Source organism: Mesobacterium pallidum, from assembly GCF_019966535.1.
Lineage (GTDB): Bacteria > Pseudomonadota > Alphaproteobacteria > Rhodobacterales > Rhodobacteraceae > Mesobacterium > Mesobacterium pallidum.
This window is the reverse complement of record NZ_JAIMID010000001.1, coordinates 1-226,781: the sequence shown is the minus strand read 5'-3', so window position 1 is coordinate 226,781 and position 226,781 is coordinate 1. Positions and strand designations below refer to the sequence as shown.

The window sequence follows — 226,781 nt, the reverse complement described above, 5'->3', positions numbered from 1 at the left end:
TGTAGGGCCGCAGCCCGACCGAGGGCAGCCCGTGGTCGGCGCAATAGGCCCGCGCCGCCCCTTCGACCGCCAGTTTCTGCGCGCCGTAATGGGTCATGGGACGCGGATGGGTGCCATCCTCCGGGCCGAACACCCCGGCGGTCGAGACATAGGCCAGCCGCCGCAGCCCCAGCGCCTGGGCGGCGCCAAAGACGTGAAGCGACCCGATCAGGTTGATCTGCGCCGCGCGCACCGGGTCGGCGGCGGCGTCCACGGTCATGACGCCGGCCAGGTGGACGATGCCGTCGCAGCCTTCGGCCGCTTGCCGGACCGAGCCGTCAGCGATATCGCCGGTGACGCACTCGGGCAGCGCGCCCAGCCCCGGTGCCACGTCGTCCAGCATCGCGGGCCGCGGGCTGGCGTCGAAGATGCGCACCTCGTGCCCCGCGACCAGCAACTGCGCGGTGACCCAACGGCCGATGAAGCCGGTGCCGCCGGTGACCAGATACCGGCTCATGCCGCCGCCCTCGCCCGGGACCGCGCCACCGCGTCGCGCGCGGCGATGTAGCCGAAGGTGATGGCCGGGCCGATGGTGATGCCGGGGCCGGGATAGACCCCGCCCATGATCGACTGCATGTCGTTACCGCAGGCGTAAAGGCCGGGAATCGGCTGGTTGTCCTTGTCGATCAGCCGGGCGTGTTCGTCCGTTGCCAGCCCCGTGGCGGCACCGATGTCGCCCGGCATCAGCCTGACCGCGTAGAAGGGCGCGGTGCCGATCCGGCCCAGCGTCGGGTTCGGCCCGTCGTGATCGGCATCGCCATTGGCGCGCTCGTAGACGGTCTCTCCGCGGTGGAAATCGGGATCAATGCCGGTCTCGGCAAAGGTGTTGAACCGTGCGATGGTCGCGGCAAGCCCGGCGGCATCGATGCCCAGCTGCGCGGCGAGGGCCGCGAGCGTTGGGGCCTCGGCCAGGTAGCCGTCCGCGATCAGCGCCTTGGCGCCGCGTGCGCCGGGACGGACCAGGCCCAGACCGTATTTGCGCAGCCCCTCAGCGTCGGTGACAAGGTAGGCCGGCAGGGTGCCCGTCGCGTATTGCGCAAGCGCGAACTCGTGATACGACCGCGCCTCGTTGGTGAAACGTTCGCCCTTGGCATTGACCGCGACCGTGCCCGGCTTGGACCGGTCAAAGACGAAATGCGGAAAGACCGCCCAGCTGCCGTCGCTGCGCTGCCGGGTCGAGACCGGCGCCCAGTAGACGTTCGACGCAGCGCCGGTCCCGTAGCGCGCGCCCAGCGCCAGCGCGAGGTCATGCATCGCGCCCGTGTGCCCCGGCGCGCCGGGCGAATGCTGCGCCAATGGCGTGGGCAGCATCTCGGCCCGCCGCGCGGGGTGGCGCGAAAAGCCCCCGGTGGCAAGGATCACGCCGCCGGTCGCGCCGATCTCGTCGCCGGCGTCGGTGGTCAGCAGGTGGCCTGTCCCCTGCGGCATCAACCCGGTGACGCGGGTGTTTATGCGGACCTCCACGCCTGCCTGTTTCGCGGCCAGCAACAGGCGCCCGACCAGCGCATTGCCCATGACCAGCCGGGCCGAACGGCCGTAGCGCAGCCGATCCAGCCCGTAGGTGCCGATCAGCCGGACCGCATAGGCCAGAGATTTCAGCGACTTGCCCATCGACAGCAGGTGATTGATGTCGTCACGGTCGACCTGCAGCGCGCCAAGAATGGTGAATTCCGGAATCGCCGGGCGGATGAGCTTCAGGTCGCGGCCCAGCGCATCGGCACGGAACGGCTCGGGCTCGAGCGCGCGGCCCTTCGCGGTCGAGCCCTCGAGCTCGGAGAGGTAATCGGGGTGGTGTGGCCGGGCGCGGAACCTGGCGACCGTGCGCGTATGCAGCATCTCGATCGCCCGCGGCGCGGCCTCGACAAAGGCTTCGCGCAGCGCGCGGGGGCTGCGGTTGCCGACGGCCCGGTCGAGGTAGGTCAGCACGGTCTCGCGGCTGTCCTCGGCCCCGACCGACGCGGCCAGCATGGTGTTCGGGGCCCAGGTGGTGCCAGCGGAATAAGCCGTGGTCCCGCCCACGTATTCGGTGCTTTCGATCAGCAGAACGCGTGCGCCCTCGAGCGCGGCAAAGACCGCCGCCGCCAGCCCTCCGGCCCCGGCCCCGACGACCACCACGTCGTAGCTTTCGCGCATTGCCATGTCCGGCCCCTCCCCTCGCATCCAGCGCCCGAATCCTCCCGATCCGGGCAAGTTCACGCAGCGTCGCAAAGTTTGGAAAGTGTTTCAAGTTTTAAAATATCTTTCATTTTTTGCCGCTCCCGCTTAACCTGCCACCTGAGCAAGGAGGAGCGGACATGGCAGACTTGACGATCGCGGTGGTCGGTGCGGGCATCATCGGGCGGACCCATATCGAGACGCTGGCGCGGACCGAGGGGATGACGCTGGGCGCCGTCGTCGACCCCGGGCTGCCGGGCGACGCGGCATTCGGCGTGCCGATTCGCGCCGCGCTGTCGGATCTCCGGGGCATCGACGCGGTGGTCATTGCCGCCCCGAACGACCTGCACCGCCCGCTGCTCGAAGAGGCCATGTCGCTTGGCCTGCCTGTCCTGCTGGAAAAACCGGTGGCCAATGACCTGGGCGACGGGCGGGCGATGATCGCGGCCGCGCAGGCGGCGGGCGTGCCGGTGCTGGTCGGCCATCACCGGCGCCACAACGCCATCATTGCGCGGGCCCGGCAGGCCATCGCGGGGGGCGAACTGGGCGAACTGGTCACCGCGACCGTGATCTCGACCCTCACCAAGCCCGATGCCTATTTCGACGTGGCCTGGCGGCGCGACCCGCGCTCGGGCGGGCCGCTGTCGATCAACCTGATCCACGAAGTCGACCTGCTGCGCCATTTCTGGGGCGAGGTCGCCGAGGTGCGGGCGCTGGTCAGCAACGCGGGGCGCGGCGCGCCGGTCGAGGATGCGGCGGGCGCGATCCTGTCCTTTGCGGGCGGCGGACTGGCGACGCTGACCCTGACCGACCGGGGCGCCGGCCCCTGGGCCTGGGACGTGACCGCGGGCGAAAACCTCGCCCGCTTTCCCGCCCACCCGGCCGAGGCGCATTTCTACAGCGGCACCAAGGCCGCCCTGTCGCTGCCCGGCCTCGCACTCTGGCGGCACCCCGGCACGCCGGACTGGACCCAGCCGATGACCGCGCAGACGCTTGCCTATACGCCCAACGACCCCTACGTGGCCCAGCTGGCCCATTTCGGCGCGGTCGTGCGCGGCGAGGCAGACCCCGCCATCACCCTGGCCGACGGGGTTGCCAACATGGCCGTGATCGACGCAATCAAGCGCTCGGGCGCGAGCGGTGCGCCGGTCCAGCCAGAAAGGGTCACCTGATGTCCAGCGTTCTCGAAAAATCCCTCGCCGTGCTCGAGCTTCTGGTCGAGCATCCGGCCGGCCTGCAGGTCTCGGCCATTGCCAAGCGGCTCGACATGCCGGTGTCGGGCGCGCATCGGACGCTTCGGGAACTGGCCCGGCTGGGCTACGTGCGGCAGGAACGCGACCAGGGCGATTACGCGCTGACCATCCGGCTGGCGGCGCTGGGGCTCAGTTTTCTCGGGCGTTCGGGCGTGACGGACATCGCGCAGCCGATTCTCGACCGGCTGGCGCAGATCTCGGGCGAGCTGATCCGCCTGTCGGTGCTGGACGGCAAGGGGCTGACCTGGGTCGCCGTGGCGCAGGGCGCGACCTCGGGGCTGCGCTACGATCCGGGCCGCGAACAGGGCGTGCGGGTGCATCCCGCCTCGACCGCCGGGGGGCAGGCGCTGCTGGCCACGATGCGCGACGACGAGATCCTCGCGCTGGTGGGCGAGACCGGGCTTGCGCCCAGCGGCAACGGGCCGACCCCGGATGCCCCCGCCTCGATCGCCGCGTTGATGGAGGTCATCGCCGAGACCCGCACGCGCGGCTATTCCATCGCCGTCAATTCCTACATCGAGGGCATGGGCGCCATGGCCGTCACCGTGCGCGCGGGCGGCGTGGCCAACGGGCAGGTGCTGGGCTGCCTGTCGATCGCCGGCCCCGCCGTGCGCCTGACGCCCGCGCGGATGGCGGCGCTGGCCCCCGCCCTCATCGAGGCCGCGCAGGACATCGGCAGCGCCGCGCCCGCGTCGCAGTACTTTGCCCAGCTGATCGACGACCCCGAGGACGCATGAGCCGGACTTGCGACGTTCTGGTGATCGGATCCGGTGCGGGGGGCCTCTCGGCCGCCATCACCGCTGCCCACGCCGGGCTGGACGTGATCGTCGCCGAAAAGACGCCGCTGATCGGCGGGACGACCGCCTGGTCGGGCGGCTGGCTCTGGATCCCGCGCAACCCGCTGGCGGTGGCGGCTGGGATCGTCGAAGGGATCGAGGGCCCGCTGGAGTATCTGCGCCACGAGATCGGCAACCGCGTGGAAGACCCCCGCATCCGCGCCTTTCTCGAGACCGGGCCCGAGATGGTGACGTTCTTCCGCGATCATTCGCAGGTGGACTGGATCGACGGCAACCGCATGCCCGATTTCCACGACCTGCCCGGCAGCCTGCAGGGCGGGCGGTCGGTGTCGGTCGCGCCCTATGACGCGCGGGCCCTCGGCCCCTGGGCCGCGCGGCTGCGCCCGCCGCTGGCACCGACGACCATCGCGGGGATGGCCCTGGCCAGCGGGGCGGACATGGGTGCCTTCTTCAACTGGTTCCGCAGCCCGTGCAACGCGGCCCACGTGGCGCTGCGGCTGGCGCGGCATGCGGTCGACCTGGCGGTCGCCGGCCGGTCGCGCTACCTCGTGAATGGCAATGCGCTGGCGGCGCGGCTGCTGCGCAGCGCGCTTGACCTTGGCGTCGATGTGCGGACCGGGGCGCCGGCCACCGAGCTGATGCGCGACGGCGCGCGGATCACCGGCGCGGTAGTGGGCGGCGCGCCCATAACCGCGCGGCGCGGCGTCGTGCTGGCCACCGGCGGCTTTCCCCATGACCGCGCCCGCATCGCCGAGATGTTCGACCATGCCCCCACCGGGGCCGGGCACCACTCGGCCGCGCCCGAGACCAACAGCGGCGACGGGCTGCGCCTTGGCGAGGCGGCTGGCGCCGGGATCACCCGCGACACCGTCAACGCGGGCGCCTGGGCGCCGGTGTCGTTGGTGCCGGGCAAGGACGGTCCGGCCCGCTTTCCGCACCTGGTCGAACGCGCCAAGCCGGGGATCATCGCGGTCGGCCCGGACGGGCAGCGCTTTGTCAACGAGGCGGACAGCTACCACGATTTCATGACCGCGCTCTTTCGCACCGGGGCCGATCACGCCTGGATCATCGCCGATGCGCAGGCCCGTCGCCGCTACGGGATCGGTGCGGTCAAGCCCTGGCCCTTCCCCGACCGGCCGCACCTTGCCTCCGGCTACCTGGCCCGCGCCCGGACGCTGGAGGCGCTGGCCGCGCGACTGGGCCTTCCGGGGCTGGTCGGCACCGTGGCCCGCTTCAACGCAGGCGCCGAGACGGGCAGCGACCCGGACTTCCGGCGCGGCGCCTCACCCTACAACCGCGTGCAGGGGGATGCGTTCAACGCGCCGAACCCGTCGCTGCGCCCGCTGACGCGCGGGCCGTTCTACGCGGTCAGGGTCGTGCCCGGCAGCCTTGGCACCTTTGCCGGGCTCAGAACCGACACGCGCGCCCGTGTGCTGGACGAGGACGGCCGCGTGATCGACGGGCTCTACGCCACCGGCAACGACGCCGCCTCGATCTTCGGCGGGCACTACCCCTCGGGCGGGATCACGCTCGGGCCGGCCATGACCTTCGGCTACATCGCCGGCCGCGACCTGGCGCGCGGCGCGGACTGACACACAAGGGAGACGACACATGTTCTACGAGATCGCGACATTACGGACCGAGATCTTCGGCGCCGGCAAGGCAGCCGCGGGTATCGAGGCCTGGCTGGACAAGGGCGCCGGCACCCTGCTGGGCGCCTGGTTCTCGGACATCGGCGCGCTGAACGAGGTCTATCTGCTGCGCGCCTTCGACGATGCCGAGGCGCTGCTGGCCGAGCGCGAGCGGCTGGCGCGGGCCGAAAACCCCTTTGGCTGCCTTGAGTGGCTTTCCGGCTACGAGGTGGAAAGCTTCCGTCCGCTCGACTTCATGGGGCCGGTCGAGACCGGCGCGCTGGGTCCGGTCTACGAGCTGCGCACCTACCGCATGCGGCTGAACGGGCTGATGCCCACGATGGAGAAATGGCAGGCCGCCCTGCCCGAACGCGACGCCTATTCGCGCTGCGCCATCGCCATGTACGGCATCGACGGCGCGCCGCGCCTGACGCAGGTCTGGCCCTATGCCTCGCTCGAGGCGCGCAGCGCAGCGCGCGCGCAATCGGTGGCCGACGGCAAGTGGCCGCCCAAGGGCGGGCCGGACTGGCTGACCCCCGAGATGACGTCGACCATCGCGCTGCCGATGGCCTTCTCGCCGCTGAGGTGACGCCGATGACCCGTTCCTATTCCATGGCCTACCTGACGGCCAACGGGCTGGACCCGGTCGCCGCGACCGAGCTGGCCGCCAGACTGGGCTTTGACAAGATGAGCTTTCGCTTGCTGCCCGCCGGGCCAGGCGATGCGCCTCCGCCGATCCTGACGGACGATGGGCTGTTTGCGCGCGTCAAGGCCGCGCTGGCCGATACCGGCCTGCAGATGTCGGATGCCGAGATGATCCGGTTGGGCCCGGACACGGAGCTCGAGAGCTTCCGGCCCTTCCTTGACCGGATCGCCACGCTGGGTGCGGCGCATATCCTCGTCGCCGGCGACGACACCGACCGCGCGCGGATCACCGACAGCTACGGCCGGCTGTGCGAGCTGACCTGGGACTACGGGCTGACCGCCGATCTCGAATTCATGCCCTGGACGGGGATCAGGACCATCGCCGATGCGCGCGAACTGGTCGAGGCGGCGGCCCATCCGGCGGCGGCCATCCTGTTCGACTGCCTGCATTTCGACCGCTGCGGCAGCAGGCTGGACGAGGTCTCGGCCCTGCCGCGCGGGATGATGAACTACGTGCAGATCTGCGACGGGCCGGTGCCCTACGACCCGGACGGCGTGGCGATGATGACGCTGGGCCGTACGGCGCGGCTGATCCCCGGAACGGGCGGCATCGACCTGGCCGCCATCGTGGCGCGGCTTCCGGCGGATATCCCGGTCTCGGTCGAGGTGCCGAACGTCGCGCTGGCCGCCGAGATCGGCGTCGAGGCGCTGGTGGCGCAGGCCCTCGCCCGCACCCGGCAGCTTGTCGACGGCGCAGGCTGACACGGCCCCGGCCCCGAAGGCCGGATGGGCGGCGCTCGGGCCTTTTCACCTTTGCTGGACCATTCCCGTCCCGGGACAGGAGTCCCTGGCGACGAACCGGGCGCCAGATCCGCAGCCGCGCCGCAGTTCGCCCTGCCATGGCGCAAGCAGCGCGGATGGTGCATCCTGAGCCTGGCCGCCCGGGACCCAGGACCCCACCATGCTGAAATCGAAGCTCATGACCTATATCGACGCCGTGTCGCGCCACGGGTCGATCCGCAAGGCGTCCGAGGCGCTGAACATCGCGCCCTCGGCCGTGAACCGCCAGATCCTCGAATGCGAACGCACGCTGGGCATGCCGCTGTTCGACCGCCTGCCGCGGGGCATGAAGCTGACCAGCGCGGGCGAGGTCGTGGTCAGCCACATCCGCCGCATGGACGGAGAGCTGGCGCTGATGGACGCCCGGCTGCGCGACCTGCGCGGCCTGCAAGCGGGCACGGTGCGGCTGGTCGCCGCCTCGGGGCTGATGTCGTCCTTCGTCGCGCGGATCGTGTCGCAGTTCTGCGATGCCCACCCGCTGCTGGACCTCAAGATCGACACCCAGCCGTCGGAAGAGATCGTGCGCATGGTCGGCCAGGGCGACGCCGACCTCGGCCTCAGCTTCGACCTGCCGCGCGATCCGGACCTCATCACGCTGGCCAGCATGCACCAGCCGCTGGGCGTCGTCGTCGCGCCGGGCCACCCCATGGCCACCCGCCCCGCCCTGCGGCTGAGCGATTGCGTGGGCGAACGGATGGTCCTGCCGCCGCGCGGCAGCGGCATCCGCGTGTTGCTGGACGTGGCCTTTGCCGAAACGCGGATCGATCCGCAGATCGTGGTCGAATCGAACTCGGTCGAGTTGCGCAAGGCGCTGGTGCGCGCAGGCGCCGGGATCACGATCCTTGCCGCCGTCGACCTGATCGGCGACGTGGCCGACGGCACGCTGGCCCATGTCCCCTTGGCCGATCCGCATGTGCCGGGCCAGACGCTCAAGCTGGTCAGCCGCGCCAAGGGCACATTGGAACCCCTTCAGGCCAAGCTGGCCGAGGCCTTCCGCCGCGCCTTTGCCGAGCTGGGCGCGGAAGTGTAGCCTTTTTTCGAACACTACTGTCGAATCTTTGCGCTTTTAACGTTTCCTCTTCGTGGCATGCTTGGTGCATCCCGTCCGCCCCAACCGGCGGCCACCACCCAGGAGAGACCCCATGCGCAGCAGCCTCATCGCCCTCGTCGCCGCCCTCGCGGCCACCCCCGCCCTTGCCGAAGACTGGCCCAGCGAGACCATCCGCATCGTCGTCGGCTTCACCCCCGGCGGGTCGAGCGACCTGGTCGCCCGCCTGCTGGCGCCGCTGGTGAGCGAAGACCTCGGCACCGAGGTCATCGTGGAGAACATGCCCGGCGCCGCCTCGACCATCGCGGCGGCCAAGGTGGCCGAGGCGGATGCGGACGGCTACACCTTCTTCCTGTCGAACGTCTCGGCCAACGGCATCGCGCCCTTCACCTACCCGGACCTCGGCTACGACCCGGTCGCCGATTTCGACGACGTGACCATCCTTGGCTACATCCCTGCCGTGCTGCTGGCGTCGAAGGACGCGCCGGTCGACTCGCTCGAGGCCTTCCTGACCCAGGCCAAGAACGAGCCCGTCCTTTTCGGCTCGGGCGGCCATGGCACGATGAACCACGTCAGCGGCGAGCTGCTGAACATGTCGGCCGGGCTGCAGATGGAGCACGTGGCCTACAAGGGCTCGGCCGAGGCGATGAACGACCTGCTGGCGGGCGTGATCGACTACCAGTTCGACGCGCTGACCCAGAACGTCGGCCAGATCAACGCGGGCGCGATCAAGGCGCTGGCGATCACCACGCCCGAACGTTCCCCCGCCGCGCCCGACATCCCGACCTTTGCCGAGTTGGGCCTGCCGGACGTGGTCGCCTTCAACTGGGTCGGTCTGTCGGCCCCCGCCGGCACCCCGGACGAGATCATCGAACGCTTCTACGAGGCGACGCACAAGGCGATGCAGGACGCCGAGATCAAGGCCCAGTTCACCAAGTGGGGCATGTTCCACATCGACAGCGCCCCGGCCGAAGCGGAAAGCTTTGTCGCGGACGAGGTCGCCAAGTGGGGCAAGGTCGTCTCCGGCGCGCCGGTGTTCAACTGATGGCCCGCATCGCCTTTGTCATGAACGGTCGGCACAACGACCGCGGCTTTGTCCAGGAAGGATACGAGGGCATCCTGGCCGCGCGGGATGCGCGCGGCTTCGATCTCGACATCGTCGAGTTCACCAAGGGCAGCCCCGAGGCGCTGGCGGCCGAGGTCGAGGCCGCCGTGCAGCGCGGCGCGACAGGCGTCATCGTGCATGGCAGCCGGGCTGACGGGGCGCTGGACGCGGTGGCGTCGCGCCACCCGGACTGCGCCTTCCTGTCGCCCGGCGGCCGGGCCGAGGGGCCGAACGTCTGGAACTATGCGATCCGGCATTACGAGGCCGCCTACCTCGCCGGCATCCTTGCCGGGGCGATGACGCAGACCGGCGTCGTGGGGCACCTGTCGGGCGTCTTCATCTCGCCCGGCAAGAAGGGCCGCGCGGCCTATGTCGACGGGGTGCGCACGGCGAACCCCGAGGCGCAGGTTGTCACCGGCTTCTGCGGCAACCAGGACGACCCGGAGCTGGCCGCGCGCTGGATCGCGGCCGAGGCCAAGGCCGGGGCCGACATCGTCTTTACCATGCTGAACTACGGCCGGTCCGGCGCGGTCGAGGCCTGCCGCGCCGCCGGGATCAAGCAGATCGGCAATATCCGCGACTGGTGTGCCGAAGAACCGGACGTTTTCCTGGGATCCGCCCTGTCGCGCCACGGCTGGTCGATCCGGGCATGGACCGACGACCTGCTGGCTGGCACGCTGGCACCGGGGCGCAACCTGCACCCGGGGCTCGAGGATCCCTCGGCCGTCGGGCTCAGCCTGTGCCCCGCGGTGCCGGGCGCCGTCCGCGACCTGGTCGAGGCCGCCCGCGAAGAGATCGTGGCCGGGCGCCGCAGCATCAAGATCACCTATGACGGGCCGGAATTCACCCCGGACGCTATATTGGACGACGCCTGAAAGGGGGCTGACATGACAGGGCGCAGGGACAAGATCGACCTGATCTGCGGCGCGGCCGTGGGGGCGCTGGGGCTTTTCGCGCTGGTCACCTCGCTGGGCTGGGACTTCGGGTCGATGCGGCGGATCGGGCCGGGGGTCTTCCCGGCCCTCACCGGGCTCGTGCTGATCGGCCTCGGCCTCGCCATCGCCGTTTTCGAACGCAGCGCGCCGGACGACGATGCCCCCGCCCCGGTCAACCTGCGCGGTTTCGCGCTGGTGGTGGCGGGGCTCGTTGCCTTTACCGTGCTGATCAAGCCCGCGGGCATGGTCCCGGCGGTCTGGGCGGCGGTCTTCCTGTCGGCCCGGGCCGACCCCTCGGCCCGGCTGCGCGACACGGTGATCGTCGCCGTGGTGATGACCGCGATCGCGCTTGGCCTCTTCATCCACCTGCTGGGCTTCCAGGCCCGCGCCTTCGGAGCCTACTGATGCTCGAGAACCTCGCCCTTGGCTTTTCGGTCGCGCTGTCGCCCTGGGGCCTGATCTATTGCCTGCTGGGCGTCTTCCTGGGCACCGTGGTGGGCGTGCTGCCCGGGCTCGGGGTCATGGCGACGCTGGCGATCCTGATGCCGATCACCTTTCACCTCGACACGGTGCATGCGCTGATCATGCTGTCGGGGATCTACTATGGCGCGGCCTATGGCGGCTCTACCGCGTCGATCCTGCTGAACCTGCCGGGCACGGCGAACACGGCGATCACCTGCCTGGACGGCTACCCGATGGCGCAGCAGGGCCGCGCGGGTGTCGCGCTGATGATGACCGCCGTCGCGTCCTTCGTGGGCAGCATCATCGGCCTCTTGATCCTCGCCTTCTGCGCGCCGTTGCTGGCCAAGGTGGCGCTGAACTTCGGCTCGCCCGAGTATTTCACGCTGATGCTTCTGGGGCTGCTCGCGGCGGGCATGTTGTCGCGCGGCTCGCACCTGCGCTCGACCGCGTCGATCTTCATCGGGCTGTTCCTGGGGATCGTGGGGACCGACATCAGCACCGGCGTGCAGCGCTTCACCTTCGGCCAGCCCGAGCTTTACGCCGGCCTGCCGCTGGTCGCGATCTCGCTGGGCCTTTTCGGCCTGCCCGAGGTCATCGCCAACGCGGGCCGCAAGGACAACACCGCCGTGACGCCCGGCAATATCACCATGCGCGCCATGCTGCCCACGCGCGAGGACCTGCGCCGCTCGACCCTGCCGATGCTGCGTGGCAGCGGCATCGGCGCCTTCTTCGGCGCCCTGCCCGGCACGGGCAGCCTGATCGCCGCCTTCGCCAGCTACGTGGTCGAGAAGAAGTCGCACCGCGACCCGTCGATCTTTGGCCGTGGCGCGATCGAAGGGATCACCGGGCCGGAATCGGCCAACAACGCGGCCACCCAGACCGCCTTCATCCCCACGCTGACGCTGGGCGTGCCCGGCGACGCGATCATGGCGATGATGCTGGGCGTCATGCTGATCCACGGCGTCGCGCCAGGGCCGCGCCTGATCTCGGAACAACCCGACCTCTTCTGGGGCCTCGTCGCCAGCTTCCTGATCGGCAACGTGCTGCTGGTGATCCTCAACATCCCGCTGATCGGGCTGTGGGTGCGCCTCCTGCGCATCCCCTACCACATGCTCTTCCCCGCGATCCTCGTCTTCATCTGCCTTGGCGTCTACAGCGTGAACTACGCGGTGGTGGACCTGGTGCTGGTGCTGGCCTTCGGCATCATCGGCTACGGCATGTCGTTCTTGCGGCTCGAACCTGCGCCGCTGATCCTTGGCCTCGTGCTGGGCCCGATGATGGAGGACAACCTGCGCCGCACCCTGATGATCTTCCGCGGCGACATCTGGGCGATCTGGGACAGGCCGCTGTCGGTCGCCTTCATCGGGTGCAGCCTTGCGCTGGTGGGGTGGAGCCTGGTCGGCAAGACGCGGGCAAGACGCAAGCTGGCGGCCAAGGCCCTGTGAGCGCCGGCGTCAGGCCGGGATCACCGTCAGCGTCACCGGCATCCCCGCCAGCGCGTCGCGCAGCCGCTGGGCATCGGCGCCAGGCACCTTCACGGAGGTCTCGAGCGTCTCACCGACCGAGACCTCGACCGCGACGCCCAGCGCGTCGGCCACGGCGTGGATGGCCCAGTGGGTCGCCTCGGCCCGCAGCGCGGGCTTGAAGATCTTGCCGATCGGCGTCAGCGGCATCTTGTCCAGCACGCCGATGCGCTTGGGCAGGGCCACCGGGTCCTCGATCCGGCTGCGCAGCCAATCCTCCAGCTCGCCCGGCGCGGGCGCCCAGCCGTCCCTCGTGGTGACGAAGGCGACCGGCAACTCGCCGGCATAGGCGTCGGGCATCCCGACCGCCGCCGCGTCGACGATCCGGGGATGGGCCAGCAGGGCGTCCTCGATCATCTGCGGGTCGATGTTGTGGGCGCCGCGGATGATCACGTCCTTCTTGCGCCCGGTGATGAAGAGCGTGCCCTCGGCGTCCAGCATCCCGAGGTCGCCCGAGACCAGCCAACCGCCCGGCAGGAAGGTGCCCGCATTGCGCGCCGGGTCGGAATAGCCATCGGCCACGTTGGGCCCGCGCTGCGCGATGATTCCGGTCTCTCCGGCCGGGAGGGGTTTGGAGGGGTCCGCCTCGCCATCGGTTTCGCCAAGGATCGCGAGTTCGGTAAAGGGCAGCCGCAGCCCGCAGGAGTTGGGCTTGCGCGGGCCATGGACCGGCTCGACCGCCATGGTGCCGGCGCTTTCGGTCATGCCGAGGATGTTGCGCACGGGGCGGCCGACATGGGCCTCGACCGCCTCGGCCAGTTCCGTGGGCAGGGGTGAGCCGCCCGAGAGCAGCCAGCACAGCGACGAGATGTCGGCATCGACCGGAAGGCCCTTGAGGCCCGCCAGCACCGTGGGCACGGCACCGATATGGGTGACGCCCAGCCGCTCGACCTGCCGCCAGATCCCCTTGACGAAGGCCCCGTTGCGCATCCCCAGCCGACCGGGGACGACGAGCGTGCCACCGGCCGAGAGCACCGAAAGCCCGTAGACGAAGGCGCCCGCGACGTGGAACAGCGGGAATCCGTTGACCATCACGGTATCGGGGCCGAGGCCATGCATCAGCGCGCAGGACCGGGCGACATGCGCCTCGTTTCCCCGCAGGTGGCGGACGAGCTTGGGCGCGCCGGTGGTGCCGCCGGTGTGGTAGAAGGCCGCGAGGGTCGACGCGTCGCCCTCGGGCGCGATGTCGGCGCCGGGGGCTTCGATGAGGGCTTCGAAAATGCCGGTGGCGCCGGGGCTGTCCCCGTCGCCGTCGCAGGCAAAGATCGGCAGGTCGATGCCTTCGGCGCGCAGGGCGGGCACGAGCGAAGACCAGATGTCGATCTCAGGGTTCACGCCGGTCACCACCACGGCGGCGGCGTCCGAGGCGCGGATCAACGCGGCGACGTGATCGGGCTTGAGCATCGGGTTGATCGGACAGGCCGCCCCGGCCACCTGCGCGCCCCACAGGGCCACCTGCCCCGAGACCGAATGCGGGGTCAGCAGTGCGACGGACCGGCCGGGCACAATGCCATGGGCGCGGAAGAGCCGGGCGGCGCCCATGACGCGGGCGGTGAGGTCGGCATAGGTGACGCGCTGGTCCCGCCCGGGGTCGGCGGCGTCATGGATGAAATGGATGGCCACAGCGTCCGGGCGCTCGGCGGCCTGGCGGCGCAGCATGTCCCAGGGACTGCGATCGGGGTAGACGGCGTCGTAGCCGCGCGCTTCCAGCGCCTCGATATCGGCAAGACTTCGGATCATCGTGTCATCCCATGAGCGGCCCGTAGGTTGCCATCGACCCGCGCCAGCAGGGCCAGCAATTGCGCCTTTTCCTCGGCCGACAGCCCGGCCGTCACCATCGCCTCATGCGCGTTGACCTCCGTCTCCAACCCGGCCAGTTGCAAGGCCCCGTGGGCGGTCAGAAAGACCCGACGGACGCGCTTGTCCTTCGGCGTGCTGCGCCGCTCGACCCAGCCCTCGCGGGTCAGCGCGTCGAGGATCGGCACCAGGCTGGAACGGTCGAGAAAGATCGCCTCGGCCAGCCGGGTCTGGGGAATGCCCGGGTTCGCCTCGATCAGCTTGAGCATGCCGAAATAGCGCGGCGCGGTGCCGAAGCCCTTCACCTGCTGCTCGAAGGCCTTGTAGGACGCGATCTGGAGCAGCCGGATGCGGTAGGAGACCGAGGCGCTCAGCACCTCCGGCTCGACCGCGTCGGCGACGTCGCGCATGATCCCGCCGGGCCCGGTCATTCCATGCTACCCGGCAGAAAGAGCACCAGCGCCGGGAAGACGATCAGCAGGAACAGCCGCAGGATGTCGATGGTGACAAAGGGCAGCACGCCGCGGAAGATCGTGACAAGGCTGACCCGGTGCGCGATCGAGTTGATCACGTAGACGTTCATGCCCACCGGTGGGGTGATGAGGCCCAGTTCCACCGTCATGACGATGATGATGCCGAACCATACGGGGTCGAAGCCCAGCTCGACGATCACCGGGAAGACGATGGGCACCATCAGGATGATCATCGCCATCGCGTCAAGGAAACAGCCCATGACGAAGAACAGCAGCAGGATCAGCGCCAGCGTGCCGTACTTGCCCGCGCCGAGCTCGGTCAGGAAGGTGGTGATGTCCTGCGGCACCTGCGTTACGGCCAGGAAATAGCCGAAGAGCGTGGCGCCGATCAGCACGACGTAGATCGCGACCGATGTGCGCAGCGCCTCGACGAGGCTGTCGAGCAGCCCGCCCCAGGTCAGCTGGCGCCGCACGAGGCCGATGATCGCGGTCAGCAGCGCGCCGACGGCGGCGGCCTCGGTCGCGGTGACGATGCCGAAGTAGATCGACAGGATCACGCAGACGAACAGCAGCCCCACCGCCCAGATGCCGCGCAGGGCGGCCAGCGCCTCGCGCAGCTGAAAGGGCTCGGCGGCCGGCAGGTGGCGGCCGTACCAGACGCGGACGGTCAGCATGTACATCAGCAGGGCCAGGATGCCCGGCACCACGCCCGCGATGAACAGCGTGCCGATGTCGGTTTCGGTGATGAAGCCGTAGATGGCCAGCACGACCGAGGGCGGGATCAGGATGCCCAGCGTGCCGCCGGCGGCGATGATGCCGGTGGCGGCGGAATCCGGGTAACCGGCGTCCTTCATCTCGGGGTAGGCGATCTTGGTCATGGTCGCGGCGGTGGCGACCGAACTGCCGCAGATCGCGGCAAAGCCGCCGCAGGCCCCGACCGAGGCAAGGCCAAGCCCGCCCTTGAACCCGCCCAGCCAGGCGCGGCCGGCGCGGAACAGCTCGGCCGACATGCCCGAATTGGTCGCCAGCACGCCCATCAGGATGAAGAACGGGATGAGCGTCAGGTTGAAATCGGTGATCGAGGCGATGGGCGAGGTCGACAGCAGGTTCATCGCCGGGACCGGGTGGACCACGGCGGCGAACCCGCCCACGCCGACGATCCCCATGGCGATGCCGATGGGCACGCGGATGGCCATGAGCGCAAAGAGGACGACGAAGCCGCCCACCGCGATGAGTTCGTTGCTCATGGCTTGTGATCCTCGAGAAGGTCTTCGTCGATGCCGTCGAATTCGCCCAGGTCTTCGCCGTGACGGGCGATGTTCCACAGTCGCAGCGCGGTGGCAAAAAGCGCCGCCAGCAGCCCCAGCCAGATCGCGCCGAAGAAGGGCCAGTGCGGCAGGCGCAGGTCCATCGTGGCATCGCCGCCGCCCATCGCCGCCTCGACCCGCTGGCCGATCTTCCAGGTCAGCGCGAGGGTGAAGGCCAGCAGGATCGCCCAGGCCAGCGTGTTGATGATGCGGCGCGGCACCGGGCCCACCATCTGCGCCAGCAGGTCGACCTTGATATGCGTCCCATGCCAGGCGACCGAGGCCATGCCCCAGGCAATTGCCACGCCCAGCACCAGGCGCGACAGGTCGAAGGCATCGGGCAGCGGCCGGGCAAAGCCGTAGCGCCCGATGGCCGAGGCCACGATCAGAAGCGTGACGAGCCCCAGGGTGATCCCGGCGACCCGTTCGATCAGCCAGACGGCCCGGCGCACCGGCCCCTTCGGCGAACGGTTGATGGACATGGAACTCTCCGGGAAACGCCGCGCGGACCCTGCGGCCCGCGCGGGATCACGCTGCTCAGTAGGCGGCGTCGTACTTCTCGAGCGCGGCCATGTAGGCCGCGAGGATCGCGTCGGCATCCCCGCCCTTATCGGCGACGGCCTTCTTCCATTCGTCGATCAGCGGCGTGGCGGCCTCGCGCCAGGCGGCGACCTCTTCCTCGGTCGGCGTGTTGAAGGTCTGGCTGGGGTCGGCCATCAGCTGCTCGCGCGCGGCCATGTCATCCTCGGCCCAGCCGGCGGCGACCTTGCCCGACCATTCCGGCGTGCAATGCGAATCGATCACGGCCTTGTTCTCGTCCGACAGGCCGTCATAGCTCGCCTGGTTCATCAGCAGGACCTGGGTCGACAGGTAGAACGGCATGTCGAGGTGCTGCTGCACTTCGTCGGTCAGCTTGAAGTCGTACATAGCGCCCCAGGGGAAGGTCACCGCCTCGGCCGTGCCCTTGGACAGGGCCTCGCGCACCTCGGGGGCCGGCACCTGGACGGGGCCGCCGCCCAGCAACGACACGAAGCGCGCCATGGTGGCATGGGCCGGGCGGATGTTCTTGCCCTTCACGTCGGCGGGCGAGGTGATCTTTTCCTGGCTGTGCATGGCGCCGGGCGCATGCGGATGGACAAAGCAGAACTTGACGTCGCCCATTTCCTGCTGCGCGCCGTATTCGGTGTACCATTCGTGGATCGCCTGAGCGGCGGCCACGCTGTCATCGGCCATGAAGGGCACTTCGGTCAGGGCCCAGATCGGGAAGCGGCCGGCGGTGTAGCCGGGGTTCACGTAGGTCAGGTCGACGATGCCCTGCGCGCCCATGTCGTAATGGTCCGGCGCCTTGCCCATTTGCTGCGCCGGGAAGATCTGGATCTTGATCCGGCCGTCCGACGCCGCCATGACCGATTCGGCCCAGGGGTTGATGCCCTTGGAGGCCGGCGAGATCGTCGGCGGGACCCAGTGCGACAGCCGCAGGGTGACCTCCTGTGCCTGCACGGCAAGCGGCACCACAACGGCAAGAAGCGCGCCAAGCGCGATGGATGTTTTTTTCATGTTTTCCTCCCAGATAGCCGGTTTTCCTCCGCCGGCTTCAATTTTGATGGGTATCAAACAAAGGCACATCAGATCAACGGAAAAATGCCAGCGCCACGTCCGGCGCTCAGGCGCCGTGGCCCGCAATCTGGCGTCGAATCCCTTGACGGAACGTTTGATCTCCAACAATGTGGTGCCTGCGTCGTACTGGCGCAGTTTGGGCCGCGAAGAGGAGCGGGGCCCGAAACCGGGCCATGGCCCGAAGGGAGGACACCATGATCAAGCATACCGGGCCCCTGGCCCTGCTGGCGAGCGTTGCCGCCGGCCCGATGATGGCCGCCGGGGCCGAAACCTGCCAGGCCGCGATGGCGCTGGACGTGGCCGGCGTCACGTTGACCGAGGCGGTCCATGCGCCACAGGGCGACGCGTCGCCCGTCGACCATTGCATCCTGCGCGGGATGATGGACGAGCGCACGGGGATGGACGGCCACCCCTACGCGATCCGGTTCGAGCTGCGCCTGCCCGACGCTTGGTCGGGGCAGTTCATGCACCAGTTCAACGGCGGCGCCGATGGCGAGGTGCGTCCGGCACTTGGTGCAGGCACCGGCACGGGCACCGTCCCGGCGCTGGCCCGCGGCTTTGCCGTCGTCAGCTCGGACGCCGGTCACCAGGGCGATGCCCGACCCGACATGGGGCTGGCCAGCGGCACCGCCTTCGGCTTCGATTTCGAGGCCCGGCGCGATTACGGCTACGACGCCGTCGCCACGCTGCACCCGGCCGCGCTGGCCCTGACGGAAAGCTACTACGGCGCCGCGCCGGATTACGTCTACGGCTACGGCAATTCCAACGGCGGGCGGCACGGCATGGTCGCGCTGTCGCGCATGCCGGACGCCTTCGACGGCATCCTGTCGGGCTATCCCGGGTTCGACCTGCCGCGCACGGGGCTGCAAAGCGCGCTCGACATCCAGACCTTCCGCTCGGTCGGCGAGACGCTCAAGGACGCTTTCAGCCGGGAGGAGCTGAATATCGTCTCCAATGCCGTGGTCGCCGCCTGCGATGCGCTCGACGGGCTCGAGGATGGCGTCGTGGCCGACACCCATGCCTGCGCGACCACCTTCGATCCGGCCGCGATGATCTGCGCCGAGGGCCAGAACAGCGCCTGCCTGCCCGAGGCCAAGGTGCAGGCGCTCATCACCATCCACAACGGACCCGTCACCGAGGATGGCCGGCAGCTTTACAGCACCTGGTACTGGGACCCGGGCATCAACTCGGGCAGCTGGCGGTTCTGGAAGCTGGAAAGCCCCGTGCCGCCGTGGGAGTTCAAGCCGCTGATCGCCACGCTCGCCGCCGGGGCCGTGATGAACATCTTCTCGACCCCGCCCTTCGAGGTCGAGACCGGATCGCCTGCCGAGCTGGAAGAGTTCATGAACAGCTTTGACTGGCGCAACGGCGACACGCTGATCAATGCCACGACCGAGGATTTCCCCGAAAGCGCGATGCAGATGATCGCCGCGCCGCACTGGAACGACCCGGTTCTGACCGAGTTCCAGGAGGCCGGCGGCAAGCTGATCGTCTTCCATGGCTCGGCGGACCCGATCTTCTCGCTCGCCAATATCGAAGCCTGGCACGAAAAGCTGATGGCGAACAACCCGGACGCGGCCACGTTCGAGCGGTTCTATTCCGTGCCCGGCATGCCGCACGGACAGGGCGGCAATTCGGCCGACAATTTCGACATGCTGGGCGCACTTGTCGCCTGGGTCGAGGATGGCACCGCGCCGGACCGGGTGACAGCCGAGTTCCGGTCCGACAACGTCGAGGCCGCCGCGAACGCGGGCGCCACCCGGCCGCTTTGCCCCTGGCCCGGCGTCGCGCGCTACACCGGCAGCGATCCGATGACCGCCGACAGCTTCACCTGCGAGTGACAGACCCCGGGGCCGGCGTGACGCGCGCCGGCCCCTTTCCGAACACGAGGACCAGAATGCCTGCCTACATCCCCTACCGCGCCTATTGGTCGACCCCCTTTGCCCGCTGGCAGGGCAGCTTTGCCCATCTGCACGCGATCGAATTCGCCGCCCACGTGGCGAAAGGCGCGCTGGCCGAGCGTAACCTGCCGGTCGAGGCCTTCGACTTTGCCGCCTACGGAATGACGGTGCCGCAATACCGCAGCTTTTACGGCACGCCCTGGTTCACCGGGCTGCTGGGCGCGACGCACCTGGCCGGGCCGACCGTGAACCAGGCCTGCGCCACCGGCGCGCGGCTGGTCGCCACCGCGATGGGCGAATTCGCCACGGGCGGCGCCGAGGTGGCGCTTCTGGCCTCGGGCGACCGGACATCCAACGGCCCCCACGCCTATTACCCCGCGCCCGACAACCCGGGCGGCACCGGGGTCGGCGAGAACATCGTGATGGAGAGCTTCAACCGCGACCCCTTCGGCAAATGCGCCATGGTCGACACGGCCGACAACGTGGCCCGCAAGGTCGGCATCACGACCGAGGAACAGCACGAGCTTGCGGCCTTCCGGTCCGAGCAGTATGGCGCCGCGCTGAAGAACGATCGCGCTTTCCAGAAACGCTACATGGCCGCCCGCTTCGAGGTGCCGGATGCGCGGTTCCGCAAGACCGTCAAGGTGCTGGAAGGGGATGAGGGCATCTACCCGTCGTCGCCCGAGAAGATGGCCGCGCTGAAGCCGGTCATGCGGGACGGCAGCGTGACCTTCGCCGGCCAGACCCACCCGGCCGATGGCAGCGCCGGCATCGTGATGACCGCGAGCGCCGAACGTGCGGCCGAGCTGGCGCCGGTGAAAGGCCCGGTGATCGAGGTGCTGGCCGCAACGCAGGCGCGGGACGAGATCGCGCATATGCCCGCTGCCCCGATCCGCGCCGCCCGCCGCGCGCTGGAGCTGACGGGGATGGAGATCGGGCAGATCGACGTGCTGAAATCGCACAATCCCTTCGCGGTCAACGACATCGCCTTTGCCCGGGCCTTCGATCTCGACTGGCGCCGGATGAACAACTTCGGCTCGTCGCTGGTCTGGGGGCATCCGCAGGGGCCCACCGGCCTGCGCGGGATCATCGAGATGATCGAAGAGCTGGAAATGCGCGGCGGCGGATACGGCCTGTTCCAGGGCTGCGCGGCCGGGGATTCCGCGATGGCGGTGCTGCTGCGCGTGCACTGACACCCACGAAAATTACATGGAAGAGGAGGAGCTTACCATGACCCTGAAGACCCTGATGGCCGGCACTGCGCTGGCCGCACTGGCGCCGCTTGCGGCGCTGGCAGAGGCGGGCGATTGCGCCGCGCTGGCCGGCGTCGCCGCCCATGACACAATCGTTTCCGAGGCGGTGCCCATGCCTGCCGACGGCGCCCTGCCCGCCCATTGCCTTGTCCGCGGCGTGATCGAGCCGCGCGTCGGCACCGGCGGCAAGCAATACGGCACTGGCTTCGAGCTGCGCCTGCCCGAGGACTGGGCCGGCCGTTTCATGATGCAGGGCGGTGGCGGCTGGGACGGCACCGTGAACCCCGCGCTTGGCGTGATCGACCGCACCAAGCCCGAGGATACGGCACTTGGGCGCGGCATCGCCGTCGCCTCGACCGACGCGGGCCATTACGGCGACAGCGCGGTGGACCCCTGGTGGGCCGCCGACATCAAGGCGCGGCATGACAACGGCTACAACTCGGCCAAGCTGGTGACCGAGCGCAGCCGCGACCTGATCCGCCGGTTCTACGGCGAGCTGCCGCATCATTCCTACTTCATGGGCTGCTCGAACGGCGGGCGGCAGGGCATGGTCGCGGCCGTGCGTTATCCGGAGTATTTCGACGGCGTGCTGGCCGCCGCCCCGGCCTTCGACCTGACCCCGTCTGTCGTGGCCTGGAACTGGAACACCCGCGCGCTCAAGGAGCTGGCCGATGCCGAGACCGGCGGTGATATCGCAGCCACGTTCAGCGACGAGGATCTGGCGCTGATCTCGACCGCCGCCGTCGACGCCTGCGACATGGAAGACGGCAGCGATGACAACCTCGTCATGGCGCCGTTCCAGTGCCGCCTCGACGTCAGCACCCTGCAATGCCCGGCCGAGGGGGGCGATCAGTGCCTGAGCGCAGGCCAGGTCACCGCGCTCAGCAAGATCCAGGACGGCCCGTCCGACAGCGCCGGCACCAAGATCTACGAGGGCTGGAGCCTTGCGGGGATCGAGGGACCAAGCGGCTTCCGCCTCTGGACCATCGGCGGACGGCCGGGGCCGAACCCCACGAGCCTGGGCGGCATGTTCCAGGAGGGCTGGCTGCGCAACATCGCCGTCACGCCGCCGGACCAATCGCGCGACGCCTGGGCCTTCCGCCCCGATGACATGGCGGCGATGGACTCGGCCGACATCTTCTCGGCCGCCTCGACGGATTACGCGGCCTTCGCCGACAAGGGCGGCAAGCTGCTGATCTGGCACGGCACGGCGGACGGGGCATTCTCGCTCCACCACCTCGCGGCCTGGTTCGACAAGCTCAAGGCCGACAACGACGGGGCCGAGTTCGCGCGGCTCTATTTCACCCCCTCGGTGCACCATTGCGCGGGCGGGCCGGGGCTGACGTCGTTCGACAGCCTGTCGCCGCTGATCGACTGGGTGGAAAACGGCACCGTTCCGGGGCCGATCCCGGCGACCGGCACGCCTCCGGGCGCGGATGGCCCGGTGACCCGGCCGCTCTGCGCCTACCCGGCCCATGCGACGCCGGACGGCAACGGCGGGTTCACCTGCTCGGCCGGCTGAAACGCACATGAGACGACGGCGGATGGCGGGGCCCCGGCCCCGCCATTTCGCGTTCCGCCCGTCACCCCGCCTGATGGCGTGCCTGCGGGCGGGGCACTGCCTGCCTCACGCCCTTTCGCCGCAGGGCAGCATGAGGGGCTGACAAGGCCCCTGAGGCCCGCTAAAAGGCGCGCGAAATGCCCAATTCACCCACGAAGGACAGCTTCCCATGACCATCCAGGTTTTCGGCCACAAATCCCCCGACACCGATTCCACCGGCTCTCCGATCATCTGGGCCTGGTACCTGTCCGAGGTGAAGGGCACCCCCGCCGCCCCGAAGCTCTTGGGCGAGCCCAACACCGAAGCCGCCTTCGTCCTTGAGAAATGGAACCTCGACAAGCCCGAGATCATCTCGGGCGTCGAAGCCGGCGCGCCGGTCGTCATCGTCGACACCAACAACCCCGCCGAGCTGCCCGCCGCGATCAACGACGCCGACATCCAGGCCATCATCGACCACCACAAGCTGGTCGGCGGCCTCGAGACCAAGGGCCCGATCGACATCACCGTGCGCCCGCTGGCCTGCACCGCGACCATCATGTACGACCTGATGGGCGATGCCGCAGCCCAGATGCCCGAGGCGATCAAGGGCGCGGCCCTGTCGTGCATCCTGTCCGACACGCTGGAATTCCGCAGCCCGACCACGACCGAGCATGACCGCAACGTCGCCGAGAAGCTGGCGACGGACCTCGGCATCGACATGGCCGCCTATGCCGCCGAGATGTTCAAGGCCAAGTCGGACGTGTCGGCCTTCTCGGATGCCGAGCTGATCCGCATGGACAGCAAGGAATACGAGGTCGACGGCACCAAGTTCCGCGTGTCCGTGCTGGAAACCACCGCGCCCGAGATCCCGCTGAACCGCAAGGACAGCCTGATGGAGAGCTTCAAGACCGTCGCCGCCGAGGATGGGGTGGACGAGGTGCTGCTGTTCGTCGTCGACATCATCCGCGAAGAGGCCACGCTGCTGGTGCCCAACGACCTGGTCAAGGGCGTCGCGGAAAAGAGCTTTGGCGCGACCGTGTCGGGTGACACCGTCGTCCTGCCGGGCATCATGAGCCGGAAAAAGCAGATCATCCCCAGCCTGAAGGTCTGAGGTTTGCGCATCGCGTGATCGGGCCGCCGGGGGGATCCCTCGGCGGCCTTTTTAGTTCGCGGGTGCGCAGGGACGCCTGCGCGCTGGGGCCGGGACATCTCCGCCCTGCCCTGCTAGGGTGCCGCGCAATCACCAAGAGGTGCACATGACCATCACGCAGGAAGACGAGCTGGACGGGCTCAAGGCCATCGGCCGGATCGTCGCCAACACGATGCAGGCCATGGGCCGCGCGCTCGAGCCCGGCATGACCACGCGCGAGCTTGACGACATCGGCCGGGCGCTGCTTGACCGCGACGGCGCGGTGCCGGCGCCCGAGGCGACCTATGACTTCCCCGGCGCCACCTGTGTCAGCGTGAACGAAGAGATCGCCCATGGCATTCCCGGCCCCCGCGTGATCGCGGCCGGGGACCTCGTGAACATCGACGTCTCGGCCTCGAAGGACGGGTTCTTTGCCGATACCGGCGCCAGTTTCCGCGTGCCGCCCGTGGCGGCCTCGACCGACCGGCTGTGCCGTGACGGGCGCCGCGCCATGCAGGTCGGCATCGCGCAGGTCGGTGCCGGCAAGCCGCTGGCCGGGATCGGCCGGGCCATCGGCCGCTTTGCCTCGGATCGCGGCTACACGCTGATCCGCAACCTGGCCAGCCACGGCGTCGGCCGGTCCCTGCACGAATACCCCGAGGAAATCGCCACCTGGCCCACCACCGGCGACCGGCGGCGCATCGACAAGGGGCTGGTGCTGACGGTCGAGCCCTTCCTGTCGCACGGCGGTCTCTGGGCGCGGGACGGACACGACGGCTGGACGCTCTATGCCGAGCCCGCGGCCCCGGTCGTGCAATACGAACACACCGTGGTCGCGACCGCGCGCGGCGCGGTGGTGGTGACGCTGCCGGGCTGAGATCGGGCTTGCGGGCGCGGGGTTCGCGGGCGTAGCACTTGGGGCATCATGACCCCCAAGCTGCTGACCACGCTGCGCGATTACTCTCTTGCCACTTTCCGCGCCGACCTCTGGGCCGGCGTCACGGTGGCCATGGTCGCCCTGCCGCTGAGCCTGGCCATCGCCATCGCCTCCGGCGCGGGGCCCGAGGCGGGGCTGGTCACGGCCATCGTCGCGGGCTTCCTGATCTCGGCGCTGGGGGGCAGCCGGGTGCAGATCGGCGGCCCCACGGGGGCCTTCATCGTCGTGGTCGCCGGGGTGATCCACGCTCATGGGTTCGACGGGCTGCTGACGGCCAGCTTCATGGCCGGGGTGATCCTTGTCGTGGCGGGCCTCCTGCGCGCGGGCAAGCTGATACGTTTTGTCCCCGAGCCGGTCATCAACGGCTTTACCATCGGCATCGCGGCGATCATCGCGCTGAGCCAACTGCGCGACCTCATGGGGATCACCGCGCCGATGCCCGCCGAAGCGCTGGAAAAGCTCGCCGCCCTGTGGGAGGCGCGTGGTGAGATCGCCCCCTGGCCGCTGGTGATCGGCCTCGCGACGATGGTGCTGATCACGCTCTTCCGCCGCCTCGCCCCGGCCTTTCCCGGGCTGATCGTCGCCGTGGCGTTGACTTCGGGCGCCGTCGCGCTGCTGGGCCTGCCGGTCGAGACGCTGGGCGACCGGTTCGGCACGCTCTCGGCCTCGCTGCCCATGCCGCGCCTGCCCGACCTCTCGCCCGACCGGCTCCGCGAGCTGCTGCCCTCGGCCCTGATCATCGCCTTCCTCGCGGGGATCGAATCGCTGCTCTCGGCCATGGTGGCCGACCGGATGACCGGCTATCGCCACCGATCGGGGGCCGAGCTGCTGGCGCAGGGGGCGGCGAACCTTGCCTCGCCGCTCTTCGGCGGGCTGCCCGCGACCGGGGCCATTGCCCGCACCGCGACCAACATCCGCGCCGGGGGCAAGACGCCGGTGGCCGGGATCGTGCATGCGCTGACCATCCTCGCGGTGATGGCGCTGGCCGCGCCGCTCGCTTCATTGCTGGCGATGCCGGCGCTAGCGGGGCTCTTGCTACTCACCGCCTGGAACATGTCCGAGCCGCAGCATTGGCGAAGCAATTTCATGTCGGGGCCACGGGCCGACCGGGCGCTGTTGGTGCTGACGCTGCTGCTGACCGTGCTGGCCGACCTGACGGTGGCCATAGGCACGGGCGTGGCGCTTGGTCTTGCCCTGCGCCTGCGGGCCACGGGGGCCCCGACGGACTGGACCCCGCCCGACCGCTGAGCCCCGCGCATCGCGGCGACCGCCAGGGCCGCCGCGATGTGACTTGCAAGACGCGAGATGGCGTCAGGTCTAGCCGCCCTTGCCCGCGCTGCCCTTGCCGCCCTGGTTCATCGCGAAACCCTTCGACAGCCCCATGCCTCCGTTCGACTGGCCCTGTCCGGCCTTGTCGCTGACGGTCTGCACCTGGCGGCCTCTCATCTCGTCCTCGCCGGGACGGTCGGCGCTGAAGGCCTGGTTCGCCTCGTGGTACTGCGCGTTGACATCGTCGTCCTCGCCCGCCCAGGGGTTGGCATGATCGGCGTAAGCCATGGCCGAGGCACCGAGAACCAGGGCCGCAGCCAGTGTGAGTGCTTTCATCCGTCTTCTCCTTGATGCGGATATCCGCGCGCTTCCCTGCCTATATACATTCTCAAGATGGAATGTTTAGAGAGTGGTTCGAATGCTTTCCTTTCCCGCGGGGCAGCCCCGCCCTGGGGATGGCGAAACCTCGCCACCCAGCGCGGCCAACAGACGAGGCGCTTCTCGGCTTTTTCCTGCATTTTCAGGATCTTGCATCGCCTCATGCGCGCCAGGCCGCGCGATGCCTCCGGCCGCGCCAAGGCAGGCCACAGGCGCGTGAACAAATCCTGCCCGCCGCGCGTTTGACCGATGTCTGCCCGTCCCGCGTTTCCCGGTGGCCAAGCCGCACGCGCTGCGGCATACCGGACCCGCGCAACCAGAAAGGCCCGCCATGACCCGCATCGTCTCCTCCCTCGCCGAGATCGCCGCCCCCTACGACGCGCTGCTCGTCGACCTCTGGGGCTGCGTGCACAACGGCGTCACGGCTTTCCCCGAGGCAGTCGAGGCGCTGCGGGCCTACAAGGCATCAGGCGGCACGGTCTGCCTGCTGACCAACGCCCCCCGGTCGCGCCACGAGACGGCCAAGCAGCTGGTGACCTTCGGCGTGCCCGAGGATTGCTACGACACGATCACCACCTCGGGCGATGCCGCCCGCGCGGCGATGTTCACCGGGGCCGTGGGCGACAAGGTCTGGTTCATGGGCGCGCCGCAGGACCTGACCTTCTTCGACCCGCTGCATGTCATCGAGGACCCGGTTCAGATCGAACGGGTGGAGCTCGAAGACGCCACCGGCATCGTCTGCACCGGGCCGTTCGATCCGCATGCCGACCCCGAGGCGGTCAAGCCGCAGCTGATGCTGGCCAAGCAGAACGGGCTCAAGCTGATCTGCGCCAACCCCGATATCGTGGTGGACCGCGGCGACAGCCGCGAATGGTGCGCCGGCGCGGTGGCGAAGCTCTATACCGAGATGGGCGGCGAGAGCCTTTACTTCGGCAAGCCGCATCCGCCGATCTACGACCTCGCCCGCCGGCGCCTGTCCGAGATCGGCAAGCTGGCCTCGGACGACCGCATCCTCGCCATCGGCGACGGCATCCTGACCGATATCGCGGGGGCACAGGGCGAGGGCATCGATTCGCTTTTCATCACCGGCGGGCTGGCGCGCGAAGAGACGAAGACCGACACCGACCCGGACGAGGCGGCCCTGCGCGACTGGCTGGCAACCCAGGATTACAGCCCCACCTACAGCATCGGTGCCCTGCGCTGACATCACGCAAGCACGACGAAAGGATATTGCGCAAGGTAATATTCTTTCGTTGACTTTGACCCAAGAGGTCCATTATTTCTTTCGCACCCGCAGCATTCGGAGGGTGAAATGTTGGACAACCTGCCCCGTGGCACGATCTGCATCGAAGATATCGAGATGGGCATGACGCGCCACCTGCGCAAAGTCGTGACCGACGAGGATATCGAGATGTTCGCCCAGGTCTCGACCGATCGGAACCCCGTGCACCTTGACGATGCCTATGCGCAGGACACGATCTTTGAAGGGCGCATCGCCCATGGGATGTTGACCGCGGGCCTCATCTCGGCCGTTATCGGCGAACAGCTGCCCGGCCACGGAACCGTCTACATGGGCCAGACGCTGAAATTCCTCGGCCCGGTGCGCCCCGGCGACATGGTGCTGGCCGAAGTCGAAGTCATCGGAATCGACCACGCAAAGCGCCGCGTGACCCTCGACTGCCGCTGCAAGGTCGACGGCAAGAAGGTCCTGATCGGCGAGGCGGTCGTCCTCGCCCCGTCGCGCAAGTTCGACTGACGGAATGGGGGGCGTTGCCCCCCGCGCGCAGGCGCGCTCCCCCCAAGGTATTTTCGAAACAATGAAGACAGGGGCGCCGATCCGCCCTTCATTGTGCCCGTAAACTCCGGGGGTGAGGCGCGGCACGCGCCGAGGGGGCTGGCCCCCTTCCCTGCCCGTCGGAACCGCTTGCGCCCGGCCACGGGGGGCGGTACCTCAGGCCCATGCGTATCGTCCGTGACTACCAGTTCGTCGAGCCCGAAGACCGGGGCGCCAGCGTCGCCATCGGCAATTTCGATGGCGTGCATCTTGGCCACCAATCGGTGATCGACCTGGCCCGCGCGGCCGGGGAAAAGATCGGCGCGCCGCTGGGGGTGATGACCTTCGAGCCGCATCCGCGCCAGTATTTCGCACCAAAGGCCCCGCCGTTCCGGCTGATGGGCCGGGCGGCGCGGGCCTCGCGGCTGCAGAAGCTGGGGGTGGACCGGCTGTACGAGCTGAATTTCAACGCCGCCCTTGCCGCGCTGACGCCCGAGGAGTTCGCGCGTCGCGTGATCCGCGACGGGCTGGGGCTGCGCCATGTCGTGGTCGGAGCCGATTTCTGTTTCGGCAAGGGGCGGACAGGCACGGCCGCGGACCTCGTGCGGTTCGGCGCCGAGATGGGGTTCGGCGTCACGATCGCGGGGCTCAAGGACATCGGCGGGCTCGAGATCTCCTCGACCGCGATCCGCGAGGCGCTGAGCGACGGCCGCCCGCGCGATGCCGCAGCCCAGCTGGGTCATTGGCACCGGATCGAAGGCATCGTGATCGGCGGAGAGCAGCGCGGCCGCGAGTTGGGCTATCCCACCGCGAACATGGCGCTGGACGGGCTGCACCTGCCCAAGCTCGGCGTCTACGCCGTGCTGGTCGAGGTGCGGGACGGTCCCCACAAGGGCCAGTACCACGGCGCCGCGAGTCTCGGCGTGCGGCCGATGTTCGGCGGCGAGGTTCCGAACCTCGAGACGTTCCTGTTCGATTTCACCGGCGATCTCTACGGTGCCTTGCTGTCGATCGCGCTGGTCGAGTACCTGCGGCCCGAGCTGACATTCGACGGCCTTGACGCGCTGATCGCCCAGATGGATGCCGATTGCGCCGAGGCACGCAGGATCCTGGCCGACACATGAGCGACGATCCCATCGACCGCGCCGGCCTCGCGCCGCGTTTCTGGGAACGCAAGCGGCTGACCCAGATGTCCAAGCCCGAGTGGGAGGCGCTGTGTGACGGCTGCGGCAAGTGCTGTATGAACAAGCTCGAGGACGAGGACACCGGCGAGGTCGCCCTGACCTGTGTCGCCTGCCGGCTGTTCGACGACGAGACCTGCCGCTGCTCGCAATACCCGATCCGCCACCAGTTCGTGCCCGATTGCATCGTCCTCAGCCCGTCCAACATGGCGGAGAACCTGTACTGGATGCCCGAGACCTGCGCCTACAAGCTGCTGTGGCAGGGCAGGCCCCTGCCCGACTGGCACCCGCTGCTGACCGGCACGGCCGAGAGCGTGCACAAGGCCGGCGTGTCGATGTGGCACCGGACCGTGTCGGAATACGAGGTCGCCGACGAGGATTGGGAAGACCACATCATCGACGAGCCGGTCTGAGCCCCCCTTGCAATCCCGCGCGCCGGGGTTCACCAATGACCCGCGACAGGAAGGTTTCCCTGATGTTCTTTGCATCCGACAATTCCGGCCCGGTGCCCAGCCAGATCATGGAGGCCCTGGCCGAGGCCAACACCGGCCACGCCATGGCCTATGGCAACGACGGCTGGATGTCGGACCTGCGCACGCGCCTGCGCGAGGTCTTCGAGGCGCCCGAGGCCGACGTGCAGCTGGTCGCCACCGGTACAGCCGCCAATTCCCTGGCCCTCGCCACCCTGTCCGAGCCCTGGCAGGGCATCTATTGCAGCCCCGTCGCCCATATCTTCGAGGACGAATGCAACGCGCCCGAGTTCTTCACCGCCGGCGCGCGGCTGGTGCCCGTGGGCACGACGGACCGCATCCCAGCCGAGGCGCTGCGCCGCGTCATGGCCGAGACGCAGGAGGGCTTTGTCCACATGCACCAGCGCGGGCCGGTCTCGATCACCCAGGTGACCGAGCAGGGCACCGTCTACACGCTCGAGGAAATCCGCGCGATCTGCGGCGTGGCCAAGTCCTTTGAGCAGCCGGTGCACATGGACGGCGCCCGCTTTGCCAATGCGCTGGTGGCTCTCGATTGCACCCCGGCCGAGATGACCTGGCGCGCGGGCGTGGATGCGCTGTCCTTCGGCGGCACCAAGAACGGCTGCCTCGGGGTCGAGGCGGTGCTTTTCTTCGACCCGAAACACGCTTGGGAATTCGAGCTGCGGCGCAAGCGGTCGGGGCACCTGCTGTCCAAGCACCGCTACCTCTCGGCGCAGCTGCTGGGCTATCTCAAGAACGATCTCTGGCTTGATACGGCGCGGGCGGCCAATGCCGCGGCGGCGCGGCTGGCCGAGGGGCTGCGAAAGCACAACGAGATCGAGATCCTCTATGATGTCGATGCCAACATGATCTTCTTCACCGCGCCGCGCCGGCTGCATGCGCGGCTCAAGCGCGCGGGCGCGGTCTACGGCATCACCGATGGCAGCCCCGTGGACAGTGGCGATCCCGACGCGCGGTTGCGGGCGCGGCTGGTCTGCGACTGGTCGATCGGGTCCGAAGGCGTCGATGCCTTCCTTTCCCTGCTCTGAACCGCGCCACCTGCGAGCGAAACGCCACAAACTTGCACCGCTTCTGCCCTAAGCAGGCCATCCGCCTCTGTGACCTTTCAGGTGACCAAGGGGACTATGGCCGCGTATCGGCCAAGAAGCACGGAGCAGGGATATGGGTCCGATCAAGGCCGTAGAATCAGTCATTTTCAAGAGCTTTCGGTTCAGCGGGCGCGCCTCGCGCTCGGAGTTCTGGTGGTGGTCGCTGGTGCAGGGCCTCGTCTATTGCGCCGCCGTCGCCGCCGACATCTCGACCATGATGCAGTTCGGCTACGCCGAAGGCTACATCGCGCCGGACAGCGTGGGCTTCTGGTCCTTCTGGACACCGATCCTGTCGCTGCTGACCTTCTTTCCGACCCTCGCGGTGACCATCCGCCGGCTGCACGACAGCAACAAATCGGGCTTCTTCTACTTCTTCCTGTTCATCCCGATGATCGGCTGGATCCTTTATCTCGTGTTCATGTGCCTGCCCTCGACGCCGGACGAAAACAACTACGGCCCCTCGCCGCATGGCGGCATGGGCGGCGGTCATGGCGGTGGCCTGGCCGAGAGCGGGCTGCCCAAGGTCGGCGGCGGCGCACGCAAGGCCAAGCACAACCCCTATGCCGGCTATGCCCTGCTCGAGCGCAAGGACGAGACCCTCAGCACCGAGGACCAGGAGCAGCGCAAGGCGGCCGTGCAGGAATACTACCGTTCGCGCGTGCTGGGGCAGCCACAGACCAGCTGACATGCAGGACATGGAGGCGAAAATGCAAAGGGCGCCGCGTGGCGCCCTTTCTCGTTGCCATGTTTCCGCAAAGATCGCGGATCAGAGCGCCTTGGCCAGCGCCTCGGCCAGGTCGACCTTTTCCCAGCTGAAGCCGCCATCCGCATCGGGCTCGCGCCCGAAATGGCCATAGGCCGCGGTGCGCTGGTAGACCGGCTTGTTGAGCGCGAGGTGCGTGCGGATCCCGCGCGGGGTGAGGTCCATGACCTTGGAGATGGCGGCCTCGATCTCGGCCTCGTCCACCTTGCCGGTGTCATGGGTGTTCACGTAGATCGACAGCGGGCGCGCGACGCCGATGGCATAGCTCAGCTGCAACGTGCACTTGTCGGCAAGGCCCGCGGCCACGACGTTCTTGGCGAGGTACCGCGCCGCATAGGCGGCCGAGCGGTCCACCTTGGTCGGATCCTTGCCCGAAAACGCGCCGCCGCCATGCGGGGCCGCGCCGCCGTAGGTGTCGACGATGATCTTGCGCCCGGTGAGGCCGGCATCGCCATCGGGACCGCCGATGACGAACTTGCCCGTCGGGTTCACGTGCCAGACCGTGTTCGGCGTGACCCAGCCCTCGGGCAGCGTCTCGCGGATATAGGGCTCGACCACGGCGCGCACGTCGTCGCTGGTCATGCTTTCATCCAGGTGCTGGGTCGAGAGCACGATCGAGCTGACCTCGACCGGCTGGCCATCGACGTAGCGCACCGACAGCTGCGACTTGGCATCGGGGCCCAGCGTCGGCTCCTGCCCCGATTTGCGCACCTCGGCGAGGCGGCGCAGGATCGCATGGGCGAACTGGATCGGCGCCGGCATCAGCGCGTCGGTCTCGTTGGTGGCATAGCCGAACATGATGCCCTGGTCGCCTGCGCCCTCGTCCTTGTTCTCGGCCGCGTTGACGCCCTGCGCGATATGGGCGGATTGTTCGTGCAGCAGGTTGGTGACCTCGACGGTCTGCCAGTGGAACTTGTCCTGCTCGTAGCCGATGTCGCGGATGCAGTCGCGGGCGATCTGGTCCATGCCTTCCATGTACTCGGCCAGCTTGGCCTGGTCGGAAAGGCCGATTTCGCCGCCGATCACCACGCGGTTGGTGGTCGCGAAGGTTTCACATGCCACGCGCGCCTCCGGCTCTTCGGCCAGCAGGGCATCGAGGACCGCGTCGGAAATCCGGTCGCAGACCTTGTCCGGGTGCCCCTCGGAGACGGATTCCGAGGTGAAAGTGTAATTTTGTCGTGACATGGGGGTGCTCCATTGGGGGTTCGCCCGTCGCGCCAGGAAGCCGTTGCGGCGGGGCTCACCCTGCCTAGACCGCTGGGAATCCGGGGTCAATGGCGCAGACGCGGACAAGTTTCAGGGACGTGCGCGCCTGTGGCCTGTCGCCAACGCCAGCAGGACCAGTGCCGCGAGTAGCGGCAGCGACGCCAGGTCGCCCCAGCGGGCATAGGGCGTCGGCGGGCGGGCGGTGGGCAGCGCCACGTCGAGATGGCCGTCGGTGTTGAGGGCAAGGCTGGCAATGACCTGCCCCCGCGCGTCGATGGCGGCGGAGACGCCCGTGTTTGCGGCACGCAGCAACGGCAGCCCCTGCTCGATCGCGCGCATCCGGGACTGGGCGAGGTGCTGGTAGGGCCCCGAGAAGTTGCCGAACCAGGCATCGTTGGTGAGATGCAGCAGCACCCGGGGGCGGGCCGGCGCGCGCGAGACATCCCGGGGAAAGACCGCCTCGTAGCAGATCAACGGCAGCACGTCCGCGACCGGGCCGGCGTCGATCAGCCGCGGGCCGGGGCCGGCGGTGAAGCCGCCGCCATAAAGATCCGCCATGGCCGACAGGCCGAAGCGGCGCAGGAGGTCCCCGAGGGGCAGGTATTCGCCGAAGGGCACCAGGTGGTGCTTGTCATAGGTGGTGACGGGCGCACCGCCCGCGTCCAGCACCACGACCGAGTTGAGGTAATTGCCGGCCGCGTCCACCCGCGGGGCGCCGGTGACGATGGGCACGCCGCCGGCCATGTCCGCCGCATAGGCCAGCGCCTCTTGGGTCGTGTTCAGAAGGCCCGGGGCGGCGGTTTCGGGCCAGACGATGAGATCGGGGCGCGGGCTTGCGGCCGAGGCCTCGACCAGCCGGTTGAAGAAGACCGGCATGAAGGCCGGGTCCCATTTCTGGTGCTGCGGCGCGTTGGGCTGCACGAGGCGGACGCGCGGGGCATCCGGTGCCGTGGCGGGGGCCGGCGGGACCGGGGTCAGCGTCGCCGCAGCCAGCGCCACGAAACCCGTCGCGGCGGCCATGCGGGCGTGACCCGAGAGCGCAAGGCCCAGCGGGAGCAGGACCAGCGCGAAGGTCAGCGTCGTCAGGCCATAGGCGCCGAAGGTGCTGGCCAGCTGCGCGGCGGGCAGGTCCAGCCAGATCTGGCTGGGCAGATTCCAGGGAAACCCGGTGAAGATATGGCCACGCACCCATTCGGCGCCGCCAAGGCAGAGCGTCAGCGTTGCAAGCGCCGAGAGCGGGGCAAAGGGGGCGCTGCCCCCGTCGCCATGGGCGACTCCCCTGGAGTATTTTTGGAATAATGAAAGGGTGAGGCGGTGCGCCAAGCCAAAGGCCGCGCCCCAGAAGAGCGCGAGGCCAGCGGCGAGGAAGATCAGCGCGAAGGGGGCCATCCAGCCGTGGCGGGCGATGTCGACGAGGAAGGGCTCGACGATCCAGTGCATCGACACGAGGTAGCTCGCGGAGGCGACAGCCCAGCCGTCACGGGCCGCCACGCGCCAGGTCGGGGCCGATGCGAAGAGGAGGCCGGCAATGCCGATCCCGACCAGCGTGAGTGGCCAGAGGCCGAAGGGCGCCATGCCAAGCCCCAGCCCTGCCCCGGCCAGCCCGGCAAGGCCGATCCGCGCGCGGCGGCGTTCCGGCAGGCGCAGGGGCATTGTCTCAGGCGGCTTCGGCCGGCGGGTCCAGCCGCACGCGCAGGCGCTTGATGCGGCGCGGATCGGCATCGACCACCTCGAACTCGGGCCCGTCGGGGTGGGTCACGACCTCTCCGCGCGCCGGGATGCGGCCGGCGAGCATGAAGACGAGGCCGCCGAGAGTATCGATTTCCTCGTCGTCGATGTCGGGGTTGCCGGTCAGGTCCATGCCGATGGCTTTCTCGAAGTCCTCGAGCGGGGTCTTGGCAAGCGCCAGGTATTGCCCCGGTTTCTCGGTCACGAAGAACTTGTCCTCGTCGATGTCGTGTTCGTCCTCGATGTCGCCGATCACCTGTTCGATCAGGTCCTCGATCGTCACCAGCCCGTCCACGCCGCCGTATTCATCGATCACAAGCGCCATGTGCCGGCGTTCGGTCTGCATCTTGGTCAGCAGCACACCGATGGGCATGGAGGGTGGCACGTAGAGCAGCGGCCGCAGCCCGCCGCGCAGGTCGAAGCTGTCGTCATTGCCGTTGAAGCCGTGTTTCAGCGCGAAATCCTTGAGGTGGACCATGCCGACGGGCGTGTCGAGCGTACCGGTATAGGCCGGCAGGCGCGTCAGGCCCGATTCGCGGAACACCTCGACCAGCTCGGCCTTGGTGATCGTGTCGGGCACCGCGATGATGTCCACCTTTGGCACCATCACGTCCTCGACCCGCTTGGTGCGCAGGTTGATCATGCCGTGCGGGCCATTGGCCCGTGCCGGGGCCGTGTCGTCGCGCATGTCCGCGTCGTCCGCGTCACCGTTGCGCTTGGCCTTGAACCAGCGGCCGAGGAAGCCCCCCGCCTGGTCGTCGATCTCGTCAGTGAGCGCGCCCTGCGCTGCACTAGAGGACCCGTCTGTCCCGTCCATCTCTCTCGCTCTGTTCGCCAGATCCGCGGAAATCGCGGACCCTTCGTCTTGTCGGCCGCCGTGATCGCGGCCCATCCGTCAAGTATATGGGTCAGCCAGACCCATTTTGCCAAGTATTTCCACCTCGAGCCGTTCCATCAATGTGGCATCGGCGTCGCGGACGTGATCGTAGCCCAAAAGATGGAGGATTCCGTGAACCACCAGGTGCGTCACGTGGTCCGCCATGGGCTTGCCGGCCTCGGCCGCCTCGCGCGTGCAGGTGTCGAAGCTGATGGCGATGTCACCCAGTTCGAGCGGATCTTCGCCGAAGGGGCCGGGATCGGGCAGGTCAGGCTGGCCGCCGGGGGTCTCGGAGGCAAGCTCTTCGGCCGGCCAGGAGAGCACGTTGGTCGGCGCGGGCTTGCCCCGGAACTCGGCGTTCAGCACCGCGATGCGGGCGTCGTCGCAGGCCAGGATCGCGATCTCATGCGCCTCGGGGTCAAGGGACAGGTGCGCGAGCGTTTCGCGCGCCGCGCGTTCGGCCAGGGCCGGGAGGTCCGCCGTGTCCCAGCGGGGGTCTTCGATCAGAGTGTCGGTCAGCATCGGGCCGTTGCACAAGTGGGGGCCAGCCCCCACACCCCCGGAGTTTAGGGGCAAGATGAAGGGGGATCGGCGCGTCTGGCCGGGGCTGTGCCCTGCCCCGGGCCGGCGCGCAAGGGGAAAGGGCGCGGCGGCGTCCCTTCGCTCAGCTGTCCTTGTCGTAGGCTTCGATGATCTTGGCCACCAGCGGGTGACGCACCACATCCTTCGCGGTGAAATAGTTGAAGCTGATGCCCTTGATGTCGCCCAGCAGCCGCTCGGCGTCATGCAGGCCCGAGGTCACGCCGCGCGGCAGGTCGACCTGGGAGCGGTCGCCGGTGATGACCATGCGCGAGCCCTCGCCGAGGCGGGTCAGGAACATCTTCATCTGCATGGAGGTGGCGTTCTGCGCCTCGTCCAGCACCACGTAGGCGTTCGACAGGGTCCGGCCGCGCATGAAGGCGAGCGGGGCGATCTCGATCCGCTTCTCCTCGATCAGCTTGGCGACCTGCTTGCCGGGCAGGAAATCGTTCAGCGCGTCGTAGAGCGGCTGCATGTAGGGATCGACCTTGTCCTTCATGTCGCCGGGCAGGTAGCCGAGCTTTTCGCCCGCCTCGACTGCGGGGCGGCTGAGCACGATGCGGTCCACGTGGCCCTCGATGAACATCGACACGCCCACGGCCACGGCGAGGTAGGTCTTGCCGGTGCCGGCCGGGCCGATGCCGAAGCCGAGCTCGTTGTTGAAGAGGTTGCGGACATAGGCTTTCTGCGCCTCGGTCCGCGGCTCGACCATCTTCTTGCGGGTCTTGATCTCGACCTGGCCGCCGGGGAACATGTCAAGCTGGTCACCGGCCAGCGCCGGGCCGCTGTCCTCGCCGCCCATGCGCAGCTCGCGGTCGATGTCGGCCAGTTCGACCGTCTTGCCGGCCTCGAGGCGGGAATAGAGGGCACGCAGGATGCCGGCCGCTTCGGTCCGGGCCTCGGGCGTGCCCATCACGTCGATCTGGTTGCCGCGCCGCACGAGCTGAACATCGGTCTTGCGCTCGATCTCGGCCAGGTTGCGGTCGTATTCGCCGCAAAGTTCGACAAGCAATCGGTTGTCGGGAAACTCGAGCCAGGTGTCCTTGGTCTCGGCTGTGGCGGGCGGTGGCGTCAACGTGTCGATGGACACTCAGGTCCTCCTGCTAGGTGTTGTGTCTCGATGGTGCCAAGCCGGGGGCCGTCGCGCAAGTTCCGCGGGGCCCGGTTCACGAAAATGAAACGAAAAAGGCCGCGCCCGGCGGGATGCGGCCCGGAATTGAAGCAGCCCGTTCGTCACCGCCGGGGACCGGCGGATGACCGGCCGGGCGCGGCCGGCGCGGCCCGATCGCCCTGCCCCTGGTGCCGCCCGGCAACGCAAAGGGCCGCCCCGGAATCCGGAACGGCCCTGCGAAGTGCTCATCGGGGCCGCGGCCCCGGCACGCCGGATCAGTTGCTTTTCAGCCGGCGGTTCGAGCTGCGGATCTCGGGCGATTCGTTGTAGATGCGGATCATCTCGGCCTTCATCGCTTCCTTGTCGTGGACGAGGAGGTCGTCGCGGCACACCCGCTCGGCAATCGCATGGGCGTTCGGGTAATCATAGCCGAAATCGATCAGGCTATCGATGAAGTTGGAGTTCGGACGGTCCCAGATCACGTCGTTCCACGGGCCGCGGAAGCAGCTGACGATCATGGTGTTCCCGTCGGCGCGCAGCGTGTATTTCTCTGCGGCGACTTGAGTGGCCAGGCCGCTTGCGAGCAGCGCGGAGGCGATAAGGAGTGCTTTCATTTCAATACCCTTTCAACGGCAGACATATCCCGAAGGGGCAGTGACGTCGGCAGATCTGCCATCCGCACCCTCGACCCGGGTTCCCAAGAGACAAATTACCCTTATGCCGTCCTTGGGTAAAGAAATGCGAATAATTGACCAACATCCCGAAACAATATCCGTCGAACGCGATGCTTTTCGCCGAAGACCGGACAAATCGGGCCCTTGCAGGTTGTGAACCGTTCCCCTTCGGCGCGCGAATCGTTTCCGGATCAGACGAGAACACCCCTGAGCGAGTTCGGCCCGCTCTCGACGATCTTCACGCGGGCGATCTCTCCGATCCGCGCGCCGGCATCGGCGACGTGGACCGCGTGCAGGTAGTCGGACTTGCCGACCAGCTGGCCCGGCATGCGGCCCGCCTTCTCGAAAAGAACCCCGACCTCGCGGCCGACCATGGCATCCTGCAGCGCGCGTTGCTGGCGCGTCAGCAGCGCTTGCAGCCGTTGCAGCCGTTCGTCCGCCTCGGCCTGGTCCACCAGTGGCCGTTCGGCAGCGGGCGTACCGGGACGGGCGGAGTACTTGAACGAGAAGGCCGAGCCGTATTGCACCGCCTCGACCAGGTCGAGCGTCACCTGGAAGTCTTCTTCGGTCTCTTCGGGGAAGCCGACGATGAAATCGCCCGACATGTGCAGGTCGGGTCGGACGGAGCGCAGGCGCTCGATCAGCTTGAGGTACTGGTCGGCCGTATGCTGGCGGTTCATCCGCTTGAGGATGCGGTCGCTGCCCGATTGCACGGGCAGGTGCAGGTAGGGCATGAGCTTGTCGACCTCGCCATGGGCCGCGATCAGCGCGTCGTCCATGTCGTTGGGGTGGCTGGTGGTGAAGCGGATGCGCTCCAGCCCGTCGATCGCCGCCAGCTCGCGGATAAGGCCCGCGAGCCCGCCGTCATGGCCGTGGTAGGCGTTGACGTTCTGTCCCAGCAGCGTGATCTCGCGCACCCCGCGCTCGACCAGGTCGCGCGCCTCGGTCAGCACGCGGGGGGCGGGCCGGCTGACCTCGGCCCCGCGGGTGTAGGGCACGACGCAGAAGGCGCAGAACTTGTCGCAGCCTTCCTGCACCGTCAGGAAAGCGGTCGGGCCACGCCTGGCCTTGGGGCGCGCTTTCAGGTGTTCGAACTTGTCCTCGACCGGGAAATCGGTGTCGAGCGCCTTGGCCCCGCTCCGCGCCTTCGCCTCCAGCTCGGGCAGGCGGTGGTAGCTTTGCGGGCCGACCACCAGGTCGACCAGCGGCTGGCGGCGCATGATCTCTTCGCCCTCGGCCTGGGCGACGCAACCGGCGACACCGATCTTGAGATCGGGCTTTTCCGCCTTCAGCGCCTTATAACGGCCGAGCTCGGAGTAGACCTTTTCCGCCGCCTTTTCCCGGATGTGGCAGGTGTTCAGCAGGATCATGTCCGCCTCGGCCGGGTCCTGCGTCTCGACATAGCCCTGCCCGCCCATGGCCTCGGCCATGCGCTCGCTGTCGTAGACGTTCATCTGGCAGCCGTAGGTCTTGATGAAAAGCTTGCGCGGTTCGGTCATGATCTGGCCCTCTGCCCGGGTGCAGTTCCTGTTCAGGACGCCGGTCTACCCCATCGGGGGGGCCGCTTGCAATGCACCGATTTTTCACCGAATCTGGCCAAGGTCCCGATCAGGAGGCGGTATGCACTACGAAGGGTTGTCGGATTTCCTGTCCAAGGGCAGCGCGGCATTGGCCAAGGGGCCGGTGGCGATGGTCTTTTGCGAGGACGAGGCAGAGATCGACACCACCCTGCGCCACCACCGGCAATCGGGCTTCCGCACGCTGCTGAGCTTCATGCCCGACGACTTCCCGCTGGCGCCGGACCTCAAGGGGGCGGTGCACCGCATCCGCTACGACATGACCCGCGAGGCGGCGCTCGAGACGGCGGTCAACGCGGTGATGGCCGCGGCGCCGGGGGTCTGGATGTATTACTGCTACAACGCGGAGTATCTCTTCTACCCCTTCTGCGAGACCCGCTCGATCGGCGAGATGCTGGCTTTTCACACGGAAGAGCGGCGCGATGCGATGCTGGCCTATGTGGTCGACCTCTACGCCGACGACCTGAACCGATACCCCAACGCGGTGTCGCTGGACGCGGCCTACCTCGACAAGTCGGGCTATTACGCGCTGGCCCGGCCGGACCCGGCGAACCACAACCACCCCAAGGAACGGCAGCTCGATTTCTTCGGCGGGCTGCGCTGGCGGTTCGAGGAACATGTCCCAGCCGAGCGGCGCAAGATCGACCGCATCGCGCTGTTCAAGGCGCGGGCGGGGCTGAAACTGCGGCCCGATCACACCTTCTCGGACGAGGAATACAACACCTATGCCTGCCCCTGGCACAACAACCTGACGGCCGCCATCGCCAGCTTTCGCACCGCCAAGGCGCTCAAGCGCAACCCGGGGTCGACCTTCGACATCCGGTCCTTCCGCTGGCACAATTCGACGCCCTTCGAATGGCATTCGCGGCAGCTGCTGGATCTCGGGCTGATGGAACCGGGCCAGTGGTTCTGACCCCGGTCAGCGGCACTTGACAGAAAATCCGCCGGGGCCGACCTGAAGGCCGCCCCCGACAGATGCCTCCGGCAGAGGTATTTGGAAAACAATGAAGCTGGCGTGACGCGCCCTTGGCTTCATTGTTTCAAAAATACCTCGGGGGTGCGGGGGCAGCGCCCCCGCGCGGGTCGGATCGCCTTGGCGATCCGAAACCGCTCAGAACACGGGGCGGGTCAGCATGAGCCAGAGGATGGCCATGACCGAAAAGAAGGCCGGGACCCCGAAGGCGAACCACAGGCGATAGAGCCGGTGATAGGCGGCGGGCAGCGGCTGGCCGGTGTCGCGGGCTGCGCGCGCGAGGTCTCGCATGCGCAGCTGCATCCAGACCACCGGCAGCCAGAAGGCGCCGACCACCACATAAAGCGCAAGCGACAGCAGCAGCCAGGGCTCGGACAGGGGCCAGCCCAGCGCGCAGGCCAGCAGGATGCCGGTGACCGGCTGCGCCAGGGCCGCCGTTGCGGTGAAGACCGTGTCGGCCTGCACGACGATCCCCGCCACGTGGGCGATAAGCGCCGGGTCGCGGCTACGGTGGGACATGACCATGAAGAAGGCGATCCCCGCCCCCGTGCCGAAGAGCACCGTCGCGCCGATCACGTGGAGGTAGCGCAGGAGCTCGATCATCGGTCCTCCGCCAGCGCGGCGACCCAGAGCGCGAGGACCACCCCCGGCAGCACCTTGAGGAAGGGGCCGAGCGGGTCGGCCCAGATATCGGGTGTCACCATCGTTCCAGCCCCGAGGTAGCCGAGCGACAGCGCCACCATGCCCAGCGCCGCCGGGCGCAGCCAGGACCGCCAGAGGATCGCGAGACCGAGGGCGATGTCGGCCAGGGCGCCGCCGATCACCGGGACCGGCGCGAGCGCCGGAGAGACGCCGCGCGTGGCCAGCACCTCGGTTGCCGCGCGCCAGTGCCACAGGCCGACGAGGCCAGAGACGAGCCAGAATAGCGACAGGACCGCGATGGCGAGGGGAAACAGGACGTAGCTGCGGGCGAACCAGCGCTCCTGCACGTTGGACGGCAGGGCGGCGAGCGTGTCGTCCAGGCTGCGGCAGGGCGGGCCTCCGGCCGCCGCCCAAGGGCCCGGATCGCCGGTGATGCCGGCGCGCATCGCCGCGACGGCATTGCTGCGCAGGGGGGACCGCCAGCCAAGTCGGCCCAGCGCATCCGCGCAGACCCCAACACATGTCAGCATCCAACCAGGAACGGGCAGCGCCAGCCGCGCGGGCGGCAGGCCAAGCCAGGCGCGGAAGCGCGCGACCACGGCGGGCATGTCCTGCGATCCGGGTTCGGTCAGGTCCGCGAGGGTGCCGCCGGGCACCCTGCCCCGCGCTGCCAGAACTACCGCCTGCGCCACGTCTTCGAGCGCGACGCATTGCACCGGCACGCCGGGCAGGAACCGCAGTGCGACCGGCAGCGCCGCCGCCGCGCGGACCAGCGCCGTGCCGCCATAGGCCGCGCGGCCGATCACCAGGGTCGGGCGCAGGATCACCCAGTCGAGCGCGCTGTCCATAATCGCCGCGTCGCCCCGGGCCTTGGTGCGGAAAAAGGCCGTGGGGGCGTCCTCCGTCACCCCGGCCGCCGAGATCTGCACGAGCCGGGTGCGCGAGCCGTCCAGCGCCGCCACCAGTCGTTGCACGGCGCTATCATGGATCGCCGACAGGTCGTCGCGTCCGGCGTCCTGCAAGGCGCCCGAGGCGTTCACCACCACGTCCGCCCCCGCCACCAGTGCCGACCAGCCCGCAGCCTCCAGCGAGGCCAGGTCATGGATACGCCAGTCTGCGTCGGGCATCACCCGCCGGGCTGCCGCCGCGTCACGGCCCACGGCCACCACGTCGAACCCGTCGGCCTCCAGCTCCCGCAGGCAGGCCGCGCCGATCAGCCCGTATGCGCCGAGTACAACCGCCTTCATCCGCGCCTCCTTTCCCGGCACCGTGACACAAAAAGGGCCGGAGGCAATCGCCCCCGGCCCGTTTGCGTCCTTGTGGCGCGCGGCTCAGTCGAAATCTTCGGTGACGATCCGCTTCTCGTCGACGCCCAGTTCCTTCAGCGCGTCCGAAATCGCCTCGATCATCTTGTCCGGTCCGCAAATGTAGTAGTGGCCGTGCTCCGGCTCGATCACGCGGGACAGGAAGTCCTTGTCGATCATCCGGTGCAGCACGCCATTGGCCTTGTCGTCATCGGTCACGGTGAACAGCGTCCTGAGGCCCGGCATCTGCTCGAACTCCTGCCGCAGGATGATGTCCTCCTCGGTCTCGTTCGAGAAGATCAGCGTGCAGCCCTCGAGCGTGCCCTTGTCCGTCAGTCGCTTGCGCAGGATGGCGATGAAGGGCGTGACACCCGCGCCGCCGGCGATGAAATAGCCCGGCCCTTCGTCGCTGATGGCGCCCCAGGGGGCGTCGATCAGCACCTTGTCGCCCGGCTTCATCTGGCCGATCTGCTCGGTCACGCCGTCATGCTCGGGGTAGGACTTGATGGTGAATTCCAGCTCGGTGTCGACCGGCAGGCTGGTGAAGGTAAAAGGACGCTTCTCATCGCGCCAGCCGTCCTTGTCGAGCGCCAGGTCGACGGCCTGGCCGGGCTCGAAATCGAAGCCCTCGGGCTTGTCGAACACCAGTCGGTGCACATCTGGCGTTACGGCTTCGATCTGTCGCAGGGTAAGCGCGTATGTCATCGTCGTCTCCTTCCAATCTGTTCAGAAAGATAACGATTTGGGCCGGCGCGAAGTTCCCCGCGCCGGTTTCCGACATGGTCGTGCACGCTGAAACCGCGGCGTGGGTCCTAGAGGTTCTCGGCCTGCGGCATGCCGAGGACGTGGAAGCCGCCGTCGACGTGGATGATCTCTCCGGTCGTGCAGGCGCCCGCGTCCGAGGCCAAGTAGACCGCCGTGCCGCCCACCGCCTCGAGCGTCGCGTTGGCGCGCAGCGGGGCGTTCATGTCGGTGTGCTTGTAGGTCTTGCGCGCGCCGCCGATGGCTGCGCCCGCCAGCGTCTTCATCGGGCCGGGGCTGATCGCGTTGACGCGGATGCCGTCGGGACCGAGGTCATTGGCGAGGTAGCGCGTGCAGCTTTCCAGCGCCGCCTTGGCCACGCCCATCACGTTGTAATTCGGCACGACCTTGTTGGACCCCTGGTAGGTCAGGGTCAGCAGCGTGCCGCCGCCTTCCTTCATCAGCGGATAGGCGCGGCGCGCCACCTCGATGAAGGAATAGGCCGAGATGTCCATGGAATGCTTGAAGTTGGCACGGCTGGTGTTGATGAACCGGCCGGTCAGCTCGGACTTGTCCGAGAAGGCGATGGCATGGACGAGGAAGTCGATGGTCGGCCAGCGGTCGGCCAGCGCGGCAAAGCCTGCGTCCAGCGCCGCGTCGTCGGTCACGTCCATGTCGACCATGAAATCCGAGCCGACGCTTTGCGCCAGCGGCTCCAGCCGCTTGCCGAAGGCCTCGCCCTGGTAGCTGAACGCCAGCTCGGCGCCCGCCGCGGCCATGGCCTTGGCAATCCCCCACGCGATGGAGCGGTCGTTCGCCACCCCCATGATCAGGCCGCGCTTGCCCGCCAGCTGTCCCGTCATTTTCGTATTATCCGTTGTATTTTGAAAGAAGCATGGACCCGTTGGTCCCGCCGAAGCCGAATGAATTGGTCATGACCGTGTCGAGGCCCGCGTTCTCGACGAGGCTCAGGGCGATCTCGCCCTCGTTGATCGCCGGGTCGAGCGTCTCGACGTTGATCGACGGCGCGATGAAATCCTGGTCGAGCATCAGCAGGCAGAAAATCGCCTCAAGCGCGCCGGCCGCGCCCTGCGCGTGGCCGGTCATCGACTTGGTCGAGCTGATCGGCGGCGTGCTGCCAGTGCCGAAGACGCGGCGCACCGCCTCGACCTCGCCCACGTCGCCGACCGGGGTCGAGGTGCCGTGCGCGTTGATGTAACCGACGGTGCGGCCTTCGGGCAGCGTGTCCAGCGCCAGTCGCATGGCCCGCTCGCCGCCCTCGCCCGACGGGGCCACCATGTCGTGCCCGTCCGAGGTCGCGGCATAGCCCGTCACCTCGGCGTAGATCTTGGCGCCCCGCGCCAGCGCATGGTCTAGGTCTTCCAGCACCACGATGCCGCCGCCGCCCGAGATCACGAACCCGTCCCGACCCGCGTCGAAGGCGCGGCTCGCCGTTTCCGGCGTGTCGTTGTACTTGGAGCTCATCGCGCCCATGGCGTCGAAGAGGCACGACAGCGTCCAGTCCAGTTCCTCGCCACCGCCGGCGAACATGACGTCCTGCTTGCCCAGCATGATCTGTTCGGCCGCGTTGCCGATGCAATGCAAGCTTGTCGAGCAGGCCGAGGTGATCGAGTAGTTGATCCCCTTGATCTTGTAGGCGGTCGCGAGGTTGGCGCTGATCGTCGAGGACATGCATTTCGGCACGGCAAAGGGCCCGATCCGCTTGGTCGCGCCGCTGCTCAGCACGGTCTGGTGCGCGGTGAACATGGCGCTGGTCGAGGGCCCTCCGGACCCCGCCACCAGCCCGGTGCGCGGGTTGACGATGTCATCCTCGGTCAGCCCGGCATCGGCGATAGCCTGGCCCATGGCGATATGCGCATAGGCCGCCCCCGGCCCCATGAAGCGCAGCGTGCGCTTGTCTACATGTTCGGAGACGTCGATCTTGAGATCCCCGGCGATCCGGCTGCGAAAGCCGTGCTCGGCCATGGATTCGCTTGCGCGGATGCCCGACCGGCCGGCCTTGAGGGAGGCCGTGACCTCTTCGGCATTGTTCCCGATGGACGAGACGATCCCCAGCCCTGTGACGACGACGCGGCGCATGAAGCCTCCCTTGGTTTGGCTGGGCTCTATCTAGGGCATTGGCGGGGGGAGGTGCAAGGATGGTGGCAGAGCGATCGATCGTTGACACCACACTGATGTCCTGCCTGAAGTCGAACGCAAAGCTCTTGGCGTCACTCAAATACACTTAGGATTTTTTATGCTGAACTCCAACCTACGAAGCACATTGCTATCAGCAAGGTCCGATTCCGAAGTGAGTGGCATTCTCGCAAACAGAGAAGCTGTTCTCACCAGATTCACCCCAATTTTTCAGTCTGGCAACGTTCACCGAATGACGCGCGGTGATTTTGAGGACTTTCTTTCATTTCGACACAACAAGCATTGGACCGGCCTTGACCGGCACAAGACCGCGCTGCTGTCGGACATGCCAAAGTTGCTGGATACGATCAGCAAACTAGTCGACCACTCGCAACCAATCGCCCAACGCGTCGACGATGCGCTGACTTTTGAGCATCTCGGGATCGCGACCATTTCTCCTATCCTACTCTTGTCCAAACCCAATGCATTTGGGGTTTGGAATGGAGTTTCCCAGAAAGTTATGCAGGCTTCCGGCTTGTGGCCAGTCTTCCCAAGAGCAAGCTCGAAGGGCGAGCAGTATCACATCCTGAATAAAACGTTGTTGGCTTTGGCCAAAGAGCTTTCGGTCGACCTTTGGACTCTCGATGCTCTTTGGTGGGGTATGGCAAAGGAAGAAGCAGCGCTTTCAAAGGGCCAAAGCACCACTCCTGTCCCGCAACATATTGCGGACCACTATGAGTCTGATTGGGACAAGGCCCTAAAGACCAACAAGGCCGAAATTCTTTCCGCAGACGCGCAGAGGCGGGCAGCTCTATCGAAAGCCCGCCCGGGCCAGCAGAAGTTTCGCGAAGCTGCAATGGCTAGGCATCAAGGTCGCTGCGTCGTAACCGGATGCCGTGTATCCGAAGCATTGGAAGCCGCTCACGTGATACCGCACACCGGTGAAGCGATGTTCGAAAGACCGGACAACAGCCTTATCCTGCGGCGGGATCTGCATGCTCTCTTTGACGCTTCGCTCATCGCAATCACCGAAAGAAACGGAATGTTAAAAGTGCATCCGATGTTGCAGAAGTCAGCCTACGGTCAATTGGTAGGTCGAGCCGTCAATTACAAACTTGCGGACGGCCCGCTGAGATACCAAGAAGCCCGATTCAACAAACGCTTAAGCGAGGATTGACACCTCAACTCTCGCTCAACGCCACCTTCATGTCCTTGACCTCGTAGATCACCTCGCCATCCGCCTCGACGATGCCGTCGGCGACGCCCATGGTCAGGCGGCGGGTCTGGATGGCCTTGGTGAAATCCACCTTGTAGCTCAGCATCTTGCGGTCGGGACGCACCATGCCCTTCAGCTTCACTTCGCCCACGCCCAGCGCATAGCCGCGCCCCTGCCAGCCGCGCCAGCCGAGGTTGAAGCCGGTGAGCTGCCACAGACCGTCGAGCCCAAGGCAGCCGGGCATGATCGGGTTGCCGGGAAAGTGGCACTCGAAGAACCACAGGTCGGGCGTTATGTCGAACTCGGCCAGGATATGCCCCTTGCCATGCGCCCCGCCGTCGGCAGAGACCTCGGTGATACGGTCCATCATCAGCATCGGCGGCGCGGGCAGCTGGGCGTTGCCGGGGCCGAAGAGCTCTCCGCGTGCGCAGGCCAGAAGGCCGTCCTTGTCGAAACTGCTCGGGTACTGGGACATCGCGTCGGCTCCCTTATCCTTGATCCGGAGACCCCTTAGCACCCCGCGGGCGCGCGCATCAAGGGCGCTGGCAGGCCCCGCGAGACGCAATGCCGCGATTCCGTTTGAAAATCGGGTGCGCGGGACATACAATCGCGGAACACTTCCAGGAAGACGGCAGGCAAGACGTGACCCAGACGGTCCACAGACCCACCCCACGCGACATGGCAACGGAACGCGGCACGGCTTGGCTGCGCCATTCCGACCTGCGCCCGACCCGGCAGCGCGTCGCGCTGGCGTCGCTTCTGGTGGGCGATGGCCAGGACCGGCACGTCACCGCCGAAAGCCTGTTCGCCGCCGCCCAGGCGGGCGGAGAGGCGGTGTCGCTGGCCACGGTCTACAACACCCTGCGCGCCTTCTGCGATGCCGGGCTGATCCAGGAGATCATCGTCGACGGGTCGAAAAGCTATTTCGACACCAACACCACGGACCATCCCCATTTCTTCTGGGAGGACGAAGGGCGGCTGACCGATGCCCCCTCGGACCAGATCGAGCTGGTGAACCTGCCCGAGGCGCCCGAGGGGATGGAGATTTCCAAGGTCGACGTGGTGATCCGCCTGCGCCGCAGCCGCGCGCGCTGAGCGGTCAGGCGGCCGGGCCGCCCTGCCCCGTCACGCCCGGACCGGGGACGCCCTGACCCGTTACACGACGGCGTGAGACCTCGAGCCCCTCGGCATAGCCTTCGCCATCGCCGTATTCGGTGAAATGCACGTAGTCGTCATGCGGGCCCGCGACGCGGGCCGCGTGCTTGATCGGGCACCAGAACGCCTCGGTCCGGCCGGCGACGACGCGGACCCAGGCGATGACCCCGTTGCAATAGCCGCAATAGACGCAGTTCAGTTTCTGAAGCCCGTTGAGATAGGCCAGGTGGTGCCGGTCGATGCGGATGTAATCGCCGCGCGGGACGCGGGCGATGCCGTAGACCGGGAAACAGATCGCCTGGTAGAGCCAGACCATCAGGTCGAGCAGCACGAAGGGCACGATCAGGGAATAGATCACCGGCGCGGTGATCACGGTCATCGGGCGGGTGCGTTTCAGGAAGGTGCCCAGCCGCACGCGCAGGTCGCGGTGGCGGCGGCGCGCCTCGGCCTCGAACACCACGCGGCCGTTCTCGAGCCGGTAGCGGAAGGCGCGTCGGCGCGCCTCCCACTCGGTTTCCAGGCTCTCCTGCAGCTCTCGGATGGAGCCGAGCAGCGCTGTGATCCGTTGGTTCATCTGGGCCCCTACGAGAAAGGTTACCGACGCAGGATGCCCCGCCCCAAGGCCCGGATCAATCGCCGAGACTCAGCCGATGGCGACCAGCTCGATGGCAAAGGTCAGGTCCTTGCCGGCCAGCGGGTGATTGGCGTCAAGCGTGACATGCGCGTCCGTCACCTCGGTCACGGTCACCGGGATCGGCTGGCCCTGCGGCCCCTGCAGCTGCAACCGCGTGCCAAGGTCCAGCGGGATGTCGTCCGGCACCTGGTCGCGCGGGATCTGCTGCATCGCCTCGGGGTTGGCCTGGCCATAGGCTTCGTCTGCGGGCACCTCGACGGTCTTGCTGTCGCCGACGGTCATGCCGGGCAGCGCCTTGTCGAGCCCGGGAATGATCTGTCCCGATCCGACCTGGAATTGCAGCGGGTCGCGGCCGGCACTGGAATCGAAGGTGGAGCCGTCAGCGAGCGTACCGGTGTAGTGAATCTGGACAGTGTCGCCCTGTTTGACTTCGGTCATGAAATCTCCCGTGGGGGTTTGCCGCGGGGCTGGCGCATGCTGGCCGCCCTCACGTGTGGCTTTGCGAGGCCGCGCGGCGCGCGGGTTCTCGAATGAACGGCCATTTTGCCATGACTGGGCCCAAGGCGCAAACGGATCGCCTGCATTTGGCCTTTTCGCCCCCGGCGCCCCGTGGCAGGGTCCGGGCAAAAGGGGGGAGCCATGACCATCACCACCTGTGTCTTCGACGCCTACGGCACCTTGTTCGACGTCGCCGCCGCCGCGCGGCAGGCCGCCGAGGAGCCGGGCCGCGACAAGCTGGCGGCCTGCTGGCAAAAGCTGGCCGAGGACTGGCGGCGCAAGCAGCTGGAATATTCCTGGCTGCGGGCCGTGACCGGTGCCCATACCCCCTTTTGGGAGGTCACGAAGGACGGCCTTGACTGGGCGATGGAGGCGGCGGGGCTGGCGGGCGACCTCGAGCTGCGCGAGCGGCTGCTGGCGCTGTACTGGGAGCTTTCGGCCTATCGCGAGGTGCCGAAGATGCTGACCACACTCAAGGCGATGGGCAAGCAGACGGCGATCCTGTCGAACGGATCGCCCGACATGCTGGACGGCGCGGTGGACAGCGCGGGCCTGGCCATGGTGCTGGACGCGGTGCTCTCGGTCGAAAGCGTGGGCGTCTTCAAGCCCGCCTCGGCCGTCTACCAGCTGGTCGAAGACCGGTTCGGCTGCGCCCGTGACGAGGTGCTGTTCGTCTCGTCCAACGGCTGGGACGCGGCCTGCGCCGTGGGCTTCGGGTTCCAGACCGCCTGGGTCAACCGCGCTGGGCTGCCGATGGACCGCCTGCCCTGGCAGCCGCATCACGTGCTGTCCGACCTCACCGACATTCCGCAGATCGCAGGAGCCTGACATGCCGCATTTCACCACCTCGGACGGGCTGTCGCTGTATTACGAGGACGAAGGGGACGGCCTGCCGCTGCTTTGCCTGACGGGCCTCACGCGCAACACCGGAGATTTCCAGTTCGTCGCGCCGCATCTCTACGGTGTGCGGCAGATCCGGATGGATTACCGCGGGCGCGGCCGGTCGGACTGGGCGGAGCCGTCGACCTACACGCCGATACACGAGGGGCGCGATGCGCTGGAACTGCTGGACCATCTCGGCATCGACAAGGCGGCCATTCTGGGGTCGTCCCGCGGCGGGTTGATCGCCATGGTGCTGGGCCGGACGGCGCGGGACAGGTTGCTGGGCGCGGCGCTGAACGACGTCGGCCCGGTGCTGGAAACCGGCGGGCTGGGGCATATCCTGACCTATCTCGGCAAGCGCCCGCCCTTCCGCTCCCTGGCCGAGGCCGCCGCCGCCCGCCCCGCCGCCATGGCCGGGTTCGACAACGTGCCCGAGGCGCGCTGGCTGGCCGAGGTGACGGCGAGCTACGACGAGACGCCGCAGGGCCTCGACATCCGCTACGACCCGCGGCTGCGGGACTCGGTCGAGGCGGTGATGCAGGCCGACCCGGTGGACATGTGGCCCTTCTTCGACGCGTTGTGTGGCCTGCCGCTGGCACTGATCCACGGCGCCAATTCCAACCTGCTGAGCGATGCGGGCGCGCAGGCGATGCGCGACCGCTGCCCGTCGATGCATTATGCGAAAGTGCCCGATCGCGGGCATATCCCTTTCCTTGACGAGCCTGCCGCGCTGGCGGTGCTGAACGACTGGCTGGAGTCCATGCGATGAACATCGCTCAGATCGAGGCCGCCGCCGCGCGGCTGGACGGCCATGTGCGGCGCACGCCGCTGCTGAGCTCGCCCTTCCTCGACGAGATCGCGGGGCGCCGAGTTCTGGTCAAGCCCGAGTGCCTGCAGCACACCGGGTCGTTCAAGTTCCGCGGCGGCTGGTCGGCCCTGTCCGCACTGGAACCCGAGGTGCGGGCGCGCGGCGTGCTGGCCTATTCCTCGGGCAACCATGCGCAGGGCGTGGCGCTGGCCGCGGCCCGTCACGGGGCCCCGGCGGTGATCGTCATGCCCTCGGACGCGCCGACGCTCAAGATCGACAACACCCGCGCGCTGGGGGCCGAGGTGGTGCTCTACGATCGCAGCACCGAGGACCGCGAAGAGATCGGCGCGCGGCTGGCGGCCGAGCGGGGGCTGACGCTGATCAAGCCCTATGACGAGCCCCTTGTGATCGCGGGCCAGGGCACGGTGGGCCTCGAGATCGCCGCGCAGGCGGCGGCCGAGGGCGTGACCGAGGCCGACGTGCTGGTCTGCTGCGGCGGCGGCGGGCTGACCTCGGGCATCGCGCTGGCCTGCGAGGCCCGTGCGCCCGGCCTGCGCGTACGGCCGGTGGAGCCCGAGGGGTTCGACGACGTCGCCCGCTCGCTCGTCTCGGGCAGGATCGAACGGAACGACCGCACCGCGGGCGGCTTTTGCGACGCGATCATCACGCCGGCACCGGGCGAGCTGACCTTTCCGATCATGCACCGGCTCTGCGGGCCGGGGCTGGTGGTCAGCGATGACGAGGTGCGGCGGGCGATGGCGTTCGCCTTCCTGCGGCTCAAACTCGTGGCCGAGCCGGGTGGCGCCGTGGCGCTGGCGGCGGCGTTGTTCCACGCCGATGAGATCGCCGGCGACGCGGTGGTCGTGGTGATCTCGGGCGGGAACGCGGACCCGGGCGTGTTTGCGGCGGCGCTGGGGACGTTGGAGTGAGGCCCGTCCAGGCGGCCGGTTCGGAGGAGGCGCGTGTCTCCCGTTTCCAGTCTGAACTTGGCGTCAGAGCACGATCACACTCGAACCGTTCGCGATACGGCTGACCCTGGCGCGCAGCCGCACATCGTTGGGCCGCGGCGCGGCGATCAGACTGTTGTGGGGGGCACTTTATCCCTGCCACGTCCGTAAGACCTACGAAGGGCGCACCCAGCCCAGCCAAATCGCCGTGCCGGGGGGCGGCCCGGCGATGTGCGGCGGCCTTCGGCCTTGGATCCGCACGGGGTGCAGGAAGGAGCGGAGTCGCCCCCTACCCCTCGTCGCTGAACTGCATCTGGTAAAGGTCAGCGTAAAGCCCGCCCCGCGCCAGCAGCTCATCGTGCGTGCCCTCGTCCACCACGCGGCCCTGGTCCATCACCACGATCTTGTCGGCATTCCGCACGGTCGACAGCCGATGCGCGATGACCAGCGTCGTGCGGCCATGGCTCAGACGGTCCAGCGCCTGCTGCACCACGGCCTCGGACTTGGTGTCCAGCGCGCTTGTCGCCTCGTCCAGCAGCAGCACCGGCGTGTCGCGCAGAAGGGCGCGGGCGATGGCGACCCGCTGGCGCTGCCCGCCCGACAGGTTCGAGCCGCGCGTGCCGACCTGGGTGTCGAGCCCCGCGGGCAGCCGGTCCAGGAAATCGGCGACATGGGCATCGGCCAGCACGGGCGCCAGCGCCGCATCGTCCATGTCGTTCCGCCCCAGCAGGATGTTCTCGCGCAGCGTGTCGTCGAACAGCAGCGCGTCCTGGCTGACCACGGAAAAGAGCCCCCGCAGATCCTCGAGCCGCAGCATCGACACCGGGATACCCGACAGGCTCACCGCGCCCGATTGCGGATCGTACAGCCGCGTCAGCAGGTTGAAGACGGTTGTCTTGCCTGCCCCCGAGGGCCCCACCAGCGCCGTGGTCTTGCCGGCCTCGGCGGTGAAACTCAGCCCGCGCAGCACATGCGTGTCGCCCAGCGTCAGCTGGACCGCGTCCAGACGAACCTCGGGCACCACGCCCGGCGGCGGCAGGGGATGCTCGGGCGACACCAGCGCCGGCCGCAGCGACAGCAGTTCGCGGATCCGTTCGATCCGGGCGGCGGCCGACTGCCAGACGCCGCTGACCGCGCCCAGCCGGCGCAGCGGCTCGAACGCGAGGCCGATGGCGGTGAAGAAGGCCATGAAATCGCCGACGGTCTTTTCGCCCGAGATGATCTCTCCGCCGCCGTAGAGCAGCACCATCAGGAAGCCGACGCCCGACATCGCGTCGATCATGCCGGGAATGCCGGCCTGGCCCAGCGTCGCCCGCATCTCGGTCTCGATCCGCGCCCGGGTCAGTTCGTTGTAACGGTCGGCCTGGTAGGACTCGAGCCCGTTCAGCTTGACCGGGACGATGCCGTGGAACATCTCGTTCAGGCGCACCGACAGGTTGGCGCCAAGATCGCGGCCCAGGCGCGATTGCGACCGCACCAACCGCTGCAACAGCATCGACGGCAGCACCAGCAGCGGCACGCCGATCAGCGCCACCAGCGTCCAGGCCCAGTCGACCGACAGAGCCACGCCGAAGAGCGAGATCACCGCGATCACGTCGCGCCCCGCCCCGCTGATGATCGCGCCCCAGACCGTGCTGATCGCGCCCACGTCGCCTTCGACCCGCTGCATCAGGTGGCCCGGCGGGTGATCCTGGTGGAACGACAGGTCGAGCCGCATAAGGTGCCGCACGAGGTCCAGCCGGATCTCGGCGATGGTGTAGCGGTTCAGCAGTGCCAGAAAGTACTTCTGCGCGACCGAGGCCGCCCCCCGCAGCACGAAGATGCCGAGAAAGGCGAAGCCGACCCATTTCAGCGCCGAGGTCGAGCCCTCGACAAAGACCTGGTCGAACATCGGCTTCATCATGTAACTGAGCAGGCCCAGCATGGACCCTTCGACCGACATGAACAGCAGCGCGGCGATCAGCAGCAGCCAGTGCTTGCGCAGGTAGGTCCGCCAGAGCCACAGCAGCAAGCCGCGGGCATGGACCCGGCCGGTGTCGATCTCGCCCTCGTCGCTCATGCCATGTCCCTTGCAGGGATCCGCGCGTCAAAGGCCGCCTGCAGCGCCTTGTGGTCGTATTCGGTGCGCAGCCAGTCCTCGAACCCGATGGGATCGCGGGCGGTGCGGTGGCCGTAGACCTCGAGCATGTAATCCTGCACCCCGGTCTTGGTGAACTTGAGGTGGATGTATCGCAGGCCCAGCTGCTTCTTGGCGACCTCGACCGGCGCGTTCTCGAACACCAGCAGGTAGATGGCGGCGACGATCCCGGCCCGGTCGGCGCCGGACTTGCAATGGAACAGCAGCGGCTTGTCGGCCGTGCGCAGGGCGTCGATCACGTCGAGGAAGTTCTCGGCCTTCATCAGCGTCCGCGCCCGCAGCTTGCGGTTCACCAGCGTGATCCCCAGCGCCTCGGCGCTCTCACGCTCGAAGTAGAAATGGGGGTAATCCTCTTCGCCGCGCAGGTTGACGATGGTCGCGATCCCCATCCGCTTGAGGCGTTTCATCCGCATCGGCCCGGGCTGGTTCGACCGCCAGACGCCCGGCGCGATCTGGAACATGTTGGTCCAGGGCACGCGCAGGATGTGGTGGTCCATCAGGTGGAAATGCAGCGTGGCCACGGCGCGACCCGCGCGCGTTTCCATGTCCCGGCCAAAGGACTTGCGAATGCGCCGCTCGAGCCGGTCGAGCGTATCCATCAGTGTCGCAAGCATCTCGGGCCCTGCCTTCGGTTCCGCCGCGATGTAGTCAATTGCCCCGCGCGGCGCAAGGCTGGCGGCCCCCATGCGCCCCGATGTGGCGTGGCGTCGCCGCCCGCCGGCGATTGACGCCGCCGCCCCTGCGGATAAACGTGGCCGCGAAAAATTTCCCGGAGTCTCCCATGACATTCGCCAAAGGTCGCGGCTACCTTGCCATCCCCGGTCCCTCGGTCATGCCCGAGGAGGTGCTGCGCGCCATGCACCGCACCGCGCCGAACATCTACGAGGGCGACCTGGTGGAGATGGTGGCGGGCATGATCCCCGACCTGCGCCGCGTCGCCCGGACCGAGGGGCATGTCGCGATCTACATCTCCAACGGCCATGGCGCCTGGGAGGCGGCCCTTTCGAACGTCCTCGCCCCCGGCGAGACCATGCTGGTGCTGGCCACGGGCCGCTTTGGCCATGGCTGGGCCGACATGGCGCGGGGGCTGGGGATCGAGTTGCAGGTGCTCGATTTCGGGCTGCGCGATCCGATCGACCTCGACCAGCTGGAGACCACGCTGCGCGCCGATACCGCGCACAAGATCCGCGCCATCACCGTGACCCATGTCGACACCGCCACCTCGCGCCGGAACGACGTGGCGGCGGTCAGCGCGCTGCGCGACGCGGTGGGCCACCCGGCGCTGGTGATGGCCGATTGCATCGCCTCGCTGGCCTGCGACCGGTTCGAGATGGACGACTGGGGCGCCGATGTCATGGTCGGGGCCAGCCAGAAGGGGCTGATGGTGCCGCCGGGTCTGGGCTTTGTCTTCTTCAACGACCGCGCGGCGCTGCAGCGCGCGGGGATGGAGCGGGTGTCGCGCTACTGGGACTGGGTGCCGCGCTCGCAGCCGCAGTTCTTCTACAACTACTTCGGCGGCACGGCCCCGACGCATCACCTTTTCGGCCTGCGCGCCGCGCTCGACATGCTGATGGCCGAAGGGATGGAGGCCGTCTGGGCCCGCCATGCCGGACTGGCCCGGGCGATCTGGGCGGCCTGCGACGCCTGGGGCCGCGAGGGCGCGCTGAAGCTCAACATCAACGACCCCGGGGCGCGCAGCCATGCGGTCACGGCCGCCGGCCTGCCGACGCCGATGGGCACGCGGCTGCGCGACTGGGTCGAGGCCCATGCGGGCCTGACCCTCGGCATCGGGCTGGGGATGGCCGAGCCGGGCAGCCCCGAATACCACGGCTATTTCCGCATGGGCCACATGGGGCACATCGACGCCACCATGGTGCTGGGGATGCTGGGCGCGGTGGATGCGGGCCTCAAGGCGCTGGACATCCCGCATGGGCAAGACGCGCTGGGCGCGGCGACGAAAGTGATCGCCGCCTCGGTTTGAGCACCAGGCGCATTGCGCCGCGATCGTGAGTCTGGCGCATTGCGCGCCGGGCCCGTTTGGTCCATGTAATCGCCCCATGGCCATTCAGACACGCGCGCTATTCGTCCACCTCTTCACCGCCACCGGGGCCGTCTTTGCCATGCTGGCGATGCTGGCCGCGGCCGAGGCCAAGTGGGGCCTGATGTTCGTCTGGCTGGTCGTCGCCTTCGTGGTCGACGGGATCGACGGGCCGCTGGCACGCAAGTACGACGTCAAGACCAACGCGCCCCGGTTCGACGGGGTGCTGCTGGACCTGATCATCGACTACCTGACCTACGTGTTCATCCCGGCCTTCGCGCTGTTCTCGTCGGGTCTGCTGCCGGGCTGGACCGGCTGGATGGCGATCATCGTCATCACCTTTGCCAGTGCCATGTATTTCGCCGACAGCCGGATGAAGACCTCGGACAACTCGTTCCACGGCTTTCCCGGCTGCTGGAACATGCTGATCATCGTGCTCTTTGCCATCCGGCCGGATTTCTGGATCACCCTCACCATCGTGGCCCTGCTGGCCGTGGCGATGTTCCTGCCGCTCAAGTTCATCCACCCGGTGCGCACGAAACGCTGGCGCAGCGTGTCGCTGCCGGTGGCGCTGGCCTGGACCTTCTTTGCCGGCTGGGCCGCCTGGGTCGATTTCCACCCCGAAAGCTGGGCCCACTGGGGCCTCGTGCTGACCTCGGTCTACCTGATCGGCGCCGGCATCGCGCAGCAGCTGATCCCCGAACGGCGCTGATACCCCGCTTGCGAATCCCTCCGCCCCGGCGCATGGGGCGGGCATGTTCACACCCCGCGCCCAGAACCCGGCCCTTGCGGCCCTGCTAACCCTCTGCGCCTCGGCCTTTGCCGCCGGGACGACGCTGCTGGCCAAGGCCATCGGCTCGGGCGCGCTGGGGCCGGCGCTGCATCCGTTGCAGGTCAGCCAGGGGCGGTTTCTGTTCGCCTTCCTGCTGATCGGCAGCTTCACGCTGGCCAGCCGCACGCGCATCTCGCGCCCGGCCTGGGGCACGCACCTGCTGCGCTCCTCCTTCGGCTGGGGCGGGGTCACGCTGATGTTCGCCGCCGCCGCGCTGATTCCGCTGTCGGACGCGACCGCGATCTCTTTCCTCAACCCGGTCTTCGGCATGATGCTGGCGATTCCGCTGCTGGGCGAAAAGGTCGGGCCGGTCCGCTGGTCCGCCGCCGCCGTGGCGCTGATCGGCGCCGCCGTGCTGCTGCGCCCCGCCCCCGGCAGTTTCCAGCCGGCCGCGCTGCTGGCGCTTGGCGCGGCCGTGTCGCTGGGGATCGAGCTGATCTTCATCAAGCGGCTGTCGGGCCGCGAGGGGCCAGTGCAGATCCTGCTGGTCAACAACGGCATCGGCCTGACCATCGCCACGCTGGCCATGCTGGCCGTCTGGCAACCGCCCACGATGGCGCAATGGGCCGCGCTGGCCGGGATCGGCGCGCTGATGGCCAGCGCGCAGGTCTGTTTCGTCAATGCCATGGCGCGGGCCGACGCCAGCTTCGTGTCGCCCTTCTTCTATGCCACGCTGGTCTTCGCCACGCTCTACGACTTCGCGATCTTCGGCGTGGCGCCGGACCTTGTCTCGACCCTCGGGATGGCGCTGATCCTGGGTGGCGCGGGGCTGCTGGCGTGGCGCGAAGGGCGCATCCGCGAGGCCCGCGGCACTGCCTGACCTTGTATCTGCCGCACGGGTGGTTAGTATAGCATCCGACCAAGAGAGATGATGACGGGCGGCCCAACCCATTGCGGCCGCTCTTTCGCATGAAGGAACACCCATGTCCTGGACCGATGAACGCGTCGAGCTTCTCAAGAAGATGTGGAGCGAAGGCCAGTCGGCGAGCCAGATCGCCAAGGAACTGGGCGGCGTGACCCGCAATGCCGTGATCGGCAAGGTGCACCGGCTGGGCCTGTCGAATCGCGCCGGTGGCGCCGCGCCCGCCGCGCAGCCCGCCGCTGCCGCCAAGCCCGAGGCCAAGGCCAAGCCCGCGCCCGTGAAGGCCGAGGCCAAGCCCAAGCCCGCCGCCGCGCCCAAGGTCGACCCGGCCCCCGCCGCCGAGATCGAAGAGGACGACAACGAGCCGCGCACCATGTCGGCCGCACCCAGCGCGCCGACCTTGCGCAACAAGATCGTGCCCGCCGGCCAGCCGTTGCCGCCGCAGCCCTCGGCCAACGAGATCAGCGCCGAGGCGCTGGCCAAGGTCAACGCGGTCGAGAAGAAGGCCAAGAAGCTCACCCTGATGGAGCTGACCGAGCGGACCTGCAAATGGCCCGTGGGCGACCCCGCGACCGAACATTTCTGGTTCTGCGGCCTGCCCGTGCAGCAGGGCAAACCCTATTGCGAGGCCCATGTCGGCGTGGCCTTCCAGCCGATGAGCGCCCGCCGCGACCGCCGCCGCTGAGGGGCGCGCCGCCGTGGCCGAGAGGTTCCTGATCATCGGGCAACCGCGCAGCGGCACGACGCTTCTGCAGACGCTGATGAACTCGCACCCGGCGATCCATTGCCGGGGCGAGCTGTTCGATCCCTGGCAGATCGACGACGACGGTCAGAAAACCACGGCGATCGAGGCGATCCGCGACCGCGACGCGCGGCCCCGGGTGTTCCTAGAGGACATGCTGTCGGACGAGGCGGCCGCCGCACGCGGCGTGGACTGGATCGGCGCCAAGCTGCTGTTCCAGCACAACCCGAGGCTTTTTTCCCGCATCATCCCGGCGCAGCCGCGCTGGCGGCTGATCCTGGTGACGCGGCCGAACAAGCTGGCGCAGTTCTCATCGGGTGTGCAGGTGGCGCGGACCAACCGCTGGGTCGATCTCGACGGCACGGCCCGGCCGCCCCGGATCAAGCCCGACCCGCGCCATGCCTCGGGCGAATGCAACCGGCTCGAGAACGAGGATTACTTCCTGCGGACCTGGTCCGACGCCCTGCCGAATCCGCGGCTGGTGGTGACCTACCCCATGCTCGCGCGCGGCGAGGCGGCGGGCCAGGTGCTGTCCTTCCTCGGCCTCGACCCGGCCGCGCCGCTCACGACCCCGCTGCACCGGCAGGGCCAGCCGCGCGTGATCGACCGGTTCGAGAATGCCGAAGAGATCGCCGCCCATTTCACCGCCACGAATCGGGCGGCCTGGCTGGAGAGCGAGACGGGCTGAGCCTTACCACCCGCCGGTGATGATGATCGGCAGGTTGTCGGCCGGGCGATTGCCCGTGCGGTCGAGCGCATCGAGCCCCATGTCGCGCAGCCGCTCTTTCGGCATCCGCTCAAGCTTGCGCGCCTCGCGGTAAGCGGCGTCGCGCGACACGATCCAGCCCAGCAGGCGGCCAAGCAGCCGGCGCGGGGCCGGGCGGGACAGCGACGGGGCGAAGGCGGTCTGGGTTTTGCTGGACATGGGATGTCTCCTTGGTGTGCGGGTTTCGATGACCTCACCATGACACCCCGGCGCAAAAGCCTCGTGATATCAGGCGTCAAACCGCGGCGGGCCTCCGCAAAAACTCCGCAAGAAAAGCGTCAGGGCGGGACATGGGCCTGACGGTTGTGCTTCAAAACACCGGCGGGATTACCTAGGCTGGTCGTCGAGATGCGCTACGGATCCCCGCCTTGCTGACCATTCCGCTGTCCGGCCCCCTGTTGATTGCCTGCGACGGTGCGCACCTGTCGGGGGTGTCGCGCCGCGCGCAGGCGATGCTGGCCTTTCTCGCCGCGCAGCCGGCGATGCGGGCCGATCGCGCGCGGCTGGCCGACCTGCTGTGGTCGGACCGGGGCCCCGAACAGGCCCGCGCCTCGTTGCGGCAGGAATTGTCGGTGATGCGCAAGTGCCTGCCCGAGGGCACGCTGGAGGCGGACCGGCAATGGGTCTGGCTCGACGGCGCCCAGGTCGAGGTAACGCGCGGCGCCGGGGTTCCCCTGGACGGGTTCGACCTGGCCTCCGAAGGGTTCGAGGACTGGCTGCGCGACCTGCGCAGCGCCGCCAGCGACGTGGTCGCGGCTGTCGCCCTCGCGCCGGCCGCGACCGGCCCCCGCACGGGCCGGCCCGCGCTTGCCGTCATGCCCTTCGACAACCTCAACGCCGAGCCTGATGACATGTTCGCCGATGGTGTGGTCGAGGAGATCACCAGCGCCCTGTCGCACGTGCAGGACTTCGACGTGATCGCCCGGCAATCGGCCTTTGCGCTGCGGGGCCAGGCGCTGGACGTGCCCTCCGTGGCCAAGCGCCTGGGCGCAGATTACGTGGTCGAGGGCACGGTCCGGCGCGCCGGCGACCGCGTTCGGATCACGGTGCAGCTGGTCCGCGGCAAAGACGGCCACGCGGTCTGGAGCGAACGGTTCGACGACCGGCTTGATGACCTGTTCGACCTGCAGGACCGGATCGCCGCGCGGGTCGCCGGCCAGATGTCGCCCGGCCTGCGCCAGGTCGAGATCCTGCGCGCCCGCACCGCGCCGCCCGCCGACCGGTCGGCCTATGACCTCGTGCTGACCGCCCTGCCGCATTTCTGGGCCCACCGGAAGAAAGAGAACGCCCGCGCGATCGAGCTTCTGGATGCCGCCCTCGCGCGCGACCCCGACTACGGCCCGGCGCTGGCCTACAAGGCCTGGGCGCTGGCGCAGCAGCCCAGCTACATCTGGTCGACCGACCCCGCCGCTGACCGGGCGCAGGCGCTGGACCTGGCCGACATGGCCGAGCGCCGCACGACCGATCACGCCCCGTCGCTGGTGGCGATCAGCGCGGCGGTGTCGCTTGTCAGCGACCAGACCGACCGGGCGCGCAACGCCGTCGACCGCGCGCTGGCGCTGGACCCGAACAACGCCTGGGGCTGGATGCGGCTGGGCTGGGTCAGCATCTACCAGCGCCAGCCGGAAGAAGCGCTCGACCACCTGGCCCGCGCCGGGGAGTTGAGCCCGCTGGACCCGTTCCGCTTCAACATGACCATCGGCCGGGCCGTGGCCCTGGCGCAGACCTCGGACCTGACGGATGCCATCGACCTGATCCGCAAGGGCATCCTGCAGGCGCCGGGGATCAAGTGGGCCAACCGACTGCTGGCGTCTTGGCTGATCCAGGTCGGGCGCGAGACCGAAGCCCGCGCCGCCATGCAGGAGCTGATGACCGCCTATCCCGGGCTGACGCTGGATTTCCTGATCGCCAGCGTGCCGCCCACGCTGGTCGAACAGAACCGCCGGCACTACGCGGCGCTGCTGTCGATGGGCCTGCCCGAAAGTTGACCCGCGCGGGGGCTTCCCGAGGCCCCGACGCAGGAGTATACGCCGCCCATGAGCCAGAACCCGCCCGATCTTCGCCCCGACCTTGCCCGCGCCCGCGTCTCGGAAACCCGCCGCGACGGCCAGCCGACCATCGGCATGGTCTCGCTTGGCTGCCCCAAGGCGCTGGTCGACAGCGAACGCATCCTCACGCGCCTCCGGGCCGAGGGCTACGGGATCAGCGCCGATTATGCCGGCGCCGACGCGGTGATCGTGAACACCTGCGGGTTTCTCGACAGCGCCAAGGCCGAGAGCCTCGAGGCGATCGGCGAGGCGCTGGCCGAGAACGGCAAGGTGATCGTGACCGGCTGCCTCGGCGCCGAGCCCGAGTATATCACCGGCGCGCACCCCAAGGTGCTGGCCGTGACCGGCCCGCATCAATACGAACAGGTGCTGGATGCCGTGCACGGCGCGGTGCCACCCAGCCCCGACCCCTTCGTGGACCTGCTGCCGGCGGCGGGCGTCAAGCTGACCCCGCGCCATTACAGCTATCTCAAGATCTCCGAGGGCTGCAATCACGCCTGCAAGTTCTGCATCATCCCCGACATGCGCGGGCGTCTGGCCTCGCGCCCGCACAAGGCGGTGATGCGCGAGGCGGAAAAGCTGGTCGAGGCCGGGGTGAAGGAGCTGCTGGTGATCTCCCAGGACACCTCGGCCTATGGCACCGACTGGGACCGCGAGCTCCGGCGGGGCCTCACCGAGCAGCCGATCACCACGCTGGCGCGCGATCTTGGCAGCCTGGGCGCCTGGGTCCGGATGCACTACGTCTACCCCTACCCCCACGTGGCCGAGATGATCCCGCTGATGGCCGATGGCCTGGTGCTGCCCTATCTCGATGTGCCCTTCCAGCACGCCCATCCCGACACGCTCCGCCGCATGGCCCGTCCGGCGGCCGCCGAGCGCACGCTGGACCGGATCGCCGACTGGCGCGCGATCTGCCCCGAGATCGTGATCCGCTCGACCTTCATCGTCGGTTACCCGGGCGAGACGGAGGCCGAGTTCCAGACCCTGCTGGACTGGATGGACGAGGCGCGGCTCGACCGCGTCGGCTGCTTCCAGTACGAGAACGTCGCCGGCGCCCGGTCGAACGCCCTGCCGGACCACGTGCCCGAAGTGCTGAAGCAGGAGCGCTGGGAGCGTTTCATGAAGAAGGCGCAGGCCATCTCCGAGGCGAAACTCGCCGCCAAGCTCGGCACCCGGCAGGAGGTCATCGTGGACGACATCGACGCGGACGGTGTCGCCACCTGTCGGACGAAAGCCGATGCGCCCGAGATCGACGGGAACCTGTTCATCGACGAAGGCACGGATGGGCTGTCGGTCGGTGATATCGTCACGGTCGAGGTGGACGAGACGGGGGATTATGATCTGTGGGGGCGGTTGGACTGAACGCCCCTCATGAAGATGGCGAACCCTCATGGAGACGGTCGATGAGGCAAAAATACCTATACTTCCTGCTCCAGAACACTTCGTTTGGTGCGTTTGTCGGGATGTTGCTAGGGATAGGCTTCATGGTATTTATGGATCGGCGCCTCGAAGAAGAGCACATTCGCTACGGTACATACCTTTTGACTGCGCTAACGACGATGGGAGCGTCCGCACTTGCGCTGGCAGGAACGTTGGTTGCAGTCGACATCAATCGCCAAAATGAAGAAGAAAGACGTCGAGCAAAGCTTGCCGCGGCGCGCGCAGTACTGCCTCTGGCGCTATCCGAGTTATCAGCAATTTGTCTGACGGCCGTCGAGAGTATCTACGACGGGACTGAAGCGCGACGCCAATCAATACAGCGTCTAACGGAAACCTCCGCGCTTCTGGAAACACTCAAAGAGAACGTCGAGTACGGGGGCCCCGAGATCAGGGAGGCGTTGTCGGACATCGTGCGGGTTTTTCAGATCCTGACGTCTAGGTTTAGAAAGGACATTTTCTTCGACACAACCGGGAACACAGCGGAAAGTGTTGTTTCTTGGGCCGAACTATATTCGATGGTTGCAGCCTGCTTCGAATATTCCCGACGTTGGTCAAATGATGTTGATCGGGATTTGGCAAGCGGCATCGACTCATTTTTTGACAGCCATGAGTTCGTCGAGAGCCTCACCCTCGAACAAAAGAGTGCGCTCTTGGACGCCCGAAAAGCGCAACGGGATGCGCTTCCGCTCGGCCATCGATTTCCGCCCCTTGGCTCTTAACGCCATTGTGCCCCATTCTTAATCATCCACAAGATATCGACGTTATCCCCAAGAAATAGCTTTACAGCCTCTCCCCCAAACGCCACGCTACAGGTAGTAGAGAAGGGTATATCTGCCCCTCTACATAGAGCAGGCACCTAGCGCTGGGGGCGCTACCCGGGCCCCTACGCTACAACGAAAGAGGTGGCGACCATGGCCCTGTCCGAGCATTACCTGGAAGACGACATCCACCCCATCGACATCGTGGAGCACATCGCCTCGCACCACGATTGGGAATTCGACCGCCTGGCCGATGACCAGATCGCCATGGCCGTCGAGGGGCAATGGCGCACCTATTCGCTGACCCTCGCCTGGTCCGCCTATGACGAGACCCTGCGCCTGGTCTGCACCTTCGAGATGGAGCCGCCCGAAGACCGGATGCCGGCGGTCTACGAGTGCCTCAACGCGATCAACGACCAGTGCTGGGCCGGCGCCTACACCTGGTGGGCCGAGCAGAAGCTGATGGTCTACCGCTATGGTCTGGTGCTGAGCGGCGGGCAGATCGCCTCGGCCGAGCAGATCGACACCATGATCCACACCGCCGTGACCTCGGCCGAACGCTACTACCCGGCGTTCCAGCTGGTCGTCTGGGCAAACCGCTCACCGAAAGAGGCGCTGCAGGTCGCCATCGCGGAGGCCTACGGCCGCGCCTGACTGCCAGCGCGGCACGTCCGCGAGGGCGTGACGAGCGCACACCCCGTTTCCCTTGCCGCGCGGCCCCGTTACAACGGGGCAAAACGGCAAGGGGGACCCCTCTCATGAACATGGATCACGTGGCCGCGAATGGCCTGGTGCTGCTGGGCTGCGGCAAGATGGGCTCGGCCATGCTGGAAGGCTGGCTGAAATCGGGCCTGCCCGCCACATCGGTCTGGGTGCAGGACCCGCACCCCTCGGACTGGTTGCAGGCCCAGGGCGTTCACCTGAATGCAGACCTGCCGCCCGCGCCCGCCATCGTGCTGATCGCGGTCAAGCCGCAGATGATGGCCGAGGCGCTGCCGGTCCTCACCCCGATGGGCAATGGCGGCACGCTCTTCGTTTCGGTCGCTGCCGGCACCACCATCGCCACCTATGAAAAGACGCTGGGCGACAAGACCCCCATCGTCCGCGCCATGCCCAACACCCCCGCTGCCGTGGGCCGCGGCATCACGGCGATCTGCGGCAACGCTCATGCCACCGCCGCGCATCTCGACCTGTCCGAGACGCTGCTGAAAGCCGTCGGCCAGGTCGTCCGGCTGGAGGGCGAGCACCAGATGGATGCGGTGACCGGCGTCTCGGGCTCGGGCCCGGCCTATGTCTTTCACATGATCGAATGCCTCGCTGCGGCAGGCGAGGCGCAGGGCCTTGCGCCCGAGTTGGCGATGCAACTGGCACAGGCGACCGTTGCCGGGGCCGGCGCGCTGGCCGAAGCCTCGGGCGAAAGCCCCGCGCAACTGCGCAAGAACGTCACCTCGCCCAACGGCACCACGCAGGCGGGGCTCGAGGTACTTATGGACGAGACCACCGGCCTGCCGCCCCTGATGGCGAAAACCGTCGCCGCGGCCACCAACCGCAGCAAGGAGCTGGCCAATGGCTGATGACGCGCCGCAGATCACCATGGACGATTTCCTCAAGGTCGATATCCGCGTCGGCCGCGTGGTGCGGGCCGAACCCTACCCCGAGGCGCGCCGCCCGGCGATGAAGCTCTGGATCGATTTCGGCCCCGAGATCGGGGAAAAGAAGACTTCGGCCCAGGTGACCGTGCATTACACGCCCGAGAGCATCGTCGGGCAGCAGGTCATGGCGGTGGTCAATTTCCCCCCGCGCCAGATCGGCAAGTTCATGTCCGAAGTGCTGACGCTGGGCTTTGCGGACGAAAACGGCGCCATCGTGCTGGCCGAACCGAAGTCCGACGTGCCCCTCGGCGGCCGCCTGCATTGACAAGGCCATCACGTCCGATCGCGCAACCGTGACTTGAAACCGGCGCGGCCCGCAGCTTAGCGCGGGCCCCCTCGCCGTCAACGCCCGCCGCTGCGAAAATCGCGATGATCTGCCCCGCCTGTTGCGCCGTAGCTCTTGCATCTACACCGCAAGAGGAGGACATACCATGTTCCGCAAGACGATGATTGCCCTGACGACCGCAACCGCCATGACCACCGCGGCCTTTGCCGGCGGCCACTCCATGGACATCGTGGACACCGCGATGGGCAACGAGGACTTCGAGACGCTCGTCGCCGCGGTCAGCGCCGCCGAGCTCGTGGACGCGCTGAAGGGCGAAGGCCCGTTCACCGTGTTCGCCCCGACCGACGCAGCCTTTGACGCGCTGCCCGAGGGCACGCTGGAAGAGCTGCTGAAGCCGGAAAACAAGGCCCAGCTGATCGAGATCCTGACCTACCACGTGGTGCCGGGCAAGATCATGTCCTCGGACATCATGATGCAGCCGACCGAAGTCGAGACGCTGCAGGGCACGACCGTGACCGTGACCGGGCTCGACTCGGGCGTGACCGTCGACGGCGGCACGGTCGAGATGGCCGATATCGAGACCTCGAATGGCGTGATCCACGTCATCAACAAGGTCCTGATGCCGTAATTGCCGACGGTTGACGTTTGCAAAGACGACGGCGGCGCCCTTCAGGGCGCCGTTTGTCGTTTCAGGCGGCGGGGCCGTCGCCCATCGCCTCGCGCCAGTGACGCCGGCACAGCGAGACGTAGCTTTCATTGCCGCCGATCTGCACCTGCGCGCCTTCCTTCAGCACCCGTCCTGCCGCGTCCTGTCGCACGACCATCGTGGCCTTCTTGCCGCAATGGCAGATGGTGCGCACCTCGCGCATCTCGTCGGCCAGCGCCAACAGCGCGGCCGAGCCGGGAAACAGCGCGCCGCGGAAATCCACCCGCAGCCCGTAGCACATCACCGGCAGGCCAAGGTCATCCACGACCCGCGCCAATTGCCAGACCTGGTCCGGCGTCAGGAACTGCGCCTCGTCGAGAAAGGCGCATTGGCAGGGCCCTTCCGCAAGACGGGCCTTCAGCACCGCGAACAGGTCCGTCTCGGGCGTGAAGGTCGCCGCGTCGCGGCCGATACCGATGCGCGAGCCGATCCGCCCCGCGCCGGCCCGGTCGTCCAGCTGCGCCGTCAGAAGAAAGGTCGACATGCCCCGCTCTTCATAATTGTGCGCTGCCTGCAGCAGCAGCGTCGACTTGCCCGCATTCATGGTCGAGTAGTGAAAGTACAGTTTGGCCATGGATGCTCTATGCATCGACACCGATGGCCTTTCAAGCCATGGGAAAGCCACGTAACCCTTGCGCAAACGTCACTGTTGCCGGTAATTTACGGCATCACGTCGCAACATACTCGACAAGGCCACGCGGCGTCGTCCATGGGGAGAGGACGGGCGAAAAAGGGGACGGCACGTATGGGCAGCCTGGGCAGCTATCTCAAGAAACACACCGAGGCGCTGATCAAGGACGTGGGCATCGAGCCCGCCTGTCAATTGACCGGAAAGTCCAAGGCCACGCTTGGCCGCTATTACTCGGAACATGCAGAACATTCCGACCGGTTCATCCCGGTCGACGCGGTCGCGCAGCTGGAAGAGGCGGCGGGCTATCCGCATGTCACCGCCGCGCTGGCCGAGCTGAAGGGCATCACCTTCAGCTACGACGAGCGGCGCCGCAATTCGCGCCCTGGCGGCGTGAACCAGGACGTGGTCGCGCTGAGCCAGCGGTTCGCCATGCTGATGGCCGAATACAACACCGCGATCGAGGACGGCATCATCACGGTGACCGAGGCCAAGCGGCTGCTCAAGGAAACCCTGGCGCTGCAACAGGTCCTGGTCGACATGAAGCTGCACCTGGAAGAGGGCCACCGCTAGCCCATGGGCCGGGGGGAGGAGCAGCGCCGGCCCGTCGTGGATGCCGAGTGCTACACGCCCCCCCTGCTGCGCGACTTCCTGCTCGACCTCGAGCGCACACGACGTTCTGTCGAGGTCTGGCGGCTGATTGTCCAGCTCGGCCGCGAGCTGAACCTGCCCTTCATCGACTTCATTTCGACCAACTCGCTGTCGCAATGGCGGCGGACACAGTTCATCCGCACCTCGTATGACTCCAGCTGGCTGACCGAGGTGAACAAGGACCCCGAGCTTTACAAGTGGTCCTACTTTCGCAGCCATGCGCTGCACTACCTGACCCCGGTGATGATCGGGCTCGAGTTCGTGGATGAATACCGCCACATCCCGGCCAAACGGGTCGAGGTGCTGCGCGAGGCGGCCGAGCGCGGCATCCGGGCCGGCTTTTCGGTGCCGCTGCGCTACAACACGCCGCCGCAGGCCGCGCTCATCACCTTTTCGGGCGATCATTCCAAGCGCGAGATGACGGCGATCGTCAAGGCCCATGGCTGGACGCTGCACACCGCCGCGGTCATGGGCCACCAGCGCTACATGTATCATTTCGCGCAGGAATTTTCCGAACGGAACCACATCAGCGACAAGCAGAAGGAACTGCTGGGCCTGCTGGGCCACGGGCTGCAGGACAAGGTCATCGCGGAAAGGCTGGGCATCTCGATCTCGGCCGTGCGGCAGCGGATGAACCTGCTCATGCAAAAGACCAACCTGAGCAACCGGGCCGAGTTGGCCGCGCTGGCGATGTCGATCGGGCTGGTGCCCGACCCGGTGCACCGCCCCTCCGAGGTCGTGGGTGAGACGCTGATCGAGATGGACGACCTCGGGAGCAAGCGGCGCTGAGGCCCCGCGCCTCGGTCACCTCGGTCCCCGCGCGCCCATACCGCGCCATGAACATGCACCCGCAATGAAATTGGGCGCCCCGAGGGGCGCCCTTCTTAAAGAAAATGTCTTGATCTGCGGCCCGTAAGCCATGGCCGTCATGGTGCGTGCGACATGACAACCCGAGGGAGACCGGAATACCAACGGCGGAGACCTGTTTTGGGGACCAGTTCCCGTCGCTTCCCCCTCAACCCACAGCTTAGCACATGACTTGGGCCTGGCACCTTACGTAGCGTTAATAATTGTGTTCAGACCCGGTCAATTCAGACAGGTTCGTGGCAATTTCCTGTCATTTCTGTCAGTGGACCTTGGTCGTACACTCAGCGGTTCGGGCTTGTGCCGCGACTCGGGTCAGGCCCGGCCCGCGCTGGCCGAAAGCGTCAGCGCCTCGACCCCCAGCACGCGCAGCGCAGCCTGCCACTTTCCGGCATCCACCGGGTCGAACACCAGCTCGGGCGAGGCCTCGGCGGTGAGCCAGCCGTTGTCGGCGATCTCGCTTTCCAGCTGACCCGGACCCCAGCCGGCGTAGCCCAGCGCCATGATCGCGCGCGACGGCCCCTCGCCGCGCGACAGCGCCTCGAGGATGTCGAGCGTCGCGGTCATGGCGAACTGCTCGTCCACCTGCAGCGTGGCAAAGGCGGATTCGAAATCGGGGCTGTGCAGCACGAAGCCGCGGCCATGTTCCACCGGCCCGCCGACATGCACCGTCAGGTCGCGGGTGAACGGGCCCGGCGACAGCTTGAGCTGTTCGAGCAGCCCGGCAAAGGTCACGTCGGTTGTCGGCTTGTTGACGATCAGTCCCATGGCGCCGTCATCCGAATGGGCGCAGAGGTAGACCACGCTCCGGTCGAAGCGCGGATCGCCCATGCCCGGCATCGCAATCAGCAGCTTGCCGGTCAGGTCGATCTCGGAGTCGGGGGGCGTGGGATGATCCATGGGGTCCTTCGCTTGGCTTGTCTTAAAGATGGAGCGCCCCCGCCTCGCGATCAAGGGAAGAGCGCGGATCGGGCGGCGATGACGGTCACTTCGCCGAGATGTGACTTTTCATTTCAACGTCTTTGCCCCATCTCGAAGCCATGCGTAAGAAATTGCTCTCCCTTGCCGCGCTTTGTCTCGGCCTTGCCGCCCCCCTCGCCGCCGAGCCGGCCGAGGATGCGCTGGCGGTCGAGGTCCTGCCCGGCTGGCGCCTGGCCGATGGCACCCACGTGGCCGGCATCCGGCTGCGGCTTGCGCCCGGCTGGAAGACCTACTGGCGCGCCCCCGGGGATGCGGGCATCCCGCCCAGCTTTGACTGGCAGGGCTCGCGCAATGTCGGCTCGGTCCAGCTGGGCTGGCCCACGCCGCATGTGTTCGAGCAGAACGGCATGCGCTCGGTCGGCTATTCCGGCGACGTGGTCTGGCCGGTCATCATCCAGCCCGCGCGACCCGGCCAGCCGGTGGCGCTGTCGGCCGAGATCGACCTGGGCGTCTGCAAGGATGTCTGCGTGCCGCGCATGGTACAGTTTCGCGCCGAGCTGCCGGCAGGCGGCACGCGCCCCGACCCGCGCATCGCGGCCGCGCTGGCCGAACAGCCCTATTCCCGCGCCGAGGCCGGGGTGAAAAGCGCGACCTGCGCGCTGGCGCCCGACGCCGAGGGCGTGAAGATCACCGCGACGATCCGCATGCCCAGCACCGGCGCCGGCGAAGCCGCGGTGATCGAGGCCGGCAATCCCAACATCTGGGTGAGCGAGCCCGAGATCCGCCGCAGCGGCGACACGCTGGTGGCCACCGCGCGGATGGAACATGTCGCCGGCGGGCCGCTGGCCATCGACCGCGAGGCGCTGCGCATCACCGTGATCGGCGGCTCCTACGCGGTCGACATCCCGGGCTGCCCGGCGGGCTGATCTGCCCGCCCCGGCCCCCCCGTCAGGCCCGGCGCATCCGGGCGGCGAGGGTCCAGAGCCCGGCCACGACATACAGCGCCAGCGCCAGCAGGGCCGAACCGGCCAGGAACACCCCCAGCGCGGACAGCAGCGGATCGGCGCCCAGCGCCGGCATCCAGGCCGGGGTCGCGCCGGTGGCCAACACCTGGCCCATGGTCAGTCCCAGCCATCCCAGCACCACCGCCAGAGACAGCACGGCCGCCAGGCGCGGGCCCCGCGCGCGGAAGCGCAGCGCCCGGCGCAGCGACTGGAATTGCCGGCCGATGTCGGTCTGGATCGCCATCAGCGCCGGCACCACCAGCAGCACCAGCACCATGCCGAAGCCCAGCCCATAGACCAGCGTCACCACGGTCGGGCGCAGGAACTGCGCGTCCTGGCTGCGTTCGTAGAGCAGCGGCGCAAGGCCCAGGACCGTCGTCGCCGTGGTCAGGAAGACCGGGCGCAGGCGCATCGCCGTCCCTTCGATGATCGAGGGCACGAGGCCCCGGTCCTTGGCCAGTTCGTCGATCGTGGTCACCAGCACGATGGAATCGTTGATGATGATCCCTGTCATCCCCAGGAGGCCCACGACCGAGAACATGGTCAGCGGCAGCTCCCAGTACCAATGCCCCCAGATCGCGCCGACCAGGCCGAAGGGGATCACCGACATCACCACCAGCGGACGCGTCCAGCTGGCAAAGACCCAGGCCAGGACAAGGTAGATGCCCATCAGCACCAGCGTCAGGCCGGTGCGGGCATCGCTGAGGAAACTGTCCTCCTGCTCGCTCAGCCCCGAGATGCGGTAATCGACCTGCCGGTCCGAGGCGATCTGCGGCAGGATCTCTTCCTCGAGCGCGCGGGAAATCTCGGCCGCGCGGGCGGCGTCGTCGTCGGATATGTCGCCGGTGACCGAGATCACCCGCAGCCCGTTCTCGCGCCGGACTGTCGAGAACCCCGTGCGCTGCTCGACGCTGACGATGTCGGCCAGCGGCACGTAGGCGCCCTCGGGCGTGCGCATCTGGGTCCGTTCGAGGAAATCGGCCGTCAGCTCGCCCGCCGGCAGCTCGACCCGGATCGCGGCACTGCGCGGCCCGTCGGGATAGGTCGCCGCTTCGATCCCGTTCAGCCGGTTGCGCAGCACCCGGCCCAGCGTGTCGATGGTGAACCCCAGCGCCTGCCCCTGCGGCGTCAGCTCGAGGATCATCTCTTCCTTGTCATAGGCCAGGTTGTCCTCGACTGCCGAGACCTCGGGGAATTGCGCGACCGCGGTCTTGAGATCCTCGGAGGCGGCCTTGAGCGTCGCGGCATCGGCGCCGTAGAACTGTACGTCCAGCGCATCGCCCCCGGGGCCCGAGCGCCAGCCGCGGAAGCTGATCGTCTCGGCCAGCGGATGCTGGCGCACGCTGTCCTGCAGCTCGGCGACGAAGGCGAAACTGGAGTATGGGCGCAGGTCGGCGTCGATCAGCTCGATCGAGATGCCGCCCAGCTGGTCGGCATCCTTGGTGTCCGACCCCGGCAGGGCGCGCCCGGCGTTGCCGCCGATCTCGGCGATGACGTAGTCGATGGGGTTGCGGCCGTATTCCTCTTCGTACTTGGCGCCCAGTGCATCGGTCGCGCGCTGCATCTCGCGCATCATCTCGAGCGTGTCGGCCCGGGTCGCTCCCGGCGCCATGGCAAAGTTGCCGGTGACCGAGGCCTGCTCGGGCGAGTTCCAGAAGCGCCAGACCACGTCGCCCTTGATGAACAAGGCCGCCTGGCTGGCCAGCACCACCACGGCCCCCGCCAGCACCGCGTAGCGCGCGGTCAGCAGAAGGCCCATGAGCGGCCGGAACAGCCGGTCGCGCACCCAGTTGAAGCCGCGGTTCACCAGCCGCGACGGCAGGTCGTACCAATGCCTCGCGCCGACATGGCGCAGTGCGTGGCTCATGTGGTTGGGCAGGATCAGGAAGCATTCCACCAGCGAGGCCAGCAGCACCACGATCACGGTGAAGGGAATGTCCGAGATCATGTCGCCGAACCGCCCCGAGATCGCGGTCAGCCCGAAAAAGGCGATCACGGTGGTCAGGGTCGAGGAAAAGACCGGCAGCGCCATGCGGGTGGCGGCGTTTTCCGCGGCAATCACGGCGGTCTCGCCATGCCGGGCGCGCCAGTCGGCATGCTCGCCCACCACGATGGCGTCGTCCACGACGATGCCCAGCGTGATGATCAGCGCGAAAAGCGAGATCATGTTCAGCGTCAGCCCCGCCGCGTACATGGTCGCGATGGCGGCCAGCATGGCCACGGGGATGCCAGCCGCGACCCAGAAGGCGATGCGCGCATTGAGGAACAGGAACAGCAGCAGCACGACCAGCGCGAGGCCGGTAAGCCCGTTGTCGATCAGGATGTTGAGCCGGCCGGTGATCGCCTCGGCCCGGGTGCGGATCAGGTCGATCTGCGTGCCCTCGGGCAGGGTCGCCTGCAGCTCGGCCGCGACCCGTTCGACGGTTTCCTGGATGCCGATGGCATCGCCGCGGTCCGACCGGTCGACGCGGATCGAGATCGCCGGGTGTTCGCCCACGAAATAGCTGCGATCGCGGTCGACGCCGCTGGTGGTGACGGTGGCCACGTCGCCCACGGTCAGGTTGGTCCCGTCGGTGTTCGACCGCAGCACGATGTCGCGGATCTGGTCGGCGTCGCGCTTTTCCACGCCGGTGCGGACACGGGTATTGGCGCCGGTCACGTCGCCGGCGGGGTCGGCGTTCACCTCGGCCGCGATGGCGCTGGCGATGTCCGACATGGCGATGTCATAGGCGATGAGGTTGGCCGAGGGCACCTCGACCACCGTTTCGGGCGCGGCGAGGCCGCGGATCGTGGTCCGCGTGACCCCTTCGGCGAAAAGGCGCAGCACGAATTCGTCGGCGAAGCGGCCCAGCTGGTCCACGGCCACCGGGCCGGTGATGACCACGTCGGTCACCCGGTCGCGCCAGCCGCCGCGGTTGACGCTCGGGTCGTCCGCTTCCTCGGGCAGGTTGGTGACCGCATCGACCGCCTGCTGCACGTCATCGGCGGCGCGGGACATGTCCCAGCCCGGCTCGAATTCCAGCGTGATGGTGGCCCGCCCCTCGCGCGAGACGGATTCGGCGCTTTCGACCCCCTCGACCGTCAGCAGCGCAGGCTCCAGCACCTGCACGATGGCGCTGTCGACGTCTTCGGCCCCGGCGCCGTCCCAGCGGACCGAGATGTCGATGTCGTCCACCACCACGTCCGGCAGGAACTGCGCCCGCATGCGCGGAAAGGCCATGAGGCCGGCGACGATCAGGATCACGAACAGCAAGTTCGCCAGCGTTGCGTGGCGGGTGAAGTAGCTGAGGATGCCGCCGGCACTGGCGGGAAGACCGCGGACCATGGATCAGCCCCCCATCCGGCTTTCCAGCCGGTCGATCATCTGCGCGGGCACGCGGGCCTGCGCCAGCTGCGCCAGGATACGCTGCTTGGCCTCGTCGGGGATGAAGCCGTTGGCCTCCACAAAGGCGACGAGCGCGGCGCGGCGCTCGTCCGTCAGCTCGACCATGTCGGGCTCGGGCGGGGCCTGCGCGGTCTCTTCGCCCGTGGCGGGGCGCAGGGGCTGCACCCGGATGCCGGCACCCAGGAGCGGCGTGCGCTCGGCCACCACGTCGCGGCCCGCGACGACTCCGGCGGCAACGATCACCTCGTCGCCCTGGCGGCGCAAGAGCTCGACCGCGACCTCCTCGAGCCGGTTCTCTTCGCCCACCACCAGCACGGTGCCCCCGGCGCTGAGCGCTTGGCTGGGCAGCCGCACAACGTTGTCCAGCGGCAGCTCGGTCACCTCGACCCGAACGAAATCGCCCGGCTTCAGCCCGCGCGCGGCGTCGAGCCGGGCAAAGAGCAGCCGGCCGGTCTGGCCCTCGCCCACCGCCGCGCTGTCGCGCGACAGCTGGCCCGATGCCGACAGCGCCGTGCCGTAGACATCCATCGTCGCGACCACGTCCGCATCGCGCAGCCGGCCCGCATCGTCCAGCAGGCGCGCGTATTGCGCGGTCGAGACGCGGAAGGCGACCTCGAGCGCATCGGCATCCACCAGCTGCGCGAGTTGTTCGTTGACGCTGACCAGCCCGCCCTCGACCACGGTCACGTTGGACAGCGTGCCGGCAAAGCCCGCACGGATTTCCGTGTCGTCAAGGTCGCGTTGCGCCTCGGCCATGGTCAGGGCGATGCGGGCCAGTGCGGTTTCGGCCTGGTCGATGCGCGCTTCGGCCTGGGCCACGGCCTGACGCCGCGAGACGACGGCCTGACGCGCGGAGGAGGCCGCGAGTTCGGCCGTTTCCACGTTGGCGGCGGTGCCGACGCCCCGCTCGAGCAGGTCCTGCTGGCGCTGGAAGGCGCGCGTGCGCAACTCGGCCTGTTCCTGAGCCGCGGCCTGGTCGTCGCGCGCCAGCTCGAGCGCGCGCAGCGCCTCGCGGCGCTCGGCCTCGGCGTCCAGCCTTTCGGATTGCACCCGTTCCAACGCCCGCTCGGCATCCGAGGGGTCGATCCGGGCGAGGAATTGCCCGGCCGTGACCGCGCCACCCTCGACGAAATCCTCGGACAGCGCGACGATCGGCCCTGCCACGGCCGCGCGGATGTCGAGTGTGCGGCGGCTTTGCACCTCGCCAAAGGCGGACATGACCGGGCGCAGCGTCTCGGGCGCGGCGGGCACGACGTTCACCGTGAACACCCGCTCGCGCACCGGCGGCACGCGGGGCTCCTGGTTCAGCCGGTCGTCCACGGCCACGTAGACCATGCGCCCGGCATAGACCAGCAGCCCCAGGGTGAGGGCCAGAAGGAAAAGGCCGGTCAGGCTTTGGCGGAGAAATCGCATCGTTGTCTGTCGTCCCGGAACGGCCCTTGCGGGCCCACAAAGTCACGCCGCTCCGATCTGCCGCGTGCCTGCATGATCGGAGCATATATTGAAGATACGGTCCACGGCGGAAAATCCGTCACTAATAGCGACGGTTGAAGCAATCTTCACATCCACGCGAGATGGCCGTGCGCCGCCCGGCATTCGGGCAGCGGTCACTTGCGGCGCAGGTGTTCGTCGAGACGCGGCATGATCTCGACAAAGTTGCAGGGCCGGTGGCGATAGTCGAACTGCTTGCCGAGGATGCCGTCCCAGGCGTCCTTGCAGGCCCCGGTGCTGCCCGGCAGCGCGAAAAGGTAGGTGCCGTTGGCGACGCCCCCCGTGGCGCGGCTTTGCACCGCCGAGGTGCCGATCTTTTCCATCGACAGGATGGTGAAGACCGTGCCGAAGGCGTCGATCTCCTTTTCGTAGACATCGCGGTGCGCCTCGACGGTCACGTCGCGCCCCGTGAGGCCGGTGCCGCCGGTCGAGATGACCACGTCGATCCCCGGGTCCGCGCACCAGGCGCGCAGTTGCGCCGCGATCTCGGCCCGCTCGTCGCGGATGATCTTGCGGTCCGCAAGGATATGCCCGTCCGCTTCCAGCCGCTGCACCAGCGTGTCGCCCGACCGGTCCTCGGCCAGGCTGCGGGTGTCACTGACCGTCAGGATGGCGATGCGGACGGGGATGAAGTCTTTGCTTTCGTCGATACGGCTCATGGTCGGGCTCATTCGCAGGGGTCTGATACGGGTAGGCGCGGCAGGGACAGCGAGGCGGCAAGGCGCTGCTGCGCGCCTGCGCCCGTGATGGCGACGAGGCGGGCCGCCTGCGGCGTGTCCGGGTCCGGGCAGGCCGGGCGGGCGCGCGAGGCGAGGCCGCGGGCGCTGGCCTGGAGGCGTTCGATGGCTGCGTTGGGGGCGAGGGGCGGCACGGTGTTGGCCCCGGCAAAGACCGCCGCCTGGAAGGTCATTCCGGTCAGCCGCTCGGCCTCGGCCGGCTGGAACAGGCCCGGACAGCTGTGCGCCATGAACTCGGCCCAAAGCAGCGCATCCAGCTGGCACAGCACTGCGCCGTGGCCGCTTTGATCGGTCGCACGGTATCGCGTGACGCCGCCGCGGGTGATCTCTTCGACCACCATGGGGCCGGGAAGTTCCAGCCGGCGGGTGCCGGGGGTGGCTTGCAGGATGGCGTCCGCGTGGATCTCGAAGAGCAACGCGTAGTCGGGCTCAAACCCGGTCTCCTGCGCCGTCGCGCCAAGCGGCAACAGGGCCAGAAGGGCGGCGCGGATCACCGCGACACCATGGCCAGCCGCAGCGCGAGGGCCGAGTAGATGCCCGCCGTGACATAGCCCAGCACGCGCCCGCCGCCCGCCAGCTTGCGGCCGATCCCGCCCGAGGCGATGCCCACGGCGGCGTTGATGATGAACCCGCCGAGGCTCAGGACGAGGCCGAAGACCAGGAACTGCGCCAGCACCGCGCCATCCTCGGGCCGCACGAATTGCGGCACGAAGGCCAGCACGAACAGGATCACCTTGGGGTTGGTGAGGTTGACCATCAGCCCCTGCAGGAAGGGATTGCCCGGCGGCAAGTCCTGCTTGTCTGCCCCGCCGCCCCGCAGCGCGCCCCAGGCCAGCCACAAGAGGTAGCCGACCCCGGCCCAGCGGATGAGGTCGAAGGCGGGCGGCCAGGCCTCGACCAGCGCCGAGAGGCCCAGCCCCGCGATGGCGGCATGGATCAGCCCGCCCAGCGCAATGCCCGCGCTAGCGAGCGTCGCCGCCCGCGCCCCCCGCCGTAGCCCCTGCGCCAGGCAGAACATCATGTCCGCGCCGGGCGTGATATTCAGCGCCAGCGCCGCCGGGACGAAGGCCAGCAGGACAAGCGGGTCGGGTGTCATGGCGTGATCTCGAAGATATGCCCTTCGGGGCCGAGGTTGCGGCAGCGGGTGGCGCCGATCACGCCCTCCTGCCCCCAGCAATCGTGGATATGGCCGAAGAGGTTCCACTGCGGTTGCAGCCGCTCGACGGCGGCGTGGATGGCGGTGGAGCCGACCGAGAGCCCATGTGAGGTCACATCCGCGATGCCCTTTGGCGGGGAATGGGTGACCAGCAGGTGGGTCGCCTCGCATTGGTCCAGCATCTGGGCGGCGGTCTCCTCGGGCAGATCGCAGGACCAGGCGCCAAAGGGTGTCTCGGGCACGCCGTAGCCGAGGCCGAAGATCTTCACGCCCTGCACCTCGGTCCCCTCCCCGTGCAGCACGGTCCAGCCGGGCGCAGCGGCGCGCAGCTCGGCGTCGCTTTCGCAATTGCCGGGGACGGCGATCATGGGCGCTTGCAACCCGTCCAGCAGGGCGACCGCCTCGGCCAGCCCCTCGCGCATGTTGCAGAAATCGCCGGCGCCGATGACGAGGTCCACCTCGGCGCTGGTTTCCACCAGCCGGGCGGCCATGCGGCGCGACAGGTGCAGGTCGGAAAAGGCGAGAATGCGCATCAGGCGCCCTCCAGTTTCGCTTTCAGGGACAGCAGGTCTGCCCAGGCCTCGCGCTTGGCCTCGGGGTTGCGCAAGAGGTACGCGGGATGGAACATCGGCAGGACGGGGCGGCCGACGGCGGTGTCCCACTGGCCGCGCATCCGGGTGATGCCGCGCCGGCCCAGCAGCGCGTCGCAGGCAATGTTGCCCATGACCACCAGCAGGTCGGGGGCCGCCAGCTCGATATGCCGCGTGATGAAGGGCCGCATCATCGCGATTTCCTCGGCCGAGGGGTCGCGGTTCTGCGGCGGCCGCCAGACCACCACGTTCGAGATGTAGACGGCGCGGGCGGCGTCCTGCGCTTCGCGGCTGAGGTCGATGGCGCCAAGCATCCGGTCAAGCAAATGCCCCGCCCGCCCGACGAAAGGCTTGCCCTGCCGGTCCTCGTCCCGGCCCGGCGCCTCGCCCACGATCATGACGCGGGCGGCGGGGTTGCCGTCGCAGAACACGGTCTGCCGGGCGCCCTGCTTGAGGTCGCAGAGCTCGAACGCCTCGAGCGCCCCGCGCAGCTGGTCGAGGCTTTGTGCCCGCGAAGCCGCCTCGGTCGCGACGGCCACGGCGTCGACCTCGGCCGGCCTGATCGGCACGGGGGCCGCGCCGGGGGCGGCGGCGGGCGCGGGTTTCTCCTCCGGCACCAGGGCATAACGATCCACGGGCGCGTCGAGGATCGCCTCGTCCGCGCCAAGCTCGACCTGCCAGTCGAGCGCGGCCAATGCCGCCCAGTCATCCAATGCCGATTCTGCCACGGGCTGACACTAGCCCCGCGCAGGGGGCGGTGAAAGCGGTTGTGGTCCTGACGATGCCGTGCAGGGTGGTCGGCATGGTCCTTCTTGTCCTTCTGATTGCCACGGCCGTTGCCGTCAGCCTCGCCCCGATGGCCGCCGTGCGGCGGATCGCGGGGCTTTGGGCGCTGGCGCTGCTGCTGATCCTCGTGACCTTGCCGCCCGACTGGGATGACGCGTTTGGGACCGTCAGCCTGTACCTGTCCATCCTGATGGTCCTGCTGGCCTTCGTCCCGCTGGCGATCCGGTTGGTCTGGCGCGCCTGGCGGGGCGACCCGCCGGCGCCTGAGACACAGACGGATGTCGCGCTGACCGCCCCGCTGTCGGCCATCACCGGCGGGCTGGGCGCTGTCCTCGCCTTTCTCTTCCTGGCGCAGAAACTTGGCGGCAGCGACCCCGCGCTGACACTCCACATGACCATTGGCCTCGGCTGCGCCGGGCTGGCCGTATGGGCTTGGCGGCAGCGCATTTTCGGGGCCGTCGGTTTCGGCGTCGGCCTGCTGGTCCTGACCGTCTTCAGCTATGCATGGTTCCCCGAGCGGGTCCTGTCCCAAGCCCGCCTGCTGGCCGGCGAGGACGCGCATTGCATCGGCCTGACGGACCGCCACCGCCCGGCCGCACACCGGTCCGACCTGACCTTTCTGACCATGGACAAGCGGCCCGGCTGGCGGCATGCGCAACTGGTGATCTCCAGAGGCGCGCCGCAGACGGCGCATTGGTCCTACCGCAAGCTGGCCTTCGACGACCTGCGGCCACTGCCGATCAAATACGCCAGGCTCCACATCCCCGCAGCGTGCCTGCCGGACGGCCGCCATGGCCTCGCCCCCACAAGCCGCGACTACGAGCTGCTGACCCCGCAGATCGCGATGCGGATCCCGCCGGATGCGCTGCGCGGGAAGCCGGGGCTTTACATGTCGCTTGACGATCCTGCATCCGAAGCGACGCACCGTCTGGGCACGACCGTTCACCTCATGCGGGGGGCCTGGGTCGAGCGCCTGCCGAACGGAACCGCCACCGGCACCGCACACGGCCTGCAGACCGACGGCCAGGGCCTGTACTGGCGCCGCGCGGCGGGCGTGACGGTGACCCACATCCAGTGCCGAGGAACCTGCCAGCACCATTTCGCCCGTGACGGCCACCTTTTCACCCGCGACTTCGTCCCCGCCGACCTGCCCGGCTGGCAAGCCGCCGAGGACGCGCTGGCCGCCAAGGTCCGGGTCTGGACCCTGCCCCGATCCGCTTGCCGCGCCCCGCACCCGCGCCTATAACCGTGCCGGTCACGAATAGGGGAGAGACATGGGGTTCACCGACCGACACCTTCTGGGGATCGAACACCTCTCCCCCCTCGCCATCACGGAAATCCTTGACCTTGCCGACAGTTACGTGGCGCTCAACCGGGCGCCGTCGAAACACGCCGACGCGCTGCGCGGGCTGACCCAGGTCAACATGTTCTTCGAGAATTCGACCCGCACCCAGGCCAGTTTCGAACTGGCGGGCAAGCGGCTCGGGGCGGATGTGATGAACATGTCCATGCAGACCTCGTCGATCAAGAAGGGTGAGACGCTGATCGACACCGCCATGACGCTGAATGCCATGCGCCCGGACCTGCTGGTGGTGCGGCACCCCCATGCGGGGTCGGTCGCGCTGCTGGCGCAGAAGGTGACCTGCGCGGTGCTGAACGCCGGCGACGGGCGGCACGAACACCCGACGCAGGCGCTGCTGGATGCGCTGACGATCCGGCGCCGCAAGGGCCGGCTGCACCGTCTGTCGATTGCCATCTGTGGCGACATCGCCCATTCCCGCGTGGCGCGTTCGAATATCATGCTGCTCGGCAAGATGGAGAACCGCGTGCGCCTTGTCGGTCCGCCCACGCTGATGCCCTCGGGCGTCGCGGACCTGGGGGTCGAGGTCTATGACGACATGCGCGAGGGGCTGCGGGACGTGGACGTGGTCATGATGCTGCGGCTGCAAAAGGAGCGGATGGACGGCGGCTTCATCCCCTCGGAACGCGAATTCTTCCACCGCTACGGCCTGGACCACGAAAAGCTGGCCCATGCCAAGGAAGACGCCATCGTCATGCACCCGGCGCCGATGAACCGCGGGGTCGAGATTGACGGGGACCTCGCCGACGACATCAACCGCTCCGTCATCCAAGAGCAGGTCGAGATGGGCGTGGCCGTGCGCATGGCCGCAATGGACCTCTTGGCGCGCAACGCCCGCGCGGCGGCACGCGAAGGGGTGATGGCATGAGCGACAAGATGCATGTCCCCGCCAGCGAGACCGGCACGGTCCGCGTCTTTCACGTCGACCTGCCGCCCGAGGCGATCGAGCGCTTCGTGACGCAGGCCGGGACGGGTGAATGGCCCCTGCCCTATGCGCTAGGCGCCACCGTGCTCAAGCGCGACTTCGTCGACGTGGTGGCGATCAAGGACCTGGGCGAGATGGGGCTTTCGGGCTATCTCGAGCAGGCCTACGACGTGACCGGCGCGGATTTCAAGGCGATGAAGCCGCAGCTCGACGCGCTGAGGGGCCACGTGCTGGTGATCCCCAGCCAGGCGTTCGGCGGCAAGGCGCAGGAGCTGAGCATCGGCAAGCCGCTGCGCTGGGTCGGTACTTTCGCCGAAACCCGCGCGGCCCGGCCCAAGGGAAAGCTGCGCAGCAAGTCCGCCAAGGGCGTGCTGGCCGGTGGCCAGCCCCCGGTTGGCGGCACGCGCATGGGCTTTGCCCAGATCATCCTGATAGCGCTGGCGGTGCTGGTGCTGATCCTCGTGACGATCTGGGCCGGGGCCTGACGCCATGTCCGCGACGGCCACGACCGCAGCCGGGGACGCAACCGATCCCTGGGCCGGGCTGCTGGACCCCGGCGAAGAGATCCTGTGGCAGGGCCGGCCCGACACGGGGATCGCGCTCAAGGGCAGCACGATCTTCCTCGTGCTCTTCGGCCTGGCCTTTTCCGGGTTCGCGCTGGTCTGGATGGTCCTCGCCGCCTCGGCCGGCGGGATGTTCTGGGCCTTCGGACTGATCCATTTCTCGGCCGGGCTGGGGCTGATCTTTTTCGCCATCTGGGGCGACCAGGTCCGCCGGCGCCGCACCTGGTACACGCTGACCGACCGCCGCGCCTTTATCGCCACCGATTTCCCGGTGGTCGGGCGCAAGCTGCAAAGCTACCCCATCGAACCGGGCACGGTGCTGGACTACAGCCCCGGGGACCTGTCGGACATCCATTTCGCCCATCGCACGCGCCGGACCAAGAACGGCACGCGGCGCATCCCCGTGGGCTTTGAACGCATCCCGGAGGGCGACACGGTCTACCGCCTGATGCGCGACATCCAAAGGAGTGCCGCATGAGCGCCACGCTCTTCACCAATGCCCGCCTAATCGACCCCGAGGCCGGGACGGACACCCCGGGCTCGCTGCTGGTCGAGGGCGGCCGCATCACCGGCCGCGACGTCGCCGCGCCAGGTGCCGAGACCGTCGATTGCGGCGGCAAGTGCCTCGCCCCCGGCATCGTCGATATCGGCGTCAAGGTCTGCGAACCGGGCGAGCGGCACAAGGAATCCTACCGCTCGGCCGGGCGCGCTGCTGCTGCGGGGGGCGTCACGACCATGGTCACGCGGCCCGACACGCTGCCGGTGATCGACACGCCCGAGGTGCTGGAATTCGTGCACCGCCGCGCCAATGACGCGACCCCGGTGCATGTGCGCCCCATGGCCGCGCTCACCAAGGGCAGCGAAGGGCGCGAGATGACCGAGATCGGGTTCCTGCTCGACGCGGGCGCCGTGGCGTTTTCGGATTGCGACCGGGTGGTGACGAACACCAAGGTGTTCTCCCGCGCGCTGACCTATGCGCGCAGCCTTGGCGCGCTGGTCGTGGCGCATCCGCAGGAACCGGGGCTGAGCGCCGGGGCCGCCGTCACATCCGGCAAGTTCGCCACGCTGCGCGGCCTGCCGGCCGTCTCGCCCATGGCCGAGCGCATGGGGCTTGACCGTGACATCGCGCTCTTGGAGATGACCGGCGCCAAGTACCATGCCGACCAGATCACCACGGCCCGCGCCCTGCCCGCGCTGGAACGCGCCAAGGCCAACGGGCTGGACATCACGGCGGGTGTGTCGATCCACCACCTGACGCTGAACGAGTTTGATGTGGCCGATTACCGGACCTTCTTCAAGGTCAAGCCGCCGCTGCGGTCCGAGGATGACCGGCTGGCGGTCATCGAGGCGGTCAAGACCGGGCTGATCGACGTGATCAGTTCGATGCACACGCCGCAGGACGAGGAATCCAAACGCCTGCCGTTCGAAGAGGCGGCCTCGGGCGCCGTTGCGCTGGAAACGCTGCTGCCGGCGGCGATGCGGCTTTACCAGGCGGGGCTCTTGGACCTGCCGACGCTGTTCCGCGCCATGGCCCTGAACCCGGCGAAACGGCTGGGGCTCGACACCGGACGGCTGAGCGCGGGCGCGCCGGCGGACCTTGTGCTTTTCGACCCGGACAAGCCCTTCGTGATGGATCGCTACACGCTGCAATCGAAGTCCAAGAACACGCCCTTTGACGGGGCGAGGATGCAGGGCCGGGTGCTGGGCACCTGGGTCGACGGGGAAAGGGTGTTCGGATGATGCCAGAGATCGTCTCGGGGGCCGGAGCCCTGCTGCTTTGGGCCGTGATCGGCTATGGGCTGGGGTCCATCCCCTTTGGCGTGGTGCTGACCCGCGCCATGGGGCTGGGCGACCTGCGCAAGGTCGGGTCGGGCAATATCGGCGCGACCAACGTGCTGCGGACGGGCAACAAGGCCGCCGCCGCCGGGACGCTGCTGCTGGACGGCGCCAAGGGCGCGGTGGCCGTGCTGCTGGCTCGCGCCATGGCGGGCGAGGATGCGGCGCAGCTGGCGGGGCTGATGGCCTTTGTTGGCCATTGCTACCCGGTCTGGCTGAAGTTCAACGGCGGCAAGGGGGTCGCGACCTTCCTCGGGCTGATGCTGGCGCTGGCCTGGCCGGTGGGGCTGGCCTGTTGCGCGACCTGGGGCCTGACGGCGAAACTGGCCAAGATCTCGTCCCTCTCGGCCCTAGTGGCGGCGGCGCTGTCGCTGGTGTGGCTGGTGGTCTTCGGCTATCTCCACGTCCTGCTGCTGACGCTGGTTCTGGTCGCGCTCGTCTTCTGGCGCCACCGCGGCAACATCGCCCGGCTGCGCGCCGGGACCGAGCCGCGGATCGGCCGCTCCTGACGCCCTCGCCCGCCTTCCTGGCCGCGTTCGAGGCGCTGCCACTCGGCACGTTTCGGGCGACGGGCCTGGGCCGGGCCTGGGTGGTGACCCGCGCGGCGCTGGCCGATGGTCGGGCGGAAAAGCTGGTGGCCGAGGAACGGGGCGGGACCGGTTACCTGAGCCTCAACCTCTACCGGCTCGACGCCGGGCCGCAGCTCTTTCCCTGCGAGACGAGCGTCGAGGCGGCGGAGGCGCTGGTTGTGGCGTTGCGGGTGGTCGCGTGAGGCCCCTCATCACATCTTTACTGTCCGTATGCAGATGCGGGCATCCCACTGCGCCAGCTGCCGCATTGTTCATGGCGGAGATTTAGCTCAAGCCGCGCATAGCTGGGCCGCGGTGCGGCGATCCCAGGGCTGTGCAGGGTACTTTATCCCGGCCAGGTCCGGAAGACTTCTGAAAGGAGCGCCCAGCCTCACCAAATCGCCGAGCCGGGGGGCGGCGTCATGCCGAAGGCATGCCTCCGGCATGACGATGCGCGGCGGCCTGTCGGCCTTGAGTCCGCGCAGGGTCTAGGACGAACCGGAGACGTAGTGGAGCCTAGCCCGCACCCTACCCCGTTCCGCGACCGGTCTGCCTGGCCCCCGCATGGCGGCCCACCGTAGGGTGGGGATTCACCCCACCTTACGCGCCCAATCACGCGCCCGTCACAACTCCCCCTTCAGATGCGCCCGCAGATCGTCCAGCCGGTCCTGGCCCCAGAACTTCTGCCCGGAGTCCACCACGTAGAAGGGCGAGCCGAAGACCCCGTCGGCCACGGCCTTTTCCAGGTTGTCCGCGTATTCCATCGCCCCGCTCAGCAGCCCGCTGTCCGCCAGCGACGGGTCGAACCCCGCGCCCTCGAGCGCGGCGCGGATCACGCTGTCCTCGGCGATGTCCTTTTCCTCGGCCCAGCAGGCCCGGAACAGCGCCTGCACCAGCGCGCCGACATCCCCGCCCCCGGCCTGCTGCGCGGCGATCACCGCGTAGGAGGAGGGCGCGGGGTTGGTCGGCCAATGCGCCGGATGGATGTTCAGCGCCATGCCGGTCTTCTTCCGCGTCCGCTCCAGCTCCTGCAGCCGGTACGCCTGCCGCGCGGGCGGGCGTTCGCCCAGCGGCTTGCCCCCGGTGCGCGGAAACAGGGCCATGATATCGAAGGGGCGATAGCTGATCGTGGTCCCCGTCTCGGCCGCCATCTGCTCGAGCCGGCTGCCGGCCAAGTAGGTCCAGGGCGACAACATGGAGAAATAGTAGGTAACGTGCGGCATCCGGGCCTCGCTCGCGGCTTGAGTGGTTTGCCGCAGGGTACGTGCGTGCTAAGGGGTCTGCAACGTCACGAATCTGTCATTTCGACGCCAGCCTGGAACCCTGCCCCATGCCTGAACGCACCGAACCGAAACTCATTTCGGGCAATGCCAACCGTCCGCTTGCCGAAGCCATCGCCCGCCGCATGTCCATGCACCGCGGCGTCAACGTCGGGCTGGTCGATGCCCGGGTCGAGCGGTTCAACGATGCCGAGATCTTTATCGAGGTCTACGAGAACGTCCGCGGCGAGGACATGTTCATCATCCAGCCGACCTCGAACCCGGCGAACGACAACCTGATGGAGTTGCTGATCATGTCCGACGCGATGCGCCGGTCCTCGGCCCATCGCACCACCGCCGTGATCCCCTATTTCGGCTATGCCCGCCAGGACCGCCGCACTAAGGCCCGCACGCCGATCAGCGCCAAGCTGGTGGCGAACATGATGGTCACCTCGGGGATCGAGCGGATCCTGACCATGGACCTGCACGCCGCGCAGATCCAGGGCTTCTTCGACATCCCCGTGGACAACCTCTATGCCTCGCCGATCTTCGCGCTGGACATCAAGGAACAGTTCGCCGGGGCGATGGAGGACATCATGGTCGTGTCGCCCGACGTGGGCGGCGTGGCCCGCGCGCGCGAGCTGGCCAAGCGGATCAACGCCCCGCTGTCGATCGTCGACAAGCGGCGCGAGAAGCCGGGCGAAATCGCCGAGATGACCGTGATCGGCGAGGTGAAGGGCAAGAAGTGCATCATCGTCGACGACATCTGCGACACGGCCGGGACGCTGTGCAAGGCTGCCGAACTGCTGATGGAATATGGCGCGACCGAAGTGCACTCCTACATCTCGCACGGGGTGCTGTCGGGCCCGGCGGTCGAGCGGATCACCAAGTCGGTGATGAAGTCGCTGGTCATCACGGATTCGATCCAGGCGACCGACGCGGTCAAGGACTGCCCGAACATCCGCATCCTGCCGACTGCGCCGCTGTTCGCCCAGGCGATCCTGAACATCTGGTCGGGGCATTCGGTGAGCTCGCTTTTCGAGACTGAGACGCTGGAGCCGATCTACGAGGGCCAGTTCCGGCGGTGAGGCTGGGGCTTTCATGCCGCACCAATGAACATGGCGCGCTCGGCTTTGGTCGGGCGCGTTTCTTTTTGACGGAATGCTGAAGGCAGATACGGCCCGCAAGCTACGGATACCAAGTCCAACTTCAAATTGAAGTCCTGCCCGGCCGCAAGCCGGGCAGCGCCGACCCGCCCCCCCGGGGCGGCGCTTGGGCGCCACCCCGCGTGTCGGCGCTGCCCTGGTCGCTCCACGTTACCGTGGCGCCCTGCCCTACAGGTCGATATCCCAATCGTCGGTGTTCTTCACCTCGCCAATAGCGATCCAGGACATGCGCACGCGGGCGACGCGGCTGTCGCCCCAGGTGCGGAAGAACAGGGCAAAACCTTTCTCCGTCACGTCCTCGGCGCCGATATCGGCGCGCACGTTGGTTTCCGCATCCATGTCCCAGAGCTGCAAGGCCACCTGCACCACCGGCGGGTTTGCGTACCGCTCAGAAAAATCCACCCATTGACGGCGCTCGCGCTTGCCCTCGCCCGTCCACATGTCGCCATCGGTGGCGAAGTCCGAGAACAGGTTGACGGTGCCCTGGTCGATGCCCAGGCGATGGCCTCTGACGTGCTTCATGGGGTCCTCGCATTGCCTTCCGGCCTTGGTTTAGCCAGCGCCCGCGCAAAACGAAAGGCCCCGCCGGATCCGGCAGGGCCTTTGCGTGTCTTCCCTGCGGCCGGGCCAAAGCCCCGGCACGGGATCAGTTGCTCGGCGAAAGACCGATGTGATCGCCCACGGCGACCATGTCGGCCAGAAGCTTGGCCGCGTCATCCACCGGGCCCGGCTCGTTCACGAAGGTTTCCTTCGCGCTGGCATGGGCCGCGCGGGCATCGGCGACCATCGCGTCGAATTCCGCCTGGGTCACGTCCTCGCGGGGCAGTGCCTTTTCCGCCAGAACGGTCAGGCCCGCGCCGATCTCGGCGAAGCCGCCGGTCACGACGTATTCCTGGGTGCCCGAGGTCCCCTCGACGACGAGGACACCGGGGCGCAGGGTCGTGATGGTCGGCGCATGGCCGGCCATGACGGTCATGTCGCCAGCCATGCCGGGCACGCGGACCGAGGTCGCCTCGAGCGAGGCAAGACGCCGCTCCGGGCTCACCAGGTCGAACTGCATTGCATCAGCCATGTGTCGTCTCCTTGTCGGAGCCGCCTGCCCGCCGCGCCCGAGGGCCGGCGGGCAAGGTAGGCCCGATTACGCTGCTTCCGCGGCCAGTTTCTCGGCCTTGGCTTTCACTTCGTCGATGCCGCCGACCATGTAGAAGGCTGCCTCGGGCAGGTGGTCGTATTCGCCGGCCACGACTGCCTTGAACGACGAGATCGTGTCTTCCAGCGGAACCTGGACACCGTCCGAGCCGGTGAAGACCTTTGCCACGTCGAACGGCTGGCTGAGGAAACGCTGGATCTTCCGGGCGCGGGCCACGGTCAGCTTGTCCTCTTCCGACAGTTCGTCCATGCCGAGGATCGCGATGATGTCCTGCAGCGACTTGTAGCGCTGGAGGATACCCTGCACGTCACGGGCAACCTGGTAATGCTCTTCGCCGACGATCTGCGGGTCCATCAGGCGCGACGAGCTGTCGAGCGGGTCCACGGCGGGGTAGATGCCGAGTTCCGAGATGGCGCGCGACAGAACGGTCGTTGCGTCGAGGTGGGCGAAGGTCGTGGCCGGTGCGGGGTCGGTGAGGTCGTCCGCGGGCACGTACACGGCCTGGATCGAGGTGATCGAGCCGTTCTTTGTCGAGGTGATGCGTTCCTGCATCGCGCCCATGTCCGTGGCCAGCGTCGGCTGGTAGCCCACGGCCGAGGGGATCCGGCCCAGCAGGGCGGACACTTCGGAGCCGGCCTGTGTGAAGCGGAAGATGTTGTCGACGAAGAACAGAACGTCGGTGCCGGACTGGTCGCGGAACTGCTCGGCCAGGGTCAGGCCGGTCAGGGCGACGCGGGCACGGGCACCCGGAGGCTCGTTCATCTGACCGTAGACCAGGGCCACTTGCGATTCCTCGAGGTTGTCCGGCTTGATCACGTTGGATTCGATCATCTCGTGGTAAAGGTCGTTCCCTTCACGGGTCCGCTCGCCCACGCCGGCGAACACGGAGTAACCCGAGTGCACCTTTGCGATGTTGTTGATCAGTTCCATGATCAGAACGGTCTTGCCCACGCCGGCACCGCCGAAGAGGCCGATCTTGCCGCCCTTCGAATAGGGCGCCAGCAGGTCGATCACCTTGATGCCGGTGACGAGGATTTCCGACGCGGTCGACTGCTGGTCGAAGGTCGGGGCCTCGGCGTGGATCGGGCGGAATTCGGTCGCGTTCAGCGGCGCGCCTTCGTCCACCGGCTCACCCACGACGTTCAGGATGCGGCCGAGGGTCGCGTTGCCCACGGGCACCGAGATCGGGGCGCCGGTGTCGGTCACTTCCTGGCCGCGGACCAGACCTTCGGTCGCGTCCATCGCGATGCAGCGAACGGTGCTTTCGCCGAGGTGCTGAGACACTTCCAGCACCAGCTTCTTGCCGTTGTTGTCGGTGGTCAGCGCGTTGAGGATTTCCGGCAGGTGGTCGCCGAACTGCACGTCGACCACGGCGCCAATCACCTGGGTGACCTTGCCTTTAGCGTTTGCCATGTTTCGTCTCCGGGTTCTTTAGAGCGCCTCGGCGCCCGAGATGATTTCGATCAGTTCGTTCGTGATGACGGCCTGACGCGAACGGTTGTATTCGATGGTGAGCCTGTCGATCATGTCACCGGCGTTGCGCGTCGCGTTGTCCATCGCCGACATCCGGGCGCCCTGTTCCGAGGCACCGTTTTCCAGCAGGGCGGCAAAGATCTGCGTGGCCACGCCGCGCGGCAGAAGGTCGGCGAGGATCGCCTCTTCGTCCGGCTCGTAGTCGTACAGCGTCGATGCTTCGGCACCCTCCTCGGGCGCGTCGAACGCGGCCGGGATGATCTGCTGGGCCGTCGGGATCTGGCTGATCACCGACTGGAACTGCGCGTAGTAGATCGTCGCGACATCGAATTCGCCCGCGTCGAAACGGCCGAGGATGTCCCGTGCGATGTCCTGGGCATTGGCATAGCCAAGCTTCTTGACATCGCTCAGGTCGACATGGCCCACGAACAGGTCGGCGTTGTCACGCTTGAGCTGCTCGCGGCCCTTCTTGCCGACCGTCAGGATCTTGACGGTCTTTCCCTCGGCCTTGAGCCGGGCAATGTCCACGCGCGCCTTCTTGACGATGTTCGAGTTGAAACCACCGCAAAGACCCCGCTCGGCCGTCAAGACGACCAGCAGGTGCACGTCGGACTTGCCCGTCCCCCGCAGAAGCAGGGGCGCGCTGTCGCTGTCGCCGACCGATGCGGCCAGCGCCCCCATCACGGCATTGAACCGCTCGGTATAGGGGCGCGCCTGCTCGGCTGCATCCTGTGCCCGCCGCAGTTTCGCGGCGGCCACCATCTGCATGGCCTTGGTGATCTTCCGGGTCGACTTGATCGAATCGATCCGGATTTTCAGGTCCTTAAGACTGGGCATACCAGGTCTCCTTCCCGGCTAGCCTCAGGCGAAATCGGCGGCGAATTCGTCCAGGGCAGCCTTGATCTTGTCGGCCAGCTCGTCCTTCACCTTGCGATCGTTCTCGGTGATGTCCTTGAGCAGGTCGGCATGCTTGGACCGCAGGTGGTTCAGCATGCCGGACTCGAAGCGGCCAACCTGGTTGACGGCGATCTTGTCGAGATACCCGTTGGTGCCAGCGAAGATGACGCAGACGATTTCCGCGTTGGTCAGCGGCGAGTACTGCGGCTGCTTCATCAGCTCGGTCAGGCGGGCACCGCGGTTCAGCAGGCGCTGGGTCGCGGCGTCGAGGTCGGAGCCGAACTGGGCAAAGGCCGCCATCTCGCGGTACTGGGCGAGCGACAGTTTCACCGGGCCGGCGACCGAGGACATGGCCTTGGTCTGGGCCGAGGAGCCCACGCGCGACACCGACAGACCGGTGTTCACGGCCGGGCGGACACCCTGGTAGAACAGTTCGGTTTCCAGGAAGATCTGGCCGTCGGTGATCGAGATCACGTTGGTCGGAATGAACGCCGACACGTCGCCGCCTTGCGTCTCGATGATCGGCAGAGCCGTCAGCGAGCCGCCGCCATTGTCCTCGTTCAGCTTCGCCGACCGCTCCAGCAGGCGGGAGTGGAGGTAGAACACGTCGCCCGGGTAGGCTTCGCGGCCCGGCGGGCGGCGCAGCAGCAGCGACATCTGGCGGTAGGCCACGGCCTGCTTGCTGAGGTCATCGTAGATGATGAGGGCGTGGCGGCCGTTGTCGCGGAAATACTCGGCCATGGCGGTCGCGGCATAGGGTGCCAGGAACTGCATCGGGGCCGGGTCGGAGGCGGTCGCGGCGACGACGATCGAGTAGTCGATGGCGCCGGATTCTTCCAGTTTCTTCACCAGCTGCGCCACGGTCGAGCGCTTCTGGCCGATGGCCACGTAGATGCAGTAGAGCTTCTTGCTCTCGTCATCGCCGGCGGCTTCGTTGTAGGACTTCTGGTTCAGGATCGCGTCGAGCGCCACGGCGGTCTTGCCGGTCTGGCGGTCGCCGATGATCAGCTCGCGCTGGCCACGGCCGATCGGGATCATCGAGTCCACGGCCTTGAGGCCGGTCGCCATCGGCTCGTGCACCGATTTGCGGGGGATGATGCCCGGGGCCTTCACGTCGGCGATGCGACGCTCGGTGGTTTCGATCGGGCCCTTGCCGTCCAGCGGGTTGCCAAGGCCGTCGACCACGCGGCCAAGCAGCGCGTCACCGGCGGGCACGTCCACGATCGAGTTGGTGCGCTTGACGACGTCACCTTCCTTGATGTCCCGGTCCGAGCCGAAGATCACGATACCGACGTTGTCGCTCTCGAGGTTCAGGGCCATGCCCCGGATCCCGCCCGGGAACTCGACCATTTCACCGGCCTGGACGTTGTCGAGACCATGGACACGGGCGATCCCGTCACCGACGCTGAGCACGCGGCCCACTTCGGCGACTTCGGCTTCCTGGCCAAAGTTCTTGATCTGCTCCTTAAGGATCGCCGAAATCTCGGCTGCTTGGATACCCATTTATCCGACCTCTTTCATAGCATTCTGGAGGGAATTGAGCTTCGCACGGATCGACGTGTCGATCATCCGCGAGCCCACCTTGACGACAAGACCACCGATGAGCGTTTCATCGACGGTCGCTTTGATCTTGACGGTCTTTCCGACGCTTTGCGACAGGGTCGCCGCAAGCGCATCGGACTGGGACTTGGACAGCGCGGTGGCCGAGGCAACCTCGGCCGTCACTTCGCCCTTGTCCTCGGCAATCTTGGCGCGCAGCTGCTCGAGCAGTTGCGGCAGCACGAACAGGCGGCGCTTCTGGGCCATCAGGCCCAGCGCGTTCCGCATGACCGGGCGCAGCTTCATCTTGTCGGCCACGGCCAGGATGGCAGCCTGCTGGCTGTCACGGCTGTAGACCGGAGATGAGATGAGGTCCCGCAGGTCCGCGCTGTCGGCCAGGGCGGCCGAAAGGTCGTCGACGCTGGCTTCCAGCTCACCGACCTTGTTGTTGCCCTTGGCTATCTCGAAGACCGCCTGGGCGTAGCGCGCGGCGATGCCGGAGGAGATCGAAGCAGGTTCTGACACGTCCACCCTTCCGCTGTTCTGGCCCCATCCGCCCTTGCCCCCGAGGAGAAGGGAGCAGGTACTTCAAGGGCGTGTCGGGGTCCCGCGTGGTCACGAGACCGTTAATCCGGCGCGGGTGTAGCAGACAGGTTTCAAACCGGCAACAGGCTTGGTCCATTTTGCACCTGCGGCAAAATCGTTAATATTGAGGCACTTGGCAAAACTGCGACCGATTGCGCCCTGTTTGCGGCCTTGAAACCTGCATTTTGCCGGCCCTCATGCGCGATTCCTGCGCAATCCGATGGCGCTAACGCGCTCTTTTTCCCTGCGCCACCGCAGGGAACGGCGGGCCAAACGGCGGTGGGCGGGGCGATGTCGGGCCCGGGGCCGCACGCGTGTCGTCCGCCGCCCCCTCAGACCGGCTTGGGCTTGGGCTCGGGGGACAGCCCCTCGAGCACGCGCAAGGGGCGCGCCCGGATCCGCTCCCCCGGCCCCGTCGGCGCCTGCACGCGCTTGGCCGCCTCGACCATCAGCACGCCGCCCGCCAGCACCGGCAGGGCGCGGCCCGCCTTTTCCATCACCCCGCCCATGCGCAGCCAGAACCGCCGCTGCGAGGGCGGCTGGTACAGCACGGTCGCATGCTGCTCGGTGATGAACCCGTGCCGCCCCAGCAGCGATTCCAGCTGCCCCGAGGAATAGGGCCGACCATGTCCGAAGGGCGTCTTTTCCGACCGCGACCAGAGCCCGGCGCGGTTCGGCACGATCACCATCAGCTTGCCGCCCGGCCCCAGCACCCGCGCCGCCTCGTCCAGCAGCAGCGCCGCGTGGTCCGAGGTCTCGAGCCCGTGCATCAGAACCAGCCGGTCGACATGGCCCGTCTCGAGCGGCCACATCACCTCTTCGCACAGCACCGAGACATTCGGCATCCCCGCCGGCCAGGGCATCACCCCCTGCGGCCCCGGCATCAATGCGACCACCCGGCGGGCATCGCGCAGGTAGGGCCGCAGGATCGGCAGCGCGAAGCCATAGCCGCAGACCGACAGCCCCTTGGCCTCGGGCCACATGTGCATGAGCTGCGCGCGCACGACCTTCTGCGCTGCGCGTCCAAGCGCAGAGCGGTAGTAGAAATTGCGCAGGTCCTGGACGTCCTGGTGCATTGCAGGGGGCCGGCCTTTCCGTCACTCTGACCCTCAGACTAGCATCACCCCGAGGAAACGCCATGCCCCTGGACATCGTCACCATCCCCTGCCTGCGCGACAATTACGCATACCTGGTCAAGGGCCCCGACGGCGTCTGCCTCATCGACGCGCCCGAGGCCGCCCCGATCATCGACGCGCTCGAGGCGCGCGGCTGGGGGCTGGGCAGCATCCTGATCACCCATCATCACCACGACCATGTGGGCGGCGTGGAGGAACTGCGCGCCAGGTACGGATCCGAGGTCATGGGCCCCGAGGCCGAAAAGGCCAAGCTGCCGCCGATCGACCTCGGGCTGACCGACGGCATGCAGGGCGGCACCGGCGACGCGTTGACCGTTTCGATCGACGTGCCCGGCCACACGCTGGGGCACATGGCCTTCCACTTCCCCAACGCCAAGGCGGTCTTCACCGCCGACAGCCTGATGGCGCTTGGCTGCGGCCGGGTCTTCGAAGGCACGCCCGAGATGATGTGGGAGAGCCTGAGCAAGCTCGCCGCCCTGCCCGGCGACACGATGGTCTACTCGGGCCATGAATATACCGCCTCGAACGCGCGCTTTGCCCTGACCATCGACCCCGACAACCCGGCCCTCCAGGCCCGGGCGAAAGCCATCGAAGAGGCCCGCGCGGCCGGAAAATCGACCGCCCAGGTCTTGCTTTCGGAGGAACTGGCCACAAATCCCTTTCTTCGGCCCCATGATGCCGCGATCCGCGCGCGCCTCGGGATGCCGGAGGCGACCGATGCCGAGGTCTTCGCCGAAATCCGCGCCCGGAAGGACGCGTTCTGACGCGCAAAGCGTCAGTTGTTGCCGCAGTCGCGAGAAATGTGATCGGCAATTCAGAAAAAAACCTTGAAGGATGGCCGGGAACGACCAAACTTTAACCTTATAAGGCCATGCTTGAAGACGGGCGTCCGCGTCCTGGACAAGCCAGAACCAGAGGAGCACCACGTGCCTTCATTCTCGAACACGCTCGAACAGGCAATCCACGCAGCGCTGGCGCTGGCGAACTCCCGCTCGCATGAATTCGCGACGCTGGAGCATCTCCTGCTGGCGCTCATCGACGAACCCGATGCCGCGCGCGTGATGAAGGCTTGCAATGTCGACACCGAAGAGCTGCGCCAGACGCTCGTCGAATACGTGGACGACGACCTGTCGAACCTCGTGACCGACATCGAAGGGTCCGAAGCTGTGCCGACCGCAGCCTTCCAGCGCGTGATCCAGCGCGCGGCGATCCATGTCCAGTCCTCGGGCCGGACCGAAGTGACCGGCGCCAACGTGCTGGTCGCCATCTTCGCCGAACGCGAATCCAACGCCGCCTACTTCCTGCAAGAACAGGACATGACCCGCTACGACGCGGTGAATTATATCGCCCATGGCGTCGCCAAGGACCCGGCCTACGGCGAAAGCCGCCCCGTGTCCGGCGCCACCGACAGCGACCGCGAGGAAACCACGTCTTCCGCCCCGCAGGGCGAACAGAAGGAAAGCGCCTTGGGCAAATATTGCGTGGACCTCAACGAAAAGGCCCGGCTTGGTGACGTCGACCCCCTGATCGGCCGCGACCACGAGGTCGAGCGCTGCATCCAGGTGCTGTGCCGCCGCCGCAAGAACAACCCGCTGCTGGTGGGCGATCCGGGCGTTGGCAAGACCGCGATCGCGGAAGGGCTGGCGCGCAAGATCGTCGCCGGCGAAACCCCGGCGGTGCTGTCCAAGACGACCATCTTCTCGCTCGACATGGGCGCGCTGCTGGCCGGCACCCGCTACCGCGGCGATTTCGAGGAGCGGCTGAAGGCCGTCGTCACCGAGCTCGAGGAACATCCCGACGCGGTGCTCTTCATCGACGAGATCCACACCGTGATCGGCGCCGGGGCAACCTCGGGCGGCGCGATGGATGCGTCCAACCTGCTCAAACCCGCGCTGCAGGGCGGCAAGCTGCGCTGCATGGGCTCGACCACCTACAAGGAATTCCGCCAGCATTTCGAAAAGGACCGCGCGCTGTCCCGCCGGTTCCAGAAGATCGACGTGACGGAGCCCTCGGTCGAGGACACGGTCAAGATCCTCAAGGGCCTCAAGCCCTATTTCGAGGAACACCACTCGATCAAGTACACCGCCGACGCGATCCGCACGGCCGTGGAACTGTCGGCGCGCTACATCACCGACCGCAAGCTGCCGGACAAGGCCATCGACGTCATCGACGAGGCCGGGGCCGCCCAGCACCTGGTCGCGGAAAGCAAGCGCCGCAAGACCATCGGCACCAAGGAGATCGAGGCCGTGGTGGCCAAGATCGCCCGCATCCCGCCCAAGAACGTCAGCAAGGACGATGCCGAGGTGCTGAAGGATCTCGAACCGACCCTCAAGCGCGTCGTCTTCGGCCAGGACAAGGCGATCGAGGCATTGGCGAGCGCCATCAAGCTGGCCCGCGCCGGCCTGCGCGAGCCCGACAAGCCGATCGGGAACTACCTGTTCGCGGGTCCGACCGGCGTCGGCAAGACCGAGGTGGCCAAGCAGCTTGCCGATTCGCTCGGCGTCGAGATGCTGCGCTTCGACATGTCCGAGTACATGGAGAAGCACGCGGTCTCGCGCCTGATCGGCGCGCCTCCGGGCTACGTCGGGTTTGACCAAGGCGGCATGCTGACCGATGGCGTCGACCAGCACCCGCATTGCGTGCTGCTGCTCGACGAGATCGAGAAGGCGCATCCGGACGTGTTCAACATCCTGCTGCAGGTGATGGACCACGGCACGCTGACCGACCACAACGGCCGGTCGGTGGATTTCCGCAACGTGATCCTGATCATGACCTCGAACGCGGGTGCGGCGGAACAGGCCAAGGCGGCCATCGGCTTTGGCCGCGACCGCCGCGAGGGCGAGGATACGGCCGCGATCGAGCGGACCTTCACGCCGGAATTCCGCAACCGTCTGGACGCCGTCATCAGCTTCGCGCCGCTGCCCAAGGAGGTCATCCTCCAGGTGGTCGAGAAGTTCGTGCTCCAGCTCGAGGCACAGCTCATGGACCGCGGCGTCAGCATCGAGCTGAGCCGCCCGGCGGCCGAATGGCTGGCCGACAAGGGCTACGACGACAAGATGGGCGCGCGCCCGCTGGGCCGCGTGATCCAAGAATACATCAAGAAGCCGCTGGCCGAAGAGCTGCTGTTCGGCAAACTCATGAAGGGCGGGTTGGTCAAGGTCACCGTCAAGGATGGCGACATCAAGCTGACGATGGAAGGGCCCGACAGTCCGCGCCTTACCAGCAAGAAGCCGCCGCTGCTGACCGCGGACTGATGTCTTTCAGGCTCAAGACAACGCCTGCCGGAGCGATCCGGCAGGCGTTTTTCGTCGCCTTCGCCGCCTCGCCCGCGCTGGCCGCCGATCCGCTGCTGACGCTGCCGCTGACCTGCACGCCGGGCACGGATTGCTTCATCGAGGATTACGTCGATGCCGACCCGTCGGACGGGCAGCGCGACTACACCTGCGGTCCGAAATCGCGCGATGACCACCACGGAACGGATTTCGCGCTGCTCACCCACCAGATGATGGAGGACGGCGTGGCCGTCATCGCCTCGGCCCCCGGGGTGGTGCGGGCGACCCGGGACGGCATGGCCGACCAGCCCGTGACCGCCGAAACGCGCGAGGCGATCCGCGGCCAGGAATGCGGCAATGCGGTTGCCGTGTCGCACGGGGACGGCTGGGAAACGCTCTATTGCCACATGAAGCAGGGCTCGATTGCCGTGCGCAACGGCCAGCGGGTCGAACGCGGCCAGATGCTGGGCCTTGTCGGCATGAGCGGGCTCACCAATTACCCCCATGCCCACCTGCAAGTGATGCACGAGGGGCGCGTGGTCGACCCCTTCTCGCCCGAGGCGCGCGACACCTGCGGGCTGGGCGGCGGCGGGCTGTGGCAGAACGCGCCGGATTACGTGACGGGCGGGCTGTTCACCGCCGGGTTCTCGGCCGGGATGCCGGATTTCACGGGGGTGCGGAGCGGATCGGCGCGGATCACCGAGGCCGCCCCCGGGCAGGAGATGATCGCGCTTTACGGCCTTGTCTTCGATGCCGAGGATGGCGACAGGCTGGAGCTGGAGATCATGGGCCCGGACGGGCTGGTGTCAGAGGCAGAGACCAAGTTAGACAGCCCGCAACGCCTGCTCTACCGCGCGCTCGGGGCCAAGGCGCCGGCGGGCGGCTGGGCGCCGGGGCTCTATCGCGGGGTCATCACCATGACCCGGGGCGACTCCGTCGTGGCCGTGCGCCATGCGGACCTGGACATCACGGACTAGGGCGTCGTCGCGCCTGATGGCGCGCGACGCAACAAGCGCCTGGTGGCGCGCGGCGCGACCGGTGCCTGACGGCGCGCCGTGCGACCTGCTCCCGGTGGCGGTGCGTCGCGCGCCTTACTTCTCGGTGAACTTCAGCTCGATCCGCCGGTTGGCGGCGCGGGCCTCGGCGCTCGTTCCCTCGGCGATGGGCTGGTACTGGCCAAAGCCGTTTGCCGCCAGCCGGGCCGGCGGGAAGCCGAGGAAATCGGTCATGTAGCGCACCACCGACAGGGCGCGGGCCTGGCTGAGCTCCCAGTTGTCGCGGTATTCGCCCTGGCCCGACAGCGGCACGTCGTCAGTGTGGCCATTGACCTGCAACACCCAGTCGATGCCTTCGGGGATGTCCGAGCCCACGTCGCGCAGCATCTGGGCGATCGGGGCGATCTGCGCCCGGCCCGCCGCCGAGAGGTCGGCGGAGCCCGGGTCGAACAGCACCTCGGAGGAAAAGACGAAGCGGTCGCCGACGATCCGCACCCCGTCGCGAGTTCCCAGCAGCTCGCGCATGCGGCCGAAGAATTCCGAGCGGTAGCGCTCGAGGTCCTGTGCCTCGGCCGCCAGGCGCTCGGCCTCGGCCTCGAGCCGCCGGCGCTCGGCCTCTTCCAGCTCGCGGGTGCGGCGTTCCTCGGCGGCGACCCGTGCCAGCGCAGTGTTCAGCCGCGACCCGAGGTTCTGCAACTGCACCTGGCTGGCGACCTGTTCGGCCTCGGCATTGTCGAGCAGCGCCTGGAGCGAGCCGAGCTGGCGGCGCAATTCCGCGATCTGCTGGTTCAGCAGCTCCGCCTGGCGTTGCGCCGCGGCGCTCAGCTGCTCTTCTTCACGCAGCTCGGCCTGGGCGGTCGCCAAAAGGTCGGTGCGGTCGGCGGCAGCCGTGCGCAGGGTTTCGGCCTCGGCCTCGGCGGCCTGCTGCGCGGCGAGGGCGGCAACCAGCTGGTCGCGCACGGCCTGTTCGTCCTGTTCGGTCGCAAGCTTGGCGGCCAGCGCCGCGGCGAGCTGCTGCTCCAGCGTGCGGCCATCCTCGGCCCGCTCGGCCGCGGCGGCCTCGGCCCGGGCCAAGGCGGTCTGCGTCTCGGCCAGCCGATCCTCGAGCGCGGCGATGCGGGCGGTGTCGCGTTCGTTGCGCACCAGCGCGGCCGAGAGGCGTTCCTCGAGCGTTTGCTCGGTGCCTTCAAGCTGGGCGCGCAGGGCCTCGGAATTGGTGCGTTCGGCGGCCAGCTGCGCCTCGATCTCCGACAGCTGCGTGCGCAGGGCCGCGATGTCCTCGGTCTGGCTCGTTCCGGCGGCCCGGGCGTCCTCGAGATCGGCGCGCAGGGCGGCGTTTTCCTCGCGCAGGCCGGCCAGTTCCCCGGCCGCGCTGTCGCGAGCGGCGGCGGCGGCGGTGACGGCCGCCTCGCGCTCGGTGATCCGGGCCAGCGCTTCGGCCAGCCGTGCCTCCATCGAGCCCAGCGACGACGCCCGTTCGTCCGAGACCTGCCGCGCCTCGGCCAGGGCGGCCTGCAGGTTCTGGGCCCGCGCCTCGGCCGCGTCGCGGGCGGCGCGCAGGGTGTCGAGCTCGGACCGCAGGGCCGCGACCAGCCCGGCGGCATCGGCCTGGGCCGAGGTGCTTGCCTGCAGCGAGGCCTGGAGTTGCAGCAGCCGCTCTTCGGCGGCGTCCTGAGCGGTGCGGGCGGCGGCCAGGTCGGCCTCGAGCGCGGCGATCCGCTCCTCGGCCGCACCGGCCTGACCCTGCAGGACGGCGATGCGCTGGTCGGCCTCGGTCCGGTCCAGAAGGGCCGCGGCAAGGCGCTGGTTCAGGTCGTCTTCGACGTTGCGGGCGGCGGCCAGCAGGGTCAGCGTTTCCTCGGCGCGGCGGCGTTCCGCCTCGAGCGAGAGGGTCATCGAGGTCAGCTCTGCGCTGGCGTTGCGCAGCCGTTCGCGCAGGGCCTCGGCCGCGGCGACCTCTGCAAGGCGCGCGGCCTCTTCCTCGGTCAGGGTCTGGTTCAACTCGGCCGCCTGGGCGCGCAGGGCGGCCAGTTCCTCGGCCTGCGCCTCGGTCAGCGCGGTGCCCTCGTCGTTCTCGCGGCGCAGGTCGGCGACCAGCGCCTCGAGCGCTTCGCGGCGGGCGGCGGCGAGGCGCGCGGCCTCGGCCTGGTCGTCGATTTCCGTCCGCGCCGAGGCCAGCGCCAGTTGCAGCGCCTCTTCGCGCGACACGAGGTCGTCGCGGGCCGCTTCCAGCTCGGCCTGGGTGGCGCGCAGGCCGGCGATCGTGTCGTCGCGCGCCGCACGGTCGGCGATCAGCGACGCGACCTGCTCCTCGAAACTGTCGATGCGGGACCGGGCGGCGGCCAGTTGCCCCTCGCGTTCGTCGACCCGGGATTGCAGCGAGGCGATCAGCGCCGCCGCCTCGTTCCGTTCATCGGACAGGGTGGCCGACAGCTGCCCGACCTCGCCGCGCAGCTCGGTCGTGCGCTGGCGTTCGAGGCCCAGCGCCTCGGACAGGGCCGCGACTTCGTCGGTCAGCGAATTGAGGCGGCTTTCCTGGCCGGTGATCGTCTCGCGCAGCACGAATTGCACGACCATGAAGATGGTCAGCACGAACATCAGCACCAGCAGCAGGCCGGTCATCGCGTCGACGAAGCCGGGCCAGATCGAGCCCTGGAAGCGTTGTCCGGTGCGGCGAGACAGGGCCATGGGTCAGCCCTTGCCCTGGACCGGCGCCTGTGGGCCACGGCCCTTGCCACCTGCGCCGCCGCCACCGCCACCACCGCCGCCTTGCCGGGGGCCGCCGCCCTGGCCGCCGCCCTGCCCCTGGTTCTGGCGCGGGCCCATGCGGGGGCCGCTGGCCAGCGCCCGGCCGATGGCCGAAAGGTCGGTGCGCAGCTCGGCCATGCTTTCCTGCCGGCCGGCGCTCATTTCCTCGAGGATCCGCAAGAGCTGCACGTCGATTGAGCGCAGGCGCATGCGGCTTTCGGCATCCAGCCCCTCGGAGGTTTCGCGGTGCTCCAGCGCCTCGAGCAGGCGTTCCTGCCCCTCGGCCACGCGGACGAGGGCCGTGGTGGCGACGCCCTGCGTCTCCATTCGGGTGGTCATGCGTTCGATGGAATCCGCCAGCTGCCCCAGCCGTTGATCGACTTCGGACCGGCCCGCTTCGCTTTGGGCAAAGATGTCGCGCAGCCCCTCCATCTGCTCGGCCATGTGGTCGAGCACGGCGACGACCGCGTTGCCTTCGCCCAGACCGTCGCTTTCGCTGCTGGCAAAGCCGATGCGGGTGATGGAGGACAGCCATTCCTCGAGCTCGCGGTAGAACCGGTTTTGGCCATGACCGGCGAAGAGTTCGAGCAGCCCGACGACGAGCGATCCGGCCAGCCCCAGCAGCGACGAGCCGAAGGCGATGCCCATGCCGCCCATCTGGGCCTGCAGCCCCTCTTGCAACCGGGCAAAGACGTCCTGCCCGGTCTCGCCCGCCTTGGGCGACAGGTTCCCGATGGTGTTCACGATCTCGGGGACCGAGGTGGCAAGGCCGTAGAACGTGCCCAGAAGACCGAGGAAGATCAGCAGGTTGACGATGTAGCGCGTGATTTCACGCGCCTCGTCGATGCGGGTGGCGACAGAATCCAGGATCGACCGCTGCGACGAGGCCGCGATCTGCATCCGCGTCCCGTGCGAGCGCAGCAGCGTGGCCAGCGGTGCCAGCAGGCGCGGCGCGCTGGCCGTCGAGGTGGCGGCGCGGTTGTAGACGAAATTCTCGATCCAGCGGACGGAATAGACCAGCTGCGCCACCTGCCAGAAACAGGCCACCACGCCGATCACGAAGACGGCAAGGATGAACCCGTTCAGCCAGGGGCTCGAGATGAAGACGGGCAGCACGCGCGGCAGCAGGATGAACAACCCCGCCCCCACGCAGCCCAGCACGATCAGCATCAGGAAGACCTGCCGGTAGGGCTGGCTGAAATGCAGCTCGGCCTCGAGCTCATGCTGGTCCATCTAGATGCGCTTTCCGCAGTGTTTCGCTTGGGGCAGGTTAGATGTTGCGCCGCGGCAAGCCAAGGGAATTGCCGCCTTTTTCAGCATCCGCGCCCGATCTGCCGCAGTCTGGCACGATTTGGGTCGCCAAACGGTGAACACCACCCTCACACCCCCGCCAGCCGGTCGGTTTCGGCGCAAAGCCAGTCCAGCTCGGCATCGGCGATGCCCAGCTCGTGCAGGTGGCGCGCGGTGTTGTGCAGGTATTCGATGTTGGGCCCGCGCCCGCCGACGGCGGTGGCGATGATCCGCGCCTGTTCGGCCAGCGGCAGGTCGCAATATTGCACATGGTCCGGGTCGATCACGTAGGCCAGCGCCGTCACCTGCCGGCCATCGGCCAGCTCGAGCCGCTGCGTGGTCTCGAGATAGGCCGAACTGACCAGCTCGCGTTCGCGCAGGTAGGCGAGGGTCGCGTCCTCGTCTCCCGGCCGCACCCGCAGCGCCAGCCCCTGGCAGGTCGCACCGTCGCGGGCGTCGAGCGCCAGCACCAGCCCCGGGTCCTCAGGCGTGCCGCGGTGGTGGATCGAGCGCATGCAAAAGCTGCGGTGCCAGCCGGGCAGCCGCGCCAGCGCCGCCTCGGCCACCTCGAAGCCGGGGTTCCACAACAATGATCCGTAACCGAAAACCCACATGGTCCCGCTCTGGCAAGTGCCTGTCACGGGCGTTAAAACAGAGCGGCCGCCGCTTGGAAAGGGGTCCGCCATGAAACGTCTGCTTGTCCTGGTCCTTGTCGCGGCCCTTGGGTGGTCCGGGTTCTGGACCTGGGCCAGCCTGCAGCGAAAGGCGGCTTTCGCCGATTGGTTCGAGGCCCGCGCGGCCGAGGGCTGGGTGGCCGAGTACGCCGACCTGTCGGTGGGCGGGTTTCCGAACCGGCTGGACACCTCGATTCTGGCGCCGACGCTGGCCGATCCGCACAGCGGCCTCGCCTGGACGGCCGAGGAATTGCAGGTGCTGGGCCTCAGCTATGATGCACGCCACCAGATCTTTGCCCTGCGCGGGCCGCAGCGGCTGACGACCGAATTCACCTCGACCGAGCTGAGCCATGCCCTGTTCCGCGGCAGTTTCGTCACCACGGACCCGCAGGCGCTGCCGCTGGAACGGTTGCGGGTCGAGGGGCGCGACTGGATCCTCCGCGCGCCCGAGGCCGAGACGCAGGTGGCCGAGGTCGCGCTGGCCGTCGATCATACGGAGGGCACGCGCTACCGCGTGGCGCTGGACCTGGGCGGCTACCGACCGGCCCTGCCTCAGGCGATCCGGCAGCGGTTGCAGATCCCCGACCTGGTCAACGATCTGCGCGCCGATCTGCACGTGACCTTCGACGCCCCGCTCGATGCCGCCGCGCTGGCTGGCACCCGGCCACAGCCGACCGCGCTGGACCTGCGGCTGGCCCAGCTGCGCTGGGGCGCGATGGAGCTGCACGCCGCCGGCAACCTGACCCTCGACGCCAAGGGCCTTGCGGAGGGAGAGATCACGCTGCGCCTCACCAACTGGCGCGAGATGCTGGACCTCGCCCGCGCCTGGGACGGGCTGCCGCCCGAGCTTCCGGACCTGGCCGAAGAGGCGTTGACGTTGATCGCCCGGCTTTCGGGCACGCCCGACAAGTTGGACCTGCCGATCGCCTTTGCCGGCGGCCGCACGCGGCTTGGCCCGATCCCCGTCGGCCCGGCGCCGCGCCTCGCGATTCCGTGGTAGGCCGCGCCGCGCGATGGAAAAAGGCTGGCGTTTCCGGCGCGGTCTGGCAATCATGCCCGGGATGCGCACACCAGATGCGCCAGACTCAGGGAGACACGAGATGTACGTTACCCCCCGCCGCGCCGCGCTGCTTGGCGCCACCGCGATCCTGTCCGCCTTCGGCTTTGCCGCCCATGCAGCCGGTGACATGACCGTCGCCATGCAGCTCGAGCCGCCGCACCTCGACCCGACCAGCGCCGCCGCCGGCGCCATCGACTCGGTGCTTTATTCCAACGTGTTCGAGGGGCTGACCCGCTTCATGGGCGACGGCTCGGTCGTGCCGGGTCTCGCGGAAAGCTGGGAGATTTCCGAGGACGGCACCGTCTACACCTTCAAGCTGCGGAGCGGCGTGACCTTCCACGACGGCACGACGATGGATGCCGAAGACGTCAAGTTCAGCCTCGACCGTGCCCGCGCCGATGACAGCCAGAACGCGCAGAAGCCGCTGTTCGCCGGCATCGAGAGCGTCGAGGTGGTGGACCCGACCACCGTCAAGGTGACGCTGTCGGCCCCGGACGGTAATTTCCTGTTCAACATGGCCTGGGGCGATGCCGTCATTGTCGCGCCCGAGAGCATCGAGAACATCAAGGCCATGCCGATCGGCACCGGCGCCTTCAAGTTCGACGAATGGGTGCAGGGCGACCGGATCGAGCTGTCGAAGAACGCCGACTACTGGGGCACGCCCGCCAGCCTCGATTCCGTGACGTTCAAGTTCATCTCGGACCCGACAGCGGCCTTTGCGTCCGTGATGGCCGAGGATGTGGACGTCTTCACCGCCTTCCCTGCGCCGGAGAACCTGCCGCAGTTCGAGGCCGATCCCCGCTTCCAGGTGCTGATCGGCTCGACCGAGGGCGAGACGATCCTGTCGACCAACAACAAGATGCCGCCCTTCGACAACGTCAAGGTGCGCGAGGCGCTGGCCCATGCGATCAACCGCCAGGAAATCATCGACGGCGCGATGTTCGGCTACGGCACGCCCATCGGCACGCATTTCGCGCCGCACAACCCGGCCTATGTCGACCTGACCGCGCAGTCGAACTACGACCCCGAGCTGGCCAAGTCGCTGCTGGCCGAGGCGGGCTTTCCCGACGGCTTCACCACCACGCTCAAGCTGCCGCCGCCCAGCTACGCCCGCCGCGGCGGCGAAATCATCGCGGCCCAGCTGCGCGCCGTGGGGATCGAGACCGAGATCAGCAACCTCGAATGGGCGCAATGGCTTGAGCAGGTGTTCAACGGCAAGGATTTCGGCCTGACCATCGTCAGCCATACCGAACCTTTCGACATCGGCATCTATGCCCGGCCGGATTACTACTTCCAGTACGACAATCCGGCCTTCCAGGAGCTGATCGCGAAGCTTGGCACCACCTCGGACCCCGCCATGCGGACCGAGATGCTGGCCGAGGCGCAGCAGATCATCGCCGACGATTACGTCAACGGCTACCTGTTCCAGCTGCCGCTGCACACGGTCGCCAAGGCCGGGATCACCGGCCTGTGGCAGAACGCGCCGACGCAGGCGGTGGACATGACCGGGGTCGCCTGGGGCGAGTGATCGTTCCCGCGTGAAGACAGGGGGCGCGTCCGGCCGGGCGCGCCCTTTTTCGTGGTCCACCGCGTGACGAGGCGCGGCCTGGGCTTGGCGAGGGACGCCTGGTATCAGGCAACGCGCCGGTCAGGCGTGGTGCAGGGTCGCGGCGGATCGGCCCGTGTCTGGCGCCCGCCTGGTCGGGCAACTTGCCCTCCCACTCGGCAGGCAAGGGCCATGCGGTGACGCTGGACCTGCGCGCTCGCCTTCAGACCGTTGGCGACATACGCCCCGACGCCATCCGCCCGAGGATCGCGCCCGGTTCCTGGCGCGACAAGCCGCCCTTGCCCTGATGCCGTTTCCGCGCGCGGCGGTCGGGCGCGCCTTCGGCGCGACCGGGGTCAGTCGGTGGCCGGGCGCCCCTGCCATTCGGGCAGCGGGAACATCCGGTCGTAGGCCCAGTTGAAGACCAGCGCGTAGCCCATGTAGAAGGCGGCAAACCCGAGATCCATGACCAGCGCCTGCCAGACCGAGATGCCGAGGTACCAGGCCATGAAGGGCAACAGGACCACCAGCAGCCCGACCTCGAACAGCACTGCGTGGACGATGCGCTGGCGGGGGGTCTTGGCGGTCGTGCCCGTGAGGCGCCGCAGTACCCGGTCGAAGAGGGCGTTGTAGGCAAGGTTCCACAGCGTCGCGAGGGTCGCGCTGACCACGCCCACCACGCCGATGTCGTGGACGGGCATGTGGAACAGCGCCGCCCCCAGCGGGACGGCGATCAGGAGGGCGATGATCTCGAAACTCAGCGCGTGGCGAAGACGGTCGAGCGGGCTGCGCATGGCAAGGTGACCTCGGGGTCGGTGCCGGGTCGTCCCGGGCCAATGTCCAGAATGGGGAGGTCGTCCTCACACGGCCCCAGATGGCACCGCGCGGCGCGGGTTTCAAGCCCGGCGCGGGGGGATCACGGCGCGTGGTGGCCGATGGGCCACCCTGGGCTCAAGGCTCGATCAGCATCCACATGCCCTCGACCTGGACCATGGCCGGCTCGCCCACGTGAAAGCGGTAGTAGACCGTCTGGTCGGGCGGCATGGGCAGGATCCCCGGCAGGCCACGCATGTCCTCGACGGTCTTGGCGCTCGAGGCGCTGGCGATGGTCGTGGGCACGATCTTCTGGCGCGGAGACATGACGATGTCGCGCTGCGGCAGGCCGCGGCCCAGCGAACCGGCGCGCACGCGGATCGGCGCGGCCTCGGGGTGATGGGACAGGAAATCGGTGTCCAAGAGGATCTTGTCGATGGCCATGACCCGCATCGGCCGGCCGGTCGAGGTGCGCAGCTCGTCCCGCTTGCGCAGCGCCTCGATGGGCAGCGCGCCGAAGGTGGTCATCACCCGGGCCTTGCCGCAGAAACCGGGCAGAACGCGGACCTTGCGCGGGGCCGCCGGATCGCGCGGGGCGCGGCGTTCGTCCTGCGCAGGCCGACGCGCGGCCCGCCGGGCGCGGTCGTCCTCTGGCACCGGAAGGTCCGGCGCGGCACGGCGGCGACGCGGCGCCGGTCTCGCGGCGGCCTCGGCCCGGTCCTCTGCCGCGGCTTCTGCTGCACGCGCCGTGCGTTCCAGAACCCGCAGGATCATCTCGTCTTCAGATTCAGACTCGTAGGACACGGAACACCTTTACCGACGCAAGCGACACACAACCGATCCGGGGGTCGCCAAGAACCGCCGAATTTGGATCATTTTTTACGAATTTTCGGTCCCGATCTTGGGCGGGAATGCGGACATTTCGTGGCAAAAGCGCCATATTGGCAACAATCGCGCACAGGGCCGGCATTGTTGCGGTTTCGGCATCGGCGTCCGGGCCATTTGGGCACTGGACGCCCCCCGCGCCCGCCCCTAACGTCGCCCCATGCTGCGCTATACCCTCAAACGCCTGTTATCGCTGGCAATCAGCCTGATCGTCGCGTCCCTTCTGATCTTCTCGATCATCGAGGTGGCGCCCGGCGACGTGGCCAGTTTCATGATGGGCATGAACGCGCAGCCCGACACGGTGGCCGCGCTGCGGGCAGAACTGGGCCTCGACCAGACCAAGGTCGCGCGGTATTTCAGCTGGATCGGCGGCATGGTGACCGGCGATTTCGGCACCTCGTATACCTATCGCGCGCCGGTGGCGCAGATGGTGGCGGACCGGCTTTGGGTGTCGCTGCCGCTGGCGGTCTACGCGCTGCTGCTGTCAATCCTGATCGCCTTTCCGGCCGGCATCTTTGCCGCCGCGCGGCGCGGGCGGGCGGCGGATGTGACGGTGATGGGTGCGACGCAGCTGGGCGTGGCGATCCCCGGGTTCTGGTTCGCGATGATGCTGGTGCTGCTCTTCGCCATCCGCCTGCGCTGGTTTCCGGCGGGCGGCTTTCCGGGCTGGGACGAAAGCATCTGGCTCAGCCTCAAGGCCCTTACCCTGCCGGCCATCGCGCTGTCGCTGCCGCAGGCGGCGATCCTGACGCGGGTCATGCGGTCGTCGCTGCTGGACATGCTGGGCGAGGATTTCATGCGCACCGCCCGGGCCAAGGGGCTTTCGGCGCGGCAGGCGCTGTGGCGCCACGGCATCCGCAACGCGCTGATCCCGGTGCTGACCATCATCGGCATGCAATTCGCCGTGCTGCTGACCGGCGCCATCATCATCGAACAGGTGTTCTACCTGCCGGGGCTGGGACGGCTGATCTTCCAGGCGATCACCCAGCGCGACCTGATCGTGGTCGAAAGCGTGGTGATGCTGCTGGTCTTCACCGTGATCATGCTGAACTTCGTCATCGACCTGGCCTATGCCGCCATCGACCCAAGGCTGAGGCTGCGCACATGAAGATCTCCCGCAGCCTGCTGATCGGTGCCGCGCTGACCTCGGTCTTCACCGCCGCCGCGCTGCTGTCCTTCCTCTGGACACCCTATGACGTGACGGTGCTAAGCATTCCCGACCGCCTGCAGGGGCCCTCCGCCACCCATTGGCTGGGCACCGACCATTTCGGGCGCGACATCTTTTCCATGATCATGGTCGGCGCGCGCACCTCGCTGGCGGTGGCGCTGGTCGCCGTCACCATCGGGCTGATCCTCGGCGTGCCGCTGGGACTGGCGGCGGCTGCGCGCAAGGGCTCGTGGCTGGACGAGATCATCATGCGCGGCAACGACATCATCTTTTCCTTCCCGCTGCTGGTGCTGGCGATCCTGCTGACAGCCGTCCTTGGCCCCTCGGCGACGAACGCGATCATCGCCTTCGGCATCTTCAACATCCCCGTGTTCGCCCGCATCGTCCGCTCGGGCGCGCTGAGCCTCTGGAGCCGCGAGTTCATCATGGCCGCCCGCGTCGCCGGCAAGGGCACCACCCGCATCAGTTTCGAGCACATCCTGCCCAATGTCGCCAACCTCATGGTCGTGCAGGGCACGGTGCAGTTCAGCCTCGGCATCCAGGTCGAGGCGGCGCTCAGCTTTGTCGGTCTGGGCGCGCAGCCACCGACGCCCAGCTGGGGCCGCATGCTGGCCGATGCGCAGACCATGGTCGCCATCGCGCCGCACATGGCGCTGGTGCCGGGCCTTGCGATCCTTTTGACCGTGCTGGGGCTGAACCTGATGGGCGATGGTCTGCGCGACATGCTCGACCCGCGCATCCGGGTGGAGCGCGCATGAGCCTTCTGCAGATCTCCGACCTGTCGCTGACCATCGGCGGCCATGCGATCCTGAAGAACGTCTCGCTCAGCGTCGGCCCCGGCGAGATCGTCGGCATCATCGGCGAGAGCGGCTCAGGCAAGTCGATGACCGCCTTCACCGTGATGCAGCTGCTGCCACGCGGGGCGCAGGCCACGGGGCGCGTCGCGCTGGGCGACACGGACATGTTGACCGCAGACGAGGACACCCTGTGCCACCTGCGCGGCAACCAGGTCGGCATGGTCTTCCAGGAGCCGATGACCGCGCTCAACCCGGTCAAGTCCATCGGCGACCAGGTGGCCGAGACGGTGATGATCCACGACCGGTCCTCGCGCGCCGATGCGCTGCGCGTCGCCCGCGAGGTGCTGGAACGTGTCGGCCTGCCCGAAGCGCGGTTCCCGCTGACCCGCTACCCGCACGAGCTGTCGGGCGGCCAGCGCCAGCGCGTCGTGATCGCGATGGCCATCGCCCAGCGCCCGGCCCTGCTGATCGCGGACGAACCGACCACCGCGTTGGACGTGACCACGCAGGCGCAGATCCTCGAGCTCTTGCGCGGCCTCGTGGACGATTACGGCATGGGCCTGCTGTTCATCACCCATGACCTTGCCGTCATCTCGGGCCTGGCCAGCCGCATTGTTGTCATGCGCCACGGAGAGGTGGTCGAACAGGGCCCGACCAGCCAGGTCCTGGCCGAGATGCGCCACCCCTACACGCGGATGCTGTTCGAGGCGTCGAGCCACCGCGTGACCCTGCCCCCACATCCCGACACCCGCACGCCCCTGCTCGAGGTGAAAGGCGTGTCGCGCGACTACCCGCTGCCGCGCCGCAAGCTCTTTGCCCCGCAGGAGCATTTCCGGGCGGTCAGGGACGTCAGCTTTACTCTCGAACGCGGCGACCGGATCGGGCTGGTGGGGGAATCGGGCTGCGGCAAGTCCACTCTCACCCGCGCGATCCTGGGGCTGGAAGAGGTTCAGGAAGGCGAAATCCTGCTGGACGGCGCGCCGGTCTGGTCGGGGCATGCGCCCAACCTCGACGTGCGGCGCAAGATCCAGGTGGTGTTCCAGGACCCCTACGGGTCGTTCAACCCGCGCTGGCGCGTCGGTCCGCTGGTGGCCGAGCCGCTGCACCTGCTCGAAGTTCCGCCGACAGGCAGCGCGCTTGAGGCCCGCATCGGCGCGGTGCTGGACAGCGTCGGGCTATCCGCCGCCGATGCCACCAAGTACATCCACGAGTTTTCCGGCGGCCAGCGCCAGCGCATCGCCATCGCCCGCGCGCTGATCACCCGGCCGGAACTCGTGGTCTTTGACGAGGCGGTGTCGGCCCTCGACGTGTCGGTCCGGGCGCAGATCCTCGACCTGATGGCCGATCTCGCCGCGCGCGAGGGGCTCAGCTACCTCTTCATCTCGCATGACCTTTCGGTCGTGCAGACGATCACCGACCGCGTGATGGTCATGCAGGCCGGCCGGATCGTCGAGGAAGGCCCGACCGAGACCGTGCTGATGGCCCCGCAACACCCCTATACCCGCACGCTGATCGACGCCGCCCCGCGCCTGCCGAACGCCCGTGCGAGCTGACTGCAAAGGACCCGCCATGCCCCTGTCCGACCTCTGGTTCGACCCCGCACTGTGCCTGATCGACGGCCGCTGGCAGCCGCCCGCCTCGGGCGAGACGCTGCCAGTCATCAACCCCAGCGACGGGGCCGAGCTGGGCCGCATCGCGCGTGGGCAGGCCCAGGACATCGACGCCGCCGTCGCCGCCGCCGAGGCCGCGATGGCGGGCGACTGGGGCCGAAGCACCGCCGTCGAACGCGGGCGCCTGCTGACCCGCCTTGGCCAGCTGGTGCTGGAACATGTTGACCAATTGGCGGTGATCGAGGCGCATGACGTTGGCAAGCCGCTCACGCAAGCCCGCAACGACGCCGTGGCGCTGGCGCGCTACTGCGAATTCTACGGCGGCGCGGCCGACAAGGTGATGGGCGAGACGATCCCCTATCTCGACGGCTACACGGTCTACACATTGCGCGAACCGCATGGCGTCACCGGCCATATCGTGCCCTGGAACTACCCGATGCAGATCATCGGCCGCTCGGTCGGCGCGGCGCTGGCCATGGGCAATGCCTGCGTGCTGAAACCGGCTGAAGAGGCCTGCCTGACCGCCCTCGCCTTTGCCGACCTCGCGGTCCAGGCGGGCTTTCCGGCCGGGTCGCTGAACGTGGTGCCGGGCCTCGGCGCCGAGGCCGGGGCGGCCCTGTCGTCGCACAAGTGTGTCCACCATCTGTCGTTCACCGGATCGGTCGCCACCGGCCGCCTGATCCAGACCGCTGCCGCGCAGAACGTCGTGCCCGTGACGCTCGAGCTGGGCGGGAAATCCCCGCAGCTCGTGTTTGCCGATGCCGATATCGACGCCGCCCTGCCCTTCCTCGTCAACGCGGGTATCCAGAACGCCGGGCAGACCTGCTCTGCCTCCTCGCGCATCCTGGTCGAACGGTCGGTCTATGACCGCGTGGCCGAGGAGATGGCGAAACGCTATGCCGCCTTGCGCGTCGGCCCCGCCATGCGTGACCTGCACCTCGGGCCGCTCATCTCGGCCCGTCAGAAGGGGATCGTGTCGGGGTTCCTGGACAAGGGCGCCGACCTCAAGATCCTCGCGCGCGGCGAGGTGGTTGACGACGCCCCCGCGGGCGGCGCTTACATCGCGCCCACCCTGCTGGCCGACGTGCCCCCGGATCATTGCCTCGCGCAGGACGAGATCTTTGGCCCCGTGCAGGTGCTCATCCCCTTCGACAGCGAAGACGAGGCCGTCCAGATCGCCAACGGCACCGATTACGGGCTGGTGTCCTCGGTCTGGTCGCAGAATGGCGCCCGGCAGATGCGGCTCGCCCGCAAGCTCAAGACCGGCCAGGTCTTCCTGAACAACTACGGCGCCGGCGGCGGGGTCGAGCTGCCCTTTGGCGGCCGGGGCCTGTCCGGTCATGGCCGCGAAAAGGGGTTCGAGGCGCTCTACGGCTTTTCGACCCTCAAGACGGTCGCAGCGTTGCACGGCTGACCGCTTGCCATTTCACCCCCCCTGCCCGAGAGTTCCCGCACAACGGGACGGGAGGCCCAGATGTACGACAATCGTTTCAAGACCCGCCATGCCATCGTGACCGGCGGCGCCTCGGGGATCGGCGCCGCCGTCACCCGCCGCCTGCTGGCCGAGGGCGCGACGGTCACGGTCTGGGACATCGACCAGGGCGCGCTGGACGCGCTGGCGGATATGCCCGGACTGCATGTCGCGAAGGTCGACGTCACCGACCCCGACGCCGTCACCCGCGCCACCCATGACGCGCAATCGGCCATGGGCGGGCTCGACATCCTCGTCTGCTCGGCCGGGATCACCGGCCCGCAGAAGACGACGTGGGACTACCCGCTCGAGGACTGGCACCGGGTCTACGACCTGAACGTCCACGGCGTGTTCCACTGCTGCCGCGCCGCCGCCCCGCTGATGAAGGCGGCCGGCTACGGCCGCATCGTCAACATGGCGTCCATCGCGGGCAAGGAAGGCAACCCCATGGCCTCGGCCTATTCCTCGACCAAGGCGGCGGTGATCGGCCTCACCAAGTCGCTCGGCAAGGAGCTGGCCGATACGGCGGTCACGGTGAACTGTGTCGCACCGGCCGCCGTCGAAAGCCCGATCTTCGAGCAGATGACCGAAGAGTTCATCGCCTACATGAAATCCAAGATCCCCATGAACCGCTTCGGCACGGTCGAAGAGATCGCCGCCATGGTCTGCTGGCTCGCCTCGGACGAGACCAGTTTCACCACCGGCGCCTGTTTCGACCAGTCGGGCGGCCGGGCGACTTACTGACAAGGGAGGGCGCCATGCGTCTGGAAGGAAAGACCGCGATCGTGACCGGGGCCGCATCGGGCTTTGGCGCCGGCATCGCGCGCAAGTTCGTGGCCGAGGGCGCGCGGGTGATGATCGCCGACCTCAACGGCGACGGCGCGGCCGCGCTGGCGTCAGAGTTGGGCGAGGCTGCCGTGGCGCAGACGGTGGACGTAGCCGATGCCGCGTCGATCGCGGCGATGCAGGCTGCGGCCGACGCGGCCTGGGGCACGCCCGACATCATCGTCAACAACGCCGGCGTCACCCACCTGCCGACCCCGCTGGAAGACGTGTCCGAGGCGGATTTCGACCGCGTCTTCAACGTCAACTGCAAGTCGATCTACCTGATCGCAAAGGCCTTTGTCGCGGCGATGAAGGCGCGCGGCGCGGGCGCGATCCTCAACATGTCCTCGACCGCCGGGTTGTCGCCCCGCCCCAATCTCAACTGGTACAACGCCTCGAAAGGCTGGGTGAACCTCGCCACCCGCACCATGGCGGTCGAACTCGCCCCCTTTGGAATCCGCGTCAACGCGCTGAACCCGGTGGCCGGGGAAACGCCGCTGCTCAAGAGCTTCATGGGCGAGGACACGCCCGAGATGCGCGCCAAGTTCCTGTCGACCATTCCGCTGGGCCGATTCTCGACCCCGCAGGACCTGGCCAACGCCGCCTGCTTCCTCTGCTCGGACGAGGCGTCGATGATCACGGGCACCCTGCTCGAGGTCGACGGCGGCCGATGCATCTGACCGGCCGGAGTGACTGGGTCGGCCTGCGACGGGCTCCCTCCACCCCGCGCGGGGAGGAGGACAGGAGGAGGGGCCCGGTGTCGTGGCTTGCGCCCAGCGCAAGGCCGCATAGGAGACTTTGTCTGCGTGGCAGTGCAGACCGCAAGGTCCAGCCCACGCGCCTACATTGAAAGACCCGACATGATCCCCGGCCCCCGCAACCTCATCACCGACGTGCCCGGCCTCAAGGTCGGCAACGCGCGCCACGCGACCTATCGCACCGGCACCACGGTGCTGACGGCAGACGCGCCCTTCCTCGCCAGCTGCGCGGTCATGGGCGGCGCGCCGGGCACGCGCGAGACGGACCTGCTGGCGCCCGACAAGTCGGCGACGCAGATCGACGCCATCGCCCTTTCGGGCGGATCGGCCTTCGGCCTCGACGCCGCCTCGGGCGTCATGGCCGGGCTCAGGGCGCAGGGGCGGGGCGTGCCCGTCCACCTTGCCCGCGTCCCCATCGTTCCGGCTGCGATCATCTTCGACCTCTACGAGGGGATCGAAGGGCATTGGCCCGAAAACCCCTACCCCGCCCTCGGCCGCGCCGCGCTCGAGGCCGCCAGCCCCGATTTCGAGATCGGCACGCAAGGCGCCGGCACCGGCGCGCTTGGCGCGATGATGAAGGGCGGGCTCGGCTCCGCCTCCCTCGTCCTGCCATCCGGCGCCACGGTCGGCGCGCTGGTCGTCGCCAACCCGGTCGGCCACACCAACACGCCCGGCGACCGCCACTTCTGGGCCGCAAGCCAGGAGATCGGCGACGAGTTCGGCGGGTTCGGCCCCGACCCCCGCGCCGGCCTCGGCCTGTCGCTCGACAGCCGCAAGGCGCAGGTCGTCCACGGCACCGAGCGGGCGAACACCGCCATTGCGATCGTCGCCACCGACGCGGACCTGTCGAAGTCCCGGCTCCACCGCATGGCCACCGCCGCCCATGACGGGCTGGCCCGCGCCATCGTGCCCGCGCATACGCCCTTCGACGGCGACATCGTCTTCGCAGCCTCGACCGGCGCGCGCCCGCTCGACCTGCCCGACGTCGACCTCATGCTCATCGGCCACGCCGCCGCCCATTGCCTCGCCCGTGCTGTCGCCCGCGGCGTCTACCACGCCACGCCGGAACCCGGCGACCTCTTGCCCTGCTGGAAGGAGCTGAACGCCTGATGCCCACGCTTGCACGCGACGATATCACTTACCATTACGAAGACGACGGCCCGCGCGATGCCCCGGTGATCCTGCTGCTCGCCGGCATGTTCTCGGACAGCGCTTCGTGGTATCCGCTGGTCGAACCGCTCACCGCCGCCCACCGCGTGATCCGCCCCGACAACCGCACCACCGGCCGCACCACGCCCCGCGACGCGCCCTGTTCCGTGACCGGCATGGCCGAGGACGCCGCCGCCCTGCTCGCCGCGCTGGACCTGACGGGCGTCCACGTCGTCGGCCATTCCATGGGCGGGCTGCAAGGGATGGAGCTCACGGGCCTTGCGCCCGAGCGCCTCGCCTCGCTCACCATCCTCGCCTCGGCCCCGGTCCGCTCGCCCCGCATCGCCGGGCTCTTCGACAACCTCGCCCGCGTCCGGGCCGCGCCGGAAGGCGAAGAGATGTGGCTCCGCGCCCTCTTCCCCTGGCTCTACGCACCCGCCTTCTTCGAGGACCCGGCCCGGACCGAGGCGGCCCTCGCCGCCTCCCGCGCCTATCCCTACGCGCAGGATCTCGCGTCGATGAAACACCAGCTCGAAGCGCTGAAAGGCTTCCGACCGACGGTCCGGACCACGGAAATCACCGTCCCGACCCAGGCCGTTCTGGCGGACGAGGACATCCTGATCTCCAAGGCCCCCGCCGCCAAGGCGCTCGCCACGATCCCCGGCGTGACGCTGCTGGACCTGCCGGACGCGGGACATTCCCTGCACTGGGACCAACCCGCCGCCGTCGCGCAGATCATCACCGATTTCGTCGCAGCCCACAGCTGACGGCTTTACGCCCCGCCCCGGGCTGGCTAAGGGACAGGCAAACCTGACCCGCCCGGGAGCTGCCCCAATGACATTCGACCGTTCCATCAAGATCGCCCCCTCGATCCTTGCCGCCGATTTCGCCAATTTCGGCGCCGAGATCGAGGCCATCGAGGCCCAGGGCGCCGACTGGATCCACGTGGACGTGATGGACGGGCATTTCGTGCCCAACCTGACCTTCGGCCCGCCGCTGGTGAAGGCGATCCGCAAGCACATCAAGACGGTCATGGACGTGCACCTGATGATCTCTCCGGTCGATCCCTATATCGACGCCTTCGCCGATGCCGGCGCGGATATCCTGACCGCCCATGTCGAGGCCGGACCGCATATCCACCGCACGCTTCAGGCGATCCGCGGCGCGGGCATGAAGGCGGGCGTGGCCCTCAACCCCGGCACCCCGGCCGAGAGCATCGCCCATGTGTTGGACCTGGCGGACCTCGTCTGCGTGATGACCGTGAACCCCGGCTTCGGCGGGCAGAAGTTCATCGACATGTCGGCCAAGATCGAAACCCTGCGGTCGATGATCGGCGACCGGCCCATCCATATCGAGATCGACGGCGGCGTCGATCCGACCACGGCGCCGCTGGTGGCCAAGGCCGGCGCCGACGTGCTGGTCGCGGGATCGGCCGCCTTCCGCGGCGGCTCGGTCTCGAACCCCGAGCCCTACGGCGAGAACATCCGCGCAATCCGGGCGGCCGCGACCGCCTGACGGTTTCGCCTCGCAAGCGAGGCGACCCGCCGGGGGCTTTGCCCCCGGACCCCCAGGATATTTTGGGAAATGTGAAGGGGATCGGGTGGCGCTTGATTTCAGCCGCGCCTCACGTCCAAATCTTAGGTGCGCGTGACATTGTCGGAGTGAGGGGCCAGCCCCTCACACTCCCCGGAGTTTAAGTGGCAAGATGAAGGGGATCGGGGCGCCCCTGCTTTCACTTTTCTCCAAATACTCTCGCCGAAGGCTCCCGGCGTTGCCAGTGGTCGGACGTCAGTCCTTCGGGGTCGACCCGCCACGGGGTCCCTCCTCCCCGCGCGGGGAGGAGGACAGGAGGAGGGGCGCGCAGTCGTGACTTGCGCTTGCGCAAGTCCGCAAGGGACCCTGTGCGCCCGCGCGGGCCTCTGGATCAGGCCTTTTCGTGGAAATGGGCGTAAATGCGTTCGGCCAGCGCCGCCGAGACGCCGTCGACTGCCTTGAGATCGTCGAGCCCCGCGCGGGTGACGGCCTTGGCGGAGCCGAAATGGGCCAGCAGCGCGCGCTTGCGAGAGGCGCCGACGCCGGGGATCTCGTCCAGCGGGTTGGCCATCTGGCTTTTCGCCCGCTTGGCGCGGTGGGTGCCGATGGCAAAGCGGTGCGCCTCGTCCCGCAGGCGTTGGACGAAGTAGAGCACCGGATCGTTGCGCTGCAGGGCGAAGGGGCGCTCGCCCATGCGGTAGAACTCCTCCTTGCCGTGGTCGCGGTCGACGCCCTTGGCGACGCCCACCATGGGCACGTCCTCGACCCCGTGTTCGCGCATGATCTCGGCCACGGCCGAGACCTGCCCCGCCCCGCCGTCGATCAGCAAAAGGTCCGGCCAGAGCCCCTTGTCGCGGTCCGGGTCTTCCTTGAGCAGCCGGGTGAAGCGGCGGGTCAGCACCTCTTTCATCATGCCGAAATCGTCGCCGGGCACCAGCTCTTCGCCCTTGATGTTGTACTTGCGGTACTGGTTCTTCATGTAGCCGTCCGGCCCCGCGACGATCATCGCGCCGACGGCATTCGTGCCCTGGATATGCGAGTTGTCGTAGACCTCGATCCGCGCGGGCGGCGCTTCGAGCCCGAAGGCCTCGGCCACGCCCCGCAGCAGTTTCGCCTGGGTCGCCGTCTCGGCCATCTTGCGGCCGAGGCTCTCGCGCGCGTTGCGCAGGGCGCCGTCGATCAGCTCGGCCTTCTCGCCCCGTTGCGGCACCGCGATCTCGACCTTGCGGCCCAGCTTTTCGCTCAGCGCCGCCGACATCAGGTCCGGGTTCTCGATCTCGTTCGACAACAGGATCAACCGCGGCGGCTCCTTGTTGTCGTAGAACTGGCCCAGGAAGGCCTCGAGCACCTCGGCGGCGTCCACGTCGGGGCCGACGCGCGGGTAGTAATCCTTGTTGCCCCAGTTCTGGTTCGCGCGGATGAAAAAGACCTGCACGCAGGCCTGCCCATGCTCCATGTGCAGCGCCACGACGTCCGCCTCGGCCACGCCCGCCGGGTTGATCCCCTGCACCCCCTGCACGTTGGTCAGCGCGCGGATGCGGTCGCGCAGGGCCGCCGCGCGTTCGAATTCCATCGCGTCCGAGGCCGCCTGCATCTCTCCCGCCAGCTCGGCCTGGATATTGGTGGACCGGCCCGAGAGGAAGCGTTCGGCATCGCGGACGCTCGCCGCGTACTCCGCCTCGGATATCTTGCCGACGCAGGGCCCGCTGCAGCGCTTGATCTGGTAGAGCAGACAGGGCCGCGTCCGCGTCTCGAACATCGAATCCGAGCAGTTGCGCAGCAGGAACACCCGTTGCAGCTGGTTCAGCGTGCGGTTCACCGCCCCGGCGCTGGCGAAGGGGCCGTAATAGCTGCCCTTCTCCTTCTTGGCGCCGCGATGCTTCTTGATCTGCGGGAAGGCGTGATCCCCGGTCACCAGGATATTGGGGAAGGATTTGTCGTCACGCAGCAGCACGTTGTACTTGGGTTTCAGCTGCTTGATCAGGTTCTGTTCCAGCAGCAGCGCCTCGGTTTCCGTGCGCGTGGTCAGGAACATCATCGACGCCGTCTCGCGGATCATCCGCGCGATCCGGGGCGAATGGCCCGAGGGCCGGGCATAGTTCGACACCCGCGCCTTGAGGTTGCGCGCCTTGCCGACGTAAAGCACCCGGCTCTGGTCATCGAGCATGCGGTAGACGCCGGGCGAGCCGTCCAGCGTCTTGAGGTAGGACTGGATGCAGGCGTGGCCGCGGGGGCCCTCTGCGGGCGTCTGGTCGGAGGCGTCAATCATGAGTCAGAGATATGATTCTGCCGCCCCCGCTGCAATCTTTAAGCGGCCCGGGCAAGGGCGATTACATCCACGGAACCTGTGGACAAGTCTGCGGACAATGACGCCGCAAATCGGAATTTCCGTTGAGTCCGGCTGGGTTCGCTGATTTGCCCATGATTTGAGCAAACTTTCAACATATTGATTTCATTGAGAAGATTTTCGACCCGGCGACAAGGTGCTGAAACACAAAGATTTTTTGTAACAGAAAATTAACTGTCCGCAGCCTGCGTGCACAACTTGACGCTGGGGCCGTCAGTCGACGCCGCTGATGTCGGGTGTCCGCCACCCCAGGTGCTGCCCGCCGTCGGTACAGAGCAGCTGGCCCGTGACCCCCGGGGCCGACAGGAAATAGACCAGCGCACCAGTGATGTCGGCGGGGTTCGAGCCGCGCTTGAGCACCGTGTTCGCGCGCTGGTGGGCATAGGCGGCGTCGGGCTGGTTGGCGCCCTGCAACGTGGGCCCCGGGCCGATGCCGTTGACCCGCACCCGCGGCGCCAGCCCGCGCGCGGCAGTCTGGGTCAGGGTCCAGAGGCCCATCTTGGCCAGCGTGTAGGTCATGAAATGCGGGGTCAGCTTGCGCACCCGCTGGTCAAGCATGTTGACCACCAAGCCCTGCGCCACCGGCTCGCCCTGGTCGTCCATCACCGGGTCCGGCACCTGCGCCGAAAAGTGCTGCATCAGCACGAAGGGCGCCCGAAGGTTTGATTCCATATGCGCATCCCAGCTCTCGCGGGTCGCGGTCTCGAGGTTGTCGTATTCGAAGATCGAGGCGTTGTTGACCAGCACGGTCAGCGGCCCGCCCAGCGCCGCGATGGCGCGTGGCACGAGGGCCTGCATCTCGGCCTCGGCGGTCAGGTCGGCCTGAAGGGCAACGGCGCGGCGACCCATGGCCTCCAGCTCGGCCACGACCTCGGTCGCGCCCGTCTCTGAGCCGGCATAATGCACGGCCACGTCAAAGCCCTGCCGCCCCAGTTCCAGCGCCATTGCGCGGCCCAGCCGCTTGCCGGCGCCGGTGACCAATGCCTGTCCGTTCATGCCTGTCCCCTGCCTGGTGCCGCCTCAGAACAGCACGACCGTTACATAGAGCAGGTACAGCGCCGTCAAGACCGCGCCCCAGATCCGGCCCATGTCCCACTTGAGGAACACGAAGGGGATCAGCACCAGCGCGGACCCCAGCATCACCCAGAGGTCAAAGGTCAGGAAGGAGTCGTCCACCGGGATCGGCCCGACCAGCGCGGCGATGCCGATGATGGCCAGCAGGTTGAACATGTTCGACCCGATCACGTTCCCCAGCGCCACGTCGGCCTGGCGGCGCAGCGCGGCCATCACGGTGGTCGCCAGTTCCGGCAGCGAAGTGCCAAGCGCCACGAGCGTCAGCCCGATGACGCTTTCGCTGACGCCGTAGGTGCGGGCGATGATCGTCGCGTTCTCGACCAGCAGATGCGCGCCCAGCGGCAGGCCGACGAGGCCGAGCGTCAGGTACATGACGACCTTCCACACCGGCATGTCGGGGTCCGCGCCTTCGACTTCGACGTCCGGCTCGGCCTCGGCCGCGCGGGCAGCCAGGCTGGCCTTGACGTCCCGGCGATGGGCGCGCGCCTCGTGCATCTGGTCCCAGAGCACGGCGGCCAGCGCCGCCAGCAGGATCAGCGCAGAGATCCAGGTGAAGCTGCCCAGAAAGGCCAGCGCGATGAACAGCACCGACGCGGCCAGCATGAAGTTGTAATTCTTGCGCGTCTCGCAGCCACTGGTGTGCAGCCCGGTCAACAGCGCGGGCAGCCCCAGCACGATCAGCACGTTGGCGGTGTTCGAGCCCACGACGTTGCCGAGCGCGATGCCGGGCGCATTGTCCAGCACGGCCGAAACCGAGATCAGCAGTTCGGGCGCCGAGGTGCCGAAGGCAACGATGGTCAGGCTGACGATCAGCGCGGGAATCCCCAGCCGCAGGGCAAGGTTGACCGCCCCCTTCACCAGTGCATCGCCCGCGAGAAGAAGGATCACGAGGCCAAGCCCCGCCATCGCCCACACCATGAATTACCCCTTTCCGCAGGCGCAGGGCCCGCGACCGATCCGGAACCGTCCGCAATTGGGACAGCGTTTCTGAGCGATCATCTTCTGCCCGGGAAAGCGCAACTTTCCAAAGATGGCCAGCACGGCCATGAACACCAGGAACAGCGTGATGATCTTGAAGAGCATAGCTTAGAGCCCGAAGCGGGCGTAGGCGGCGCGGTCCTCGACCGCGGCCAGCGTGTCGTCGACCATTTGCGCGCCGAACCGGGTCAGCAGGCCGCGTTTCGCCTCGAAGCGGCGGAAACGGACCTTGTCGCCGAAGATCTCCTTCATCTTCGGCACCAGGTGGCCGGTGCCGTCGATCAGGCCGAGGTCGCGGGCCTTTTCGGCCAGCCAGAACTCGCCCGTGAAGATGCGCGGGTCATCGGCCAGCGCGTCGCCGCGCCGCCCCGAGACATGCGCTTTGAAGAGCCCGTGCATGTCGCCCAGCAGCTCTTTCAGCCGCGCCACGTCCTCGGGCTTTTCGGCACGGAACGGGTCGAGCTGCGACTTGGACTCGCCGGCGGTGTAGACCCGACGCTCGATCCCGTGCTTCTCGATGAAATCCTGCAAACCGAAGCCGGCCGAGATCACGCCGATGGAGCCCACGATCGACGCCGGGTCGGCCCAGATCCTGTCGGCCGCGCAGGCGATCCAGTAGCCGCCCGAGGCCGCGACATCCTCGACAAAGGCATGGACCGGCACGCTTTTCTCGTCCGCCAGCCGACGGATGCGCTGCGCGATGAGCGAGCTTTGCACGGGCGAGCCGCCGGGCGAGTTGATCACCAGCGCCACGGCGGCGGGTTTGCCCTTGGAAAACGCCCGTTCGATCAGCGGGGCCAGCGCCCGGTCATTGAGGGCGCGAGAGCCGGTGCCGATGGTGCCCTGCAGTCGCAGGACGGAAACCGCCGGGGGGCGGTTCAGGAAAGGGATGCGGCTCAACATGAAACGGGATGTAGAGACGCCCATAGGAAGTGACAAGGAGAGCCCCCGCAGTTTATTCCCCGCCGTGTCATCGCGGCGTCGCGAGATGTCAGCAGTGTCGTCGCGCATGGGTTGCGCGGGGGCTGCGGGTCGTGCATTCCTGCACATCCACCTGGGCCCGGCCCGGACTGCATGGGCGCTTTCCCCGCCCCCGGCCCCGCCCTATCTACCGCGCCGAACAAGAGGAGATCGGCATGGCATTCATCAAGATCGACGGCCTGCGCAAGGTCTATGACGGCGGGTTCGAGGCGCTGAAGGGCGTGGACCTGGAGATCGAAGAGGGCGAGATCCTCGCCCTGCTGGGCCCCAATGGCGCGGGCAAGACGACGCTTATTTCCACGATCTGCGGCATGACCACCCCGACGGCGGGCAGCGTCACCGTGGGCGGGCATGACATCATCCGCGACTGGCGCGCCGCGCGGTCGCTGATCGGGCTGGTGCCGCAAGAGATCAACATCGAGCCCTTCACCGAGGTGCGCCGCGCTGTCGCCTTCTCACGCGGGCTCTTCGGGCTCAAACGCAACGATGCCCACGTGGACGACGTGCTGCGGCGCCTGTCGCTGACCGACAAGGCCGACAGCAAGATCATGCAGCTCTCGGGCGGGATGAAGCGCCGGGTGCTGATCGCCAAGGCGCTGGCCCACGAGCCGCGCGTGCTGTTCCTGGACGAACCGACCGCCGGCGTCGACGTCGAGCTGCGCAAGTCGATGTGGGAAACGGTGGCCGAGCTCAAGAAACAAGGCGTGACGATCATCCTGACCACCCATTACATCGAGGAAGCCGAGGCCATCGCCGACCGCATCGCCGTCATCAACAAGGGCGAGATCCTGCTGGTCGAACGCAAGGACGCGCTGATGAAGCGGCTCGGTCGCAAGCGGCTGGTGGTCGAATTGCAGCACAAGGCCGATGCCCTGCCCGACAGCCTTGTCCGTGACGGGCTGGCGCTGTCCGAGGACGGCCTGTCGATCACCTACGATTACGACACCCAAGCCGAACGGACCGGGATCACGCGGCTCTTGCAGGACCTGTCGGGGGCCGGCCTGACCCTGCGCGACCTGCAGACCCGGCAGTCCAGCCTCGAGGACATTTTTGTCGGCCTTGTCGCCGAACAAGAGCAGGAGGGCGCGGCATGAACCTGCTGGGCGTCAAGGCGATCTACATGGCGGAAATGTCCCGCTTTTTCCGCACGGTGCTGCAAAGCTTCGTCTCGCCGGTCATCTCGACCTCGCTGTATTTCGTGGTCTTCGGCTCGGCCATCGGATCGCGCATCGACCAGGTCGAGGGCGTCAGCTACGGCGCCTTCATCGTGCCGGGTCTCATCATGCTGACGGTGATGACGCAGGGCCTGGCGAACGCCAGCTTCGGCATCTATTTCCCGAAATTCACCGGCACGATCTACGAACATCTCTCGGCCCCGGTCAATTTCCTCGAGATGGTGCTGGGCTATGTCGGCGCGGCGGCGACCAAGGCGCTGTTCATCGGGCTGATCATCCTGGCTACGGCGACCTTCTTTGTCGAGGTGCAGATCCAGCATCCGCTGGCCATGCTCGCCTTTCTGATCCTGACCTGCACCAGTTTCGCGCTTTTCGGGTTCATCATCGGCATCTGGGCGCAGAATTTCGAGCAATTGCAGCTGATCCCGCTGTTGATCGTGACGCCGCTGGTGTTCCTTGGCGGGTCCTTCTACTCGGTCTCGATGCTGCCGCCGTTCTGGCAGACGGTGACGCATTTCAACCCGGTGCTCTACCTGATCTCGGGCTTCCGCTGGTCCTTTTACGGGCTGGCCGACGTGCCCGTGGCGATGAGCCTTGCGGCCATCGCTCTCTTCACCGCGATCTGCCTTGCGGTGATCTGGTGGATCTTCCGCACCGGCTGGCGCCTGCGCGACTGATGCGCCGACAGGGGCCGCCCGGCCCCTGTCAAGCCCTCCGGCCTTCACGTTTCGGTGGATCTTTGCCCGTGGACCAAGGAATTCCTTGTGCCTTTCCTGCGCATCGCTCTAACTGGGACTGAGCAGGATCCGCCCCCAAGATGCGGACAGGGACAACGATCGGAGAGCACCGGAATGCCCTCGAAACCGAAGAAATTCGGGCAATTCACCCGCACCGCGACCGGATTGCGGGCCAATTCAGCCCGGATGGCACTGGCCGCGGGCATTCTGGCGGCATCGCCGCTGCTGTCGGCCGAGTTCAGGTTCAACACGCCCAACGTGGACGAGGGCCTGCGGCAGTCGATCCGCGACGTGCTGGCGACCGAAACCGCGATCGAGGACCCGGAAAGCACGGCGACCGACATCCTGGCCGCCGCGCAGGCCGATTACCGGCGCATCCTCGCCGCGCTCTACGACAACGGGCACTTTGCCCCGGTGGTCAACATCACGCTCGACGGGCGCGAGGCGTCGGGCATCCCGACCTTCGACGCGCCAACACGCATCCGCAACGTCGAGATCAAGGTCGTTCCGGGCCCGAAATTCTCCTACGGACGGGCGACCGTAGCCCCCCTGCCCGGCGGCGCGACCCCGCCCGAGACGTTCCGCACTGGCGAGACAGCCACCCTGTCGGGCATCAACGGCGCGGCCAGCAAGGGCGTGAACGACTGGCGCGCCACGGGCCATGCCAAGGCCGACGTGGCCGGCCAGCAGATTACCGCCCGCCACCCGCAGCGCGAGCTCGACGTCGACATCGCCCTGGCCCCCGGCCCCAAGGTCCGTTTCGGCCGGCTGCGGTTCGAGGGGCTCGACCGGCTGCGCGAGCAGCGCGCGCAGGAAATCGCCGGCCTGCCCACGGGCGAGGTCTTTACCCCCCGCCAGCTCGACCGGGTGACCAATCGGTTGCGCGCCACCGGCGTCTTCCGCACCGTCGCCCTTTCCGAGGCCGAGACGGTGAACCCCGACGGCACGCTCGACATCGAGGCGCAGGTCGTCGAGACCAAGCTGCGCCGCATCGGCTTTGGCGCCGAGATCGCGACGCTGGACGGCGGCACCCTGTCGGCCTTCTGGCTGCACCGCAACCTCTTGGGCGGGGCCGAACGGTTCCGCGTGGACGGTCGGATCAGCGGCATCACGCCCGACCTTGACGGCGTCGACTGGCGGCTTGGCGTGACGCTGACGCGTCCGGGCACCATCGACGCCGACACCTCGCTGACGCTCTCGGCCGCGATCGAGCATGTCAACGACCCGGCCTACGAGACCGACAGCATCGAGACGCTCGCCCTGCTCACCCGGCAGGTGAACGACGACATCGAGGCGACGGCGGGCATCGGCCTCGCGCGCGAACGCACGACGGATGCCTTCGGCACCCGCACCTACACGCTGGTCACGCTGCCGCTGTCGGGTGCGATCGACAAACGCGACAACGCGCTGAACCCCACAAAGGGGACCTATGCCAGCCTCACCGCCACGCCCTTCGTGCTGCCGGGCGAGACGGCGGGTCTGCGCATGACCGGCGATTTCCGCGGCTACCGCAGCTTTGGCGCCGAGGACCGCGTGACCTTTGCCGGCCGCCTGCAGATGGGCAGCGTCATGGGCGCCGAGATCGGCGAGGCGCCCGCCGACTTCCTGTTCTATTCCGGCGGCGGCGGCACCGTGCGCGGCCATGGCTACCAGTCGCTGGGGGTCGGCACGGGCGACACGATGACCGGCGGTCGGTCCTTCGTCGGCCTCTCGGCCGAGGCGCGGGTCCGCGTCAGCGACAACATACAGGTCGTCGGCTTTGCCGATTACGGCCTGATCGGGCCGGACAGCATGCCGACGGGTGACGACCCCAGCCATTCGGGCGCCGGGATCGGGCTGCGCTACAACACCGGCATCGGCCCGGTGCGGCTGGACCTCGCCACGCCGACCTCGGGTGACGATGCCTATGGCCGCGTCGAGATCTACGTCGGGCTGGGGCAATCCTTCTGATGAGCATGACCCGCAGACGTTCCCGCCTGACCACCGCGGCCCTGGCCCTGGCCTGCGCCGCCCCCCTCTTTGCCCAGACCCAGTCCGAGGAGGACGACAAGGACTTCCTCACGCGCCTGTTGCAGGACAGCCTGTCGGGCGCCGGCCGCGCCGTGACCATCGACGGGTTCCGCGGCGCGCTGTCGTCGCGCGCGACCATCGACCGGATGACCATTTCCGATGACGAGGGCGTCTGGCTGACCATCACCGACGTCGTGCTCGACTGGAACCGCGCCGCCCTGCTGCGCGCCCGGCTCGAGGTCAACGAGTTCTCGGCCGGCAGCATCGAGCTGCCCCGCCTGCCGCAGACCGAGCCCGCCGCGCCGGATCCGGAGGCTTCGTCGGAACCCTTCGCCCTGCCCGACCTGCCGGTGTCGATCCGCATCGACGCACTGGATGCCGACCGCATCTCGCTGGGCCAATCCGTGCTGGGCCAGGCCGCCGCCTTCTCGCTGAACGGGGCTGTGCAGTACAACGACGACATCGCCGCCGCGACGCTGGACCTTGTCCGGCTCGACGGGGTGCGCGACGGCACCATTTCGCTCGAGGTGAACTACACCCCCGACGGCGGGGAGCTGCTGGTCGACCTGACCGTGGCCGAGGACGCCGGCGGCATCGCCGCCTCGGCGCTGAACCTGCCCGGTCGCCCCTCGGTCGCGCTGACCCTCGCCGGCGAAGGATTGGTGAGCGATTTCGACGCCGACATCCGGCTGGAAACCAATGGCGCGCCGCGAGTCATTGGCCAGGTCGGCCTGACCGAAGAGAACGGCCGACAGGGCTTTACCTTCGACCTGGGCGGCGACCTGGCCGAGCTCTTGCCCCCCGTCCACCGCCCCTATTTCGAAGGCGGCACGTCGGAAATGGCCGCCACCGGCTTCCGCGACCCCGACGGCTCGCTCACGCTCGAGAATCTCAGCATCTCGGCGCCGTCTCTGGCCCTGACCGGCGCGCTGGCGCTGGGGCCCGACCAATGGCCGACCCGGATCGCGCTGCAGGGCCAACTGGCCAGCGAGGATGCACGCACCGCCGTGCCCTTTGCGCCTGACGTGACGGTGGGCCGGGCGACGCTGGACCTGACCTACGACAGCACGACCGACAGCCGCTTTGACGGCAGCTTTACCATCGAGGCGCCGCAGGTGCCCGGCTTTGCCGCCGAGGGCCTGACCCTGACGACCACCGGCACGCTGACCCCCGGCGACGGCACGGCCATCGGCCAGCTTGGCGCCGATATCGCGCTGACCGCGCAGGGTCTTTCCCCCGAGGACCCGGCCCTGGCGCAGGCGCTGGGGCGCGAGATCGAGGCCGGCTTCCGCCTGGACCTGTCCGAGAACGCGCCGATCCGCATCAGCGGGCTCGACCTGCAGGCCGCCGGCATGGCGCTGAGCGGCGACATCACCATGGACCGGGCCGAGGGCGCGAACCTTGCCACCAGCGTCACGGCGCAACTGGTCGCGGATGACCTCGCACGGTTCTCGGCGCTCTCGGGCCTCGACCTGTCGGGCGGCGCCGACCTTGCGCTGTCGGGCGAGGTCGTGCCGCTGACAGGGGCCTTCGACCTGGCCGCGACCGGGACGACGACCGACCTCGCGACCGGCATCGCAGAGGTCGACGGGCTGCTGACCGGCACCGGCCAGATTGACGTCCGCGCGGTGCGCGACACGGACGGGTTGCGGCTTGAGCGCGCCACCGTCAGCACGAGCGCGCTGGACGCCACCGCCAACGCCGCGATCACGTCGCAGGGCACTGCGGCCCAGTTCGACGCCACGCTCAATTCCATCGCCGCCGCCCTTCCGGGCAGCGACGGCGCGGCGCGGGCCACCGGCTCGGCCTCCGTCTCGCCCGAGGGCGTGCCATCGGCGCTCGACGCCAACATCAGCCTCGTGCCCGGCACCAGCGGCATGGTCGTGATTGCCGTGCGCGACACGCCGGTCCGCGCGGCGAGCGGAGAAGTCACTGTCGCGCTCGACCCGACCCAGCGCGTGGTCTACTCGGCCGACATGGTCGATCTCAGCTACGGCGACTATGGCGCGGACAGCCTGCGGGCGCTTGGCACGGCGCAGATCGACGCCTCGCCGATGTCGACCCGGGTGGACGTGATCGCGCAGGGCCTGTCCGAGACGCTCGCAGACCTCATCGGCCCCGAGGCCGAGGCCGGCGCGACGCTCACCTTCGCCCCCGAGGGGCTGGTCGTCTCGGACGGCCGCGTCGTGGCGCAAAGCCTTTCGGGCACCGCCGCCGCGCGCCTGCCTTCGGGCGGGCCGATCACCTTCCGCGCGGAGGTCGAAAGCCCGAACCTGGCGCAGATCCCCGCCCTTGCCAGCTCCGGCGTCGGCGGCGCGACCACGGCCCGGATCGAGGGTTCGGTGGACGGCGGCACGACCCGCATCCGGCTTGACGGCACGGGCCGCGACCTGGCCGTCGCCGCCGCCTCGCCCGGGACCCTGCTGCCGGGCGAGACGGAATTCGGCACCAACGTGGTGATCGACGGCACCGGCATCACGGTCAGCGACGCGAGCGTCTCCCATGCCGACATCTCGGTCGATGCGAACGCCGCCCTGCCGACGGGCGGGCCGATCACCTTTGCCGCCGACATCGCCTCGGACGACCTGGGCGCGCTGGCGCCGCTTGCCGCGAACGGCGTGGGCGGCGGGCTCACCGCCCGCGTCACCGGCAGCGTGGACAGTGGCACCACCGAGGTCCGGCTGGACGGCACCGCGCGCGACCTCTCGGTCGCCACTGTCGCCCCCGGCCCGCTGCTGCCGGGTGCGGCGCAGTTCGGCACCAGCGTGCGGATCGACGCGGGCGGCATCGCGGTCAGCGATGCGGCGGTCAGCCACCCCGACATCTCGGTCACGGCCGAGGCGGCCCTGCCCACCGGCGCGCCGATCACCTTTGCCGCCGATGTCTCGGCCCGCAACCTGGGCGCGCTGGCGCCGCTCGCCGCCACGGGCGTCTCGGGCGGCACCGACGCGCGGATCGAGGGGTCGATCGCGGACGGCACAACGCGGCTGAACATCAATGGCACCGCCACGAACCTCTCGGCCGGGTCGCCCGCCACGGCGCGGCTGCTGGCCGGGACGGCGCGGTTCGACACGGCAGTGGCGATCGGCCCCGAGGGTATCGCCATCGACCGGGCCGAGGTCAGCCACCCGAACCTGACGGCCAGCGCCTCGGGCACGCCCGCGTCGATCAGCTTCGACGCGCGGCTGCGCGACCTCGCGCTGCTGGCCCCCGATTTCCCCGGGCCGCTCTCGGCCAGCGGCACCGTGCGCCAGACCGGCAACGGCACCGCGCTGGACATCGACGCGACGGGCCCCGGCGGGGCGCGCGTGTCGGTCGCGGGCACGCCGGGCCAGAGCCTGTCGGCCTCCGGCAACGCGCCGCTGGGCCTGCTGAACCCGTTCCTGGCCCCGCGGCTGATCGCGGGCGAGGCAACGTTCGACCTGCGTCTCAACGGCCCCGTGGACCCGGCCAACCTGACCGGCAGCATCAACACCCGTGGCGCACGGCTGACCGACCCGGGCCTCGGCCAGGCGCTGAGCGATATCGACGCCGCGATCACCCTTGCGGGCGGCAGCGCGCGGGTCGACCTGCGCGGCAACCTCGTGACCGGGGGGATCGTGTCGATCACCGGTCCGGTCGGGCTTTCGGCGCCCTACAACGCCCGGCTCGACATCGGGTTGCTGGGGCTCAGCCTGCGCGACAACGGGCTTTACGAGGCCGACCTCGGCGGCATCCTGTCGGTGCGCGGCCCGCTCACCGGCGGGGCCGAGATCGGTGGCCGGATCGAAGTGAACCGGGCCGAGATCCAGGTGCCCTCGACCGGCATGACCGCCCTGGGCGAGGTGCCGCCGATCCGCCATGTCGGCGCGTCCAGCGCCAATGCCGCGACCCGTGCGAAGGCCGGGATCGAACAGAGCGACGGCCGCACGACGGCCTCGGACAACGCCGGTGGCGGCGGCTTCCCGGTGAACCTGCGGATCATCGCGCCGGGCCGGATCTTTGTCCGCGGCCGGGGCCTCGACGCGGAGCTGGGCGGCGAGCTGCGCCTGGGCGGCACCACCAGCGACGTGATCCCCGGGGGGCGGTTCGACCTGATCCGCGGCCGGCTCGACATCCTGGGCCAACGCTTCGAGCTGACCGAGGGCTCGGCCCAGCTGGTTGGCGATTTCGACCCCTACCTGCGGCTCGTGGCGACCACGTTCAAGGCCGACGCCGAGGTCAGCGTGGTGGTCGAAGGACCGGCCTCGGCCCCCGAGATCCGGTTCGAATCGAGCCCCGAGCTGCCGCAGGACGAGGTGCTGGCGCTGCTGCTCTTCTCGAAATCCATCACCTCGCTCTCGCCCTTCCAGGCGGTGCAGCTGGCGGGCGCCGTGGCGACCCTGGCCGGGCGCGGCGGTGGCGGCGTGATCGGCCGGGTGCGGGAAAGCTTCGCGCTGGACGATCTCGACGTGACGACCGACGAGGACGGCAATGCCGCCGTGCGCGCCGGCAAGTACATCAGCGACAACGTCTATACCGACGTGACGGTGGGCGCCGATGGCACCTCCGAGATCAACCTGAACCTCGACGTCTCGCGCAACGTGACGGTCAAGGCCGGGCAAAGCTCGGACGGCAACTCGAGCCTCGGGATCTTCTTCGAGAAGGATTACTGAGAGAGGTTTCGGATCGCTGCGCGATCCGACCCGGGCGCCTGCTGCGCAGGCGCCCATGGGGGCGCCGCCCCCAGCGAGCTGCGCTCGCTCCCCCGAGGTATTTGGAAAACAATGAAGAACACGGGCACTGCCCCAGGACTTCATTGTTTCAAAAATACCTCCGCCGGAGGCAATCCCTCACTGACGGCCTTCAGGTCGGCGGTGAGGGATCAGGCGCTTGGCCCCTTGGCCAAGCGCCTGAGGCGGTGTCAGCCGTTGCGGACCGTATCGATCATCAGCTGGACGTTCTCGGGGTCCGCATCGGGTGTGATGCCATGGCCGAGGTTGAAGATATGCGGGCCGTGCTTCAGCGCGTCGACGACCTTGCGGGTCTCAGAGACCAGTTCGGCCCCGCCGGTCACCATGTGGCGCGAGGCGAGGTTGCCTTGCACGCAACCGTCCTTTTGCACATGCGCGGCCACCCAGTCGGGCGTCACCGCGTCATCGACCGCGACGCAATCCGCGCCGGTCGCCTTGCCGAAGCCCTCGTAGCGGTCGCCGGCGCCGCGGGGGAAGGCGATGATCGGTGTGTCCGGGTGCCGTGCCTTGAGCGCCGCGATGATCTGTTTCGCCGGCTCCAGCGCGTAGCGGTCGAAATCCGCGCCGTTGAGCGATCCAGCCCAGCTGTCGAAAAGCTTGACCACCTCGGCCCCGGCCTCGATCTGCGCCGACAGGTAGTCGATCGTGCCTTCGGTCAGCCGGTCGATCACCTGGGCGAAAAGCGCCGGGTTCTCGTCCTTCAGCGCATGGGCCGGGCCCTGGTCGGGCGTGCCGCGCCCGGCGATCATATAGGTCGCCACCGTCCAGGGCGCGCCGGCAAAGCCGATCAGTGTCGTCTCGGATGGCAGTTCGCGTTTCAGGATGCGCAGCGTGTCGTAGACCGGGTTCAGCGTCTCGTGGATCGCCTCCACTGGCTTCAGCCTGTCGAAATCGGCCTGCGCGCCGATGGTCGACAGGCGAGGCCCCTCGCCCGTGACGAACCACAGGTCGGCGCCCAGCGCCTGGGGCAGCAGCAGGATGTCGGCAAACAGGATCGCCGCGTCGAAGCCGTAGCGGCGGATCGGCTGCAGGGTCACCTCGGCCGCGAGTTCGGAATTGTAGCACAGCGACAGGAAATCGCCCGCCTGCGCCCGGGTCGCGCGGTATTCCGGCAGGTAGCGCCCGGCCTGGCGCATCATCCAGATCGGCGGCACCGCCTGCACCTCGCCCGCCAATGCGCGCAGGATCTTCTTTTGGTCTGCCATGGCACCCTCCTATCTGCTGGCGGCTGTGGTCGCCGCCTTCGGCCCCGGTGTCAACCGCCCCGAAGGCCCCCGCGACACCCTGCCCGCGTGAAAGCGGTTTTCACCGGGCAGGCCCTTCGCTAATCATCGCGGCCATGACACAGACCCTGCCCTCCCCCGACGCGCCCCTCAGGATCGGCACCCGCGGCTCGCCGCTGGCCCTGGCCCAGGCGCACGAGACCCGCGACCGGCTGGCCGCGGCCTTCGACCTGCCGCGCGAGGCCTTCGAGATCGTGGTCATCAAGACCACCGGCGACGACCGCGCGCTGATCGCGGCGGACCGGCCGCTGAAGGAGATCGGCGGCAAGGGGCTGTTCACCAAGGAGATCGAGGAACAGCTGCTGTCGGGCGGAATCGACATCGCGGTTCATTCGATGAAGGACATGCCGGTGGCGCAGCCGGACGGGCTGGTGCTCGACTGCTACCTGCCGCGCGAGGATGTGCGGGACGCCTTCATCTCCGATGCCTGCGACGGGATCGCGGGCCTGCCCGAGGGCGCGGTGGTGGGCTCTTCGTCGCTGCGGCGGCGGGCGCAGGTGCTGGTGCGGCGGCCGGATGTGACCGTCGTGGAGTTTCGCGGCAACGTGCAGACCCGGCTGAGGAAGCTGGGCGATGGCGTGGCCGATTGCACGTTCCTTGCCATGGCCGGGCTGAACCGGCTGGGGATGGATCACCTGACGACCAAGCCGATCGACCCGGACGACATGCTGCCCGCGGTGGCCCAGGGCGCCATCGGGATCGAGCGGCGGGGTAACGATTCCCGCGCGGCCCAACTGCTCGAGGCGCTGCACGATGCCGAGACCGGGCAGCGGCTGGCGGCCGAACGCGCCTTTCTGGCGACGCTCGACGGGTCCTGCGAGACGCCGATTGCCGGGCTGGCAGAGCTGAGCGGTAGCACGTTGCGGCTACGCGGCGAGATCCTGCGCCCCGACGGGTCCGAGGCGCTTGCGGACGAGCTCACCGGCGCGATTGCCGATGGCGCCGCCATGGGGGCCGAGCTGGCGCGCACGCTGTTGGGGCGCGCCGGGCCGGGGTTCTTTGACTGGAAGCAAGGGTAATGGTGGGGAAGATCCCCACCCGACCCATGGACGCAACGGTTCGAACACAGATGTAGGGTGGGGATTTTCCCCACCTTTTCCCTAGGCCACGGGCCGAGGCGTCCCGCTCACTCCGCCGGCACGGCGAAGGTCAGCGAGGCCCAGAGCGATTCCCAGGCCGGCCCGTCCGCCGGGCCATCCACCTCGCGCATGACCACGGAATCGGCCAGGTATTCATGCCCCGCCGCCACCGGCAACAAGGCCACCCCGTCGGGGTCGGTGCGGTAGGTACCGGACGTCACCTCGCCCGAAGGCGCGCGGTCGAACAGTTCAACCTGCACGTCGCCGCGCAGGGCCCCGTCGTAGAAGACCTGCACGCGCATGCCCGCCGAGACATCGTCGGTATAGGGATTGTCCAGCGCCACGATCTCTGTCTCCAGCCCCTGTCGCGCATCCTGGCCAGCACCGTCCCCGACCGCGATCAGGCTCTTGCCGTAGCGGATGTAATGTTCGCGCACCTTCTCCTTGGTGAACCCCCGCTCGAGATGACGGTCCAGCGCCCAGGCGAAATCCTTGTGGGTGACGAAGCTCTCGAACTTGTCCCAGCCGGAATAGGTCAGGTCCTGGCCAGCGGTCTGGTGGACCACGACCAACAGCCCCTCGCCCGGCGCATCCATCGACAGGGCCGGTCGGTCGCCCAGGCGGCCCTCGACCGGCGTGACCACGCCGTCCAGCACAAGCTCGAAGCGGGTGAAGTTGCGCGGCACATAGGAATAGCTCGGCCCGTCGAAATCCTCGCCAACGCGGAGGTCCGCCGCGACCGGATTGCCGGGCGCGACCTCGTAGGCCAGCGGGTCGATCCAGAATTCATGCGCAGCGGCCGGCAGGGCCAGCAGCGACATTGCCATGAAAGTGGCAGCAGGGGAGGTCAGGCGCGGCATGGAAGGCTCCTTTGCGGGTCTGCCAAAGGTAGCTGCCGCCCAGCCCCGGTCAATTCACGTCTGCGCGGGTCAGACCCATTTCGCCATGGGCGGCAGGGACATCAGCACCGCATTCGCGTCATGGCCGGTGGCGAGGCCGAACTTGGTGCCGCGGTCGTAGACCAGGTTGTATTCGGCATAGAGCCCGCGGTGGATCAGCTGCACATCCTTGTCGGCCGCGTCGCAGGGCTGCACCCGGCGCTTTTCGACCAGCGGCAGGTAGGCCGGCAGGAAGGCGCGGCCGATGTCGCGGGTCAGGGCGAAATCCGCCTGCCAGTCGCCCGAGCATCGATCGTCCATGAAGATTCCGCCGACGCCCCGCGCCCGCTTGCGATGGGGGATGTAGAAATACTCGTCCGCCCAGTCCTTGAGGCGGGGGTACTGGTCGGTGCCGTGAGGGTCGAGATGCGCCTTCTGCGTGGCGTGGAAATGCGCGGTGTCCTCGGCATATTCGATGCAGGGGTTGAGGTCGGACCCGCCGCCGAACCACCAGCCATGCGGTGTCCAGAACATGCGGGTGTTCATGTGCACCGCCGGGCAATGGGGGTTCTGCATATGCGCGACGAGGCTGATGCCGGACGCCCAGAAGCGCGGATCGTCCTTCATCCCCGGCAGACCCTTGCGCGCGGCCATGGCGGCCTGCGCCTCGGGGCCCAGCTCTCCGTAGACGGTCGAGACGTTGACGCCGACCTTCTCGAAGACGCGCCCACCGCGCATGACGGACATGAGACCGCCACCCGCATCGCCGCCATCGGGCGCCTCGCGGCGAGTCTCGGTCACCTCGAAACGGCCCGGCGCCATGTCGCTGAACGGGCCGGAATCGTGGCTGTCCTCGAGCCCCTCGAAGGCCGCCACGATCTCGCCCCGCAGCTGGCGGAACCAGGCGCTGGCAATCTGCTTTTCCTCGGCCATGTCGGACATGCGGTGCTCTCCCCTATCGTCGCTTCCGTCCTAGCAGCGGCAAGCCGCCGGGGCCAGTGCCGCGCCTTGCCGCAGGCGGCGACGCGTGGCAGGGTCATGGTATGCGCAGCCTTGTCCTTCTTCCCCTCGTCCTTCTCGTCGCCTGCGGCACCCCGCAGCAGCAATGCATTGCGCGCGCCGGAACGGACCTGCGCACGCTCGACACGCTGATCTCGGAAACCGAGGCGAATATCGCCCGCGGCTACGCCATCCGCACCGAGACACGCGAGCAACCCTACATGACGATCTGCTCGTCGCGGGACAAGGACGGCAATGTCCGCAGCGAAGCCTGCTGGGCCGGACGGCTGGTGACCACCGAGAAAGCCGAGGCCATCGACCTCGACGCCGAGGCGGCCAAGCTGGCCTCGATGAAGCGCAAGCGGGCCGAGCTGGCGCAGGGCTATTCGGCTGCGGTTTCGGCTTGCAGGGCGACCTATCCCGAGTGACGCGCCTGCGGCGGGCGGTAGAGTGAGGGGCCAGCCCCTCACACTCCCCGGAGTTTATTGGCAAGATGAAGAACGGATCGGATCCCCTGCTTCATTGTGCCGATAAACTCCCGCCGGAGGCTCGCGCCCAGGGCGCGATTTTCTGCCCTTTCCGCAGAGGCGTCAGAGGAGGGCGCGGATGACCTCTCCGGCGGTGGTGAAATCGCGTTCCTCGGACAGGAACTGGCCGGCGGTGAAGCGGATCACCAGGCGGCCGTCCAGGCGGGTCTGTGTCAGGTAGATGCGGCCGTCGTCGTTGATGCGGTTGATCCAAGCCTGCACCGCGTCATCGTCGCCGTCGCGGAGGGCAAAGGAGAAGAGGGCAAGGACCGCCTCGGAGGTGATCTCGATCCGGGGGTCGCTGCGCAGGCTCTCGCAAAGGGCGGCTGTCCAGTCGACGTGGTTGCGGATCATCGCCCGCAGCCCCTCCATCCCGTAGGCGCGCATCAGGAACCAGAGTTTCAGCGCGCGGAAGCGGCGGCCGAGCGGGATCGACCATTCGGAATAGTTGATGATCCCGTCCGCGCCGTGGGTCTTGAGGTACTCGGGCTGGATGGCCAGCGTGCGGGTGAGATCTTCGGGGGAACGCAGGAAGTGGGCCGAGCAGTCGAACTGCGCGCCGAGCCATTTGTGCGGGTTGAAGACGACGCTGTCGGCCTCTTCGATCCCGGCCCAGAGGTCGCGGTACTCGGGGCAGATCATCGCCGTGCCGGCCCAGGCGGCGTCGACATGGGTGTAGAGGTCGAAATCGCGCGCCACGGCGCAGGTGGCCGCGATGTCGTCGCAGGCGCCGACGCCCGTGGCGCCGGTACAGGCGATGATCCCGGCGGGAAGGTGGCCGGCGGCGAGGTCGCTTTCGATCGCGGCGCACAGGGCGGCCGGGTCCATCGACCGCAGCTGGCCCTGCGTGGGGATGCGGACGAGGTTCGCCTGGCCGATCCCGGCGATCCAGATCGCGCGGTCGATCGAGGTATGCACCTCGGCCGAGGCATAGACGCGGATCGCCTTCTGCCCCGGCAGCCCGTCGCGGTTGCCCGCCCAGCCCAGCGCCCGTTCGCGCATGGTCAGCACCGCCGCCAGGGTGGCCGAAGAGGCGCTGTCCTGAATGACGCCGGGGAAGCCTTCGGGCAGGCCGAGGCCCTGGCGCAGCCAGTCCATCATCCGCGTCTCCATCTCGGTCGCGGCGGGCGAGGTCTGCCAGAGCATGCATTGCGCCGCCACCGTCGAGGCGAGGTATTCCGCCAGAACCGAGGCCGGCGCCGCGTTGGAGTTGAAATAGGCAAAGAACCGGGGATGCTGCCAATGGGTCATCCCGGGCATCACGATCTCGTGGAAGTCCTGCCAGATCGCCTCAAGATCCTCGGCCGCCTCGGGGGCGCTGCCCGGCAGCGCGCGCAGGATGTCGCCGGGCCGGGTCTGCGCCCGCACGGGGCGATCCCGCAGGCTGGTGTGATACTCGGCCGCCCAATCCGAAACCCGGGCGCCCCAGGCGGGGAAGTCCTGCCAATCCATCGCATCGTCTCCCTGATGTTGTTAACCTGTTAACGGCTGAGCAAGGTGCAAGCAACCGGGGCTGTCGCTGCGTCAAATGTGGCAAGCGCCGCATTTTGGCCGCATTTCGCTGGCAGCACGCGGCAACCTGGGGCCATATTCGCCCTGAGATTGGTTAAAGGGTTTGGGCTCGTGGGTGCCTTTGCAAAATTGGCAGGTGGCCAGTCGTTGCTGGCCCGGGTGGTCCGCTCTTCGGCGTTGACCGTCGCGGGGTTCGGCGCGAGCCAGGTGATCCGCCTGGCGTCCAACCTGATCCTGACGCGGCTGCTGTTCCCGGAGGCCTTCGGGATGATGGCGCTGGTGTCGATCCTGCTGCAGGGGCTTGGGCAGTTCTCGGACGTGGGCGTGACCCCGTCGATCCTGCAATCGAAGCGCGGCGACGATCCGAATTTCCTCAATACCGCCTGGACGATCCAGTTTACCCGCGGGCTGCTGCTGTGGATCGTGGCCGCCCTGCTGGCCCAGCCCATGGCGGTGTTCTACGACGCGCCCGAGCTCACCGCGATCCTGCCCGTGGCGGGGATCACGCTGTTCCTGGCGGGGATGAACCCGACCAAGCTGGACACCGCCAATCGCCACCTGATGTTCGGCCGGGTCACGGCCATCGACATCAGCGTGCAGCTGATCGGGATCATTGCCGCCGTGACGCTGGCCTGGATCACGCAGTCGGTCTGGGCGCTGGTCTGGTCGCATATCATCGGCGCGACGGCGCATCTGCTGCTGCTGAACCTCTTCCTGCCCGGCATCCGCAACCGGTTCACCTGGCACCGCCACTGCGCGCAGGAACTCATCCGCTTCGGCAAGTGGATCTTTTTGTCCACGGTCGCCGGGTTCCTGTTCTGGCAGGCCGACAAGATCCTGATCGGCAAGTACCTCGCGCTCGACACCTTCGGGGTCTACAACATCGGCTACTTCCTCGCCTCCTTCCCGATGCTGCTGGGAGGGATGCTGACGCGGCGCCTGCTGATCCCGATCTACCGCGAATTGCCCCCGACCGAGAGTCGCGCGAACTTCCTCAAGCTGCGCCGGATGCGGGTGGCCGTGACCGGCGGGCTGTTGGCCATCATGGCGCTGATTGCCCTGTCGGGCGTCTGGCTGGTGGGCGTGATGTACGACGACCGCTATGCCGCCGCCGGGGCCGTGGTCGTGCTGCTGGCCTGCATGCAGCTGCCGCAGGTCGTGGTGCTGACCTATGACCAGGCGGCGCTGGCGGCGGGCGATTCCTTCCGCTTCTTCATCCTGACGGCGGTCAAGGCGGCGGCGATGATCGCGGCGCTGATCATCGGGCTTGAGACAGCGGGCCTGTTGGGCGCGCTGCTGAGCCAGGGCATCGCCATGGTGGTGATCTACCCGGTCACCGTCTGGCTGGCCCGGCGCATGGGCGCCTGGGATGCCAAGCACGACGCGGCGGCCTTTGCCGTCGGCGCGTTGATCGCCGCAGCGGCCATCGCTCTCAACTGGCAAGCGATCGCCGCGCTGGGCTGAGATCCTTGCAAGTGGCGCAACAATCCCCAGCTTGAACGGGGGAAAGACCGTGAATTCGCGCCAAAACCGCACGGGTGCCCCAAAATTTCCCCATTGTCCGGCCAATGTCGGGCATTATCGACCGTGACGAGTATGGGTGCATGACGGATCAGACACCGCCCGGAGAAGCCGGCGCGAATGATATCGCGATCGTCGGCATGGCTGCGCATCTGCCGGGTGCGCAGATAGTTGACTCGTACTGGGCGAACCTGCGCGACGGCATCCGTTCGATCCGCAAGCTGACCGAGGACGAGATGCGTGCCGCCGGCGTGCCCGAGCACCTGCTGCGCCACCGCAACTACGTGCCCCATGCCGCGCCTCTGGACGGCGTGCCGCTGTTCGACGGAGAGTTCTTCGGCTTCGGTCCCAAGGAAAGCGCGATCCTCGACCCGCAGCACCGGCATTTCCTGGAAACCGCCTGGGAGGCGCTGGAGAGCGCGGCCCATGTCCCGGGTACCTTCCCCGGCCGGATCGGCGTCTTCGCCGGCTGCGGCCAGGGCACCTATTACTGGCAGAACATCCTGTCGAACCCCGACCTGGTGGACGGGGTCGGGACGTTCCTGCTGCGCCACACCGGCAACGACAAGGATTTCCTGTCGACCCGGCTCAGCCACGTGCTGGACCTGCGCGGGCCGTCGCTGACGTTGCAGACGGCCTGTTCGACCTCGCTTGTGGCGGTGCATTACGCGTCGCAGGCACTGCTGACCTATGAATGCGACATGGCGCTGGCGGGCGGCGTGACCATCGAGTTTCCCCAGCACCACGGCTACCTTTACAAAGAGGGTGAGATCTTGTCGCCCGACGGCGAATGCCATGCCTTCGACCACCGCGCGCAAGGCACGGTCTTTGGATCGGGCGCGGGCGTGGTCGTGCTGCGACGGCTGGCCGATGCCATTGCGGATGGCGATCATATCTGGGCGGTCATCAAGGGCAGCGCGGTCAACAACGACGGGTCCGACAAGGCCGGCTACCTCGCGCCCTCGGTCGGCGGCCAGGCCGCGGCGATTGCCGAGGCGCAGGCCATCGCGGGCATCAGCGCCGAGACGGTCGATTACGTCGAATGCCACGGCACGGGCACCTACCTGGGCGACCCGATCGAGGTCGCCGCCCTGACCGAAGCCTTCCGCGAGACGACGCAGGCCACGGGGTTCGCCCGCATCGGCAGCGTCAAGACCAACATCGGCCATCTCGACACAGCCGCCGGGGCCGCCAGCCTGATCAAGACCGCCCTTGCGCTGCACCACAAGCAGATACCCCCGTCGCTGGGGTACGAGGCGCCGAACCCTGCCATCGACTTCGACCATAGCCCCTTCCGCGTGAACGATACGTTGACGCCCTGGGTCAGCCATGCAGGCCCCCGCCGCGCGGGCGTGAACTCCTTGGGCGTGGGCGGCACCAACGCCCACGTTGTGCTTGAGGAAGCGCCGCAGCGCATGGCGAGCGAGCCCAGCGACTGGCCCTTCCAGCCGCTGGTGATCTCTGCCCGATCAAAGGGCGCGCTCGACGGCAATGGCGAGCGGCTGACAGACTGGCTGAAAGACAACCCGACGGCCGACCTGGCCGATGTCGCCTGGACCCTCAAGGCGGGCCGCCGCGCGATGGAGCGGCGGCGCGTCCTCGTGGCGGACGATCCGGCCGACGCCGCCGCGCAGCTGGCCAAGATGGACCCCCGCCGCGTCTTCACCCACCAGGCGATGGCCGACCCGGATGTCGTCTTCATGTTCCCCGGCGGCGGCGCGCAATATGCCGGCATGGCCCGCGATCTTTACGAGACCGAGCCGGTGTTCCGCGACTGGATGGACCGGGGCCTTTCGATCCTCCAACCCCGGCTCGACTACGACATCCGCGCGCTCTGGCTGCCCGACGGCGACACCGCCGAGGCGGATGAGCGGCTGAAAACCCCTTCGGTCCAGCTGCCGCTGATCATGATCACCGAATACGCGCTGGCCCAGCTGTGGATGAGCTGGGGCGTCACCCCCGCCGCCCTGATCGGCCATTCCATGGGCGAGAACACGGCCGCCTGCGTCGCGGGCGTGATGTCCTTCGAGGATTGCATCGCCCTCGTGCACCTGCGCGGACGGCTCTTCGACACGGTGCCCGCGGGCGGCATGCTCTCGGTCTCCCTCCCCGCCGCGCAGCTGACGCCCTACCTTGGCGACACGCTCGACCTCGCCTCGGTCAACGCCCCGGCCCTGTCGGTCGCCTCCGGGCCCCAGGCCGCGCTCGACGACCTGGCCCAGCGCCTCGCCGCAGATGGCCACGACAGCCAGCGGGTGCAGATCGACATCGCCGCGCACAGCCGGATGCTGGACCCGATCCTCGAGGATTTCCGCGGCTTCCTGCGCGGCCTGACGCTGTCCAAGCCGCAGATTCCCTTCATCTCGAACCGCACCGGCGACTGGATCACCGACTCCGAAGCCGCCTCCGCCGACTACTGGACCGCCCACCTGCGCGGCACCGTGCATTTCGCCGACGGCCTGACGACGCTGGCGCAGGAGGACGACCGCATCTTCCTTGAGGTCGGGCCGGGCAAGGCGCTGTCCTCGCTCGCGCAGGCGCATGACCGGATCACTGCCAACCAGGTGATCGGCACCCTGCGCCACCCTGGCGACGCGATCGCGGACGACAAGTATTTCGTGCTGCAACTGGCCCGCCTCTGGGCCGCCGGCGCGAATTTCGACTGGGACCAGATCTGGGCCGGCGCGCGCCGTAACCGGCTGGTGCTACCGACCTACGCCTTCCAGCGCGCGCCCTATTTCATCGACCGGCGCGAGGCGCAGACCGCCCCCGCCGCCGAGTGGCTGCTGCGCAAGGACGAAATCGCCGATTGGGGCTGGGTCCCCGCCTGGCGCCCGCGCCTCGCCGATTGCCTCGTCGACACGGGCGGAGACCTCTCGGACGCCCCCCGCCAGACCTGGCTCGTCTTTGCCGACGACACCGGGCTCGGGGCCGCAGTCATCCGCCGCCTGCGCGCCGCAGGCCACCACGTGACCGAGGTGCGCACCGGCGATGCCTTCGCAAAGCTTGGCCCCGATACCTACAGCCTCTCGCCCGAACGCGGCCGCGAAGGCTACGACCAGCTCATCGCCGCCCTGACCGGCGCCGGCATCACCCCCACGAGCATCGCGCATTTCTGGCTGACCACGCGGGCCGAACGCTTCCGCCCGGGCTCGTCCTTCTTCCACCGCAACCTCGAACAGGGGTTCTTCTCGCTCCTGTTCCTCGCCCAGGCGATGGCCGAGGAAAACCTGCCCCCCGCCCATATCACCGCCGTCACCACCGGCGCGGCGCAGGTGCGGTCCGAAGCCCTACCCTACCCCGAGAAAGCCACCATCGCCGGCCCGATCCGCATGATCCCGCGCGAGATGCCGGGCATGACTTGTGCCTCGCTCGACGTGGTCCTGCCGGACGCGCCCCGGCGCGGCATCCCGGACATGGGGCCGCTGGCCGAACAGGTGCTCGAAGACCTCCTCGCCACGCCCGAAAGCGCCACGGCCGCCTTGCGCGGGGCAAAGCGCTTCGTACAGGACGTGACGCAGAAAAAGCTCCCCGCCGCCGACCATACGCTCCCTGACGGAGCGGTCGTCCTGCTGACCGGCGGCTTCGGCGGCATCGGCCTGACGCTGGCCGAGGACATGATCGCGAAGCACGGCGCCAGGATCGCCCTGCTGTCCCGCACCCCCCTGCCGGATCGCGCCGAATGGGATGCCCACCTGCGCGCGCGCGGACCCGCCGATCTCGTCAGCCGCCGCATCGCCGCCGTCCAGCGGCTTGAGGCGCGGGGCGGCACCGTCCTCGTAGTGGCCGCCGACGTCTGCAACATCGAGGAGATGCGCGCGGCGCTGGCGACTATCACCGACCAACTCGGCGCGCCCGACGCGCTCATCCACGGCGCGGGCGTGATCGACGACGCGCCCCTGATGACCAAGACGCAGGCCAGCGTCGAGGATGTCTTTACCCCCAAGATCCACGGCCTTCAGGTGCTCGACCAGCTGTTCCCCGACGGGGCGCTCAAGCTGATGGTGCTGTTCTCGTCCTCCTCGACCGTCACGGCCCCGGCGGGCCAGGTCGATTACGTGGCCGCGAACGAATACCTCAACGCCTATGCCCGGTCGCGCAGCGGCGGGCAGACCCGCGTGACGGCGATCAACTGGGGCATCTGGGCGCACGTCGGCATGGCCGCAGAGGCCGTCGCCCAGCGCCGCGGCGAGACGCCCCTCGCGCCCGAGGTACCCGTATCGCAGCCCCTGCTGCGCGCTGCCACCTTCGACGCGGCCGGCAACCGTCGCTTCACCGGCACGCTGGGTCCGGACGACTGGATCATCGGCGAACACCGCACGGCAGAGGGCCTCGCCCTCTTGCCCGGCACCGGCTACCTGGAACTCATCGCCGAGGCGCTCGAGGCGCAGGGCGAGAGCGGCGGGTTCACGATCCATGACCTCTACTTCCTGCGCCCCTTCGACGTGGACGCGGGCCCCAAGTCCCTGCGGATCGAGCTGCACCGCAGCGACGCGGGCTACGACGTGGAAATCCGCTCGGAGGCCACGGTGGCGGGTCGTTCTGGCTGGGCGCTGAACGCGCAGGCGCAGGTGAGCCTTGCGCCCGAACCCGCGACCGCGCCGCTGGACCTTGCCGCCCTGCGCGCCCGCATCCCGGTGACCGAGGCCGCACCGGGCGAGACGCTGACGTCCCCGCAAGAGGCGCACCTGGCCTTCGGTTCGCGCTGGCGTGTCCTGCGCGCCCAAGGCACGCAATCCGGCGAAGGGCTGGCGCGACTGGTCCTGCCCAAGGCCGCATCAGCAGACCTGAAAGACGGCTTCCGCCTGCACCCCGCGCTCCTTGACCTCGCCACCGGCTGGGCGATGGACCTGATCCCCGGTTACACCGGCGACCGGCTCTGGGTGCCGCTGTCCTACGGCACCGCCCGCATCCACGCGCCCCTTCCCGCGGAGGTCTGGAGCCATGTGCGCCTGGCCGAGAGCACCGGCAGCACGGCGGCCTTCGACATCACCCTCTCCGCGCCCGATGGCACGGTGCTGGCCGAGATCGCGCGCTTTACCATCAAGCGGCTGGACGGGGCGCTGGCAATCACCCCGCCCCGCGCCAACGAGCTCAGCTACGATCCCTCGACCGACACGGCGCAACCACTGTCCCCGGCCGAGGAGCGCCTGCACCACAACCTCGAACAGGGCATCCGCCCGGACGAGGGGCCGGAAGCCTTCCGGCGCGCCCTCGCGCTCAACCTGCCCCAGGTGGTCGTCACCTCGCTCGACCTTGCGGCCCTGCGCGACCAGGCGGCGCAGACCGACAGCGACGGCGCGGGCGGCCAAAGCTTCGAGCGCCCCGAGCTCGACAGCGATTACGTCGCGCCCGAGACGGATATCGAACGCACCCTCGCCGGGTTCTGGCAGGACCTGCTGGGCGTCACGGATGTGGGGGTCGAGGACAGCTTCTTCGACCTTGGTGGCCATTCGCTGATTGCCGTGCGGCTGTTCGCGATGATCAAGAAGGCCTACCGCGTCGACTTCCCCATCTCGGTCCTGTTCGAGGCGCCGACGATCCGGTCCTGCGCCGCGCTGATCGAGGAACGGGTCGGCCCGCAGGACACCTCGGGCGAGGCGCCCAAGGCGCAGGCGCCGCGCCGCCGCTACACCCACCTCGTGCCGATGCACGAGGGCGAAGGCGGGCCGAAGACGCCGTTCTTCCTGGTCGCGGGCATGTTCGGCAACGTGCTGAACCTGCGCCACCTCGCGCACCTCCTGGGCACCGACCGGCGGTTCTACGGCCTCCAGGCGCGCGGGCTGCTGGGCGATGCCGAACCGCATCGCGACCTCACAGAGGCCGCCACCGATTACATCGCCGAGATGCGGCAGGTGCAGCCCCGTGGCCCCTACCTGCTGGGCGGCTTCTCGGGCGGCGGGATCACCGCCTACGAGATCGCGCGCCAGCTGGAAGCGGCGGGCGAAGAGGTCGCGCTGCTGGTCATGCTCGACACGCCCTTGCCGCAGCGCCGGCCGCTGGCCCTGCGGGACCGCATGGTCATCCAGTGGCAGGAACTCACGTCGCGAGGTCCGCTTTATATCGCCGCCTGGGCCATGAACCGCATCCGGTGGGAGATCTCGAAACGCCGCGATATGCCTGTGGACCAGCCCGCGACGGGCTTCCACGACGCGGCGATCGAGGCGGCGTTCTACGACGCCATCGCCCGCTACCAGGTCCACGACTGGGCCGGGCCGCTCAAGCTGTTCCGCCCGCCGCTGGTCGGCAAGTGGCAGGTGGCCGAGGGGCGCTGGGTCAACTCGGAACGCACCTACGTGACACCCGACAACGACTGGTCGCTGCACGCGCCGAACCTCGAGGTCTTCGAGGTGCCCGGCGATCACGATTCCATGGTGCTCGAGCCCAACGTGCGCGTCCTCGCCGCGCGGATCGCCAAGTGCATCGCGGCGGCCGAGGCACGGATGCCCAAGCTCGCACCGCGCTGGGACAATGCCAGCCAGGCGGCTGAATGATGCGCGATCCCGTCGTCCTTACCGTGATCCTGAACTGGCGCACGCCCGACATGACGCTCAAGGCGGCCGAGGCGGCCCTGCGCGCGATGGAAGGGCTGCGTGGCGAGATCACCATCGTCGACAATGCCAGCGGCGACGGGTCCTTCGAGAAACTGCGCGCGGCGGTCAAGGAGCGCGGCTGGGACCGGGTGCGCGTGCTGCAATCGGGGCGCAACGGCGGCTTTGGTGCGGGCAACAACCACGGCATCCGCGCGGGGCTGCGCGACGGGTCGCGGCCCGATTACTACTACATCCTGAACTCCGACGCCTTCCCCGCGCCGGACGCGATCCGCGTGCTGGTCGACTACCTCGAACTGCACCACCACGTCGGGTTCGCCGGCAGCCATATCCACGGCCCGGATGGGCAGCCGCACCTGACCGCTTTCCGTTTCCCGTCCATCGCGTCGGAATTCGAGGGCGCCGTGCGCTTCGGCCCCGTCTCGCGCCTACTGAGACGCCGCCGCGTGCCGATGGACCTGCCGACGCTCTCGCGCCGGGTCGACTGGCTGGCCGGCGCCTCGCTGATGATGCGCGAACCCGTGCTGCGGCGCATTGGCCTCTTCGACGAGACCTATTTCCTTTACTTCGAGGAAACCGACCTGTGCCTGCGCGCCGCCCGCGCGGGCTGGATCACCCATTACGTGACCGAAAGCCGGGTCGAGCACATCGGCTCCGTCTCGACCGGGATGAAGGAATGGCGCGAGGTGCCGGGCTACTGGTTCGACTCGCGGCTTTACTACTTCGTCGCAAACCACGGGCCGCTGACGGCCGCGCTGGCGACAACGGCGCACCTGGCGGGCGGTCTGCTGTGGCGGCTGCGCGCCACGCTGCAACGCAAGCCCCGGCAGGACCCGCCGGGCTTTCTGCGACAGCTCTTCGTTCACGATCTGAAGGCCGGGGCAAAGGCGCTGCGCGACCGTCTTGCCAAGGCCGCCGCGGGACGCCGGATGGCGTCTTCTCCCTCGGATGCAAAGGATGTCTGACATGACCCTCAACGCGATCCTCTTCGGCAATCAAAGCCTCACGATCCAGTGCGGCGACCATTGGCTGTCGCGCGGCCATACGCTGGCGCATGTCGTGACGCGTGACGGGGCCGTCGCGGCCTGGGCGCAGGGCAAGGGGATCGACGTGCAGGCGCCGGGGGCCGGTCTGGCCGACAGGCTGACCCGCGTCGATTGGCTGCTGTCGATCGCCTACCTGTCGCTGATCCCCGCGGACGTGCTGGCGCTGGCCGGAGGCGCGGTGAATTTCCACGACGGCCCGCTGCCGAAACACGCCGGGCTCAATGCGCCGGTCTGGGCGATGCTCGAAGGGGACCAAACCCATGGCATCACCTGGCACATGGTCACGCCCGGCGTGGACGAAGGCGACATCCTCGTCCAGCGCACCTTCGAGATCGGGCCGGCCGAGACGGCGCTGACACTGAACACCAAGTGCTACGAACAGGCCATCGGGTCCTTCCCCGCCGTGGTCGAGCAGCTCGAGCATGGCGCGCCGAATGTCCGTCCGCAGGACCTCGGCCAGCGGACAGAGCACCAGCGCGCCGACCGGCCGTCGGCCTTCGGGCTGCTGGATTGGAGCCGCAATGCGGCGGACCTCGCCCGGATGGTCCGCGCGCTGGATCACGGCGATTACGCCAACCCGCTGACCACGCCCAAGATCCGCGCGGGCGGTGTCTTCCGCGTGCTGTCGGCCGAACTGGCGACGGGCACCGGCGCCCCCGGCACCGTGCTTGCCACCGATCCGCTGACCATCGCCTGCGGCACCGGCGCCCTGCGGCTGGAGTTGGACGACATGCCCGAGGTGCAGGTCGGGGACACCCTGCCCCCGCTGACCGCATCGGACCGCCTCGACCTCGACGAAGCGCAAGCCGCCATGGCGGCGCAGGAGCCGAAATGGCGCAAGGCGCTCGCCGCGATGCACCCCGTCGCCCTGCCGTTTGCGCAAAGCGGCGCGGCCGATCACCGTTCGCGCGCGCTGACGCTCAAGACCACGCCCGACAGGGCCGCGGCGCTGGCCGCGCTCTGGGCCCTGCGCGCCGCCGGAGAGGAGACCGCCGCCCTCGCCTGGCGCGGACCGAAACTGGCCAAGGCCCCGGCGGGTTTTGCCCTGCCCTGGGTGCCCGTCACCGCCGAGGCCATCGCCGACGCGACCGTCGAGGCCATGACCACGCGCCTGGCCGAGACCCTCGCCAGGGCCGAGGCGCAGGGCCCCATCGCCGCCGACCTCATCGCCCGCGACCCGGCGCTGGACGGCACCGTCCCCGCCATCGGCATCCGCCGTGACGGTGGCACCGGGCTGATCCCTGGCACCGTGCTAACCGTGGTGCTGACCGACACCGACGCGACCCTCGCCTGGGACGCCGGCCGCCTGCCGCAAGGCATGGCCGAGCTCATGGCCGAACGCCTGGATGCGCTCGCCACCGCCGAGCCCAGCACGCTGGTCCGCGACCTGCCCACCATGGCAAAGGCCGAGCGCGAGCTGGTCCTGCATGGCTGGAACCGCACCGGCAAGCCCTATGACCCGGCCTGCATCCACACCCTGTTCGAGGCGCAGGTGGCCCGCACGCCCGACGCCACGGCCGTGGTCTTCGAAGGCACCGCGCTGACTTATGCGCAGCTCAATACCCGTGCCAACCGCGCGGCCCATGTGCTGCGCGACATGGGCGTGGCGCCCGGCACGCTGGTGGGCCTGTCGACGCCCCGCAGCCTCGAGATGCTGATCGGCGCGCTGGCGATCCTCAAGGCGGGCGGCGCTTACGTGCCGATGGATCCGGCCTACCCGGCCGAGCGCGTGGCGCTCTTCATCGAGGACAGCGCGGCGCCGGTGATCGTCACCACCTCGGCCACCGCACTGCCTGCCCACTCTGCACAAGCGCTGGCGCTGGACACCGATCCGCGTCTTGGCGCTGCGCCCGACACCAACCCGGCCAGCGGCGTCGGCCCCGCCGATCTGGCCTACATGATCTACACCTCGGGCAGCACCGGCCGCCCCAAGGGCGTCATGGTCGAACACCGCAACGTGGCGAACTTCTTTGCCGGGATGGACGACCGCATCCCGCACGAGGGCGGCACCTGGCTGTCGGTCACCTCGCTCAACTTCGACATCTCGGTGCTGGAGCTGTTCTACACCCTCGCGCGTGGCTTCAAGCTGGTCCTCAGCAGCGACGAGAACCGTGCGCTGGTCTCGTCGGGGCAGCTTGGCACCTCGGACCGGGGGATGGAGTTCAGCCTTTATTATTGGGGCAACGACGACGGCAAGGGGCGGGACAAGTACCGCTCCCTGCTCGAGGGCGCGCAATTTGCCGACACCCATGGCTTTACGGCGGTCTGGACGCCCGAGCGGCATTTCCACGCCTTCGGTGGCCCCTACCCGAACCCATCGGTCACCGGCGCGGCGGTCGCGGCGGTGACGCAGAACCTCTCCGTGCGTGCGGGCTCCTGCGTGGCGCCCCTGCACCACACCGCCCGCATCGCCGAGGAATGGGCGGTCATCGACAACCTCACCAACGGCCGCGCGGGCCTGGCCATCGCCAGCGGCTGGCAGCCCGACGATTTCGTCCTGCGCCCCGAGAACACGCCCCCCGCCAACAAGCCGGCGATGTACGACCAGATCCGCGACCTGCGCAAGCTCTGGGCCGGCGAAGAGGTGGAGTTCGCCAAGGCCGACGGCACCAAGCACGGCGTGGTGACCCAGCCGCGCCCGGTCTCGGACAAGTTGCCGATCTGGGTGACAACGGCCGGCAACCCGGACACCTGGCGCGAGGCGGGCGAGATCGGCGCCAACGTGCTGACCCACCTGCTGGGCCAGTCGGTGGACGAGGTCGCGGGCAAGATCGGCATCTACCGCGCGGCGCTGGCCAAGGCCGGCCACGACCCCGACGCCTTTACCGTGACGCTGATGCTGCACACCTACCTCGCCGACACGCGCGAGGAGGCCGAACGCATCGCCCGCGAGCCGATGAAGGATTACCTGCGCTCGGCCGCCGGGCTCATCAAGCAATACGCCTGGGCCTTCCCGGCCTTCAAGAAGCCCAAGAACGTCGACAACGCCTTCCAGCTCGACCTCGGCGTGCTGACCGAGGATGAACTCGAGGCGATCCTCGACTTCGCCTTCCTGCGGTATTTCGAGGAGTCGGGCCTGTTCGGCACAGTTGACGACGCGGTGGCGCGAGTCGAGCAGCTGAAGACCATCGGCGTGGACGAGGTCGCCTGCCTGATCGACTACGGCATCCCGGTGCGGCAGGTGCTGGACGGGCTGCGGCCGCTCGCGAAGGTCGTCGAGCGGACCAATCGCGTCGGCACGATCCCCGACGACGATTTCAGCATCGCCGCGCAGATCCTGCGCCACGGGGTCAGCCACCTGCAATGCACGCCCTCGATGGCGCGGATGATCGCGATGAACCCCGAGGCGGCGCATGCGCTTTCCCGCGTGCAGACCCTGATGCTGGGCGGAGAGCCCCTGCCCGGCGCTTTGGTCCGCGACTTTGCCCGCCATACGCGGGCGCATGTGGAAAACATGTACGGGCCGACCGAGACGACGATCTGGTCCTCGACCGAAAACGCCAAGGCAGGCGACGGCGTGGTGAACATCGGCACGCCCATCGCCAACACGCAGTTCTACGTGCTGGACAACGATCAGCAGCCGGTGCCGGTCGGCGTCCCGGGTGAGCTCTGGATCGGCGGCGACGGCGTGACGCGCGGCTACTGGCAGCGCGAGGACTTGACGGCCGAGCGCTTCCGCCCCGACCCGTTCCGTGGCCAGGGCCGGATGTACCGCACGGGCGACCTGGTGCGCTGGCGGGCGGATGGCCGGATCGACTTCATCGGCCGGGCGGATTTCCAGGTGAAACTGCGCGGCTACCGGATCGAGCTGGGCGAGATCGAGGCGGCGCTGGAAGCCGCCCCCGGCGTCGCGCAGGCCGTCGTCGCCGCGCGCGAGGACGTGCCGGGCGACATGCGGCTGGTCGGCTACATCCGCGGCACGGCAAGCGAATCCGCGCTGAAATCCGCGCTGGCCGCGCAACTGCCCGCGCACATGGTGCCCGCGCGCATCGTGACGCTGGACAGCTTCCCGCTGACACCCAACCGCAAGGTCGACCGCAACGCCCTGCCCGCGCCGTCGGACGTGACGCTGGCCCAGCCCGAGGCCGACGTGCCAACGTCGGATGAGGGCATAGGCGACGACATCGCGACCCGCATCGCCGCCGTCTGGCGCCACGTGCTGGGCGTCGCGCGGGTGACGGCGAAAGACAACTTCTTCGACCTCGGCGGGCATTCCCTGCTGGCGGTCCAGGCCCATCGCGAGATCCGCGAGAGCCTTGGGGTCACCGGGCTGTCGATCACCGATGTCTTCCGCTTCCCCACGCTCGGCGCGCTGGTGAAACGGGTCGAGGCGCTTGGGCCCTCTGCCCCCGCCGCGCCTGCAGCGGCCCCTGCACCGCAGCCGGCCCCGCGGGCCGTGGTGCCTCAGCCCACGCCGCAGCCGCATCCCATCGTGCAGCCCGCCCCGCTGCCCGTCGCCGCCAACGACCGCGCCGGGGTTCGGACCGAGGCGATGGCGCGCCGCCGCGCCCTGCGACAGGCGCGGGGCGCATGAGCCCGGCCGCGCTGCATATCATGGCCGCCCCGCTGGCCGAGACCGCCGCGCTCACCGCGCTGGCGCGGCGCGTGCTGCCGGGCTGCGTGGGGCTCGGCACGGCCGACCCGACGGACCCGGCCCGCGCCCTCTGGCCCGAAGAGGCGTTGGCCATCCGCCGCGCCGTGCCGCTGCGCGCGGCCGAGTTCGCGGCGGGCCGCCGCGCCGCCCGGGCGGCCCTCGCGGCGCTGGGTCATGCCCCGGCCGCGATCCCGCGCGCGCCCGACCGCTCGCCGGTCTGGCCTGCCGGCCTCACCGGGTCGATCACCCATACGCGCCACGCCGCCCTTGCCGCGACGGCGCGGACCGCGGATGTGCTGGCGCTCGGCATCGACCTCGAGGAGCTGGCGCCGCTGCCGCCCGGCCTGCTCGAGGCCGTGACCACCCCCGCCGAGCGCGCCGCGCTGGCCGGGTGGCCCGACCGCGACCTCATGGGCCGGATGATCTTTTCCGCCAAGGAAGCCGCCTACAAGGCGCAGCACGTGCTGACCAAGACCCTGCTGGGCTTTGCCGACATGGAGGTCACGCTGGACCTCGAGGCCGGCCGCTTCACCGCCCGCCTGACCCGGGACACGGCGCCTTTTGCCGCCGGCCACGACTTTCACGGCCGGCTCGCCACCGACGCGCGCCGCATCCTGACCGCCCTGACCCTTACGGCCGCCGGAACCGACCCGGCGCACCCGCCCAGCCAAGCCGCCGCACCGGCGCGAGGACCCGAAACATGAGCCAGATCCAATCCGCCTCCGAACTGCTGTCGATGCTGCGCCGCCGGGCGTGGATCATCGTGCTGGTCACCTGCCTGGGCGCGCTTGCCTCGGTCTGGTTCGCGCTGCAACAGCCGCGGCTTTACCAATCGACGGCCGTCATCCAGATCGAAACACCCCACGTGGCCGAAGAGGTCGGGGCCGTCGACAACGATTCCCGCCGCCGGCTGCAGCTGATCGAACAGCGGCTGATGTCGCGCGAGAACCTGATCCGAATGCTCGAGACCTACGACCTGTTCGAAGGGGAAAGCGCGGCCTCGCTCAACGACCGGATCTTCGCGCTGCGGGTCTCGACCGACATCACGCAGATCATCGACGGCAACGCGGCCTGGCAGGCCGGGGCCGTGCCCTCGGGCCTGTCGATCACGGTGCGCTACGGCGATCCGCAGACCGCGGCCGACCTGGCCAATGCCTTTGCCCGTGACGCGGTCGATCTGAACCGCGAGCGTCGCACCTCGGTGGCCGAGGAAACCCTGGCCTTCTTCCAGGCCGAGGAAGACGCGCTGTCGGCCCGGATCGAGGCGCTGGAGGACTCGCTGGCCGCGTTCAAGCGCGAGAATGCCGACAGCCTGCCCGACAACCTCACATCGCTGCGCAGCCAGCTGGCGGCGCTGCGCGACAACGAGCTGGAGATCGACCAAGAAATCCTGGCGCTGGAATCGCGCACCCGGGCGCGGACCTCGGTGGTGGACCAGCAACTGGGCCTGCTGAACGACCAGAAGGCACTGATCCGCGAACGGCTGGGCGCCATCGAGACGGCGCTGGCCGCCGCGCCCGCGGTCGAGCGGCAGTTCAACATGCTGAACCGCGAGCTGCAGCGCCTGCATGACCAGAGCTCGGTCATCACCCGCCGCCGCGCCGAGGCCGAGATGAATCAGGTGCTGGAGGAACGCCAGCAGACCGAACGGCTCGAGGTGCTGGACCCGGCCCTGCCCGGCGAATACCCGATCTCGGCCAGCCGCAAGAAGCTGGCCCTGGCGGGCGTCATCGCCAGCTTTGTCCTGGGCGCGGCCCTGGCCTTTGCCGCCGAGATGATGAACCCGGTGATCCGCAGCGCGGCCCAGCTGGAACGGGCGCTGGATGTCTCGCCCGTGATCTCGATCCCGAACGTGGCCACCAAGGGCGACCGTCGCAGGCGCATGGCGACGGTGATCGGCGGGCTGATGTTGCTGCTGGCCGGCATCCCGGTGATCCTGCGCACCATTGCCGAGAGGCTGGGCCCGCTGCGCTTCCTCGGCGGGAACTGATCCCCGCCGCGCCCTGATCCAGAGGCGCGCCTGCGGCGCACGGGGTCAGCTCCCCATGGCCATGGGCCACGGGGAGCCGTTGGCGCATGTTGCGAGGACTGGAAAAGTTTGCAGGCGGGAGCGCCCGTTGCCGCGTCCCGCGCAAGACTGGGCGAACAGGATGATTGCCGCGCCGCGGCCCCGTCAGGCGCATGTTGCGTAGCGGCCCGTCAAAGGCGTATTGCGCGGCGGCCTGTCAGGGGCATTATGCGTAGCGGCACATCAGGGCCGACATGCCCCGCGATCAATAGGAATAATCGGTGGCGCCCAGCCCTTCGGCCTTGTTCATCACCACGCCCAGCAGCGGGGTCTGATCGCCCAGCCGCCGTTTGACCTCGCGGATTTCCGCGGGCTTGGTGATCCCGCCGCCCACCACCAGCAACACGCCGTCGAACTGCGGCCGGAAGGCGATCACGTCGTCGTGGAACAGCGCCGGAGGCATGTCGAAGAGCACCACGTCCGGGTTCAGCGATTCGTCGATCTCGTCCAGCAGGTCGGGCACATGGGCCGAGGACAACAATTCGGCCGCGTAGCTCTCGGCCCGGTCGTTGAGCCCCAGCGCCAGCGTGTTGCCGATGTTCATGTCATTGGCCGCCGGCACCACAAGATGGTCGCGCAGCGCGCGCTTGCCGGTCAGCAGATCGGCCATCGGGCCCGGCGCCTCGATCCCCAGCGCCTTGCCGAGGCCGGGGTTGCGCAGGTCGAAATCCATCGCGACCGTGCGCACGCTGTCCTGCCGCGACAGGGCCACGGCCAGGTTCGCGGTCACGAAGGTCTTGCCGCAATCCTTGGTGGGCGAGGTCACGGCGACGCGATGCCAACCGTTCTCTTTCAACGCGGTGATCAGCCGGGTGCGCAGGATGTCGAAGGCGACATGCGCCGGGTCATGGCGCATGGCCGAGATGACGCGGTTGTGCTCGAGCGTGCGGGAATAGAGCCTGGTGGACGGCAGGTGCGTCCAGCCACGAATGGCCGGCACCTGGGCAGGCTTCGGCGTGGCTTTCTGTTCGGCCGGAGGCGGCGTCCGCATGGTCTCGGGCTCGCGCTGGGTCGCGGGGCCGGCCACGCGGCGAATGCGGGTCGGGCGCGGCAAGACCAGCTCGGGCTCGGGCTCGGGCTCAGGCTCGGGCTCGGGCTCGGGCTCGGGCTCGGGCTCGGGCTCGGGCTCGGGCTCGGGCTCGGGAAGGCTGTCCGGGGCTTCGGCCACGGCAAGGCTGTCCTCGTCCTGATACCGACGGCCCGGCGCCGCGTCATCGACCTCGGGCTCGGAGGGCTCTGGGGCCGCACCGGCTGGCGCAGCCGCCAGGTCGGTCAGCAGCAGGGGGTCGGCCGCATCGGTCGCCGCGCGGGATGCCGGAACATCGCTCTCGGCAACGCTTTCGTCTTCCGCGCCCGGTAGACCGGGATCGCCTTGGCCCGCGCGCGGCCGCTCGGGCAATGTCAGGTGTGGCCTGTCCTCGCGCGCCGTGGCGGGTGCGGGCGCGTCCGTTGCCTGCACGGAGGCATCATCAGGCGCCGCGATCTGCGCGGGGTCCGAAGCGTCGGTTGCCTCGATCGCCTCCTCGGGCGCAGTGACCGGCAGGGTCTCGGCGGTGCCGGGCTCGGGCTCCTCGGATGCGGCAGGGTCGACAGGCGCGGGCTTGGGCGTCGGGGCGGCCATCACCATGCCGCCGGGCATCCACGACGCCGCCTGCGTCCAGGACATGTCCTGCGGCACGTGCTCGATCCGCCGGGTCTTGCGTGGCTTGGGCGCCTGCACCTCGACCCGGGCAGCCGGTCGCGTGCCATCGGGCACGCGGCGGTCGGCACCGCGGGGCACCGGCCCCTTGGTCGAGACGAGCCGCGCCTTGATCCGTTCCTGGCGGGGCAGTTTCGGCACCTCTACGGCCGGTTCGGCCTCGGCGTCGCGGACACCCTCCGCGGCGGCGGGCGATGCGGCGGCCTCGGTCTCTTCGGCCAGGTCATCGGCCGGGTCATAGATCGGCGGTAAGGTCACCTCGGGCAAGGCGTCGGCATCGCTGCCGCCACGCGCCGCACGCGCCGCACGCGCCTCGGCCTCGGCCTGGGCGCGTCTCAGCGCGCGTTTGCGCAGATATGCCTGGTGCTTTTCCATCATGGCCTAACCCCCGGACCCCGGACGTCCCCGGACCCTGCCCGAGGATGTGACACCCGTTGCCCCACGTTCAATCCCCCTGCCGCGCATTGTGATCGCGCATCCAGGGCTGCTCAGCTTTACGTCCGCCCTGTATCGCGCGGAAATCCGGCAACAATGCGTAAACAAAAGCGGCAATGATGGGGCGATTGTTCCCGGCCACCCCGATGCCCCGGATCAGAACCCGATCAGCCCCGCCTCGTCCACCGCCGCGCGCAGGAAGGCGTCGCGGTCGGTCTCGGGCTGCCAGCCCAGCACCTGCCGGGCCTGCGCATTGTCGAAGGGCGACAGGTGCGCGCGGCTTTTCCAGTCCTTGAGCGAGGGCCGGATGACCCCGTGCCGCCGCAGCGCATGTTTTTTCAGCAGCGATTTGACCGCGTCGGCCGCCCAGAACACCGTCAGGTTGCCAGGCGCCACGCGGATGCGCGCGCCAAGCCTGCGGTGGATCGCGTCGAAATAATCGCGCGCGGTCAGCATCGGCGCGCCCACCAGGTTGAAGCTTTGGCCCACGGCGTTCTCGTGCGTGGCCATGGTGACCAGCGCCTCGGCCACGTCGTCGATCAGCACGAAAGGCAGGATGTTGTGCCCGTTGCCCCAGATCCGCACCGCACTGGCGCCGTGCCAGCGGCCGATCCCCCAGTGCTGCAGCGGCCCGCCATGGCCGACCACGATGCCGGGCCGGGCGATGACCACCGGCAGACCCTTGTCGCGGTGCATCACCATCAGCCGCTTTTCGCATTCCGCCTTGGAGCGGGCGTAGAGGTTGCGGTCGGTCATGTCCTCGGCAAAGCCGGTGGATTCCGTGATCATGACCGACGGGTCCGACATGTCGTAGCTGGCGATCGTGCCGGTGTAGACGAACCGCTGCACGCCCGCATCCAGCGCCGCCTGCGCGATGCGTTCGGTCACGGCGACGTCGTTTTGCAGGCAGTCCTCCCAGGTCTTGTCGAGCGACTTGGCCAGGTCGTAGACCACCTCGATCCCCTCCATCGCACGACGCAGCCCCTCGGCATCGCGGAGCGAGACCGACATGACCTCCACGTGATCCGCGATATCGGCGAAGGGCCCGTGCGATCCGCGTGAGAGCACGCGCACGTCACGGCCCTGTTCCACCAGCTTGCGGGTCAGGGCGCGGCCGATGAAGCCGGTGCCGCCGATGACCAGCGCCGTGGGTTCGGGCGTCCGCGTGGGCCTATGGACCGGGTCGTCCCAGCCGTCGCCCACCAACGCCAGCGCATCATCGATGGCACGCATGACCGCCTCGGCCGAGGCGCCGTCGAAGCGTGCGTCCAGCCTGCCCGTCCGCACCCCGTCGTAGAAGGCCGCAAAGGTGCCAAGAAAACTGAGCCCATAGGGCGACTTGCGGTTGAGGCTTTTCACCTGCCGCCCGAGATTCACGAACCCCTCGCGCAGGTGCTGGCCCGCATCGGCCATCTGCCGCCGGAACGGGTTGACCACGAGGTCCGACGCGTTCTCGCGGCTAACCGTCAGCGCATCGGCGGCGTAATCCAGCCGCGCCATCCCGCCCGAGCCGCGCAGCACGACGGAGCGGTCATCGAAGCTTTCCACGATCTGCAGGTTGAAGGTGATGTCCACATCGCCGGCGCGCGCCACCACGCGCCAGGCCTGCGGGCGCTGGCCCGCGGCGGGCAACTGGACCGGCTTGCCGAGGGTCAGGTGCTGGACCTCGATCTCGCCGAAGAGATCCTGCGCAAAAGCGAACAGGTGCGGTCCGAGTTCCAGCAGCAGGTTCTTCGTCTCGCGCAGAAGCCACAACCCGTAGGGACCGGAGCGCAGCGGCGCGAGAGGGAAGGCCCAGGTGATCTCGGCCGAGTTGATGCGGCCCAGCTCTCCGGCCAGCATCATCGCTTTCAGCCGCTCATAGGCGGGAACGCCCAGGAAATTATGCCCGGCGGCAAAGAGCTTGCCCGCCTCTTCCGCCGCCGCGCGCATCTCGGCCACCTCGGCGGCCGAGGTCGCGACGGGCTTTTCCACCAGCACATGCACCCCGGCCTCGAGGCATTGCACCGCCAGCGCCTTGTGCAGGTGCGGCGGGGTCAGGATGTGGACGGCGTCCACCTTGCCCGACGCCAGCATCTCGGCCACATCGGTGAACACCTCGGCCCCGCGCCCGGCCGCCAGCCCTTCGGCCGCGCCGCGCGAGACGTCGCAGACCGCGGCCAGATCGACGCCCGGCGTCTGCCTGATCGCATCGGCGTGCCAGGTCGCGATGTACCCGGCGCCGATGATCCCTGCCCTGATGTTACCCATGTTCGACCCACTCACTTGTATTCGATGATCCGCATCGCCCGCCCCGCCCGGCGCCGCGCATGGAAACGCAGCATGCCGATCACGTTCGGAAGTTTCGACAGCACGAGGAACAGCGCCTGGTGCCAGCGCTGGCGCCCCATGCCTTCGCGCTTGAGGCTCTCGGCCGAGCGCCAGTAGTTCCAGGCCCAGCCTAGCGCGGCCAGCAGGGCAAGCGGCTCGATCTCGAGCCCGACGAGGAACAGCAGCGGCAGCGCGGCGCCGTAGACCCAGGCGCGCTTGCGCTCGGTGACGAAGTACTCCGGGTGCAGCCAGCCGACCTGCGCGAACCCGTGCCCGGTGCGCACCGCGCGGCGCCACCATTCGGAAAACCGCGTCATCGCCGCGTCGTGCAGGGTCATTGGCTCGGGCAGGCGCCACAGCACCCATCCGGCCTTGGCCAGCCGCACGCAGAGCTCGTCATCCTCGGCGGCGATTACCTGGGGGTTCATGCCGCCCAGGGCGTCGAAAGCCTCGGCCCGCAGCAGCATGTCGCCACCGCAGGCCGTGATCTGCCCGGCCGGACGGTGCCATTCGTGCTGCGCCATGGCGTTGTAGATGCTGGCCTCGGGCGCGATCTCGCGCCGCCAGCCGGTCACCATGCCGACGTCGGGGCGGGTTTCGAGAAAGGCGATGCCCTTGGCGATCCAGCCTTTTTCGACCCCGCAATCGCCGTCGACGAATTGGACGCAGTCGGGAAGGTTGGGCTTCAGCGCCTCGAACCCCGCGTTCCGAGCGCGCGCGGCGGTGAAGGGTTGGGACATGTCGAGTTCGACCACTTCGGCCCCGATCTGCCGGGCAAAGGCGACGGAATGGTCGGTCGAGCCACTGTCGACATAGACGATGCGATCCGCCTCGCCCTGCAGCGAGGTCAGGCAGCGTTCCAGCCGGGCACCTTCGTTGCGCCCTATGACGACGGCGGCGACCTGGTCGCGCCCGGTTTCGGGTGCGACCTTCATGACAAGTCTGGCCGTTTCGGCGGGCGCGGGCCACCGGCGGCCGCCTCGAGGAGTTGCGACAGCCGTGCGGCTTCGCCGTCCGAGGTGAACTCGGCCCGCACGCGTGCCTGACCCGCCGCGCCCATGTCGCGGGCGCGTGCGGGGTCGGACAGTACGTCGCGCAGCGCGTCGCGCAGGGCGTCTGCGTCGCCGGGCGGGACGAGCCGGCCCGAGATGCCATCTTCGACCAGTTCCGGCACGCCGGCAATGCGCGTGGTGACGACCGGCAGGCCGCTGGCCATGGCCTCCATCAGAACGACCGGGACGCCTTCGGCAAAGCTGGGCAGGACGAGGGCGTCGGACGTCGCCAGCAACTCGGCCACCTCGGACTGCGCCTTGTAGCCGACGAAGCTGACCGGCAGGCCGGTGGCGGCGGATTCCAGAGCGGCGCGTTCCGGCCCGTCGCCGACCAGCGTCACGCGCAGGCCGGGCAGGTCGAGGCCACGCAGGGCGTCGAAGAGCACCGGCAGCCCCTTGACCCCCGCCAGCCGCCCGACGAAGAGCAGGTGCAGCCCGTCGTGGTCGCGGCGCGCAAAGCGCTCCGGCTCGATCCCGCAATGGATGACATGCATCCGGTCCCAATGCGCGGGCGCGGCGAAACACATCCCCTGCGAGCGGGCGAAATCCGAGATGCAGGCCACGAAACTGGCCTGCGCGATCTTTTCGTCCAGCCGCCAGCGGATCGGTTCAAAGAAGATGTCGGGCCCGTGCAGGGTGAAGCTGTAGCGCGGCCCGCCGACCGCGTGGCAGAGCATCGCCACGGTGCAACTGGCCTTGGCGATGTGGTTGTGCAGATGGGTCACGCCGCGCCGCTCCAGGTGATCGGCCAGCACGACCGCTTCGATCAGGTAGAAGAGCTGGTAAAACAGCGGCTTCACCCCTCCGGGAGAGGTCCGCACGGCCAGTTTCAGCGCCGCCCAGAACCGCCCCGGCCGCCTCAGCGCCCGGACCAACGCGCGCAGGGTGCGGGCGGGGGATTTCGCCGCCTCGATCACATGGAAAGTCCGCGCGGCCTCTTCGCGCTGCTCGGGGCCGACGAGGTGCTCGGCCCCGGTGCGGCGGATCGAGCAGGTCTCGACCTCCCACCCCAGCCGGCGCAGGGCCGCGACTTCGCGCTGGATGAAGGTGTCTGTGGCGCGGGGGTATTCGCCGGTCAGGTAGGCGATGCGGCCGGTCATGGGGCGGCCTTTGCGGGGGCTTTCAGCGCGGCCCAGAGGTTTTCCTCGAAAGTCCCGCGCGGTGCCCAGCCCAGCCGGTCGCGGGCGCAGGCGTTGGAATAGCGCAGCGGCATCATGCGGGCGCGCAGGATGGGCGGGTGCAGCAGGCCGGGGCGGGTCTTCCACGGGGAGAGCAAGCCGCCCAACCGCTCCATCGCGGCAAAGGGCACCGGCAGCGTCACCCTGGGCCAGCCGCTGCCGCGATGGGCGGCGACGAACCGGCGCCGGTCGGGCAGGTCGCTGTCGACGATGTTGATGACGCCGTCGCCCTGCTCGGCCGCCAGCACCACGGCGAGCGCGGCATTCTTCACGTAGGTCAGCGGGATCTGGCCCTTGTCCCCGATGCGCAGCAGCACCGGGCCCAGGCCGATCCCCACATGGGCGTTCCAGCTGTGCCCGGCCCCGTAGATGGCTCCGATGCGCAGCACGCAACCGCCTCCCGCCTCGGCCAGCATCGCCTCTTGCGCAAGCTTGGCCGCGACATAGGCGTCGCGGGCCTGCGGGGCCGCCTCAATCGGGCTGCGCTCGGTGATCTCTTGCCCAGAGAGCTTGGGATCGGACGAATAGACCGCGATCGACGACGCCAGCACCACGTGCGGCCGCACCCGCGCGCGGGTCACGGCGTCGAGCAGCGCGCGGGTTCCAGCGAGCGTGTCGCGGGCCTGCACGTCCGGGTCGCCCGACATGGCGGCGGCGAGGTGGATGACCGCATCGGTGCCCAGCAGTGCATCGGCCAGCAGGCGATCCCCGGCCTTCGAGAGGTCGCATTTCACCTCTCCTTCGCCGGACCGGACCAGCCGCCGCACGGTATGCCCGCGCGTGCGGGCGGCGGCGACCACGTGGCGGCCAAGAAAGCCGTTCGCGCCGGTCACCAGCAGTTTCAGCGGGGTCACGCCCATGGCATCGGCTCCATCGGGGCGCAGCGCGAGGCAATGGCGATGTCGCCGGCGCCGGACTGGATCGCCAGCGTGACCTCGGTCAGGTGCAGGGCGAAATCGGCGCCGATCCGGCTGGGACGTCCGGCCGCCAGCGCCTCCAGCATCTCGGCCGGGCCGAGGGCGAAGTTCATCGAGGCCGCGCCCCAGCGGCCGACCTTCGGGTGCGTGACACCGCGCGGCTTGATCCGCCGCGCCAGCGGGCTTTCCAGCAGCCGCCGCCGGATGCGCAGCCGCTTGCGGTAGCGCACGGGGGCGGCATTGTCCCAGGCCTGTGCCACCTCGAGCACGCCATCGTCGCCGATCACCCGGATGCGGTGATCATGCGGCGCGGCGATGGAACAGGTCAGCCGCGCCACGGGGCCGGCCTCGAAGAACAGAGTGCCGACCGAGAAATCGGGCGTGCCGTAGGGGCCGCCCTCCTTGTCGGGGTACAGCTCGGCCGAGGCGGCCACGACCCGCGTAACGCTGCCGAACATGGCGATCAGCCAGGTCAGGTAATAGCCCGCGTGTTCCAGCGTGCAGCCCACGGCGAATTCGTCGGCGGCCGGCCAGGGCGCGCCGCTGTCGCTGCGCCAGTCCTTGTAGGGCGCCTGCGGGATGAAGCCGTCGTCAAGCTCGGCATAGACCAGCCGGGGCGTGCCGGCGGTGCCGTCGCGCACGGCGCGGGCCAGCAGCTGCGCCGCCTCGCCCAGCGCGGAACAGGGTGCGCTGCCAAGGGCAAGGCCCGCCGCCTGTGCCTGGTCGCAAAGCGCCTTCGCCTCGGCAACGTCCATCGCCAGCGGTTTCTCGGAATAGACGTGGTGGCCGGCAGACAGCGCCGCCTGCGTCACCGCGAAATGCGACGCGGGGTTGGTGAGGTTCAGCACGACCCCGCCCTTGGGCAGACGGTCGTGCAGGTCGGCCTCGGACGCGGCGGGCGGGACACCCCAATGAGCGCAGAAGGCCGCGAGCCGTGCGGCGTCCCGGTCCCAGGCGCAATGCACCGCGATGTCCGGAAAGGTCCTGAGCGAGGACATGTAGAGATCGGCGACGAATCCACAGCCGATCAAGGCGACGCCGCTCATGCCATGGCTCCGCCGCGCGGGGCACAAAAAGCCCTGGCGACGCGCAGCCGACCCTTAGCTTGCGCGCGAAATGACATGAAAAGACGACCCTGAACTCGTGATGTGACTGCACGCAGAGGTTATAAGGCATTTGTGGCAATATGTGGGCGCCGGCACGTTGACAGGGCGTTTTCGATGCGGCGCCATAGTGCTGCCGCTTTCCCGTGCGAGGGAAGCGGCGATAACGTCACGTGCTGGTTTCAAGAGGGTCGAGCCGGTGGAATTCCGATTCGGACAAACGGTCATTTCCGTGAACATCCCGACGCGCCGCGCGCTCGAGGATGCGGTCGAGCGCAAGCTGGCCATGGGCCAAGGCTTTGCGCTGGCGACGATCAACCTGGATCACCTGGTCAAGCTGGCCTCGGATTCCGCGTTCCGCGACGCCTATGCCCGGCAGGACTTTGTCGTGGCCGACGGCAACCCCATCGTCTGGCTGTCGCGCATGGCGCGCCGCCCGGTCGAGCTGGTGCCCGGCTCGGACATGGTGCTGCCGCTGGCACGGATCGCGGCACGGATGCAGCTGCCGGTGGCGCTGCTCGGGTCCACCGAGGCGGCGCTGGAAGCGGCCGCGCGGCGGATGGAGGCCGAGGTGCCCGGTCTGCATGTCGTCGCCTGCATCGCCCCGCCTATGGGATTCGACCCGGACAGCGAGGGCTCGACCCATGTGCTGCACGAGGTCGGCGCCTCGGGCGCGGCGCTGTGTTTCCTGGCACTTGGCGCGCCCAAGCAGGAACGGCTGGCGGCCAACGGGCGGCGGATGACGCCGAACGTCGGCTATGCGTCCATCGGGGCGGGCCTGGATTTCCTGGCCGGCACGCAGGAGAGGGCGCCGGCCTGGGTGCGGGCGCTGGCGCTGGAATGGGTCTGGCGGATGATGCAGGCGCCGGGGCGGCTGGTCCCGCGCTATGCGAAATGCATCGCGATCCTGCCGGGACAGGTGCGCGGCGCGCTGGCGCTGCGTCGGTCGGGGGATACGGCGGGGTAATTGGGGCGGCTGCCCCGGTCAGATGACTCGCAGAGGGCCGTGGCCCCCGTAGAACATCCTCCCTGGACAAAGAGCGCAAGCCGCACATCGCCGGGCCGCGGTACGGCGATCCGACAATAGTGTGGGGCACTTTATCCTGGCCACATCCGAAAGACATTGGAACGAAGTACCAAGCTCAGCCAAACCCCCGTGCCGGGGGGGCGGCGTCCTGCCGGAGGCATGCCTTCGGCAGGACGATGTGCGGCGCCCTTCGGGCTTGATTCCGCACAGGGCAACGTCTTGACGGCGTGTCCTAAAGAGAAGTTCCAGCCACAGAACACATCGCTGTGACTTGCTGCTTCCCCCTGCATTACGGACTTGATCGGTCAGTCGCCCTACCCTGCTCCGCCCGCAGTCACCCGGGCGAACAGCCGCAGCGCATGGCTGGGGTCCTGTGCCACCGCCGACATCACCGGATCATAGGCCGCCGCGATCACGCCCGCGATCTCGGGCCGCAGAATCACGTGACCCGAGGGCGCCCGGGCCAGCGGGGACCGCGTGGCAAAGGCCTGCTCGGACCAAAGCAGCATCACCTGCACCGCCTGCGCCAGCGCCAGCTCTTCGGCCGGCTGGGCCAGCGCGGCCGCATCCATCCGCAGGAAGACAAAGGCCGCCTGGATCGCCCCGGCCGCGTCGAAGCGGAAGAACCGGTACTGCGCCGCGTCCTGCGCTTTCAGCCGCGCCACCAGCGGGCCGAGATCCGGCACCAGCCGGTCCAGGTCGGGCAGCGCCGTCAGCTCGTCCCAGTCGCGGAAGAAGAAGACCATGAGGTTGGTGCCCAGCTCGGGGTCCGTCTCGGCCAGCTGGTGCCCGGCCAGGGCCACGACCGCCTCGAGCGCGCCCTTGACGATCCCCAGCGTGCCATCGTCCACGCCAAAGACGATCGGCGCGATCGGACGCCCCCAACGGGCACACAGGTACTGGCCATCGTTGCGGGTGAACAACGCTTCGATCTCTTTCGGGGTCATGGGCACCTCGGTCTCGGACGCGCCCGATGTGCCCAAAACCGCCCCGAATGTCGACCCCGGCTTGATTTCCGCCCCCCAGCCGCATAGGCGAAACCAAACCCTGAGGATCACGCCCATGCCCACATTCACCGCCCTGACCACGCTCACTGGCAAGGACCCCGCCGAAGCGCTTGGCGAGGCGATGGAACGGCTCGACCCGGAACCCACGGGCGTCGGCGTCTTCGAGATCGAGGACGGCTCGGGCCTGTGGGAGGTCGGCGGCTATTTCGTCGAGAAACCAGACGAGGCCGGGCTGGCCCTTCTGGCCGTCGCCTTTGGCGCCAAGCCCTTTGTCGTGTCGGAACTGCCCGAAACCGACTGGGTCGCCAAGGTCCGGCGCGAGCTGTCGCCGGTGCAGGCTGGCCGCTTTTTCGTCTACGGCAGCCATGACGCGGACCAGGTGCCCGACGATGCCTTGCCCCTGCTGATCGAGGCCGCGATGGCGTTCGGCACCGGGCATCACGGCACGACGCTGGGCTGCCTGCGCGCGCTCGACCGGCTGGCGGGCGAAGGCTTTGTCGGCAAATCGGTGGTCGACATCGGCTGCGGCACCGCCGTGCTGGCCATGGCCGCCGCCCGGATCTGGGAGGGCGAGATCCTGGCCAGTGACATCGACCCGGTCGCGGTCGAGGTGGCCGAGGCGAACGTGACCGCCAATGACCTGACCGGTCGGGTGCGCTGCCTCGAGGCCGGCGGCTTTGGCCACCCCGAACTGCGCAAGGCCGCGCCCTACGACCTCGTCTTCGCCAACATCCTCAAGGCGCCGCTGATCGGCCTGGCCGCCGACATGTCCGGCGCGCTCGCCCCCGGCGGCTACGCGATTCTGTCCGGAATTCTCAACGACCAGGCGCAGGAGGTCATCGACCATTATGCACAGGTCGGAACCAATCTTTACCACCAGGAACAGATTGGTGACTGGACGACGCTTATTCTCCGTAAACAGTCCTAAAGTCGTCGTTAATTTGAGTTAATTGCGGCGTTCGCCCCAAATTTGCCACATTCGAGCTTTACCACCGTCACTGTTCGGTGGGGGCCGAACTCGGAGAGCGACATGGACCAGTCCATGGCAAATTTCGGCAAACGCCTGAGCCGGATTGAAAAACAGCACGACAAGAAGTCGCGCGGAGTCCGTGCGAAGCTTGACAAGGCCACCGGCCTCGTCACGATGGAGCCCAAATCATCCGTCAAGATGCCCGTTCGCGGCGTCGCGCTGACGATCCTGGGCTTTGTGCTGTTCAAGTCGATCCTGCTGTGGCAGCTGGGCACCGAGCCCTACCAGCAGCGCATCGATGCGCTGGCGGATGGCACGTTCGTCGAACAGGCTGGCTCCTTCATCATGCAGGCCGACCCACTCACGGTCCGCGTGGTCGAACTGCTCTCGAGTATGTGAAAAGACGCGTCAGAACGGCGCGCCCATAACGGTCTCCTCTCAAGTTTTCGTCTGGTCAGACAGGCCGCGTTCCAGTTGGGGCGCGGCCTTGTCGCTTGTGCACCCCCCGGTCCCGCCCCGGCCATGCCCGAGGTGCCGACGCAAAAAGACCGCGTTCCTTTCGGAAACGCGGCCTTGAATGGTCCGAGAGCTCGCGCCGGTGCCTTTTGCCCCGGCTTGGCCGAACGGGCTTACCAGCCCCGGCGTGCCAGCTCTTCGATGTCGCCACGGACGAGACCGATGTCGTCCAGTTCCCGGTCGCTCAGGGCCGACAGCGCCTTGCGGGTCACGCGGGCGTCGTTCCAGGCGGTCAGGGTGCCGAAGACCGAGGCAAGCGCCTCGCCGAAAGCGGCGGTAAAAGTAACGGTGCGATAAATCGCGCGAGAGGTATCCAGCGATGCCATGTCTTCGTCTCCTAGGTTTGAAGGGTTGAGTCTGTGCTCGGATATCGGGCATTTATGTAACGCCGATATTTTTGGCAATCCGCCCAATTTGCATGCCCCCTATGCGATGGCAACATAGCTGCCTTCGCGAAAAATTTACCAAAAACAGGGCGTTAGACGCGTCGCGAATCCGGGCCGGAATGTCGCAAATCGTATGTCGGTTTCGCCAAATGTCGCGGATGGACAGGCCGATGTCGCGATCTGGCCGCGTGCTTTCACATGGCCTTTGTTCGCGTTTCGTGCTACCGAAGCGAAAAAGCAACAAGAGCAGGGGCGGTGATGCGTGTTTTAGGGATCGATCCGGGGCTGCGGAACCTCGGCTGGGGCGTGATCGACGTCTCGGGCAGCCGACTCACCCATGTCGCGAACGGAATCCTGCACACCACGAGCGGCGATCTGGCCCCGCGCCTGCTGTCGCTGTTCGAACAACTGGCCGAGGTGGTGCGCCGCTACGCCCCCGACACGGCCGCGGTGGAACAGACCTTCGTCAACAAGGACGCGGTGGCGACGCTCAAGCTGGGCCAGGCCCGGGCGGTGGCGCTGCTGGTGCCGGCGCAGGCGGGGCTCGAGATCGGGGAATACGCGCCCAACAAGGTCAAGAAGACCGTGGTGGGCGTGGGCCATGCGCACAAGGACCAGGTGGCGCATATGGTCAGGATGCAGCTGCCGGGCGTGGTGCTGAACGGGCCCGACGCGGCCGATGCGCTGGCCATTGCGATCACCCATGCCCATTACCACCGCGCCCCCGGCCTGCGCGAGGCGCGCAGCGCATGATCGGCAAGCTGACAGGCGTGCTGGATCATCGCGGCGACGACCACGTGCTGATCGACGTGCGCGGCGTCGGCTACATGGTCTATTGCACCGACCGGACGCTGGCCGCCCTGCCCGGCCCGGGCGAGGCGGTGTCGCTGTACACCGACCTCTTGGTACGCGAGGACCTGCTGCAGCTTTTCGGCTTCCAGACCCTGCTGGAAAAGGAATGGCATCGCCTGCTGATGTCGGTGCAGGGCGTCGGGGCCAAGGCCTCGCTCGCGATCCTCGGGGCGCTTGGCGCGGATGGCGTCGGCCGGGCGATCACGCTTGGGGACGCGGCCGCGATCAAGGCGGCCAAGGGGATCGGGCCCAAGACCGCGCAGCGCATCGTGCTGGACCTCAAGGACAAGGCGCCGGGGATCATGGCCCTGGGCGGCACGCTGGCCCAGGCCACGGGCGAGGCGGTGGTGGAGCCAGAGGGCGCCGCCCCGGCCCCGAAACGCCGCGCGGCGCCCAAGCCCTCCCCCTCGGCCGCCGCGCAATCCGAGGCGCTGTCGGCGCTGCAGAACCTCGGCTACGGCCCGTCGGACGCGGCCCAGGCCGTGGCCCAGGCGGCGAGCGAGACGCCCGAGGCCGAGACGCCCGCGCTGATCCGCGCCGCGCTGCGCCTGCTGGCGCCGAAGGGTTAAGCCATGGACCAGCCCGACCCGACCCTGCGTCCCGAGCCTCTGCCCGAGGACCGAGACCGCGCCCTGCGACCCCAGACCCTCGACGATTTCGTCGGCCAGGCCGAGGCGCGCGCCAACCTGCGCGTCTTCATCCAGTCGGCCCGGTCGCGCGGCGAGGCGATGGACCACACGCTGTTCCACGGGCCTCCGGGGCTGGGCAAGACCACGCTGGCGCAGATCATCTCGCGCGAGCTCGGCGTGAACTTCCGCATGACTTCGGGGCCGGTGCTGGCCAAGGCCGGGGACCTCGCGGCGATCCTGACCAATCTGGAATCGCGGGATGTGCTTTTCATCGACGAAATCCACCGCCTGAACCCGGCGATCGAAGAGGTGCTGTACCCGGCGATGGAGGATTACGAGCTCGACCTCGTGATCGGCGAAGGCCCGGCCGCCCGCACCGTGCGGATCGAGTTGCAGCCCTTCACCCTGGTGGGCGCCACGACCCGGCTGGGCCTGCTGACCACGCCGCTGCGCGACCGTTTCGGCATCCCGACCCGGCTGCAATTCTACGAGATCGAAGAGCTGAACCAGATCGTCACCCGCAACGCCACCAAGCTGGGCGTGCGGGCCGACCCCGATGGCGCGCGCGAGATCGCCCGCCGCTCCCGCGGGACGCCGCGCATCGCCGGGCGCCTGCTGCGCCGGGTGGTCGATTTCGCGGTGGTCGAGGGCAATGGCGTCGTCACGCGCGAGCTGGCCGACATGGCGCTGACCCGGCTCGGGGTCGACGGTCTGGGCCTCGACGGCGCCGACCGCCGCTACCTGCGGCTGATCGCCGAGAACTACGCCGGTGGCCCGGTCGGGATCGAGACGATCAGCGCCGCCCTGTCCGAAAGCCGCGACGCCATCGAAGAGGTGGTGGAGCCCTACCTGCTGCAACAAGGCCTCATCGCCCGCACGCCGCGCGGCCGGATGCTGGCGCAGAAAGGCTGGACGCATCTCGGGATGGCAGCCCCCCGCGCGCCTGGTCAGTCGGACCTGTTCGGCTAGGAGCGCGCCCTTGGCTGGGGTCGGAGTGAGGGGCCAGCCCCTCACACTCCCCGGAGTTTAGGGGCAAGATGAAGAGCGGATCGGGACGCCCTGCTTTCACTTTTCCCGAAATACTCCCGCCGGAGGCAGCCCGAGGGTCACCACCAGGAACATCCGACTGGTTGACCTTACTCCGCCGGGGCCGGCAGGAAGCGGGCAAAGATCGTTTCGTGCCCCGGTTCGGGGTGGCGCGGGATCATCAGTGCGAGGCAGAGCGAGATGCCCGCCATCCCCGCGGCAAGACCGAAGACCGCGCCGGGCGAGACCAGCCAAAGATAGCCCAGAGCCGCCGGCAGGAAGACCGCCGCGATGTGGTTGATCGTGAAGGCGACCGCCGCCGTGGGGGCGATGTCGCCAGGGTCCGCGATCTTCTGGAAGTAGGTCTTGAGCGCCAGCGCCAGGGCAAAGAACATGTGGTCGATGACGTAGAGCACGGCCGCCAGGACGACGCCCCAGCCGAACCAGTAGACGCCGCCATAGGCGAGGAAGACCACGATCAGGCCGGTGTATTCGACGATGAGGGCCGGGCGCTCTCCGTACCGGCCGACGGCGCGGCCCAGCAGCGGGGCGATGACCATGTTCATCACGAGGTTGACGAGGTAGAGGCCCGTGACCTCGTGCACCTCGAAGCCGAAGCGTTCGACCATCATGAAGCCGGCGAAGACGACAAAGATCTGCCGCCGCGCGCCCGACATGAATTGCAGCGCGTAATAAAGCCAGTAACGGCGGCGCAGCACCATGCGGCGCACCTGCGGATGCGGCGCGGCAAAGTTCGGATAGGCCAGGATGCAGAAGAGCGCGATGGCCAGCGTGGCACCGCCCGACAGCATGTAGACGAGGTTGTAGCTGAGGTTCAGCGGCTCCCACAGCAGGACGAGCAGCCCGTAGCTGACCAGTGTCGCGGCCGATCCGGTGGCCAGCAGCAGGCCGAGTATGCGGGGGGCGTCCTTTTTCGGCAGCCATTGCAGCTGCAGCGACTGGTTGACCGTCTCGTAATAGTGAAAGCCGATCGAGCTGAGCATGGTGATCACGAGGATCCCGCCGAGGTTCGGGAACCAGGCGGTGATCGCCGTCGCCGCCCCCAGCATCGCCAGGGACACCAGCCCCAGCAGTTGCTCGCGCACGAAGATCAACAGGGCGATGACCCCGATGGCCAGAAAGCCCGGGATCTCGCGCACCGTGTGCAGCCAGCCGATGTCATGGCCGTCGAACTGCGCCACTTCGATGACGAAGTTGTTCAGCAGCGCCGACCAGGTGGCAAAGGCGATCGGCATGGCGGCGGCCATGACGAAGAGAAGCGTCATCGGGCGCTGCCAGAGCGGCAGGTCGCGTGCGGAGTCAAGGGAGACGATACGTGTCATGCGCATCCATTACGCCGCGCACGGGCCTCTGGCGAGAGGAATTTCTGTGCCGCGACGCACAAATCGCCCGCCTGATCCAGATCAAGGCTCCCTTTGCGGCCCAGGCCTTATACATGCGCAATCTTGAATTCTTGCGAGGCTCCCCATGGACATCATCTGGCTGACCGAAGCGATCGGGGAAAGCCTGACGGCGGCGCTCTTCGGGCTGATCACCGGGCTGATCTTCGGCGTGGCGGCGCAACGGTCGCGCTTTTGCCTGCGCGCGGCGACGGTGGAATTCGCCCGCGGGCAGATGGGTGACAAGGTGGCGGTCTGGCTGCTGACCTTCTCGACCGCCGTGGCCTGGGTGCAGGGGGCCGAACTGCTGGGCCTGATGCGCAGCACGGATGCGCGGATCATGGCGATCCCGGGCAGCTGGTCCGGGGCGATCATTGGCGGGCTGCTCTTCGGCGCAGGCATGGTGATGGCGCGGGGCTGCTCGGGGCGGCTGCTGGTGCTGGCGGCGACCGGCAACCTGCGCTCGGTCGTCTCGGGGCTGGTCTTTGCCGTTGTCGCGCAGATGAGCCTTGGCGGCTGGCTGCGCCCTGTGCGGCAGCAGCTGGCGGGGCTGTGGGTGACGGAAGGCGGCATGAACCTCGACCTGCTGGCGTTCGCGCATCTGCCCAAGGTCTTGGGCCTGCTGATCGGGCTGGGGCTGGCGGTGCTGGCGCTGGGGATCGCGCAGCGCAACCGGATCGGCTGGCCGCGGCTGGTCTTTGCCTCGGGCGTCGGCTTCGCGGTGGCGGTGGGCTACGTGCTGACCTTCGCGCTGAGCCAGGTGGCCTTCGAGCCGGTGCAGGTGGAAAGCGCGACCTTCACCGGGCCATCGGCCGAGACGCTGATGTTCTTCCTCGACCGCAGTTCGGTACTGGATTTCGACACCGGGCTGGTGCCGGGGGTCTTCCTGGGGGCCTTCCTCGCCGCGCTCTGGGCCCGGGAATTCCGCTTCCAGGGCTTCGAGAACGAGGCCAACATGCGCCGCGCCATGACCGGGGCCGCGCTGATGGGCTTTGGCGGGATGCTGGCCGGGGGGTGTGCGATTGGGGCCGGTGTCTCGGGCGGATCACTCTTTGCCGGGACCGCCTGGCTCGCGCTGTTTGCGATGTGGATCGGGGCGATGGCCACGGACCGGCTGCTGGATCAACGGCCGGGGCTGGTGGCTGCGTGAGGGATGCGAGGGGCCAGCCCCTCGCGCCGCAGGCGCGGCATCCAGCCATGCGAGGGGCCAGCCCCTCGCGCTCCCCGGAGTTTAGGGGCACAATGAAGGGGATCAGGCGCCCCTGTCTTCATTGTTTCAAAAATACCTCGGGGGAGTCCGCCTTGGCGGACGGGGGCAGCGCCCCCTGCCTCGCTCAGGGCTTGGGGCGGTCGTCGTAGTCGCCGGAAAGGATACGCTGCGCGTCCCCCTCGGGGTCGTCGTATTGCCGGGTCTTCACCGTGAAGACGAAGAAGGCCAAGCCGATCCCGCCAAGGATCAGCGAGATCGGGATGAGATAGGCGAGGATGTTCATGCGTCGCGCCCCAGTCGAAGTGCGTTGAGGGAGACCGTGATCGACGAGGACGACATGGCCAGCGCGGCAATCAGCGGCGTGGCGAGGCCGGCGACGGCGAGCGGCACGGCGATGATGTTGTAAAGCGTCGCGATCTGGAAGTTCTCGCGGATGCGGCGGGTGGCGGTGCGGGCGGTGGTGATGGCCGATGCGATGGGCGACAGATCCGCGCCGAGCAGCACGATGTCCGAGGCCACGCGCGCGGCATCGAGCGCCGAGGCGGGCGAGATCGAGACATGGGCCGCGGCCAGCGCCGCCGTGTCGTTGAGTCCGTCGCCGACCATCAGGACCTTGGCGCCCGTGTCGCGCAGGGCGGCGATGCGCGCGGCCTTGTCCTGCGGCGTCTGGCGGGCGGACCAATCGGCGATACCGAGATCTTCGGCCAACGCACGGACAGGGCCGTCGGTGTCGCCCGAGAGCAGGATGACGCGGTGGCCGGCGGCTTGCAGGGCCGCGACGGCCTCGGCGGCACCAGGGCGGGGGCGGTCGGTGAAGCGGTAGTCCAGCGGCACGCCGTCGCCCAGGTCGAGCCAGGTGGCGGTGGTGTCGCCCAAGGCCTCAGCGCCCAGCCAGTCGGCGCGGCCAAGGCGCACGCGGCGGCCTTGCCAGAGGCCCTCGACGCCGTGGCCAGGGACCTCGGTGATCCCGGTCACATCGGCAGGCGTGGCGCCCTGCCCGGCCGCCACCAGAGCCCGCGACAGCGGGTGCGAGGAGCCCGTCGCCAGCGCCAGCGCGACCGACAGGGCGGCGTCTCCGTGCGCCTGCACGTCCAGCGCCAGCGGGGTGCCGGCGGTCAGCGTGCCGGTCTTGTCGAAGACGACCGTATCGACCTCGGCCAGGCGTTCCAGCGCCGTGGCGTGCTTGATCAGCATGCCCCTGCGGAACAGCCTGCCCGAGGCGGCGGTGGTCACGGCCGGCACCGCGAGGCCCAGCGCGCAGGGGCAGGTGATGATCAGCACCGCCGCCGCGATGTTCAGCGAGATGCGCATGTCGCCCGACCAGAGATACCAGCCGAGGAAGCTGAGCGCCGACAGGATATGCACCCCGGGCGCGTAGAGTTTCGCCGCACGATCCGCCAGCGAGGTGTAGTTCGACCGGCCGCTTTCGGCCACGGCCACCAAGTCGGCCATGCGGTGCAGCGAGGTGTCGCGGCCCACGGCCGTGGCGCGCAGGGTCAAGGGGCCGGTCAGGTTCACCTCGCCCGCGCTGACGCTCAGCCCCGGCGCGGCGGCGACGGGCAGCGTTTCGCCGGTCAGCAGGGACCGGTCGAGCTCGGACGCACCTTCGGTGATGACGCCATCGACCGGCATCCGCGCGCCGGGGCGGACCAGCAGCAGGTCGCCAACCCGCAGCGCGGCCACGGGCACCTCGGTCGGCACGCCGCCGACAAAGCGCATGGCGCGGGGGACTTCGAGCGCGGTCAGTTCCTCGGCCGCCGACCGGGCCAGCGCCCGGGTGCGGTGGTCAAGGTAGCGGCCAGCCAGCAGGAAGAAGGTCAGCGCGATGGCCGCGTCGAAATAGGCGTGTTCGCCCGACAGCATCGTCTCCCACAGGGAGGTCACGACCGCCAGCCCGATGGCGAGCGAGATCGGCACGTCCATGTTCAGCCGCCCGGCGCGCAGGGCGTGCCAGGCGTTGACAAAAAAGGGCTGCGCGGAAAAAGCGATGGCCGGCAAGGTGATCGCGGCAGAGATCCAGTGGAACATGTCGCGGGTCGGCCCCTCGGCGCCGGACCAGACCGCGATGCTGAGCAGCATGACGTTCATCGCGGCAAAGCCCGCGACGGCAAGGCGCATCAGGATGCCCCGTCCCGCGCGGTCCGTCTCGGTCATGCCGAGGCTGGCGGCGTCCAGCTCATGCGCCTCGTAGCCCAGCCCTTCGACCAGGCTGCGCAGCTCTTCCGGCGTCACGCCCGGCTCGGTGTCGATTGTGGCGCGTTTGCGGGTCAGGTTGACCCGCGCGGCCCGCACGCCGGGATGGGCGCGCAGCCCCTGCTCGACCGCCGAGATGCAGGCGGCGCAATGGATCGTCGGCAGGGACAGCAGCACCTCGCTGTCCCGGGCCGAGGCAAGGGCGGCTTCGGCCAGGTCCTCGGCGGCGGGGGCCGCGTTGCAGGCCGGGCAGGCAGAGATGGCAGTGGCCATGGGATTATCCGGCTATGTAAAGGTCCAGGCGCTGCTCGAAAGCGGTGCCGTCGGCGGCGCGCGCATTCACGCGCAGGTGCCAGTAGCCCGGGCCAAGGTCGACCGGGGCCACGTAATCGCTGCCGTCGAAGGTGAAGGACGGGTAGCTGTCATCCTTGACCTCGGTCGGGCGGCCCAGCTGCGCCGCCAGCGCGGCGGGCTGCAGCGGCTGGCCGGCGGCGTCGCGCATCGACAGGCGCAGGGTCTTGCCGTCCGTCTCGGCCCTGGCGGTCCAGCCGAGGGCCAGCTGCGCCTCGCGCCGGGCATCGAAGGTCTGGCTGGCGACATAGCTGTTCTTGACCTCGAGCCCCGGGAAGGTGCCGATCGCCTTGGTCGCCATCACCACGTTGACCGTGATGATCACGCCGAAGGCGGCGGCGAATCCGGCAAACACGTGCCAGCCCTTGATCTTTGGTTCCTGCATATCGGCCATCAGTTGGCCCTCCCGTTGAAGACGGTGTCCTTGGAGGCGCGGTCGCCCGAGTTCAGATCCTCGGCCCAGAAGCGGAACTCGGTCCGTTCCGAGGCGGCGGCGTCCGAATCCGGCGGGGCCACCACGTAGACGCGCTGCAGCTTCATCGTGTCGGCGGGCACGGTGACCGAACCGTAGGGCGTGCCCTCGAGCTCGACCCGCAGCGACAGGTCCCCGGACAGGGTAACACGGAACTCGCGGTCCTCGCCATGCATGTTGCGCAGACGCACGTCGTAGGTGTTTCGGATCGACCCGTCGGCGAGCGTGACATAGGTCGGGTTGCGCACCGGGGCGACGGTCAGGTCGATGTCGGACCGGATGAACAGCGCGAAGACCAGCCCAAGCCCGACGATGGACCAGAGCGCGGTGTAAAGGATCGTGCGCGGGCGGAAGATGTGCTTCCAGACCGAGCGGGGCGTATGGCCCGCCTGTTCGCGCGTTTCATCCGACAGCGCCATGTAGTCGATCAGGCCCCGCGGCTTGCCGATCTTGGCCATGACGTCGTCGCAGGCGTCGATGCACAGCCCGCAGGTGATGCATTCCAGCTGCTGGCCGTTGCGGATGTCGATGCCCATGGGGCAGACGTTGACGCAGGCCATGCAGTCGATGCAGTCGCCATGCTCTTCGGCCACCGGCTGGGGCGCAAGGGGCGCGCCGGGTTTCGGGGCCGGGTAGGCCTTGCCCTCGATCACGCCACCGGCCTGGCTGGCGGCTTCGGCCGCGAGGGCCTGTTCCTGGCCCGTCTTGCGCACATTGCCCTTGCCGCGCGGCTCACCCCGCCAGTAGCGGTAGCCGACGACCAGCGTATCCTCGTCCATCATGGCGGCCTGGATACGCGGCCAGGGGCAGGCATAGATGCAGATCTGTTCGCGCGCGAAGCCGCCGAAGACGAAGGTGGTGAGCGTCAGCACAAGCATGGTGGTGTAGGCCACCGGGTGCGCCTGGCCGGTCACCAGGTCCCGCAGCAGCGTCGGCGCATCGGCAAAGTAGAACACCCAAGCGCCGCCGGTGGCCAGCCCGATCAGGAACCACAGCGCCCATTTGGTCACCCGCAGCCGCGCCTTGCGGACATCGAGTTTCTTCTGCCGGTGCAGGCGGATGCGGGCGTTGCGGTCGCCTTCGACCCAGCGCTCGACCAGGATGAACAGGTCGGTCCAGACCGTCTGCGGGCAGGTATAGCCGCACCAGACCCGCCCCAGCGCCGAGGTGAACAGGAACAGGCCCAGCCCCGCCATGATCAGCAGGCCGGCAATGAAGTAGAATTCATGCGGCCAGATCTCGATCCAGAAGAAATAAAAGCGGCGGTTGGCGAGATCCACCAGGATCGCCTGGTCAGGCAGTTCCGGCCCCCGGTCCCAGCGGATCCAGGGCGCAAGGTAGTAGACCCCCAGCGTCAGGATCATGATGACCCATTTCAGATTGCGGAACGGCCCGGAGACGCGACGCGGAAAGATCGGTTCCCGCTTGGCGTAAAGGCTTTCGGGTTGGGAAGAATCTGCCACGGTGAATCAGTCCTGCCTGTTGGCTGTGCTGAGCCTCTTCTGTCAGTCCCCCCAACCCGTAACATTGATTCATGTCAAAATCTGTATCTGAGCGGCAGGTTTGCCCTAGGCAGCTTGTCGCAGGGGGCCTTGCGGCCCGGCCTTGACCGGCGTGGGCCCGCCAGTGTCCATCTCGACCAGCAGGCGCGCGTCCTCCTCGGTCAGGGTGTGGCGGACCACGTCGCCATAGGGCCGTTCGCCATTAGCCAACGCCGGAAAGACATGGGCGATCTGCGTGCGGGCCGCCTGGCCCAATGCCGCAAGGCTGGCGCCGCCCGGGTAGAAGCTTTCGACCCAGATGCCGCCGCAGTTCACGAGGACGTGACGGTCGAACATCAGCTGGTGATAAGCCACCCGCCGCGTCGGCACCTGCCGGGCGACCGGGGCCGGCAGGAAACGCGCGGGTAACAGCACCTCGGGTTCATCAAACAGGATCCGCGGCGCGGGACCGCCGACCAGCACGCCATGGGCCGGGCCCAGGTGCATCCTTTGGCGGGCGCCCGGGGCTGCCGTGGCAAGGCGCATGGGCGCCTGGCCGCCGGTGCCGGACATGTCGGCCCGGCCGATCCAGCGCAGCGGCTCGGGCGGGCCGTCCCGGGTGACCAGGCGCATGCCCGGGCGCAGGGCGCCGACCGGGCGAAAGCCCTGCTCGGTCTCGACCTGGCAATCCTCGGCCAGGCTGGGCAGGCCGGCATAGGCCGGCGCCAGCGGCGCGGCCAGCCGCAGGCCGGGGCGCAGGTCGCGGTGCAGGCAGGTATAGGCGGCGCCGCCCAGCAGCGGCGCGTCGGACAGAAGGACCCTGTACCACTGCCCGCCCTGTTGCACGGTGAACTGGGCCGCGCGCAGGGTGCAGCCGGCCCGGTCATCGCGCAGGATCCAGGCGCAGTCCGCGGCCGGCCTGTCATCGTCGTAGGGGAACCGGGGCTCTTCGAGCACCATGACGCCCTCGGGCGCCGCGGGGCCCATGTAAATGCCGGATGCGCCGACATCCGTGGGCAGTCCCGCCCTCCGCGGCGAGACCGTGTAACGGGAAAAGGTGAACTGTACCATGAAACTGACTACCGAAAACTGTTCACAGATACGCAACAATATCTCGGAATATGCGGCACAAACTTGGCAAATTCTCGAAAAACTGTCGAAATTCCCGCATGAATTGTGTTTTTGCAACGCAATACACGTTAATCTTGGTTAACCGACGTCATCGTCAGCCTCGGCATGGCGCCGGAGCCAGCGCAGGAAGGCGCGCAGGGTCGGGCGCTGCACCCCGGGGCGCGTCACGGCAAAATAGCCCTTGCGCTGGATGTCGTGGAACAGCTCGATCAGCCGACCCGCCGCCACGTCGGCCTCGGCAAAGACCCGGGCGGTGATGGCGACCCCCTGCCCCATCCGAGCCGCCTCGAGCATCAGGTTGCCGGGCAGTGCGGTCATCCCCTGCGAGCGGTCATGTTCAACCCCGTGGCCGGCGAGCCAGGCGGTGGCCTCGTTGGTGCCCAGCTCTTGCAGCCAGTGGAAGCTGCGCAGGTCCTCTGGCCCGTCGATCTGCCGGTCCCCGACCAGGCCCGGCGCGGCCACCACCACGATGGGCGAGCGGACGATGAGCTGCGCGTCGAGCCCCGGCCAATCTCCGTTGCCGTAGCGCAGCGCCAGGTCGATGCCGCCGGGGGTCAGGGGTTTGACCTCGGCCGTGGGGTCGATCATCAGGCTGACGCCCGGATGCAGGGCGCGGAACTCGGCCAGGCGCGGCATCAGCCAGTTGGCCGCGAAACTGGGCGTGGCCGAGATCTGCAGCGGTCGGTCCGCGCCGCGCCCGGTCAGGCTTTCGACCGCGCGCGAAATGGCGCCAAAGCCGTCCTCGCAGGCCAGCGCCAGTTCCGCCCCTTCGTCGGTCAGGCGCAGCATCCGGCCACTGCGATCCAGCAGGGCCAGGCCCATGTGATCCTCGAGGTTGCGCATCTGCTGCGAGATCGCCGCGTGGCTGACGTTCAGCGCCGCCCCCGCCTTGGCCACCGAGCCGGTCGCGGCATAGGCGGAAAAGGCGCGCAGGGCGGAAAGCGGGGGGAAGGCAGACCAGTCCATGAGTTAAGCCTAGCTTACATAGGCTCAGAATTCCAGAGTCGCATGAACGCCCATCCGCGCGCATGGTGATCCCATCAGCCACGAAAGGAACACGACATGTTAGGAATATTTGGCCGCAGCTTCCGCATCGCCACCCGCAACGACCGCTGGAACGCCCCCGCCTACTGGCATGAGGACCGGCGCCTTCCCGACGAGATCCGGCGGATGCGCAAATGATGGAGCCCGAGGTCTACCTGCCCCATGCCCGCATCAGCGGCCGTGCGACGACCCGTTGGCCATGGCGCGGTGGACGCTGGGCCGGGCACACCGGCCAGCCCCTTGGGCTGCCGGAAGATCGCCATCATGGTCGGGGAAAGTGATTTGGCGCCGATGCCCCAGGAAACGCGCGAACAGGACGAGGCATCGGCGCCGCTTGCAGGATTGACCCGTACAAGGTGATCTCACTTTGCGCCCCGCGCGGATGATTCTCCTTGATCTGGGTCAATTTCCGGTGGCCGCGCGCATTATTTTCTCAGGCCAGGCCGACCGTCACCGTGCCGCTGTAGCCCGCGGCCGGATCGCCGGTCAGCGCCACCATCTGCTGGGCCTTCTCGGCCGCGCTGTTGTCGCGGAAGATGCCGTCGCGGTCGAAATCGTTCCGCGCGAGGTTCCGCGTCGCCCCGGCATAGGCGTCGGTGTCGGCGGCATAGACGGCGGCGGATTGCGCTTCGGGCAGGGCCAACTGGGACGTCAGCCGCGCGGCGCGGCCCGAGACGGCCTCTTCGGCGCTGTCCCACACCTCGAAATGGATATGCGGCCAGCGCGACGGGTAGCAGCCGGGGAAGATCGTGGTGAAATCGACGTTCCCCTCGGCATCGGAAATCCCCACCCCGCGCAGGTAGTTGCGGTCGGGATCGTCGTAGAGCGAATAGCGCCCCACCCCGTCGCAATGCCAGGCATAGACCGCGCGGCCAGCCAGAGGGGTGCAGACATCCCCTACCGAAACCAGCGTCATGCGCAGGTCAAGCCGCGTGCCCGCGGCGACCGGTGCGAGGCCGTTGAAACTGGGGCGCAGGTCACGGCGGATCACGCCCTCTTGCGTCAGCACGTTCACCACGTCGCTCGCGCCGCGCAGGCGGTTGGTGCCATCGGCGGGGAACGGCCCGGCGGTCTCGCGCGGGGTGGCGACGCAGGCGGCCGAGGCCATCCCGGGCGTCATCACCAGTGCCGCGCCGCCCAGGGCCAGCAGGCGCCGGCGGCCCAGGAGGCGCGGCAGGTCATGGGCAAAACCAAGGTCGTGGTCGTCGGTGTGGTCGGTCATTGCGATCTCCTTTTTTCACCCAACGCGCGTCTGCAACCGTTCCGTCGCAGCCGCACGAAAGCGTGACCAAAGGGCAGACCCGTGCAACGGGCAGCAGATCAGGCCGCGAGCTGCTGCGCGACCTCGGACAGCCGCGTCTTTGAACTGGTGATCGCCGCCTGCCGCGCCTCGGGGTCGATGTCGCAGCCTTCGCAATTCACGAAAAGGATGTCGTCGATCCCGATGAACCCGAAGATCGCGCGGATATAGCTTTCCTGGTTGTCGAGCGCCCGCATCTCGTCCGAGACATAGTAGCCCCCGCGCGCGGTCACGACGATCAGCCGCTTGTCCTCGACCAGCCCGCGCGGGCCGGTTTCGGTCAGCTGGAAGGTCAGGCCGGGGCGCACGACATGGTCGACATAGGCCTTGAAGCCCGAGGGCATGCCGAAATTGTGCATCGGCACGCCGAAAACCACGAGGTCGGCGCCAAGGAATTCGCCGATCAGGTCCATCGACAGGGCCGACATCTGCACCTGGTCCGGGGTGAGCTGATCCGGCGGCGTGAAGAAGGCGCCGATGGTGCCGATATCAAGATGTGGCGGCGGGTTGGTCCCGAGGTCGCGCCGGGTGACCGAAAGCGCGGGATCAAGCGCCTCTGCCTCCTGTGCGAAGGCCTGCGTCAATTCCCGGGTCACCGAGGTGTAGGGATTGGGGCTTGCATCGACGATATGCATGGATGGCATGGCTTGCTCCTGTGAAACACATACACGCCAAAACGGGGCGGGCATCCCTTGCGCAGTCAGCTTGCCGATGTGCGTCCCCCCGGCGCAGGCCAAGCATGACAGAGCGGCGGCAATTGACCTAACGTAAACTTTTGCGCTACGGCCCGGCCGGCCCTTTCGCTGCGCCGACTCTGCCGCCAAGGCCCTGTGTGAAAAGGCAGACTCGGGATGCGGCCAGACTGCGGACGATCGGCGGCGAGCATCGCATCAGGCAGGCGATCCGACCACCCAAACGCGAAACGGCGAGCCGTAAGACCCGCCGCTTGCTGTGCCGATTCGGGATCGCGCGTTACTCGGTCACCGGGGCCTCGCCGCCGCCCAGCTGGTGGACATAGGCCGAAACCGCGCGGATCTCGGCCTCGCTCAGGCGGCCGTTCCAGGGGGGCATCACGCCGAAACGGGCGTTGTTCACCGTCTCCATCAGCGAGGCGTAGTCGCCGCCGTAAAGCCAGATCGCGTCGTTCAGCGCGGGCGCGCCCTGCGTCCGGTCACCGCCGCCGTCCTCGCCGTGGCAGGCCGCGCAGTTGTCGAGGTACACCGTCTCGCCCTCGGCCACCATCGCGCTGTCGTTCGGCGTGCCGGTCAGAGACATGACGAAATTCACCACCTGCTCGATCTGCGCATCCTCGAGCAATTCGTCTCGGCCAAAGGCGGGCATCTGCGAATAGCGGGCGTCGGGGTCGTCCTCTTTCCGGATGCCGTGGCTGACGGTGTAATGGATCGACTCCATGTCACCGCCCCAGAGCCAGTCGTTGTCCAGCAGGTTCGGGTAGCCCTTGGCCCCGGCCGCACCGGACCCGTGGCACTGGGCGCACCAGGTGCGGAACACGGCGCCACCGGCGCGCACGGCATATTCGTTCAGCGCCGGGTCGCCCGGGATCGCGGTGATCTCGGCCGCCACGAGCTGTTCGTTGATTCCGGCATTCGCGGCCTCGGCGTCGATCAGCGCCTGTTCGACGTTCTGGCGCGTGGACCAGCCCAGCACACCGGCCGTCGCGCCCTTGATCCCCGGCCAGGCCGGGTAGGCGATGGTGTAGCCGATGCCCCAGATGATGCAGAGGTAGAAGGTATACAGCCACCAGCGCGGAAGCGGGTTGTTGTATTCCTCGATCCCGTCCCAGGAGTGGCCGGTCGTCTCGACCTCTTTCTTTTGCGGTTGCTTGCTCATTGCTGCCGCGCCTCCTGCGCTGCCGGCTTGTCGTCGTGACGGAACGGGATATCGGCCACGTCACGGTAGGTCTTGGTGCTGCCGGGCCGGAAAACCCAGGCGATTACGCCGATGAAGAAGACGAACAGGGCAAGCAGCGCCCAGCTGTCCGCGAATTGGCGAAGCAGGGAATAGTTTTCCATATCGCGTCCCCCTTACCGGCTTGCGTCGGGCGTGAAGGTCGAGAAGTCGACCAGCGTGCCCAGCATCTGCAGGTAGGCCACCAGGGCGTCCATTTCGGAAACACCGGGCTGACCGTCGAAGTTGCGGATGTTGATCTCGGGCGCACCGAAGGCCACCGAGTACCGCTCCTGCAGGTCGTCGTAGCCCGCCGAATCCGGGTCGCCCTGGGCGAGGAAGTCGGCACTGGCCGAGGCCAGCATATCCTCGGAATATGGCACGCCGACGAAGGCATTGGTGCGCATCAGGTCGCCGATGTGCTCGCCCTCCAGCAGCCGGTTCGACAGGTACCCGTACTTGGGCATGACCGATTCCGGCACGACCGATTGCGGATCGGTCAGGTGATCGACGTGCCATTCATCCGAATAGCGCCCGCCCACCCGGGCCAGGTCCGGCCCGGTCCGCTTGGAGCCCCACTGGAATGGGTGGTCGTACTTCGACTCCGCGGCCAGCGAGTAATGGCCATAGCGTTCGACCTCGTCCCGCATGGGGCGGATCATCTGGCTGTGGCAGACATAGCAGCCCTCGCGCAGGTAGATTTCGCGCCCTGCCAGCTCAAGCGGGGTGTAGGGACGCATCCCCTCCACGTCCTCGATCGTATTCTCGAGGTAGAAGAGCGGCACGATCTGCACCAGCCCGCCGATGGTCACGACCAGGAAGCTGAAGATCAGCAGGAGAGTCGCGTTGGTCTCGAGGATCTTGTGTTTGTCGAGAATACCCATTTGTCACGGCCCTCCTTATTCGGCCGGCGTGGCGTGAGCGGCGGCGGCAGAGGCCTCGACGGCCGGGCTGCGGCGGACGGTCATCCACAGGTTGTAGCACATGATCACCCCGCCCGTGACGTAGAGCACACCACCGAGGGCACGAACCACGTACATCGGGAACTTGGCGGCCACGGTGTCGGCGAACGAGTTCACGAGGAAGCCGTTGGCGTCGACTTCACGCCACATCAGGCCTTCCATGATGCCCGTGACCCACATCGACGCGGCGTAAAGCACGATGCCGATGGTGGCGAGCCAGAAGTGCCAGCTGACGAGGCTGAGCGAATAGAGCCGTTCGCGGTTCCACAGGCGCGGCGTCAGGAAGTAGAGCGCGCCGAAGGTGATCATGCCGTTCCAGCCAAGCGCGCCGGAATGGACGTGACCGATGGTCCAGTCGGTGTAATGCGACAGCGAGTTGACCGCGCGGATCGACATCATCGGGCCTTCGAAGGTGGACATGCCGTAGAAGCCGATGGCGATGACCATCATGCGGATGATCGGATCGGTGCGCAGCTTGTCCCAGGCGCCCGACAGCGTCATCAGGCCGTTGATCATGCCACCCCAGGACGGCATCCACAGGATGATCGAGAACACCATGCCCAGGGTCGAGGCCCAGTCGGGCAGTGCCGTGTAATGCAGGTGGTGCGGACCGGCCCAGATATACAGGAAGATCAGCGCCCAGAAGTGGATGATCGACAGCTTGTAGCTGAACACCGGGCGTTCCGCCTGCTTGGGAACGAAGTAGTACATCATCCCGAGGAAACCGGCGGTCAGGAAGAAGCCCACGGCGTTGTGGCCGTACCACCATTGCGTCATCGCGTCCTGCACGCCCGAAAAGACCTGAACGGATTTCGAGCCCCAGATCGACACCGGGATGGCAAGGTTGTTGAACACGTGCAGCATGGCGACGGTCACGATGAAGCTCAGGTAGAACCAGTTGGCCACGTAGATGTGGGGTTCCTTGCGCTTGATGATCGTGCCGAGGAACACGGCGAGATAGGCAAGCCAGACGATGGTCAGCCACCAGTCGACGTACCATTCCGGCTCGGCGTATTCCTTGGCGTGGGTCGAGCCCAGCAGGTAGCCGGTGGCCGCGAGGACGATGACGATCTGGTAGCCCCAGAACACGAACCACGCCAGGTTGCCGCCCCAGAGCCGCGCGGCGCTGGTGCGCTGGACCACGTAGAACGAGGACGCGATCAGGGCGTTGCCGCCAAAGGCAAAGATCACCGCCGAGGTGTGCAGCGGCCGCAGCCGGCCAAAGTTGAGAAAGCCCTGCGCCCATTCGAAGTTGAGCACCGGGAAAGCCAGCTGGAACGCGATGAACGTCCCCGCCAGGAAGCCCACGACGCCCCAGCCCGCGGTGGCGATCACCCCGGCGCGCACGACGCCGTCAAGGTATTCGTCCTGCGGGTGCGGATTCGCCGGAACCGGCTCTCCCACCTTGCGCAGGGTCCAGATAAACAGACCGCCCGCGATCAGCATGACCAGGGCCGCGTGGACCTGGTACGCCAGATCGCGCGCGAAATTGATGCCCATCATCGCGAAAAGCGTAATGGCACCAAGCACGATCAGCTTGATTATATTCGACATTTTTCGTCCCTTCGTTCCTCGGTCCGGCAGAATCGCACTGCCAGCCGAACGTTCGCATGGCTGTTTACTGCGCTGCAGCGACCCGAAATGCCTTGATCTGCGTCAATGTCCCGGCCTGCCCTTTTTGACCCGCGTCAAGGCAGCCGTGTTTTTTGCCGATAGTATCAGGGAATGGCGCAAAGATTCGGTGACGATGCACCAAATGCGCGATTTTGACGCTGCAAGGGAGGCGAAAGCCATGATGAAATCAATCCTGACCGTCGTGACCGACGGATCCCCGGTCGACACGGCCCTGGCCCAGGCCGAGGCACTGGCCACCGCCATGGATGGCCATCTCGACCTGTTCTGTCTCGGCGTGGACCGGACCCAGACCGGGTATTACTACGCCGGTGCCAATGCCATGGTGCTGCAGGAAACCGTGACCCGCGCCGCCGCCGAGGCGACCGAGCTCGAGGACAGGATGCGCAAGCGCATGGCCAATTCCGAGGCCCGCTGGGGTATCGACACCGGCGTGGCGCAGTTGGCCGACATCGGCCGTTCGGTCGGGATGCGGGCCCGCTTTGCCGACGTGACCGTGATGCCCATGCCCTATGGCAAGGACCGCGGCGCGGAATGCGAAGGCATCGCCGAAGGGATCCTGTTCGAGGGCCGCGCGCCGATCCTCGTCATGCCGGACGGCCATGCGCCCGTCATCAACCCCAAGCGGATCATGATCGGCTGGGACGAAAGCAACGAGGCGATGAGCACCGTGCGCGCCGCCCTGCCGATGCTGATGCGGGCCGACCTCGTGAACGTGATCATCGTCGACCCGCCGGTGCATGGCCCCAACCGCTCGGACCCCGGTGGCCAGCTGTCGCAATTCCTCGCCCGCCATGGCGTGACGGTGGAAATCGACGTGCTGTCCAAGACCATGCCGCGCGTCTCGGACATCCTGATGCGCCAGGCCACCGACACCGATGCCGAGATGCTGGTGATGGGCGGCTACGGCCATTCCCGCTTCCGCGAGGCGCTGCTGGGCGGGGCGACGCGCGACATGCTTGAAAAGAGCCCGGTGCCGATCTTCATGGCGCATTAAGCGCCATTGACGGACCTTTTGCGGCGCCCCCGTTTGCGCGGGGGCGCCGTTTTCACGCGGTCGCCGCCTCGCCCGCAAGCGTGGCCAGCTTGTCCAGCGCCGCGCCCCAGCCCGCGCCGTAATCGTCGAACATCTCGGGTCCGGCGAGGCTGGTGATCTGCAGCGTGGCGCGCAGGGTGCAGCCGGTGCCGCTGGCGGCAATCTCGTGTGAGCAGAGCGAGATCGACAGCGTCTCGCCCCCGATGATCAGCGTTTCGGAAAAGCACAGGAACTCTGGGCTGACCACGTGGAACTGGCCGATGGTGCCGAACTCCGGCGCCTCCTTGGGCCCGCAGCGGGTGACCTCGCGCCCGCCGGGGCGGCAGTCGAACTCGTCGATGATGACGACGCTGTCGTCATCCGGCGCGCTCCAGACCGCGCGGAGGTCGCGGTCGGTCATGACCTGGAACAGCCGCTCGGGCGTGCAGGCGATGCTGCGGTCAAGCGTCAGGGTCTTGAAATCGGGCATGGTCACTTTCCTTTTCAAGGGTTTCGGCGAGCGCCGTGAGACGATCGAGCCGCCTTTCCCACAGCCGGTGCTGGCGGTGCAGCCAATGCTCGGCCGCGGCCAGCGGCGCGGCTTCGAGGTGGACCGTGCGGACACGGCCGGTCTTTTCGCTGCGCACCAGCCCCGCCGCCTCGAGCTTGCCGAGATGCTTGAGGAAAGACGGCAGCGCCATGTCATGGCCCCCGTGCAATTCGCTCACAGGCGCGGGGCCTTGGGTCAGCCGCTCGATCACCGCGCGGCGGGTCGGGTCCGACAGGGCGGCAAAGAAGGCGTTCAGATTGTTATCCATATGGATAAGTAACAGGGCGCGCGCGCCGAGTCACGCAAAAACATAGCCATTCGGATAAGTTTCCGCACAGACACAAACGGCCCCAGCGGGATGCGCCGGGGCCGTGTCGGAAATCCTGTCCGCCGGTGTCAGCTCAGCATGCCGCCATCGGCATCGTCGCCCGCCTCTTCCAGCAGGCGGCCGAGGTCGGGAATGGCAAAGTGGCGCTTGCCCTCGAGCACGATCACCCCGTCCCGTTTCAGCGCGTTGATCTGCCGGCTGACCGTCTCGAGCGTCAGGCCCAGGTAATCGGCCATCGCCTCGCGCGTGAGCGGCAGGTCGAACTCCAGCGGGCCGCCGGTGCCGCGCTTGTGCAGTGTCGCGTCGCGCCGGGCGATGATCGCCAGCAGCGAGGCGATCTTTTCCCGCGCCGTCTTGCGGCCCAGAACCAGCATCCATTCCCGCGCCGCGTCGAGCTCGTCCAGCGTCATCTCGAGCAGGCGCTGCGCGATATGGGGCGTGGTGATCATCATGTTCTCGAACGGCTTCTTGCGGAAGCAGCACATTACCAGGTCCGTCGTGGCCACCACGTCATAGGCGGCCCCGTCGCGCCCCGGGCGGCCGACGAAATCGCTGGGCAGCAGCAGGCCGACCATCTGTGTGCGGCCGTCCTCCATCGTCTGGGTCAGCGTGGCGATGCCCGACACGACCGAGCCAACGAAATCCATCGCATCGCCCGACCAGACCACGGTCTGGCCCGCCTCGAACTTGCGGTAGTATTTGATCTCGTCCAGCCGGGCGAGTTCATCGGTTTCGCAGCGAGCGCAGACGGCCCGATGCCGGATCGGGCAGTCTCCGCAGTTCTGGCTTACCGAATGACTCACCTTCGGGGCGGTCTTCTGATTGATCTGGGTCAAGGCGTGTTCCAATCCTGTCCCGTTAAATCTAAGCCCATGCAGACACGAACACAACTCGCACGGCTCGGACTCTTTGACGCGAAGGTCCCACGCTACACCTCCTACCCGACGGCGCCGCACTTCGCCGCCGATTTCGGGCCGGACCGCTTTGAAAGCTGGATCAAGGCCGTGCCCCAGGGGGCCCGGATCTCTCTTTACGTGCACGTGCCCTTCTGCCGGAGGCTGTGCTGGTTCTGTGCCTGCCGCACGCAGGGCACGAAAACCGATTCGCCCGTCGCCGCCTATCTCGAGGTGCTTCGGGCCGAATTGCGCATGCTGGCACGCACCCTGCCCGGGGGCGTGACGCTGAGCCGGCTGCACTGGGGCGGCGGCACGCCGACGCTGTTGCAGCCGGACATGATGCGCGAGCTGGCGGCGGCGATCTTCGACGTGGCGCCGCTGGCCGAGGGCGGAGAGTTCTCGGTCGAGATCGACCCGAACGAGATCGACCCAAAGCGGCTTGACGCGCTGGCCGAGGCGGGGATGACCCGCGCCTCGATCGGGGTGCAGGATTTCGACCCGAAGATCCAGGAGGTCATCGGCCGCATCCAGGGCTACGAGATCACCCGCGACGCGGTGGACATGATCCGCGCGCGCGGCATCGCCAGCCTCAACGCCGACATCCTCTTTGGCCTGCCGCACCAGGACCAGGCCCGGCTCACCGAAAGCGTGCAGCAGCTGCTGTCGCTGTCGCCCGACCGCGTGGCCCTCTATGGCTATGCGCATGTGCCGTGGATGGCCAAGCGGCAGCAGATGATCCCGTCGGACGCGCTGCCGACGCCCGAGGAACGGCTCGAGCTGTTCGAGACCGCGCGCAAGCTTTTCGCCTGGGACGGCTATGACGAGATCGGCATCGACCATTTCGCCCTCCCCTCGGACAGCATGGCGCAGGCGGCCAGGGCCGGCACGCTGCGGCGCAACTTCCAGGGCTACACCGACGACACGGCCGAGGTGCTGATCGGCGTCGGCGCCTCGTCGATCTCGCGCTTCCCGCAGGGCTACGCGCAGAACGCGCCCGCCACCTCGGCGCATCAGAAGGCGATCCGCGAAGGGCAGTTTTCCACCGCGCGCGGCCATGCCTTCACGGCCGAGGACATCTGGCGCGGCCGGGCCATCGAGATGCTGATGTGCGATTTCGCCATCGACCGGGCGCGGCTGATGGCCGAGACGGGCGTCAGCTCGGCATGCGTCGAGCAGGTCTTCTGCGACATCGCCGGCCGGTTTGGAGAGGCGGTGCGGCTGACCGGCCTCGGCCTCGAAATCCCCGACGAGGCGCGCCCCCTCGCCCGCATGATCGCGCGCGAGTTCGACGCCTACGACCTGTCCAAGGCGGGGCATTCGACGGCGATCTGAGCAGCGCCCGCCCGGGATCCCGGGCGTGGGGCGGTCGCGCATAAAGGGCCAAGGCTGCACCATGCGCCGCTAGGCGTCGCGATAGAACTTGTCGAGAGCGTCCAGCGATGTCAGCCGCACCACGGCCTTGCCGCGCGCCTCCTGCGCGTCGCAAAGATCGCGCAGGATCGGCATCCACTCCCGGTCCATGTCCCACATTATCTCGAACAGCCGCCCCGTCGGCGGCACGTCCTGCCCGCCACCGGGCGGATGCTCGAGCGTGCCGTTGGCCCAGGCCATCTGCCGCTCGGCCGCGCGCCAGAAATGGACCCAGAGCGGGAGATCCAGCAAGATCAGGTCGGTCGCGCGCTGCGCCCGCTTGCGGATCGACGGCAGGTCTCCTCCGCCGTCGATGATCCATTCGGGCCCGGCGAGGGCGGCGTCATGATCCCTTTGGTAAAGATCCTGCGGCGCGACGGTCCAGTCGGGCCGCCAATAGAGGTCGTCGATCTCGACATGCGGCAGATCGCGGACCTTGGCCAGGTGCCGGGCTAGGGTGGACTTGCCGCCCGCCGTATTCCCCAGAATTGCGATCCGCGCCATTGTCCCGGTCCCGTGAGGTTCAAGCCGTTCGACCACATGGCCCCGCGCCTGTCCACTCCCGTGATCTTGGCGCGGCAGGGACCAGCTGGATCGCCCGCAGCCGTCAAACGAAACGGGCGGAGTCTTCCCCGCCCTTTTCTGATCAGTTCTGCAAAGGCCCCCAGCTGGGGTCCGAGGCCCCGCTGGGCGTGCGCACCCGCTTGAGGTTCCGCCCCGAGATATCCACCGAATACAAACTGGCCGCGCCGTTCGCGCCCTGCGTCTCGCGGGTGAACATGATGACGCGGCCGTTCGGTGCCCAGGTCGGGCCCTCGTCGAGGAAGGAGGCGGTCAGCAGCCGCTCTTCCGAACCATCGGTGCGCATCACGCCGATATGGAACCGGCCCTGCGCCTGCTTGGTGAACGCGATCATGTCCCCGCGCGGGGACCACACGGGCGTTCCATAGCGGCCCTGGCCAAAGCTGATGCGCTGCGGCTCTCCACCCGAGACGGGCATGATATACAGCTGCTGCGTCCCCGACCGGTCGCTTTCGAAGACGATGCGCGAGCCGTCGGGCGAAAAGCTGGGCGCGGTCTCGATCGACGGGGCCGAGGTGAGGCGCGTCATGCCCCCGCCCGAGACGGACATGGCGTAGATGTCGGTGTTGTTGCCCGTGGTCAGCGAGAACAGCACCGTCTGCCCGTCGGGCGAAAAGCGCGGCGCAAAGCTCATCGTGCCCTGGCCACTTTCCAGCACCCTCCGCTGCACCGAGCCCACGTCGAGCACGTAGATGCGCGGAAAGCCGGTCTCGTACGAGGTGTAAAGCACCCGGTCGCCGGTGGGCGAGAACCGCGGCGCCAGCACGATCGACGAACTGTCGGTCAGGTACTGCACGTTCTCGCCGTCGTAATCCATGATGGCGAGGCGTTTCTTGCGGTCGTCCTTGGGCCCGGTTTCGCTGACGAACACCACGCGGCTGTCAAAATAGCCGCCCTCGCCGGTGATGCGGGCATAGACCTGGTCGGCCACCTTGTGCGCCATGCGCCGCCAGCCGTCCGTGGTGCCGACGAATTGCAGGCCCGAGCCCAGCTCGGTCCCGGCGAAGACATCGTAGATGCGGAACTTCACCACCAGCTGGTTGCCCTGCACGGTGACGGCCCCGGTGATCAGCGCCTGGGCGTTGATCGCCTTCCAGTCGGCAAATTGCACGGGGCTGCTGAAGGAGGTGATGCCGCTGATATAGGCGCTGGACGGCAGTTCGCGGAAGAGGCCCGTGCCGACGAGGTCCTCGGACACCACCCGCGCCAGCCGTGCGCCCCAGCTCGCCGCGTCCGTCCCGCCTTCGGGGACGAAATCGGGCACGGCAAAGGGCAGCGGTTCGATCACGCCCTCGGTGATCTCGATCCGCAGCGGGCCGGATTGGGCGCGGGCCGGGGCGGCCAGCATCAGCGCGGCGATCAGGGCGAAAAGGACAGTGGTCAGAAGTCTGGTCAACATAGGGCTGGATCCCATCCTTGAGGTCCGGGGCGCGCCATCAGGCGCGATGTGGCGACGCGCCTTTGGCGCGATGTGGCGACACGCCTTTGGCGCGATGAGGCGACACGCCTTTGGCGCGATGAGGCGACACGCCTTTGGCGCGATGAGGCGACGCGCCTTCGGCGCGATGAGGGTACCGGAAACGAAGCCGGGAAAACATCGTCGTTCCATCATCTCAGCCTCATGCTCTCGGGGTTGAAGGTCATCTCGATCTCGCGCCACTGGTCATACTTGTCGGCCGGCAGGTCGTAGCCGCCCTGCTGGCAGCGCAGCACCGCCCGGCGCGCGGCCTGGAAGGCGGTCTGCACCGCCGCCTGGTCGCCGCCCTCGGAACTCAGCAGCCGGATGTCGCCGGCGACCGTGCCGTCGCGGTTCATGTTCATGCCCACCACGACCGTCACGTTGGCCGCCTGGCTGCCCACGTCCACCACCCAGCAGGCCTGCACGGCCAGGCGCAGCGCCTCCCTTTCGCCACGGCTGAGCGGCGGGCCGGCGGCGACGCGCTCGGTCTCGCCGGTGCCGTTGCCGCTGGAGGCCTCGGCCAGCGCGGCGGCCAGAGGGTCCGCGGCGGGCTCGGGCGGCGTCTCGCGCGTGGGCGCAGGCGTTGGTGTCGGTGTCGGGGCCGGTGTCTCGGGCGCGGCGGCGGTCCGTTCGGGCCGGGTGCGCGGACGAGACGAACGTTCCGGCGCGCCCGAGGGCTGCTCGGCCTCGGTCACGATCTCGGTGGTCGCTTCTTCGGGCGCGGCGCTGTCCTGCTCGGGCTGCGGCAGTTCGGGCGCCTCCTCGGGCGCGGTCTCGGGCTGCACCTCGGGCGCGGTGTCTGGCGTCGGGTCGGGCTGCACGATGGGCTCGGGCGCCACGCGCTCGGCCGGGCGCGGCTGCGGGCGCGGCGTGCGCTCGGGCAGCACGATGGCCACGTCCTCGCTGGGCTGCGGGGCCGGGTCGGGCGGCGTGTCCTGCACCACGGCCGGCGGCACCGGCTCGGGCAAGACCTGCGGCGGCGCATCCGGCGCCTCGGGCGCGGGCGTCTCGACCGGCTGCGGCGTGGGCTCGGGGCGCGCCTCGGGTTCGGGCGTGGGCGGGGTCGGGTCGGCCTCCGGCTCGGTGGCCGGCGCCTCGGGCTCGACGATCTCGGGCGCGATCGCCGGCGCATCCACGCCCTGGGTCAGCGCCGCGAAGTCCTCGGGCGAGATCATCGACACCTCCGTCACCGGCGCGGGCAGCTCTTCGGGCAGGAACATCCCGCCGAAAAGCGCCCATCCGATCAGCGCGAGGTGCCCCGCGCCCGAGATATAATGACCCGCGTGCATGGCAGCCTCAGCCGTCCGACCCGTCCAGCGTCGGGCCCCCGATGTCGGTCACGAGACCGATGTTCGAAAAGCCGCCCGCGTTCAGCGCGCCCATGACCTGCACGACCAGCTCGTAAGGAATCGCCCCGTCGGCGCGCAGGTAGACCCGGTCGCTGCTGCGCTCGGCCGCGATGCCGCGCAGGCGCGAGACCAACTGGTCGACGGGCGTCTCGGTGGTCTGGATCAGCACGATGCCCTCGGCCGTGATGGTCACGGTCAGCGGCTCTTCGGGTTCCGACGGCAGCGCGGTTGCGGCAGTGCGCGGCAGCTCGACCGGCACGCCGACGGTCAGCAGCGGGGCTGCGACCATGAAGATGATCAGCAGCACCAGCATGACGTCGACAAAGGGCGTGACGTTGATCTCGGACATGGGCTGCCCGCCCCGGCTGGCCCTGCGACGGCGCCGGCGGTTGCCGCCGCCCCCGCCTGATTTCATGACACCCGCCCCCATCGCTCAGGCGTCCAGCTGGCGCGACAGGAGGGTGGAGAATTCGTCGGCAAAGGCCTCGTAGCCCGAGATGATGCGGTCCGAATCGGCCGAGAACTTGTTGTAGAAGATCACCGCCGGGATGGCGGCCAGCAGGCCCAGGCCGGTCGCCAGCAGCGCCTCGGCGATGCCGGGCGCCACGACGGCGAGGTTGGTGTTCTGCTGCGCCGCGATCTCGATGAAGGCATGCATGATGCCCCAGACCGTGCCAAAGAGCCCGACGAAGGGCGCGGTCGAACCGACCGTGGCCAGCACCGGCAGGCCCTTCTGCAGGCTCTCGGCCTCTTTCGCGATGGCGACATCCATGCTGCGGTCGATCCGCGAGGTGGCGCCCGGGATCAGCCCGCCATCCGTGCGGTGCGACCGCCGCCATTCGACCATTCCGCTGGCAAAGACCCGTTCAGACCGGCCATCCGGGTCGGCGCCGATCTGCTCGAACAGCTCGTCCAGCGGGTTGCCCGACCAGAAGGCCCGGTCAAAGGCCGCCGCCTCGCGCCGGGCGGCGCGATAGCTGGTGAATTTCTGGATGATGATCGACCACGACCAGAACGAGGCGATGAGCAGCATCAGCATCACCAGTTTCACCGTCAGGGTCGCACGCGCGAAAAGCGCCCACATGGAGAAATCAATCTCCTGCGCCAGCGCAAGGGTTTCCGTTTCCATAAGCCTGCTCTTCTCGTGTCCGGGCCGTTCTTTGCGGCCTGATTAAGGAAGATGATAGAGGATTAAACAGCAGAGCGCTACGGTTTCGGCGCCTTTCCGCTCGGGGAAAAGCGCGCGCTAGTGCACCAGGCGGCGAATATTCGCTGGCAGACGCGCCGGGTGGCCGGTTTCATGCAGCGCGACGATGGTCACGAGGGCGGAAAACAGCGCCTCTCCGGCGCGGGTCACGTCCTGGCGCAGCACGATCCGCGCGCCGGTGGTCTGTTCCACGGCCGTGGTCACCACCAGCTCGTCGTCGAATTTCGCGGGGGCGAGGTAATCCGCCTCGACCCGGCGGACGGCAAAGACAATGCCCTCGTCCGCCTTCATCCGGGTCTGGTCAACGCCCAGCGTGCGGATCCATTCGGTCCGCGCCCGTTCGATGAAGCGCAGGTAATTGGCGTAGTAGACGATCCCGGCAAGATCGGTGTCCTCGTAATAGACGTGAACGGAAAACGAATGTGGCATGCGGCCCCCTGCCCGGTTGTGCTGGCCGAAAGCTAGACCGAGGCAGGACGGCTGGCCAAGGGGGCCGGCGACAGCAGCGGCAACCCGTCGCGCCGGTGCCGCCGCACCAGATCGCGCGCCGCGCGGCCTTCAATCAGCGGGCGCGCCGGTTTCATCGACGGCAGGCGCAGCCCGGCCAGCTCGGCGCCGTGGGTTTCGGTCAGCGCATCGCGGGCCAGGTCGCCCAGCAGCAGGCTTTCGACCGGGGCGCCTTCGGCCTCGATCACATGGTGGGCGGGCAGCAGCAGGTGCAGGTAGCAGACCGATTGCAGCCCGGGGCGCCGGCGGATGCCGCGCAGCCCGGTCAGCGCATGGGCGGGCAGCAGCGCCTCGGGCCGGCCCGTTGCCGCCGCCACCAGCGGAGAGCGCAGCAGGACGCGGTGCTGCGGCGACAGCGTCAGCGGGCGCAGCGGCAGCCCCTGCCCCAGCGCCCCGGCGGCGATCCGCACCGGCGCCAGCTCGGGCCGGTCCCGCAGCACGCGCCGACCCAGCCAGCGGGCGCCCGCCCAGCGGATCGGCACCAGCCCGGCATCGGCGGTGCGCACCAGGTCGCCGGGGCCCAGCGCCTCGACCGGGACGGCCCCGCGCGCGACGCCGATGCGCGTGCCCGGCGTGAAGCAGACGTAAAGCGAGGCATAGCTCGGCTCGGGGCTTTCCGAGGCGATCGAGATGATGGTGTAATGCTGGCCCGGCAGCAGCTTGAGCTCGGTGACGAAACCGTCCGCGCCGGGGCCGATCCCCATCTCGTAGGCATGGATCCGGAAATCGTCCGACCCGTCCGGGTTGCCGCCCGGCGGCCGTACCACGTAGGTGTATTCCGGGTCGATATTGGTCCCGGCCGAAGCGGTGCCGCTGTTCTGCGATGTGTCAAAGGCGACCTCCTGGTCGCCGTCGGTTTCGTCGAAGAGCGTGTCGCTGTCGGTCACGGTGATCTGATCGGGATCGTTCGTGACATAGAACACCGTGCCGATCGCCGCCGGCGTGGCATCGTTGAAATCCGCAAAGGGATCGGCGCCGGAGACGATCACCACGTCGTTCACATCGTACCCGGCGATCGTGTATGTCGCCATGCTGTCGGCACCCATGCTGAAATGGTCCGTCCGGGGGCATGGAAACATGGCGGAATGGGGAATTCGTTAACGGGAGAATGGTCCCATTGCCGCCCTAATCGCGACATTCTTGACCGCTATTAACGATTGTTAACGGATCTGCGAGCGCCGGCCGATCCGTTGAGGGACAGAAGCAAGGCAGGAAGACAAGACATGCAATCGTCGCAAAGGGCAGAGGCGATCTCCGACATGGCGGAGGCCACCGGGTTCTACCACCGCATGACCGACCACATGGCGGTGTTCCATCCCCGCGGACGGCGCCTGGTCGTCAGTTTCGACGCCGAGGTCTCGGACCCGGCCGAGGCGATGCGCGCGCCCTGGGGCCATGATCATTTCGACCGGCTGGGGCTATCGCACCTGGCGCTGGCGATGACCGGGGCCGAGGACGGGTTTCGCCATGTCGATGTCGACACCTGCTTTGACCAGTTGCTCGATTGCCGGTTCTTCGACCAGTTCCAGGATGTGCTTTTTATCGGCTCCGGCACCGGCGCCGAGGCCGCTTTGCGCTATGCACGGACGGTACCGGGCTGCCGGGTGGCCGCCTTCGGCCCGCGCCGCAGCGCGCCGGGGATCAGCGCCAGCCGCTATGCCGACCCGCAGGCCGGGGCGGCGCGGGCGGCCCGGGCGCAGGTGTTCTACGACCCGATGATGCCCGAGGACCGCGATGCGGCCCGCGCCCTCGCAGGCCCGGCGGCCGAGCTGATCCGCCTGCCGGGCACCGGCCACCCGGTGCCGCTGGCCCTGGGCCAGCCGGGCCTCGTGTCGCAGGTCGCCGAGGCGGTGCTCGAGGACCGGTTCGACCGGGCCGAGCTCTCGGCACAGCTGCGGGCGCGGCATGACAAGCCGTCCTACGTGCGGCGCCTGCTGACCCGCGCCATCGAGGCCGGCCATTGGCGCCTGGCCGAACAGGTGCTGGTCTCGGTCAGCGCGCAGCACCCCGAATGGGGCTTTCGCACCGTGAACCTGATGCTGAACCGCGCCCGCCGGCAGGAAAAGCGCGCCCGCGTGCGCGCCCGGCTCGAGCGGCACGAGGACGCGGCGCAGGGCACCAGCCCCGGCCACGTGAGCCTGTTTGAACGTCTTCAGATGGGGTGACGGGACCCGTCAGCCCAGCACCCGCAGCGCCTGCTTGCGCCCCAGCAGCCGGTCGCGGATCCGGCCTTTCAGCGACCGGGGCGGCGGCACTTCGCGGTTCTGCTCGAAGATCGTGCCGGTGAGGCTGGCGTCGGTCATCAGCGCCAGCTCGGCGCCCCATGCGGCGGCCGTTTCGGGCGGCAGGCCATCCTTGATCCCCATGCGCGTCGCAAGCATCCCCGGCATCCAGTCGTTGATCACGATCTCGGGGAACCGGTCGCAGATATCCGCAATCAACGCCCGCGTCAGGATGCGCTGCGCCCCCTTGGACACGGCATAGGCCGAGGACGCGGGCAGCGGAGCCACGTCGGCAAAGGTCGACACGTTCAGGATCCGGCCCCGCCCGCGTTCCGTCATCGGGCCCAGCACCGCGCGGGCGCAGTTCACCGGCCCGCCGAGGTTGGTGGCCACTGTCGCCATGAAGCTCTCGCCCGTCTCGTCGAGGAAATCGCGGCGGGGATAGACGGCGGCGTTGTTGATCAGCGTGGTGAGCGGGGCGATGGCTTCGGCCTCTGCCACCGCATCGCGCACGGCTTGCGCATCCGCCACGTCGGCGATCAGCGCATGGAAGCGGTCGCCCCCCTGCCCCGTCTCGGCCAAGGCCGCCGCATTCCGCCCCAGCCCCGCGACACGCGCGCCCCGCGCCAGCAACGCGCGGCTGAGGGCACGGCCCAGACCGCCGCCCGCCCCGGTGACCAGCACGAATGGATCGCTCATATCCGCCCCTCCTTGATTTCGCGCGCCACGACGCCGCCCACGCGCAGCGCATTGGCGGCGATGGTGAGGCTCGGGTTGGTGCCCATCGACGTGGGCATGAAGGACGCATCCGCCACCCAGAGGTTGCCCAGCCCATGCGCCCGGCAGTCCGCGTTCAGCACCGATGTCGCCGGGTCCGCACCGAAGCGGAGCGTACCCGAGGGGTGGCCGAAGTTCAGTTCCGGCCCGCGCGTCAGGAAGGCCATCCGCTGCCCCCGCATCGCCCGCCGGATCGCGCGTCGATAGGCGCGGCGGCGGGTCAGCAATTCCTCGGGCAGGGTGTAGTCGAAGGTGATCCGATCCGGCGCCGAGGGGTCCAGCGTCACGCGGTTGTCGTCGTAGGGCAGGTCCTCCATCAGGCCGACAAAGACCTTGGCCCGCCCCAGCATCCGTGCGGCCAGCGCCGCCGGCAGGCGGGCGGCCTCGCGCGCGGCGCGGCCGTCCCAGCGGCTGCGGGCAAGCATCTGGCGCAGGTAATGCAGGATCTCGCCATAGCCCGCCTCGACCCCCATCGACTGGATCGTGCCCCAGCGCTGCCCGTCCTGCCAGTATAGATCGCGGAGCGAGATGCCGCGCGACGGGCCGGTGGTGGCACCGCGCGGCCAAAGCGCGAACATCTCGTTGAGGTGAAACATCAGGCCCCGCCCGACAAGGCCCGAGCCATTCGCCGCCCCGCCCGCCCAGTCGGTCGAGGCCAGCAGCAGGCGCGGCGAGCTCAGCGCCCCGGCGGCAAGGACATAGGCGCGGGCGGAGAGACGGTGGGTCTCGCCGTACCGCCGGACGTCCAGCCCGGTGACCGTCCCCTCCGTGCCCCGCAGCGCCTGCACGTCGCACTCGGTCAGCAAGGCGGCATGGCCGGTGGCCAGGGCCGGCTCGACCCCGGCCGAGCGGCCATCCATCTTGCAGGGCCGCGGGCATTTGCGCCCCATGCAATCGAGGCATCCGGGCAGGTGCGCCACGGCCATGTGCGCGCGGTAGGGATGCAGGCCATGGGCTGTCATCCGGTCGATCAGCCGCGCATCGCCGGGATCGGCCGGGGGCGGGTCGCGCAACGCGGCCGTCTCAGCCGACAGCGGGTCGGGCGTGCCGTGGATCTTGAGCAGCGTTTCAGCCCGCCCGAGCCAGGGCGCGAATTCGTCGTAGCGGATCGGCCAGCCGCCCGTGGGATGCGGGCGGGCCTCGCTGTGGTCGAGGTCATGCCGCTCGGGCCGCTCGAGCGTCGCCGCGTAAAAGACCGAGGACCCGCCGACCCCCATGCCCAGCGGCGCAAAGACCTCGGCCTCCCGCCCGTCGACCCGCGCGCGCACCGGATCGGGCCAATAGCCGCGCACCGTCCGCGCGACCGGGTCGAAGACGGCGGGCGACAGGTCCTGCCGTTCGCTGCGCAGCCCCGCCCGGCCCTTTTCCAAGATCAGCACGTCAAGCCCCGCCTCGGCCAAAGCCCGCGCGGCCAGGCCGCCGCCCATGCCGGCGCCGATGACGATCACGTCCAAGGTCCGGCCCGCGATGCCATCAGGCAGGGTCATTCCAGCCCCGCGAAGACCGGCCGCAGCGCCGGGATCAGCGCCCGCGCCCCGCTGTTGGTCACGTGGTTGCCGTCGAAATACCAGGACGCGCCTTGTGGCATGGCGGTGCAATACTCGGCCTTGCAGAAGGTCGGCCAGGTGTCGATCAGCGTCAGCCGCCCGGCCTCCTGCATCCGCACCATCGCCGCCTCGAGCGGACCCGAGCGCGCCTCGAGCTCGGCCCCCGTGACCCGCACGCGCAGCCGCATCGCGTCGGTGCCCTCCTCGAGCCGCCCATGCGCCATCTCTCGCGCCACCAGCCGGCTGTTGTAGCGCGGCATCTCGGGCACCTGGCGCAGCAGGAAGACCTGATCGAAGGCCGCGCCCAGTTCCAGCGCGGTCAGCGCCAGCCCCTCCATCAGCAGCTCGTCCTGGCGCACGCGCGGCAGCGGGCCGTCGGGCACGGGATAAAGCTCAATCCGGTTGTGACGGTCAAGGCCGACGCCCGCGCCCGTCGCGTAATAGGCCCAGCGGCCGACCAGCAGCACGTGTTGCACGGTTTCCATCGTGCCCAACGCATCGCGGATCGTCTCGGTGTCGCGGGCACAATCGGCATCCTGCGCCGGAGTCGCCGCGCTTTCGACCTTGAGCACGCCAAAGATCGGCGGACAGCCCGCGTGCCACAGGATCAGACCGGGCGTCCCGGTGTCCCAGGCAAGGTCTTCCAGCCCTTCCTTGACCGCGCGCACATGGCTGTCGCCCCAGATCAGCACCTTGGGCGCGCCCTCGGGGCCGATCGGGCATTGCTCGACCCCCGCCAGCGGGCCGTCGCTGTCGGTATGGCAGCGCGACCAATCCTGCAGGAAATCGGCCGAGGCGGCGATATGGGTGCGCACGGGCAGCGGGAAGCGGTCGATCATCCCGTCGCGCAGGAAGAGCACCGCGCCCGCGCCCAGCAGCGCGCCCGAGCCCAGCACCATGCCGCTCACCATGCCCCAGTTGCGCGCGGCGGAGCGGCGGAACGGCCGCTCGACGAACCGCCACGACGCCCAGGCAAGCGCGAAACTCAGCGCGATCCATCCCGCCACTTCCAGCGGCCCGGCATATTCCCCGCGCCAGTAGCGCGACAGCACGGCTACGGGCCAGTGCCAGAGGTAGAGCGAATAGGAAATCAGCCCGATCCAGCGGGCATAGCAGTGCGCCAGCAGCGCGTTGACTCCGTTCGGATGGCGCCCGTTCAGGATCACCAGCACGGTCCCCAGCACCGGCAGCGCCGCCAACCCGCCGGGAAAGGTCGGCCCCGCCGGGATCGTCGCCACCGACACCAGGATCAGCGCCAACCCCAACCACGACAGCACCGGCCCCGCCCGCCACTCGATCCGCCGCTCACGCCCCATGATGGCCAGCAGCACGCCTGCCAGCAGCTCCCAGGCGCGGAACGGGAACAGGTAGAAGGTCGCCGGCTGCGAACGCGGCGTCAGCGCCACGCAAGCCGCAAGCGAGGCGAAGAACAACGCGATCAGCGCCCCCAGCAGCAGCCGCGGCCAGCGCCGCAGCAGCAGGAGGGTCAGCGGCAGCACAAGGTAGAATTGTTCCTCGACCGACAGCGACCAGGTGTGCAGCAGCACCTTTTCCTCGGCGCCGGTGTCGAAATAACCCGCGTCGCGGTAAAACAGCACGTTCGACAGGTAGACCGTCGCGGCGATCACTGCCTTGCCCAGCTCACGGAAATCGTAAGGCAGCAGCACGGCCCAGCCGACCGCCAGCGTGGCCAGCGCCATGACGAAGAACGCCGGGAACAGCCGCCGGATGCGGCGCACGTAGAAGGCGGGCAGCGAGATGCGCCCGGTGTCCTTCAGCTCTCCCCACAGGATCCCGCCGATCAGGAACCCCGAGATGACAAAGAACACGTCCACCCCGACAAAGCCGCCGGGCACGCCCGGCAGGCCGAAGTGATACAGCACCACCGACAGCACCGCGATGGCGCGCAGCCCGTCGATCTCGGGCCGATAGCTGAGGTGCGCGTTCATGCGGCGCGCCCCGCTGGACGCCCCGCGCGCCCCGCGTTACCAATTCGGGCGACAGGAGGCAGCCCATGACCGACCCCGACATCTCGGCCACCGACCCCGACTGGTCGCGCGAAGCGGTGCGGTCGGTCTGGGACCCTGGCAACAAGCTCCTGCGCGCGCTCCGACGCTACCAGGCAGCCCGCGCCCGCTCGGGGCCCCTGGCGCGGATCAGCGCGAAATACTGGGTGCTGGTCCACCGCTTCTGGTCCGTCATGACCCAGTCGGAAATTCACCTCAACACCCGGATCGCCGGCGGCCTGCGCCTGACTCACCCAACCGGCATCATCATTCACCCGGACAGCGTCATCGGCCCGAACTGCATGATCTTCCACCAGGTCACGCTCGCCGGTCCCTGCACCCTGGGCGGCCATGTGGACATCGGCGCGGGCGCCAAGATCATCGGCCCGCTGACCATCGGCGACCACGCCAGCATCGGCGCCAACGCGGTGGTCACGCGCGACGTCCCCGCCCATGCGGTCATGGCCGGCATCCCCGCCCGCGACATCCGCAAGGATGCGCAAAGCTGATCCCTTGTTCATCTTGCCAATAAACTCCCGCCGGAGGCACCCGACGCCGCCACCGGCGCTGCCGCCCGCTTGGCGCGTGGCCTCTCCACTTGCAGAATAAAAGTGCGCGGAAGCGCACAATTGGATCCCGCCGGGCTCAGTCATAGCCGAGCCCCTCAAGCGACCTGCCCGAGGTCAACGCCTTGTAGATCGCCAGCGTCCGCGCGCCCTTCTTGGCCCAGGGAAAGCCCGCCTCTGCATAGGCACGCCCCGCCGCGGCCGCCTCCGCCGTCGCCACACGGTCCGCCGCGCAACGCTCCAGCGCCGCGCGGAAGCCCTGCACCAGCGCATCGAAGGGGCCGAGCGGCACGCAGCTGCCCCGCCCCGCCCCGGCCAGCGCGCCCGGCGCACCGTAATCCACCACGGCGCAATGGGCGCCGCAGGCCATGGCCTCGATCACCACGCCCGCGCCCAGTTCGCGGATCGAGGGGAAGACGAAGACATCGGCCGACCGCATCGCCTCGGCCACCTCCGCCTGGCTCTTGCGGCCCTCCATCGCCACGCAGTCCTGCAAGCCATGCTCGGCGATCACCGCCTCCATCCGCGCCCTCTCCGGCCCGTCGCCAAGGATGCGCAGGCGGTGCCGCCGCAGCTCGGGCGAGCCGGCGAAGACATGCAGCACCAGCTCGGGCAGCTTGTAGGGCACGAGGCGGCCGGCATAGAGGAATTCCATCGGCCCCTCCCCCGCCGCCTTGCGGCCGCGCGCATGGAAGATCGCCGGGTCGTAGCCGATCTCGGGGAAGGACACGAGGCGGCCGGGCTGCACCGCGCCCAGATCCTTGCGTGTATGCTCGAACCCGTAAAGCACCGCCGAGGCGCGCCGTTGGGTCGGCCCGGCATAGGGCAGCACCTTGTAGAGATCGCGCAGCCGCCGCAGCCCCTCCTTCTCGCGCTTCTGCTCGGCGGCAAAGGCGGCGGGCCAGGGCAGGTTGCCGTTCAGCGGGCCGATGACAAAGGGCACCGGGCTTTTCACCGAGATGTAGCTCGGCAGGGTCGGCGACATCGGCGTGATGCGGTGGACGATGTCAAATTCGCCGTCCCTGATCGCGCGGCGAAAGCGTTTCCACGCGGCACGCTCGAAGGCGAGATAAGGCAGGTAATTCATGATCATCGAGGTCGACCAGGCGACCTCCTCTCCCCCGCGCAAAAGCCGCGCAAGGCGGAACATCGGCCCCGCGATCCACTCGGTATCGAGGTAGACGACGTCGAGGCCGTGATCGGTCTTTTCGATGTTCTCGCGGTTGCGCACATGGGTGACCAGCGTCACGTCGACCAGCTGGGCCAGTTCGCGCGCATACTTGTAGCCGACAATGGGAAGCGACGGCCATTCGGGATTGCATTCGTCCGCGAGGACCAGAACCTTCAACCTGCCACCCCTGCCCGGCAAATCATTAACCATCAGGGCCTCGCATAGCGGGAAAACCGGGCCGAAACCCGGCAGGGACGGGGAAATCGCAAGGCATCGATCACATGACCGAACGCCAGCCCAAGGGGGCCGACCGGGCGCGGGTGACGCGCTGGCCGCGCAGTTCCTCGGCATAGCCCAAAAGCGCGCCGCAGAGGAACCAGGTGATCGGTGTCAGCGTGGCGTTGGGGATCATGTCGGCCATGTTCACGCCCAGCATCAACGCCAGCGGGCCGACATAGGGCGTCAGCGGGGTGACGTGGCGCTTGAAGCTCTCACGCCACAGATAGAGGATCGGCAGGGCGATCAGCACGAATTGCGCCAGGAAGCCGACCCAGCCGAAGACCCCGATGGCGATGATCCAAAGCCCGTCGGTGACGGTCTCGATGGCGCCGGTGATCGGGTTGTAGACGTGGTTGCGCCCCCAGCTGCCCCAGCCGAACCAGGGCTTTTCCGCCGCGCGGTCCAGCAGCACGCCTTCGTTGTCGAACCGGAACTGGATCGAATGCGCGCGGTCGGGGCTGACCTTGGCGGCCAGGTCCACGATCGCGTCGATGGGCACCAGCCCGGTGCCGCGCGACAGCGGGTAGGTGATTGCAAGGATCGCCAGCGTGGCCGCGACCGTCAGCTGGAAGCGGCGGCCGGTGAACAGCACCAGCGGCGCCAGCAACGCCGCGAACAGGATCGCACCCAGCGACTTGCACAGCACCAGCACGGCCAGCAGGTAGACCGCCGCCACGGCGAACAGCACCTTGCGCCGCGGCTCGGTCTCGACGCGGGCCAGGATCACCGCCGCGACAAAGACCTGCATGGCAAAGAAGGCGACCCAGAGCCCGTGGTACATGAAGACGATGGGCCGGAACCCGCCATCGCGCACCATCTGCAGCCAGTTGTGCTGGAAATAGCCGTAGAGTTTGATGTTGAGCTGCGGCGACAGGCGCACCTCGGCCAGCATGGGCAGCGAATAGATCAACCCTCCGACAAACAGCGCCACCAGCAATTCGCGCTGCGCCGCGGGCTTGGACAGGATCTGCCGCGCCATGAGGAAGGGCAGCAGGGTGATCGCCTGCAGGATGGTCAGCGCCAGGATGTCCTTGATGCCCAGCGGCTTGATCCAGACGTTGCCCCAGACCACGGCCTCTCCATTGGTCAGCACGGTCAGGATCGGAACCAGCACGAAGACCGCCACCAAGAACTTTCCAAGGCCCGAGGCCGGCAGCAGGCTGACCTTGTCGCGCATGTGATAGAGCACGACGGCAAAGGTGGTCAGGCTGGGCAGGCTCGACTTGTCGAGCGGCGGCATCAGCGGAAAGTCAAAGGCCGCGGGCGGCGGCGGCAGGAACAGGTAGGCGCCAAGCAGGGACCAGATCAGCGCACGTTCCAGCGGCCATTTCCGGAACATGAAAATGGTCACCAGCGGCCAGAGGGCCAGCACGAGATAGGCGATAGCATTGGGCATCGGGTGGGCGGACTGCTCGGGTTTTGGCGCAGCCTAACAGCCGGAACGCCGCTTGGGGCCTCAAATTCGCGCGCGTGGTGAATTTTGCGCGGCGCTGTGACATCGGCTGCGCTGGCCGGACGGCCCCAGCGGGCCCGGGCGGGAAAAGTCTTCTGACAAAGACTTTTCGGGCGCCCCGACCCGGTCGACCCGCGCCGTCCCCCGAAGAGTGTTCGTCAGAACACTCTTCCTTGGCAGGCGGCGATCAGTAGCCCGTGCCGCGCAGCACGACGCGCACGGTCTTGAGGATGACCTTGATGTCGGTGCCCAGCGACAGCTCGCGGAAATACGAGGTGTCGAACTTGGCGCGCTCGGCGAAGTTCGATTCGTTGCGCACAGAGGTCTGCCAGAACCCGGTGATGCCCGGACGCAGCGCGTAATAGGCCAGGCCCGGGTAGATGCGGCGCTGCTCGGGCAGCATCGGGCGGGGGCCCACCAGGGACATGTCGCCGCGCAGCACGTTGAAGAGCTGCGGCAGCTCGTCCAGCGACGACTTGCGGATCAGCCGGCCGATCGGCGTGATGCGCGGATCGTGCTTGAGCTTCTGCGTCAGGTCCCATTCCAGACGGGCGGCCGGGTTGCGCGTCAGGTACTCTTCCAGCAGCTGGTCGGCATTCGCCACCATCGAGCGCAGTTTCCACATGCGGAAGGTGCGGCCGTTCTTGCCGACCCGTTCCTGGAAGTAGAAGGGCGAGGTGCCGTCGCGGGCGATCAGCAGGCTCAGCGCCATGACCACGGTCAGCACCGGCAGCGCCACCAGCAGCACCAGCACCACGTCGAGCGCCCGCTTGAGGATGTCACGGTAGGCCGCGTTATGGGCATCCGAGAAAAAGCCGCTGTCGACGACCCGCTCGAACTCCATCGAGGAATAGGCTTGGCGCATGTTCAGGGTCACGGTGGACTTCCCCCAAGAAACCGGATCACCCGCTGCGACAAAGATCTGCGCCGTACCCGTGCCACATTCCGGCGGGTCTCCCCTGCCCGTCATGCCGCGCGGCCACATTGTTGCCCCATCCTGCCGGGTCGCATGCCGCAGTGGCATCCGGGTCCGAAGACCGATACTCCAGCGTTCAGGGACCTTGGCCCTTCACCCCGTCTTCACGAGACCTCCGATCCAGCGCGCCACCCACTCGCAGAAAGGATCGAAGAATTTTTCCTTAATTCGTACTTACTTATAGAGATATGCCGGGAGACCACTTGCAAGTCAACGGAGCTTTCCAGGCTCAACCCAAAGGTGATCCGGCGTCGATTGGGCGCGAACGACCCGCGTCCTGTCCGACCTGAAAAACCACCGCGCGCCACGCGAATTCGCATCTGCAGCATTGCGGCAATCCGCCGTCCGGCTGCCCGATTTCGGCCCGTTTTCGACAAAGAGATTGTTCCCGATCCGTGGCCGCTGCGGCGCTCAACTGTCGCGCGACACGCAACAGTCGGCCCGAATTTCGACAATCGCCATCACGGGCGGCGGCTGTCGGGCCCGCGCAATTGGTTGCAAGGCGATGGCGCGCCGGTCGAAACATGGAATTTGTTGCCCTCACGGAAACCCCTGGGGCACGACGGGCAGATCAAACCGGGCAGGAATGTGGCAAGCCTTGGGCCTTGACGGGGCGGTCATGGGGCCGCCCCACCCTCGCCACATTTGCGACAATTTTAGAGGGAAACGAAATGTTACAGTTTGACACGACCCGCGCGCAAACCCGGGCGGCCGGCCGGTGAAACGCCCCGAGCGGGACGAATCACCGGGCCCCGACAGGCCGCGTCAGGCCTGCAGCGGCAGCCAGAGGACGATCATCGGAAAGGCCACCAGCAGCGCGATGGTGATCCCGTCGGCGATGAAGAACGGCGTCACGCCGCGGAACACGTCCTGCACGCTCAGCTCGGGGCGGACCCCCGCAACCACGAAGCAATTGAGCCCGATGGGCGGGGTGATCAGGCAGAACTCGGCCATCTTGACCACCAGGATGCCGAACCAGATGGCGCAGGCCGTCCCCGACATGCCGAATGCGCTGTCTGCGGCCGCGACGGTTTCGCCGCCGTTCAGGGCCATGACGGCGGGATAGACCACCGGCAGGGTCAGGATCAGCATGCCGATCGCGTCCATGAACATGCCCAGCACCGCGTAGGCCAGCAGGATCATGACCAGCGTCAGCATCGGCGATTGTTCGAGGCTAGTGATCCAGTCGGCAAAAGCCCCCGGCAGGTCGGCAAAGCCCAGGAAGCGGACATAGACCAGCACCCCCCAGATGATGGTGAAGATCATCGCCGACAGCTTGGCCGTCTCGATCAGCGCGTCCTTGAACTCGGCCCAGCGCATCCCGCGCACCAGCGCCATGAGAAAGACGATGAAGGCGCCCAGCGCGCCGCCCTCGGTCGGGGTGCCCCAGGCGTCGCCGCCGAAGGGGTTGTAGACGAAGAAGACGATGATCACGACCACGGCCAGGATCGGCAGCGCGGGCGGGAGCGAAACGAACCTCTGCTTCCACGTGAACCCGCGCACCGGCGGGCCGAAGTTGGGGATCACCAGCGCCATGCCGATGATCAGCAGGGCGTAGATCACCGCCGAGAAGGCGCCGGGGATGAACCCGGCCAGCAGCAGCTTGCCCACGTCCTGTTCGACGATGATGGCGTAGATCACGAGGATCGCCGAGGGCGGGATCAGCGAGGCGAGCGTGCCCCCCGCCGCCACGACCCCGGCGGCAAAGCGCTTGTCATAACCGATCTTGAGCATCTCGGGGATGGCGATGCGGGCAAAGACCGCCGCCGTGGCAACGCTTGCGCCCGACACGGCGGCGAACCCGGCAGTGGCAAAGACGGTCGAGACGGCCAAGCCCCCCGGTACCCAGGCGATCCAGCGCTTGGCCGCCTCGAACAGGGCCTTGGTGAAGCCGGCGTAATAGGCCAGGTAGCCGATCAGGATGAAGGTGGGGATCAGGCTCAGCGCCTGGCTGGCCACCTTGCCATGGGGCACCTGCCCGGCGATCTTGACGCTGATCTCGATGGCCTTCCAGAGGCGGTCGGGGTCATAGCCGAACTGGTCCCAGCGCAGCCAGATCAGTCCGATCAGCCCCGCCAGAGCGGCGGCAAAGGCCACGCGCATGCCCAGCACGACCAGCACCAGCATGCCCCCGGTGACCCAGAGGCCGATGTCGATGGGTGTCAGCTCCACGCGTCAGTCCTTTTCCAAGAGTTGCTCGGCCTCGGCCGCCGCCTGCGTGGCGGCGTCCTGGATCAGCGGCACGGCGACGGGCGCGTCGGTGCCCGTCACGATGGCGCGCACGTAGCCCCAAAGCTGCAGCACCAGCCGCAGCCCGAGGATCGAGAAGGCAACCGGCACGATCAGCTTGGCCGGCCAGATCGGCAGGCCGATGTCGATGCTGCTGTCGCGGCTGAACCAGCGCGCGTCCCAATCGAAGCTGCGGTCGAAATGCGCCCAGGAGCCCCAGATCAGCGCGGCGATCAGGATCAGCACCGCGAAGGTGGTCACGAACTCGGCCAGCCACAGCGCCCGGCCCTTGAGCCGGCCGATCACGATGTCCATGCGGATATGACCGCCGTTGCGCTGCACGTAGGATATGCCCAGGAAGGCGATCAGCGGCATCGCCTGTTCGATCCAGTCCACGTAGCCCGGCAGCGGCTGGTTCATCAGGTTCCGGCCCGAGACCGAAACCACCGCCAGCACCATCAGCCCGAAAACCGCCAGCCCGGCCAGGAAGGCCAGCACGGTCTCGAGCGCCAGCAATCGCCGGTCGAGCCGGCTGACCCAGCTCTGGTCGCTCAGCACGGATGCTTGTCCGGCCATGGCGCCCCCCTTTATGTGTTTATTGCCCCCACGGCCGATCGGGCGCCCGGGTGACCCGGGCGCCCGCCGCGGATCAGTTGGACATGCGCTGCTTGTCCAGGGTCTCGTTCACCAGGTCATAAAGCTCCTGCGCGGGCAACCCCTGCCCCGACATGTCGTCGATCCAGGCCTGGTGGATGGGCGCCGCCTTTTCACGGAAGGCGGCCAGTTCGCCATCGGCCAGCATGACCTTCTGCACGCCCTTCTCTTCCAGCACCTCGTCCCAGCGGGCCAGCAGCGCGCCGTAATTCTCGAGGTAATAGGCGATCGCCTCGTCGACCGAGCTGTCGAGCGCCGCGCGCTCGGCATCCGACAGGCTTTCATAGGCGTCGATGTTCACCACCACCGGGCAGTTCACCGTCCCGGGGTTGAGGTTCGCGGTCCACCAGTCGGCCTCGTTGATCGTACCGAACGACAGATGCGCGTGCTGGGCAAAGGCCACGGTGTCCACGACGCCCGATTCCATCGCCTGGTACGCCTCGGACGAGGTGACCGAGGTGGGCACGCCGCCGACGGCGCGGAACGCCTCGCCCAGGCCGCCGGTCGCGCGCACGCGCATGCCGTCCATCTTGGCCAGGGTGTCGCGCGGCTCTCCGGTGCCGACGAGGTTGTACTGCGGCATGGGCGAGGTCATCAGCATGCGCGCGCCCCAGGTCGCCATCTCGTCCGCCACGGCCGGATGGGCATAGACCGCGTGGCTGACGGCCACCTCCTCCTCGAGGTTGCTGACTCCCAGGAACGGCAGTTCCAGCACCGTGATCGCGCGGTTCTTGTCGGCATGGTAACCGGCACAGAACTGCGCCATCTCGAAGGCGCCGATGGAAATGCCATCGAGGTTCTCGGTGTTCTTCGACAGGCCGCCATAGCTGATGTTCATCGTGAACTCGCCACCCGTCTTTTCCGAGACGAGGTCGGCCAGCTTGTGGATGTGCTCGGTAAAGGCGCGGCGCTTGCCCCAGACCGAAACGTTCCATTCAGTGGCCATCGCTTCGGTCGCAAAGCCGAAGGCCAGCGCAGCCACGGCGGTCCGTGCCATGAAAGTCTTCATGGATATTCCTCCCTATTGTTATTCCGTCAGGCTAAGGGGGCATGGCGCCTCGGTCCACAAAAAATGGCCCCGGACGGGCGGTCCGGGGCCATCTGTTCCGCAGGTCGGAAAACTCGGCTCAGGTGATGACGTCAGGCGCCGTTCGGCCGGTGTGCGAAGTGATCCCGGCGATGGCATCGGCGGCGGCGATGATCGGGGAAAGCGCCTCTTGCGGGTCGCGGTGCATCTGCGCCGGGTCGGTTTCCAGCGCCTCGAGGTAGACGCGGATCGTCGCGCCCACGGTGCCGGTGCCCGACAGGCGGAAGACCACGCGGCCGCCGTCCGTGAAGCCGATGCGGATGCCTTGGCCTGCGCTGTGCGACCCGTCCACCGGATCGTCATAGGCGAACTCGTCCGCCGTCGCGACGGTAAGCGGGCCGAAGCTTTGGCCGGGCAACTCACCCAGCTTGCCGCGCAGCGCGTCGACGAGGGCATTGGCCTTCTCGGCCTCCACATCCTCGTAATCGTGGCGCGAGTAGTAATTGCGCCCGTAGGTCTGCCAATGGTCGTCCATCAGCGCGGCGACGGATTTGCCGGTGGCGGCGAGGATGTTGAGCCAGAGCAGCACTGCCCAGACGCCGTCCTTTTCCCGCACGTGGTCGCTGCCCGTCCCGGCGCTTTCCTCTCCGCACAGGGTCACGCGGCCCGCGTCCAGCAGGTTGCCGAAGAACTTCCAGCCGGTGGGCGTCTCGTAGCACGCGATCCCCAGCTTTTCGGCCACCCGGTCGGCGGCGCCCGAGGTGGGCATGGACCGGGCCACGCCCGCGAGCCCGCCCGCATAGGCCGGCGCATGGGTCGCCTGCGCGCACAGCAGCGCGAGGCTGTCCGAGGGCGTCACGTAGATGCCCTTGCCGACGATCATGTTGCGGTCGCCGTCGCCATCCGAGGCGGCGCCGAAGTCGGGGCCATCCTTTGCCATCATCATGTCGACCAGCGGCTTGGCCCAGATCGGGTTCGGGTCCGGGTGGCCCTGGCCGAAATCGGGGCTGGGCACGCCGTTCAGCACGGTGCCGGCGGGGGCGCCAAGGCGGCGTTCGAAGATCTCGGTGGCATAGGGCCCGGTGACCGCGTGCATCGCGTCGAACCGCATGGTGAAGCCGCCCGCGAACAGCGCCTTGATCGCCGGAAAGTCGAAGAGGCTCTCCATCAGCTCGGCATAGTCGCTGACGGGGTCCACGATCTCGACCGCCATGGCGCCGAGGGTCTGTTCGCCCAGCGCCGAAAGGTCGGCGTCATGGGCTTCGAGCATCCTGTATTCGGTGATCTCTTTCGTGCGGGCAAAGATCTTGTCCGTCACGCCTTCCGAGGCCGGGCCGCCGTTCGGCCCGTTGTACTTCAGCCCGAAATCGGCGTCGATGCCGCCAGGATTGTGGCTGGCCGACAGGATCAGCCCGCCGTCCGTGCCGCGCTTGCGGATCAGGTTCGACGCGGCGGGGGTGGACAGGATGCCGCCCTGTCCCACGATGCAGCGCGCCGCGCCATTGGCGGCCGCCATGCGCAGGATCACCTGGATCGCGCGGTCGTTGAAATACCGCCCGTCACCGCCCACGACCAGCACCTTGCCCGCGACGCCGCCGATCCCGTCAAAGATCGACTGCACGTAATTCTCGAGGAAATGCGGCTCCATGAAGGTGCGGGTCTTCTTGCGCAGCCCGCTGGTGCCGGGCTTCTGCCCGTCGATCGGCTGGGTCTGGATCACGTTCACGCTGGTCATCGAAAAGTCCTTGTTCGTCTTTTGCGCGCAGTGGACCTGTTTCCCCCGGAGGGTTCAAGTGCGAATGGCGCGGGGTCGCCCCGCGCCACGGCCTTAGCGATACAGCAGCGACCGGCCGCCCGAAAAGACATGCACCTTGGCCGGATCGGCGCCCAGCTTGACTGTCTGGCCGCGCAGCCCGGCATGGATGCCCGGCAGCTTGGCGATCATCCCGTGCTCGGCCCCCTCCTGCTTGTCGAAATACAGCAGCGTGACCTCGCCCAGCGCCTCGATGATATCGACGGTGCCCTCGTAGGCATGGCCCGTTTCGGTGGCGACGAAATCCTCGGGGCGGATGCCGACATTCACCTGGATCCCCATGTCGCTGTCCCGCGTCGGCACGGCCGAGCGCACTTTCAGCCCGGTCTCAAGCGTCACCTCGGTCATCTCGCCGGTGCCCGTCACCTCGCCCGGCAGCAGGTTCATCGAGGGCGAGCCAATGAATTGCGCGACGAACTCGTTCTCGGGCGTCTCGTAGAGCTCAAGCGGCGAGCCGACCTGCGCGATGCCCTTGTTGGCCAGCACGACGATGCGGGAAGCGAGCGTCATCGCCTCGACCTGGTCATGGGTCACGTAGATCATCGTGCTATCGGGCATGGATTCCTTCAGCTGCGCGATCTCGATCCGCGTGGCGACGCGCAGCGCCGCGTCGAGGTTCGACAGCGGCTCGTCGAACAGGTACACCTGCGGGTCGCGTACGATGGCGCGGCCGATGGCGACCCGCTGACGCTGCCCGCCCGACAGCGCCTTGGGCAGGCGGTCGAGGTAGGGCTCAAGCTGCAAGATGCGCGCCGCGCGGTCCACGGCTGCCGTGATCTCGGACTGCGACTTGTGCGCCAGCTTGAGCGCAAAGCTCATGTTCTCGCGCACCGTCATGTGCGGATAAAGCGCGTAGGACTGGAAGACCATGGCGATGCCGCGCTGCGCGGGCGGCACGTCGTTCACGACCTGCCCGCCGATCTCGAGCGTGCCGCCCGAGATCTTTTCCAGCCCCGCGATCATCCGCAGCAGCGTGGACTTGCCGCAGCCCGAGGGCCCGACAAAGACGATCAACTCGCCCGTCTTGATGTCGAGGTTGATGTTCTTCAACACCTCGACCGTACCACCGTATGTCTTTGCGACATCGGTCAGCTTGAGATCCGCCATTGTCCTCCCCCCTTTTCTTTTCCCGTTATGCCCGGCGCGCCAGGCTGACCTGCCAGGGCCCGAAATGCAGCTTGCCATCGGCGCTGGGATGTCCGCTGCCCAGCTCCTCCCCGATGGGAACCCAGTCGCCTTCGGGCATCTTCAGCTCGGACGGCGTGTCGCTGAGGTTGAAGGCACAGAAGATCTCGGCCTCGCCATCGCGGCGCGTGAAACTCAGCACGTCGCCCGAGGCCGCCATGCCCGTCAGCTCGCCCGTCTTGAGCGCGCCGAAATGGTGCCGCATCGCGACCGCCCGGCGGTAATGATGCAGCAGGGCGCCCGGGTCCTCCTCCTGGACGCTGACCGCATTCATCATGTGCTCGGACGAGACCGGCAGCCAGGGCATCGCCTGGCTGAAGCCGCCGTTGATCACGTTGCCTTCCCACACCATGGGCGTGCGGCAGCCGTCGCGGCCCTTGAACTCGGGCCAGAACTCGATGCCGTAGGGGTCCTGCAATTCCTCGAACCGCAGCTCGGCCTCCGAAAGGCCCAGCTCTTCGCCCTGGTAGATGCAGGCCGAGCCGCGCAGGCACATCAACAGCGTGACCATCAGGCGCTGCGCCTGCGGGTTCAGACCCCAGCGGGTCGCGTGGCGCACCACGTCGTGGTTGGAAAACGCCCAGCAGGCCCAGCCGTCGCCCGCGACCTCGTCCACCTTGGCGAAGACCTCGGTGATGCGCTGCGCGGTCGGCTGGTCGGCGGCGAGGAATTCGAAGGCGTAGCACATGTTCACCATGTCATCGCCCTTGGTATACTGGCCCAGGATCTCGAGCCCCCGCTGCGCATCCCCGACCTCGCCCACGGCGGCGGCCTTGAACGGCTTCATCACCGCCCGCAGCTTGCGCAGGAACTCGAGGTTCTCGGGCTGGTTCTTGTCGTAGAGATGTTCCTGGTGGTTGTAGGGGTTCACCGAGGGCGCGATCGAGGCGTTGCGCTGTTCCTTGGGCAGGGGCGGGTTGTCGCGCAGCTGGGCGTCGTGGATGTAGAAGTTGATCGTGTCCAGCCGGAAGCCGTCCACCCCCCGGTGCAGCCAGAACCGGGCCACGTCCAGCAACGCCTCCTGCACCTGCGGCTCATGGAAGTTCAGGTCGGGCTGCGAGGTCAGGAAGTTGTGCAGGTAGTACTGCTCGCGCCGCGCATCCCATTGCCAGCCCGAGCCGCCGAAGATCGACAGCCAGTTGTTGGGCGGGGTGCCGTCGGGCTTGGGTTCGGACCAGACGTACCAGTTGGCCTTGTCGTTGTCGCGGCTGGCGCGGCTTTCCGCGAACCAGGGGTGCTGGTCCGAGGTATGCGACAGCACGAGGTCGATCATGACCTTGAGCCCCAGCTTGTGCGCCGTGTCGACCAGCAGGTCGAAGTCCGCCAGTGTGCCGAACATCGGGTCGACGTCGCAGTAATCGCTGACGTCATAGCCGAAATCCTTCATCGGAGAGGTGAAGAAGGGCGAGATCCAGATCCCGTCCACCCCCAGCGAGGCGACGTAAGGAAGCCGCTGCGCGATGCCGCGCAGGTCGCCGATGCCGTCGCCGTTGCTGTCCTGGTAGCTGCGCGGATAGATCTGGTAGATCACCGCCCCACGCCACCAATCCTCGGACTTGTCGAGGGTTCGCAGGGGGGAGAAGGTGTCGTGAAGACTCATGGGGGACTCTTTGGATTGTGGTTACTTGACCGAGCCGGCCAGCAGGCCGCGCACGAGGTAGCGTTGCATGGCAAAGAAGACCACCAGCGGCACCGCGATCGACACGAAGGCCGCCGTGGCGAGGATTTCCCAGTTGCCGCCGCGGGTGCCCAGCAGCTCGACGATCTGGCTGGTCATCACCGTGGTGGTGCCCGAGCTGTCGATCAGGAAGACGCGGGCCACCAGCAGGTCGTTCCATGTCCAGAGGAACTGGAAGATCGCAAAGCTGGCCAGCGCCGGGAAGCTGAGCGGCAGGATGATCTTGGTGAAGATCTGGAAGTCGGTGGCACCGTCGACCTTGGCGTTTTCGATGATGTCGCGCGGCAACCCGACCATGTAGTTGCGCAAGAGGTAGATGGCGAGTGGCAGGCCAAAGCCGGTGTGCGCCAGCCAGACGCCAAGGTAGCCCTTGCCGATGCCGATGCCGAGGTGGAGCTTGAGCAGCGGGATCAGCGCCAGTTGCAGCGGCACCACCAGCAGGCCCACCACGCAGGCGATCAGCAGCGCGCGGCCGGGGAAATCCATCCAGGCCAGCGCATAGGCCGCAAAGGCCGCGATGACGATGGGAATGATCGTCGCCGGGATCGTCACCGTCAGAGTGGAATAGAAGGCCTTGGCCATGTTGTCGGTGTTGTTGCCGCTCAGCAGAACCGTTTCGTAATTCTCGGTGGTGAAATCCGGCGGCGCCGTCACGGTGGCAAAGATGCGCTGCCCCCGGCCCGAGATCTGGTCATCCGTGCCTCGCCATTCGTAGGACCCGTCCGCCTCGAGCACCATGGTCTCGCCATCGCCCATGTCGGCGGTCTCTCCCACCGCGTAGGCCGAGACGTCGCGCGACGAGGTGCCCCAGCGGCTGATGCTGCGCCCCTCCAGCCCCGCCTCGAAGATATTGCCCGAGACGACGAACATGTCGCCGTCGGCCACGCGCGTCCCGTCCGGGTCGGCGGTCCGGTAGACCTCGTTCTGCTCGGCGGCGAACATCGACGCCCACCAGCCGGACGAAGAGATCTGGTCGGCCGTCCGGAAGGACGACACGAACAGCCCCACGGTCGGGAACAGCCAGAGCGCCACCAGCAGCGCGACCGAGATATGCACCGCCCAGGTGAGGGATGACTTGCTGCCTGCTATGTTGTCCATGACCTCTTCCCCCTCACTTCATTTCCTTGCGCGCGCTCCACACGTTCCAGATCAGGATCGGTGAGACGAGCAACATGATGATCATGGCCGAGGCGCTGCCGACACCCCAGTCAAGCGACCGGAACAGCTTGTCGTACATGTAGTTGGCCAGGACCTGCGTGTCCCATTGGCCGTTGGTCATGGCAAAGACGATGTCGAAGACCTTGAGGACGACCAGCGTGATCGTCGTCCAGACCACCACGATGGTGCCCATGATCTGCGGCACCTTGATCTTGAAGAAGATCTGGAACGGGTTCGCCCCGTCGATGATCGCGGCCTCGATGGTTTCCTCGGGGATGCCGCGCAGGGCGGCCGAGAGGATCACCATGGCAAAGCCGGTCTGGATCCAGATCAGCACGACCATCAGGAAGAAGTTGTTCCAGAACGGGATGGTCAGCCATTGCTGCGGCTCGCCGTAGGCGTAGGTGATCGTGAAGACACCCCAGAGCGAACGCAGCGACAGGAAGATCAGCCAGGCCGCAACGATGGCAAAGACTCCGCGCATGGCCTGGATGACCGCCCCGCCCTTGCGCAGCGATGTGTCGAAGAAGGGTTTCAGGAAGATCCAGGCGACATAGGCGACCACGGCAATGAAGGCGATCAGGATGATCGCGGGCAGCAGCCGCAGCATGATGAAGGACATCGGCCCGCCGTCGAATTGCAGCCAGACCGCGTTCATCACGCCGATCTGCGCCTGCCCCGCGGGGCGCGCATCGTAGATCAGCTTGAAGATCACCGAGGCGCCGACGAAGGAAATCGCCATGGGCATGAAGATCAGCGACTTGGCGATGGCCCCCCAGGCGATCCGGTCGGTCAGTTGGGCGACCAGCAGCCCGATGGCGGTCGAGGCGGCAGGCACCACGATCAGCCAGAGCATGTTGTTGCGCATGGCTTCCCAGAACGTGTCCTCGGCCATCATGCGGCGGTAGTTCTCGAGGCCGACGAAGGCGCCGCCGGCGTCGCGGTCGGTCAGCGACAGGCGCAGCGTCTCGACCACAGGATAGGCGAGGTACAGCCCCAGCGCGAAGATCGCGGGAAAGAGAAACAGCCAGGGCCGGATCTGGTTGGCCCGGTTGATGTTCCGGCCGGCATCGTCGCCCCGCGCGGGGAACAACACCTTGTCGAGCACCTGGTTCGACAGCCAGAAATAACCGACGCATCCTCCGACGCCGACGATGATGGTGATCAATCCCTGCAGTGCCGGGTTCATGGCTCCCCTCCCCGAGGCCTGCCGGCGTTCTGCCGGACTTGACGGGCGGGCCCGGCTGGTGCCGGAACCGCCCCTGTCACGCGGCTGCGCTTACTTCAGCCCGTCCCAGCTGTCCTGGATCTTGCCGGCGACCATGGCCGCGTCTTCGCCGCCCGCGTAATCGACCATGCCGGTCCAGAACGACCCCGCGCCGACGCCGCCGGGCATCAGGTCGGACCCGTCAAAGCGGAAGGTGGTCGCGCCCAGCAGGATGTCGTTCATCTTGCGCAGGGTCGGATCGCCGAAGGCATCGGGGTTCACGCCCTTGTGCGGGGTCAGGAAGCCCTTCTGCTTCATCCAGGCCTCATGCGCCTCGGGCGTCTTGAGGAACTCGATCAGCTGATGCGCCTCGGGGCTGTCGTTGGTGATCGCCCAAAGCGTCCCCGCGCCCAGCACCGGGTTGCCCAGGTCCTTTTCCGCGTAGGACGGGAAGTAGAAGAAATCCGCATCCACGCCCACCTCGGTCCCCTCGGGGAAGAAGGCGGGGATGAACGACGCCTGGCGGTGCATGTAGCACTGCGGTGGCGAGGCAAAGAGCCCCTTGGGGCTGTCGCGGAAATCGGTCGAGGCGACGGCACCGGCGCCCCCGGCGACATAATCGTCGTTGCGGGCGAACCAGCCGAATTCCTCGATCGCCTCGACGATGCGCGGATCGTCGAACGGGATCTCGTTGCTGACCCACTGGTCGTAGACATCGGGGCTTTGGGTGCGCAGCAGCAGGTCCTCGACCCAATCGGTCGCCGGCCAGCCGGTGGCACCGCCAGACCCCAGCCCGATGCACCAGGGCGTTTCGCCATCGGCGACGATCTGGTCGGTCAGGGCCTTCAGCTCCTCCATGGACTCGGGGACCTCGTAGCCGGCATCCTCGAAGTTCTCGGGGACGTACCAGACCAGCGATTTCACATCGACCTTGTAGAAGAAGCCATAGAGGTGATCCGCGCCGTCCTGGCCGGCATAGGTGCCAAGGTCGACCCAGGACTGGCCCGCCGCGTAGTTGTCACGCACCCAGTCGGCAGTGCCATCGGCCAGCGGCGTCAGGAACCCGCGCGAGGCCATGTCGGCCGCGAGGCCCGGCTGCGGGAAGACGGCGACGTTCGGGGCCGATCCGGCCTCTGCATCCACGACGATCTGCTGCTCGAAGCTGTCCGAGCCGACGTAGCGGGCATCGACGCCCGATTGTTCGCGGAACACGTCCAGCACGGCCTGCACCTGCTCTTCGTCGGTGCCGATCCAGGGACCGGCGATGGTCAGCTGCTGCGCCTGCGCGCCGCCCGCGACAAGCGCCGCCACGGCCGCGCCAAGGAAATAGGTTCGTTTCAATGTCCGGTTCATTAGGGTTCCTCCCGATCGGTCGCACCCTCCCAGGTGCGGGACTGTCAGCGCGCCATCTCAGGCGCCATCGATTCAGACGCTCCGGGAATCGCCTCCCTCAAAGCGCTTTCGGTATGTTAGCGTCGGACATCGCCTTCTGGCTGTCAAGCGAACTTCTGCGGCATCGCCCCTTGATTTCCTTCGCACCCGCAGCATTTGCCACGGTGTTCGGAGCCTTTGACGCGGGGACTTCGGCCCGTTAGGCTTGGCCGCACTTTGAAAGCGCTTTGAAGGCGGTCCGCAATGAACCTCAAGGAATTGTCCCGCATTCTCGGGCTCAGCCAGACCACGGTCAGCCGGGCCCTGAACGGCTACCCCGAGGTCAGCGCGGCCACGCGCGAGCGGGTGCAGGCAGCAGCGCGACAGCACAATTACAGCCCCAATGCCCGGGCCAAGGGGCTTGCCACTGGCCGCGCCTATGCCATCGGCCATGTGATCCCCAGTTCGGACAGCCACGAGATCGTCAACCCGATCTTCGGCGACTTCATCGCCGGCGCGGGCGAGACCTATGCGCGGCGCGGCTATGACATGGTGCTGACCGTCGTGGACGATGCGGAGGTCGAGCGCGCCTTCCGCGCCTACAAGGTCAAGGGCAACGTGGACGGCACCATCCTGCACGGGCCGTTGCTGAACGATCCGCGCATTTACCTCTTGCGCGACATCGGCCTGCCCTTCGCCGTCCACGGCCGCGCCAGCGAGGTGCCGGGCGATTACACCTGGCTCGACGTCAATAACCGGCGCGCCTTTCAACGCGCGACGGATTTCCTGCTGGACCTCGGGCACCGGCGCATCGCGCTGATCAACGGGCTCGAGGCGATGGATTTCGCGGTCCGGCGCCGCCAGGGCTTCGAGGACGCGCTGACCGCCCGCGGCATCCCGCCCATCCCCGCCCTGCACCGGTCGGCCGAGATGACCGAGGGGCTGGGATTCCGCTTTGCCTCCGAGATGCTGGACGGCCCCGCGCCGCCCACCGCCTTCCTTGTCTCCTCCTTCATCAGCGCGCTCGGCGTGCGGCGCGCGGTGCTGGATCGCGGGCTGAAGCTGGGGCGCGACGTGTCGATCATCACCCATGACGACGTGCTCAGCTACATGACCAACGGCGAGGACGAACCGATCTTTACCGCGACCCGCTCTTCGGTGCGCGAGGCGGGGCGGCTGCTGGCCGGCATGCTGATCGACCGGATCGAGGGCGTCACCGGCGACACGCAGAAGATGCTGGAATGCGACCTGGTGCTGGGCGCCTCGACCGGCCCCGCCCCGCGCTGACCGCCCCCGCCCCTGCCATAAAGGTTGAGCAGCCCGCGTTTCCTGATAAAAGCGCGCGGGCGTCACGAGGGAGGATTGGGCGATGAGCGAACCGCATGTGTTGATCGCGGGCGGCGGGATCGGCGGGCTGGCCACGGCCCTGACCCTGCATCAGCTGGGTGTGCGCTGCACGGTGTTCGAGGCGGTGCGCGAGCTGAAGCCGCTGGGTGTCGGCATCAACCTGCAACCGAATGCGGTGCGCGAGCTTTACGACCTCGGCCTCGATGCCGCCGCGCTGGACGCGGTCGGCGTCCCGGCGCACGAATGGGCGCTGGTGGGCCTCAACGGCAACGACATCTATTCCGAGCCGCGCGGGCTGGAGGCCGGGTACAACTGGCCGCAATACGCCGTGCATCGCGGCAAGCTGCACATGCTGCTGCACGACACCTTCGTGGCCCGTGCCGGCCAGGACGCCGTGCGGCTGGGCGCCCGCGTCACGGGCTATCGCAAGACCAGCGACGGCGTCACGGCGCTGATCGATCACGCGGATGGCACCCGCAGCGAAGAGACCGGCACGCTGCTGCTGGGCTGCGACGGCATCCATTCGGCGATCCGCAAGCAGATGCACCCGGACCAGCCGCCGATCCACTGGGGCGGCGCGATCATGTGGCGCGGGACGACGCAGGCCAAGCCGCTGCGCACGGGCTCGTCCTTTCTTGGCCTCGGGACCCACAGGCACCGGATGGTGATCTACCCGATCTCGCATCCCGACCCCGAGACCGGCCTCGCCCAGATCAACTGGATCGCCGAGATCACGGTGGACGAGCCCTCGGGGCATAACCTTGACGGCTGGTTCCGCCCGGTCGGGATCGAGGATTTCGTGCATCACTTCGAGGGCTGGACCTATGACTGGCTCGACGTGCCCGCCCTGCTGCGCGGGGCGGAGGTCGCCTATGAGAACCCGATGATCGACCGCGACCCGGTGCCGACCTGGGTCGATGGGCCGGTCGCGCTGCTGGGCGACGCGGCGCATGCGATGTATCCCACGGGGTCGAACGGGGCGAGCCAGGCGGTGATCGACGCCCGCACTCTGGGCGCGCTGATGCTGGACCATGGTGTGACGCCCGAGGCGTTGGCCGCCTATGACGCCAAGCTCTGCGGCCCGGTGTCCGAGCTGATCCTGCGCAACCGGGGCGCCGGGCCCTTCGGCCTGCTGAACATGGTGGACGAGCGCTGCGGCGGGACCTTCGAGAACATCGACGACGTGATCCCGGCCGAGGAACGCGAGGCCTTCATGGCGCGCTACAAGGCGGCCGCGGGCTTTGCCATCGAGGCGCTGAACGCCGCCGCGCCGACCATTCCGGCCGGCGCCACCGTCACCGCGCCGGAACCGGCGGAATAACGACAGCCACAGGTTAAAGTCCTTGGCGCGCGACGGTTTCGGCCAGCTGCGTGACCACCACCGACCGGGCCGCGGCGATCTGCGCCGCGGTGCCGGGCTCGGCCACCGGCGCCTCGAACCGGAACGATCCCGCGCGGTTGCGCCCGCCGCTGTCGGGCGCGACGTAATACTGGCCCGCCAGCACAAAGCTGCCCGACTCGGTCGCCCGCATATCCTCCAGCCGCACATCCACCTTGACCTGCGCGTAATCGCGGAACGGCCAGGGCTCGGCCGCGACCTGCGCGCCGGTGATCTGGCCAAGGTCGCGCGCCAGCTGCAACGTGATCGACCGCGCCGGATCGTCGGCCCAGAGGGGCCCCAGCGGGGCCAGCGCGCCATCGGCATCCTGGATGTAGATCTGTTCGTCCGCCGCATAGGTCGGCAGGCTCACCTCGACCACCTCGATCGAGGCGTAACGGGACGACACCCGCACCTCGGGCGCGGTTTCGGGCGCGGCGTAGCGCAGCTCGGGCGCGCCGCAGGCCGCGAGCGCGGCGGCAATCCCGAAGGCAGAGAGGCGGAGGTAAGGCAGCAAGGTCATAAGGGTCAACGTCCGATGATAAGGGAGTTCGGATTGCGTTCGAGGGTCCGGGCCAGCCGTTCGATGGCCTGGGCCGCGTCCTGGATCTGGCGGATCGCGTTGCCGGCCTCGCGCGCGATGACCGAGTTCGGGTCGAACCCGGCGAGCGTGGTGTTGGCCTGCCGCGCCACGCGGCGCAGGTCGTCCGACAGGGCCGGCAGGTTGCGGCTGGCATCGGCGATGGCATCGGCCGCGTCGCGCGCCGAGGCGAGCGTGGCATTGGCGTTCTCGATCAGTCCGCCGTTTCGCAGCGTCTCGAGCGTTTCACGCAGCTCGGTGAGCGCCGCGTTGAAGGCGCCCGGCAGCTCGCGCGTGCTTTCCTGGTCGATCAGCCGCTCGGCCGCGGCCAGCAGGCTGTCGACCCGGGCCGACAGTTCGTCCAGCGGCAATTGCCCGGCCTGGGAGACGATGCCGCGCGCATCCTCGACCAGCGCATTGGCGCTGTCGACGACCGCGACGGCGCCATCCGCCGCTTCGCCGGCGCTTTCGATCACGCCCGGCAGGTCCTCGGTCGCGCGCGCCAGGTCCTCAAGCGCCGTGGTCAGCGTGCCCACCGCGTCGCGGGTCACGAGGTCCTGCACGATGGCGTCGAGCTTGGCGACCGTGTCGTTCAGCTGCGTGGTCAGCGCGCCGACCTGCCCGGGCAGGGCGCGGAATTCCTCGCTGTCGGCGATGCCGCGGATCGAGGCGACGACACCATCGGCGCCGGTCAGCACCTGGTCGACGTTGCCCAGCGTCTCGTCCGCGCTTTGCATCACGCCGTCGGCGCTGCCCACCAGCCCGTCGATATTGCCCATGACCTCCTGCGCCGAGGCCATGACGCCGTCGGTGCTGTCGATCAGCGCCGGAAGGCGGTTCGCGGTCTCGGCCAGGTCTTCCAGTGCGGCGATGATTGTGGCGGGCGTGCCGCCGTCCTGAAGCTCGGTCAGGATCGTGCTGACCTGGCCGGCGGTGGCCTGCAACTCGGTCATCAGCCCCGCCAGTTGCTCGGGCAGGCCCGCGACGCCTTCGCTGGTCGCCACCTGGCGGATCGCCTCGAGCGTCGCCAGCAGCTCGTCCGGCGCGGCCTGAAGCCCTTCGCTGCCGATCAGCGCGGTGGTCTGGTCCATCAGGTCGATGGCCGATTGCATGACCTCCTCGATGGGCAGGTCGGAAATGCGCTGCATCACCCCCTGCGCCGTCGCGGTCACGTCGGCGATGTTCGGATCGGCGGTCGGAATGCGCGCATAGGGCCGCGCGTCGCGTTGCAGCGTGGCCGGTTCGGCATCCACCACGTCCACCAGTTGCACCTTGAGCCCGCCGGTCAGGATCGAGGCATTGGTCAGCCGCGCCCGCAGGCCGCCTTCGATCCGTTCGTCGAGGTAGTCAAAGAACGCCTCGGGCCCGGTGTCGCCCGGCAGTCCGACCCGCCCGGGATTGATCCGGGCCGAGACCAGCAGCCGCACGCGGTTGTCGCCGAACCGTTCCGGGTCCACGAGCCCGGTCAGGCTGATCACCTCGCCGACGCGCAGGCCGCCAAGCTCGATGGCCGCGCCGGCCGACAGTCCGTTGAGGTTCTGGTCAAAGACCATGGACACGTCGATGGCCTGGCCCTCGCCCTCGACCAGAAAATCGTCGCGCGCCGCATCCTCGCTGTCGAACAGCTCGAACACGGCGTCTTCGGCCAGCGGCGTGCCGCCCGAGCCCAGGGTTTCGAAGGTCACGCCGCCCTGGATCAGCGAGGCGACCGAGGTGAAGTTCAGCCGTGCGCCGTTGGCCCCGATCGAGAAATCGAACCCCGAGATGTCCCAGAAGCGGGTCGAGCTGTCGACCAGCCGGTCGAAGGGTTCGTAGATCACCGCGTCGGCCCGCACGGACATGCCGTCCTCGGTCACCTCGGCGGCGCCCACGACGCCCACCTTGACCCCCTTGTAAAGGATCGGCGTGCGCGCGGTCGGCAGCTGTTCGGGCGAGACCAGCTTGAACGCGCGCCCGGTCTCGCCGGCGCCCAGCAGCGGCGCGGTGGACTGCCCCTCGAACTCGGTCCGGGGGGGGCCGATGGTATTGTCCCAGACGCCCTCGATGTAGACGCCCGACAGCACGGTATCGAGCCCCGTGACCCCGCTCGCCGTCACCTCGGGCCGGACGATCCAGAAGCGCGACTCGTCGTCCACGTATTCGGCGAATTCCTTGTCCAGCCGCACGCCCACGCGCACCCGCTCGAGCCCCTCGGAGAAACCGACCTCTTCGACCCGGCCGACCTCGATGTCGCGGTAGCGCAGCTCGGTCTCCTCGGCGGCGATGCCGTCGCCGTTGTCGAACTCGATATGGATCAGCGGGCCGCGGTCGGCATAGGTCTGCCAGGCCACGCTCAGCGCGCCGCCAAGTGCCGCGATGGGCACCAGCCAAACAATGGACAGCTTGTCGAAAAGCCCCTTGGGCCGGGGTTCGATCGGCACCTCTGCGGGGCCGTTGGAAGTATCGTCGCTCACGTCGAGGGGCGCCTTTCATCTGCACGATCCCGGTCCCAGATCAGGCGGGAATCGAAACTTTGGGCGGACAGCATGGTAAAGATGACCGAGGCGGCAAAGGTCAGCGCCGCCGGTCCGGGGGTGATCTGCGCCACCGACGACAGTTGCACCAATGCGCTGAGGATGGCCACCACGAAAACGTCGATCATGGACCAGCGGCCGATGAACTCCACCACCTCGTACAGGTGGTGCCGCCGTCCCGGGCGCACGCGCGACCCGTGGCGGGCCGAAAGCGCGAGATAGGCGATGGCGATGAACTTGCCCATGGGGATCAGCACCGACGCGATCAGGATGATCGCGGCGATCCCGTATGAGCCGTGATGCGCGATCTCGACCGCACCGCCGACGATGGTGCTGGCGTGATGTTCGACCAGCGTGTCGGTCACCAGCATCGGGTAAAGGTTTGCGGGGATGTAGGCCATGACCCCGGCCAGCCACCAGGCCCAGACCTTTTGCAGGCTGGCCGTGTCGCGCGATTGCAGATGCGCCCCGCAGCGGCCGCAGCGGGGTGTTCCGGCCGGCCAGACCCGCGCACAGGTGCGACAGGCCACCAGCCCCGCGGCGCGCGCGGTCAGCGAGGGGCCTTTTCGAGCGATTTCCATACGGACCAACTGCAAAGGTAGGAATCATTGAGAATGGCGATCAGGACGAGGATCGAGAACATCCAGAACGCCGGACCGAAACCGATCTGCGCCAGGTCGGCGACCTTGACCAGCGCCACGGCACAGCCGAGGGCAAAGATCTCGGCCATGGCCCAGGGTTTGAGCGCATTGCTCCAGCGAAAGGCGCGGCGCGCCTGGGAGAATGGCTGGCGGTCGAAGACCACCGGCAAGAGCGTGTAGAAGATCAGCAGCATGCGCAAGAGCGGCACGATGACGATCATCGCCGCCGTCATCAACGCCAGCGCGACCATGTGGCTGGACTGAAAGCTGAGCGCCACGTCGAGCAGCGAGGCCCGGTTGCCCAGCCCCGCCGCGCTGATCGACAGGAACGGAAAGAACAGCGCCGCCGTGACAAGGATCAGCATGGCAAGCGTCAGCATCAGGATGCGGATGCCCGCCTTGGCCCGCGGGGCGATCAGCACCTCGTGGCAATCGGCGCAGACCGCGCGTTCACCCATGGCCGGCATCCGCGCGAGATACAGCGCGTCGCAGGACGGGCAGGCGATCAGGTCTTCCAGCCTTGCCCCGGCCAGCGGGCCGGAGCCCTGCTGAAGCCGGGTGGAGTCAATCTGGTTCATGGGTACAAGTATGGGTCGCAAAGGGGCAGAGTCCAGTGCCCGCGGGGTCGCGGGATTGGCACCTAGCCGGCGACGCCCTCCTTTGCCACGGAAACCGCCTCGATCACGGCGAAAAGCTCCTGCCCCGCGTGCAGGCCCAGCGCCGTGACGGCGCGGCGGGTGACGCGGGCCAGCAGCAGGTTGTCGCCCGCGCGCAGCTGCACCAGCGCACCGGGCCCGCCGCCCAGCCGGATCTCGCGCACCGTGGCGGGCAGCACGTTCAGCGCCGAGATGCCCTGCGGCGGCGCGAGGGCCAGCATGACGTCCTGCGCCTCGACATGGATGCGCACGGCGCTGCCGATGGCGCCCTCGACCCGCGGGATCAGCAAGCGCAGGCCGCCGGCTTCCAGCTCGCTCAGCCCGTCGGGGTGCTGCTGCGCGACGCGGGCGGCGATCACGGCGCCGGCGGCGCGGGCGCCGATGGGCGTGACCTGCGGGTCGCTCAGCACCTCGGCGGCGGGACCCTGCCGGGTGACGCGGCCGTCCTTGAGCGCGACGACCGTGGTGGCCAGCCGCGCGACCTCGGAGGCGGAGTGCGAGACGTAGAGCATGGGGATCGCCAGCTCGTCCCTCAGCCGTTCGAAATAGGGCAGGATTTCCGCCTTGCGCGGCTCGTCCAGCGCGGCGAGGGGCTCGTCCGCCAGGATCATGCGCGGCCCGGCCAGCAGGGCGCGGCCGATGGCGACGCGCTGACGCTCGCCCCCCGACAGATCCGCCGGGCGGCGGTCGAGCAGCGGGCCGATGCCCAGCATCTCGACGATATGATCGAAGCTTTCGGTCCGGCGCCCCCGCGCGAACCAGCGGCCATAGCAGAGGTTCTGCCGGACGCTGAGATGCGGAAAGAGCCGTGCGTCCTGAAAGACATAGCCCAAGCCCCGGCGGTGTGGCGGCTGCCAGAGGCGGCGGTCGGTGTCGAAGAGCACCTCGTCCCCCAGCGCCGCGCGGCCCGCGTCGGGGCGGAAGAGCCCGGCGACCGCGTTGACGATCGTGGTCTTGCCCGAGCCCGAGCCACCGAAGAGGACCGTGACCCCGGGCGGCGCGTCGAAGGCGGCATCCAGCGTGAAACCGTCGAAGGCGTGCTTGAGGCAGACCGAGAGCGTCATCGGCCCGCCACCCGTTTCGCGACCCGGCGCGACAGGGCTTCCGAGACCAGAAGCGCGCCCATGGCGATCACGACCGAGACGGCGACAAGACGCAGGGCCGCGTCCTCTCCGCCCGGAACCTGCAGGAAGGCGTAGATGGCCGAGGGCAAGGTCTGGGTCTGGCCGGGGATGTTCGAGACAAACGTGATGGTGGCGCCGAATTCGCCCATCGCCTTGGCAAAGGCCAGCACCGCGCCGGCGAGGATGCCGGGCAGGATCAGCGGCAGGGTGACGGTCAGGAAGACCCAAGGACGCGAGGCGCCCAGCGTCGCCGCAGCCTGTTCGAGGCGGGGATCCACCGCCTCGATCGACAAACGGATGGCGCGGACCATGAGCGGGAAGGCCATGACCCCGGCCGCCAGCGCCGCGCCGGTCCAGCGGAAGGCGACGCCAAGGCCAATGCTCTCGAGAAACCCGCCGACCGCCGCCTGCGGGCCGAAGGTCAAGAGCAGCAGGTAGCCGGTGACGACGGGGGGCAGGATCAGCGGCAGGTGCACCAGCCCGTTGAGCAGCGCATGGCCGGGAAAGCGCCCCCGCGCCAGCGCCATGGCGACGGCCACGCCCAGCGGCAGGGAAACCAGCGTCGCCCAGAAGGCGACGCGCAGCGACAGCGCCACCGCTTGCCATTCCTGCGGGCCGAGCCAGCCCATTCAGTCGCCGATCACGGTAAAGCCCTGCCCTTCGAAGGCCGCGCGGGCGGCTTCGGTCGACAGGTAGGCGAGGAAGGCATCGGCGGCCGCGTTGTCTCGCCCTTGCAGGCGCGCCGCCGGGTAGGTGATCGCGTCGTGGCTGGTTTCGGGAAAGATGCCCAGCACCGCAACGCGCGACTCGGGCACGGCGTCGGTGGCATAGACGATGCCCAAGGGCGCCGCACCCACCGCGACCAGCGCCAGCGCGGCGCGCACGTTGTCGGCCTGCGCGACCTGTGGCGCGACGCTGTCCCAGAGGCCCAGAGCCCCGAGCGCCTGCCGCCCGTAGATCCCCGCCGGGACCGCATCGACCAGCGCCATGGCGAGGCGCCCGCTGCCCAGCATCCCCGCAAGGTCCAGCCCCGGTGCGATGTCCACCTTGGGGGCCGCAAGATCCCCGCCGACCAGCACCAGACGGTTGCGCAAGAGATCGCGGCGCGAGCCCGGCACCAGCAGCCCTTCGGCCTCGAGCCAGTCCATCCAGGCGGTATTGGCCGAGAGGAAGACATCCGCCGGCGCGCCCTGCCCGATCTGCCGCGCCAGCGCGGACGACCCTGCGTAGGACAATGTGACCGCGTGCCCGGTCTCGGCCTCGAACCCGTCCACCACCGCGTCCAGCGCATTGGCCAGCGAGGCGGCGGCAAAGACCGTCACCTCCTCGGCGGCCAGGCGCAGCGGCATGGCCAGCGTGGCCAGCAGCAAGGCGATCTGCAGAAGTCGGGTCATGGCCCCTCGTCACAAAAGTCACCGGGCACCTTACCCGTCGCGCCTTGGCCTGCAAGGCGACTTTTCGGGCAGAGCCGCGCGCCCATTCCGCGCGCCCCGCCCTGCGGCCCTTTTGTCCGGTTGATCGCGCGCGCAACTTGAGCTAGGCGGAAGCCGTCCAATACCACGGCACGGACCGGCACCCGACGCGACCCGGTCCCGCCCAGACTTCCTGTTCACAAAAGGGGCTCTTTCCATGGCCGACGACAAGCAACCCGACATTGTGTATACCACGGTAGACGAAGCACCCGAGCTTGCCTCGGCCTCGCTGCTGCCCATCGTGCAGTTCTTCGCGGACGCCGCGGGCGTGTCGATCGCCAAGCGCGACATCTCGCTGGCCGGCCGGATCATCGCGACCTTCCCCGAGTACCTGACCGAGGACCAGCGCCAGTCCGACGACCTGGCCTGGCTGGGCGACTGGGTGAAGACTCCGCAAGCCAACGTGATCAAGCTGCCGAACATCTCGGCCTCGGTCCCGCAGCTGGTCGCCGCCGTGAAAGAGCTCCAGTCGAAAGGCTACGCCCTGCCCGACTACCCCGAGGCGCCGGCGACGGACGAAGAGAAGGCCGTGCGCGCCAAGTACGACGCGATCAAGGGCTCGGCCGTGAACCCCGTCCTGCGCGAAGGCAACAGCGACCGCCGCGCCGCCGCGGCCGTCAAGAACTACGCCATGGCCAACCCGCACCGCATGGGTGACTGGAGCGCCGAGAGCAAGACCACCGTGTCCGCCATGGACGGCGGCGACTTCTTCTCGAACGAAGTCTCGGCGACCCTGAGCGATGCCGCCACGGCCAAGATCGTACTCGAGACGGCCAGCGGCGAGACCGTTCTGAAAGAGGGCGTCTCCTACCCCGCCGGCACCGTGGTCGATGCGACCTACATGAGCGCGGCCAAGCTGGACGCCTTCCTTGCCGAGCAGATCGAGGCCACGAAAGAGGCCGGCACGCTGTTCTCGCTGCACATGAAAGCCACCATGATGAAGGTCTCGGACCCGATCATCTTTGGCCACGCGGTCAAGGCCTGGCTGAAGCCCGTCTTCGACACATACGGCGACAAGATGAAGGCGCTGGGTGTGAACCCCAACGGCGGCATGGGCGGCCTGCTGGACAAGGTCAAGGACGAGCCCGAGATCATGGCCGCCATCGAAGAGGTGACCGCCGCACGCCCGCCGATGTACATGGTCAACTCGGACAAGGGCATCACCAACCTGCATGTGCCCTCGGACGTGATCATCGACGCCTCGATGCCGGCGCTGATCCGCGCGGGCGGCAAGGGCTGGGGCCCGGACGGCAAGGAACACGACACCAACTGCGTGATCCCCGACAACAGCTACGCGCCGGTCTATGACGCGGCCATCGAGTTCTTCAAGGCCAACGGCAAGCTGAACCCGGCCACCGCCGGCACCGTGCAGAACCTTGGCCTGATGGCCCAGAAGGCCGAGGAATACGGCTCGCACCCCACCACCTTCGAGATCCCGGTCGCAGGCACCGTCAAGATGATCCTCGAGGACGGCACCGTGCTGCACCAGCACAAGGTCGAAGAGGGCGACATCTGGCGCTCTGCCTCGGCCCGCAAGGCGCCGATCGAGGACTGGGTGCAGCTGGCCATCGATCGCCAGCGCCTTACCGGCTACCGCGCGATCTTCTGGCTGGACGCGAACCGCGCCCATGACGCCGAGCTGATCAAATACGTGACGCCCATCCTCGAAGCGAAAGGCGTGTCGGACAAGTTCGAGATCATGGCCCCGCGCGAAGCGACCATCGCCTCGCTCGAGACCATCACCAAGGGCGAGAACACGATTGCCATCACCGGCAACGTGCTGCGCGACTACCTGACGGACCTGTTCCCGATCCTCGAGCTGGCGACCTCGGCCAAGATGCTGTCGATCGTCAAGCTGATGCAGGGCGGCGGCATGTTCGAAACCGGCGCCGGCGGGTCGGCCCCGAAGCACGTGCAGCAGCTGATGGAAGAAAACCACCTGCGCTGGGATTCGCTTGGCGAATTCTGCGCCCTGGGCGAGAGCTTCAAGTTCCTCAGCGAAGCGCGCGGCAACGCCAAGGCCGGCGTGCTGGGCCAGGCGGTCGATGCGGCGACGCAAGGCATCCTCGACGAGAACCGCTCGCCCTCGCGCAAGGTGGGTGAGCCCGACAACCGCGACAGCCACTTCTGGTTCGCGCTCTACTGGGCCAAGGCCCTGGCCGCGCAGTCCGAGGACGCGGAACTGGCGGCGCACTTCGCCCCGGTGGCCGAGGCTCTGGAGTCGAACGCCGACACCATCGTCGCCGAACTGGCGGCCGTGCAGGGCTCGCCCGCCGACACCGGCGGCTACTACAAGCCGGACGCGGCCAAGCTGGCCGGCGTGATGCGCCCGAGCGCGACGCTGAACGGAATCATCGGCTGATTTGGTCTGTCAGTGATGGAAGGAATTGGGCGCGCTGCCGAAGGGTGGCGCGCTTTTTTTTGTTTGTGGGTCAGGAAACAGCTTGCGGGGATAATTTCTACCAAACAGAGTACTGTTACAGATTACTTTGGAGAGGTATCGCACTTGGTCTCCGACAGTGACTTTGAAAAGCAAATGTTGTCGATAGATGCAGAGCTCAAGGCAGAAGGAGTGGCACCTCACGCGCGCCCCATACACGCGGTGCGAAAGTTCGGAATGCTTCATGGAAAATCGATGCTGATAGCTAAACCAAGTTTTCTTCCGGAAGACGTTGCGGGACCAGCCTTCGAAGAGACCAAAAGGATCTATGACTGGTATGAGCTCCATTATGGAGAGCGGCTAAACGTGGATCCATCTGCCGGTGCCAGAATTGCGTCTATGGCAGACGGAGACATCTGGGAAATGAATTTGCCCTTGATATTTGGCTCATGCACGATTTTCAGCAACCGCGACTTTGTGCTGGCGGAGAATGAACTGAGGCGCGGCGGAACCTCTATGAACGCCTGCTCATCGCTTTCTGGGCTTACCGCCCAAAGACTCTCGAAGTTTTCTGATGGAGACCTCCAAGAAGTCCAAAGCTGCATGATCTTTGGCTTGCAATGCAGAAAGGCGTTGAGCCGATTTCGAGGGACAAATCACTACTTCGATCAGGTAATTGGAGATCTATCAAATTCAACGCATCAACTTGTTGGCCAGATTCCCAACTTCGGGCAGTCGAAATGGGCCAGCGCCCAAATGGTGGAAAAGTTCATGAAAGGGCTAATCGAGGCGTCCGGAAACGGCGACTCCAAACAAGGACACAATCTTCTGAAGCTCCATAGAGAACTCAAAAAGTCCATTCCTTCTTTGAACCTTGAGCCCCGTTTAAAGGAAATACTATGTACTGCAGAGTGAATAGCCCCATGGTTCGTGGACGCCTTCTTCCCTAATTTTTGAGGCAAGGAGGCCACGATGGGCAAAGGCAACTACAGCGACGAGTTTAAGCGGGACGCGGTCACGCAGATCACCGAGCGGGGTTACCCTGTTGCGGAGGTGGCGCAACGGCTCGGCGTGAGCCAGCACTCTCTCTATGCATGGAAGCGAAAGTTCGCGAAGGCATCGTCCGGCGAGGCTGAGAAGGATGCCGAGATCCGGCGCCTGAAGCGGGAGCTGACACGGGTGACTGAGGAGCGCGACATCCTAAAAAAGGCCACCGCGTATTTCGCCAGGGATGCAAAGTGAGATACGCGTTCGT

General features: G+C 68.2%; 202 protein-coding genes, 1 pseudogene and 1 riboswitch (1 of these 204 running past the window's edge). Of the genes and pseudogenes, 93 read left to right on the top strand and 110 right to left on the bottom strand.

The window, feature by feature from the left end; genetic code table 11:
• Together MF270_RS01015 and MF270_RS01010 are read right to left on the bottom strand one after the other, a co-directional pair.
• A protein-coding gene (locus MF270_RS01015; RefSeq protein WP_238363990.1) for an NAD-dependent epimerase/dehydratase family protein crosses the window boundary here: on the bottom strand, positions 1-496 show its 5' portion. The gene continues 416 nt to the left of window position 1, outside the view; the window shows 496 of its 912 coding nt (coding positions 1-496); its start codon is at positions 494-496; the stop codon falls past the left edge of the window.
• Entirely contained in the window at positions 493-2,178 is a 1,686-nt protein-coding gene (locus MF270_RS01010) for an FAD-dependent oxidoreductase (protein ID WP_238363989.1), read from the bottom strand. The genes MF270_RS01015 and MF270_RS01010 overlap by 4 nt, the downstream gene beginning before the upstream one ends.
• A 155-nt stretch (positions 2,179-2,333) precedes the next feature.
• On the opposite strand from MF270_RS01010, the gene MF270_RS01005 reads away from it, so the two are divergent.
• The 10 genes from MF270_RS01005 to MF270_RS00960 all read left to right on the top strand — a co-directional run bounded on the left by MF270_RS01005 (position 2,334) and on the right by MF270_RS00960 (position 12,354).
• The gene (locus MF270_RS01005) at positions 2,334-3,365 is read left to right on the top strand and encodes a Gfo/Idh/MocA family protein (RefSeq protein ID WP_238363988.1); all 1,032 of its coding nucleotides are present in this window, start codon (positions 2,334-2,336) and stop codon (positions 3,363-3,365) included.
• Positions 3,365-4,183 carry an IclR family transcriptional regulator gene (locus MF270_RS01000; RefSeq protein ID WP_238363987.1) on the top strand — a complete coding sequence of 273 codons (819 nt, stop codon included), beginning with the start codon at positions 3,365-3,367 and terminating at the stop codon, positions 4,181-4,183. The genes MF270_RS01005 and MF270_RS01000 overlap by 1 nt, the downstream gene beginning before the upstream one ends.
• Positions 4,180-5,835, top strand: a complete 1,656-nt coding sequence (locus tag MF270_RS00995) for an FAD-dependent oxidoreductase (RefSeq protein WP_238363986.1) — start codon at positions 4,180-4,182, stop codon at positions 5,833-5,835. The genes MF270_RS01000 and MF270_RS00995 overlap by 4 nt, the downstream gene beginning before the upstream one ends.
• Before the next feature lie 19 nt (positions 5,836-5,854).
• A complete protein-coding gene (locus MF270_RS00990) occupies positions 5,855-6,463 on the top strand; it encodes an NIPSNAP family protein (RefSeq protein ID WP_238363985.1) in 609 nt (202 codons plus the stop codon).
• A gap of 5 nt (positions 6,464-6,468) precedes the next feature.
• Positions 6,469-7,281, top strand: a complete 813-nt coding sequence (locus MF270_RS00985; RefSeq protein ID WP_238363984.1) for a sugar phosphate isomerase/epimerase family protein — start codon at positions 6,469-6,471, stop codon at positions 7,279-7,281.
• Between the two features lie 199 nt (positions 7,282-7,480).
• On the top strand, positions 7,481-8,389 hold the full coding sequence (locus tag MF270_RS00980) for a LysR family transcriptional regulator (protein ID WP_238363983.1): 909 nt from the start codon (positions 7,481-7,483) through the stop codon (positions 8,387-8,389).
• A gap of 112 nt (positions 8,390-8,501) precedes the next feature.
• Entirely contained in the window at positions 8,502-9,452 is a 951-nt protein-coding gene (locus MF270_RS00975) for a Bug family tripartite tricarboxylate transporter substrate binding protein (protein ID WP_238363982.1), read from the top strand.
• Positions 9,452-10,387 (top strand): BMP family protein, encoded by a 936-nt coding sequence (locus MF270_RS00970; protein WP_238363981.1) that lies wholly within the window; start codon positions 9,452-9,454, stop codon positions 10,385-10,387. Before MF270_RS00975 ends, MF270_RS00970 begins: the two co-directional genes overlap by 1 nt.
• 12 nt (positions 10,388-10,399) lie before the next feature.
• A complete protein-coding gene (locus MF270_RS00965; RefSeq protein WP_238363980.1) occupies positions 10,400-10,852 on the top strand; it encodes a tripartite tricarboxylate transporter TctB family protein in 453 nt (150 codons plus the stop codon).
• Positions 10,852-12,354, top strand: coding sequence for a tripartite tricarboxylate transporter permease (locus MF270_RS00960; RefSeq protein ID WP_238363979.1), 1,503 nt, complete (start codon positions 10,852-10,854; stop codon positions 12,352-12,354). The genes MF270_RS00965 and MF270_RS00960 overlap by 1 nt, the downstream gene beginning before the upstream one ends.
• A 9-nt stretch (positions 12,355-12,363) precedes the next feature.
• On the opposite strand, the gene MF270_RS00955 is transcribed toward MF270_RS00960, so the two are convergent.
• The 5 genes from MF270_RS00955 to MF270_RS00935 are packed head-to-tail and all read right to left on the bottom strand — an operon-like array spanning position 12,364 to position 17,566.
• On the bottom strand, positions 12,364-14,172 hold the full coding sequence (locus MF270_RS00955) for an AMP-binding protein (RefSeq protein WP_238363978.1): 1,809 nt from the start codon (positions 14,170-14,172) through the stop codon (positions 12,364-12,366).
• A complete protein-coding gene (locus MF270_RS00950) occupies positions 14,169-14,639 on the bottom strand; it encodes a MarR family winged helix-turn-helix transcriptional regulator (RefSeq protein ID WP_238363977.1) in 471 nt (156 codons plus the stop codon). Before MF270_RS00950 ends, MF270_RS00955 begins: the two co-directional genes overlap by 4 nt.
• Before the next feature lie 17 nt (positions 14,640-14,656).
• Positions 14,657-15,949: a TRAP transporter large permease gene (locus MF270_RS00945; RefSeq protein WP_238363976.1), complete on the bottom strand. Its 1,293-nt coding sequence runs from the start codon at positions 15,947-15,949 to the stop codon at positions 14,657-14,659.
• A complete protein-coding gene (locus tag MF270_RS00940) occupies positions 15,946-16,491 on the bottom strand; it encodes a TRAP transporter small permease (RefSeq protein ID WP_238363975.1) in 546 nt (181 codons plus the stop codon). The genes MF270_RS00945 and MF270_RS00940 overlap by 4 nt, the downstream gene beginning before the upstream one ends.
• A 55-nt stretch (positions 16,492-16,546) precedes the next feature.
• The gene (locus MF270_RS00935) at positions 16,547-17,566 is read right to left on the bottom strand and encodes a TRAP transporter substrate-binding protein (protein ID WP_238363974.1); all 1,020 of its coding nucleotides are present in this window, start codon (positions 17,564-17,566) and stop codon (positions 16,547-16,549) included.
• A 254-nt stretch (positions 17,567-17,820) separates the two neighbouring features.
• Here MF270_RS00935 and MF270_RS00930 point away from each other — a divergent pair, with 254 nt between their 5' ends.
• From MF270_RS00930 to MF270_RS00905, 6 genes are all read left to right on the top strand, one after another.
• Positions 17,821-19,467 carry a tannase/feruloyl esterase family alpha/beta hydrolase gene (locus MF270_RS00930; protein ID WP_238363973.1) on the top strand — a complete coding sequence of 549 codons (1,647 nt, stop codon included), beginning with the start codon at positions 17,821-17,823 and terminating at the stop codon, positions 19,465-19,467.
• 56 nt (positions 19,468-19,523) lie between these two features.
• A complete protein-coding gene (locus MF270_RS00925; RefSeq protein WP_238363972.1) occupies positions 19,524-20,720 on the top strand; it encodes a thiolase family protein in 1,197 nt (398 codons plus the stop codon).
• A gap of 37 nt (positions 20,721-20,757) precedes the next feature.
• Entirely contained in the window at positions 20,758-22,302 is a 1,545-nt protein-coding gene (locus MF270_RS00920) for a tannase/feruloyl esterase family alpha/beta hydrolase (RefSeq protein ID WP_238363971.1), read from the top strand.
• Positions 22,303-22,510: 208 nt separating this feature from the next.
• Positions 22,511-23,431, top strand: coding sequence for a manganese-dependent inorganic pyrophosphatase (locus MF270_RS00915; protein WP_238363970.1), 921 nt, complete (start codon positions 22,511-22,513; stop codon positions 23,429-23,431).
• A gap of 145 nt (positions 23,432-23,576) precedes the next feature.
• On the top strand, positions 23,577-24,326 hold the full coding sequence (gene map, locus MF270_RS00910; RefSeq protein ID WP_238363969.1) for a type I methionyl aminopeptidase: 750 nt from the start codon (positions 23,577-23,579) through the stop codon (positions 24,324-24,326).
• A gap of 48 nt (positions 24,327-24,374) precedes the next feature.
• Positions 24,375-25,634, top strand: a complete 1,260-nt coding sequence (locus tag MF270_RS00905) for a SulP family inorganic anion transporter (protein WP_238363968.1) — start codon at positions 24,375-24,377, stop codon at positions 25,632-25,634.
• A gap of 69 nt (positions 25,635-25,703) precedes the next feature.
• Here MF270_RS00905 and MF270_RS00900 read toward each other — a convergent pair whose 3' ends face one another.
• On the bottom strand, positions 25,704-25,991 hold the full coding sequence (locus tag MF270_RS00900; protein ID WP_238363967.1) for a hypothetical protein: 288 nt from the start codon (positions 25,989-25,991) through the stop codon (positions 25,704-25,706).
• Between the two features lie 373 nt (positions 25,992-26,364).
• Here MF270_RS00900 and MF270_RS00895 point away from each other — a divergent pair, with 373 nt between their 5' ends.
• From MF270_RS00895 to MF270_RS00870, 6 genes are all read left to right on the top strand, one after another.
• Complete coding sequence (locus MF270_RS00895; protein ID WP_238363966.1) at positions 26,365-27,237, top strand: TIGR01459 family HAD-type hydrolase; 873 nt, start codon at positions 26,365-26,367, stop codon at positions 27,235-27,237.
• A 108-nt stretch (positions 27,238-27,345) separates the two neighbouring features.
• The gene (locus tag MF270_RS00890) at positions 27,346-27,789 is read left to right on the top strand and encodes a MaoC family dehydratase (RefSeq protein ID WP_238363965.1); all 444 of its coding nucleotides are present in this window, start codon (positions 27,346-27,348) and stop codon (positions 27,787-27,789) included.
• A 203-nt stretch (positions 27,790-27,992) separates the two neighbouring features.
• Complete coding sequence (locus tag MF270_RS00885) at positions 27,993-28,931, top strand: bifunctional riboflavin kinase/FAD synthetase (RefSeq protein ID WP_238363964.1); 939 nt, start codon at positions 27,993-27,995, stop codon at positions 28,929-28,931.
• Positions 28,928-29,401 (top strand): YcgN family cysteine cluster protein, encoded by a 474-nt coding sequence (locus tag MF270_RS00880; RefSeq protein ID WP_238363963.1) that lies wholly within the window; start codon positions 28,928-28,930, stop codon positions 29,399-29,401. Before MF270_RS00885 ends, MF270_RS00880 begins: the two co-directional genes overlap by 4 nt.
• A 62-nt stretch (positions 29,402-29,463) precedes the next feature.
• Positions 29,464-30,507, top strand: a complete 1,044-nt coding sequence (locus MF270_RS00875; RefSeq protein ID WP_238363962.1) for a threonine aldolase family protein — start codon at positions 29,464-29,466, stop codon at positions 30,505-30,507.
• Positions 30,508-30,640: 133 nt separating this feature from the next.
• Positions 30,641-31,252, top strand: a complete 612-nt coding sequence (locus MF270_RS00870) for a DUF805 domain-containing protein (RefSeq protein ID WP_238363961.1) — start codon at positions 30,641-30,643, stop codon at positions 31,250-31,252.
• A gap of 81 nt (positions 31,253-31,333) precedes the next feature.
• Here MF270_RS00870 and metK read toward each other — a convergent pair whose 3' ends face one another.
• The 7 genes from metK to miaB all read right to left on the bottom strand — a co-directional run bounded on the left by metK (position 31,334) and on the right by miaB (position 39,004).
• Positions 31,334-32,515 carry a methionine adenosyltransferase gene (gene metK / locus MF270_RS00865; RefSeq protein WP_238363960.1) on the bottom strand — a complete coding sequence of 394 codons (1,182 nt, stop codon included), beginning with the start codon at positions 32,513-32,515 and terminating at the stop codon, positions 31,334-31,336.
• A 5-nt stretch (positions 32,516-32,520) separates the two neighbouring features.
• Positions 32,521-32,570, bottom strand: a riboswitch (SAM-SAH riboswitch).
• A gap of 56 nt (positions 32,571-32,626) precedes the next feature.
• Entirely contained in the window at positions 32,627-34,189 is a 1,563-nt protein-coding gene (gene lnt, locus MF270_RS00860) for an apolipoprotein N-acyltransferase (protein ID WP_238363959.1), read from the bottom strand.
• 4 nt (positions 34,190-34,193) lie between these two features.
• Entirely contained in the window at positions 34,194-35,081 is an 888-nt protein-coding gene (locus MF270_RS00855; RefSeq protein WP_238363958.1) for a hemolysin family protein, read from the bottom strand.
• Between the two features lie 78 nt (positions 35,082-35,159).
• Complete coding sequence (ybeY, locus tag MF270_RS00850; protein WP_238363957.1) at positions 35,160-35,663, bottom strand: rRNA maturation RNase YbeY; 504 nt, start codon at positions 35,661-35,663, stop codon at positions 35,160-35,162.
• Positions 35,664-35,805: 142 nt separating this feature from the next.
• Positions 35,806-36,810, bottom strand: coding sequence for a PhoH family protein (locus MF270_RS00845; protein WP_238363956.1), 1,005 nt, complete (start codon positions 36,808-36,810; stop codon positions 35,806-35,808).
• Positions 36,811-37,106: 296 nt separating this feature from the next.
• Positions 37,107-37,445, bottom strand: a complete 339-nt coding sequence (locus tag MF270_RS00840) for a hypothetical protein (RefSeq protein WP_238363955.1) — start codon at positions 37,443-37,445, stop codon at positions 37,107-37,109.
• A 251-nt stretch (positions 37,446-37,696) separates the two neighbouring features.
• Positions 37,697-39,004: a tRNA (N6-isopentenyl adenosine(37)-C2)-methylthiotransferase MiaB gene (miaB, locus tag MF270_RS00835; protein WP_238363954.1), complete on the bottom strand. Its 1,308-nt coding sequence runs from the start codon at positions 39,002-39,004 to the stop codon at positions 37,697-37,699.
• 121 nt (positions 39,005-39,125) lie between these two features.
• On the opposite strand from miaB, the gene MF270_RS00830 reads away from it, so the two are divergent.
• A complete protein-coding gene (locus MF270_RS00830) occupies positions 39,126-39,995 on the top strand; it encodes a hypothetical protein (RefSeq protein ID WP_238363953.1) in 870 nt (289 codons plus the stop codon).
• A gap of 198 nt (positions 39,996-40,193) precedes the next feature.
• Here MF270_RS00830 and MF270_RS00825 read toward each other — a convergent pair whose 3' ends face one another.
• The 5 genes from MF270_RS00825 to fabB form a co-directional block, all read right to left on the bottom strand.
• The gene (locus MF270_RS00825; protein WP_238363952.1) at positions 40,194-40,658 is read right to left on the bottom strand and encodes a DUF2269 family protein; all 465 of its coding nucleotides are present in this window, start codon (positions 40,656-40,658) and stop codon (positions 40,194-40,196) included.
• A complete protein-coding gene (locus MF270_RS00820) occupies positions 40,655-41,944 on the bottom strand; it encodes an SDR family oxidoreductase (RefSeq protein ID WP_238363951.1) in 1,290 nt (429 codons plus the stop codon). Before MF270_RS00820 ends, MF270_RS00825 begins: the two co-directional genes overlap by 4 nt.
• An 84-nt stretch (positions 41,945-42,028) precedes the next feature.
• Positions 42,029-42,706 carry an FAD-binding oxidoreductase gene (locus MF270_RS00815; protein WP_238363950.1) on the bottom strand — a complete coding sequence of 226 codons (678 nt, stop codon included), beginning with the start codon at positions 42,704-42,706 and terminating at the stop codon, positions 42,029-42,031.
• Positions 42,707-42,813: 107 nt separating this feature from the next.
• On the bottom strand, positions 42,814-43,605 hold the full coding sequence (locus MF270_RS00810) for an enoyl-ACP reductase FabI (protein ID WP_238363949.1): 792 nt from the start codon (positions 43,603-43,605) through the stop codon (positions 42,814-42,816).
• Between the two features lie 7 nt (positions 43,606-43,612).
• The gene (gene fabB, locus MF270_RS00805; RefSeq protein ID WP_238363948.1) at positions 43,613-44,842 is read right to left on the bottom strand and encodes a beta-ketoacyl-ACP synthase I; all 1,230 of its coding nucleotides are present in this window, start codon (positions 44,840-44,842) and stop codon (positions 43,613-43,615) included.
• A 289-nt stretch (positions 44,843-45,131) separates the two neighbouring features.
• On the opposite strand from fabB, the gene MF270_RS00800 reads away from it, so the two are divergent.
• Positions 45,132-46,055: an HNH endonuclease signature motif containing protein gene (locus tag MF270_RS00800; protein WP_238363947.1), complete on the top strand. Its 924-nt coding sequence runs from the start codon at positions 45,132-45,134 to the stop codon at positions 46,053-46,055.
• Positions 46,056-46,059: 4 nt separating this feature from the next.
• Here MF270_RS00800 and fabA read toward each other — a convergent pair whose 3' ends face one another.
• Positions 46,060-46,569 carry a bifunctional 3-hydroxydecanoyl-ACP dehydratase/trans-2-decenoyl-ACP isomerase gene (gene fabA / locus MF270_RS00795; protein WP_238363946.1) on the bottom strand — a complete coding sequence of 170 codons (510 nt, stop codon included), beginning with the start codon at positions 46,567-46,569 and terminating at the stop codon, positions 46,060-46,062.
• 203 nt (positions 46,570-46,772) lie between these two features.
• Here fabA and irrA point away from each other — a divergent pair, with 203 nt between their 5' ends.
• On the top strand, positions 46,773-47,189 hold the full coding sequence (gene irrA, locus MF270_RS00790; protein ID WP_238363945.1) for an iron response transcriptional regulator IrrA: 417 nt from the start codon (positions 46,773-46,775) through the stop codon (positions 47,187-47,189).
• Between the two features lie 4 nt (positions 47,190-47,193).
• Here irrA and MF270_RS00785 read toward each other — a convergent pair whose 3' ends face one another.
• Both MF270_RS00785 and MF270_RS00780 read right to left on the bottom strand, forming a co-directional pair.
• Positions 47,194-47,823 (bottom strand): hypothetical protein, encoded by a 630-nt coding sequence (locus MF270_RS00785; protein WP_238363944.1) that lies wholly within the window; start codon positions 47,821-47,823, stop codon positions 47,194-47,196.
• A gap of 69 nt (positions 47,824-47,892) precedes the next feature.
• The gene (locus MF270_RS00780) at positions 47,893-48,321 is read right to left on the bottom strand and encodes an FKBP-type peptidyl-prolyl cis-trans isomerase (protein ID WP_238363943.1); all 429 of its coding nucleotides are present in this window, start codon (positions 48,319-48,321) and stop codon (positions 47,893-47,895) included.
• A 201-nt stretch (positions 48,322-48,522) separates the two neighbouring features.
• On the opposite strand from MF270_RS00780, the gene MF270_RS00775 reads away from it, so the two are divergent.
• The 3 genes from MF270_RS00775 to MF270_RS00765 are packed head-to-tail and all read left to right on the top strand — an operon-like array spanning position 48,523 to position 51,000.
• On the top strand, positions 48,523-49,209 hold the full coding sequence (locus MF270_RS00775; protein WP_238363942.1) for a haloacid dehalogenase type II: 687 nt from the start codon (positions 48,523-48,525) through the stop codon (positions 49,207-49,209).
• Position 49,210: 1 nt separating this feature from the next.
• Entirely contained in the window at positions 49,211-50,032 is an 822-nt protein-coding gene (locus tag MF270_RS00770) for an alpha/beta fold hydrolase (protein WP_238363941.1), read from the top strand.
• Positions 50,029-51,000, top strand: coding sequence for a threonine ammonia-lyase (locus MF270_RS00765; RefSeq protein ID WP_238363940.1), 972 nt, complete (start codon positions 50,029-50,031; stop codon positions 50,998-51,000). Before MF270_RS00770 ends, MF270_RS00765 begins: the two co-directional genes overlap by 4 nt.
• 307 nt (positions 51,001-51,307) lie before the next feature.
• On the opposite strand, the gene MF270_RS00760 is transcribed toward MF270_RS00765, so the two are convergent.
• Together MF270_RS00760 and MF270_RS00755 are read right to left on the bottom strand one after the other, a co-directional pair.
• Entirely contained in the window at positions 51,308-53,077 is a 1,770-nt protein-coding gene (locus MF270_RS00760) for an ABC transporter ATP-binding protein (protein ID WP_238363939.1), read from the bottom strand.
• Positions 53,074-53,769 carry a phosphatase domain-containing protein gene (locus MF270_RS00755; RefSeq protein ID WP_238363938.1) on the bottom strand — a complete coding sequence of 232 codons (696 nt, stop codon included), beginning with the start codon at positions 53,767-53,769 and terminating at the stop codon, positions 53,074-53,076. The genes MF270_RS00760 and MF270_RS00755 overlap by 4 nt, the downstream gene beginning before the upstream one ends.
• Before the next feature lie 167 nt (positions 53,770-53,936).
• On the opposite strand from MF270_RS00755, the gene MF270_RS00750 reads away from it, so the two are divergent.
• From MF270_RS00750 to MF270_RS00730, 5 genes are all read left to right on the top strand, one after another.
• The gene (locus MF270_RS00750; protein ID WP_238363937.1) at positions 53,937-55,136 is read left to right on the top strand and encodes a pyridoxal-phosphate-dependent aminotransferase family protein; all 1,200 of its coding nucleotides are present in this window, start codon (positions 53,937-53,939) and stop codon (positions 55,134-55,136) included.
• Positions 55,137-55,212: 76 nt separating this feature from the next.
• Positions 55,213-55,905 (top strand): CDP-alcohol phosphatidyltransferase family protein, encoded by a 693-nt coding sequence (locus MF270_RS00745; RefSeq protein ID WP_238363936.1) that lies wholly within the window; start codon positions 55,213-55,215, stop codon positions 55,903-55,905.
• 43 nt (positions 55,906-55,948) lie between these two features.
• On the top strand, positions 55,949-56,845 hold the full coding sequence (locus MF270_RS00740) for a DMT family transporter (protein ID WP_238363935.1): 897 nt from the start codon (positions 55,949-55,951) through the stop codon (positions 56,843-56,845).
• A 103-nt stretch (positions 56,846-56,948) separates the two neighbouring features.
• Positions 56,949-57,572 carry a GcrA family cell cycle regulator gene (locus MF270_RS00735; RefSeq protein ID WP_238363934.1) on the top strand — a complete coding sequence of 208 codons (624 nt, stop codon included), beginning with the start codon at positions 56,949-56,951 and terminating at the stop codon, positions 57,570-57,572.
• A 13-nt stretch (positions 57,573-57,585) separates the two neighbouring features.
• Positions 57,586-58,317, top strand: a complete 732-nt coding sequence (locus MF270_RS00730; protein ID WP_238363933.1) for a sulfotransferase — start codon at positions 57,586-57,588, stop codon at positions 58,315-58,317.
• Between the two features lie 3 nt (positions 58,318-58,320).
• On the opposite strand, the gene MF270_RS00725 is transcribed toward MF270_RS00730, so the two are convergent.
• Positions 58,321-58,554, bottom strand: coding sequence for a hypothetical protein (locus MF270_RS00725; protein WP_238363932.1), 234 nt, complete (start codon positions 58,552-58,554; stop codon positions 58,321-58,323).
• Between the two features lie 209 nt (positions 58,555-58,763).
• Here MF270_RS00725 and MF270_RS00720 point away from each other — a divergent pair, with 209 nt between their 5' ends.
• From MF270_RS00720 to MF270_RS00690, 7 genes are all read left to right on the top strand, one after another.
• On the top strand, positions 58,764-60,383 hold the full coding sequence (locus MF270_RS00720) for a hypothetical protein (protein ID WP_238363931.1): 1,620 nt from the start codon (positions 58,764-58,766) through the stop codon (positions 60,381-60,383).
• A 48-nt stretch (positions 60,384-60,431) separates the two neighbouring features.
• On the top strand, positions 60,432-61,805 hold the full coding sequence (gene rimO, locus MF270_RS00715; protein ID WP_238363930.1) for a 30S ribosomal protein S12 methylthiotransferase RimO: 1,374 nt from the start codon (positions 60,432-60,434) through the stop codon (positions 61,803-61,805).
• Positions 61,806-61,846: 41 nt separating this feature from the next.
• Positions 61,847-62,602: a hypothetical protein gene (locus tag MF270_RS00710; protein ID WP_238363929.1), complete on the top strand. Its 756-nt coding sequence runs from the start codon at positions 61,847-61,849 to the stop codon at positions 62,600-62,602.
• 192 nt (positions 62,603-62,794) lie between these two features.
• Positions 62,795-63,295, top strand: a complete 501-nt coding sequence (locus MF270_RS00705) for a type III secretion system chaperone family protein (RefSeq protein WP_238363928.1) — start codon at positions 62,795-62,797, stop codon at positions 63,293-63,295.
• A 104-nt stretch (positions 63,296-63,399) separates the two neighbouring features.
• Entirely contained in the window at positions 63,400-64,215 is an 816-nt protein-coding gene (gene proC, locus MF270_RS00700; RefSeq protein WP_238363927.1) for a pyrroline-5-carboxylate reductase, read from the top strand.
• Positions 64,208-64,558: a tRNA-binding protein gene (locus MF270_RS00695; RefSeq protein ID WP_238363926.1), complete on the top strand. Its 351-nt coding sequence runs from the start codon at positions 64,208-64,210 to the stop codon at positions 64,556-64,558. The genes proC and MF270_RS00695 overlap by 8 nt, the downstream gene beginning before the upstream one ends.
• 166 nt (positions 64,559-64,724) lie before the next feature.
• Complete coding sequence (locus tag MF270_RS00690) at positions 64,725-65,207, top strand: fasciclin domain-containing protein (protein WP_238363925.1); 483 nt, start codon at positions 64,725-64,727, stop codon at positions 65,205-65,207.
• A 61-nt stretch (positions 65,208-65,268) separates the two neighbouring features.
• Here the strand turns inward: MF270_RS00690 and MF270_RS00685 are convergent, their stop codons facing one another.
• Entirely contained in the window at positions 65,269-65,859 is a 591-nt protein-coding gene (locus MF270_RS00685) for a thymidine kinase (RefSeq protein ID WP_238363924.1), read from the bottom strand.
• A 171-nt stretch (positions 65,860-66,030) separates the two neighbouring features.
• Here MF270_RS00685 and MF270_RS00680 point away from each other — a divergent pair, with 171 nt between their 5' ends.
• Together MF270_RS00680 and MF270_RS00675 are read left to right on the top strand one after the other, a co-directional pair.
• Positions 66,031-66,486, top strand: coding sequence for a phage regulatory CII family protein (locus tag MF270_RS00680; protein WP_238363923.1), 456 nt, complete (start codon positions 66,031-66,033; stop codon positions 66,484-66,486).
• A gap of 3 nt (positions 66,487-66,489) precedes the next feature.
• The gene (locus MF270_RS00675; RefSeq protein WP_238363922.1) at positions 66,490-67,353 is read left to right on the top strand and encodes a helix-turn-helix transcriptional regulator; all 864 of its coding nucleotides are present in this window, start codon (positions 66,490-66,492) and stop codon (positions 67,351-67,353) included.
• 390 nt (positions 67,354-67,743) lie between these two features.
• Here the strand turns inward: MF270_RS00675 and MF270_RS00670 are convergent, their stop codons facing one another.
• Positions 67,744-68,298, bottom strand: a complete 555-nt coding sequence (locus tag MF270_RS00670) for a YqgE/AlgH family protein (protein ID WP_238364321.1) — start codon at positions 68,296-68,298, stop codon at positions 67,744-67,746.
• Between the two features lie 170 nt (positions 68,299-68,468).
• Here MF270_RS00670 and MF270_RS00665 point away from each other — a divergent pair, with 170 nt between their 5' ends.
• Positions 68,469-69,275, top strand: a complete 807-nt coding sequence (locus tag MF270_RS00665) for a protein-disulfide reductase DsbD domain-containing protein (RefSeq protein ID WP_238363921.1) — start codon at positions 68,469-68,471, stop codon at positions 69,273-69,275.
• A gap of 22 nt (positions 69,276-69,297) precedes the next feature.
• Here the strand turns inward: MF270_RS00665 and MF270_RS00660 are convergent, their stop codons facing one another.
• The 7 genes from MF270_RS00660 to MF270_RS00630 all read right to left on the bottom strand — a co-directional run bounded on the left by MF270_RS00660 (position 69,298) and on the right by MF270_RS00630 (position 77,440).
• On the bottom strand, positions 69,298-72,678 hold the full coding sequence (locus tag MF270_RS00660) for an efflux RND transporter permease subunit (protein ID WP_238363920.1): 3,381 nt from the start codon (positions 72,676-72,678) through the stop codon (positions 69,298-69,300).
• Positions 72,679-72,681: 3 nt separating this feature from the next.
• Complete coding sequence (locus tag MF270_RS00655; RefSeq protein ID WP_238363919.1) at positions 72,682-74,151, bottom strand: efflux RND transporter periplasmic adaptor subunit; 1,470 nt, start codon at positions 74,149-74,151, stop codon at positions 72,682-72,684.
• 194 nt (positions 74,152-74,345) lie between these two features.
• Positions 74,346-74,888 carry a molybdenum cofactor biosynthesis protein B gene (gene moaB / locus MF270_RS00650; protein WP_238363918.1) on the bottom strand — a complete coding sequence of 181 codons (543 nt, stop codon included), beginning with the start codon at positions 74,886-74,888 and terminating at the stop codon, positions 74,346-74,348.
• Between the two features lie 8 nt (positions 74,889-74,896).
• Positions 74,897-75,460 carry a hypothetical protein gene (locus MF270_RS00645; RefSeq protein ID WP_238363917.1) on the bottom strand — a complete coding sequence of 188 codons (564 nt, stop codon included), beginning with the start codon at positions 75,458-75,460 and terminating at the stop codon, positions 74,897-74,899.
• Positions 75,457-76,062: a LysE family translocator gene (locus MF270_RS00640; protein WP_238363916.1), complete on the bottom strand. Its 606-nt coding sequence runs from the start codon at positions 76,060-76,062 to the stop codon at positions 75,457-75,459. Before MF270_RS00640 ends, MF270_RS00645 begins: the two co-directional genes overlap by 4 nt.
• On the bottom strand, positions 76,059-76,655 hold the full coding sequence (locus tag MF270_RS00635; RefSeq protein WP_238363915.1) for a metallophosphoesterase family protein: 597 nt from the start codon (positions 76,653-76,655) through the stop codon (positions 76,059-76,061). Before MF270_RS00635 ends, MF270_RS00640 begins: the two co-directional genes overlap by 4 nt.
• Complete coding sequence (locus MF270_RS00630) at positions 76,655-77,440, bottom strand: uracil-DNA glycosylase (protein ID WP_238363914.1); 786 nt, start codon at positions 77,438-77,440, stop codon at positions 76,655-76,657. The genes MF270_RS00635 and MF270_RS00630 overlap by 1 nt, the downstream gene beginning before the upstream one ends.
• A 74-nt stretch (positions 77,441-77,514) precedes the next feature.
• Here MF270_RS00630 and MF270_RS00625 point away from each other — a divergent pair, with 74 nt between their 5' ends.
• The 7 genes from MF270_RS00625 to MF270_RS00595 all read left to right on the top strand — a co-directional run bounded on the left by MF270_RS00625 (position 77,515) and on the right by MF270_RS00595 (position 82,954).
• Positions 77,515-78,744, top strand: coding sequence for a hypothetical protein (locus MF270_RS00625; RefSeq protein WP_238363913.1), 1,230 nt, complete (start codon positions 77,515-77,517; stop codon positions 78,742-78,744).
• A gap of 28 nt (positions 78,745-78,772) precedes the next feature.
• Entirely contained in the window at positions 78,773-79,726 is a 954-nt protein-coding gene (locus MF270_RS00620; protein WP_238363912.1) for an aspartate carbamoyltransferase catalytic subunit, read from the top strand.
• Positions 79,723-80,268, top strand: coding sequence for an aspartate carbamoyltransferase catalytic subunit (locus MF270_RS00615; RefSeq protein WP_238363911.1), 546 nt, complete (start codon positions 79,723-79,725; stop codon positions 80,266-80,268). Before MF270_RS00620 ends, MF270_RS00615 begins: the two co-directional genes overlap by 4 nt.
• Positions 80,269-80,272: 4 nt before the next feature.
• Complete coding sequence (locus tag MF270_RS00610) at positions 80,273-80,824, top strand: aspartate carbamoyltransferase catalytic subunit (protein WP_238363910.1); 552 nt, start codon at positions 80,273-80,275, stop codon at positions 80,822-80,824.
• Positions 80,821-82,086, top strand: a complete 1,266-nt coding sequence (gene pyrC, locus MF270_RS00605) for a dihydroorotase (protein WP_238363909.1) — start codon at positions 80,821-80,823, stop codon at positions 82,084-82,086. The genes MF270_RS00610 and pyrC overlap by 4 nt, the downstream gene beginning before the upstream one ends.
• Positions 82,086-82,691, top strand: a complete 606-nt coding sequence (gene plsY / locus MF270_RS00600) for a glycerol-3-phosphate 1-O-acyltransferase PlsY (RefSeq protein ID WP_238363908.1) — start codon at positions 82,086-82,088, stop codon at positions 82,689-82,691. Before pyrC ends, plsY begins: the two co-directional genes overlap by 1 nt.
• A gap of 80 nt (positions 82,692-82,771) precedes the next feature.
• A complete protein-coding gene (locus MF270_RS00595; RefSeq protein ID WP_238363907.1) occupies positions 82,772-82,954 on the top strand; it encodes a hypothetical protein in 183 nt (60 codons plus the stop codon).
• Between the two features lie 420 nt (positions 82,955-83,374).
• Here the strand turns inward: MF270_RS00595 and MF270_RS00590 are convergent, their stop codons facing one another.
• Entirely contained in the window at positions 83,375-83,974 is a 600-nt protein-coding gene (locus MF270_RS00590; protein ID WP_238363906.1) for a 2-hydroxychromene-2-carboxylate isomerase, read from the bottom strand.
• A gap of 107 nt (positions 83,975-84,081) precedes the next feature.
• On the opposite strand from MF270_RS00590, the gene MF270_RS00585 reads away from it, so the two are divergent.
• On the top strand, positions 84,082-85,098 hold the full coding sequence (locus MF270_RS00585; protein WP_238363905.1) for a ribose-phosphate pyrophosphokinase: 1,017 nt from the start codon (positions 84,082-84,084) through the stop codon (positions 85,096-85,098).
• A 246-nt stretch (positions 85,099-85,344) separates the two neighbouring features.
• On the opposite strand, the gene MF270_RS00580 is transcribed toward MF270_RS00585, so the two are convergent.
• The 7 genes from MF270_RS00580 to MF270_RS00550 form a co-directional block, all read right to left on the bottom strand.
• A complete protein-coding gene (locus tag MF270_RS00580) occupies positions 85,345-85,698 on the bottom strand; it encodes an H-type lectin domain-containing protein (protein ID WP_238363904.1) in 354 nt (117 codons plus the stop codon).
• Positions 85,699-85,822: 124 nt separating this feature from the next.
• On the bottom strand, positions 85,823-86,248 hold the full coding sequence (locus MF270_RS00575) for a F0F1 ATP synthase subunit epsilon (RefSeq protein ID WP_238363903.1): 426 nt from the start codon (positions 86,246-86,248) through the stop codon (positions 85,823-85,825).
• A 66-nt stretch (positions 86,249-86,314) separates the two neighbouring features.
• Positions 86,315-87,739 carry a F0F1 ATP synthase subunit beta gene (atpD, locus tag MF270_RS00570; RefSeq protein WP_238363902.1) on the bottom strand — a complete coding sequence of 475 codons (1,425 nt, stop codon included), beginning with the start codon at positions 87,737-87,739 and terminating at the stop codon, positions 86,315-86,317.
• 18 nt (positions 87,740-87,757) lie between these two features.
• Complete coding sequence (locus MF270_RS00565) at positions 87,758-88,636, bottom strand: F0F1 ATP synthase subunit gamma (RefSeq protein ID WP_238363901.1); 879 nt, start codon at positions 88,634-88,636, stop codon at positions 87,758-87,760.
• Between the two features lie 24 nt (positions 88,637-88,660).
• Positions 88,661-90,199 (bottom strand): F0F1 ATP synthase subunit alpha, encoded by a 1,539-nt coding sequence (gene atpA / locus MF270_RS00560; protein WP_238363900.1) that lies wholly within the window; start codon positions 90,197-90,199, stop codon positions 88,661-88,663.
• A complete protein-coding gene (locus tag MF270_RS00555) occupies positions 90,200-90,766 on the bottom strand; it encodes a F0F1 ATP synthase subunit delta (protein WP_238363899.1) in 567 nt (188 codons plus the stop codon). It abuts the gene before it with no gap.
• 386 nt (positions 90,767-91,152) lie between these two features.
• On the bottom strand, positions 91,153-91,896 hold the full coding sequence (locus MF270_RS00550; protein WP_238363898.1) for a methyltransferase domain-containing protein: 744 nt from the start codon (positions 91,894-91,896) through the stop codon (positions 91,153-91,155).
• 62 nt (positions 91,897-91,958) lie between these two features.
• On the opposite strand from MF270_RS00550, the gene gloB reads away from it, so the two are divergent.
• The 3 genes from gloB to MF270_RS00535 all read left to right on the top strand — a co-directional run bounded on the left by gloB (position 91,959) and on the right by MF270_RS00535 (position 96,205).
• The gene (gene gloB / locus MF270_RS00545; protein WP_238363897.1) at positions 91,959-92,720 is read left to right on the top strand and encodes a hydroxyacylglutathione hydrolase; all 762 of its coding nucleotides are present in this window, start codon (positions 91,959-91,961) and stop codon (positions 92,718-92,720) included.
• A 162-nt stretch (positions 92,721-92,882) separates the two neighbouring features.
• Entirely contained in the window at positions 92,883-95,210 is a 2,328-nt protein-coding gene (gene clpA / locus MF270_RS00540; RefSeq protein WP_238363896.1) for an ATP-dependent Clp protease ATP-binding subunit ClpA, read from the top strand.
• A complete protein-coding gene (locus MF270_RS00535; protein WP_238363895.1) occupies positions 95,210-96,205 on the top strand; it encodes a M23 family metallopeptidase in 996 nt (331 codons plus the stop codon). Before clpA ends, MF270_RS00535 begins: the two co-directional genes overlap by 1 nt.
• A 114-nt stretch (positions 96,206-96,319) precedes the next feature.
• Here MF270_RS00535 and MF270_RS00530 read toward each other — a convergent pair whose 3' ends face one another.
• The 3 genes from MF270_RS00530 to MF270_RS00520 form a co-directional block, all read right to left on the bottom strand.
• The gene (locus MF270_RS00530) at positions 96,320-98,911 is read right to left on the bottom strand and encodes a peptidoglycan -binding protein (RefSeq protein ID WP_238363894.1); all 2,592 of its coding nucleotides are present in this window, start codon (positions 98,909-98,911) and stop codon (positions 96,320-96,322) included.
• 3 nt (positions 98,912-98,914) lie between these two features.
• The gene (locus tag MF270_RS00525) at positions 98,915-100,204 is read right to left on the bottom strand and encodes a biopolymer transporter ExbB (RefSeq protein ID WP_238363893.1); all 1,290 of its coding nucleotides are present in this window, start codon (positions 100,202-100,204) and stop codon (positions 98,915-98,917) included.
• A gap of 146 nt (positions 100,205-100,350) precedes the next feature.
• Positions 100,351-100,875: a gamma-glutamylcyclotransferase gene (locus MF270_RS00520; protein ID WP_238363892.1), complete on the bottom strand. Its 525-nt coding sequence runs from the start codon at positions 100,873-100,875 to the stop codon at positions 100,351-100,353.
• Between the two features lie 70 nt (positions 100,876-100,945).
• Between MF270_RS00520 and MF270_RS00515 the strand changes: the two genes are divergently transcribed.
• Positions 100,946-101,935 (top strand): DUF2125 domain-containing protein, encoded by a 990-nt coding sequence (locus MF270_RS00515; RefSeq protein WP_238363891.1) that lies wholly within the window; start codon positions 100,946-100,948, stop codon positions 101,933-101,935.
• 100 nt (positions 101,936-102,035) lie between these two features.
• Positions 102,036-103,523, top strand: a complete 1,488-nt coding sequence (locus MF270_RS00510; protein ID WP_418887849.1) for an ABC transporter substrate-binding protein — start codon at positions 102,036-102,038, stop codon at positions 103,521-103,523.
• Between the two features lie 374 nt (positions 103,524-103,897).
• Here MF270_RS00510 and MF270_RS00505 read toward each other — a convergent pair whose 3' ends face one another.
• Together MF270_RS00505 and MF270_RS00500 are read right to left on the bottom strand one after the other, a co-directional pair.
• The gene (locus MF270_RS00505; protein ID WP_238363890.1) at positions 103,898-104,335 is read right to left on the bottom strand and encodes a PACE efflux transporter; all 438 of its coding nucleotides are present in this window, start codon (positions 104,333-104,335) and stop codon (positions 103,898-103,900) included.
• Between the two features lie 157 nt (positions 104,336-104,492).
• Positions 104,493-105,128 (bottom strand): Hint domain-containing protein, encoded by a 636-nt coding sequence (locus MF270_RS00500; RefSeq protein ID WP_238363889.1) that lies wholly within the window; start codon positions 105,126-105,128, stop codon positions 104,493-104,495.
• A 271-nt stretch (positions 105,129-105,399) separates the two neighbouring features.
• On the opposite strand from MF270_RS00500, the gene MF270_RS00495 reads away from it, so the two are divergent.
• The 9 genes from MF270_RS00495 to rpe all read left to right on the top strand — a co-directional run bounded on the left by MF270_RS00495 (position 105,400) and on the right by rpe (position 114,532).
• Positions 105,400-106,347 carry an ABC transporter permease gene (locus MF270_RS00495; RefSeq protein WP_238363888.1) on the top strand — a complete coding sequence of 316 codons (948 nt, stop codon included), beginning with the start codon at positions 105,400-105,402 and terminating at the stop codon, positions 106,345-106,347.
• A gap of 2 nt (positions 106,348-106,349) precedes the next feature.
• Positions 106,350-107,165 carry an ABC transporter permease gene (locus MF270_RS00490; protein WP_238364319.1) on the top strand — a complete coding sequence of 272 codons (816 nt, stop codon included), beginning with the start codon at positions 106,350-106,352 and terminating at the stop codon, positions 107,163-107,165.
• The gene (locus MF270_RS00485; protein ID WP_238363887.1) at positions 107,162-108,757 is read left to right on the top strand and encodes an ABC transporter ATP-binding protein; all 1,596 of its coding nucleotides are present in this window, start codon (positions 107,162-107,164) and stop codon (positions 108,755-108,757) included. The genes MF270_RS00490 and MF270_RS00485 overlap by 4 nt, the downstream gene beginning before the upstream one ends.
• 16 nt (positions 108,758-108,773) lie before the next feature.
• Positions 108,774-110,228 carry an aldehyde dehydrogenase family protein gene (locus MF270_RS00480; protein ID WP_238363886.1) on the top strand — a complete coding sequence of 485 codons (1,455 nt, stop codon included), beginning with the start codon at positions 108,774-108,776 and terminating at the stop codon, positions 110,226-110,228.
• Between the two features lie 60 nt (positions 110,229-110,288).
• Positions 110,289-111,029 (top strand): SDR family NAD(P)-dependent oxidoreductase, encoded by a 741-nt coding sequence (locus MF270_RS00475; protein WP_238363885.1) that lies wholly within the window; start codon positions 110,289-110,291, stop codon positions 111,027-111,029.
• A 14-nt stretch (positions 111,030-111,043) separates the two neighbouring features.
• Positions 111,044-111,790 carry an SDR family oxidoreductase gene (locus MF270_RS00470; protein WP_238363884.1) on the top strand — a complete coding sequence of 249 codons (747 nt, stop codon included), beginning with the start codon at positions 111,044-111,046 and terminating at the stop codon, positions 111,788-111,790.
• Between the two features lie 180 nt (positions 111,791-111,970).
• A complete protein-coding gene (locus tag MF270_RS00465) occupies positions 111,971-112,978 on the top strand; it encodes a P1 family peptidase (RefSeq protein ID WP_238363883.1) in 1,008 nt (335 codons plus the stop codon).
• Complete coding sequence (locus tag MF270_RS00460; RefSeq protein ID WP_238363882.1) at positions 112,978-113,784, top strand: alpha/beta fold hydrolase; 807 nt, start codon at positions 112,978-112,980, stop codon at positions 113,782-113,784. The genes MF270_RS00465 and MF270_RS00460 overlap by 1 nt, the downstream gene beginning before the upstream one ends.
• A 67-nt stretch (positions 113,785-113,851) precedes the next feature.
• On the top strand, positions 113,852-114,532 hold the full coding sequence (gene rpe / locus MF270_RS00455; RefSeq protein ID WP_238363881.1) for a ribulose-phosphate 3-epimerase: 681 nt from the start codon (positions 113,852-113,854) through the stop codon (positions 114,530-114,532).
• Between the two features lie 409 nt (positions 114,533-114,941).
• Here rpe and uvrC read toward each other — a convergent pair whose 3' ends face one another.
• From uvrC to MF270_RS00430, 5 genes are all read right to left on the bottom strand, one after another.
• A complete protein-coding gene (uvrC, locus tag MF270_RS00450; RefSeq protein WP_238363880.1) occupies positions 114,942-116,819 on the bottom strand; it encodes an excinuclease ABC subunit UvrC in 1,878 nt (625 codons plus the stop codon).
• Between the two features lie 291 nt (positions 116,820-117,110).
• Positions 117,111-117,893 (bottom strand): SDR family oxidoreductase, encoded by a 783-nt coding sequence (locus tag MF270_RS00445; RefSeq protein ID WP_238363879.1) that lies wholly within the window; start codon positions 117,891-117,893, stop codon positions 117,111-117,113.
• A gap of 24 nt (positions 117,894-117,917) precedes the next feature.
• On the bottom strand, positions 117,918-118,889 hold the full coding sequence (locus MF270_RS00440) for a calcium/sodium antiporter (RefSeq protein ID WP_238363878.1): 972 nt from the start codon (positions 118,887-118,889) through the stop codon (positions 117,918-117,920).
• 3 nt (positions 118,890-118,892) lie between these two features.
• Entirely contained in the window at positions 118,893-119,054 is a 162-nt protein-coding gene (locus MF270_RS00435) for a hypothetical protein (protein WP_238363877.1), read from the bottom strand.
• A 3-nt stretch (positions 119,055-119,057) separates the two neighbouring features.
• The gene (locus tag MF270_RS00430; protein WP_238363876.1) at positions 119,058-119,852 is read right to left on the bottom strand and encodes a S49 family peptidase; all 795 of its coding nucleotides are present in this window, start codon (positions 119,850-119,852) and stop codon (positions 119,058-119,060) included.
• Positions 119,853-120,085: 233 nt separating this feature from the next.
• On the opposite strand from MF270_RS00430, the gene MF270_RS00425 reads away from it, so the two are divergent.
• The 4 genes from MF270_RS00425 to MF270_RS00410 all read left to right on the top strand — a co-directional run bounded on the left by MF270_RS00425 (position 120,086) and on the right by MF270_RS00410 (position 128,486).
• On the top strand, positions 120,086-121,024 hold the full coding sequence (locus tag MF270_RS00425; protein WP_238363875.1) for an ABC transporter ATP-binding protein: 939 nt from the start codon (positions 120,086-120,088) through the stop codon (positions 121,022-121,024).
• A complete protein-coding gene (locus MF270_RS00420) occupies positions 121,021-121,782 on the top strand; it encodes an ABC transporter permease (protein WP_238363874.1) in 762 nt (253 codons plus the stop codon). Before MF270_RS00425 ends, MF270_RS00420 begins: the two co-directional genes overlap by 4 nt.
• Before the next feature lie 174 nt (positions 121,783-121,956).
• Complete coding sequence (locus tag MF270_RS00415) at positions 121,957-123,792, top strand: autotransporter assembly complex protein TamA (protein WP_238363873.1); 1,836 nt, start codon at positions 121,957-121,959, stop codon at positions 123,790-123,792.
• A gap of 5 nt (positions 123,793-123,797) precedes the next feature.
• Positions 123,798-128,486, top strand: coding sequence for a translocation/assembly module TamB domain-containing protein (locus MF270_RS00410; protein ID WP_238363872.1), 4,689 nt, complete (start codon positions 123,798-123,800; stop codon positions 128,484-128,486).
• A 248-nt stretch (positions 128,487-128,734) separates the two neighbouring features.
• Here the strand turns inward: MF270_RS00410 and hemE are convergent, their stop codons facing one another.
• Positions 128,735-129,769: a uroporphyrinogen decarboxylase gene (gene hemE, locus MF270_RS00405; protein WP_238363871.1), complete on the bottom strand. Its 1,035-nt coding sequence runs from the start codon at positions 129,767-129,769 to the stop codon at positions 128,735-128,737.
• Positions 129,770-129,903: 134 nt separating this feature from the next.
• On the opposite strand from hemE, the gene hemC reads away from it, so the two are divergent.
• Entirely contained in the window at positions 129,904-130,866 is a 963-nt protein-coding gene (gene hemC, locus MF270_RS00400; protein WP_238363870.1) for a hydroxymethylbilane synthase, read from the top strand.
• A gap of 107 nt (positions 130,867-130,973) precedes the next feature.
• Here hemC and MF270_RS00395 read toward each other — a convergent pair whose 3' ends face one another.
• Complete coding sequence (locus MF270_RS00395; protein WP_238363869.1) at positions 130,974-131,786, bottom strand: DUF4198 domain-containing protein; 813 nt, start codon at positions 131,784-131,786, stop codon at positions 130,974-130,976.
• Positions 131,787-131,855: 69 nt separating this feature from the next.
• Positions 131,856-132,737 (bottom strand): oxygen-dependent coproporphyrinogen oxidase, encoded by an 882-nt coding sequence (gene hemF / locus MF270_RS00390; RefSeq protein ID WP_418887854.1) that lies wholly within the window; start codon positions 132,735-132,737, stop codon positions 131,856-131,858.
• Positions 132,738-132,847: 110 nt separating this feature from the next.
• Here hemF and MF270_RS00385 point away from each other — a divergent pair, with 110 nt between their 5' ends.
• Positions 132,848-133,231, top strand: coding sequence for a hypothetical protein (locus MF270_RS00385; protein WP_238363867.1), 384 nt, complete (start codon positions 132,848-132,850; stop codon positions 133,229-133,231).
• A gap of 162 nt (positions 133,232-133,393) precedes the next feature.
• On the opposite strand, the gene MF270_RS00380 is transcribed toward MF270_RS00385, so the two are convergent.
• Positions 133,394-134,782 carry a pyridoxal phosphate-dependent decarboxylase family protein gene (locus tag MF270_RS00380; protein ID WP_238363866.1) on the bottom strand — a complete coding sequence of 463 codons (1,389 nt, stop codon included), beginning with the start codon at positions 134,780-134,782 and terminating at the stop codon, positions 133,394-133,396.
• A gap of 189 nt (positions 134,783-134,971) precedes the next feature.
• Between MF270_RS00380 and MF270_RS00375 the strand changes: the two genes are divergently transcribed.
• The 6 genes from MF270_RS00375 to MF270_RS00350 all read left to right on the top strand — a co-directional run bounded on the left by MF270_RS00375 (position 134,972) and on the right by MF270_RS00350 (position 150,544).
• On the top strand, positions 134,972-136,306 hold the full coding sequence (locus MF270_RS00375; RefSeq protein WP_238363865.1) for an oligosaccharide flippase family protein: 1,335 nt from the start codon (positions 134,972-134,974) through the stop codon (positions 136,304-136,306).
• A gap of 140 nt (positions 136,307-136,446) precedes the next feature.
• The gene (locus MF270_RS00370; protein ID WP_238363864.1) at positions 136,447-142,857 is read left to right on the top strand and encodes a type I polyketide synthase; all 6,411 of its coding nucleotides are present in this window, start codon (positions 136,447-136,449) and stop codon (positions 142,855-142,857) included.
• Entirely contained in the window at positions 142,857-143,879 is a 1,023-nt protein-coding gene (locus MF270_RS00365) for a glycosyltransferase family 2 protein (protein WP_238363863.1), read from the top strand. Before MF270_RS00370 ends, MF270_RS00365 begins: the two co-directional genes overlap by 1 nt.
• Before the next feature lies 1 nt (position 143,880).
• Positions 143,881-148,494: a MupA/Atu3671 family FMN-dependent luciferase-like monooxygenase gene (locus MF270_RS00360; RefSeq protein ID WP_238363862.1), complete on the top strand. Its 4,614-nt coding sequence runs from the start codon at positions 143,881-143,883 to the stop codon at positions 148,492-148,494.
• Complete coding sequence (locus MF270_RS00355; RefSeq protein WP_238363861.1) at positions 148,491-149,258, top strand: 4'-phosphopantetheinyl transferase family protein; 768 nt, start codon at positions 148,491-148,493, stop codon at positions 149,256-149,258. The genes MF270_RS00360 and MF270_RS00355 overlap by 4 nt, the downstream gene beginning before the upstream one ends.
• Positions 149,255-150,544 carry a GumC family protein gene (locus MF270_RS00350; RefSeq protein ID WP_238363860.1) on the top strand — a complete coding sequence of 430 codons (1,290 nt, stop codon included), beginning with the start codon at positions 149,255-149,257 and terminating at the stop codon, positions 150,542-150,544. Before MF270_RS00355 ends, MF270_RS00350 begins: the two co-directional genes overlap by 4 nt.
• Positions 150,545-150,827: 283 nt before the next feature.
• Here the strand turns inward: MF270_RS00350 and MF270_RS00345 are convergent, their stop codons facing one another.
• The 6 genes from MF270_RS00345 to MF270_RS00320 form a co-directional block, all read right to left on the bottom strand.
• Complete coding sequence (locus MF270_RS00345; protein ID WP_238363859.1) at positions 150,828-152,699, bottom strand: hypothetical protein; 1,872 nt, start codon at positions 152,697-152,699, stop codon at positions 150,828-150,830.
• A 213-nt stretch (positions 152,700-152,912) separates the two neighbouring features.
• A complete protein-coding gene (locus MF270_RS00340) occupies positions 152,913-155,006 on the bottom strand; it encodes an NAD-dependent epimerase/dehydratase family protein (protein ID WP_238363858.1) in 2,094 nt (697 codons plus the stop codon).
• A gap of 11 nt (positions 155,007-155,017) precedes the next feature.
• Positions 155,018-156,001: a glycosyltransferase family 2 protein gene (locus MF270_RS00335; protein ID WP_238363857.1), complete on the bottom strand. Its 984-nt coding sequence runs from the start codon at positions 155,999-156,001 to the stop codon at positions 155,018-155,020.
• Positions 155,998-157,218, bottom strand: a complete 1,221-nt coding sequence (locus MF270_RS00330) for a glycosyltransferase family 4 protein (RefSeq protein ID WP_238363856.1) — start codon at positions 157,216-157,218, stop codon at positions 155,998-156,000. Before MF270_RS00330 ends, MF270_RS00335 begins: the two co-directional genes overlap by 4 nt.
• Positions 157,215-158,156 (bottom strand): NAD-dependent epimerase/dehydratase family protein, encoded by a 942-nt coding sequence (locus MF270_RS00325; RefSeq protein WP_238363855.1) that lies wholly within the window; start codon positions 158,154-158,156, stop codon positions 157,215-157,217. The genes MF270_RS00330 and MF270_RS00325 overlap by 4 nt, the downstream gene beginning before the upstream one ends.
• Entirely contained in the window at positions 158,147-159,259 is a 1,113-nt protein-coding gene (locus MF270_RS00320; RefSeq protein WP_238363854.1) for a Gfo/Idh/MocA family protein, read from the bottom strand. Before MF270_RS00320 ends, MF270_RS00325 begins: the two co-directional genes overlap by 10 nt.
• Before the next feature lie 289 nt (positions 159,260-159,548).
• Here MF270_RS00320 and MF270_RS00315 point away from each other — a divergent pair, with 289 nt between their 5' ends.
• Entirely contained in the window at positions 159,549-160,283 is a 735-nt protein-coding gene (locus MF270_RS00315) for a WecB/TagA/CpsF family glycosyltransferase (RefSeq protein WP_336245971.1), read from the top strand.
• Positions 160,284-160,657: 374 nt separating this feature from the next.
• Here MF270_RS00315 and MF270_RS00310 read toward each other — a convergent pair whose 3' ends face one another.
• Entirely contained in the window at positions 160,658-161,290 is a 633-nt protein-coding gene (locus tag MF270_RS00310; protein ID WP_238363852.1) for a hypothetical protein, read from the bottom strand.
• A 115-nt stretch (positions 161,291-161,405) separates the two neighbouring features.
• Here MF270_RS00310 and MF270_RS00305 point away from each other — a divergent pair, with 115 nt between their 5' ends.
• The gene (locus tag MF270_RS00305; protein WP_238363851.1) at positions 161,406-162,278 is read left to right on the top strand and encodes a 50S ribosomal protein L11 methyltransferase; all 873 of its coding nucleotides are present in this window, start codon (positions 161,406-161,408) and stop codon (positions 162,276-162,278) included.
• A 102-nt stretch (positions 162,279-162,380) separates the two neighbouring features.
• Complete coding sequence (locus MF270_RS00300) at positions 162,381-162,719, top strand: hypothetical protein (RefSeq protein ID WP_238363850.1); 339 nt, start codon at positions 162,381-162,383, stop codon at positions 162,717-162,719.
• 230 nt (positions 162,720-162,949) lie between these two features.
• Here MF270_RS00300 and MF270_RS00295 read toward each other — a convergent pair whose 3' ends face one another.
• Positions 162,950-163,162, bottom strand: coding sequence for a DUF1127 domain-containing protein (locus tag MF270_RS00295; RefSeq protein WP_238363849.1), 213 nt, complete (start codon positions 163,160-163,162; stop codon positions 162,950-162,952).
• 318 nt (positions 163,163-163,480) lie between these two features.
• On the opposite strand from MF270_RS00295, the gene ruvC reads away from it, so the two are divergent.
• The 3 genes from ruvC to ruvB are packed head-to-tail and all read left to right on the top strand — an operon-like array spanning position 163,481 to position 165,672.
• Positions 163,481-163,975 (top strand): crossover junction endodeoxyribonuclease RuvC, encoded by a 495-nt coding sequence (gene ruvC, locus MF270_RS00290; RefSeq protein ID WP_238363848.1) that lies wholly within the window; start codon positions 163,481-163,483, stop codon positions 163,973-163,975.
• Positions 163,972-164,643 (top strand): Holliday junction branch migration protein RuvA, encoded by a 672-nt coding sequence (gene ruvA / locus MF270_RS00285; protein WP_238363847.1) that lies wholly within the window; start codon positions 163,972-163,974, stop codon positions 164,641-164,643. The genes ruvC and ruvA overlap by 4 nt, the downstream gene beginning before the upstream one ends.
• A 3-nt stretch (positions 164,644-164,646) precedes the next feature.
• Positions 164,647-165,672, top strand: a complete 1,026-nt coding sequence (gene ruvB, locus MF270_RS00280; protein ID WP_238363846.1) for a Holliday junction branch migration DNA helicase RuvB — start codon at positions 164,647-164,649, stop codon at positions 165,670-165,672.
• A 167-nt stretch (positions 165,673-165,839) separates the two neighbouring features.
• Here ruvB and MF270_RS00275 read toward each other — a convergent pair whose 3' ends face one another.
• Complete coding sequence (locus MF270_RS00275) at positions 165,840-167,072, bottom strand: MFS transporter (RefSeq protein WP_238363845.1); 1,233 nt, start codon at positions 167,070-167,072, stop codon at positions 165,840-165,842.
• 145 nt (positions 167,073-167,217) lie between these two features.
• Between MF270_RS00275 and MF270_RS00270 the strand changes: the two genes are divergently transcribed.
• Complete coding sequence (locus MF270_RS00270; RefSeq protein WP_238363844.1) at positions 167,218-168,279, top strand: YeeE/YedE family protein; 1,062 nt, start codon at positions 167,218-167,220, stop codon at positions 168,277-168,279.
• Positions 168,280-168,463: 184 nt separating this feature from the next.
• On the opposite strand, the gene ccoS is transcribed toward MF270_RS00270, so the two are convergent.
• From ccoS to ccoN, 12 genes are all read right to left on the bottom strand, one after another.
• Complete coding sequence (gene ccoS / locus MF270_RS00265) at positions 168,464-168,622, bottom strand: cbb3-type cytochrome oxidase assembly protein CcoS (protein WP_238363843.1); 159 nt, start codon at positions 168,620-168,622, stop codon at positions 168,464-168,466.
• Complete coding sequence (locus tag MF270_RS00260) at positions 168,619-170,805, bottom strand: heavy metal translocating P-type ATPase (RefSeq protein WP_238363842.1); 2,187 nt, start codon at positions 170,803-170,805, stop codon at positions 168,619-168,621. The genes ccoS and MF270_RS00260 overlap by 4 nt, the downstream gene beginning before the upstream one ends.
• Positions 170,806-170,809: 4 nt before the next feature.
• Positions 170,810-171,277: a FixH family protein gene (locus tag MF270_RS00255; RefSeq protein ID WP_238363841.1), complete on the bottom strand. Its 468-nt coding sequence runs from the start codon at positions 171,275-171,277 to the stop codon at positions 170,810-170,812.
• Complete coding sequence (locus MF270_RS00250; RefSeq protein WP_238363840.1) at positions 171,277-172,818, bottom strand: RdxA/RdxB/FixG family protein; 1,542 nt, start codon at positions 172,816-172,818, stop codon at positions 171,277-171,279. Before MF270_RS00250 ends, MF270_RS00255 begins: the two co-directional genes overlap by 1 nt.
• Before the next feature lie 105 nt (positions 172,819-172,923).
• The gene (locus tag MF270_RS00245; RefSeq protein ID WP_238363839.1) at positions 172,924-173,907 is read right to left on the bottom strand and encodes a Hint domain-containing protein; all 984 of its coding nucleotides are present in this window, start codon (positions 173,905-173,907) and stop codon (positions 172,924-172,926) included.
• A 138-nt stretch (positions 173,908-174,045) separates the two neighbouring features.
• Positions 174,046-174,933 carry a LysR substrate-binding domain-containing protein gene (locus tag MF270_RS00240; protein ID WP_238363838.1) on the bottom strand — a complete coding sequence of 296 codons (888 nt, stop codon included), beginning with the start codon at positions 174,931-174,933 and terminating at the stop codon, positions 174,046-174,048.
• 511 nt (positions 174,934-175,444) lie between these two features.
• Complete coding sequence (locus MF270_RS00235) at positions 175,445-176,233, bottom strand: dioxygenase family protein (RefSeq protein ID WP_238363837.1); 789 nt, start codon at positions 176,231-176,233, stop codon at positions 175,445-175,447.
• 98 nt (positions 176,234-176,331) lie between these two features.
• Entirely contained in the window at positions 176,332-176,955 is a 624-nt protein-coding gene (locus MF270_RS00230; RefSeq protein WP_238363836.1) for an FMN-dependent NADH-azoreductase, read from the bottom strand.
• A 328-nt stretch (positions 176,956-177,283) separates the two neighbouring features.
• Complete coding sequence (gene ccoP, locus MF270_RS00225; protein ID WP_238363835.1) at positions 177,284-178,162, bottom strand: cytochrome-c oxidase, cbb3-type subunit III; 879 nt, start codon at positions 178,160-178,162, stop codon at positions 177,284-177,286.
• On the bottom strand, positions 178,159-178,344 hold the full coding sequence (locus tag MF270_RS00220; RefSeq protein ID WP_238363834.1) for a cbb3-type cytochrome oxidase subunit 3: 186 nt from the start codon (positions 178,342-178,344) through the stop codon (positions 178,159-178,161). The genes ccoP and MF270_RS00220 overlap by 4 nt, the downstream gene beginning before the upstream one ends.
• A gap of 12 nt (positions 178,345-178,356) precedes the next feature.
• The gene (gene ccoO / locus MF270_RS00215; RefSeq protein WP_238363833.1) at positions 178,357-179,103 is read right to left on the bottom strand and encodes a cytochrome-c oxidase, cbb3-type subunit II; all 747 of its coding nucleotides are present in this window, start codon (positions 179,101-179,103) and stop codon (positions 178,357-178,359) included.
• Between the two features lie 15 nt (positions 179,104-179,118).
• Entirely contained in the window at positions 179,119-180,735 is a 1,617-nt protein-coding gene (ccoN, locus tag MF270_RS00210) for a cytochrome-c oxidase, cbb3-type subunit I (RefSeq protein ID WP_238363832.1), read from the bottom strand.
• A 238-nt stretch (positions 180,736-180,973) separates the two neighbouring features.
• Between ccoN and MF270_RS00205 the strand changes: the two genes are divergently transcribed.
• Complete coding sequence (locus MF270_RS00205; protein ID WP_238363831.1) at positions 180,974-181,810, top strand: universal stress protein; 837 nt, start codon at positions 180,974-180,976, stop codon at positions 181,808-181,810.
• 52 nt (positions 181,811-181,862) lie between these two features.
• Here the strand turns inward: MF270_RS00205 and MF270_RS00200 are convergent, their stop codons facing one another.
• The 3 genes from MF270_RS00200 to fnrL all read right to left on the bottom strand — a co-directional run bounded on the left by MF270_RS00200 (position 181,863) and on the right by fnrL (position 183,542).
• Entirely contained in the window at positions 181,863-182,318 is a 456-nt protein-coding gene (locus MF270_RS00200) for an SRPBCC domain-containing protein (protein ID WP_238363830.1), read from the bottom strand.
• Positions 182,290-182,646 (bottom strand): ArsR/SmtB family transcription factor, encoded by a 357-nt coding sequence (locus MF270_RS00195; RefSeq protein WP_238363829.1) that lies wholly within the window; start codon positions 182,644-182,646, stop codon positions 182,290-182,292. Before MF270_RS00195 ends, MF270_RS00200 begins: the two co-directional genes overlap by 29 nt.
• Positions 182,647-182,774: 128 nt before the next feature.
• A complete protein-coding gene (gene fnrL, locus MF270_RS00190) occupies positions 182,775-183,542 on the bottom strand; it encodes a transcriptional regulator FnrL (protein ID WP_272490633.1) in 768 nt (255 codons plus the stop codon).
• 36 nt (positions 183,543-183,578) lie between these two features.
• Between fnrL and hemN the strand changes: the two genes are divergently transcribed.
• Positions 183,579-184,934, top strand: coding sequence for an oxygen-independent coproporphyrinogen III oxidase (hemN, locus tag MF270_RS00185; protein WP_238363828.1), 1,356 nt, complete (start codon positions 183,579-183,581; stop codon positions 184,932-184,934).
• A gap of 69 nt (positions 184,935-185,003) precedes the next feature.
• Here the strand turns inward: hemN and MF270_RS00180 are convergent, their stop codons facing one another.
• The 7 genes from MF270_RS00180 to MF270_RS00150 all read right to left on the bottom strand — a co-directional run bounded on the left by MF270_RS00180 (position 185,004) and on the right by MF270_RS00150 (position 191,147).
• A complete protein-coding gene (locus MF270_RS00180) occupies positions 185,004-185,516 on the bottom strand; it encodes a P-loop NTPase family protein (protein WP_238363827.1) in 513 nt (170 codons plus the stop codon).
• 142 nt (positions 185,517-185,658) lie between these two features.
• Positions 185,659-186,993, bottom strand: a complete 1,335-nt coding sequence (gene tolB / locus MF270_RS00175; protein ID WP_238363826.1) for a Tol-Pal system beta propeller repeat protein TolB — start codon at positions 186,991-186,993, stop codon at positions 185,659-185,661.
• 209 nt (positions 186,994-187,202) lie between these two features.
• Positions 187,203-188,342 carry a cell envelope biogenesis protein TolA gene (locus tag MF270_RS00170; RefSeq protein ID WP_238363825.1) on the bottom strand — a complete coding sequence of 380 codons (1,140 nt, stop codon included), beginning with the start codon at positions 188,340-188,342 and terminating at the stop codon, positions 187,203-187,205.
• A gap of 7 nt (positions 188,343-188,349) precedes the next feature.
• The gene (gene tolR, locus MF270_RS00165) at positions 188,350-188,832 is read right to left on the bottom strand and encodes a protein TolR (protein ID WP_238363824.1); all 483 of its coding nucleotides are present in this window, start codon (positions 188,830-188,832) and stop codon (positions 188,350-188,352) included.
• Positions 188,833-188,835: 3 nt separating this feature from the next.
• Positions 188,836-189,531 carry a protein TolQ gene (gene tolQ, locus MF270_RS00160; RefSeq protein WP_238363823.1) on the bottom strand — a complete coding sequence of 232 codons (696 nt, stop codon included), beginning with the start codon at positions 189,529-189,531 and terminating at the stop codon, positions 188,836-188,838.
• Between the two features lie 117 nt (positions 189,532-189,648).
• The gene (gene ybgC / locus MF270_RS00155; protein ID WP_238363822.1) at positions 189,649-190,038 is read right to left on the bottom strand and encodes a tol-pal system-associated acyl-CoA thioesterase; all 390 of its coding nucleotides are present in this window, start codon (positions 190,036-190,038) and stop codon (positions 189,649-189,651) included.
• Positions 190,039-190,070: 32 nt separating this feature from the next.
• Complete coding sequence (locus MF270_RS00150) at positions 190,071-191,147, bottom strand: Hint domain-containing protein (RefSeq protein WP_238363821.1); 1,077 nt, start codon at positions 191,145-191,147, stop codon at positions 190,071-190,073.
• 192 nt (positions 191,148-191,339) lie between these two features.
• Here MF270_RS00150 and MF270_RS00145 point away from each other — a divergent pair, with 192 nt between their 5' ends.
• A complete protein-coding gene (locus tag MF270_RS00145) occupies positions 191,340-192,281 on the top strand; it encodes a hypothetical protein (protein WP_238363820.1) in 942 nt (313 codons plus the stop codon).
• 9 nt (positions 192,282-192,290) lie between these two features.
• Here the strand turns inward: MF270_RS00145 and MF270_RS00140 are convergent, their stop codons facing one another.
• Genes MF270_RS00140 through MF270_RS00130 form a run of 3 tightly spaced genes read right to left on the bottom strand, consistent with a single transcriptional unit; the run spans position 192,291 to position 196,611 of the window.
• Entirely contained in the window at positions 192,291-193,037 is a 747-nt protein-coding gene (locus tag MF270_RS00140; protein WP_238363819.1) for an SDR family NAD(P)-dependent oxidoreductase, read from the bottom strand.
• Positions 193,034-194,602 (bottom strand): GMC oxidoreductase, encoded by a 1,569-nt coding sequence (locus MF270_RS00135; protein WP_238363818.1) that lies wholly within the window; start codon positions 194,600-194,602, stop codon positions 193,034-193,036. The genes MF270_RS00140 and MF270_RS00135 overlap by 4 nt, the downstream gene beginning before the upstream one ends.
• Entirely contained in the window at positions 194,599-196,611 is a 2,013-nt protein-coding gene (locus MF270_RS00130) for an acyltransferase family protein (RefSeq protein ID WP_238363817.1), read from the bottom strand. The genes MF270_RS00135 and MF270_RS00130 overlap by 4 nt, the downstream gene beginning before the upstream one ends.
• Positions 196,612-196,676: 65 nt before the next feature.
• Between MF270_RS00130 and MF270_RS00125 the strand changes: the two genes are divergently transcribed.
• Positions 196,677-197,177, top strand: a complete 501-nt coding sequence (locus MF270_RS00125; RefSeq protein WP_238363816.1) for a serine O-acetyltransferase — start codon at positions 196,677-196,679, stop codon at positions 197,175-197,177.
• Between the two features lie 136 nt (positions 197,178-197,313).
• Here MF270_RS00125 and MF270_RS00120 read toward each other — a convergent pair whose 3' ends face one another.
• From MF270_RS00120 to MF270_RS00065, 12 genes are all read right to left on the bottom strand, one after another.
• The gene (locus MF270_RS00120) at positions 197,314-198,582 is read right to left on the bottom strand and encodes a glycosyltransferase (RefSeq protein WP_238363815.1); all 1,269 of its coding nucleotides are present in this window, start codon (positions 198,580-198,582) and stop codon (positions 197,314-197,316) included.
• A gap of 100 nt (positions 198,583-198,682) precedes the next feature.
• On the bottom strand, positions 198,683-200,080 hold the full coding sequence (locus tag MF270_RS00115; protein ID WP_238363814.1) for a hypothetical protein: 1,398 nt from the start codon (positions 200,078-200,080) through the stop codon (positions 198,683-198,685).
• Positions 200,081-200,324: 244 nt separating this feature from the next.
• Positions 200,325-201,014, bottom strand: a complete 690-nt coding sequence (locus tag MF270_RS00110; RefSeq protein WP_238363813.1) for a sugar transferase — start codon at positions 201,012-201,014, stop codon at positions 200,325-200,327.
• Positions 201,015-201,878: 864 nt separating this feature from the next.
• Entirely contained in the window at positions 201,879-203,279 is a 1,401-nt protein-coding gene (locus MF270_RS00105; protein WP_238364317.1) for a TRAP transporter large permease, read from the bottom strand.
• A gap of 9 nt (positions 203,280-203,288) precedes the next feature.
• A complete protein-coding gene (locus MF270_RS00100; protein WP_238363812.1) occupies positions 203,289-203,918 on the bottom strand; it encodes a TRAP transporter small permease subunit in 630 nt (209 codons plus the stop codon).
• Between the two features lie 73 nt (positions 203,919-203,991).
• Positions 203,992-205,005, bottom strand: coding sequence for a TRAP transporter substrate-binding protein DctP (gene dctP, locus MF270_RS00095; RefSeq protein WP_238363811.1), 1,014 nt, complete (start codon positions 205,003-205,005; stop codon positions 203,992-203,994).
• A gap of 118 nt (positions 205,006-205,123) precedes the next feature.
• Positions 205,124-206,758 carry an alpha-D-glucose phosphate-specific phosphoglucomutase gene (locus MF270_RS00090; RefSeq protein WP_238363810.1) on the bottom strand — a complete coding sequence of 545 codons (1,635 nt, stop codon included), beginning with the start codon at positions 206,756-206,758 and terminating at the stop codon, positions 205,124-205,126.
• Positions 206,759-206,851: 93 nt separating this feature from the next.
• The gene (locus tag MF270_RS00085) at positions 206,852-207,943 is read right to left on the bottom strand and encodes an ABC transporter ATP-binding protein (protein WP_238363809.1); all 1,092 of its coding nucleotides are present in this window, start codon (positions 207,941-207,943) and stop codon (positions 206,852-206,854) included.
• A gap of 25 nt (positions 207,944-207,968) precedes the next feature.
• Positions 207,969-209,621 carry an alpha-amylase family glycosyl hydrolase gene (locus MF270_RS00080; RefSeq protein ID WP_238363808.1) on the bottom strand — a complete coding sequence of 551 codons (1,653 nt, stop codon included), beginning with the start codon at positions 209,619-209,621 and terminating at the stop codon, positions 207,969-207,971.
• 21 nt (positions 209,622-209,642) lie between these two features.
• A complete protein-coding gene (locus MF270_RS00075) occupies positions 209,643-210,797 on the bottom strand; it encodes a carbohydrate ABC transporter permease (RefSeq protein WP_238363807.1) in 1,155 nt (384 codons plus the stop codon).
• A gap of 13 nt (positions 210,798-210,810) precedes the next feature.
• Positions 210,811-212,046 carry a carbohydrate ABC transporter permease gene (locus MF270_RS00070; protein ID WP_238363806.1) on the bottom strand — a complete coding sequence of 412 codons (1,236 nt, stop codon included), beginning with the start codon at positions 212,044-212,046 and terminating at the stop codon, positions 210,811-210,813.
• Positions 212,047-212,136: 90 nt separating this feature from the next.
• Positions 212,137-213,417, bottom strand: coding sequence for an ABC transporter substrate-binding protein (locus tag MF270_RS00065; protein WP_238363805.1), 1,281 nt, complete (start codon positions 213,415-213,417; stop codon positions 212,137-212,139).
• 282 nt (positions 213,418-213,699) lie between these two features.
• On the opposite strand from MF270_RS00065, the gene MF270_RS00060 reads away from it, so the two are divergent.
• Both MF270_RS00060 and MF270_RS00055 read left to right on the top strand, forming a co-directional pair.
• Positions 213,700-214,722 (top strand): LacI family DNA-binding transcriptional regulator, encoded by a 1,023-nt coding sequence (locus MF270_RS00060; protein WP_238363804.1) that lies wholly within the window; start codon positions 213,700-213,702, stop codon positions 214,720-214,722.
• An 82-nt stretch (positions 214,723-214,804) separates the two neighbouring features.
• On the top strand, positions 214,805-216,103 hold the full coding sequence (locus MF270_RS00055) for a flavin-dependent oxidoreductase (RefSeq protein WP_238363803.1): 1,299 nt from the start codon (positions 214,805-214,807) through the stop codon (positions 216,101-216,103).
• Positions 216,104-216,116: 13 nt separating this feature from the next.
• Here MF270_RS00055 and MF270_RS00050 read toward each other — a convergent pair whose 3' ends face one another.
• The 7 genes from MF270_RS00050 to modA all read right to left on the bottom strand — a co-directional run bounded on the left by MF270_RS00050 (position 216,117) and on the right by modA (position 223,068).
• Positions 216,117-216,683 carry a PqiC family protein gene (locus tag MF270_RS00050; RefSeq protein ID WP_238363802.1) on the bottom strand — a complete coding sequence of 189 codons (567 nt, stop codon included), beginning with the start codon at positions 216,681-216,683 and terminating at the stop codon, positions 216,117-216,119.
• Between the two features lie 5 nt (positions 216,684-216,688).
• The gene (locus MF270_RS00045) at positions 216,689-219,193 is read right to left on the bottom strand and encodes an MlaD family protein (protein ID WP_238363801.1); all 2,505 of its coding nucleotides are present in this window, start codon (positions 219,191-219,193) and stop codon (positions 216,689-216,691) included.
• Complete coding sequence (locus tag MF270_RS00040) at positions 219,190-219,834, bottom strand: paraquat-inducible protein A (RefSeq protein ID WP_238363800.1); 645 nt, start codon at positions 219,832-219,834, stop codon at positions 219,190-219,192. The genes MF270_RS00045 and MF270_RS00040 overlap by 4 nt, the downstream gene beginning before the upstream one ends.
• Positions 219,804-220,472: a paraquat-inducible protein A gene (locus MF270_RS00035; RefSeq protein ID WP_238363799.1), complete on the bottom strand. Its 669-nt coding sequence runs from the start codon at positions 220,470-220,472 to the stop codon at positions 219,804-219,806. Before MF270_RS00035 ends, MF270_RS00040 begins: the two co-directional genes overlap by 31 nt.
• Positions 220,473-220,534: 62 nt before the next feature.
• A complete protein-coding gene (gene modC / locus MF270_RS00030; RefSeq protein ID WP_238363798.1) occupies positions 220,535-221,614 on the bottom strand; it encodes a molybdenum ABC transporter ATP-binding protein in 1,080 nt (359 codons plus the stop codon).
• Entirely contained in the window at positions 221,611-222,303 is a 693-nt protein-coding gene (gene modB, locus MF270_RS00025; protein WP_238363797.1) for a molybdate ABC transporter permease subunit, read from the bottom strand. Before modB ends, modC begins: the two co-directional genes overlap by 4 nt.
• Positions 222,304-223,068 (bottom strand): molybdate ABC transporter substrate-binding protein, encoded by a 765-nt coding sequence (gene modA, locus MF270_RS00020; protein WP_238363796.1) that lies wholly within the window; start codon positions 223,066-223,068, stop codon positions 222,304-222,306. It lies immediately after the preceding gene.
• A 235-nt stretch (positions 223,069-223,303) separates the two neighbouring features.
• Between modA and MF270_RS00015 the strand changes: the two genes are divergently transcribed.
• The 3 genes and pseudogenes from MF270_RS00015 to MF270_RS00005 all read left to right on the top strand — a co-directional run.
• Positions 223,304-225,508 (top strand): NADP-dependent isocitrate dehydrogenase, encoded by a 2,205-nt coding sequence (locus MF270_RS00015; RefSeq protein WP_238363795.1) that lies wholly within the window; start codon positions 223,304-223,306, stop codon positions 225,506-225,508.
• A gap of 15 nt (positions 225,509-225,523) precedes the next feature.
• On the top strand, positions 225,524-226,441 hold the full coding sequence (locus tag MF270_RS00010) for a hypothetical protein (protein ID WP_238363794.1): 918 nt from the start codon (positions 225,524-225,526) through the stop codon (positions 226,439-226,441).
• Positions 226,442-226,498: 57 nt separating this feature from the next.
• A pseudogene (locus MF270_RS00005) lies at positions 226,499-226,781 on the top strand (transposase); the annotation flags it as partial.

Excerpts from the sequence above, each read along its gene's own strand:
- MF270_RS01010 (WP_238363989.1), bottom strand. The coding sequence starts at position 2,178 with ATGGCAATGCGCGAAAGCTACGACGTGGTGGTCGTCGGGGCCGGGGCC.
- MF270_RS01005 (WP_238363988.1), top strand. The coding sequence starts at position 2,334 with ATGGCAGACTTGACGATCGCGGTGGTCGGTGCGGGCATCATCGGGCGG.
- MF270_RS01000 (WP_238363987.1), top strand. The coding sequence starts at position 3,365 with ATGTCCAGCGTTCTCGAAAAATCCCTCGCCGTGCTCGAGCTTCTGGTC.
- MF270_RS00995 (WP_238363986.1), top strand. The coding sequence starts at position 4,180 with ATGAGCCGGACTTGCGACGTTCTGGTGATCGGATCCGGTGCGGGGGGC.
- MF270_RS00990 (WP_238363985.1), top strand. The coding sequence starts at position 5,855 with ATGTTCTACGAGATCGCGACATTACGGACCGAGATCTTCGGCGCCGGC.
- MF270_RS00985 (WP_238363984.1), top strand. The coding sequence starts at position 6,469 with ATGACCCGTTCCTATTCCATGGCCTACCTGACGGCCAACGGGCTGGAC.
- MF270_RS00980 (WP_238363983.1), top strand. The coding sequence starts at position 7,481 with ATGCTGAAATCGAAGCTCATGACCTATATCGACGCCGTGTCGCGCCAC.
- MF270_RS00975 (WP_238363982.1), top strand. The coding sequence starts at position 8,502 with ATGCGCAGCAGCCTCATCGCCCTCGTCGCCGCCCTCGCGGCCACCCCC.
- MF270_RS00970 (WP_238363981.1), top strand. The coding sequence starts at position 9,452 with ATGGCCCGCATCGCCTTTGTCATGAACGGTCGGCACAACGACCGCGGC.
- MF270_RS00965 (WP_238363980.1), top strand. The coding sequence starts at position 10,400 with ATGACAGGGCGCAGGGACAAGATCGACCTGATCTGCGGCGCGGCCGTG.
- MF270_RS00960 (WP_238363979.1), top strand. The coding sequence starts at position 10,852 with ATGCTCGAGAACCTCGCCCTTGGCTTTTCGGTCGCGCTGTCGCCCTGG.
- MF270_RS00955 (WP_238363978.1), bottom strand. The coding sequence starts at position 14,172 with ATGATCCGAAGTCTTGCCGATATCGAGGCGCTGGAAGCGCGCGGCTAC.
- MF270_RS00950 (WP_238363977.1), bottom strand. The coding sequence starts at position 14,639 with ATGCGCGACGTCGCCGACGCGGTCGAGCCGGAGGTGCTGAGCGCCTCG.
- MF270_RS00945 (WP_238363976.1), bottom strand. The coding sequence starts at position 15,949 with ATGAGCAACGAACTCATCGCGGTGGGCGGCTTCGTCGTCCTCTTTGCG.
- MF270_RS00940 (WP_238363975.1), bottom strand. The coding sequence starts at position 16,491 with ATGTCCATCAACCGTTCGCCGAAGGGGCCGGTGCGCCGGGCCGTCTGG.
- MF270_RS00935 (WP_238363974.1), bottom strand. The coding sequence starts at position 17,566 with ATGAAAAAAACATCCATCGCGCTTGGCGCGCTTCTTGCCGTTGTGGTG.
- MF270_RS00930 (WP_238363973.1), top strand. The coding sequence starts at position 17,821 with ATGATCAAGCATACCGGGCCCCTGGCCCTGCTGGCGAGCGTTGCCGCC.
- MF270_RS00925 (WP_238363972.1), top strand. The coding sequence starts at position 19,524 with ATGCCTGCCTACATCCCCTACCGCGCCTATTGGTCGACCCCCTTTGCC.
- MF270_RS00920 (WP_238363971.1), top strand. The coding sequence starts at position 20,758 with ATGACCCTGAAGACCCTGATGGCCGGCACTGCGCTGGCCGCACTGGCG.
- MF270_RS00915 (WP_238363970.1), top strand. The coding sequence starts at position 22,511 with ATGACCATCCAGGTTTTCGGCCACAAATCCCCCGACACCGATTCCACC.
- map (WP_238363969.1), top strand. The coding sequence starts at position 23,577 with ATGACCATCACGCAGGAAGACGAGCTGGACGGGCTCAAGGCCATCGGC.
- MF270_RS00905 (WP_238363968.1), top strand. The coding sequence starts at position 24,375 with ATGACCCCCAAGCTGCTGACCACGCTGCGCGATTACTCTCTTGCCACT.
- MF270_RS00900 (WP_238363967.1), bottom strand. The coding sequence starts at position 25,991 with ATGAAAGCACTCACACTGGCTGCGGCCCTGGTTCTCGGTGCCTCGGCC.
- MF270_RS00895 (WP_238363966.1), top strand. The coding sequence starts at position 26,365 with ATGACCCGCATCGTCTCCTCCCTCGCCGAGATCGCCGCCCCCTACGAC.
- MF270_RS00890 (WP_238363965.1), top strand. The coding sequence starts at position 27,346 with ATGTTGGACAACCTGCCCCGTGGCACGATCTGCATCGAAGATATCGAG.
- MF270_RS00885 (WP_238363964.1), top strand. The coding sequence starts at position 27,993 with ATGCGTATCGTCCGTGACTACCAGTTCGTCGAGCCCGAAGACCGGGGC.
- MF270_RS00880 (WP_238363963.1), top strand. The coding sequence starts at position 28,928 with ATGAGCGACGATCCCATCGACCGCGCCGGCCTCGCGCCGCGTTTCTGG.
- MF270_RS00875 (WP_238363962.1), top strand. The coding sequence starts at position 29,464 with ATGTTCTTTGCATCCGACAATTCCGGCCCGGTGCCCAGCCAGATCATG.
- MF270_RS00870 (WP_238363961.1), top strand. The coding sequence starts at position 30,641 with ATGGGTCCGATCAAGGCCGTAGAATCAGTCATTTTCAAGAGCTTTCGG.
- metK (WP_238363960.1), bottom strand. The coding sequence starts at position 32,515 with ATGTCACGACAAAATTACACTTTCACCTCGGAATCCGTCTCCGAGGGG.
- lnt (WP_238363959.1), bottom strand. The coding sequence starts at position 34,189 with ATGCCCCTGCGCCTGCCGGAACGCCGCCGCGCGCGGATCGGCCTTGCC.
- MF270_RS00855 (WP_238363958.1), bottom strand. The coding sequence starts at position 35,081 with ATGGACGGGACAGACGGGTCCTCTAGTGCAGCGCAGGGCGCGCTCACT.
- ybeY (WP_238363957.1), bottom strand. The coding sequence starts at position 35,663 with ATGCTGACCGACACTCTGATCGAAGACCCCCGCTGGGACACGGCGGAC.
- MF270_RS00840 (WP_238363955.1), bottom strand. The coding sequence starts at position 37,445 with ATGAAAGCACTCCTTATCGCCTCCGCGCTGCTCGCAAGCGGCCTGGCC.
- miaB (WP_238363954.1), bottom strand. The coding sequence starts at position 39,004 with ATGACCGAACCGCGCAAGCTTTTCATCAAGACCTACGGCTGCCAGATG.
- MF270_RS00830 (WP_238363953.1), top strand. The coding sequence starts at position 39,126 with ATGCACTACGAAGGGTTGTCGGATTTCCTGTCCAAGGGCAGCGCGGCA.
- MF270_RS00825 (WP_238363952.1), bottom strand. The coding sequence starts at position 40,658 with ATGATCGAGCTCCTGCGCTACCTCCACGTGATCGGCGCGACGGTGCTC.
- MF270_RS00820 (WP_238363951.1), bottom strand. The coding sequence starts at position 41,944 with ATGAAGGCGGTTGTACTCGGCGCATACGGGCTGATCGGCGCGGCCTGC.
- MF270_RS00815 (WP_238363950.1), bottom strand. The coding sequence starts at position 42,706 with ATGACATACGCGCTTACCCTGCGACAGATCGAAGCCGTAACGCCAGAT.
- MF270_RS00810 (WP_238363949.1), bottom strand. The coding sequence starts at position 43,605 with ATGACGGGACAGCTGGCGGGCAAGCGCGGCCTGATCATGGGGGTGGCG.
- fabB (WP_238363948.1), bottom strand. The coding sequence starts at position 44,842 with ATGCGCCGCGTCGTCGTCACAGGGCTGGGGATCGTCTCGTCCATCGGG.
- MF270_RS00800 (WP_238363947.1), top strand. The coding sequence starts at position 45,132 with ATGACGCGCGGTGATTTTGAGGACTTTCTTTCATTTCGACACAACAAG.
- fabA (WP_238363946.1), bottom strand. The coding sequence starts at position 46,569 with ATGTCCCAGTACCCGAGCAGTTTCGACAAGGACGGCCTTCTGGCCTGC.
- irrA (WP_238363945.1), top strand. The coding sequence starts at position 46,773 with ATGGCAACGGAACGCGGCACGGCTTGGCTGCGCCATTCCGACCTGCGC.
- MF270_RS00785 (WP_238363944.1), bottom strand. The coding sequence starts at position 47,823 with ATGAACCAACGGATCACAGCGCTGCTCGGCTCCATCCGAGAGCTGCAG.
- MF270_RS00780 (WP_238363943.1), bottom strand. The coding sequence starts at position 48,321 with ATGACCGAAGTCAAACAGGGCGACACTGTCCAGATTCACTACACCGGT.
- MF270_RS00775 (WP_238363942.1), top strand. The coding sequence starts at position 48,523 with ATGACCATCACCACCTGTGTCTTCGACGCCTACGGCACCTTGTTCGAC.
- MF270_RS00770 (WP_238363941.1), top strand. The coding sequence starts at position 49,211 with ATGCCGCATTTCACCACCTCGGACGGGCTGTCGCTGTATTACGAGGAC.
- MF270_RS00765 (WP_238363940.1), top strand. The coding sequence starts at position 50,029 with ATGAACATCGCTCAGATCGAGGCCGCCGCCGCGCGGCTGGACGGCCAT.
- MF270_RS00760 (WP_238363939.1), bottom strand. The coding sequence starts at position 53,077 with ATGAGCGACGAGGGCGAGATCGACACCGGCCGGGTCCATGCCCGCGGC.
- MF270_RS00755 (WP_238363938.1), bottom strand. The coding sequence starts at position 53,769 with ATGCTTGCGACACTGATGGATACGCTCGACCGGCTCGAGCGGCGCATT.
- MF270_RS00750 (WP_238363937.1), top strand. The coding sequence starts at position 53,937 with ATGACATTCGCCAAAGGTCGCGGCTACCTTGCCATCCCCGGTCCCTCG.
- MF270_RS00745 (WP_238363936.1), top strand. The coding sequence starts at position 55,213 with ATGGCCATTCAGACACGCGCGCTATTCGTCCACCTCTTCACCGCCACC.
- MF270_RS00740 (WP_238363935.1), top strand. The coding sequence starts at position 55,949 with ATGTTCACACCCCGCGCCCAGAACCCGGCCCTTGCGGCCCTGCTAACC.
- MF270_RS00735 (WP_238363934.1), top strand. The coding sequence starts at position 56,949 with ATGTCCTGGACCGATGAACGCGTCGAGCTTCTCAAGAAGATGTGGAGC.
- MF270_RS00725 (WP_238363932.1), bottom strand. The coding sequence starts at position 58,554 with ATGTCCAGCAAAACCCAGACCGCCTTCGCCCCGTCGCTGTCCCGCCCG.
- rimO (WP_238363930.1), top strand. The coding sequence starts at position 60,432 with ATGAGCCAGAACCCGCCCGATCTTCGCCCCGACCTTGCCCGCGCCCGC.
- MF270_RS00710 (WP_238363929.1), top strand. The coding sequence starts at position 61,847 with ATGAGGCAAAAATACCTATACTTCCTGCTCCAGAACACTTCGTTTGGT.
- MF270_RS00705 (WP_238363928.1), top strand. The coding sequence starts at position 62,795 with ATGGCCCTGTCCGAGCATTACCTGGAAGACGACATCCACCCCATCGAC.
- proC (WP_238363927.1), top strand. The coding sequence starts at position 63,400 with ATGAACATGGATCACGTGGCCGCGAATGGCCTGGTGCTGCTGGGCTGC.
- MF270_RS00695 (WP_238363926.1), top strand. The coding sequence starts at position 64,208 with ATGGCTGATGACGCGCCGCAGATCACCATGGACGATTTCCTCAAGGTC.
- MF270_RS00690 (WP_238363925.1), top strand. The coding sequence starts at position 64,725 with ATGTTCCGCAAGACGATGATTGCCCTGACGACCGCAACCGCCATGACC.
- MF270_RS00685 (WP_238363924.1), bottom strand. The coding sequence starts at position 65,859 with ATGGCCAAACTGTACTTTCACTACTCGACCATGAATGCGGGCAAGTCG.
- MF270_RS00680 (WP_238363923.1), top strand. The coding sequence starts at position 66,031 with ATGGGCAGCCTGGGCAGCTATCTCAAGAAACACACCGAGGCGCTGATC.
- MF270_RS00675 (WP_238363922.1), top strand. The coding sequence starts at position 66,490 with ATGGGCCGGGGGGAGGAGCAGCGCCGGCCCGTCGTGGATGCCGAGTGC.
- MF270_RS00665 (WP_238363921.1), top strand. The coding sequence starts at position 68,469 with ATGCGTAAGAAATTGCTCTCCCTTGCCGCGCTTTGTCTCGGCCTTGCC.
- MF270_RS00660 (WP_238363920.1), bottom strand. The coding sequence starts at position 72,678 with ATGGTCCGCGGTCTTCCCGCCAGTGCCGGCGGCATCCTCAGCTACTTC.
- MF270_RS00655 (WP_238363919.1), bottom strand. The coding sequence starts at position 74,151 with ATGCGATTTCTCCGCCAAAGCCTGACCGGCCTTTTCCTTCTGGCCCTC.
- moaB (WP_238363918.1), bottom strand. The coding sequence starts at position 74,888 with ATGAGCCGTATCGACGAAAGCAAAGACTTCATCCCCGTCCGCATCGCC.
- MF270_RS00640 (WP_238363916.1), bottom strand. The coding sequence starts at position 76,062 with ATGACACCCGACCCGCTTGTCCTGCTGGCCTTCGTCCCGGCGGCGCTG.
- MF270_RS00635 (WP_238363915.1), bottom strand. The coding sequence starts at position 76,655 with ATGCGCATTCTCGCCTTTTCCGACCTGCACCTGTCGCGCCGCATGGCC.
- MF270_RS00625 (WP_238363913.1), top strand. The coding sequence starts at position 77,515 with ATGGTCCTTCTTGTCCTTCTGATTGCCACGGCCGTTGCCGTCAGCCTC.
- MF270_RS00620 (WP_238363912.1), top strand. The coding sequence starts at position 78,773 with ATGGGGTTCACCGACCGACACCTTCTGGGGATCGAACACCTCTCCCCC.
- MF270_RS00615 (WP_238363911.1), top strand. The coding sequence starts at position 79,723 with ATGAGCGACAAGATGCATGTCCCCGCCAGCGAGACCGGCACGGTCCGC.
- MF270_RS00610 (WP_238363910.1), top strand. The coding sequence starts at position 80,273 with ATGTCCGCGACGGCCACGACCGCAGCCGGGGACGCAACCGATCCCTGG.
- pyrC (WP_238363909.1), top strand. The coding sequence starts at position 80,821 with ATGAGCGCCACGCTCTTCACCAATGCCCGCCTAATCGACCCCGAGGCC.
- plsY (WP_238363908.1), top strand. The coding sequence starts at position 82,086 with ATGCCAGAGATCGTCTCGGGGGCCGGAGCCCTGCTGCTTTGGGCCGTG.
- MF270_RS00590 (WP_238363906.1), bottom strand. The coding sequence starts at position 83,974 with ATGCCGCACGTTACCTACTATTTCTCCATGTTGTCGCCCTGGACCTAC.
- MF270_RS00585 (WP_238363905.1), top strand. The coding sequence starts at position 84,082 with ATGCCTGAACGCACCGAACCGAAACTCATTTCGGGCAATGCCAACCGT.
- MF270_RS00580 (WP_238363904.1), bottom strand. The coding sequence starts at position 85,698 with ATGAAGCACGTCAGAGGCCATCGCCTGGGCATCGACCAGGGCACCGTC.
- MF270_RS00575 (WP_238363903.1), bottom strand. The coding sequence starts at position 86,248 with ATGGCTGATGCAATGCAGTTCGACCTGGTGAGCCCGGAGCGGCGTCTT.
- atpD (WP_238363902.1), bottom strand. The coding sequence starts at position 87,739 with ATGGCAAACGCTAAAGGCAAGGTCACCCAGGTGATTGGCGCCGTGGTC.
- MF270_RS00565 (WP_238363901.1), bottom strand. The coding sequence starts at position 88,636 with ATGCCCAGTCTTAAGGACCTGAAAATCCGGATCGATTCGATCAAGTCG.
- atpA (WP_238363900.1), bottom strand. The coding sequence starts at position 90,199 with ATGGGTATCCAAGCAGCCGAGATTTCGGCGATCCTTAAGGAGCAGATC.
- MF270_RS00550 (WP_238363898.1), bottom strand. The coding sequence starts at position 91,896 with ATGCACCAGGACGTCCAGGACCTGCGCAATTTCTACTACCGCTCTGCG.
- gloB (WP_238363897.1), top strand. The coding sequence starts at position 91,959 with ATGCCCCTGGACATCGTCACCATCCCCTGCCTGCGCGACAATTACGCA.
- MF270_RS00535 (WP_238363895.1), top strand. The coding sequence starts at position 95,210 with ATGTCTTTCAGGCTCAAGACAACGCCTGCCGGAGCGATCCGGCAGGCG.
- MF270_RS00530 (WP_238363894.1), bottom strand. The coding sequence starts at position 98,911 with ATGGCCCTGTCTCGCCGCACCGGACAACGCTTCCAGGGCTCGATCTGG.
- MF270_RS00525 (WP_238363893.1), bottom strand. The coding sequence starts at position 100,204 with ATGGACCAGCATGAGCTCGAGGCCGAGCTGCATTTCAGCCAGCCCTAC.
- MF270_RS00520 (WP_238363892.1), bottom strand. The coding sequence starts at position 100,875 with ATGTGGGTTTTCGGTTACGGATCATTGTTGTGGAACCCCGGCTTCGAG.
- MF270_RS00515 (WP_238363891.1), top strand. The coding sequence starts at position 100,946 with ATGAAACGTCTGCTTGTCCTGGTCCTTGTCGCGGCCCTTGGGTGGTCC.
- MF270_RS00510 (WP_418887849.1), top strand. The coding sequence starts at position 102,036 with ATGTACGTTACCCCCCGCCGCGCCGCGCTGCTTGGCGCCACCGCGATC.
- MF270_RS00505 (WP_238363890.1), bottom strand. The coding sequence starts at position 104,335 with ATGCGCAGCCCGCTCGACCGTCTTCGCCACGCGCTGAGTTTCGAGATC.
- MF270_RS00500 (WP_238363889.1), bottom strand. The coding sequence starts at position 105,128 with ATGATCCTGCGGGTTCTGGAACGCACGGCGCGTGCAGCAGAAGCCGCG.
- MF270_RS00495 (WP_238363888.1), top strand. The coding sequence starts at position 105,400 with ATGCTGCGCTATACCCTCAAACGCCTGTTATCGCTGGCAATCAGCCTG.
- MF270_RS00485 (WP_238363887.1), top strand. The coding sequence starts at position 107,162 with ATGAGCCTTCTGCAGATCTCCGACCTGTCGCTGACCATCGGCGGCCAT.
- MF270_RS00480 (WP_238363886.1), top strand. The coding sequence starts at position 108,774 with ATGCCCCTGTCCGACCTCTGGTTCGACCCCGCACTGTGCCTGATCGAC.
- MF270_RS00475 (WP_238363885.1), top strand. The coding sequence starts at position 110,289 with ATGTACGACAATCGTTTCAAGACCCGCCATGCCATCGTGACCGGCGGC.
- MF270_RS00470 (WP_238363884.1), top strand. The coding sequence starts at position 111,044 with ATGCGTCTGGAAGGAAAGACCGCGATCGTGACCGGGGCCGCATCGGGC.
- MF270_RS00465 (WP_238363883.1), top strand. The coding sequence starts at position 111,971 with ATGATCCCCGGCCCCCGCAACCTCATCACCGACGTGCCCGGCCTCAAG.
- MF270_RS00460 (WP_238363882.1), top strand. The coding sequence starts at position 112,978 with ATGCCCACGCTTGCACGCGACGATATCACTTACCATTACGAAGACGAC.
- rpe (WP_238363881.1), top strand. The coding sequence starts at position 113,852 with ATGACATTCGACCGTTCCATCAAGATCGCCCCCTCGATCCTTGCCGCC.
- uvrC (WP_238363880.1), bottom strand. The coding sequence starts at position 116,819 with ATGATTGACGCCTCCGACCAGACGCCCGCAGAGGGCCCCCGCGGCCAC.
- MF270_RS00445 (WP_238363879.1), bottom strand. The coding sequence starts at position 117,893 with ATGAACGGACAGGCATTGGTCACCGGCGCCGGCAAGCGGCTGGGCCGC.
- MF270_RS00440 (WP_238363878.1), bottom strand. The coding sequence starts at position 118,889 with ATGGTGTGGGCGATGGCGGGGCTTGGCCTCGTGATCCTTCTTCTCGCG.
- MF270_RS00435 (WP_238363877.1), bottom strand. The coding sequence starts at position 119,054 with ATGCTCTTCAAGATCATCACGCTGTTCCTGGTGTTCATGGCCGTGCTG.
- MF270_RS00430 (WP_238363876.1), bottom strand. The coding sequence starts at position 119,852 with ATGTTGAGCCGCATCCCTTTCCTGAACCGCCCCCCGGCGGTTTCCGTC.
- MF270_RS00425 (WP_238363875.1), top strand. The coding sequence starts at position 120,086 with ATGGCATTCATCAAGATCGACGGCCTGCGCAAGGTCTATGACGGCGGG.
- MF270_RS00420 (WP_238363874.1), top strand. The coding sequence starts at position 121,021 with ATGAACCTGCTGGGCGTCAAGGCGATCTACATGGCGGAAATGTCCCGC.
- MF270_RS00415 (WP_238363873.1), top strand. The coding sequence starts at position 121,957 with ATGCCCTCGAAACCGAAGAAATTCGGGCAATTCACCCGCACCGCGACC.
- MF270_RS00410 (WP_238363872.1), top strand. The coding sequence starts at position 123,798 with ATGACCCGCAGACGTTCCCGCCTGACCACCGCGGCCCTGGCCCTGGCC.
- hemE (WP_238363871.1), bottom strand. The coding sequence starts at position 129,769 with ATGGCAGACCAAAAGAAGATCCTGCGCGCATTGGCGGGCGAGGTGCAG.
- hemC (WP_238363870.1), top strand. The coding sequence starts at position 129,904 with ATGACACAGACCCTGCCCTCCCCCGACGCGCCCCTCAGGATCGGCACC.
- MF270_RS00395 (WP_238363869.1), bottom strand. The coding sequence starts at position 131,786 with ATGCCGCGCCTGACCTCCCCTGCTGCCACTTTCATGGCAATGTCGCTG.
- hemF (WP_418887854.1), bottom strand. The coding sequence starts at position 132,737 with ATGGCCGAGGAAAAGCAGATTGCCAGCGCCTGGTTCCGCCAGCTGCGG.
- MF270_RS00385 (WP_238363867.1), top strand. The coding sequence starts at position 132,848 with ATGCGCAGCCTTGTCCTTCTTCCCCTCGTCCTTCTCGTCGCCTGCGGC.
- MF270_RS00380 (WP_238363866.1), bottom strand. The coding sequence starts at position 134,782 with ATGGATTGGCAGGACTTCCCCGCCTGGGGCGCCCGGGTTTCGGATTGG.
- MF270_RS00370 (WP_238363864.1), top strand. The coding sequence starts at position 136,447 with ATGACGGATCAGACACCGCCCGGAGAAGCCGGCGCGAATGATATCGCG.
- MF270_RS00365 (WP_238363863.1), top strand. The coding sequence starts at position 142,857 with ATGCGCGATCCCGTCGTCCTTACCGTGATCCTGAACTGGCGCACGCCC.
- MF270_RS00360 (WP_238363862.1), top strand. The coding sequence starts at position 143,881 with ATGACCCTCAACGCGATCCTCTTCGGCAATCAAAGCCTCACGATCCAG.
- MF270_RS00355 (WP_238363861.1), top strand. The coding sequence starts at position 148,491 with ATGAGCCCGGCCGCGCTGCATATCATGGCCGCCCCGCTGGCCGAGACC.
- MF270_RS00350 (WP_238363860.1), top strand. The coding sequence starts at position 149,255 with ATGAGCCAGATCCAATCCGCCTCCGAACTGCTGTCGATGCTGCGCCGC.
- MF270_RS00345 (WP_238363859.1), bottom strand. The coding sequence starts at position 152,699 with ATGATGGAAAAGCACCAGGCATATCTGCGCAAACGCGCGCTGAGACGC.
- MF270_RS00340 (WP_238363858.1), bottom strand. The coding sequence starts at position 155,006 with ATGGGTAACATCAGGGCAGGGATCATCGGCGCCGGGTACATCGCGACC.
- MF270_RS00335 (WP_238363857.1), bottom strand. The coding sequence starts at position 156,001 with ATGAAGGTCGCACCCGAAACCGGGCGCGACCAGGTCGCCGCCGTCGTC.
- MF270_RS00330 (WP_238363856.1), bottom strand. The coding sequence starts at position 157,218 with ATGACCGGCCGCATCGCCTACCTGACCGGCGAATACCCCCGCGCCACA.
- MF270_RS00325 (WP_238363855.1), bottom strand. The coding sequence starts at position 158,156 with ATGGGCGTGACCCCGCTGAAACTGCTGGTGACCGGCGCGAACGGCTTT.
- MF270_RS00320 (WP_238363854.1), bottom strand. The coding sequence starts at position 159,259 with ATGAGCGGCGTCGCCTTGATCGGCTGTGGATTCGTCGCCGATCTCTAC.
- MF270_RS00310 (WP_238363852.1), bottom strand. The coding sequence starts at position 161,290 with ATGACCCCGAAAGAGATCGAAGCGTTGTTCACCCGCAACGATGGCCAG.
- MF270_RS00305 (WP_238363851.1), top strand. The coding sequence starts at position 161,406 with ATGCCCACATTCACCGCCCTGACCACGCTCACTGGCAAGGACCCCGCC.
- MF270_RS00300 (WP_238363850.1), top strand. The coding sequence starts at position 162,381 with ATGGACCAGTCCATGGCAAATTTCGGCAAACGCCTGAGCCGGATTGAA.
- MF270_RS00295 (WP_238363849.1), bottom strand. The coding sequence starts at position 163,162 with ATGGCATCGCTGGATACCTCTCGCGCGATTTATCGCACCGTTACTTTT.
- ruvC (WP_238363848.1), top strand. The coding sequence starts at position 163,481 with ATGCGTGTTTTAGGGATCGATCCGGGGCTGCGGAACCTCGGCTGGGGC.
- ruvA (WP_238363847.1), top strand. The coding sequence starts at position 163,972 with ATGATCGGCAAGCTGACAGGCGTGCTGGATCATCGCGGCGACGACCAC.
- ruvB (WP_238363846.1), top strand. The coding sequence starts at position 164,647 with ATGGACCAGCCCGACCCGACCCTGCGTCCCGAGCCTCTGCCCGAGGAC.
- MF270_RS00275 (WP_238363845.1), bottom strand. The coding sequence starts at position 167,072 with ATGACACGTATCGTCTCCCTTGACTCCGCACGCGACCTGCCGCTCTGG.
- MF270_RS00270 (WP_238363844.1), top strand. The coding sequence starts at position 167,218 with ATGGACATCATCTGGCTGACCGAAGCGATCGGGGAAAGCCTGACGGCG.
- ccoS (WP_238363843.1), bottom strand. The coding sequence starts at position 168,622 with ATGAACATCCTCGCCTATCTCATCCCGATCTCGCTGATCCTTGGCGGG.
- MF270_RS00260 (WP_238363842.1), bottom strand. The coding sequence starts at position 170,805 with ATGGCCACTGCCATCTCTGCCTGCCCGGCCTGCAACGCGGCCCCCGCC.
- MF270_RS00255 (WP_238363841.1), bottom strand. The coding sequence starts at position 171,277 with ATGGCCGATATGCAGGAACCAAAGATCAAGGGCTGGCACGTGTTTGCC.
- MF270_RS00245 (WP_238363839.1), bottom strand. The coding sequence starts at position 173,907 with ATGGTACAGTTCACCTTTTCCCGTTACACGGTCTCGCCGCGGAGGGCG.
- MF270_RS00240 (WP_238363838.1), bottom strand. The coding sequence starts at position 174,933 with ATGGACTGGTCTGCCTTCCCCCCGCTTTCCGCCCTGCGCGCCTTTTCC.
- MF270_RS00235 (WP_238363837.1), bottom strand. The coding sequence starts at position 176,233 with ATGACCGACCACACCGACGACCACGACCTTGGTTTTGCCCATGACCTG.
- MF270_RS00230 (WP_238363836.1), bottom strand. The coding sequence starts at position 176,955 with ATGCCATCCATGCATATCGTCGATGCAAGCCCCAATCCCTACACCTCG.
- ccoP (WP_238363835.1), bottom strand. The coding sequence starts at position 178,162 with ATGAGCAAGCAACCGCAAAAGAAAGAGGTCGAGACGACCGGCCACTCC.
- MF270_RS00220 (WP_238363834.1), bottom strand. The coding sequence starts at position 178,344 with ATGGAAAACTATTCCCTGCTTCGCCAATTCGCGGACAGCTGGGCGCTG.
- ccoO (WP_238363833.1), bottom strand. The coding sequence starts at position 179,103 with ATGGGTATTCTCGACAAACACAAGATCCTCGAGACCAACGCGACTCTC.
- ccoN (WP_238363832.1), bottom strand. The coding sequence starts at position 180,735 with ATGTCGAATATAATCAAGCTGATCGTGCTTGGTGCCATTACGCTTTTC.
- MF270_RS00205 (WP_238363831.1), top strand. The coding sequence starts at position 180,974 with ATGATGAAATCAATCCTGACCGTCGTGACCGACGGATCCCCGGTCGAC.
- MF270_RS00200 (WP_238363830.1), bottom strand. The coding sequence starts at position 182,318 with ATGCCCGATTTCAAGACCCTGACGCTTGACCGCAGCATCGCCTGCACG.
- MF270_RS00195 (WP_238363829.1), bottom strand. The coding sequence starts at position 182,646 with ATGGATAACAATCTGAACGCCTTCTTTGCCGCCCTGTCGGACCCGACC.
- hemN (WP_238363828.1), top strand. The coding sequence starts at position 183,579 with ATGCAGACACGAACACAACTCGCACGGCTCGGACTCTTTGACGCGAAG.
- MF270_RS00180 (WP_238363827.1), bottom strand. The coding sequence starts at position 185,516 with ATGGCGCGGATCGCAATTCTGGGGAATACGGCGGGCGGCAAGTCCACC.
- tolB (WP_238363826.1), bottom strand. The coding sequence starts at position 186,993 with ATGTTGACCAGACTTCTGACCACTGTCCTTTTCGCCCTGATCGCCGCG.
- MF270_RS00170 (WP_238363825.1), bottom strand. The coding sequence starts at position 188,342 with ATGCACGCGGGTCATTATATCTCGGGCGCGGGGCACCTCGCGCTGATC.
- tolR (WP_238363824.1), bottom strand. The coding sequence starts at position 188,832 with ATGGGGGCGGGTGTCATGAAATCAGGCGGGGGCGGCGGCAACCGCCGG.
- tolQ (WP_238363823.1), bottom strand. The coding sequence starts at position 189,531 with ATGGAAACGGAAACCCTTGCGCTGGCGCAGGAGATTGATTTCTCCATG.
- ybgC (WP_238363822.1), bottom strand. The coding sequence starts at position 190,038 with ATGCCACATTCGTTTTCCGTTCACGTCTATTACGAGGACACCGATCTT.
- MF270_RS00150 (WP_238363821.1), bottom strand. The coding sequence starts at position 191,147 with ATGGCGACATACACGATCGCCGGGTACGATGTGAACGACGTGGTGATC.
- MF270_RS00145 (WP_238363820.1), top strand. The coding sequence starts at position 191,340 with ATGCAATCGTCGCAAAGGGCAGAGGCGATCTCCGACATGGCGGAGGCC.
- MF270_RS00140 (WP_238363819.1), bottom strand. The coding sequence starts at position 193,037 with ATGAGCGATCCATTCGTGCTGGTCACCGGGGCGGGCGGCGGTCTGGGC.
- MF270_RS00135 (WP_238363818.1), bottom strand. The coding sequence starts at position 194,602 with ATGACCCTGCCTGATGGCATCGCGGGCCGGACCTTGGACGTGATCGTC.
- MF270_RS00130 (WP_238363817.1), bottom strand. The coding sequence starts at position 196,611 with ATGAACGCGCACCTCAGCTATCGGCCCGAGATCGACGGGCTGCGCGCC.
- MF270_RS00125 (WP_238363816.1), top strand. The coding sequence starts at position 196,677 with ATGACCGACCCCGACATCTCGGCCACCGACCCCGACTGGTCGCGCGAA.
- MF270_RS00115 (WP_238363814.1), bottom strand. The coding sequence starts at position 200,080 with ATGCCCAATGCTATCGCCTATCTCGTGCTGGCCCTCTGGCCGCTGGTG.
- MF270_RS00100 (WP_238363812.1), bottom strand. The coding sequence starts at position 203,918 with ATGGCCGGACAAGCATCCGTGCTGAGCGACCAGAGCTGGGTCAGCCGG.
- dctP (WP_238363811.1), bottom strand. The coding sequence starts at position 205,005 with ATGAAGACTTTCATGGCACGGACCGCCGTGGCTGCGCTGGCCTTCGGC.
- MF270_RS00090 (WP_238363810.1), bottom strand. The coding sequence starts at position 206,758 with ATGACCAGCGTGAACGTGATCCAGACCCAGCCGATCGACGGGCAGAAG.
- MF270_RS00085 (WP_238363809.1), bottom strand. The coding sequence starts at position 207,943 with ATGGCGGATCTCAAGCTGACCGATGTCGCAAAGACATACGGTGGTACG.
- MF270_RS00080 (WP_238363808.1), bottom strand. The coding sequence starts at position 209,621 with ATGAGTCTTCACGACACCTTCTCCCCCCTGCGAACCCTCGACAAGTCC.
- MF270_RS00075 (WP_238363807.1), bottom strand. The coding sequence starts at position 210,797 with ATGGACAACATAGCAGGCAGCAAGTCATCCCTCACCTGGGCGGTGCAT.
- MF270_RS00070 (WP_238363806.1), bottom strand. The coding sequence starts at position 212,046 with ATGAACCCGGCACTGCAGGGATTGATCACCATCATCGTCGGCGTCGGA.
- MF270_RS00065 (WP_238363805.1), bottom strand. The coding sequence starts at position 213,417 with ATGAACCGGACATTGAAACGAACCTATTTCCTTGGCGCGGCCGTGGCG.
- MF270_RS00060 (WP_238363804.1), top strand. The coding sequence starts at position 213,700 with ATGAACCTCAAGGAATTGTCCCGCATTCTCGGGCTCAGCCAGACCACG.
- MF270_RS00055 (WP_238363803.1), top strand. The coding sequence starts at position 214,805 with ATGAGCGAACCGCATGTGTTGATCGCGGGCGGCGGGATCGGCGGGCTG.
- MF270_RS00050 (WP_238363802.1), bottom strand. The coding sequence starts at position 216,683 with ATGACCTTGCTGCCTTACCTCCGCCTCTCTGCCTTCGGGATTGCCGCC.
- MF270_RS00040 (WP_238363800.1), bottom strand. The coding sequence starts at position 219,834 with ATGGAAATCGCTCGAAAAGGCCCCTCGCTGACCGCGCGCGCCGCGGGG.
- MF270_RS00035 (WP_238363799.1), bottom strand. The coding sequence starts at position 220,472 with ATGAACCAGATTGACTCCACCCGGCTTCAGCAGGGCTCCGGCCCGCTG.
- modC (WP_238363798.1), bottom strand. The coding sequence starts at position 221,614 with ATGACGCTCTCGGTCTGCCTCAAGCACGCCTTCGACGGTTTCACGCTG.
- modB (WP_238363797.1), bottom strand. The coding sequence starts at position 222,303 with ATGGGCTGGCTCGGCCCGCAGGAATGGCAAGCGGTGGCGCTGTCGCTG.
- modA (WP_238363796.1), bottom strand. The coding sequence starts at position 223,068 with ATGACCCGACTTCTGCAGATCGCCTTGCTGCTGGCCACGCTGGCCATG.
- MF270_RS00015 (WP_238363795.1), top strand. The coding sequence starts at position 223,304 with ATGGCCGACGACAAGCAACCCGACATTGTGTATACCACGGTAGACGAA.
- MF270_RS00010 (WP_238363794.1), top strand. The coding sequence starts at position 225,524 with ATGGAAGGAATTGGGCGCGCTGCCGAAGGGTGGCGCGCTTTTTTTTGT.